We start from the raw sequence: 224,841 nt of genomic DNA on the forward strand, positions 1-224,841 counted from the left end.
GGCCTGCGCGGAAGATGTAACGGGGCTCAAACCATACACCGAAGCTACGGGTATCACTTAGGTGATGCGGTAGAGGAGCGTTCTGTAAGCCTGTGAAGGTGAGTTGAGAAGCTTGCTGGAGGTATCAGAAGTGCGAATGCTGACATGAGTAACGACAATGGGAGTGAAAAACTCCCACGCCGAAAGACCAAGGTTTCCTGCGCAACGTTAATCGACGCAGGGTTAGTCGGTCCCTAAGGCGAGGCTGAAAAGCGTAGTCGATGGAAAACAGGTTAATATTCCTGTACTTCTGGTTATTGCGATGGAGGGACGGAGAAGGCTAGGCCAGCTTGGCGTTGGTTGTCCAAGTTTAAGGTGGTAGGCTGAGATCTTAGGTAAATCCGGGATCTTAAGGCCGAGAGCTGATGACGAGTTGCCATTAGGCGACGAAGTGGTTGATGCCATGCTTCCAAGAAAAGCTTCTAAGCTTCAGGTAACCAGGAACCGTACCCCAAACCGACACAGGTGGTTGGGTAGAGAATACCAAGGCGCTTGAGAGAACTCGGGTGAAGGAACTAGGCAAAATGGCACCGTAACTTCGGGAGAAGGTGCGCCGGTGAGGGTGAAGGACTTGCTCCGTAAGCTCATGCCGGTCGAAGATACCAGGCCGCTGCGACTGTTTATTAAAAACACAGCACTCTGCAAACACGAAAGTGGACGTATAGGGTGTGACGCCTGCCCGGTGCCGGAAGGTTAATTGATGGGGTTAGCTAACGCGAAGCTCTTGATCGAAGCCCCGGTAAACGGCGGCCGTAACTATAACGGTCCTAAGGTAGCGAAATTCCTTGTCGGGTAAGTTCCGACCTGCACGAATGGCGTAACGATGGCGGCGCTGTCTCCACCCGAGACTCAGTGAAATTGAAATCGCTGTGAAGATGCAGTGTATCCGCGGCTAGACGGAAAGACCCCGTGAACCTTTACTATAGCTTTGCACTGGACTTTGAATTTGCTTGTGTAGGATAGGTGGGAGGCTTTGAAGCGTGGACGCCAGTCTGCGTGGAGCCATCCTTGAAATACCACCCTGGCAACTTTGAGGTTCTAACTCAGGTCCGTTATCCGGATCGAGGACAGTGTATGGTGGGTAGTTTGACTGGGGCGGTCTCCTCCTAAAGAGTAACGGAGGAGTACGAAGGTGCGCTCAGACCGGTCGGAAATCGGTCGTAGAGTATAAAGGCAAAAGCGCGCTTGACTGCGAGACAGACACGTCGAGCAGGTACGAAAGTAGGTCTTAGTGATCCGGTGGTTCTGTATGGAAGGGCCATCGCTCAACGGATAAAAGGTACTCCGGGGATAACAGGCTGATACCGCCCAAGAGTTCATATCGACGGCGGTGTTTGGCACCTCGATGTCGGCTCATCACATCCTGGGGCTGAAGCCGGTCCCAAGGGTATGGCTGTTCGCCATTTAAAGTGGTACGCGAGCTGGGTTTAGAACGTCGTGAGACAGTTCGGTCCCTATCTGCCGTGGACGTTTGAGATTTGAGAGGGGCTGCTCCTAGTACGAGAGGACCGGAGTGGACGAACCTCTGGTGTTCCGGTTGTCACGCCAGTGGCATTGCCGGGTAGCTATGTTCGGAAGAGATAACCGCTGAAAGCATCTAAGCGGGAAACTTGCCTCAAGATGAGATCTCACTGGAGCCTTGAGCTCCCTGAAGGGCCGTCGAAGACTACGACGTTGATAGGTTGGGTGTGTAAGCGCTGTGAGGCGTTGAGCTAACCAATACTAATTGCCCGTGAGGCTTGACCATATAACACCCAAGCAATTTGCGTCGAAAGGCCAGATTGCGGTGTTGTGAAGACACAGTAAGCCGAAGATTTGTAACTCACGAACATCACATACCCGATTCGCTGGAGTGTCTGAGCAAGACCTTCTGGCAACAGAATTTCTTGACGACCATAGAGCATTGGAACCACCTGATCCCATCCCGAACTCAGTAGTGAAACGATGCATCGCCGATGGTAGTGTGGGGTTTCCCCATGTGAGAGTAGGTCATCGTCAAGATTAAATTCCGAAACCCCTATCTGCATCTGCAGGTAGGGGTTTTGTCTTTGTGGGCCGAAAGTTTCCTGCAAGGCGGGCATAAAAAAACCACCTTGGGAGGTGGTTTTCAGATATGTCACTGTCAGCTCAGTCGCCGTAATACTCGCAGCCACTGGTGCAGGTCTCATGGATACGCACCTTGCTCAGTTCTGGCAGCAATGGCTTGACCTGGTCCCAGATCCATTTGGCAATCACTTCGCTGGTCGGGTTCTCCAGGCCAGGGATGTCATTGAGGTAGTTGTGGTCTAGCTGCTCGTACAGCGGCTTGAAAATCGCCTTGATCTCCGAGAAGTCGCGAATCCAGCCGGTATGCGGATCCAGCTGGCCGGTCAGGTGCAAGGCAACCTTGAAGGAGTGGCCGTGCAGGCGCCCGCATTTGTGCCCGGCGGGCACATTCGGCAAGCGGTGGGCCGATTCGAAGGTGAACTCTTTGAAAATTTCCACGGTATCTTAGAACTCTGAAAACCAATGCTGACCGGCAGTTTAACAGCAAGCCTACTTCAACGGTTGCAGATGCTGGTGCAGCTTGCCGGTTTCCACCAGTTCCAGAAACTCGTCGCCCAGCCGCTGGCTTTCGCTCATGGCGGTACGCCAGTAACGTTGGCGGTTACCGGCATCGCCCATGAAGCGCTTGAAGTCGCTGCGATCCGGCAGCTTGCCGTAGGGCAGGCGGGCCAGGTACTGCGGCGAGGGTGCCAGCAACAGCACGTTCTGCAGGTACTGCGCATTGCTGCGCCGCCAGGGCAGGGCCTTGTCGAACCACCCCGGCACCACCTTGTGGGTGAAGTGAGGGTAAAGCACGATGTCCTCGCCGCTGTAGGGCAGGTCGAGGTGATAGTCGAGCAAGCCACCATCCCGGTAGGTGCCCGCCCCGACCCCCGGAATGTCCCGCACGCCTTCCATCACCATGGGAATGGAGCCTGAAGCGAGCAGGGCATGACGCAGGTTGTCGACCGCCAGCGGCAGGCAGCGCGAAGGGAAGTCCGTGAGGGGGTTCAACGGCGGTGCGCAGCGTGCGTCATGCAGGATCACGCGTTCGAAGTGCCGGGCCAGCCGCGAACGGCTCACGAGGTTGTCGGCAATCACCGACGACAGGCCTACGCCCAGTCGGCCTCGATGATCGTGCTGAAGCAGGCCGTGGCTTCTGACCAGCATGATGTTGAGCCGATAGTGGGGGTTGTCGAGAATGCGAGCATCCTGGCCCTCCAGCAGGTCATCGAGCATGCGACGACAGCTCTGGCTGACCTGGGCCTGGGTCACGCCCTTGGCGAAATCCTGCTCGGTATACAGATGGCCCAGGCGCAGCAGGGCCTGGGCGGGGTCGGGCAGGCAGGCACTGGCGAAGCGCCAGGAGCCGATCGATGCCCCGATCAGCGAGCGCGCGCGCGGTGCTGTGGGCAGCCACTGGCCGAACAGCGCCAGGTCGATACCCTGGATACCCAGCGCCTTGGGGCCGCCTGCAGCGCCCGGTAGCACCCCCACGTCTGCAGCCTGCAGACCGCGTTCGTGTACATGGGCGAACGCCCGCGTGCCGGCCTTGAGTGTCAGCGCTGGAAACTTGATCTGGATTGAGCTCATAAGGGCCTCGTTGTCCTGGATCAACGATTATAGAGAAGCGTGGACGGAACAGGGGCGCGCCTGAGCTATCATGGCGCCAGTTGTTTTCAGTTTCAGTTAAGTTCGGTTCGGTATTCTGAACCCGTAAGCAAGATTGATCCTAAATGGAGAGACACGATGAAAACATTGACTGCCCTGTTCGCCACCGCCGCCCTTGCCCTGAGCGCCAACGTTGCGCTGGCTAAAGACATCCCCACCAATGAAGTCGTGAAGCTGGTCCAGGCCAAGACCATCCTGTCGCTGGATGACCTCAACGCAAAAGCGCTGGCCAAGCATCCGGGTGCCACCATCAAGGACTCCGAGCTCGAGGACGTGTACGGCCGTTATGTGTACAAGGTCGAACTGCGTGACGCGCAGAACGTCGAATGGGACGTGGACCTTGATGCCAAGACCGGTGAAGTACTCAAGGACGCCAAGGACACCTGATGACTGCACGCAAGCGAACGGCACCGTGGCTGTTCCTCGCATTGCTGGTCTTCTGTACGCCGGCCCTGGCCCGCGACCTCGATCAGGATGAAGCCCTGGAGCTACGTCAGAAGGGCATCATCCTGCCGCTGGAGCAACTGTTGAACTCCGCCCTGGGGCGTTACCCCGGGGCGAAGTTGCTTGAGGCGGAGCTGGAAGAGAAGCACAACCGCTACGAGTACGAAGTCGAGCTGGTCACCCCGCAAGGGGTCGTGCGTGAAATCAAGTTCGATGCACGCACGGGTGTGCTGATCAAAGATGAGGAAGATGACTGATGCGCCTGTTACTGGTCGAGGACAACGTCCCGCTGGCCGATGAACTCACCCAGAGCCTGCAGCGCCAGGGCTACGCCATCGACTGGCTGGCCGACGGCCGAGATGCGGTGTACCAGGGTAGCAGCGAGCCCTATGACCTGATTATCCTGGACCTGGGGCTGCCCGGCCTGCCCGGCCTCGAAGTGCTGGCCCAATGGCGCGCCGGCGGGCTGTCGACCCCGGTGCTGATCCTGACCGCACGGGGTTCCTGGGCCGAGCGCATCGAGGGCCTCAAGGCCGGTGCCGACGATTACCTGAGCAAACCCTTTCACCCCGAAGAGCTGCAACTGCGCATCCAGTCGCTGCTGCGCCGCGCCCGTGGCCTGGCCAACCAGCCGACCCTGCAGGCCGCCGGCCTGCACCTGGACGAAGGCCGCCAGTGCGTGAGCCGCGACGGGCAGGACGTGCAACTGACCGCCGCCGAGTTTCGCCTGCTGCGCTACTTCATGTTGCACCCGCAGCAGATCCTTTCCAAAAGCCACCTGGCCGAGCACCTCTACAACGGCGAAACCGAGCGCGACTCGAATGTGCTCGAAGTACACGTCAACCACCTGCGCCGCAAGCTGGGGCGCAGCGTGATCGAAACCCATCGCGGCCAGGGCTATCGCTTTGGCGGAGTGGTCGAGTGAAGTCGATCCAGGCGCGCCTGAGCCTGGGGCTGGTCGGTGTACTGGTGTTGGTCGGCCTGGCCCTGGCACAGATCAGCCTGTGGCTGTTCGAGGTCGGGTTGCAGCGCTACCTGGAGACGGGGCTGCGCAAGGAAAGCGAAAACCTGCTGGTGGCGCTGGTGCGCGGCCACAGCGGCCTCGAACTGGACGAGCGACGCCTGTCGTCGGCGTACCAGCGGCCGTTTTCCGGCTACTACTTCCGTATCGATTTCGAAGGGGGCAGTTGGCGTTCCCGCTCGCTCTGGGACATGGACATGCCCCGTCCGCCAACTCCCGGCCTGCACGCGGGCCTGGAGCTGGGCCCGGCTGGCCAGCAACTGCTGGTGCTGCGTGCCGACTACCGGCGCCTGGGCCAGGCGATCTCGATCAGCGTGGCGCAGGACTATACCCCCGTGCGCGACGGCTTCCGGCGCATGCAGCAGCTCGGCCTTGGCCTGGGGCTGGTGGCGCTGCTGTTGATTCTGGTGCTGCAACGCATCACGGTCACACGCTCCCTGCGCCCACTGGAACGCACGCGCGAACAGATCGCCCAACTGCAGCAGGGCAAGCGCTCGCAGCTAGACAGTGAGGTGCCTGTCGAACTCGAGCCCCTGGTGGCGCAGATCAACCACCTGCTGGCACACACCGAAGACAGCCTCAGGCGTTCACGCAACGCGCTGGGCAACCTGGGGCATGCCCTGAAGACTCCCCTGGCGGTGCTGATGAGCCTGGCGTCGAGCGAGCGCCTGAACGACCTGCCCGAGGTTCGCGCCCAGTTGCAGGCTCAGCTTGAGCAGATCCAGCAACGCCTGAGCCGCGAACTCAATCGCGCCCGGCTGGCCGGCGATGCACTGCCGGGGGCGCATTTCGATTGCGCCACCGAACTGCCGGGCCTGCTATCGACCCTGGCCATGATTCACGGCGATCACCTGCTCATCCGCCATCAGGTGCCCGATGGGCTGTCCTTGCCCTGGGACCGCGAAGACCTGCTCGAGCTGCTGGGCAACCTGCTGGACAACGCCTGCAAGTGGGCCGACAGCGAGGTCTGCCTGAGCATCGAGCAAGAGGGCGGGGTGTATCGCCTGTGGGTGGACGATGATGGCCCGGGCATCCCCGAAAATGCCAGGGCCGGTGTGCTGGAGCGCGGTGCGCGGCTCGACGAACAGGTCGATGGCCATGGGCTTGGCCTGGGCATCGTTCGCGATATCGCCGAAGCCTGGGGTGGGCAGATGAGGTTGCTGGAAAGCCCACTGGGCGGGCTGCGGGTGAGCATCGAGCTACCCCGCAGGGCAGCCCGATAACACCATCAGACGCGGAACTGGTCCATCAGCCCCTGCTGCTGGTTGGCCAGGCTGTTCAGCGACTGGCTGACCCGCGCCGACTCATTGGCCTGCTCCGAGAGTGACTCGGTCACATCGCGAATGGTCGCCACGTTGTTGTTGATTTCCTCGGCCACCGCGCTCTGCTCTTCGGCGGCACTGGCAATCTGCAGGTTCATGTCGCTGATCACGGTAACGGCCTCGCCGATCTGGCGCAGCGCAGTCACGGCCTGACCGACCTGGTCGACGCTACCCTGGGCCTGGCGGTGGCTGCTGTCCATGGCGCCCACCACCTCGCGGGTGCCGGCCTGCAGTTGCTCGATCACCTGACGGGTCTCCTCCACCGACTCCTGGGTGCGTCGGGCCAGGTTGCGCACCTCGTCGGCCACCACCGCAAAGCCGCGCCCGGCTTCCCCGGCACGGGCCGCCTCGATGGCGGCATTGAGCGCCAGCAGGTTGGTCTGCTCGGCGATGGAGCGGATCACTTCCAGTACCGAACCGATCTTCTCGCTGTTGTCGGCAAGGCCTTCGACCTGGGCCATGGCGGTGTTCATGTCGGCTGCCAGGGTATCGATGCTGGTGGTGGTGCGGTCGATCACCGCCAGGCCCTGACGGGTAGCCTGGTCGGCGTCACGCGCCGCCTGGGCCGCTTGCGCAGCACTGCGCGCCACATCCTGGGCGGTGGCGCTCATTTCGTGGGACGCCGTGGCCACCTGGTCGACCTGACGGTACTGCTGCTCCATGCCGGCGCTGGTCTGCGAGGCAATCGCCGAAGACTGGTCGGCGGTATCGCGCGCCGCCTGCACCGAGCGTTTGACCTCGGCGATGATCGGCTGCAGCTTGTCGAGGAAGCGGTTGAACCAGCCGGCCAGTTCCCCCAGCTCGTCGCGCTTGTCGTAGTTCAGGCGGCGGGTCAGGTCGCCTTCGCCGCTGGCGATGTCCTTGAGCATGGCGGCCACGCCCAGGATGGGGCGGGTCACACTGCGCGCCATCACCCAGATCAGCAGCAGCCCCACGATCGCGGCCAGCACACCCAGGCCCAGCTCGATCAGGGTGCCACTGGTATTGCGCTGGTCGAGCTCGTTCTTGAGGGTCTCGGCCGGGCCGGTCAGGGCGCTTTGCGGCACATCCAGCAGCACGCCCCAGGGCTTGCCCCCCGGAATCGGTGCAAACGCTGCCAGCACCTTCAGGCGCTCGTCCTTGTGGAGGCTCTGCAGGGGCGTGCCGCTGCTCAGCAGGCCTATCAGTTCCTTGCCGCTGGTGCTGTCGACCTGGTCGAAGCGTTGCGCCAGCTTGCCCGCATCCGGGCTGTAGCCGGCCAGCAGGCCGACCGGGCTGATGATGCCGATGCGGGTCTGGCCCTGGTACAGGTTCTGGCTGGCCTGCTGGCTCAGCGCCTGCAGGCTGTTCAGGTTGATGTCGATCGACAGGGTGGCGACCACCTTGTCGGCCACGATCAGCGGGAACACGATGCTGGTCATCAGCACCCGCTGACCGGCGATGTCATAGAAGTAGGGTTCGATCACGCAGGTCTTGCGCGTGGTACGCGGGCACACCGACCAGGTGTTGGCCGGCTCGCCGCTGGGGCCGATGCTGGTGTCGGTCATGTCCTTTTCGGGCAGCGCCATCGAGGTCAGCTTGCCGGGCGTGGGCTGCGACCAGTACAGGGCAAAGCGGCCGGCCTCGTTGCTGCCCAGCTCGGCCTGGTTGGCGAACAGGGCATCCTTGTTGTCCAGGGCGTTGGGCTCGAACACCAGCGACAGCCCCAGCAGGTCGGGGTTGGCCTGCAGCGCGGCGCGCACCTGGCGGGTCATGTCCTCGCGCAGGTCGAAGGCGTCCAGAAAGCGCTTTTCGGCCTGCTCGCGCAAAAACAGCACCTGGCGCGCAAAGCCTGCACCGTACTGGTAGGCATCCATGAACTGGCGGCGGATGCTCAAGGCCTGGACTTCGCCCTGGGACTCGATACGCGACTGGGCCGCTTCGGTCAGCATCTGCATGCTGCTGGCCTTGACCAGCTCGGAGTTGTGCTCCATGCGGTACAGCGAAAGGCCCACCAGCAGCGTAACGATGCTGGCCAGGCAGAGCCCGGCCAGCAGGGTGATTTTCCACTGGATGGAAAGTTGTCTCGACGACATGACGAAGTCCTTTGATCCAAAAAAAGATTGAGGCTGACGACTGTAACGGCCAGGCGCAGTTTTTCTTTATTCAAACGTTCAATTGAAATGCGTCGTTTTCAGTCATGCATGCGACCCGCGTGCAGCCGTCTAGCCCCGTACTTTGACAAGTGGCGGGTGCTGCTTCAGAGTGTGTGCCCTCCCATAAAAACACCTGTCGTTCGGCCACTGCGCTCGCAGTCTGTCGCCGCAGCGCAAGCTTTGTCTGGTTTCTAGAGGTCATGAAATGAATGCAGTAATTGCCGCGGTCGGCATCATGCTGATATTGAGCCTGGCCCGTGTGCACGTGGTCATCGCCCTCATCATCGGCGCGCTCGCCGGCGGCCTGGTGGGCGGCCTGGGTATCGAAGGCACGCTCAAGGCGTTCAACGGCGGCCTGGGTGGCGGTGCCACGGTGGCATTGTCGTATGCGCTGCTGGGCGCATTCGCCGTGGCCATCGCCAAGTCCGGGCTGGCCCATGCGCTGGCCGATCGCGCCCTGTCGATGTTCCATGGTCAGGGCAATGCCGAAGGCGGCAAGATCAAGTGGCTGCTGATCGGCCTGTTGCTGGTGGTGGCGATCTCGTCGCAGAACATCCTGCCCATTCATATCGCCTTCATTCCGCTGCTGGTGCCGCCACTGCTGTACGTGCTGACTCGCCTGCAGATCGATCGGCGCCTGGTGGCATGCGTGATGACTTTCGGCCTGATCACCCCCTACATGTTCCTGCCAGTGGGGTTCGGCAACATCTTCCTCAATCAGATCCTGCTGGCCAACGTCAGCCGCAGCGGGGTGGACGTCAGCGGCGTCAACGTGACCCAGGCCATGGCGATACCGGCGGCGGGCATGCTGTTCGGGTTGCTGCTGGCGGTGTTCTTCAGCTACCGCAAAAAGCGCGTGTACGACGTGGCAAAGATCGAGCAGGTCGAGCAGGTGGCGGTCAGCTACAACCCGCTGACGCTGATGGTGGCCGGCTGTGCGATCGCCGCGGCGTTCATCATCCAGCTGTGGCTGGACTCGATGATCATCGGTGCGATGGCGGGCTTTCTGATCTTCTCGCTGTCGGGCATCGTGCGCTGGAAGGACACCGATGACCTGTTCACCGAAGGCATGAAGATGATGGCCATGATCGGCTTCATCATGATCGCCGCGTCCGGCTTTGCCGAGGTCATGAAGGCCACCGGCGAAGTGAAGACCCTGGTGGAGGCCTCGGCCGGCTGGATCGACCACAGCAAGGCGGTCGGGGCGCTGCTGATGCTGCTGGTGGGCCTGCTGGTGACCATGGGTATCGGCTCGTCGTTCTCCACGGTGCCGATCCTGGCGGCGATCTTCGTGCCGCTGTGCGTGCAACTGGGCTTCGACCCGCTGGCCACCGTGTGCATCGTCGGTACTGCCGGCGCATTGGGTGATGCCGGCTCACCGGCGTCGGACTCGACCCTGGGCCCGACCTCGGGCCTGAACGTCGATGGCCAGCACCATCACATCTGGGACACGGTGGTGCCGACCTTCCTGCATTACAACCTGCCGTTGCTGGCGTTCGGCTGGGTAGCGGCGATGGTGCTGTAGCGCGCCAGGGCGCAGGAGCTGGGCGCGAGGCTCAGCTTTTTCGCGGGGGCGGCGAGATGCGGTTGAGCACCGTATCGCCGTTCTTGTTGCGCGTCAGGTACACCGGCAGCACCTTGGGCATGTTGCTCACCAGGCGATTGACCTCGGTGGTGTTGTAGATGCCGCTGATGCGGATGCTGCCGGTACTGGCGTCCGCCAGCAGCAACGGCGTTTCCAGGTAGCGGTTGATCAGCGGCAGGGCCTGGTCCAGTGGCAGATTGTCGAGGATCAGCTTGCCGCCGCGCCAGGCCAGGCTGGTGTCGTGGGCATAGGTCTGGCTGAGGGCCGGCTCGTAGTCGCCGCGACGGTAGCTGGCCTGCATGCCGGGGCCCAGGCGATAGCCGCTGTCCGGGTCGCTGCTGTTGCTGCTGACCAGCACCGAACCTTCCACCAGGGTGACCTTCACCTGGTCCTGATACTTCCACACGTTGAACTGGGTACCGGTCACCCGGGTCTGGCCCTTGCCGGCACGCACCACGAACGGGTGCTGGGTATCGTGCTGCACCTTGAAGAAGGCCTCGCCGTTGACCAGCGTCACCCGTCGTTCGTCCTTGTAGTTGGCGTAGCGCAGGGTGGTGTTGAGGTTCAACTCCACCTCGCTGCCATCCGGCAGCACCGCGCGGGCGATGGCATTGCCGCTTTCAACGCGCTCATAGCTGTTGGGCAGCCAGCCCTGTTCCCAGCCCACCCAGGCGCCAATCGGCAGCGCCACCAGCGCCACGGCCGCAGCCGAGGCCAGCCGACGCAAGGCGCGCCCGCGTGGCCTGGCTGACAGGGTGATTACCGGGGCAGCAGGGCGGGGCAGGTGGTCGGCGGTCTGCCAGATCTCCTGCATGGCCTGGAATTCCTGCTCGTGCAGTGGGTCGGCTGCGCGCCATTGCGCGCAGGCGGCACGTTCCTGTTCACTGCAGTCCTCAGCATGCAGGCGCATGCACCAGTGCGCAGCGGCATCGGTGATGGCATCAAGTTCGGCTGCGCTGAGGCTGGTTTGGTTCATTGATACTCCCGGTTTTGGCCATTCTACCCTTGGCAGGTGGCCAACGAGAACCGAGTTCATCGTGAATGACTATCAGTTGTAAGAAATATTTGAACGAAAAACCACGCAAATGCGTGGTTTTTATCGTTTAAGCACCCGCCTGGAGCGTTGCGCGGCTCAGAACAGCTCGGCTGGCAACTGGTACAGCGGCGCACTGCCTGCGCGGATGCTGGCCTGCAACGACAGTACCCTGGGCAGCAGACGCTCGACGTAGAAGGTAGCCGTGGCCAGCTTGGCCTCGTAGAACGCCGGCTCCTGCTCGCGCCGTTCGCGGGCAGTGGCCGCCATGCGCGACCACATGTAGGCGTAGGCCACATAGCCGAACAGGTGCAGGTACTCCACCGACGCCGCGCCCACGGCATTGGCATCACCGGTGGCCTGCTCGCGTACCCACTGGCTCACGCTTTCCAGCTGCGCCAGGGCATGCAGCAGCGGTTCGCACAAGGGCGGACGGGTTTCACAGAAGCTGCGGATCTCGTTGGCGAACAGCGCCAGCGACTGTCCGCCATCGGCCACCACCTTGCGCCCCAGCAGGTCCAGCGCCTGGATGCCGTTGGTGCCTTCGTAGATCTGCGCGATGCGAACATCGCGCACCAGCTGTTCCTGGCCCCATTCGCGAATGTAGCCATGCCCGCCGAACACCTGCTGGCCCAGCACGCAGCTTTCCAGGCCCATGTCGGTGAAAAACGCCTTGGCCACCGGCGTCAGCAAGGCCACCAGGCGCTGCGCGGCCTCGCGCTCCTCCGGCTGCTCGGCGTACTTGGCGATATCCAGCTGCAGGCCGACATAGGTTGCGAACGCCCGGCCGCCTTCGGTCAGGGCGCGCATGCTCAGCAGCATGCGCCGTACATCGGCATGCACGATGATCGGGTCGGCCACCTTGTCGCTGGCCAGCGGCCCGGTGGCGGCGCGGCTTTGCAGGCGGTCCCGGGCGTAGCGTGCGGCATTCTGGTACGACGCCTCGGCGCAGCCGATGCCCTGGATGCCGATGGACAGGCGCTCGTAGTTCATCATGGTGAACATCGCCGCCAAACCGCGGTTGGGTTCGCCCACCAGGTAGCCCACGGCGCCATCGAAGTTCATCACGCAGGTGGCCGAGGCCTTGATGCCCATCTTGTGCTCGATCGATCCACAGCTCACCGCGTTGGTTTCACCCAGGCTGCCGTCCTCGCCCACCAGGCGCTTGGGCACCAGAAACAGCGAGATGCCCTTGGCCCCGGCCGGCGCGTCGGGCAGCTTGGCCAGCACCAGGTGCACGATGTTCTCGGTCAGGTTCTGGTCGCCGCCGGTGATGAAGATCTTGGTGCCGCTGACCCGGTAGCTGCCATCGGCCTGGGGTTCGGCCTTGCTGCGGATGATCCCCAGGTCGGTACCTGCATGCGGTTCGGTCAGGCACATGGTGCCGGCCCACTGCCCGCTGTACAGCGCCGGCAGGTACGTGGCCTTCAATGCATCGCTGGCGTGCGCGTCGATGGCCAGGCAGCAGCCGGCGCTCAGCGCCGAATACAGGCTGAAGCTGCAGTTGGCGGCGTAGAGCATTTCCTCGAACTGCACCGCGAGCATCTTGGGCATGCCCAGGCCGCCGTACTCGGGGTTGCCCGCCAGCCCGACCCAGCCGCCTTCGCGGTAGGTCTGCCAGGCCTGCACGAACCCCTGCGCAGTGGTGACCCGACCCTGCGCGAAGTGCACGCCTTCCTCATCGCCGCTGCGGTTGAGCGGGGCGATCAGCTGGCCGGTGATCTTGGCCGCCTCTTCCAGTATCGCATCGGCGGTATCGCCGTCGACGCTGGCCGCCAGCGCCGGCAGGCGTGCCCACAGGGCCGGGCCCTGGAACACTTCGTGAAGAACAAAACGCATGTCGCGCAGCGGTGCATTGAACTCAGGCATAACGGTTTCCGAATAAAGGTGAAAAAAGGTCAGAGCGCCTTGGCCCAGTCGCGCAACAGGTACTTCTGGATCTTGCCCGTGGAGGTTTTCGGCAGTTCGCTGAACACCACGGTCTTGGGCAGCTTGAAGCCGGCCAGATGCTCGCGGCAGAAGGCGATGATGTCCGCCTCGCGGGTACCTTCGAAACCGGCCTTGAGGGTGACGTAGGCACAGGGGGTTTCGCCCCATTTTTCATCCGGGCGGGCGACCACCGCAGCCTCGAGCACGGCCGGGTGGCGGTACAGCGTGTCTTCGACCTCGATGGTCGAGATGTTCTCGCCTCCGGAAATGATGATGTCCTTGAGCCGGTCCTTGATCTCCACATAGCCGTCGGCATGCCACACTGCCAGGTCGCCGGTATGGAACCAGCCGCCTCGGAAGGCTTCGGCGGTGGCCTCGGGGTTCTTCAGGTAGCCCTTCATCACGGTGTTGCCGCGCATGAAGATCTCGCCCAGCGTGTTGCCGTCGCGGGCCACCGGCTCAAGCGTTTGCGGGTCGGCCACCATCAGCCCCTCGAGGGTAGGGTAGCGCACGCCCTGGCGCGACTTGATGCGGGCCCGCTCCTCCAGCGGCTGCGCGTCCCATTCGGCATGCCAGGCACACACCGTCACCGGGCCGTAGACCTCGGTCAGGCCGTAGACGTGGGTCACCTTGATGCCCATTTCCTCCACCGCGCCGATCACCTTGGCGGGTGGCGCCGCCCCGGCCACCATCGCGTTCACGGGGTGGTCGATGGCGGCCTTGGCCGAGTCGGGCATGTTGATCAGCGCATTGAGCACGATCGGTGCGCCGCACAGGTGGGTGACCTGGTGCTCGCGAATCAGGGTCAGGATCTTCTGCGGGTCGACCCGGCGCAGGAACACATGGGTGCCGGCCAGGGCCGTCACGGTCCACGGGTAGCACCAGCCATTGCAGTGGAACATCGGCAGGGTCCACAGGTACACCGGGTGGTTGCCCATGGCCCAGGTCATCTGGTTGCCCAGTGCGTTCAGGTAGGCGCCGCGGTGGTGGTAGACCACCCCCTTGGGGTTGCCGGTGGTGCCGGAGGTGTAGCTCAACGAGATCGCCTGCCACTCGTCCTCGGGCCAGTGCCACACGAACTCGGGGTCGCCCTCGGCCAGGAAGGCTTCGTAATCCAGGTCGCTGACGGCGCGGCCCTCGCCGTACTCCGGGTCGTCCACATCGATCACCAGCGGCGGGTGGGCCATCAGGCCCAGCGCTGCTTCGATCACCTTGTGGAATTCGCGGTCGGTGATCAGCACCTTGGCTTCACCGTGCTCGAGCATGAACGCGATGGCCTCGGCATCCAGGCGCACGTTCAGGGCGTTGAGCACCGCACCGATCATCGGCACACCGAAATGCGCCTCGAGCATGGCCGGAATGTTGGGCAGCATCACCGCCACCGTATCGCCCAGCCCGATGCCGCGGCCGGCCAGGGCGCTGGCCAGGCGGCGGGAGCGCTGGTAGGTTTCCTGCCAGTTGCGGCGGATGGCACCATGGATCACCGCCGGGTAATCGCCATAGACCGCAGCCGTGCGTTCGATGAAACTCAGCGGGGAAAGGGCGACATGGTTGACGGGGGCGGGCTGCAGGCCCTGGGAGAAGATCGACATGAACGGTTCCTGTGCAGGAGGCAGCCGCGATCAGGCGCTGGCTGAAACCTCCGATGGCTGATTGTTAGCTCTGATCAGGTTTCTGGAAGGCGGTACGCAGACCGACTTCGGTGTTTCATTTTTACGCTGTTCTCCATATTACTTGGAAGATAGACTATAGCAATATGGTATAAGTACTATAAAAAGCCGGAGCCCCAAGTGACCTTTCCTCCCTCGGCCTTGCTCGACAAGGACCCGCAACCCACCGTGCTGCTCGATGCCGCCGCCCAGGTGGTGGCCGCCAACCCGGCGGTGCAGGCGTTGTTCGACACCTGGCCCAAGCCGCCCGTCGGCAGCCTGCTGCCCGCCAACTACAAGGCGCTGGTGAGCGCCTGCCTGCACCAGCAGCGGGCGATTGCCGAGGTCGAGGCCCTGGTGCAACAGCGTATCCTGTTGTGGACCTTCGTCCCGCTGGAGGGCGGCCTGCAGGTGCTGGCCCGCTGTCGCGACGCCACGGTGGAGCGCCTGGCCGAGCGCGAGGCCAGCCAGGCACGTCGGTTGTACCGCCTGATCACCGAAAACACCACCGACCTGATCTCGCGCCATACCCCCGACGGGTGTTTCCTGGATGCTTCGCCGGCCTCCTATCGCCTGCTGGGCTACTGGCCGGAAGAGTTGCGCGGGGTGGCGGTGCAGTCGCTGTTTCACCCCCAGGACCGCCAGCAATCGCTGCTGCAGGCCTCCCAGGCGCTGGAGCAGGACGGCTACCAGACCATGACCTGCCGCGTGCGCCATCGCGATGGCCGCGACCTGTGGTTCGAGATCGCCAGCCGCGCCATCCGCGAAACCTACACCGGTGCGGTGGTCGAGATCGTCAGCGTGTCACGTGACATCACCGTGCGCATCGAAGCCCAGGAAAACCGCCGGCGCCTGGCCGAGGTGGTCGAGGCCAACACCGACCTGGTGCTGTTCACCGACCCCGCCGGCCAGCTCACCTACCTCAACCGTTCCGCCCGGCGTGCACTGGGCCTGCTGGAGGTGCAGGCCGTGCCGCCCCTGCGCGAGCTGCTGGACGAAGAAGCCCTGCAACGCCTCGACGAAGAGGGCTGGGCCTGCGCCGAGCGTGAAGGGGTGTGGCAATGCGAGGCGCGGCTGGCGCCCTACAACGGCTCGGCGCCGTTCCCGGTGTCGCTGGTACTGCTGGCGCACCGGGCCGCAGGTGGCGAGCGCTACTACTCGCTGGTGGCTCGCGACATGACCGAGCGCGAGCTGCGTGAACGCCAGCAGCGCCGACACCAGGATGAACTGGCGCACACCGCGCGGCTGGTCACCCTGGGCGAGCTGGCCTCCGGCATTGCCCACGAGATCAACCAGCCGCTGGCAGCGGTGGTCAACTATGCCAGTGCCAGCCAGCGCTACCTGCTGGCGGTGGAGCGTGACCCGCAGGCGGCCGGGCGGGTCGCCCAGGGCCTGCAGCGCATCACCGAGCAGGCCACCCATGCCGCCGAAGTGATCAAGCGCCTGCGCTCGTTCCTGCGCAAGGAGCCGCGCCGCTTGCAGGCGCTCAACGTGGCCGATGTATCGCGCGAGGCCGTGCGCCTGTGTGCCTGGGAGGCGGCGCAGGCCCAGGTGACCATCGAGCAGCACATGGTGTACAACCTGCCGCCGGTATACGCCGACCGTGTCTTGCTCGAACAGGTCCTGCTCAACCTGTTGCGCAACGCCATCGACGCCAACCGCGAGCAGCATGCCGGGGCGCCTTCGCGCGTGCTGATCAGCGCCGACCAGCAGGCCGGTTGGCTGCGTATCCAGGTGGCCGACCAGGGCCCCGGGGTGGCCGCCGAGCAGCTGGACGGCATCTTCACCCCGTTTACCACCAGCAAGCCCGAAGGGCTGGGGCTGGGCTTGAGCATGAGCCGCAGTATCGTCGAAGGGTTCGGCGGTACCTTGCAGGCGCACCCGGGTGATACCGGCGGATTGATTTTGTGCTGTCGGCTGGCGCCGGTGGCCAGTGCATGAACAAGGGGATTTCCATGCAGGAACCGAAGGTCTACGTGGTCGACGACGACCAGGGCATGCTCGACTCCACCGTCTGGCTGCTGGAGTCGGTGGGCCTGCAGGCGCTGCCGTTCACCAGTGGCCAGGCTTTTCTGGAGGCCTGCGATGCGGCGTTGCCGGCGTGCGTGCTGCTGGATGTGCGCATGCCCGGCATGGGTGGGCTGAGCGTGCAGGAAGCCTTGCGCGCCCGGGGCGTGCAGGTGCCGGTGATCTTTGTCAGCGGGCATGCCGATGTGCCGATCGTGGTACGCGCCTTCAAGGCCGGGGCCATCGATTTCATCGAGAAGCCCTACAACGACCAGTTGTTGCTCGACAGCGTGCAGGATGCCCTTGGGCGCTCGTCACGGGTTCAGGTCAGCAGTCGCCAGCGCGATGAAGTGCAGGGGCGCATCGACAGCCTCACCCCGCGTGAGCGCGACGTGTTCGTGCCCCTGGTGCAGGGCTATACCAATCGGGAGATTGCCGAGCAGTTGCAGGTCAGCGTGAAGACCGTGGACCTGTACCGTTCGCGGGTGATGAAGCGCATGCAGGCCGAACACCTGCCTGACCTGGTGGGGATGGCGATTGCGTGTGGGGTGGTGGACCCCTTGAAACTGCGTTGAATGCATCGCGGGGCAAGCCCGCTCCCACAGGTACAGTGCAAGCCTGTGGGAGCGGGCTTGACCCGCGATTGGGTGTCAGGAGCGACGTCCCAGCAACAGCCCGACCACCAGCCCGAAGCCCGCCGAAATCGCCACGGTCTGCCACGGGTGGCCGCCAATGTAATCCTCGGTGGCATCCACCGCCGGCTTGGCCTTTTCACGCACGCCGCCCACCGCATCCAGGGCCTGCTTGAGCTTGAGGCCCACCTGTGCGCGCAGGGTCTCGGCTTCTTCGCCCACCAGGGTGGAGCTGTCCTTGAGCAGCTTGTCAGACTCTTCGATCAGCGCCTGCAGTTCGCTGAAGGCCTGGTCCTTGATTTGTTCGGCATCGGCTTTAAGGGTGCTTTTCCTGGCCATGTACGCTTCCTCGTTGAATGATGGTCACTGTATCAATGGATGCCTGAGCGCGCCGAAAGTTGCAGCGCCTTGGCGGCGCTCGGTGGCTACAGTGTAAGATAGCCCCCATTTTCAAGTGGCAGGAATCCCCATGAGTTTCAATCTGGCCAACATGAGCTTCGCCGAGCGGGCACAGATCGAGGACGAGAAGTCGCGACTGTTCGAACTCTGGCAATCGAACCTGGGCAAGGCCAAGGCCGAAGCCGCGCGGCTGATCAGCGAGAAGCCGCGGCGCAAGGGCAAATGGGCCGAGTGGGTGCGGGCCGAGCTCGACGGCATGTCGCCGCCGGAGTTCGCCAACATGGTGCGCAGCGAAGTCAACAAGCTGATGGCGGCTGCCAAGTAGCCGACCCCCCAGCGCTACCACGCCGTATCGGTGGGCTTGGGCAGCGCCAGCCGCCCGCTGTCGGTGAAGCGCATCGTGCCGAAGGCGCCCCCGGCCAGCTTGCCGCGCAGCACATAGGGCATGCCATCCAGGTTGCTCACCCGGCTCAGGCCCACGGCCTGGCGCAGCATCGAGAAGGCGGTGATGCTCACCGGAATGCTCAGTACCGCTTCGTCATAGCGCCCGATGCTGCCGTGCTGATCGCTGACCCCGGTTGCCAGCGGCTGGCCATTGACCTCCAGGTTGAGCGCCACGCCGTTGTAGTCGATGGGCGTTTCATTGGGGTTCTGCACCCGCAGTTTCACCGCCATGCGCATTTCCAGGTCCTGGCCGGGCAGCGGCTCGATGCCGATCACGCTGATGGTCAACGGGTCGCGCCCCTGCAGCAACGCGCAGGCGCTCAGGCTCAGGGCCAGCAGCAGGCCCAGGCCGACACGCAGGGTATGACGCAGGAAACAGGGCATGGGGCTTGGCTCCGGACAAATGTCTCTGCAGTGTGGCAAATGCCCGGCGCGGTTGAAAGTGGCGCAAGCAGCGTAACAATCTGAATCATCTCCGGCCCGGCAACGGGTTTCGTCGCGAACCTCTCGCGCCGTAGGCTATCCAACGCCTGGGGCCACTGACGTTGTGCAGGAGATGAACGCGATGAACCGATGGTTGCCGGCACTGACCGGCGCAGCACTGAGCCTGATACTGGGCATGCCTGTTCAGGCCGCCGACGCGGGCAATCCCTACAACGACCCGGTACGCCGCGCCAACCCCAATTCCCAGCAGGGCACCGTGCGTTCCACGCCACCGCCGCGCGGGCCTTCCACCCAGCCGCTGCCGCGCCCACCCACCCTCGACAATGGCGGCATCGGCAACGGCCAGAACCTGCGCCGTGAACAGGTGCCGCCGCGCCTGGACCCCTCCCGCCCGCCGCGCGAATCGACGCGTACGCCCTGATCGCCGTTGGCCCACTGCAAGGAACCCTGCATGTCATCACGTACCTGGCTACTCTCCCTCTGCGCTGCGGCGCTGTTGCCGCTGACCGCCACCGCCGCCCCCGAGCGCACCTTCCCCAGCGAAGAAGGCCAGCTCACCGTCAGTACCCTGGCCGAGGGGCTGAAGAACCCATGGGCGCTGGCGTTCCTGCCCGACGGGCAGGGCATGCTGGTGACCGAGCGCCAGGGCAACCTGCGCATCATCAGTGCCGACGGCAAGGTCGGTTCGCCGTTGAGCGGCGTGCCGCAGGTGTGGGCCAAGGGGCAGGGCGGGTTGCTCGACGTGGCGCTGTCGCCGCAGTTCGAGCAGGACCGCATGGTCTACCTCTCGTATGCCGAAGGCGGGGGTGATGGCGACACGGCCGGTACTACCGTGGGGCGCGGCCGCCTGTCGAGCGACAACCTGCGCCTGGACGACTTCAACGTGATCTTCCGTCAGCAGCCCAAGCTGTCCAGCGGCAACCACTTCGGTTCGCGGCTGGTGTTCGACCGCGACGGCTACCTGTTCATCGCCCTGGGCGAGAACAACCAGCGGCCCACCGCCCAGGACCTGGACAAGCTGCAGGGCAAGGTGGTGCGCATCCTGCCCGACGGCCAGGTGCCCAAGGACAACCCCTTTGTCGGCCAGAGCAACGTGCGCCCCGAGATCTGGTCGTATGGCCATCGCAACCAGCAGGGCGCGGCATTGAACCCGTGGACAGGCGAACTGTGGACCAACGAGCACGGGCCTCGCGGCGGCGACGAGATCAACATTCCCAAGCCGGGCAAGAACTACGGCTGGCCCCTGGCGACGCACGGCATCAACTACTCGCTGCTGCCGATACCCGAGGCCAAGGGCAAGCGCGTCGAGGGCGCGGTGGACCCGCTGCACGTGTGGGAGAAGTCCCCGGCCATCAGCGGCATGGCGTTCTACGACAACCCGCGTTTCAAGGCCTGGGACCACAACCTGTTCATCGGCGCGCTGGCCGCCCAGGAGCTGATCCGCCTGCAACTGGATGGCGACAAGGTGGTGCATGAAGAGCGCCTGCTTGGGCAGTTGAATGCGCGTATTCGCGATGTGCGGGTGGGGCCGGACGGCTTTCTCTATGTGCTGACCGACGAGAGTGACGGTGCGCTGCTGAAGGTGGGCCTGACGCAGTAAGCGGCGGCGCGTGCTTCGCCGGCAAGGCCGGCTGCTGCAGGCGAAGGACGCCCCGCAAACGTCACTGATGCTACCCTTGGCCTTTTTCCGCACAGGCCCCCGGCATGTCCAGCCTCACCCCGCTGTCGTTGTACCAGCAATCCATCGAGCTCAATGGCTTTGTCCCCGACGCTGCGCAGCAGCATGCCGTCGACTGCCTTCAAGCCTGCTTCGAGGCTCTTGAGCGCGGCGAGGTGGCGCGTGGGGTATACCTGTGGGGCCCGGTCGGGCGCGGCAAGACCTGGCTCATGGACCAGTTCCACCGCTGCCTGCAGGTGCCCGCCCGCCGCCAGCACTTTCACCACTTCATGCGCTGGGTGCATCAGCGCCTGTTCCAGCTCAACGGCACCGCCGACCCCTTGCAGGCCCTTGCCCACGGCCTGGCCGAAGAGATTCGCGTGCTGTGCTTCGACGAACTGTTCGTCAACGACATCGGTGACGCCATCATTCTCGGTCGCCTGTTCCAGGTGCTGTTCGACAGCGGCGTGGTCATCGTCGCCACCTCCAACCAGCCGCCGGCGCAGCTCTACGCCGACGGTTTCAATCGCGAACGCTTCGTGCCGGCGATTGCCGCCATCGAGCGGCACATGCACGTGGTGGCGGTGGACGGCGGCCAGGACCATCGCCTGCATCCCGGTGCCGAACTGCAACGCTACTGGGTGCGCCAGCCGGGCCAGCCCAGCGCGCTGGGCCAGGTGTTCGAGCAGTCGAGCGCGGGTGAACCGGTCACCCGCGAGGACCTGAGCCTGGGCTACCGCACGGTCAAGGTGGTGCGACGCAGCACCTCGGCGGTGTGGTGCACTTACAACGAACTGTGCGAGCAGCCCCTGGCCGCCATGGACTTCATGGCCCTGTGTGATCGCTTCAAGGTCATTCTGCTGGGCGAGGTGCCTGCACTCGGGGCCCGGCAACGACCGGGCAGAATCGCCCGCGGCACCGAGGACGGCGCCGAGCGGGTAGTGGCGGGGGATCGCGAACTGCCGCAGCTGTCGATTCACGACGACAGCGTGCGGCGCTTCATCGCGCTGGTCGATGAATGCTATGACCGCCGCGTGGCGCTGTACGTGGAGGCCGAGGTGGCACTCGAGGCGCTGTATACCGAAGGCTACCTGGAGTTCCCGTTCCGCCGCACCCTCAGCCGGCTGCGCGAGATGCAACTGCAACGCTTCTGCTGAAGCCGCTCAGCTGTGCACCCAGCCCAGGGTCAGCAGCACCAGCACCAGGTAACGCCCGGCCTTGGCCACGGTCACCAGCAGCATGAAACGCCAGAATGGCTCGCGCATGATCCCGGCGATCAGCGTCAGCGGGTCGCCGATCACCGGCATCCAGCTCAACAGCAGCGACCACTGGCCATAGCGCCGGTAGCGCTGCTGGGCCTTGTCCAGCTGGGCCTGGCTGAACGGAAACCAGCGCTTGTCGCGCAAGTGCTCGATACCCCGACCCAGCAGCCAGTTGACCACCGAGCCCAGTACATTGCCGGCGGTGGCAATCGCCAGCAGCAGCAACCAGGCATCAGGTTCGTGCAGCAGCAGCCCGACCAATACCGCCTCGGACTGCAACGGCAGCAGGGTGGCGGCGCCAAAGGCGCTGAGGAACAGCCCCCAGCCGCTCAGCATGGCGCCGTGCTCACGGGTAGTTGGCGACCACTTCGTCGGTGCCGTCGCGGGTCAGGCCGATGACCTGGTAGGCATCCTTGTGATCGCCCATCTCCATGCCTGGCGAGCCCATCGGCATGCCCGGCACGGCCAGGCCGCGCAGGTCGGGACGCTTGGCCAGCAGCTGGATCTGCTCGGCCGGCACATGGCCCTCGACGAACTTGCCGTCGATCACCCCGGTGTGGCACGACGCCAGGCGCGGCGCCACGCCCAGGCGCTGCTTGACTGCACTCATGTTCGGCTCCACATGGTCATTCACGCTAAAGCCGTTGTCGCGCAGGTGGCTGATCCATTCCTTGCAGCAACCGCAGTTGGGGTCGCGGTACACATCGATGGTCTGGCCGGCCTGGGCCAGCGCACTCATGGCCAGCAGGCCGAAGGCAACGAAATTCTTTTTCAGCATCGTGGATCTCCGGGGCCGCCGTCAGGGCAACCCGCGTCTCGAATGATCGGTGGTCGGTCAGTGCAACAGGGTAACCGGGCTCATGGCTGGAGCATAGCCGGGTGAAGCTGTCGCCAGACTGAGCGCTGCATTACAGATTTGTAAGGTAGGACACTGCCTGCGTGACCTGTGGGAGCACTCGCTCCTCTAACCCCAAACGATGGCGTCGTGCCTGGTCAGGGCGACCATCGGTGATGGAGTACCACAGTCAATCAAGGAAACATGACCCATGCAGGCACTCAAGGCCTACTTCAAGCGTCACGGGCACGAGCCGTTCCGGTTCGGTGAAGGGCGTATCAGCGGCTACCTGTCGGCCATGCTCGGCTTGCTCAGCCTGCTGGCGGTGCTGTGCTTTCTGTTCCCGCAGTGGCTGACCTTTGGCGAGTTCCGCAAAGTCTACAGCGAGCAGTTCGCCCGCACCCTGCTGCTGGCCGGGCTGGTGCTGGCTTTCAGCCTGGGCACCCTCAACATCCTGCTCAACCGGCGCAAGCGCCTGGGCTTCACCGGCATCAGCGCGGCGGGCCTGGCCGTGTTTCTGGGCGGCACCAACATTCAGACCGAAACCATCGGTCAAACCCCGTATTCCCTTGGCCTTGACTGGTTCGTGCTGGCGCTGCTGGTTTCGGCGATCATCTTCATCCCGCTGGAAAAGCTCTACGCCAAGGACCCACAGCAGAACATCCTGCGCCCGCAGTGGCGCACCGACCTGAGCTACTTCTTCGTCAGCCACATGCTGGTGCAGTTCATCCTGATCTTCGTCACCGCCTCGTCCACCTGGCTGGCCGGCTGGGTGGTGTCCGAAACGCTGCAGGCCAAGGTGCAGAGCCTGCCGATCGTGGTGCAGTTCGTGCTAGCGGTGTTCGTCGCCGACCTGGGGCAGTACTGGCTGCACCGCCTGTACCACGTGGTGCCGTGGATGTGGCGCTTCCATGCGGTGCACCATTCCAGCACCGCGATGGACTGGCTGGCCGGCTCGCGCATCCATTTCGCCGAAATCCTGCTGACCCGCACCGGCGTGCTGGTACCGCTGATCCTGCTGGGCTTCTCGCCGCAGGCGATGAATGCCTACGTGATCCTGGTGGGCGTGCAGGCGGTGCTGGCGCATGCCAACGTGCGAATCGACGGCGGGTGGCTGAACTACGTGCTGGTGATGCCGCGCTACCACCACTGGCACCATGCCCGGCACAAGGACTACATCTACAAGAACTACGCGATCCACCTGCCCCTGGTCGACATGCTGTTCGGCACCTTCAAGCTGCCGCGCAAGGAATGGCCGACCCGCTACGGCGTGTTCGGCAAGGACCTGCCCGAAGGCATCGTGCGCCAGCACCTGTACCCGCTGCAAAAGCCCGAGCCCAAGGCCTGATAGCCCTTTGCCCGCTGCCCCATGCTGCGTTAGCCTTGCCGGGTGAACGGCATTGGGGCCAGGAGTATCCATGGACAACGTGATCATCATTACCGGCGCCGGTCGCGGCATTGGCGCGGCCACTGCGCTGGCCGCTGCGCGGGCCGGCTACCGCATCTGCATCAACTACCTTGCCGATGACGCCTCGGCCCATCGCGTGCTGGAGCAGGTGCGCGCGCTGGGTGCCGAGGCGATCACGGTGCGCGCCGATGTCAGCGTCGAGGATGAAATCATCCAGCTGTTCCAGCGTGTCGACAAGGAACTGGGCCTGGTCACGGCGCTGGTCAACAACGCCGGCACCATCGGCCACCAGAGCCGGGTGGAAGAGATGTCCGAGTTTCGCCTGCTCAAGCTGATGAAAACCAACGTGGTGGGGCCGATGCTGTGCGCCAGGCATGCGCTGCAACGCATGTCGACCCGCCATGGCGGGCCGGGCGGTGCCATCGTCAACGTGTCATCGGTGGCCGCGCGGTTGGGTTCGCCCAACGAGTATGTCGACTACGCCGCCTCCAAGGGCGCGCTGGACACCTTCACCCTGGGCCTGGCCAAGGAAGTGGCGGGCGAGGGCGTGCGTGTCAATGGCGTACGGCCGGGCTACATCTTCACCGACTTCCATGCCCTCAGCGGCGATGCCGAGCGGGTCCACAAGCTGGAACCGGGCATCCCCATGGGCCGTGGCGGGCAGGCGGCCGAAGTGGCCGAAGCGATCCTGTGGCTGCTGTCGGACAAGGCCTCCTACACCACCGGCAGCTTCATCGACCTGGGCGGTGGGCGCTGAGCGCGCAGCATGGCCAAGGATATCGACAACCCGTGCATCTCGGCGTGCAAGCTCAGCGGCGAGCTGTGCGTGAGCTGCGGGCGCAGCAAGGACGAGATCAAGCAGTGGAAGCGCATGAAGCGGCCCGAGAAAATGGCCACGGTGGAGCGGGCGGCCAAGCGCCTGAAGGCCCTGAAGAAGAAAAACAAGCGCTAGGCCGCAGGTAGCGCGCCATCCTGACGCGCCCCCAGCGGTGGTCAGTGGGTGTTGACCAGGTCCTCTTCCTCCAGCCCGCGCGAGGCGCGGCCGACCAGCAACGGGTCGGGCTGGTGGGCGACTTTCGGGTCCTTGTCGGGGTAGTCCAGCGTGTGCAGGAAGTGGCGGATGCAGTTCAGGCGCGCCCGCTTCTTGTCGTCCGACTTGATCACGGTCCACGGTGCATCGGCAGTATCGGTGTGGAAGTACATCGCCTCCTTGGCGGCGGTGTACTCGTCCCACTTGTCCAGCGACTTGATGTCGATGGGCGAGAGCTTCCAGTGCTTGAGCGGGTCGTCACGGCGCGAGATGAACCGGCGCAGTTGCTCTTCGCGGTTCACCGAGAACCAGAACTTGAACAGCAGGATGCCGCTGTTGCACAGCATGCGTTCCAGCTCCGGGGTCTGACGCATGAACTCCAGGTACTGCATCGGCGTGCAGAAGTCCATCACCCGCTCGACGCCGGCGCGGTTGTACCAGGAGCGGTCGAAGAAGACCATTTCACCGGCGGTGGGCAGGTGCTGGATATAGCGCTGGAAGTACCACTGGCCCTTCTCCTGGTCGGAAGGTTTTTCCAGGGCCACGATACGTGCGCCACGCGGGTTCAGGTGCTCCATGAAGCGCTTGATGGTGCCGCCCTTGCCGGCGGCATCGCGGCCTTCGAACAGCACCACGATGCGCTGGCCGGTGGCTTTTACCCAGTTCTGTACCTTCAGCAGCTCTATCTGCAATTCATGCTTGGCCTTTTCGTACTCGGCGCGGCGCATGCGGTTGCGGTAGGGGTAATTGGCGGGCAGGGCGGCAGACACGCTGTCTTCGTTGGAGCCGCGACGCGGCGCACTGGCGACCTGCAGCGCGGCAGGCTCGTGGCTGATGGCACTGATTTCGATTTCGGCAGGGATCACCTGAGCAGGCTTGCGCGGGGCGCGTGGGCGGCGCGAACGAGTGACGGCCGCTTTGGGCGTGGCCGGCGAACTGCTGTCGTTGGACGAGGCGGATGGCAGGGGCAGGGGGTGTACGGTGGATTCTTCGCTCATGGTGGGCCTGTTTTGCGTTCTGATTTCCTCTATCTAGTGTAGGAGTGTGATTTTGCGATCTGTTGATCCTGGTCAATAGCGTGGAGGCAAGTGGCCATATATCACGCGGTAACGGTGGTGCTGCAATCGCGGGTCAAGCCCGCTCCCACAGAAACCGTCGAACCTGTGGGAGCGGGCTTGACCCGCGATTGCAGACGGCACGGTTTCAGATCTGCACCAACCGCCCCGCATGCTCAGCCGGCAACCGGTCTCCACGCCCGAACAGCTTGTGGCGCAAGGTGCCCGCCTCATACTCGGTGCGATAGCGCCCGCGCCGCTGCAGTTCCGGCACCACCGTGTCGACCACCGCCTGCAGGTCATCCGGCACCACCGCGTAGGTGAGGTTGAAGCCGTCGATGCCGGTGGCATCCAGCCATTGCTCCAGCTGGTCGGCAATCTCCACCGGCGACCCCAGCAGCACCGGGCCACGCCCGCCCAGGCTGACGAACTCCGCCGCCTCGCGCACGGTCCAGCGCCGGTTCGGGTCCGACCTGGTAAAGGCGGCCAGCGCCGTGCGCCCGGCATCGTTTTCGATGTACTCGATCAGCGCATCCGGCTCCAGGTTGGAAAAATCGATCCCGGTCCAGCCCGACAGCAAGGCCAGCGCCGCCTCGATATCCACGTACTGGCGGTACTCGTCCAGCCTGGCCTGGGCCGCTTCGCGCGTGTCACCCACGATCAGCAGCGCCTGCGCGTATATCAGCACCTCGCCTTCCTGGCGCCCGGCCTCGCGCGTGGCCTGGCGAATGCCGTCCACATAGCTGCGCAATACCGTCTGGGTCGGGCCGCTGATGAACACGCATTCGGCGTGGGTAGCGGCAAAGCGCTGCCCGCGTGCCGAGGCGCCGGCCTGGAACAGCACCGGGGTGCGTTGTGGCGATGGTTCGCTCAGGTGTACGCCAGGCACCTGGAAGTGCGCACCGGCATGCCCGATCGGGTGCACCCGCGCAGGCTCCACGAACACCCCGCGGGCCCGGTCGCGGACCACCGCATCGTCGTCCCAGCTCTTCTCCCACAGCTTGTAGAGCACCTGCAGGTACTCCTCGGCCAGCTCGTAACGCTCGTCGTGGGCCAGCTGTCGGGCCAGCCCCAGGTTGCGCGCGGCGCTGTCCAGGTAGCCGGTGACGATGTTCCAGCCCACCCGCCCGTCGCTCAGGTGATCGAGGGTCGACATGCGCCGGGCGAACGGGTACGGGTGCTCATAGGTGAGGCTGAAGGTGATGCCGAAGCCCAGGTGCTCGGTGACCCCGGCCATGGCCGGCACGATCAGCAACGGATCGTTCACCGGTACCTGCACGCCGCCGCGCAGGGCTGCGTCGTGGCTGCCCTGGTACACGTCGTACACGCCCAGCACATCCGCGATGAACAGCGCGTCGAAACGTCCGCGCTCCAGCAGCCTGGCCAGCCCGGTCCAGTAGCTCAGGCGATTGAAATCGCTGCTGGTGTTGCGTGGGTGGCGCCACAGCCCCGGCGACTGGTGCGTGGCGGCGTTCATGCTGAAGGCGTTGAAACGGATGGGCTTGGACATGCTCGAATCGCTCGCGGTCAAGGCAGTACGGAGACGGGGTACACGGCGTCGGCGACCTTGAGCGGCTTGGGAATCAGGCCCAGGCCCTGGAAGGTGTCCGCCAGCTTCTGCTGTTCGGCCGTGATCTCGGGGGTGATGGCCACCGCGTTGTAGTTGCGACGCTCGCTGGCCACTTCCAGCACGTCGGCGCCGATACCCAGTTGCGGAGCCAGCAGGGCCGCCACTTCCTTGGGTTTTGCGTTGGCCCAGTTGCTGACCTTGCCCAGCTCGGTGAAGAAGGTCTTGAGCACACCACGGTTCTCGTCGGCAAAGGCTGGCGAAGACAGGTAGAAGGTGCGGTTGTTGGTCAGCCCGGTACCGTCGCGCAGGGTCTTGAGGCCGGGTTGTTTTTCCGCTGCGGCGAGGAAGGGGTCCCACAGGGTCACGGCCTTGACGCTGCCCGATTGCAGGGCGGCCACGGCATCGGCGGCGTTGTTGACGTAGGCCGGGTCGATGTCCTTGTAGCTCAGGCCGGTGTCCTGCAGGGCCACGGCCAGCAGATACTGGGCATTCCAGCCGCGACCGGTGGCCACGCGCTGGCCCTTGAGGGCGGCGATATCGGCGACCTTGTCCTGCTCGCGCACCACAATGCCGATGCCGCGCGGGTAGGGCTGTTCGGCGGCCAGGTACACCACCGACTTGCCCGACGCTTGGGCGAACACCGAGGGCGCATCGGCGGCGTGCCCCAGGTCGATGGCGCCGGTGCTCAGGGCCTCGAGCAACTGCGGGCCGGCGGCGAACTCGTACCAGCTGACCTTGATGCCTTGCGGTGCCAGGGCTTTTTCCAGGGCGCCGGAGCCCTTGAGAATGTTGACGCTGTTGAACTTCTGGTAGCCGATACGCAGGTTCTTGGTCGGTTCGGCGTAGGCGGCCGGGCCAGGCAGTACCAGGCTGGCGAGCGCGGCAAAGGCACCGCCAAGCAGCAGGCGGCGCAGGGTCGAAGGAGGTTTGTTGGACATGGTGAGGGCTCCGCAGGCGGGTTCGTCAGGTGTTTTCTGGTAGGGCCTGAAAGTAAAGGCTGACGCCCGCGGAGTGCAATTTTTTTATTACTTTTAGTTAGAACAAATAGTTATTTTTATATCCTTTTTGAATTTATCGGCCGTGCCAGTCGCCCACAAAAAAGCCCCCGACGGGTCGGGGGCTTTGTGTGTGCATCAATGCATGAACAAGGCAATCAGAATGATGATCGGGATAGGCACACCGAGGAAGAACAGCAGTATCGAGCGCATGGTGAATCTCCTGTCAGAGGGTACGGGCAGTGGTGGGGTCGACGCGCACCGGGTCTGCCGTCAGGAACACGGCGGCATCACGGCGACGGCCACCCCAGATGGCGAACAGGCTGGCGAAGAACGCGCCGCACAGCAGCGCCACGAACATCCACAGCGCAGAGGCGGCAGCGGCCTTGCGTGCGGCGTCGGCCAGTTGCTTGGCCTCTTCGATGGCCTGGCGGGCTTCGGCGAACACGGTGTCGATGCGCTGTTCGGCTTCTGCCTGGCTGATCTGGGTGCGCTGGGCAATCACGTTGGCCAGGTAGGCACGGTCTTCGGCGTTCAGCTGGCCGTCGGCCAGGCCACGCACGAAGATGCGCGCGGCAATGCCGTGGGCCGCGTCATCGGTGACCGCCACCGGGCGTTCGTCACGGAACAGCATGTCGATGAAGTAGGCCGAATCGTCATTGCTCGCCTTACTGCTGTTGGCAGCCGCGCCGGCACCGGCCGCAGCCACGCCAGAGGCCGCCATCGCGCCGGCCTGGACGCCGCCGCTCACCACCGAGCTCACCGAACCCACCACCAGCACCGCAGTTACCAGCGTGGCAAAGGCCCAGGCCAGGAAGCCGTGGGCGGTATCGCGGAAATACACTTCATCGCTATGCAGGTTGGCCCATTTGACCCGCAGCCGCCCGGCGATGTAGCCGCCCAGGCCCGAGGCAATGATCTGCGTCAGCGCCAGCCACACGATGCTCGAAATACCCAGTTGCTTGGCCGTGGCGCCATCACCCGGCCACGGCGAGACAGCCGAGAACCCCAGGCCGAAGCCCAGCACGATAAGGATCAGCGACAGTGCGGCGGCACCGGTGGCACCGGCGAAGATGGCCGCCCAGGACACCCCTGAGTGGCTGGAGGTGTCCCCCGCGGGGACGGCGTAGGTATCGGCACTTGTAATCATTGTTGGTGCTCCAGTCATGAAATGGGTCTTCCCCCTCCTGTAGAGCAGTTGCTGTGCCAAATGCTACGAAATATTTATCCTTTCAAAATCAATCAGTTGTAAAACCGAACCGTCCTAAGGCCATGCAGCCTGCATGAGTGCCCGTTTTGCCTCATGCAAATTGCAACCTTGCGCCCGACGGGGATTCCCCACACCCCGCCTGGTGGCTTACCCTAGCCGCCGGTTGGCGCCAGTGGGCGTCACGCATTCCTGCCGTTGGAGCTCTAGCATGTATCAAGACACCGCCACCGTGACCGTCAGCGCCGAATACGCAGGCAAGGAGACCGAGGCCGTGGACAATGCCAATGTGTTGATCGGGTTGAAGGTCGATGGCGAAACCCGCTTCACGGTCGAGTTCAACGGCAAGCTGGACGCCCCGCAGGACCCCACCCACATCTGCGTCACCCTGAGCAACGGCCTGTCCTATCACGGCGAGATCACCGATGGCAGGGCCGATGAAGTGGGTGGCTACATCGCCTTCGACTGCGATGGCATCGACCCGGCACTGCTTGGCTGATTCGGCCGTTCAGGCCCGGTCAGCGGCAGGAGCGCAGCCTTGCGTTCCTGCCATAACCCTCCCGCCGGCTCATCCAGCAAAATAATTGCACTCAAGCTGCATTTTTTTGCGTTGGAGCCCATCCCCGCTTTTGTTCAGACTGCGCGCATCCGAACCCCCGGATTTCCATCTCCAGGGACGGAGCCCTTTGCGTATTGCCCCCTCGCGATACAAAGCCCCCTCGTCTTGGGCGGGCTTCTTTTATTTCAACAGGTACCAGGTCGTCGCATGCCCACCCGCCGTCTGAACAACTGGCTCGATCGCTTCATCCCCGCCGCGTTGCATATCCCGCCCAAAGAGTGGCTGCGGGCCGGCCTTGGCGCCGTGCTCGGCCTGCTGGTGGCCGGCGGGCTGTGCAGCGTGCTGTTCGGCAACGCCGTCACCCTGCACCTGATGGCCCCGCTGGCTGCGTCGGCGGTGCTGCTGTTCGGGGTGTCCTCGGGCGCACTGTCGCAGCCCTGGCCGCTGCTGGGCAGCTACAGCTGCGCGATGCTGGTGGGCCTGGTGCTGCACCACTGGCTGGGCGCGAGCCTGGTGGTGGTGTGCATGGCGCTGGTGCTGGTGGTGCTGCTGATGTGCCTGCTGCGCTGCCTGCACCCGCCGGGCGCGGCACTGGCGGTCAGCCTGGCGATGGCCGACCCGTCGCTGGCGAGCCTGGGCGCCCAGGTGGTCGAGCCGGTGCTGCTCAATGCCCTGTGCCTGCTGCTGGTGGCAGTGGTGTACAACCGCCTGACCGGCGTGCGCTACCCCAAGATCGTCGCCCCGCGGCCCGACCTGCACCGTACCCAGGATGCGCCCGTGAGCGAGCGGGTAGGGGTGAGTGCCGGCGACCTGGACCGCGCATTGAATGAACTGGGCGAGTTCGTCGACGTGACCCGTGATGATCTGGAGCGCATCATCCTGGCCACCGAGCGCCATGCCTTGCAGCGCAGCCTGGGCGGCATGACGGCTGCCCGGGTGATGTCGCGCGACGTGCAGTCCGCCAGCCCGGACACCACGCTTGAGCAAGCCTTCAAGATGCTGGGCGAGCATCGCCTGAAGATCCTCCCCGTGCTCGACGAGGCGCGCCAGCTGGTGGGTATCGTCAGCGTCGGCGACCTGCTCGATTCGGCAATGGCCGCACGCCGTTTCAGCTGGCGCGCGCTGTTCGGCCGGCGTCGCCCGGTGCGCCTGGAACAGGTCATGACCAATCCGGTACGCAGCGTGAACAGCGACGAACCGGCGGTGGCCCTGATCCCGCTGCTGTGCGACCAGGGCCTGCATTGCCTGCCGGTGCTCGAGGCCGGGCAACTGGTCGGGGTGGTCACCCAGACCGACCTGATCGGCGCGCTGCACCAGCAACTGCTGCAGCGCGAGCAGGCCGGTCTAGATCAGCGGGTCCCAGCGCTGGGACCAGTCACTGTCCCCCGCGACCACGCCGCGTAACAGGCCAAACGCCTGTTGCAGCGCTGCCGAGTCGCGCTCGCGGGCGTACACCAGGTAGGTCGGGTAGGTGAATTCCGGCGCCTGCGGCACCCGTTCGAGCACGCCGCAGTCCAGGTAGCTCTGCACCACGCGGGCGCGAAAGTAGCCGCTGCCGCCGTGTTCGAGGATGTACTGCAAGGCCATCGGGCCGAGGTTGAAGCTCAAGGCAGGGCGCGCGTGCTCGGGCAGCGCCGCGTCATGCTGGCGGCGGAACGCCTCGCCCCAGTCGATGTAGATATACGGCTCGGGCTGGCCGGCACGGCGCACGCACACCAGCTTCTCTTCCAGCAATTGCTCCACCTGCACCCCCGGGCCGTACCCCGGCTGGTACACCAGCGCGGCATCCAGCAGGCCCATGTCCAGTTTGCGCAGCAGCGTGTCGCTGTCGCCCACCTCGCTGCGGATGGCATGGCTGGGCACCTCCTGATGCAGTACGCGAACCCAGTCCAGCAGCAGCGGGTTGCACAGGCTGACCTCGCCGCCGATGTGCAGCACCTGGTAGCCGCCGGCGGGCAACGGCAGGTCGCGGCGCGCCGCCTCCCAGGTGTGCACCAGCTGGTTGGCGTAGGCCACGAAGCCCTTGCCGTCGGCGGTCAGGCTGGCGCCGTTGCGGCTGCGCACGAACAATTGGCAACCGAGCAACTGCTCGAGCTTCTGCACCCGCGCGCTGATTGCGGTCTGGGTCACGTGCAGGTGCTCTGCGGCGGCCACCAGGCTGCCGCTGCGCACGATTTCGATGAAGGTACGCGCCAGGTCGATATCCATGGGGGCCTCGTGTTCTACCAGTGCACAGTCTAGAGCTTTCAGTGCCCTTGTAGGAGCCGGCCTTGCCGGCGAAGGCCACGCAACGGATTTTGCGTCAGGCACAAAACCCCTTAGCCTAGGGCGACTACACCGCCGGAGCGCGCCTTGAACCCCACCTTCGCCTCGTTGAGCCTTGCGCACCTGCGTACCCTCGACACGCTGTTGCAGCTCAAGAACCTCAGCCATGCCGCCGAGCGCCTGGGCAGCAGCCAGTCGGTGCTCAGCCGCCAGTTGGCGCACATGCGCGAAGCCTTCGACGACCCGCTGCTGGTTCGCCAGGGCCGCGGCTATGTACTCAGCGAACGGGCCCAGGCGCTGGTGCTGCCCCTGCGCCAGGTACTGGGCGAGCTCGACGCCCTGCGCCAACCCGAGGCCTTCAGCCCGCAGCGCTGCGAGCGGCGATTCTGCCTGGCCGCCTCCGACTACATCGCCGAACACATGCTGCCATTGCTGGTCAGCCGCCTGGCCGAGCAGGCGCCGGGGGTGTCGATCGACTACCGCAGCTGGTCGCCGGACCAGTTCGAACGCCTGGCCAGCGGTGAAATCGACCTGGCCACCACGCTGTTCGACAGCGCCCCGGCCAACCTGCACGGGCGCATGCTCGGCGAGGATCGCGCGGTGTGCCTGATGCACCGCGAACACCCGCTGGCCCGGCACGCCGAGCTGAGCCAGGATAACTACCTGGCCTGGGGGCACGTGCGCATCTGTGGCGGCGGCGACAAGGACAGCTTCATCGACCGCCACCTGCGCGGCCAGGGCCTTGCCCGGCGCATCACCCTGCAGGTGCCGTTCTTCTCGGCGGCGGTGCAGGTGGTGTGCGCCAGCCAGACACTGGTCACCGTGCCCGAACACATCGCCCGCCAGCTCAGCCGCCTGCACCCGGTGGTGTGGTGCCCGCTGGCGTTCGTCGAACATACCCAGCGCTACTGGGTGGTGTGGCACCAGCGCCTGCAGGCTTCGGCCGAGCACCGCTGGTTTCGTGCGCAGGTGTTCGAGCTGTGGCAGCAGTCGCAGTTCGGCGTCACCGGCAGCTATGTGGATTCGCCATAGCAGCTATGCGCGGCGCGGCGTGTTTCAGCGGCCAGCCAGCGCCTAGACTCGCTGGCACTGCAATCACCCCCACAGGAGCCAGCGCGTGAGCCCAGAAGAATTTCGCCAGCAAGGTCACCAACTGATCGACCGCATCGCCGATTACCGTGCCAATGTCGCCAGCCGGCCGGTCATGGCCCAGGTCGAGCCGGGCTACCTGAAGAATGCCTTGCCCCAGGCCGCGCCACAGCAGGGCGAGCCTTTCGAGCAGATCCTCGCCGACGTGGACCAGCTGGTGATGCCCGGCCTGTCGCACTGGCAGCACCCGGACTTCTTCGGCTACTTCCCCTCCAACGGCACGCTGTCTTCGGTGCTGGGCGACTTTCTCAGCACCGGCCTGGGCGTGCTCGGCCTGTCGTGGCAGTCGAGCCCGGCGCTGAGCGAGCTGGAGGAGACCACGGTCGACTGGCTGCGCCAGATGATCGGCCTGTCCGGTGCCTGGAGCGGGGTGATCCAGGACACCGCCTCCAGCAGCACGCTGGTGGCGCTGATCTGCGCCCGCGAGCGCGCCAGCGACTACGCGCTGGTCAAGGGTGGCCTGCAAGCGCAGGCCCGGCCGCTGATGATCTACACCAGCGCCCAGGCCCACAGCTCGGTAGACAAGGCCGCGCTGCTGGCCGGCTTCGGCAAGGACAACATCCGCTACATCGAAGTCGACCAAGCCTTCGCCATGCGCCCTGAAGCGCTGGCAGCGGCCATCGAGCAGGACCTTGCCGCAGGGCTGCAACCGTGCGCGGTGGTCGCCACCACCGGCACCACGGCCACCACCGCCCTCGACCCGCTCGAACCGATCGGCCGCATCGCCCGCGCCCATGGCCTGTGGCTGCATGTGGACTCGGCCATGGCCGGTTCGGCGATGATCCTGCCCGAATGCCGCTGGATGTGGACCGGCATCGAGCAGGCCGACTCCATCGTGGTCAATGCGCACAAATGGCTGGGGGTGGCGTTCGACTGCTCGCTGTATTTCGTGCGTGACCCGCAGCACCTGATCCGTGTGATGAGCACCAACCCCAGCTACCTGCAGTCGGCGGTCGATGGTGAAGTGAAGAACCTGCGCGACTGGGGCATCCCGCTGGGGCGCAGGTTCCGTGCATTGAAGCTGTGGTTCATGTTGCGCAGCGAAGGCGTGGAAGGCTTGCAGCAACGCCTGCGCCGCGACCTGGGCAATGCTCGCTGGCTTGAACAGCAGGTAGGTGCGGCCCCGGGCTGGGAGGTGCTGGCGCCGGTGCAGTTGCAGACCCTGTGCATTCGTCACCAGCCTGGCGGGCTGGAAGGCGAGGCACTGGACCGCCACACCCGCGCCTGGGCCGACCGGCTCAATGCCTCGGGCGCGGCGTATGTGACCCCGGCGACGTTGAACGGGCAGTGGATGGTGCGGGTGTCGGTGGGCGCGTTGCCCACCGAGCGCGAGCATGTGGCAAGGCTGTGGGAGGGGTTGCAGCAGGTGGTCAAGGGCTGATCCCTGCGGCCCCTTCGCTGGCAAGGCCGGCTCCTACCGATAGTAGGCGCCGGCCTTGCCGGCGAAGAGGCCCATGAAAAGTACAACCTTGCCTCTGGAAGGTGCATTTTCCCCCCGTCACACCCATCCCATACTGGCCCTGCATCCGCCGCCAGCTGCCCACCTCGCAGCCCGGCCCGGACATCCAATAATAAGCAGGGCCCTCCATGAAAAAGCCAAACCCGCTGCTTGAAGACCTCAAGCCACTGTTGCCGACCATCGCCGCCAACGCCGCCCGTGCCGAGCAGGATCGCCAGGTACCCGCCGAAAACATCGCGCTGCTCAAGGGCATCGGCCTGCACCGCGCCTTCCAGCCCAAGCTGTATGGCGGCCTGGAAATTTCCCTGCCCGAATTCGCCGACTGCATCGCCGCGCTGGCCGGTGCCTGTGCCAGTACCGCCTGGGCCATGAGCCTGCTGTGCACCCACAGCCACCAGCTGGCGATGTTCCCGGCCCGGTTGCAGGAAGAGATCTGGGGCACCGACCGCGACGCCACTGCCAGCAGCAGCATCGCGCCGTTCGGGCGTATCGAGGAGGTCGAGGGCGGCCTGCTGTTCAGCGGTGAGATGGGCTGGAGCAGCGGCAGCGACCATGCCGAATGGGCCATCGTCGGCTGCCGCCGCGCCAACGCCGAAGGCACCCAGGACTACTGCTTCGCCGTGCTGCCGCGCAGCGACTACGTGATCCGCGACGACTGGCACGCTGCGGGCATGAAGGGCAGCGGCACCAAGACCCTGCTCATCGACAAGGCCTTCGTGCCCGAGTACCGCATCCAGAAAGCCAAGGACATGATGGAAGGCAAGTCCGCCGGCTTCGGCCTGTACCCGGACAGCAAGGTGTTCTATTCGCCGTACCGGCCGTACTTCGCCAGTGGCTTTTCCACGGTCAGCCTGGGGGTGGCCGAGCGCATGCTCCAGGCCTTCCGCGAGAAGACCGCCAACCGCGTGCGCGCCTACACCGGCGCTGCGGTTGGCGCAGCCACCCCCGCATTGATGCGCCTGGCCGAGTCCACCCACCAGGTGGCCGCCGCGCGGGCCTTTCTCGAAAAAACCTGGCAGGAGCACGCCGACCACAGCGCCCGCCACCAGTACCCCAGCCGCGAGACCCTGGCGTTCTGGCGCACCAACCAGGGCTACGCGGTGAAGATGTGCATCCAGGCCGTGGATCGCCTGTTCGAAGCCGCGGGCGGCACCGCCTGGTTCGAGGCCAACGAGATGCAGCGCCTGTGGCGCGACTCGCACATGACCGGCGCCCATGCCTACACCGACTACGACGTCTGCGCGCAGATCCTCGGTCGCGAGCTGATGGGCCTGGAGCCCGACCCGAGCATGGTGTGAACACCGCGCCCTGCCCATAACAACAACGTACGGCTGCCCTGGCGGCAGCCGGGGAGTCTTGCATGTCTACTGAACCTGCCGTGGCCTTCGACAGCCGCGCGTTCCGCCGCGCCCTGGGCAACTTCGCCACCGGCGTCACCGTGGTCACCGCCGCCGATGCCGTGGGCAACAAGGTCGGGGTCACGGCCAACAGCTTCAATTCGGTCTCGCTGGACCCGCCGCTGATCCTCTGGAGCCTGGACAAGCGCTCCAGCAGCCTCGCGGTGTTCGAGGCCGCCAGCCACTTTGCGGTGAACATCCTGGCCGCCGACCAGATCGAGCTGTCGAACAACTTCGCCAAGCCACGGGAGGACCGCTTTGCCGGCATCGAGCACCGGGCGGGCGAGGGGGGCGCACCGCTGCTGGCCGATTGCGCCGCGTGCTTCCAGTGCGAACGCCATCAACTGCTCGACGGCGGTGACCACTGGATCATGCTGGGCAAGGTGGTAGCGTTCGACGATGGCGGGCGTTCGCCGTTGCTCTACCACCAGGGTGCGTACTCGATGGTGCTGCCGCACACCCGCATGACCCGACGCGAAGAGGGGCAGGCCCCCAGCAGCCATTTTCAGGGGCGCCTGAGCCACAACCTGTACTACCTGATGACCCAGGCGCTGCGTGCCTACCAAGCCAGTTACCAGCCGCGCCAGCTGTCCAGTGGCTTGCGCACCAGCGAGGCGCGCATGCTGATGGTGCTGGAGAACGATGCGGGGTTGAACCTGGCCGACCTGCAGCGCGAGGTGGCGATGCCGGCGCGAGAGATCGACGAGGCGGTGGCCAACCTCAAGCGCAAGGGGCTGGTGTGCGACAGCGAGGCGGCCGGGCATGTGCGCCTGAGCGTGGCCGGCATCGACCAGACCGAGGCCCTGTGGACGATTGCGCGCGAGCAGCAGGACACGGTATTTGCCGCGTTCAGCGACGAGCAGATCGAGACGTTCAAGACGGTGCTCAAGGCAGTGATTCGCGCGTGAGCCAAAGGCTTTGCCAAGGACGGCCCCTGTAGGCGCCAGCCTTGCTGGCCAAGCGCTTTCAACCCATCGGCGAGCACAGCTCCACCAGCACCCCGGCCGGGCAGCGCAAGTAGGAAACCGTCTGGCCCCAGGGCTTGCTCTGCGGCGCCCTGATTTCCTCGGCGCCGTTGACCAGGGCATTGGCGTGGGCCGCCGCGACCTTCTCGGTCACCAGCGCGATCTCCATGCCCAGGGGCTTGTGGCTGTTGCTGGCGGCAACGAAACCTTCCGGGAAATTCGACTCGCCCAGTTCCAGCGACGCGAAGGCCAGGGTGGTTGGCCCGGTGTCCAGCTCGCCGTAATCGCCGGACTCATGCAGAAAACGACGCTTCAGGCCGAAGGCATTCTCGAAGAAGCTCAACGATGCCTCGACATCGGGTACATAAACGATGGTGTAGCCCAGTTTCATACACATTCCTTGTCGGTGGTTTCTGTAGGGGCCGGCCTTGCCGGCGAAGCAGCCGGCACGGGCCTAAGCCCCGGTTTTTTTCGCTTTGGTGGCACGGGGTCGCTTGCCGGCCGTGGCGCTGCTCTTGCGCTTCTTCTTCCACGGCGCGCCGCCGCGCCCGGCCGGCACCGGCGGCCCTGAAATGCGCAGGCTCATGCCCGAGCAGCGCTCCACCTGCTTGCTCATCCACGCCGACTGCTTGGCCACGAACGCTTCCAGGCTCATTTCGCCGCTCTGCACCATGTCCAGCGCCTGCTCCCAGATCGCCGTGGTGCCAGGGTCGGCAATCGCCCTTGGCACCGCGTCGATCAGGCTGAACGCCGCCGGCGTGGCCGACAGCGCCTTGCCCTGCTTGACCAGGTAGCCCCGGTCGAGCAGGCCCTGGATGATCCCGGCGCGGGTCGCTTCGGTGCCGATGCCGGTGGTGTCCTTGAGCTTCTGTTTAAGGCGCGGGTCGTCCACCAGCTTGGCGACGTTCTTCATCGCCTTGATCAGGTCGCCTTCGGTGAAGGGCTTGGGCGGTTGGGTCCACAGGTCCTTGAGGTTGACCCCGGCCACCTCGCACAGCTGACCCTCGTGCAATGCCGGCAGCACTTGCGCCACCGGCGCCTCGCGGCCCTTGGGCGGGGTCAGGGCTTCGGGCAGCGCGCGCCGCCAGCCCGGCTCGACGATCTGCTTGCCCACCGCACGCAGCGCCTGCCCGGCGCAATCGAAGTCGGCCTGGGTGCGGTCGTATTCATGGTTGGGCAGAAACTGCGCCAGGTAGCGGGCACGAATCAGCACGTACACCGACTTGTGCTTGGGCGGCAGGCGCGCCGGGTCGAGCGCGGCGGCGGTGGGGATGATGCCGTGGTGGGCGCTGACCTTGGCGTCGTTCCACGCGCGTGAGCGGCGTTGCGCCTGCAGGTGCGGCTGCAAGGGCGCCAGGCTCGGGTCGGCGCGCCCCAGCGCGGCAAGAATCGCCGGCGCCTCGGCGTGCTGGCTCAGGGGCAGGTAGCCACAGTCGCTGCGCGGGTAGGTGATGACCTTGTGGGTTTCGTACAGCGCCTGGGCGATGTCGAGGGTTTCCTGGGCGCCCAGGCCGAATTTCTTCGAGCACAGCTCCTGCAGGGTGCCCAGGTCGAAGGGCAGCGGCGCTGCCTCGCGCACGCGCTCGGTGGTCAGCGTCAAAAGGCGCGCCGTGGGCGCCGCCTGGATGGCCGCAGCCGCCTGCTGCGCGAACGCCTGGTTCAGGCAGCGGCCCTGGTCGTCGCACAGCTCGTCGGGCGCACGCCACTGGGCATTGAACACCTCGCCGGCGCTGCGCAACTGCACATCGATGGCCCAGAACGGCACCGGCACGAAATCGGCGATGCTGCGGTCGCGGTCCACCACCAGGCGCAGTGTCGGGGTTTGCACCCGGCCCACCGGCAACACGCCCTGATAGCCGGACTGGCGGCCGAGCAGGGTGAACAGCCGGCTCATGTTCATGCCGATCAGCCAGTCGGCACGCGAGCGGCCCAGGGCCGAGTGGTACAGGTTGAAGGTGGCGGCGCCGGGCCTGAGGGCGGCCAGGGCCTTGCGGATCGAGGCGTCATCCAGCGCCGACAGCCACAGGCGCTGGATCGGCCCGCGATAGCGGCAGTGCTCCACCAGCTCGCGGGCGATCATTTCGCCCTCGCGGTCGGCGTCGGTGGCAATCACCAGTTCGGCCGCCTCGCCGAGCAGGCGCTTGACCGCCTTGAACTGCGCGGCCGTCCTGGGTTTTACCAGCATTTTCCATTGCGCCGGGATGATCGGCAGGTCGGCCAGCGACCAGCGCTTGTAGCGGGCATCGTAGGCGTCGGGCGGGGCGGTTTCGAGCAGGTGGCCGATGCACCAGGTCACCGTGACGCCCGTGCCGACCCAGCAACCGTCGCCGCGGCGGCTGGCGCCAAGGACCTTGGCGATGTCCTTGGCCTGGGAGGGTTTTTCGCAGAGGTACAGGCGCATGGCCGAGTGAGCTCTTGGTCGGGCTGTGATGGGCCCTAGAATGCGCAGGATTGGCGATGCAGGCAAGGTTTATCTGTATGGATATACAGATGAATGTGTAGCGCTTGCCTGCCCGCCGATGCCTCAGCCGCGCGACGCTTCCAGTGCCTGGGCCAGGTCGGCCAGGATGTCGTCGCTGTGTTCGATGCCGATCGACAGGCGCACCATGTCACGCGGCACGCCGGCCTTTTCCAGCTCTTCGTCGTTCAACTGGCGATGGGTGGTGGAGGCCGGGTGGCAGGCCAGCGACTTGGCATCGCCGATGTTCACCAGGCGCACCACCAGCTTGAGTGCGTCGATGAAGCGTGCACCGGCCTCCTGGCCGCCCTTGATCCCGAACGACAGGATCGACGCCGGCTTGCCCTCGGTGTAGCGCAGCGCCAGCGCGTGCTCGGGGTGGTCCGGCAGGCCGGCGTACTTGACCCACGCCACCTGCTCGTGACCCTGCAGGTAGTGGGCCACCTTCAGGGCGTTCTCGGTGTGACGCTCCATGCGCAGGGCCAGGGTCTCCAGCCCCTGCAGGATCAGGAAGGCGTTGAACGGCGACAGCGCCGCGCCGGTGTTGCGCAGCGGCACCACGCGGCAGCGCCCGATGAACGCCGCCGGGCCGAAGGCCTCGGTGTAGGTCACGCCGTGGTAGGACGGGTCGGGGGTGTTGAGCAGGGCGAAGCGCTGCTTGTGGTCGGCCCACGGGAAGTTGCCCGAGTCGATCACGATGCCGCCGATGCTGGTGCCGTGGCCGCCGATGTACTTGGTCAGCGAGTGCACCACCACGTCGGCGCCGTGCTCGAACGGGCGGCACAGGATCGGCGTGGCCACGGTGTTGTCGACGATCAGCGGCACGCCATGGCGGTGCGCGGCATCGGCCAGCGCGCGCAGGTCGACGATGTTGCCGGCCGGGTTGCCGATCGACTCGCAGAACACCGCCTTGGTCTTGTCGTCGATCAGCGCCTCGAGGGCGGCGATGTCGTCATGGGCGGCGAAGCGGGTCTGGATGCCGAAGCGCGGCAGGGTATGGGCCAGCAGGTTGTAGGTGCCGCCATACAGCTTGGCCACCGAGACGATGTTGTCGCCGGCCTCTGCCACGGTCTGGATGGCGTAGGTGATCGCCGCCATGCCCGAGGCCACCGCCAGTGCGCCCACGCCGCCTTCCAGCGCGGCCATGCGCTGTTCCAGCACATCGTTGGTGGGGTTCATGATGCGGCTGTAGATGTTGCCGGCCACCTTGAGGTCGAACAGGTCGGCACCATGCTGGGTGTCATCGAAGGCGAACGAGGTGGTCTGGTAGATCGGCACCGCAACCGCTTTGGTGGTCGGATCGGGGCTGAAGCCCGCATGGATCGCCAAGGTTTCCAGCTTCATGATGCAGTCGTTCCTTGAAAGTCGTGGAGGCCGAAGCATGCGCGGGGCGCAAACGCGGGGTCAAGCCTTGCCCCGCTGAACGATGACCTGCGCCAGCCGGTCGGATGGTCATTGCCTGCCACCCTGCAACGGAGTCGCCCATGCTGCCCCACCTGATTGCACCCGGTTTCGCCCTGCTGGCCCTGGCCAGCACCCTGGCCATCGCCGCCGAGCCCTTGCGCATCACCGGCCTGCAGCGCTGTGGCGATGTGCTGAGCGCGGTTCAGCAGCAGTGGTGCGTGAGCACCCGCGGCCTGGCGCAGGGCACGCCCGGGGTGCATCTGGACGGGCACGTGCTGCCCGCCGCCCGTGTCACCCGCGATGGCGATACGCTGCGCCTGAACCTCGATACGGCGCGGTTGGACAGCGGCCCGTTGTGGCTGCAGGACGCGGGCGGCCAGGCCAGCAACCCGGTGTGGCTGTCGCTCAAGGCCAGCCATGTGGTGCCCGCCGGGCCGGGCGAGGTGGCGAAGAACATGGACGGCCTGACCACCTATGTCGACCTGGTCAGCCTGCTGATCGAAGAGCGCCACGACGGTCTGCAGGAGGCCCAGCGCCTGGCCGACAAGTACGGCGCCAAGGTGGTGGGGGCGATCGCGCCGCTGAACGTCTACCAGCTGCGCCTGCCGGTCAGTGACCTGGTGCAGCGCGATGCCATGGTGCTGCGCCTGGGCAGCGAGGTCAGCGTGGACGCCGTGGTGATCGAGGAGTCCGCGCCGGAAAAGGGCGAGGAGCGCGAACCCGCAGATGCGCAGGCCCGGCCCGGCGGCGAGGAGTGGGCCGCCAACCGTTTCATGGACGCGGTCAACTTCTACCAGCGGCGCATCCCTGCCCGCGATGCGGCGGTACCGGTCAGCCCGGTTCGCATCGGCGTGATCGAGCGCGACGTGGATTTCGACGCCCCCGATTTCGCCGATTACCTGGGCCCGTGCCGCGGCGAGCGACCACGCACCTGCCTGTACGCGCGTGACGCCGACAAGCCCGACGGGCATGGCAGCACGGTGGCCGGGGTGCTCGCCGCGCGCTGGGAGCAGGGCGGCAATACCGGTTTTCTGCGCGGGCTCGACCCGGCCAGCCCCGGCTTCGAGGTGATCGTGGAGCGCAATTCCGACGCCGGCATCACCGCCAACATCGCCGCCTCGGTCAACCTGGTGGAGGACGGCGTGCGGGTGCTGAACTGGAGCTGGGGCATCCACCGGGTGGGGGCGAAGAACGTCGAGGGCGACGAGGTCGACTCGCTGGTGCGCTCGGGCCTGGCCATGAGCGGCTATGAAGAGCTGCTGGAGGAGTTCTTCCTGTGGCTGCGCAAGGAGCACCCGGACGTGGTGGTGATCAACTCGGCGGGCAATGGCGCGTCGTACTCGGGTACCGACGAGTACCGCCTGCCGTCCTCGTTCGTCACCGAGCAGTTGCTGGTGGTGGGCGGGCACCAGCGCAGCGAGCGCCCGGTGGCGGTGGATGATCCGGCCTATGTGGTCAAGCGCGCCGCCTCCAACATCGACGCGCGCGTGGACATCACCGCCGCCGCCTGCGTGCAGGCGTCCACTGCGCAGGCCGACCAGCGCGGCGAGGTGCACTGCGGTACCTCCTATGCCACGCCGATGGTGGCCGGGGTGGTGGCGGCCATGCTCTCGATCAACCCGCGCCTGCAGCCCGAGCAACTGCGCCTGTTGCTGCGCCGCAGCGCCATGACCCTGGGCGGCGAGGGCGACTTCGAGCCGATGGACGCCGAAGACCTGACCGCGCCGATCCTGCCGTCCGAGCGCAACTACCAGCTCAATGACAAGGACGTCGGCCGCTCGGCGCGGCTGGACATGCACAAGGCCCTGGACCTGGCGGTGCAGAGCCGCGACCGGGTGCGATGAGGGTGTCGCCTTCATCGCGGGTCCAGCCCGCTCCCACAGGCTCTGCACAGTCCTGTGGGAGCGGGCTTGCCCCGCGATGGCTGCGACGCCGTTTGTGTTTGAGGTAAGCTAGCCAACCTTTTGCACCCCCTCGATACCCTGTCACCCCCGCAGGCGATGCCCTGCCGATTGGAACCCCGATGCAGCCCACACGCAAACCCTTCCGACTCGCCCCCGTGCGCGCCGACGTGCTCGCCGGCCTCACCACCGCCTTCGCCCTGGTGCCCGAGTGCATCGCCTTCGCCCTGGTTGCGCACCTGAACCCGCTGTTGGGCCTGTACGGCGCCTTCATCATCTGCACCCTGACCGCACTGTTCGGCGGGCGCCCGGGCATGGTTTCCGGCGCCGCCGGCTCGATGGCGGTGGTGATCGTCGCGCTGGTGGTGCAGCACGGCGTGCAATACCTGCTGGCCACGGTGCTGCTGGGCGGGCTGGTGATGCTGCTGTTCGGCCTGCTGCGCCTGGGCAAGCTGGTGCGCCTGGTGCCGTACCCGGTGATGCTCGGCTTCGTCAACGGCCTGGCCATCGTGATTGCCCTGGCCCAGCTCGAACACTTCAAGTCCGGCCAGGCCTGGCTTGCCGGCAATGCGCTGTACCTGATGCTCGGCCTGGTGGCACTGACCATGGCCATCGTCTACGTGCTGCCACGCCTGACCCGCGCCGTGCCGCCGGCGCTGGTGGCGATTCTCGGCGTGGGCCTGCTGGTGTACCTGTTCGACCTGCCCACCCGCACCCTGGGCGACATGGCGCACATTGCCGGCGGCCTGCCGGGCCTGGCCCTGCCCGAGGTGCCATGGACCCTCGACACCCTGCGCATCATCGCGCCATATGCAGTACTGATGGCCATGGTCGGCCTGCTCGAAACCCTGCTCACCCTCAACCTCACCGACGAAATCACCGAGAGCCGCGGCCACCCCGACCGCGAATGTGTGGCGCTGGGCGCGGCCAACATGGTCTCGGGCCTGTGCGGCGGCATGGGCGGCTGCGCGATGATCGGGCAGACCGTGATCAACCTCGGCTCCGGCGGGCGCGGTCGGCTGTCGGGCGTCGTGGCCGGGGTGATGATCCTGATGTTCGTGCTGTTTCTCGCGCCGCTGATCGAACGCATTCCGCTGGCGGCACTGGTGGGGGTGATGTTCGTGGTGGCGCAGCAGACCTTCGCCTGGGCATCGCTGCGGGTGCTGCACAAGGTGCCGGTGAACGACGTGCTGACCATCGTGGCGGTCACCGTGGTCACGGTGTTCACCGACCTGGCGGCTGCCGTGATGTTCGGCATCATCATCGCCGCCCTGAACTTTGCCTGGCAGCAGGCCCGCGAGCTGTACGCCGACAGCGACGTGCACGCCGACGGCAGCAAGCTGTACCGCGTGCACGGCACCCTGTTCTTTGCGTCGGTCACCACCTTTCTGAACCAGTTCACCCCGGCCGACGACCCGGCCGAGGTGACCCTGGACTGCGCCCACCTGCGGGTGGTCGACTACTCGGCGATCGCTGCCATCAAGACCCTGCGCGAGCGCTATGCCAAGGCCGGCAAGCACCTGCGCGTGGTGCACCTGACCGAGCGCTGCAAGCAACTGCTCAGGCGTGCGGGGGAGCAGCACACCGCCTGAGCCCACGCGCATTTTTAAGGATCTGCTGATGGTCCGCGCTGCGGCATGTGCCTGAACATTGGCCTGTCACGGGAGTGACGTTCTCTGACGGCAAGCCTGTTGATTGGAGGAGTCTTTCGAAGCGGTGGATGGGCTATGGCACGCCTGCGTGGGAGGGGTGAGTGATGAATCAGTCGGCGCTTTACGTGGTCTCGACGCCCGTCGCGAGTACGTCGTTGCAGTCGGACCTCGGAAGGGCCCTGGAGCGGGATCAGTTCGAACTGCATTATCAACCGCTCTACCGCGTCGATCAGGGTCGCCCCTACATCGCGGGTGTCGAGGCGCTGCTGCGCTGGCGATCTGCCGGGCAACTGGTGCCGCCGCTGGCGTTCATCCCCACCCTTGAAGCCACCGGGCAGATCGTACCGGTTGGCGAGTGGGTGCTGCAGCGCGCCTGTCGACAGGTCCGCGACTGGCAACTGGCCGGGCAGGGGCAGCTGCACTGTTCGGTCAACGTCTCCAGCCTGCAGCTGGAGCAGGTCGGCTTCGCCGCCTCGGTGCGGCGCGTTCTGCAGGCCTGCGGGCTGCCGCCGGCGAGCCTGATCCTGGAAATCACCGAAAGCCAGTGGGTCAGCGACAGTGCCCAGGTCAAGGCCTGCCTCGATGAACTGGTGAGCCTGGGCGTGCGGCTGGCGCTGGATGATTTTGGCACCGGCTACTCAGCCCTGAGTTGCCTGCTGCGTTTTCCATTGAGCATCCTCAAGGTCGACAGGAGCTTCGTCAGCGGCCAGCCCCAGAGCGGCAAGCTGCACGCGATCTGTCGTGCAATCATCGGGCTGGGGTGCGAGCTGGGCTTCGAAGTGGTTGCCGAAGGCGTCGAGGAGGCTGACCACCTGGACTTCATCGTGGGCCAGGGCTGCCATTACGCGCAGGGTTACCTGCTCAGTCGGCCCTTGCCGCCGACGGAGTTGCAACGCCTGTTCAACTAGCGGCTGCCACCGCCACGCAAGGGCGCCTGGCCGCTCGGAGTGTGGGCGTACTTCGATCGCCGATCATCGGAGGGCGGTGTGCAGGCCCGTTTTCAGGCTTGCCTGATAGGCTGTTTCAAACGCCCTCATTAAAGTCCCCACCAGCAACGACGCGGAGTCGGGTGCCTCCGATTTTCTGCTTGTTTCTATGAGGGATTGAACATGCTGCTTAGAAATTTCAGGCTGGGCCATCGAGCAATACTGGTGTTTTTCGTATTGAACGTGCTGGTCATTGTCCTGGGTGTGGTTTCCATCATGCAAATGGGCCGAGTGCGTGCCGCTGCCCTGGAAATCGAGAAGAACTGGATGGAAAGTGTGCGCCAGGGAGGCGCGATCGACGCGCTGGTGCTGCGCCTGCGGCTTGAAAGCTATCGCCTCCTCAGTACCGATGACACAGCGATCAGGAAGATGTCCATCGAGACCATCACCGGTGCACGCAGCGAGCTCGACAAGGCGGTCACCGACTATCGTCACCAGGTGTCCAGCCCGGACGAACAAGCTGCCTACGACGATGTCAAGACAGGGATCGCCAACTACATAGGGCAGCTGGACAGCTTTCTGGAACGGGTGCAGGCCGACCACGCCGCCGAAGCCACCGAGTACCTCAACCAGACGACTCGGCCGCTGGCGAACAGCCTGCAGGTCGTTATCGGCAAGATGATTGACATCAACCGCAAAGGTGCCCGCCAATCGGGGATCGAGTCCGAGGCCATCTATCAGAGCTCGGTGAAGACCGTGATCGTGATCATCAGCGTGGTCGTGGTGTTGAGCATCCTGATGGGGGTTCTGTTTGCGCGCAGCATCACCGTACCGTTGCTGGCGGTGCTGGGGATCAACCAGCGGATTGCCGAAGGCGACCTGCGCAGTGTCGTGCCGATGTCCGGCAAGGACGAGCTGACCGATCTGATGGCCTCGACCGCGAGCATGCAGGCCAGCCTGCGTGACACCATTCGTCTGATGGGCGACTCGTCGAACCAGTTGGCCGCAGCGGCCGAACAGATGCATTCGGTGGCCGAGGAATCGAGCCGCGGGCTGCAGCAGCAGAGCGATGAAATCGAACAGGCCGCCACCGCCGTGAACGAGATGACGGTTGCGGTCGAAGAGGTGGCGCGCAACGCAGCCTCCGCGTCGGAAGTCACCCAGCAGTCCGCCAGTTCGACCCGCACCGGTTCCGAGCGGGTGACCCAGGCGGTTGTCGCCATCCAGAACCTGACAACGATTGTCGAGTCCACCAGCGGGGAAGTCGAAGGCCTTGCGAACAGGGCACAGAACATCAGCAAGGTGCTGGACGTGATTCGCGCGATTGCCGAGCAGACCAACCTGTTGGCCCTCAATGCTGCCATCGAGGCTGCCAGGGCCGGTGACCAGGGGCGCGGGTTCGCCGTGGTGGCCGACGAGGTGAGGGCACTGGCCCACCGCACCCAGGAGTCCACCAAGGAAATCGAGACCATGATCGCCGACATCCAGGCGGGGGCCGAGCAGGCGGTAACGGCGATGTCGCAAAGCCGCGTCAATGCCCAGGACACCCTGGGGATCGCGCAGGAAGCCGGCGCCGCACTGGACGCGATTGCCCGTTCGATCACCGAGATCAACGACCGCAACTTCCTGATTGCAACCGCTTCCGAAGAGCAGGCGCAGGTGGCACGTTCGGTGGACCACAACCTGGTGAGCATTCGCGATCACTCGGTGCAGACCTCCGACGGCGCCAGCCAGACGGCCACTGCAAGCAACGAGCTGTCCAGGCTGGCGATTGCCATGGCCGACCTGACCCGGCGTTTCACCACGTGAAACCGCGCCGGTGCACCAGCCGACATGCGCATTCGCGGCGGTACATCGAGCTGAGCCAAGCGCCCTGGCTGTGCCGGGGCGCATTTTTAAGGCTTGCCTGATAGTGCTGCGCAGCAAAGGGCACTTAAGCTGGCGCCATGAAATTGAAGCATTTCCTGCAACCCACCGACTCGTTCTTCTCCACCCCCAAGGCCGTGCGCCGGCTGCTGCGATTGTTCGCCCAGTTGCTGGTGCTGGGCATGGTGGTGGGTGCGATCATTTCCCTGAGCTCGATTCTCAGGAACGAAGTCTCCCGTCGTCAGGGGCTCATGAGCGATGCCATCGCCAATGCACGGGTGTTCTTCACCCAGCGCGAGGCGCTGCTCAAGAGCCTCGCGCTGTCGGCGGTGGCGAAGCCACCTGCGCAACAGTTCGCGGTGGCGCAGCAGGTCGGCCACCGACAGCCCGGTGACGATCTCCGCTGGGACCTGCAGTTGTCCGGGCGCATGGTGGATTTCCTCACGACAAACCGCATCAACCTGCTGTACGTCGCCGATCAGGTGGCGGCCCGCGTGGTGTACCTGAACCGCACGGTCAGCTTCGATACGCCGATCCCTGGCGCGGTGCTGAGCCGCCTGCAGCGTATTGATCCCACCCTGCCCGAGGCGGACCAGGCGGTCTGGCTCAGCGATCAGCAGGCGTCGACGCCGCGGCTGTATCTGTTCGTGCGGGTGGATTTCCACCAGCCCCGATCGGGCTGGCTCGGCATGGAGATGGATGCCAGCGACGTGGCCAGCACGCTGCACGATGACGCGGCAGGGCAGTTCATGATGCTCAACCCCAGAGGCGATGTGATGATGCGCAGCGTGTCGAGCGTGTACCCGTCGCTGCCCTTGCCGAAGCTGGAGACAGGTCATGACTTCGGCTTCTCCGGGGAAGGCTTCTGGCCCGACCAGCTGGTGATGCGCAAGAAGCTGGGCTACTCGGATTGGAAGCTGTTCTATGCCATCGGGCTGGAGGCCTTGCTCAAGGTGTTGTGGTGGCCGTTGCTGGCTGCCAGCGCCCTGATTCTGCTGATCGGCGTGCTGGTGGGGCGCCTGGTGACGCGCGTCGAACGGCGCCTGATCACCCCGGCGACCCAGCGCATCGATGCACTGATCGAAAGTGAAGCGTTCAACCGCGCGATCATCCAGACCGCCCCGGTGGCGCTTTGCGTGCTGCGCCGCGCGGATGGCCAGGTGGTACTGGAGAACACCTTGTCGCAGCAGTGGCTGGGCGAGTGCAAGGAGCGCGAGCGCCTGTGCCACGGCTGGATCGAACAAGCCTTCAGCGACCGCGAAATCGTCCAGTCCGACGAGTTCCAGGCCGGCGACGGTCGCCACCTGCACCTGAGTTTCGTGCGCACCCGCTACAACGGCGAGGACGTGCTGTTCTGCGCCTTCAGCGATATCAGTACGCGCAAGCAGGCCGAGGCCGCGATGACCATGGCCAAGCAGATGGCCGATGCCGCCAATGAAGCCAAGACACTGTTCCTGGCGACCATGAGTCACGAGATACGCACGCCGTTGTATGGCGTGCTCGGAACCCTGGAGCTGCTGGCCCGTACCGAGCTGAGGGGGCCGCAGAAAGACTACCTGCACGCCATCGAGAGTTCCTCGGCAGCGCTGCTCAACCTGGTGTGCGATGTTCTCGATGTGGCCAAGATCGAAGCCGGTCAGTTGGCCCTGGAGGCCAGCGAGTTCTCGCCGCTGGAGCTGATCCACGACGTGACCCAGAGCTACGCCGGTGCTGCGCGCAGCAAGGGGTTGTATCTGTATGCCTTCGTCGACCCGTACATGCCGGCGCTGTTGCGTGGCGACATAACGCGCATTCGCCAGGTGCTGAACAACCTGCTCAACAATGCGGTGAAGTTCACCGAGAGCGGGCAGATCGTACTGCGTGCCAAGGTCGGCTCGATGACCGAGGAACGGGCCGACATCCTCTGGCAGGTCAGCGACAGCGGCCCGGGCATTGCCCCGGACGACCAGGCCTTGCTGTTCGAGCCGTTCTACCAGTCCTCGACCAAGACCAACGTGGTGCCCGGCACCGGCCTGGGCCTGTCCATCTGCCAGCGCCTGGCCGCCTTGATGAACGGCAGCATCCGCGTGGTCAGCGCCGTGGGCCTGGGCAGCAGCTTTACCTTGAGCATTCCGCTGGGGCGCTCGTACCCGATGCCGGCGAGCGATACGCCGCGCCTGGCCGACGAGATGATCTACGTGCATTCCCCGGTGCTGGAAATGGCCGAGTACGTGAGTGGCTGGCTGCGGCGCTGGGGCGCGCAGACCCATATCGGGCTGCCACCCGAGATCCAGGCCGCGCATGACGTGCTGCTGGTGGAGGCCCACCCGCACACCGCGCACCCCGTCCTGCTGGAGTGGAGCGGGCCGCGTGTAGTGATTTGCCCGCAGGAGTGCGAGCCGCCGTCGCAGCAACGCTACTGGCGGGTCAAGCTCAACGACCTGAACGGGCTGCTGGCGGCCGTCAGCCAGGCCCAGGGCATCGCCCCCCCGGCGCCTGGCCGGATCGAGCACGAGATCACCCGGCAACTGGACCTGAGGGTACTGGTCGCCGAAGACAATGTGATCAACCAGCTGATCGTCAAGGACCAGCTGGAAGAGCTGGGGTGCAGCGTGGGCCTGGCCCGCGATGGGCATGAGGCCCTGGCGCTGTGGCAGAACGAGGTGTTCGACGTGGTGCTCACCGACATCAACATGCCGCGCATGAATGGCTATGACCTGGCCAAGGCCCTTCGTCGTCAAGGCTGCGTGGTGCCCATCATCGGTGCCACGGCCAATGCCATGCGCGACGAGGGCGATCGGTGCCTGGCGGTAGGCATGCAGCAGCTGCTGGTCAAACCCTTCGGCCTCGGTGCGCTGTTCACCTGCCTGCAGCACTGCCAGCGTGAAGAGAGGCGAGAGTGACGTCGTTGGCCAGAAGCTCCCTACGCCTCGGTATCGGCTTGCTGCTTGGCATTGCCCTGATCTTCCTGCTGGCGATGACCCACGAGCAATGGGCAGCGCAGTACTGCGTCGATTGCGTCAGCTTCATCCGTGGGGCGAATTTACCGCTGCTGCGCATCGTGCTGGCATTCGCGTTGCTCAGTGCCCTGCTGGGGTGGCTGTACTACCACTATCGCCGGCAGGTCATCGCGCCGGCTCGCCAGGCCCGGAGCGAGCTGCTCGACAGCCAGGCGTTCAGCCTGGCGGTGATCGAAAGTGCACCTGCCGGGCTGATTGTCATCCGCCTGCACGACCTCCAGGTGGTGGTGGAGAATCAGCGTGCCAAGGACAGTCGCGAAGTGGCGCAGTCCATCGTCGAGATGGCGCGCCAACCCGGCATCGAACTGTGCGGCGAGGCGAGCATGGTGCTGCAGGGTCGCTGTTTCCGGCTCAGTTTCTCCTCGACCCGCTACCAGGACCAGCAGGTTCTGCTGTGCGCGTTCACCGACGTCACCGAACACCTGGAACGCGCGGTGGCCTTGAGCCAGGCCAAGTCCATGGCCGACAAGGCCAGTGAAGCCAAGACCCTCTTCCTGGCGACCATGAGCCACGAGATTCGCACCCCGCTGTACGGCGTATTGGGCACCCTGGAGCTGCTCGGCCTGACCGGCCTCGACCAGCGCCAGATGGATTACCTCAGCATCATCCAGCGCTCGTCCTCGACATTGTTGCAACTGATCAGCGATGTGCTGGACGTGTCCAGGATCGAGTCGGGTCAACTCACCCTTGAGTCGGTGGCCTTTTCGCCATTGGGCCTGATCGAGGACGTGATGTCCGCGCACATCGCCAACGCGCGTGCAAAGGGCCTGCAGATCTATGCCTGCGTGGCACCGGAAATACCCGACCAGCTGGTAGGGGACGAGGTGCGCATCTGGCAGATCCTCAACAACCTGCTGGGCAATGCGATCAAGTTCACCGACATCGGGCGGGTTGTGCTGCGCTGTCGCGTGGCCAGGGGCGAAGGGCAAGACATCATGCTGGAACTCCAGGTCACCGACACCGGCATCGGCATTTCCCCGGAGCAGCAGCTGCACCTGTTCGAGCCGTTCTACCAGGCCCGCGCGAACAACCTTGTCAGCGGCACCGGGCTTGGCCTGTCGATCTGCAGCCGCTTCAGTGCGTTGATGGGCGGCGAGGTGAAGGTGGTCAGCGAACAGGGGTTGGGCAGCAGTTTCACGGTGCGCCTGCCGTTCGTGCTGCCGGACACGCCGTTGCCGGCAGAACCTGGCATCGACCTCGGTGGCGTGCAGGTGTACGTGCGTGCGCCCGTGCTGGAGCTGGCCGAGAACATCGGCAGCTGGCTGCTGCGCTGGCATGCCACGGTTACGGTGCTCAGCGCCGCGCAGCACGAGGTGCACAGCGGGGCGCTGCTGGTCGAGGTACTGGGCAACGGCAAGTGGCTGCCGGACTGGAACGGCCGGCGCCTGTTGTGCGACTACGACGGCCCGCAGGTTCCCGAGCCGATGGAGGCAGGCTGGCGCGTCAGCGCCAATCATGTGCGGGCGATTGCCGGCGCCGTGCTGATGGAAAAGAACGGCGTCACCGAGCCCGCACCGCCTGGCGCAGCCCCTGCCTTACCGGAGCTTGGCCTGCAGGTGCTGGTGGCCGAGGACAACCTGATCAACCAGGCCATTCTCAAGGAACAACTCGAAGCCCTGGGCTGCACCGTGGAACTGGCCAGCGATGGCCAGCAGGCGCTGCAGCAGTGGCGCAAGTACCGCTTCGACGTGCTGCTGACCGATGTCAACATGCCGGTCATGAACGGCTACGAGCTGGCGCGCGCGATACGCCTGCAGAACGCCAAGGCGCCGATCATCGGCGTTACCGCCAATGCCATGCGCGACGAGGGCGAGCGTTGCCAGGCAGCGGGCATGACCTGCTGGGTGGTCAAGCCGCTGAGCCTGACCACCTTGCGCAACCTGCTGCTCACTGTCACCCCGGCGCTGGCGCACGAGGAGGCCGGGCGCCAGCCGTCGCTAGAGCTGTCGGTGCAGTTGGCCGAGGCGGAGTCATCGGCAGCGGGCATCGTGTTGTCGCCGGCCATGCGCGACCTGTTTTTGAGTACCATGGAGAAGGACATCCGCGCCATTCGCCTGGCCCTGGCGGCCGGCGAGCAAACCGACGTCCTGCACAAAGTGCATGGTGTCAGTGGCGCACTGTCGGTGGTGCAGGCGCACGCGCTGGCCAGGCTGTTCGGTGAGCTTGAGCACCGCCTGCGCGCGCCCAGCCTGCAGCTCACCTTGATTGACGATATTCACCAGGCGCTCGACCGGCTCTGCGACTTGATGAGGTCGGTATGACCCGGGCCGAGACTTGCCACACTTTGTGCACACCGGAGCGATCATGCATAAAATCACCGTAGTCATCGCCGATGACCACCCGATCGTGCTGTTTGGCGTACGCGAACTCATCAAGTCCGACCCGCGCTTCGAGGTGGTTGGCGAAGCGGGCAGCTCCACCGAACTGATCAACGTGCTGCACGACAAGCAGCCCCAGATCCTGATCACCGACTACAACATGCCGGAGAGTTCCCAGTATGGCGACGGCCTGCGGCTGATCACCTACCTGACGCGCAACTTCCCCGCGCTGCGCGTGCTGGTGCTGACGATGGTGTCCAACAGCCTCATCCTCACGCGGCTTTACAATCTGGGCGTGGCGGGCGTGATCGACAAGCGCACGGTGAACGAAGAGTTGCTGCGCGCACTGGAAGCCTTGAGCCAGAACCGCATCTACAAGCTGGCGCCGGCGAACCGTAACTCGGTGATCGACAACGGCTACCAGATCGACGAGCGCATGGCTTCGCTTTCCACCCGCGAAGTGGAGATCCTGCGTCTGTTCGTGGCGGGCATGAGCCTGCGCGACATCGCGATCAATCAGAATCGCAGCCCCAAGACCATCAGCACGCAAAAGATCGCGGCCATGCGCAAGCTGGATGTGCGCAGCGACCAGGAGCTGATCTCGTACTGCCTGGAGGCCAACCTGTTCCAGTAGGTGTGCCCGCGTTTTCAGGTTTGCCTGATGGCACGGGGCCCGGCTGTATCGTTCAATGGCGTCAAGCGACGGCAGCATTCCACAGGAGGCAATCATGGCGCCCGATCTTGAGCAGCGCTGCCCCGACAGCGTGCGGACAATCTTCATTTCACACAGCGAGACAGCGGATGTTCGCCAGTTCATAGGGCAGTACATCGACAGCCGTTGCCTGCGTTGCAGCCCTGCGGTGTGGAACATGGTCCTCGCCGTACTGGCGGACTACCCGGGTGAAGCACCGGTGCGCCTGTACGAGCTCAATGCCTGGCTTGACCACACACTGAGCAGGCGCCCCTTTTACCGGCCAAGTGCACACCTGCTGCAGCTGGTGGTCAGCAATCAGCACATCCCTGCACCCAGCGACCGGGTCGGCGGGGCGTCGACCGTGCAGTAATCGCGCGACGACCTAGCCCTGCTTTTTGATGATGGCATCGGCCACGCTCGCCGGCGCCTCGGCATACTTGGTGAACTCCATGGTGTAGCTGGCGCGGCCCTGGGTCATCGAGCGCATCTGCGTCGAATAGCCGAACATCTCGCCCAGCGGCACATCGGCGCGGATCACCTTGCCGGCCGGGGTGTCTTCGCCTTCCTGGATCAGCCCGCGGCGCCGGCTGAGGTCGCCGAGGATGTCGCCCTGGTACTCCTCGGGGGTCACCACCTCGACCTTCATCACGGGCTCAAGCAGCACCGCGCCGCCTTTCTGCGCCAGTTGCTTGGTGGCCATCGACGCCGCCACCTTGAACGCCATCTCGTTGGAGTCGACGTCGTGGTACGAGCCGTCGAACACCGTGGCCTTCAGGCCGATCAGCGGGTAGCCGGCCAGCACGCCGTTCTTCATCTGCTCCTCGATGCCTTTCTGGATCGCCGGGATGTACTCGCGCGGTATCACGCCACCGACCACCTCGTTGACGAACTCCAGGCCTTCCTTGCCTTCCTCGGCCGGGGCGAAGCGGATCCAGCAGTGCCCGTACTGGCCGCGCCCGCCAGACTGGCGCACGAACTTGCCTTCGATCTCGCAGGTGTTGCGGATTTTCTCGCGGTAGGCCACCTGCGGCTTGCCCACATTGGCCTCGACGCCGAATTCGCGGCGCATGCGGTCGACGATGATGTCCAGGTGCAACTCGCCCATGCCGGAGATGATCGTCTGCGCGGTTTCTTCATCGGTGCGCACGCGAAATGACGGGTCTTCCTGGGCCAGCTTGCTCAGGGCGATGCCCATCTTCTCCTGGTCGGCCTTGGTCCTGGGTTCCACGGCCACCGAGATCACCGGGTCGGGGAAGTCCATGCGTTCGAGGATGATCGGCTGGTTGATGTCGCACAGGGTGTCGCCGGTGGTCACGTCCTTCATGCCGATCAGTGCGGCAATGTCGCCGGCGCACACCGCCTTGATCTCGGCGCGCTGGTTGGCGTGCATCTGCACCATGCGGCCCACGCGCTCCTTCTTGCCCTTGACCGAGTTGAGTACCGCATCGCCCGAGTTCAGTACCCCGGAGTACACCCGGGCGAAGGTCAGGGTGCCGACAAAGGGGTCGGTGGCAATCTTGAAGGCCAGCGCCGAGAACGGCTCGCTGTCGTCGGCATGGCGCTCCAGGTGCCGGTCTTCATGATCCGGGTCGGTGCCGTTGATGGAGGGGATCTCGGACGGGGCGGGCAGGTAGTCGATCACCGCGTCGAGCATCAGCGGCACGCCCTTGTTCTTGAACGACGACCCGCAGATGGCCGGCACGATCTCGTTGTTGAGGGTGCGCTGGCGCAGCCCGGCCTTGATCTGCTCGTTGTCGAGTTCGGTGCCGTTGAGGTACAGCTCCATGAACTCGTCGTTGGCCTCGGCGGCGGCCTCGATCATGTGTGCACGCCACTCGGTGGCCAGCTCCAGCATGTCGGCCGGTATCGCCTCTTCGCGGTAGCTGGTGCCGTTGTCGGCCTCGTTCCAGTAGATGGCCTTCATCTTCACCAGGTCGATCTGGCCGATGAAGTGTTCCTCGGCGCCGATGGCCAGCTGGATCGGCACCGGGTGGTGGCCCAGGCGCTTGTCGATCTGTTTGACCACGCGCAGGAAGTCCGCGCCCTGGCGGTCCATCTTGTTGACGTAGGCCAGGCGCGGCACATGGTACTTGTTGGCCTGGCGCCACACCGTCTCGGACTGCGGCTCGACCCCGTCGGCGCCGCTGAACACCACCACCGCGCCATCGAGCACGCGCAGCGAGCGCTCCACCTCGATGGTGAAGTCGACGTGGCCGGGGGTATCGATGATGTTGAAGCGGAATTTCTCGGGGAACTGCTTGGTCGAGCCCTGCCAGAAAGCGGTGGTGGCGGCGGAGGTGATGGTGATGCCGCGTTCCTGTTCCTGGGCCATCCAGTCCATGGTCGCGGCGCCGTCGTGCACTTCGCCCATCTTGTGGTTGACCCCGGTGTAGAACAGGATGCGTTCGGTGGTGGTGGTCTTGCCCGCGTCGACGTGGGCGACAATGCCGATATTGCGGTACAGCTCGATGGGGGTGGTGCGCGCCATGGTCGTTCACCTGTGCAAAAGGCGGGCAGCCTGTGGCCCGGGTTCTTCCAGTTAAGCAGAAGAATGCACGGCTGCTGCTACCGGTCGGCGCGTGTGTTCAGACCTCCACGGTGTAGTTCAGGCCCAGCTCGTCGCCGGGCAGGCCGCGTATGCCCCAGTTTTCGCGGGGGGTCTCGAACAGGGTGATCTCGATGTCCTGGGCGCCGATGCCGGTGTGCTCGCCGATGCGCTGGAACAGTTGGCGGATGAGGTCTTTCTTTGCGGCGCTGGAGCGGCCTTCGAACAGGCTGATCTCGATGATCAGGTAGTGTTCGCTGCGGTCGTCGGGGTAGAGGAAGTCGGCGGGGTCCAGGGCCAGGTAGCGCTGGAAGCGTTTTTCCGGCGGGTACTGCAGGGCGCTCATCACCGCGCCATGGATGGCTTCGGCAAGGGCAGGGCAGTGCTGGTCGAGGGTGGTGCGCAATCCATAGATCTTGATCTGGGCCATGCTGACGTTCCGTGTGGGGCGGGGGAGGTGCATCGTGGCCGATGGCCCTGGCGCCGGCAAGGCCCCCGCTATCATCAGGCCCCCGCCGCCAACCCTTCCAGCACCGCCATCGCCCGCTGCGCATCGGCCTGCGCGACAAAGATATGGTCATGGTAGAACGCGGCCACCACGTTGCAGCTGATGCCGGCCTGGCCCAGCGCCGTGGCGAACGCCGCGGTCAGGCCCACCGCCTCCAGCGACGAATGCACCGTCAGGGTGATCCACGCGGCCTCGTAGCTGAAAGGCAGTTTCAGCGCCTCGGCCCGCCCACGCGACACGATCACCGTCAGCCCCTCCTGCTCGCGAAAGCTGCCGATCACCTCGTCAGGCTGCAGCCCCGACCAGTCGGCCAGCGTGCAGAACACGTAGCTGCCTTCATTCAACTGCGGCCGCATGCTGCGCAACAGCGCGGCCAGACTTGTTTCACCCGACATGATCGTGCCCCTGCAAAAGAAATCGGCCGCCAGTCTGGCAGCCGATTGTTGATCAGCAAAATCAATTCTGCTGGGCCTGCATAAGTGCAGCTTCTGGCGTTCAGGCCTGCGTCCAGCGCCCATCCGCCGCATCCGAGCGCACGCAGGCATCAATGAAGCGCATGCCGCGTACCCCATCCTCGGCCGTCGGGCACAGCAGCGACTGCGCGCTCGGCGCACGGTGCTCGCGGCGCGCCATGATCCGCTCGGCCGCCTCGCTGTAGATGTTGGCGAACGCCTCCAGCAGCCCCTCCGGCTGGCCCGCCTTGATTCGCGTCGACAACCTGGCCGACTCGCTCAGCCAGGCCTCGCCACGGCGCAGGATCTGGTGCGGCTGGTCCTGATGACGCAGCTCCAGCCGGTCGGGTTCCTCTTGATGCCAGTACAGCGATCCGGTGGAGCCGAACACGCGCAACTGCAGGCCATGCCGGTGCCCGGCCGCCACGAAGCTGGCCCACAGCATGCCGCGCGCGCCATTCTGCAGGCGCAGCTTCACGTGTGCGTTGTCGTCCGACTGGCGCCCCGGCACCAGGGTGCTCAGCTCGGCCGACACTTCGCTGACCTCCTGCCCGGTGACAAAGCGCAGCAACTGGTGGGCATGCACGCCCACATCCGCCAGCACCGATGAGGCCCCGGCCTGGGCCGGGTCGGTGCGCCAGGCCAGCGCCTTGACCCCTTGCTGCTCCAGCGGGTGGGTGCCGAAGGCGCTGGCGTGTTCCACCTGCACCAGGCGCACCTCGCCGATGGCGCCGCGCGCGATCAGCTCGCGGGCTTCGCGCACCAATGGGTAGCCACTGTAGTTGTGGGTCAGCAGGTGCAGCGCCGGGCCCTTGCGTGCGCGTTCAAGCAGTTGCTGCGCCTCGGCCAGGCTCGAGGCCAGCGGCTTGTCGCAGATCACGTCGATGCCCTGGTCGAGAAACGCCAGGCTGGCCGGCACGTGCACCGCGTTGGGCGCCATGATCGCCACCGCCTGCACGCCATCGGCGCGCGCGGCTTCGGCCACGGCCATGCGCTGGAAGTCCGGGTACACCCGCTCCGGCGCTACGCCGTAGGCCTGGGCAGCGGCGCGGTTGCGTGCCGGGTCGCGGGCGAAGACCCCGGCCACCAGTTCGAAGTGCCCGTCCAGTTGCGCGGCGTAGCGGTGGGTGGCGCCGATCGACGACTCCAGGCCGCCACCGACAAAGCCCAGGCGCAGGCGCTGGCTGGGGTTGGCTACGGTTTTCATTGCGCGGCTCCTTGCGCGGTGCGCTGCAGGTGGGCGAAGTGGTTGATGGCCAGCACGTAGCCATGGGTGCCGAACCCGGCCAGTACCGCCTGGGCCACCAGCGACACATAGGAGTGGTGGCGGAAGGCTTCACGCTTGTGCACGTTGGAAATGTGCACCTCGATCACCGGCACCTCGGCGGCGATCAGCGCGTCGTGGATCGCCACCGAGGTATGGGTCCAGGCACCGGGGTTGATCACGATGCCGGCCACGCGGCCACGGGCCTGGTGAATCCAGTCGATCATCTGGCCCTCGTGGTTGGTCTGGTGGAACTCGATGTTCAGGTCCAGGTGTTGGCCGGCGCTGTGGCACAGCGCCTGCACATCGGCCAGGGTTTCGCGGCCGTACACCTCGGGCTGGCGCAGGCCGAGCATGTTGAGGTTGGGGCCATTGAGCACGAGCAGGGTCTTCATTGGGCGGTTTCCGTAGCAGGGGTGGTGCGCAGGGCCTTGGCCCGCAGCGCGTCATACACGGGTTTGTCGAGGGCCACGGCGTCCGGCTTGCCGAGCTGGTCCAGGGGCGTGCGGTAGGTTTCCGGAGCGCTCCAGGCAGCCACGGCCGAAATGGCGGTGACCGCGCAGGTGATGGCGCCGATCAGCAGCGGCACGTTGTTCGAGCCGGGCGGGGCCACGGCGGTGAACAGCGCCGGAAGCAGGGCGGTGATCATGTAGCCGACGTTCTGCGCGATGGCCATGGCCGACACGCGGTAGTGAGTCTGGAACTGTTCGGGGAAGAAGCTTGGGAAGATCGCGTTGTAGCCCTGGTAGACCATGCCCCACATCAGCAGCGAGGCGCCGAACGCCAGCGGCAGGTTGTGCAGGCTGATGGCATACAGGTAGACGAACGACATCAGCCCGCAGCCCAATGCGCTGCCGATGATCAGCGGGCGCCGGCCGATGCGGTCGGAGAGGTTGCCCACAAACGGGATCACCAGCACCGCGACGATGTTGCCCACCACCGGAATCCACAGGTACACGCTCTTGTCGAAGCCCACGCCATAGGCCGGCTGCACCGCGTAGGCGGCGCCGAAGATGGTGGTCACCACCGGGATCACGTTCATCAGCGACACGCCGAACACCACCAGCATGCCGCGCCAGCTGTAGGTGAAGGCATCGCGGATCGGCGAGCGCGCGGTCTGCTTGGCGGCCACCTTGAAGGCCTCGGGCTCCTTGACCTCGCGGCGAATGATGTAGGCGGCGATCAGCACCGCGGCGCTGAGCAGGAACGGGATGCGCCAGCCCCAGCTGTTGAAGGCGTCGCTGGGCATGAAGTACGCCAGCGGCAGGAACACCGCCGCTGCCATCACCTGGCCGGCCTGTACGCCCTGCAGGGTGAAGCTGGCAAAGAAGCCGCGGCGCCCGGGCGGTGCGTGTTCGAGAATCATCGAGCTGGCCCCGGCGATCTCGCCGGCCACCGCAAAGCCCTGCACCAGGCGCAGCACCACCAGCAGTGCCGGCGCCCAGTAGCCGATCTGCTCGAAGGTCGGCAGCAGGCCCACGGCCATGGTCGCGATGCCCATCAGAAACATGCACAGCAGCAACACGTTCTTGCGCCCGCGGGTGTCGCCCCAGTGGCCGAGCACGAAGGCCCCGACCGGGCGCGCCAGGTAGCCCACGCCATAGGTGGCCAGGGAGGCGAAGATGGCCAGCTTGGGGTCGGTGCTGGGGAAGAAGATCTGCGGGAAGATCAGCGCCGCGGCCTGGGCATAGATGAAGAAGTCGTAGTACTCCAGCGCAGAGCCCACCCAACCGCTGGCGGTGGCTTTGCGGGTTTGGCGCGCACTGTGCGCGGCGTCATGTGTGGCCATCGCAATTCTCCGTTTGTTGTTTTTATTGGGGGCACGCAGGCGTCCCGGCGCAGGGCCGGGGCACCGATGTTCAGAGGCTGTCGATCATTACCGTGTGGCCGCAGCGGGCGGCTTGGCCAATGGCGTCGATGACCTGCAGGTTGCGCAGGCCGTCGCGCACGCTCACCAGCGGCCGGGCCTGGCCACGGATCACCTGGCAGAAGTGCGCCAGCTGGCGGGCCAGCGGGTCGGCCTCGTCGAGGCTGGCGGTGGCGCACTGGAACGGCCGCCACCACGAGCGCTGCTCGTCGCGGGCGTAGTACTTGAGGCGCATGGTCGGTATCGACAGCGAGCCCTGGGTGCCGGCCAGTACGTAGCAGTCCTCGTCGGCGTAGCTGGGGTAGTCGAGGTTCTCGCGGGCGGTCTGCTCCCAGCTGCGCGCGCTGGCGGCGGTGTCGGAGAGCATGAAGGTGCCCAGCGCGCCGCTGGCAAAGCGCAGGCTGATGGCGATGCTGTCTTCCACGGCAAAGTCGCGGGTGGCGTTGGACGCCTGGGCCTGCACCGCGACGATCTCGCCGCACAGCGAACGCAGGTTGCCGATCTCGTGGATCAGGTTGATCAGCACCGGGCCGCCGCCGGCCTCGCGGCGCCAGGGGGCGGCGTCGAAGTAGTCGTCGGGCTTGTAGAACAGCGCGCTGCCCATCACCGCCACCAGGTTGCCCAGTACCCCTTCGGCAATCACTTCGCGGGCCTTGTGCAGGATCGCACTGTGGGCGCGGTGGTGGCCCACCAGCAGGCGTGCATCACGCTGCTCGGCGATGGCCAGCAGGCGCTTGCCGTCTTCCAGGGTATGCGCCACCGGCTTTTCGATCAGTGCCGGTATGCCGTGCTCCACGCAGGCCAGTGCGCCGTCGACATGCAGGTGGTTGGGCGTGGCCAGGATCACCCCGTCCGGGCGCTGCGCGCCGAACAGTTCGGCCAGCCCCGGGTACAACGGTACGCCGCAGGCGTTGGCCAGTTCGGCGGCGGCGGGCGAGGGGTCGACGATGGCGGCCAGCTGGCACTCGGCGCTGGCCTGGATCAGTTCGATATGGCGGCGGCCGATCAGGCCGGCCCCGGCCACGGCAAGGCGTAATGCAGTCATGGTTCTCACTTTCTTGTTCTGGGTCGAAGCGCGTTTGTGAGAGGCTAATAAAAAAAGCGCCAGGAGATAATCGGGCCAGATGAAGAATCAGAATGCGCTGATAGCGAATAATGAGCCGTTGCTGCGTGACCTTCAGTTGTTCTGCGAGGTGGCGCGGCGCTCCAGCTTCATCGCGGCAGCCACCGAGACCGGCCTGTCGCCGGCGCATGTGAGCAAGCGCATCGCCACCCTGGAGACGATGCTCGGGGTCAAGCTGTTCAACCGCACCACGCGGCGGGTCAACATCACCAGCGATGGCGAGGCGACGTTCGTGTGGGCGCAGAAGATCCTCGAGGACGTGGGCGCGATGTTCGATGCGTTGTCCGGCGGGCAGCGCGAGCCGCAAGGCACCTTGCGCGTGTGCACCAGCCTGCGCCTGGGGCGCGAGCACGTGGCGCCGATCCTGTCGCTGCTACGGCGCCAGTACCCGGCGCTGGAGGTGTGGGTGGAGCTGCTGGACCGGCGCGTGGACCTGATTGCCGACAACTTCGATATCGATGTGCGGGTGGGCGAGGTGCAGGAAAAACACCTGATCGCGCACCGCATCGCCAGCAGCTCGCGGGTGCTGGCGGCCGCCCCGGACTACCTGGCGCGGCGCGGCCAGCCGCGGGTGCCGGCCGACCTGGCGCAGCATGACTGCCTGCTGTTTCGCAGCCGCGACGACCGTTTCGGGGTATGGCGCCTGGTGGGGCCCAATGGCGCCGAGACGGTGAAGGTGACCGGGCCGATGGCCTCCAACCACAGCGACATCGTGCGCCAGTGGGCCCATGACGGGCACGGCATCATCATGGCATCGCGCTGGGACGTGGCGGCCAGCCTGACCAGCGGGGCGCTGGTGCAGGTGCTGCCGGGGTATCACCAGCCGGCGGACATCTGGGCGGTGACGGCGGTGCGCTCGTCAAGTTCGGCCAAGGTGCGCAGTTGCGTGGCGTTTCTGCGTGAGCAACTGGCGCAGGGGCCCTATGCGCTGGCTGGGGGAAGGGCGGGGCAATAGTGGGGCGGCCTTCGCCAGCAAGGCTGGCGCCTGCACCCTGCGGGCGAAGGCCGGGCCCTCAGAACCAGCGGTCGCTGCGCTTGCGCCCGCGGCTGAGCATCGGCAGGATCAGCCCCGCCAGCAAGCCGGCCCCGGCAATGCCGCCGCCGTACACCATGTAGCGCATCAGCACCTGCTTGTTCTCGTCGCCCAGCTGCGCCTGGGTAGCGCGCAGTTGCGATTGCGCATCGCCAAGCTCGGCATTGAGCGCGGTGCTGCGCGCCTCCAGTTCGTCGATCAGGGCCTTGCGTGAATCAAGTGTCTCCTGCATGCCCTGCACCCGGGTCTTCCAGCTGTCGTCGATGGTCTTGAGCTGCTCGCTCAACTGGCTCACCTGTTCGCTCAGTTGCGGCACGCGCTCTGCCTGGCCGGGCACCGTCTGCAGGTCGCTGCTGTTGATCCACACGGTATCGCCCGACTCGCCACGTACCTGGCTGTAGTTGCCCTGGCTGGTCAGCAGGGTGACCTTCTGGCCGGATTTGAGGTTGCCGACGATCCGGTGCCCGTCGGTAGGGCCGCTGCGCACGTAGGTGCTGAGGCTGTCGCTGACCCAGCGTTCATTGCCGCTGCCTTCCTCGGCGTGGGCCGGGCCACACAGGATGACCAGGCTGCCGAGCAGGCCGGGGATAAGAGAGCGCCGTGCGCGAAGCTGAAAAGATGGGGGCATGGTGATCTTCTTGAAAACGGAAAAAATGAAACCCACAGACCATTTTTTGCCCGTCAGGTTCACTGCGCACTGACGAAGGGCAGGCACGAATCGTGGCAATGCCGGAGAAGTTTCCTACCTGACAGCAGGATGCCCCCTGATAGGGGCGGGGCATGACCGGGAATAGTCTTACGCGGCTTGAACAACGGTCTGTCTTTCTCATGTTATGGAGTCTTTCAATGGTTGCTAAACGCACCACGAACTACCTGGCCGCCAGCAGCCTGCTGATGGTGCTGGCCGGTTGTGCCGGCGTGCCCGTGCCCACCGAGCAGGTCGAACTGACCCGCAACGCGGTCAGCCGCGCCGTGACCGCCGACGCCACCCAGTACGCGCCAGCCGAAATGAAGGCCGCCCAGGACAAGCTGTACGCCGTCGAGCGCGCCCTGGGCGAACGGAACCTTGTCGCGGCCCGCACCCTGGCCGAGCAGGCCGAGGCCGATGCCAACCTGGCCGAGCGCAAGGCGCGTGCCGCCAAGGCCCAGCAGCAACTGCGCAGCGCGCAGCAGGGCATTGAAGTGCTGAAGCAGGAAATGCTCCAGTCGCCCGACGCCATCACCCCCACGATCACGCCGTAAGGATGCCCGTCATGTCCGTCAAATACCTGTTGCCTGCCGTTTCCGTGATGGGCCTGTTGCTCGCCGGTTGCAGCACTACCGCCGAAAACCCTGGCCTGCTGCAAGCCCGCGAGCACTTCAGCGTGCTGCAGAGCAAGCCGGAGTCCAGCCGCCTGGCGGCACTGGAAACCAAGGATGCGTTCAATGCCCTGGGCAAGGCCGAGCTGGCTTCGATCAAGGACCGCAAGGCCCCGCAGATCGAGCAGCTGGCCTACCTGGCCAACCAGAAGATCGCCGTCGCCGAGCAGACCATTGCCCTGCGCCAGGCCGAAGCCGGCCTGCAGGGCATCGAGGCGCAGCGCACCCAGGCCCGCCTGGACGTGCGTACCGCGCAGCTCAAGGCCCTGCAGCAGCTCAAGGCCAAACAGACCGAGCGTGGCACCGTGGTGACCTTCGGCGATGTACTGTTCGACACCGGGCGTGCCGAGCTCAAGGCTGGCAGCCAGCGCAACATCGACCAGCTGGCCGAGTACCTGCGTGCCAACCCGGAGCGCAAGGTGCGGGTCGAGGGCTTCACCGACTCGACCGGCAGCGACAGCCTCAACCAGCAGCTGTCAGAGCGTCGCGCAGCGGCTGTGACCAACGCCCTGCGCCGCAACGGGGTGGATGCCGGGCGCATCATCAGTGCCGGCTATGGCAAGGAGTACCCGGTGGCCTCCAACGCCGACGCGCAGTCGCGTCAGCTCAACCGCCGCGTCGAAGTGATCATCTCCCACGGCAATGCTGCCGTCGGCCAGCGCTGAGGCCTACAGCAGCCGGGTCAGCAGCCAGTACAGCCCGCCCGACAGCATGATCGCTGCGGGCAGGGTCAGTACCCAGGCCATCGCCAGGTTGGCGATGGTGCGCAATTGCAGGCCCGAACCGTTGGCCACCATGGTGCCGGCCACCCCGGACGACAGCACGTGGGTGGTCGACACCGGCAGCCCGTACATGTCCGCCGCACCGATGGTGCACATCGCCACCAGCTCCGCCGAAGCCCCCTGGGCGTAGGTGAGGTGGGTCTTGCCGATCTTTTCGCCCACCGTGACCACGATGCGCCGCCAGCCGACCATCGTGCCCAGCCCCAGGGCAATCGCCACCGCCACCTTGACCCACAACGGAATGAACCGGGTGGCGTCGTCGATGCGGCTCTTGAACAACTGCACCTGCGCGGTGGCGGCCGCGTCGAGCCCGCCGTGCTGGTGCTTTTGCATCAGGCGGATGGCTTCGCTGGTCAGGTACATGTCGTTGCGCACGTTGGCCATGGCCTCGGCCGGTACGTGGGTCAGCGAGCCGTAGCCTGCGACTTCCTCGCCGATCAGGCCGGCCAGTGCCGCCAGGGCCGGTACCAGCTCGGCGCTCGGTTGCCGCTCGCGCAGGTACAGGGTGAGGGTGGCGCGCGGGTCGCCGACATGAGGCTGCGCCGACTGGCCGAGCAACTGCTGCTGGGTGGCCTGGGCCACGGCGGCAAACTGCAGCGACTGGTCGGCCGGCATGGTGCGGTTAAGCGCGTAGGCCATCGGCAGGGTACCCACCAGAATCAGCATGATCAGGCCCATGCCCTTCTGCCCGTCGTTGGAGCCGTGGGCGAACGACACCCCGGTGCAGGTGGCGATCAGCAGGCCGCGAATCCACCAGGGCGGCGGGGCGTCGCCGACCGGCGCCTGGTACAGCTCGCGGCGCTTGACCAGCATGCGCAGGCCCACCAGCAGCAGCGCCGCACAGGCAAAGCCCACCAGGGGCGAGAACAGCAGCGCGTAGCCCACCTTGCTGGCCTGGGTCCAGTCCACGCCGCTGGTGCCGTCGCGCCCGTTCATCAGCGCATTGGCCACGCCCACGCCGATGATCGAGCCGATCAGGGTGTGCGAGGAGGAGGCCGGCAGCCCCAGCCACCAGGTGCCCAGGTTCCAGATGATCGCGGCCAGCAGCAGGGCGAAGACCATGGCAAAGCCGGTGGCCGAACCCACCTGCAGGATCAGCTCCACCGGCAGCAGGGCAATGATGCCGAAGGCCACCGCGCCGCTGGACAGCAGCACCCCGATGAAATTCCAGCACCCCGACCACACCACGGCAAACTGCGCCGGCAGCGAGTTGGTGTAGATCACGGTGGCCACGGCGTTGGCGGTGTCGTGGAAACCGTTGACGAATTCGAAACCCAGGGCAATCAGCAGTGCCAGGCCCAGCAGCAGGAAGGGCGTCCAGGTGGTGACCACGGTACCGGCGGCATCGATGTCGCGGAACAGGCTCCAGGCGGTGTACACCAGGCCCCCCAGCAACAGGCAGACGAACAGGGTGACGGAGGCGCGGCCGGGGCGGGTGGCCAGTTGTGCAAGGGAGGGGCGGCCACCCGCGGAGTCAAGGGTGGTGCTGATCGGGGTTGTCATTAGACGGGTCCGGTAGGGTGGAAGTCGTGCCTGGCGCATCAAGGATAAAAACCCTGAGTGATGGCATAGTGACTTCGATCAACAAAAACGCGGGTTCCCCAGCTACGCTTACACCCAGGCAGTGGGAGGAACGTGCCGATGATTCAGTGCAAACGGGCCTATGAGGCGCCTGCGCCGCAGGATGGCGAGCGGGTGCTGGTGGATCGGATGTGGCCGCGCAACCGGCGCAAGGATCAGTTGCACCTGAGTGCCTGGCTACCGGAGGTGGCGCCGTCGTCGGCCTTGCGCCAGGCCTTTCACCGCGGTGAGGTGGACTACGACGGGTTCTGCCAGCGGTATCGCCAGGAGCTGGCCGACCGGCCGCAGCATTGGTGGGGGCTGCTGGACAAGGCCCGTGGCGGCACCCTGACCCTGGTGTACGCGTTCAAGGATGAACAGCACAACAATGCGCGGGTGCTGGCCCAGTGGCTGGAGGATGAGCTGGATCGCCAGGGGCCCGGGAGTTCGCCGGTTTGCTATGCCGATGAGCTGGGGCCTAAAGTGTGACTCTCTGAATCTGCGTTACGGCCATCGCGGGTCAAGCCCGCTCCCACAAGGCCCCCGCCTTACCTGTGGCAGCGGGCTTGACCTGCGATGGCCGCGCCGAAAATCCCCTGACGGGCACCCAAATGACCCCAACCCTGACCCCCGCCACCGACCTGCACCGAACCTTCGCCCGCGACCTCACGCGCCGCGCCATGCTGGCGTACTACCGCGAATTCGATCTGCTCTGGCTGGAGGAAGCCTTCGACCAGGCCTGGGGCTGGCGCGAGCAATGGCTGATTGTCGACGCCGAACAGCCCCTGGGCTTCTGCAGCCTCAGCCAGGACAGCCGTGCGCTGTACATCCGCGAACTGCACCTGGTCGAGGCCGCCCGCGGCAAGGGTATCGGTGGCTGGGTGCTGGAGCAACTGGCCGAATGGGCCGGCAGGCGCCATCTGCCGCTGCTGCGCCTGACCGTGTTCAAGAGCAATCCGGCCCAGGCCCTGTACCTGCGCCACGGCTTCGTCGCGCAGGGTGAGGACGAATGCTTCGTGCGCATGCAGCGGGTTATCGGCTAGCACTCTGCACGCAGGTCAGCCCCGGCTGCGGGGTACCGGCGGCCACCCGGCTTACCTGCACCACGCAGCCCTGGCGCACGGTGGCGTCGAGCAAGGGGCCCTGCACCGGCAGCAGGTCGCCGATCAGCAGGTTCTGCAGCAATGGCTTGCCCTCGAAACGGTTGCTGCCCAGCAGCACCTGGTCCATGCCTTCCACCCGAACCACCGCCTTGCCCACCCGGCCCAGGGTGTTGCCGCCCAGAATCAGTGGCCCGGCCAGCGGCTGGGTGTTGCGCAGGCTGATGGCGTACTCGGGGGTGTTGCCGATGTGGTTTTCCAGCATGACCGCGCCAGCCACGTCGCTGGCGTCCACCGCGCTGCCCTGGCTGTTGCCGATGAAGTTGCCTTCGATCAGCACCGGCATCTCGCCCTTGAGGTTGCGCAGCAGCACGCCGTTGCCGCGGCTGGCGCCGATGCGGTTGCCGCTCAGCAGCAGGGCGCCTTGCTGGTCGCTGACCTCGATGGCGGCCTTGTGCGTGCCCAGGATCAGGTTGTCGTCGAGCCAGGCGCGGGTCTGCCCGCGCAGGCGGATGCCGCTGTTGTTGTCGACCCCGCGAATCTGGTTGTGCGCCATGCGCATCTGGCTGTCGCGCACGTCCACGCCATACTGCTGGGCACTTTCGAAGCGGCTGCCCTCGATCACCCCACGGCTGTGCTGCAGCTCCACCGCCGACAGCTCGCTGAACTGGCTGTCGCGTATCAGCACGCTGGCCGGCCGGGTGGCCGGCGATTGCTGGCTGCTCAGGGCAGTGGTTAGGCCCCGCGAGAGGTTGGCGTTGTAGCCCAGGCGGTTGAGGGTGGCGCCGATCAGCTGGGTATGGCTGCCGGCCCAGGCCACCACGAACGGGCGCCAGGCGCGCTCGGTGTTGCCGGCCTTGTCGCCGGCCACGCTTTCCAGGCGCGACTGGTTCAGGCCCAGCCAGCCCTGGTTGATCAGGGCCGTGCCCGAATAGCTGTAGAGGTACAGGCTGGTGCCCTCCAGCACCAGCCCGCCATCGGCGGCGATCATCAGCGGGTAGCTGAGCAGGTAGCCGTCCTTGTAGCGCTTGAGTACCTGCGGGTTGTTCAGGGTGTCGGCCAACTGCGCCAGGGTGATGCTGCCACCCTGGATCAGCACCGCCTGCGGGTGGTGCGCCTGGTAGCCGGCCACGGCGCGGAACAGGCCGTTGTTGACGAACGGCTCGAACGGCCAGCTGCCGCCCTGGGCCGAGAACATCGGTTGCAGGCTGACAGTGGCACGCCCGCCGGGGCGCGGGCGTTCCTGCAGGGTGAAGCTCACTGCTTCGCGGGTGCTGGCCTGCACCTGTTGCACCTGCGCCTGGTAGTCGTTGGGGCTGACCACGCGCAGTGCCTGCTGCATCGGCAGGCCCTGGGTGGCGGCGTGGGCCACGCCGGCGAGGCCGGCCAGCAGCAGGCCGGCCAGTCGGGTAAAGCGGAAAATGCGGGCAGGCTGGGCCATGGCGATTCGTCCTTGGGTTACGGCAAAGGGGGGTAGAAGGGCTTGAGCGGGCCGCCGATCTGACTGTAGTTGTCGACGTTGCCGTCCTCGCTTTCGTACAGCTGACGGGCCAGGCGATTGTTGGGCGCGCGGTACAGGAACGGGATCAGCCAGGCCAGCTTGTAGGGGGCTACCTCGGTCTGGGCCTGGCCCATCAGTTCGGGCAGCGGGCCGGGGTCGAGCACCGTGCGTGCGGCGAAGTTGCCCAGCAGCTCCAGGGTCTGCTGGTCGTGTTCGCTCCAGGGCAGGCCATTGGCCCGCGCCGACTCGGCCAGCAGCACCAGCGGCACCAGCGCGTACTGGCTGTAGGTGGCGGCAAGCCGGGCACGCGCCACTTCCAGTGGCAGGTAGGCATAGCTGCCGTCCCCGCTGCGCACCGCCTGCTGCAGGCCGCGACGCAGATTGCCGTCGGCCCAGCGGATGAAGTCGTCGCGCTGCACCAGCATGCCGCTGGCGGCCACGGCCCAGGCGGCCCAGTAGTCGTGGTTGTTGAACCAGGTGAAGCTGGCGGCCTGGCGTGGCTGGTACTCGCGGATGATCAGTTCGCCGAGCTGTTCGAACCAGCGCGTCTGGGCCGGCGACAGCTGCACCTGGCCGTTGCTGGCGGCCTGGGTCAGCAGCAGCGTCGAGGCCATGGCCGCCACCGCCCACTTGCGCGCCGCCATGCCGGTGCTGCTGGCATCCGGGTTGAGCAGGGCACCGGCCTGCGCCCAGTGCTCCAGCCACTGGTCCTGGCAGGCCAGGGCCATGTTGGCCTGCTGCGGGGTCTTGGCGCGCTGGAAGCGCTTGCTGGCGAAGATCAGCCCGGCGATGAACTGCTTGACCTGCTTGCTCGCCGCCTCGGTGTCGGCATCGGGGCGGCTGCGCAGGGTCGACTTGCTGGCATCGCGCTGGTCGTACTTGCTCTGCATGCGCAGGCTGGCGGTGTACGGTGGCGGCGGCTGTTTGCTGCACTGCAGGGTGCGGTAGTCGGCGATCATCGCCGACTGGGCGGTGGCCCGCGCCGGCCAGATCGATTGCGCGGCCAGGCTGCTGCCCAGCTGCAACCCGGCGCACAGGCCCAGGGTGGCGACCAGCCAGGGCTTCAGAGGCATAGACGGGTTTCCACCTGGGTGGCGGCCTGGCTCGGCTTGGTCGGTTCGAGGAACACCGAGAGCAGGTTGGCCCCGGCGAACTCCTTGGCCTTGCTCAGCTCCAGGTAGTACTGGCCACCGCTGACGGCCGCCTCGCGGCGAAACCACACCTTGTCGCGGGCACCGTTGTCGTAATACACGATCACGTAGAAGTCCTTGACGTTCTTGTCGCTGATGCGGATGTCCAGAAAGCCCTGGCCGCTGCCCAGTGCCTTGCGGCTTTCGCCGGCGTTGCTCAGCAGTTCGATGCGGTCGTTGACGCGCAGCGCAGGGCGCTGCAGGCGGTTGCCCAGCACCGGTGTGGAGGTGCTGCAACCGCCCTTGACCGCTGGAATCAGCTGGCGGTACATCTGGTCGGACTCCAGCTGGTAGTTGGCCGGCAGCTCCCAGATGATCAGTCTGGGCGGTGCGTCGGGCTTGTAGTTCTCGGACAGCAGGTATTCGAGCAGCGAGCCGTCCTGGCCAACGCCGGGCAGGGCGTAGTTGAGGATGTCGACATCCAGGTACTGCTTGAGGTAGCCGTCGAAGTTGAACTGCTTGCTCTCGTCCTCACGGGCTGCGGCGTTACTGTCGCCCACCAGGATCACCTGCGGGTCGGGGGCTTCGTCGAACAGTGCGTCGGCATCGTCGGCCACCGGGATGGTCTGGTAGCCGCGCACATACTGGAAGCCGTAGTTGTTGCCGCAGATGCTGCTCATCGCCAGGTTCATGGTGCCGTCCTTGGGCACCATCACGCCGGGCTCGGTGCGGTAGTGCTTCTTGGTCAGGTCGGCATAGAACGGCTGGCGGCGCACCTCATCGGCCACCAGGCGTGCGGTGGCCTCGGCACCGCTGGGGGTCCAGTGGTGGTCGCGGCGAAAGAAGTACTCGCCCGCCGGCGGGGTGCGCACCAGTTGCATCAGGTCGGGCACCACCGCGCCGCCGCTGCGCAGCTGCTGCAGGTAGCTGGCCAGGTTGTTGCTGGCGCGCTCGAAGTCGAACCCGTGCAACTGCCCGGGGTAGAGCTTGTCGCGGTGCATCAGCCCGCGGGTGGGCTGCACGGCCATGGCCACGTGGATACCCTGCTGGCGGAACGCGGCCATCAGGCGCGCGAACTCCGGGCGCATGGGCGCGGGGATGCCGAAGTCGTTGGTCAGGTCGACGGCCGAACGGAACAGCCAGCGGTCCTTGCCCGGGACGATCTCGCGCATCAGTTTCATCCGCCCTTCGGCGTATTTCTGCGGATCGCTCAGGGCCGGGCAGACCATGCACTCAAGGCTGGTGCAGCCGGGGCTGGGCGCCTCGGCGGCCTGGCCGGCCTGGCTGGCTGCAGCGAGTACGGCCATCAGGCCGAGGGAGGTAAGGATCTTCATGCGCGGTTCATCATCCTGTGTTCAAGGCCAGCCTGCGGTTACAGCGTGGGGTCGATGCTGTTGGCCACGCTGATGCTCTTGTAGCCATTGGCGGCGGGCAGCAGCACGTAGCTGTACGAGCGGCCTTTCTTGAGGAACAGGTCGTCGAACTGGGCGACGTTGCGCTGATCGACATAGGCGGCGAAGCCGATCTTGATTTCGTTGACCAGGCGACTGCCGGTCTGGTCCTTGCCCAGCGGGTCGATGACCGAGGTCTTGCCGTCGGAGGTCTTGAGGGCGGCCTGCGCGGGGGTCAGGTTGTAGAAGGCGATCTGGGCCTTTTTCGGTTCGTTGACGTATTTGTCGGCGATCAGGGTCAGGCCCTTGCCGTCATACACCACGGTGCTGGCGGCGTTGGCCTTGAGCTGCGGCTCGATGGCCTGCTTGTCGACCGCGATCTTGTGGCTGCCGGCAGGGGTGAAGCGGTAGCCGCTGAGCTGGCCGGGGGCGACCTTCTGTGGGTTGACCTTGCCGCTCAGGGTCACGTCGATGCTGCGATCGCTCAGGTTGAGCACGCGCACGAAGGCCGAGTCGGCCGGGGCCACGGCGTCGTAGAGGTCGGCATTGCCGTCGTTGGCGAGGCTGGCGGTGCTGACCAGCAGCAGGGCGGTGGCGGCGAGCAGTTGGCGTGGCGAACGGGTCATGGTGTATCTCCTTAGAAGTGTTGGGTCTGGTTCATCTGACGCTGGCCGCTGACCCGATGGGCCAGCAGGGTGCGCAGCGGGAATTCCCAGACCACGGTGTCGATGTCAGGGTTGCCCAGCTCATCGCTGGCCAGAAACTGGTTCATTGCCTCGAACGGCCCGCGGGCCTCCACGGCAATGCTCAGCAGGTCACGGTTGAGGGCTTCCTTGAGAAAACCGACGAAGTTCCAGTCGTCGATCTTGCTGTAGCTGGTACCTACCAGCAGCAGGCTTTGGGCCTGGTCGGCGAACAGCTCATCGCTGCTCTGTTCGGCCTTCAGGGTTTCGTACACGGCGATCTGGTTGGCGCCAAAGTCCGGCATCAGCCGGCTCTGGTCGAACTGGATGTAGTTCATCAGGTCGCCCTTGACGGTCTTTTGCGCGACCTGGTGCGACACATAGCGCTCCTGGCCCAGCAGCTCCGGGTGCTGGCGCGCCAGTTCGAAGGCGGCCAGGCGTGCGCCATCGGGGCTCCAGTGGGTGTCGGACTTGAGAAACAGCGGTGGGCCGCCGAGGTTGTCCAGAAACGCCGAGCGCAGCGGCGTCACCGTGACGTTGCGTGCCTGCAGCTGCGCCACGAAGCGGTCGTACAGGCTGATGGCGCGCGGATCGAACGGGTGCTCGGCATGCGCGGCATAGATGTCCAGCTTCATCGGCAACGGCAGCAGCACCAGGCGCTTGCCGTGCTGCGCCAGTTGCGCCTGCACGGCGTCGATCTGTGCCAGCTGGCCTTGCAGGTTGGCCTCCAGGTCATTGGGCACACGGTATTCCTGGGAGGTATAGAGCCAGCCGTCCTTGCCCAGTACCACGCCCTTGGTGCCCTCCCTGAACAGCAGGTACTGCGCGTCGGCCCACAGCTGCACCGAGGGCTCACGCAGGAAGAAGCGCTTGTCGTAGGCCTGCTCGAACTTGCGCAGCAGCTTGCCGTCGACGAACAGGTTCCAGGCGTCACTCTGGTTTTTCGCGAAACTGAAAACCGGCGGCAGGGAGTAGACGAACATCCCCGCCAGCACCAGGCAGAACAGAATGCCGTTGACCTTGCTTGCCGAGTTCATCACCGGGTACATGACAGTCTCCTAGAACTGGAAGTAGAGGAAGGGGGAGAACGAGTGCGCAGCCAGGCTGCTCAGCGCCAGCGCGAAGCCGGCCCACAGCAGCACGGCCTTGAGCCCGCCGACATGGGCCATGAAGAAGTGCTGCTTGTTGCCGGCGTAGTAGCGCACGTTGTTGCTGCCGGCCAGGATCAGCCAGCACAGCGCCACCGCCACGAACGACATGGCCATCTTCGAGGCGCCCAGCACGTAGAGCTCCAGCGAGCCCAGGCCGTTGAAGCCGAACAGCGCCTGGTAGATGTCCAGGCTGTGGCGCAGGTCGTTGGTGAAGAACAGCGGCATGCTCAGGATGATCAGCAACCCGGTGCGCAGGTTGCGCCCCAGGCGGTAGGGCGTGGTGACCTTGGTGGCCAGGTTGAACTTGCGCTCGATCACCATGCCCAGGCCGAAGAACAGCCCCCAGCAGATGAAGGCGAAGCTTGCGCCGTGCCACAGCCCCGACAGCAGCATGGTGTACACCAGCGCCGGCATGGCCCCGGCGATGCGCTTGCGCACCAGCGGCATGTACACGTAGTCGCGCAGAAAGTGCGCCAGGGTCATGTGCCAGCGGCTCCAGAACTCGGTGATGCTCTGCGAGACGTAGGGCTGGTTGAAGTTCTCCGGGAAGCGAAAGCCCATCATCAACGCCAGGCCCAGGGCCATGTGGCTGTAGCCGGCGAAGTCGAAGTACAGCTGCAGGGTCGACACCACCAGGCCGAACCAGGCATCGCTCAGCTGCAGGCTGCCCTCGCTGATGAACAGCACGTTGATCGGCGCCAGCTGGTCGGCGATCAGCACCTTCATGATGAAACCGAGCATGAACCGGCATACCCCCAGCGAGAACATCTCCAGCGAGTGGGTACGCTGGCGCAGCTGCGGAGCCAGTTGGCTGTAGCGCAGGATCGGGCCGGCCACCAGGTGCGGGAACAGCGCGACGAATGCGGCGAAGTCGATGAAGTTGTTGGTGGGCGTGGCGTCCTTGCGGTAGATGTCGACGATATAGCTCAGGGCATGGAACACGTAGAACGAGATGCCCAGCGGCAGGAAGATCGTCTCCAGGGTGAAGGTGTTGATGCCCAGCGGCGCCAGCAGTGCGCCCAGCACCTCGGCGCCGAAGTTGGCGTACTTGAAATAGCCCAGGGTCGACAGGTTGCCGATGATGCCGATCCACAGCAGGCGGAACGCCCAGCGCTTGTCGCCGGCGTCCAGGCGCGCCTTGATGCGCAGGCCGAACCAGTAGTTCCAGTAGGTGATGCCGACGAACAGCAGCAGGAAGTCCGGGCGCCACCAGGCATAGAAGATGTAGCTGGCGGCGACGATCACCGTGGAGCGCCACGGCGCACGCGCCAGGAAGTACACCGCCAGGAACAGCGGCAGGTAGAGGAACAGGAACACGTTTGAGGCGAAAATCATCGCGGGGCCCGCCCTTAGTAACTGATCACGACGCCGACCGTCAGCTGGTAGTCGTCACCGGTATCCAGCGCGTTGCCGGCATTGAGGTAGCTGGCGCTGACCAGGGTGTTGACGTCCAGGTGCTTGCCGTCGAGGGCGACCGGAAACATCTTCCAGTAGTAGTTGAGGTCGAGCATCTGCCCCACGTGCTTTCCGTTGCCGTTGCTGCCCTGGGCGATGGCCTGGTTGCGCGCGCTGCGCTGGTCGCCGTCGACGCGGATCGGCAGGGTGCCACTGGCATCGCGCAGCTTGAGTTCGGTGAGGCGAAAATCCAGGGCGCTGCGCGGCGTGGGCCGGGTTTCCACGGCAAAGCCGTAGTAGCTCAGGTTGCGCAGGTCGAGGCTGACGAACGAGCTGGCCAGGCGGGTGCTGTAGGAGCCCTGGCGGGTGATGCGGTCGGACTGGATGGTGTTGAGACGAAAGCCGTCGTTCTCGTTGCTCGGCTTGTCGGTCAGCCCGCCGCGCAAGGCCAGGCGCGGGGTCCAGGGCAGGTCGTCGAAGCGTTTGCCGATCTCGCCCAGCGCCGCCCAGCCGCTGGCGTTGTGGCCGGTGGTGGTCAGGCCGTTGCCGTCGGTGTTGTCGACCTTGCCGTCGAGTGCGGCCAGTTCCAGGTGGTAGTCGCTGAACAGCGGGCTGACCTGCAGGTTGTCGGCCTTGAAGAACAGCCCGTAGCGCATGCCGGTGAAGTCGTAGCGGTCACGCGGGTCGTGCCCGCTGTGGTCGTCTTCGTACATCACGCGCGTGCCGGCCCAGTTGTTCTCGCTCCAGCGGTAGGCGTACTCGCCCATCAGGTAGGTGGTGCGTTCTTCGCTGTCGGCCAGGCGGTTGACGTCGCTGTTGTAGTTGTAGAACTTCTGCGCCACGGCGAAGAAGCCCTTGGCGAAGGTGTCCTTGTAGTCGAAACGCAGCGATTCGATGCTGTCGTCCCACCAGATGCCGTAGTCGTCGGCAAAGCGCTGGCGTCCGGCCGACAGCGAGAAGCGTGGGTCGTCGCCCAGCAGGTTGCGCTTGACGTACAGCTCGCGCAGCTCGGCGTACCAGCCTTCGGGCTGCTCGCGGTCGAAGGCGTTGGTGCTTTCGTTCTGGCTGTTGGCCGTCTGGCTGGAGTCGTAGTTGAGCCACAGGCGACCGTAGACCATCCACTTGGCCCAACGTTTTTCCGGCGAGTACCAGGCGAACGAGGGTTCGTAGCGCAGGCTATAGAAGCTCTCGCGGCTGCGCCCCACCTGGGAGTCTTCGGGGCCGTAGCCGGTCTGCACGGTGAGCTTGTTGAAGAATTCGGAGGTGATCACCGGCGTGCTGGCGTCGGCGCCTACCCGCACCGGCTCGCTGCTGTCGGCCTCGGGGCCGGTGATTTCTTCGGCGGCGAACGCGGTGTACAGCGGCGCGAGCATGAGCAGGGCGCCAAACAGGGACGGATGCGCTTTCACAGGGTGGTCTCCTTGAGCAGGTCATTGCGTGCCGCCATGGCGCGCTCGATGTCAGCCGTTTTCAGGGTTTTGTCCAGGCGCTTGAGCAGCCCGCGGGCGCGGCGCTCGCCCAGGTCCAGGGCAAGGCGCGCGTAGGTGTAGGCCTTGACCGGGTCGTGGCAGATGGCGCGGCCGCTCGCGTAGATGGTGGCCATGCGGTACCAGGCGGCAGTGGCGCCGCGCTCGGCCTGTTCCTGGTAGATCGCCAGGGCACGCTCCTGGTCGGGCTGGTCGAGGCCGCCCTTGCTGTACAGGTCGGCCAGCAGCAGGTGCGCGTCGCGAAAGTTGCTGGCGATCAGTTCGTCGATCAGCACCTGGGCCTTTTGCGGGTCCAGGGTCAGCCAGTTGGTGACCATGTACAGCGAGGCATTGAGCGCCTTGGCCCGGGTCGGGTCCTTGGCCTGCACCTGGGCAATCAGCGCCTGTACCTGGTCGGCGTTGTGCTCGGTGGGGTTGGAGATCATGAAGTTGGCCTTGGACACCAGCGCCGGCACGAAACCGCGCTGCGCGGCGTTGTCGAACCAGCGCTGGACCTCGGCCATGGCGGCCGCCCATTCATCGGCCAGGGCCTTTGCACGGGCCTGCTGTTCGGGGGTGGGCGCGGGCCTTGGGGCACCCATGGCGTTGCCCAGCTGTTCATCCTGCTCGGCCTGCTGGTCGGCACGCTGCACGGTGCTGATGGTGTCGAGCAACGAGCCGATACGGTGCACGATCTCCACCGGCAACTGCGCCATCCGGGGCTCCAGGGTGCGGGCGAAGGCGGGGAACGCGGTGTCCTGGCGCTCGCCGAGGAAGGCGTAGTAGCGGTCGACGCCACGCGGGTCGACGCGTACCGCCTGCTGGTACCAGTGCTCGGCAGCGGCGCGGTCGCCCTGGCGCTCGGCGACCACCGCGCGGTACAGCTCGGGGTGGCAGTCGAGCAGGCAGGACTGCTCGTACAGCGCCAGCAGCTGCGCGGCCTCGGCGGTGGGCACCAGGTCCGGGTAGGTCAGGAACACTTCCAGCGTGGCATTGGTGTTGCGCGGGTCCAGGGTGGCCGGGTAGCGGGTCAGCGCCTGGGCCACCCAGGCGCGCTGCTGCTGGCGCAGGCCGGGGCTGCGGTCAAGCAGGCGGGCCAGCGAGGCCAGCGCCGGCACCAGGCCGCGACCCTCGGCAAACGCTTCCTGGTACAGGCGGATCGCCTCCTGGCGGTTGGCGCTGTCGCTGCTGGCCAGCACATCGCCCAGCAACTGCTTGGACGCCAGGTCACCGCGCTCGGCGAGCACGCGCAAATCGGCGCTCACATCGGCTTGCGGGTCCTTGTACAGCGCGTAGCGGATCTGCTCCAGGCTTTGCCCGGCAAGGGCAGGGCCGGTGCAGGCGAGGGCAGTGAACAGCAGCCAGGCGGGCGTCATCGGTTTCATCTGGGGGCCCTTCAGCGCGACAGCGACGGCAAGGCCGGCAGGCCCAGGTACAGGTCCACCGCCACCGGTTTCTGGTAGGCCGCCAGTGGCAGCGGACGGTCCGGCCGGATGGTCAGGGCGAGGTTCTTGTTCAGTGCGTCGACCCGCGAGTCCACCACGGTGCCGCCGAAGCGTTCGTCCAGGCCGAACACCTGCAGGTCCACGGATCTGACCCGGCTGATGTCGCTCAGCTTGTCGAACGGCACGTTGGCGCTGACGTACAGCGGCTGGTCCTTGGGCAGCAGGTGCAGCAGCGGCGCCTGCTTGTAGCCGTAGCCGTTCATGGGCGTGCTGGGGAAGTACACCTGGCAGTCGCACGGGCTGTTGATCACGGTCTCGATGGTGGCGCGCCCCAGCAGGGTCTGCAGGTCGCCGGGCGCGAGGTCGGCCAGCGCCTTCATGTCGGCCGGGCTGGTGAAGCTGGTAGCCAGTTGGGTGGAGATGTTGGCCAGCGGCTCGCCGGCCTTGACCTCGCTCTGCCCAGGCTGCAGCAGGAACTTCACGTAGCCGTTGTCGGGCATGCTGATGATCTGCGCATCGGCACTGACCTGGGCCTGCACGGCCGGAATGCGGAAGAACAGAAGGTAGCTCTTGTAGGCCACGAAGCTCAGCGCGGCGATGCCGGCGGCGGTGAACAGCAGGGTGCCGCCGATGGCGCGCAGGCGATCGCCTGCATTGCGTGCGCTGGCGTACTTGTGCTTGCGCTCCTTGATGTAGTTCTCGCGCTGCATCACGTTGAACAGGCCGTTGACGTCGGCAATTTCGCCCGACAGGTAGGCGCTGATGATGTAGCGCAGGATGTCGCGCTTCTGGGCGTCGAGGTCGACGAACTGCGCGCCGACTTCGGCGCCGCGCTGCGAGACGATCTTGATCTGGCTGTCGATGTTCAGGTCGACCTGGTTCAGGCGCAGCTGGATCGAGGCGTTGTACAGGCTGCCGATCTTCAGCGGGGCGCTGTGCACCAGGCCCAGGCCGCCCAGGGAGATGTCCTGCAGGGTGCTGTCGATGGGCGCCTGGCCGGGGGCGCTGAGCCTGACCCGGGCATTGAGCTTGGTGCGCACGTACTGGCGTTCGTCGATGGCCTCGTGGACCACGTTGGCTGCAGTGGTGCCGGGGGCTGCTGGGATGTTCGAGCTACTCATGGCAGGCGCCTTTCCTTAACGTTGCGTGAGTTCGAGAAGTACCGAGATGGCACCGAAGAAAATCGCGATGGATGAAAACAGCATCGCCTTCGATGACCAGCGGTTCAGGGCCGTGTCGAAATCGACAGTGCCGTTGCTTAGCGTGGTTTTTTGCCGGGTCCAGCTCTGCTGGTCCATGTGGAACAGTGCGTACACCTTCATCAGCGAGCCCACGATCTGGTTGTAATAGAGAACGAACGGGTACACCGGGCTGACCGGGTGACCGGCGAACAGGAACAGCACCGTCACCAGGCTGCGCGAGAGCAGTACCCAGAACAGGTACACCAGCAGGTACTCGATGCCGAACACCACGCCGGCCACTACCGAGGCGGTCAGGCCCATCAGGCAGGTCCACATCGACACGCGCTGGTCGAGCAGCACGTACAGGGTGAACAGGCCCAGGCGGGCGCGGCCCAGCAGGTGGGTGGCGCGAAAGTTCTGGCGCAACGAGTTGCCGTACCAGCGGAACATCAGCTGGCGGGTGGCGCGCCAGAAGCTGTTGTCTGGTGGATGCTCCACGGTCAGGGTGTTGCTGTCGGGCACGTAGAAGGTGTCCCAGCCGGCGCGCATCAGGCTCAGCCACGAGGACTTGTCGTCGCCGGTGAGAAACTGGAAGCGGCCCAGGCGCCAGTGTTCGAGAAAGTCGGCTTCCACGTCGCGGATGAATTCGGGGTCGGTCATCACGCTGGCGCGAAAGAACGACAGCCGGCCGGTCAGGGTCAGCACCCGGTGCGACAGGGCCATCGAGCACATGTTGATGTGCCGCTGCACGAAGCGCATCGAGTGCCACTGGCGCATCAGCGGGCTGCCTTCGACCTCGCAGAACTCGTTGGTGGTCAGGCCACCGACATTGGGCAGGTAGGCGAACAGCTTGACCGCGCGCTCGACGCAGCCGGGCAGCATCATGGTGTCGCCGTCGACCACGCCGACCACCGCGTCCTGCAGCGGCATCTGCCGCGACAGGGCACGGAAGGCATGGGCCAGGCCGTCACGCTTGCCGGTGCCACGGGCGCGCACGATCACCAGCTTGATGTCGTCGCGATCGACCACCTCGTTGCGCATGATGGTCTTGATGAACTGCTCGTCGCCTTTTTCCACGATCGAGGCGATCACCGTGCACGGCACGTTCAGCCGCTGCACTTCCTGGAATACCGACTGGTACACCTTGAAGGTGGTGTGGGTGGGGATGCGAAAGCTGGTCACCACCATGAACATGTGCGAGGGCAGGGCATCGTCGCCCATGCGCTCGACCGCCTTGCGGATGCGCGGGAACTTCCAGTGCAGGAAGTACATGCCGCGGATGTAGTGGACGATGGCGTTGCCGTAGCGCCACATGCCCAGGGTACCGATGATGAAGATGAACGTGTGGTGGCTGGGGTCCAGGTACTGCGGCGCGATCATCTGCGACGCCAGCGCGACCAGGCCGAACAGGCAGGCCCAGGCACAGAAGCTGGCGCCTGCCTGCAGGTAGCCGGGTCGGCCCTCGGGCCGCTGTTGCTGTGGTTTCATGGTGCCGTTTCTCCTTGGTACGGGCAGCGCGCACCCGGCCGTTCACGCACATGAGGTTCGCCGGCGCTCCGAAGGAGGCGGCACTCAGGCAGGTAAACAGTCGGGTGACGCGTGGAGTCGAACGCCTTGGGCTCTCTTGACGGAGCCTGTGGCCTTACCAGCAGATCCCTTCCTGGGTGGCGTTGCTGGCGTTGGGCATGAAACCGACCAGGTCGACGATCTGCTTGTCGCCATTGCCTTCCAGGGCCTGGGCGAAACGCGGGTCGTTGTTGCCCAGCACGATGATCTCGGCGCCGTCGATCACCTGGTCGAGGTCGTTGCACAGCAGCGACGACACGTGCGGGATCTTCGACTCGATGTAGTCGCGGTTGGCGCCGAACACCCGGGCATACTCGACGTTGGCGTCGAAGATGCGCAGCTCGTAACCCTTGCCGATCAGCATTTCGGCCAGCTCCACCAGCGGGCTTTCGCGCAGGTCGTCGCTGCCGGCCTTGAAGCTCAGCCCCAGCAGGCCGATACGGCGCTTGTTGAAACCGCTGACCAGGTCGAAGGCGTTCTGCACCTGGCTGCGGTTGCTGGACATGATCGAGGCCAGCAGCGGGTGCTCGACGTCCAGCTGGCCGGCGCGGTAGGTGAGGGCGCGCACGTCCTTGGGCAGGCACGAGCCGCCGAAGGCGAAGCCGGGGCGCAGGTAGTAGCGCGACAGATTGAGCTTGTGGTCCTGGCATACCACGTCCATCACCTCGCGTCCGTCCACCCCGGAGGCCTTGGCGATGTTGCCGATCTCGTTGGCGAAGCTCACCTTGGTGGCGTGCCACACGTTGCAGGTGTACTTGATCATCTCGGCCACTTCGATCGACTTGCGGATCACCGGGGCGTCCAGGCCCTCGTACAGCGATTGCAGGATGTCGCCCGACTGGGTGTCGAGTTCGCCGATCACGGTCATGGCCGGGAAGTCGTAGTCCTTGATGGCCGTGCTTTCACGCAGGAACTCGGGGTTGACCGCCACGCCGAAATCGACGCCGGCCTTCTTGCCCGAGGCTTGCTCGAGCAGCGGGATGACCACGTTGTTGACCGTGCCTGGCAGCACGGTGCTGCGCACCACCACGGTGTGACGGCCAGCCTTGTCGCGCAGGGCTTCGCCGATCTGGCGGCATACGGCCTCCATGTACACCAGGTCGAGGTCGCCGTTCTTCTTGCTGGGCGTGCCCACGCACAGCAGCGACAGTTCGGTGTCGAGCACTGCGCGTTGTACGTCGGTGGTGCCGTACAGGCGCCCTTGCTGCACGGCCTGTTGCAACAGCTGCTCGAGCCCCGGCTCGACGATGGGCGACTTGCCCTGGTTGATCATGTCGATCTTGGCCGGGGAGATATCCACCCCCACCACATTGTGGCCACGTGCCGAGAGGCACCCGGCGCACACGGCACCTACATATCCGAGCCCGAAAATACTGATGTTCATAGAGATCCCTTTAGCACTGTTCGCCTGAGCGAACCCTTGTGTAGTTGATAAATGTTCAGGCGGCAGGCGCAAACTGAAACGCGGCGAACGTTGATGTTCGTCGGCGGCTTATCTCTCTTTTTTTCATCCTATAGCGTTTAATTTTGGAACGGCAACACTTCATATCAAATTAACTAGAAAAAAATATAGTTTGTTTTGTGAAAGTTAAAAAACCGTTTAAAAACAATGACATATAGTTTGTAGAAAGTTCGACGTCAAAAAATTGATATGTGTATTTGGTGTGTTTTAATGGCGCCAAAAAAATGCTTCCACGAGGTTTTTACATAAATTTTAATGGTGGCAAATCGCCTTCATTTAATTAGGTAAACCGTTTCAGCTTAATGTTTTGAAAGTTGCAATCGGGCGACGGGTTAGTTGTGTTGATGAGTGCATCGCGAGCGTGAACAGCCTGTTTTATTGGCGTTGCTTTTTTTTGCATTCGCCACCGCTTGTGCTCCGCGTGGCGAGCCGGGCATAGTTTCAGTTTCATGCGTGGCCTGTGCCTGTACAGGCAGGTCTGCTCATCCAGGCAGAAGCCAAGCTGCAGTGACGATGAGCCGCGTAGGAAGCCACGTAGGAAGGCTGGGAAATTGACGTCAGCCGGATGGCGTTTACAGTTAGCTCATCCGGTCGATTTTTTGCTAAGGTGGCCGGATACAATTCACACCGTAACGCGAGGTGTCTGCTTGATCAGGGTCCTGGTGGTCGATGACCACGATTTGGTGCGTACGGGCATTACCCGCATGCTGGCCGACATCGACGGCCTGCAGGTGGTAGGGGAAGCCGATTCCGGCGAGGCAGCACTGAAACTCACCCGCGAACTCAAGCCCGACGTGGTCCTGATGGACGTCAAGATGCCCGGCATCGGTGGCCTGGAGGCGACCCGCAAGCTGCTGCGCAGCCACCCCGACATCAAGGTGGTGGCCGTGACCGTGTGCGAGGAAGACCCGTTTCCCACCCGCCTGCTGCAGGCCGGTGCGGCCGGCTACCTGACCAAGGGCGCCGGGCTGGGTGAAATGGTCCAGGCCATTCGCCTGGTGTTTGCCGGGCAGCGCTACATCAGCCCGCAGATAGCCCAGCAGCTGGCACTCAAGTCGTTCGAACCGCAGAATGCCTCGCCGTTCGACAGCCTGTCGGAGCGGGAGATCCAGATCGCCCTGATGATCGTCGGTTGCCAGAAGGTGCAGATCATTTCCGACAAGCTGTGCTTGTCGCCGAAGACGGTGAATACGTACCGTTACCGGATCTTCGAGAAACTTTCCGTTACCAGTGACGTGGAACTGACGTTGCTGGCCGTGCGCCACGGTATGGTTGACGCCAACCTCTGATATGACCCCAGCGTTTGATTCAAGTGCCTTTCTGGCGACCTGCAGCGGACGTCCGGGTGTCTACCGGATGTTCGATGAAGGCGCGCGCCTGCTGTATGTCGGCAAGGCCAAAAACCTCAAGAAGCGCCTGGCGAGCTATTTTCGCAAGGCGGGCCTGGCGCCCAAGACAGCCGCGCTGGTGGCGCGCATCGCCCAGGTCGAAACCACCATTACCGCCAACGAGACCGAGGCGCTGCTGCTCGAGCAGACCCTGATCAAGGAATGGCGCCCGCCGTACAACATCCTGTTGCGCGACGACAAGTCCTACCCCTATGTGTTCCTCAGTGATGGCGACTACCCGCGCCTGGGCATCCATCGCGGGGCCAAGAAGGCCAAGGGCAGGTACTTCGGCCCTTACCCCAGTGCCGGTGCCATTCGCGAAAGCCTGAGCCTGCTGCAGAAGACCTTCTTCGTGCGCCAGTGCGAAGACAGCTATTACGCCAACCGCACCCGGCCGTGCCTGCAGTACCAGATCAAGCGCTGCAAGGCGCCGTGCGTCGGCCTGGTCGAGCCACAGGAGTACGCCGCCGACGTGCGCCACTCGGTGATGTTCCTGGAGGGGCGCAGCCACCAGTTGACCAACGAGCTCAACGAAGAGATGGAGCGCGCCGCGATGGCCCTGGAGTTCGAGCGTGCCGCCGAGTTGCGCGACCAGATCGCCTTGCTGCGTCGCGTGCAGGATCAGCAGAGCATGGAGGGCGGCAGCGGCGACGTGGATGTGGTGGCCGCCTTCGTCAACCCGGGCGGGGCGTGCGTGCACCTTATCAGCGTGCGCGGCGGGCGGGTGCTGGGCAGCAAGAACTTCTTTCCGCAGGTGGGCATCGAGGAAGACGTGGCCGAGGTGCTGTCGGCGTTCCTGGCCCAGTACTACGTGGGCAACGCCGAGCGCGAACTGCCTGCCGAGCTGATCGTCAACGTGGTGCACGAAGACTTCGAAGCCCTGTGCGCCGCCGTCGAGGCCCTGCGGGGTCGCGAGCTGACCATCAGCCATCGGGTGCGCGGCACCCGCGCGCGCTGGCAGCAACTGGCCGTGACCAACGCCGAGCAGGCGCTGATGGCGCGCCTTGCCAATCGCCAGCACATGGCCGCGCGCTTCGATGCGCTGGCCCAGGTGCTGGACCTGGATGAAACCCCGCAGCGCCTGGAGTGCTACGACATCAGTCACTCCAGCGGCGAGGCCACCGTGGCCTCCTGCGTGGTGTTCGGCCCCGAAGGCCCGATCAAGTCCGACTACCGGCGCTACAACATCGAGGGCGTGACCGCCGGCGATGACTACGCGGCCATGCACCAGGCCCTGACCCGGCGCTTATCGCGGATCAAGGACGGCGAGGGCAAACTGCCGGACGTGCTGCTGGTGGATGGCGGCAAGGGCCAGCTGAACATGGCTCGCGACGTGCTGCAGGAACTGGCCGTGCCCGACCTGATTCTGCTGGGCGTGGCCAAGGGCACCACGCGCAAGGCCGGTTTCGAAACCTTGTACCTCAACGACGTGGCCCACGAGTTCACCCTCAAGGGCGACTCGCCGGCGCTGCACCTGATCCAGCAGATCCGCGACGAAGCGCACCGTTTCGCCATCACCGGTCACCGCGCGCGGCGCGGCAAGACGCGGCGCACCTCGACCCTGGAAGGCGTCGCCGGGGTAGGGCCCAAGCGCCGGCGCGACCTGCTAAAACACTTTGGCGGACTGCAGGAACTGAGCCGTGCCAGCGTCGAAGAAATCGCCAAAGCACCCGGAATCAGTAAAAAGCTTGCCGAGTCGATTTATGACAGCCTGCATAGCGAGTAGAATGCCCGCTCACCTCGCAGCCAGTTGTGCCGATGAATATCCCGAATCTGCTTACCGTACTACGCGTTCTGCTCATACCGATCTTCATACTGCTGTTCTATGTGCCGTATCACTGGAGCTACATAGCCGCCAGCAGCGTGTTTGCCGTTGCCGCCGCCACCGACTGGCTGGACGGTTACCTGGCTCGTCGGTGGCAGCAGAGCACTCCGTTTGGCGCCTTCCTCGACCCGGTCGCGGACAAGCTGATGGTGGCCGTGGCCCTGGTGCTGCTGGTGCAGGTGCATGCCAACCTGTGGCTCACGCTGCCGGCGGCGGTCATCATCGGTCGCGAGATCGTGGTGTCGGCGCTGCGTGAATGGATGGCCGAGATGGGCGCACGTGCCCATGTGGCGGTGTCCAACCTGGGCAAGTGGAAGACCGCGGCGCAGATGCTGGCGCTGGTGATCCTGCTGGGCAATCCGCCGGTGTGGGGGTTCTGGGTAGGACTGGGTTATGCGCTGCTGCTGGTGGCGGCGGGGCTGACCCTGTGGTCGATGGTGCACTACCTGCGTGCAGCCTGGCCGCACCTGCGTGAAGGCTCTGAAATAAAATAAACTTTTTTGAATCAAGGGGTTGACGGCGTTTTTAAAATCGCTAGAATGGCCCCCATCAACACGACGCGGGAATAGCTCAGTTGGTAGAGCACGACCTTGCCAAGGTCGGGGTCGCGAGTTCGAGTCTCGTTTCCCGCTCCAGTATTTGGAGCTACAGATCGAAAGGTCTGTAATTCGTCAGAAAGAAGGGCCACTGAAAAGTGGCCCTTTTTTCGTTGCGCAACAATCCTCTTCGAGTACGTGAGACAGGACGGCTTCAACCGTCGAGGGCCTGCTGTGTGTTCAGCACGGTCTCCAGGCGCGATTGCACCTGGCGTACTTTCCGGGCCAGCTGCGGCGTGATGTGCGACCCCGCAAGCTGGCATTCCAGTTCGGCGCACAAGGTGGCCAGGGCGAACGCCTGAACCGAGCACAGGGCGCCGCCCAGGCTGTGCAGTACCTGCGCCAGGACGCCGGCATCGGCGTTGTCCAGTGCGACGTGGATCTTGTGCAGGTCGTCGCGCATCGAGGTGATGAACAGTTTTCGCATCGCAGGCGGAACGTGGACGGTGTCGACGTCGCTCGATGGTGTGGTGGCGGGTTCGTCGACCTCGGTGAAGGGCTGCGGCAGAACCAGCTCGCAGTGCTGCAACAGCTGAGTGCGCAAGGTGTGCAGGTTCAGGGGCTTGACCATCCAGGCGTTCATGCCCACGGCCGCGCAGCGCTCGCCTTCATCGCGCATGGCGTTGGCTGTGATGCCGATCACGGGCAGGTCGGCATCCTGCTGGCGCAATGCCTGGGTCAGCTCATAGCCATTGATAACCGGCATGTTGACGTCGGTGAGCACCAGGTCGTACGCCCCGGGCGCCCAGAGTGCCAGTGCCTGCTCACCGTTGAACGCCACCGTGACCACGCAGCCCAGGGCTTCGAGTTGCTCCTTGATGATCGCCTGATTGATGGGGTTGTCTTCGGCTACCAGAATCCGCAGGTCCAGTGGCTGGCGGGTGCCCGCTGGCCAGGCGCTGTGCTGCGTGTCGTGACCGCCGTGCGCCAGGCCCACCGCCCTGGCGATCGCGCGAACGTCGTAGGCATCGACCTCCCAGCCATCAGCGCCGTAGTCGGGTGGGTTGGGCCCGCCCGGTACGGCGTTGATCCGGGGGCCAGCCCACGCTTGACCGGACGCGAGCATGTCCACCAACAGTGTCGCGTCGTTGCCCGAACCCATGTCGCTGGCCAGCGGACGGGCGTCGACCCCCAGCCGAACGAGCCAGGCGCAAAGGTGCCGGGCCAGTTCCGGGACGGGTGCGCGCACGTACACAGGGGCGGTGGATGGCTCGAGTTCAGGACAGTCGGTGAGTGCGCCGGGCGCGCGGGGCAGCTTCAGCTGCAGGGTGAAACTGCTGCCCAGCCCGATTGCACTGACCACGTCGAGCTGGCCGTCCATCAGTTCGCAGAGCCGGCGGCAGATGGACAGGCCCAGGCCTGCGCCGGCCTCGCTGCTGGCGTCGCGCACCTGATAGAACGGGTCGAACAGATGCACCTGCTGGGCCTGGGAAATACCCAGTCCCGAATCGCTGACCTGCCACTGCAACTGGCTGTATTCGCTGTCCTGTTCCACGACCCGAGCCCGCAGCACCACCCGGCCGCTGTCGGTGAACTTGATGGCATTGCTCAGCAGGTTGTTGAGGATCTGGCGAATGCGCAACGGATCCCCGCGCAGCCGGTCGGGCAGGTCGGCATCGATGCAGGCATACAGTTGCAAGCCTTTGGCCTGGGCGTATGCACTGTAGGTGCCGAGTGTGGCCTCGATCATCTCCAGAGGGCAGAAGTCCAGATCGTCGATGGTCATCTGTCCGGATTCGATCTTCGACACATCCAGCACGTCGCTGATCAGCTGGAACAGGGTGGCCGATGATCGCTGGATGGTCTGCAGGTAGTGCTGCTGGCGCGGGTCGAGCGCGGTCAGCCCCATCAGCTCCAGGGTGCCCAGTACGCCGTACAGCGGTGTGCGGATCTCATGGCTCATGGTGGCCAGGAAACGTGTCTTGGCTTCATTGGCGGAATCGGCGGCCAAGCGCGCCTGTTCAAGGCTGGCGGCATCTTCGACAAGCCGGGTAACGTCATGAAAGGCACACAGCCAGGCGTTTTCGCCGTGGTAGCGGGTAGGCACAAGGCTCACGTGCCAATGGCGGCCTTCAACCTGCAGATCGGTTGAGCCCCGCTCGGGCAGGTCGTGCTGTCGACGCAGGGCGCCGATCAGCGTGGCGCTGCCGTGGGACTGCTGGGCGTGCTGGTTTTCCAGCAGCACCCCGTAGTCGCTGCAACGCAGCACACACAGACCGGCTGGCGCCGTGTCGATGACGGCTCGACTGAAAGCCTCGCTCTCGGCGATGTCTTCAAGTGCACGGTGGGCAGGCAACACCACATGCTTGCGATACCAGCGATTGAACGCCCAGCCGCCGCCCAATCCGGCCAGCATCAGTGCAACCAGCCCCAGCAGCGGCCAGAAGGCATAGTCCACAAAGCTTTTGAAACCGATCACATAGATGCCGGTCCAGGGCTGCTCGCCCGGGCTTGTCACACGGAACACCAGCCCGTCAGCGTTCAGGTTCAGGCCTTCATGCAGCACCCGATCGGGCTTGAACTCGCCCACCAATGCCTCGCGGGTGGGGGCGATCAGGCTGAAGTGATCGTAGATCGACCACTGCATGATGCGTTCGATGTTGTTGACCTGATCCAGCGTGAACATGGACGCCACCACCACCGAGGGGCTGGCCCCTGAAATGTGCAGCCGGGTTGCCGACAGGTCGATGTCGACATACCCCAGCACAGTGGCAGGGGCATCGGGGCCTGCGTCATAGGGCACCCACTGCACCTGGTGGTCCTGCGGCGCGTGGTCGTGCAGGCTCTTGCCCACCTGGCGCACCACACGATCGAAGTCCTCTTGTCGGGGCCGACCCGTGCCGCGCAGGCGCCCCATGGCCGGTACGCTGATATCGAAGTTGTCCGGCAGGTTGAACAGCAGCACCTGGGGCGATTGATAGTGCGAAGCCGACCAGAATGCACTGTAGTAGTTGGCCAGGTTCGCCCCCAGGGTAGAGACGCTGGCGTGTTGCGAGGCTGCGATCCTGGCCGGGTTGATCTTCACGCTGAACGGCAGGGAGAAGGCGTATTCGATTTCTTCATAGACCGCACCGGTGGCATCGGACGAAGACCGTTGCACCACCACCGGCACACTGGAGGCGCCCAGCAGTTGGCCTTCGGCGCTTTTGCGCGACACGGCGCTGAGAAAAGCTTCCTGCTCGCGGATGTTTTCCATCAGGCGGGCGAAGTGAAACTTCACCGTGTCTTCCTGCTTCTGCAGCACGCGATTCACGCCCCAGTAGCACAAGCCAGTCAACAGCAGCGCCAGGCCCAGGAGCACGGCAAGCCCCATGTTCAGGCGCAGTGAACTGCTGGCCAGCCTGTCCAGGCGGGTGTAGCGGTGATTCATCGTGCAATCCCGTCAGTGATGAGGCGCGTCCAGACCCAGTCTATACAAGAGCTGGAGTGCTTGCCGGATCATCCCGGGTGCCACACCCCGTGCGGCACTAGCCCTGCGGTAGCGTTCGGGTGCGGTTTTCAGCCACGAGCCGCCATACGATCATCAGGCCGGCAAGCCCCAGCCAAGGCAGCAGCAGCGCATTCAGCACCTGCCAGCCAAACACGTCGAGCAGGCCGCCTGCGCCAAACGAGCACGTCAACCCCACCGCAAAAATCGCCATGTCGTTGGTCGCCTGGGCCCGGCTCTTTTCAGCCGGGCTGTAGGTTGTGGTCAGCAAGGCCGTGCCGCCGATGAACAGGAAATTCCAGCCCACACCCAGCAGAACCAGAGCACTGGCAAAGGCATTGAAGCCCGTGCCGGACCAGGTGGTCAGAACGTGCAAGGCCAGCAGCATCACGCCCAGCAGCATCACCCACGCCGCACCCAGCCGGGAAATCAGGGCGCCGGTGAAGAACGAGGGCAGGAACATGCCCATCACGTGCAACTGGATGACGGTGGCGGCCGTGGCCAGCGGATGGTGATGGTGGAGCATCGCCAGCGGAGTCGCCGTCATCGCCAGTATCATCACGCCATAGCCGGTCACCGCGCCGAACAGGGCTACCAGGTAGGTCGGCTGCAGGACGATCCGGGCCCATGGCCGGCCCTTGTCCAGGGCCGCCGCCGGTGGTTCGGTGGCAGGCATGTCCAGAAACAGCAGCACGCCCAGCCCCAACACGGCGACGACGGTCAGCAGAACAAATGACCCGAAGTACTGCGGGCCTATCCACTGGCCTCCGAACCGCGCCAACGCCGGCCCCAGCAGTGCAGCGACTATGCCACCTGCCAGCACCAGCGAGATGGCCTTGGGGCGCAAGCTCTCGTCCGCGACCTCGCTTGCGGCAAAACGGTAGAACTGGGCAAAGGCCTGATAGGTGCCGACCAGGAAGGTGCCCAGTGCGAGCAGGGCCAGGGAGCCGAACCAGATACCGGCGGCAGCGACCATGCCGCCGGTCACGCCCAGCGCCGCGCCAAGTACAAAGCCGGCCCTGCGCCCGGCGTTTGCCATGAATGACGAGGCCGGAAACATCGCCAGTGCGGTGCCCAGGAACATGCTGGCGATAGGCAATGTGGCCATGTCGGCGCGGTGGGTCAACTGGGCGCCTGCCAGTGCGCCGATGGTCATCACCAGAACCGAAACCGTCTGGAACAAGGCCTGTGCACTTGCCAGAATGCCGACCTGCCTGTGCATGTGTGTTTTTTTCATCTTGCGTGCAGCCTCTGTCTTGCCTGGGTGAAATCGAGGCTGGAAGTATGAAAATCGCAGGTCTATTATTCAAACGAATAATATCGTCACCTAACCTCAGTAAATTTAATGGACAGAATCCCGATCGATGTTCGCCACCTGCAAACGCTGGTGGCCCTGCGCGACAGCGGCAGCGTCTCCCGCGCCGCGTCCTGGATGCGACTGACCCAAGGCGCCTTGTCCCATCACATCAAGGCGCTGGAGGAGTTTTTCGGCACCCCATTGTTCGTTCGCAAGTCTTCCCCGGTGGTCTTTACGCCGGCTGGCAAGCGGCTGCTGGAAGCCGCCGACAAAGTGGTGCCCATTCTTAATCAGACCACGCGTGACCTGCTGCAGATGGCCGAAGGCACCGGCGGTACCTTGCGTATCGCTGTCGAATGCCACACCTGTTTTGACTGGCTCATGCCCGCAGTCGATGCCTTTAGAGCACGCTGGCCTGAGGTGGAAGTGGACCTGGTATCGGGTTATCACGACGATCCCGTTGGCCTGCTGCATCAGCGCACCGCCGATCTTGCACTGGTGTCCTGCTCCGAAAGGGACGAGGAAGGGGTCGATTTTCACGGGCTGTTTCGCTATCCGCTGGTGGCACTGGTTGCCAACGACCACCCCTTGGCCCTGCGCGAGTTCTTGACGGCCGAGGACTTTATCGACGAAACCCTGGTGACCTATCCGATCGAGGAAGACGCGCTGGACATTGTCCGCTCATTGCTGCGGCCCGCGGGGATCAAGCCTGTGCGCCGCACCGCCGAGCTGACTGTCGCGATCCTGATGCTGGTGGCCGCGCGGCGCGGCATTGCGGTGCTGCCACGCTGGGCCGTGCAGACCTACCTCCAGCGTCAGTACGTGACGGCCAGGCCCATCACCCGCGAGGGGCTTATCTCGGATATCTGGGCTGCCACCTTGCCGGCAGACAGCCAGAAACCCTATGTCGTCGAGTTCCTGGCGCTGCTGCGCGAAACCACGGTGGCGGCGATTCCGGATGTCGAGCTGATGGGCTGATCGGGCACCCATTCACGCACTACGCCCCGTTGCCAGCCTCTTCCTTCAGCCACGCAATGAACTGCCGGGCCATATCGCTGATCTGCTTGTGCGGCTTGGTCAGCAGGTAATACGCCAGCTGATGCGGCATCACCAGCTCGGGGAAGGGCATCACCAGTTCGCCGCTGCGCACCGCCCGTTCGGTCAGCTCGATCGCACACAGGGCGACACCATGCCCCTCGATCGCCAGCTGCGCGAGCACATTGGAGTCGGTGACCACGTGCCCGCTGCGCACCTCCAGCCCTGGCGTGGGGTACAGCGCCTGCCAGGCTTCCCAGTCGTGATGATGCCGGTCATGCAGCAGCGGGTGACGCGCCAGGTCGGCCGGCACCCGCAGCGCGTCGGGCCCTTCGAGCAATGCGGGCGAGCAGATCGGCACGTAGTTCAGGCCCATCAGAAACTGCGTCTCGAAACCCGGCCAGTCGGCCGTGCCCCACTTGATCGCCAGCTCCACCTCGTCGGGAAACTCGACGCGCTGGGTGCTCAGCAGTTGCTGGATGCGCAGCGCGGGGAAGCGCTGGGTGAAATGCTTCAGGCGCGGGGTCAGCCAGAACGCGCTCATCACCGGCTCGGCCTCGATGTGCAGCACCGACGGTGCGGCCTTGCGCGCACATTTCTCGAAGGCGGCCACCAGCTGGTCGAAGGGGGCGCGAATATCGTCCAGCAGCGCGGCGCCGGCCCTGGTCAGGGCCACGGTACGGGTCGAACGCACGAACAGCGTCACCCCCAATGCCTCCTCCAGCTTGACCACCTGCTGGCTGATGGCCGACTGCGACAGGTGCAGCGCGGTGGCGGCACGGGTGAAGCTGCCGTGCTCGGCAACGGTCTTGAAGGCCAGCAGCAGGGTCATGTGCGGCAGGCGGGTCAGGGCGAATTTATTCATAAGACTTCGTTATTAGTCCATTACCAAATCGCGATTCTCTCGGCGCTGGGCACCAGCTTACATTAGCCGCCGAGCCCGCCAATACGGGGGTCTGTCCAATAATTACAACAGTTGGGACTCACTATGCAGCAGAACACCCAGAAAGACCTGACGCTGATTTTCACCAGCATCGTGGTGATATCGCTGACGGTCATCGGTTTGATGATGTTCCCCGATCAGGCCAAGGTACTGGCCGATCAGCTCTTCACCCGTGCCACCACCACCTTCGGTGTGCTGGTCCAGGTACTGGGCTTTGCCTGCGTGGTGCTGGTGATCGGTCTGGGCATGAGCAAGTACGGCAACATCCGCCTGGGCGAGGGCAAGCCCGAGTACAGGAACACCAGCTGGATCTTCATGTTCATCTGCGCCGGCCTCGGCTCGGCGACCATGTACTGGGCGTTCATGGAATGGGCCTACTACTACCTCACCCCGGGCCTGAACATCACCGCCGCCAGCAAGCAGGCGCTGGAGATGAGCATCGCCTACTCGTTCTTCCACTGGGGCGTGACCCCGTGGGCCATCTACGGCATCGCCTCGCTGGCGATGGCGTATCACTTCCATGTGCGCAAGAACAAAGGCTTGAGCCTGGCGGGCATCATCGAGTCGATCACCGGCTACAAGGCCCACGGCCCGGTCGGGCGGGTCATCGACCTGATCTTCCTGTTCGCCACCTTCGGCGGGCTGGTGCTGACCACCACCCTGACCACCTCCACCGTGGCCAAGGGGCTGTCGGACCTCACCGGGCTTGCCGACGGCTTCATGCTCAAGGCGTCGCTGGTGATCCTGGTGACACTGGTGTTCTCGCTCAGCTCCTACATCGGCATCAGCTCCGGCATGCAGCGCCTGGCAAAGCTGGCCTGCGGCATGACCATGCTGTTCGCCCTGGTCGTGCTGCTGCTGGGGCCCACCCAGTTCAGCGTCAGCAACATCGCCAACGCCATCGGCCTGACCCTGCAGAACTTCATCCACATGAGCCTGTTCACCGACCCTACCGGGGACGGCGGCTTCTCCCGTGACTGGACCGTGTTCTACTGGCTGTACTGGATCACCTACACGCCGGGCGTGGCAATTTTCGTCACCCGCGTCTCCAAGGGCCGCACGATTCGCGAGGTGGTACTGGCGATGATCCTGGGCGGCTGCGGCGGTTGCTGGTTCTTCTTCGGCAGCCTGCAGAGCTTTGCCATTCACCAGTTCGTCACCGATGTGGTCAATGCCCCGGCCATGCTCAGCGGTGCCGGCGGCGAAGCGGCGGTGTCGATGCTGCTCGCCAGCCTGCCGTTCGGCAAACTGCTGTCGGTGGTGTACTTCCTGCTCATGCTGGTGTTCCTGGCCTCGCACCTGGACGCCGTGGCCTACACCGTGGCCGCGACCAGCACCCGCAACCTGCGTGAAGGCCAGGACCCGTCGCCGAGCCTGCGCCTGTTCTGGTGCCTGATGCTGGCCGTGCTGCCGCTGGCGATGCTGTACATCAATGCCTCGCTCAACACCCTCAAGACTGCCGTGATCCTCACCGCCATCCCGTTCATCTTCATCCTCATGGTGAAGATCTGGGGGCTGCTGAAGTGGCTGCGCGAAGACTACGCGGCAATGCCCGCACACCTGATCGAAGCGCAGTCCGCCCGCCTGGCCCAGGGCACTGCATGCGACACCGAACAGGCCCCTCGCCAAGCTCGCCAGGGCGCCCCGAAAACTCTGGAAAACCTGCAATGAAAATAGTCGATGTAGAAGCGATCTGGTTGCGCGTGCCTGCGCTCGACCAGCCCTGCGAGTGGGGTGAGGATGCGTTGATCGTGCGCATCTACACCGACAGCGGCCTGCTGGGCATCGGTGAAACCGACAGCTCGCCGGCCGTGGTCAAGGCCCTGATCGAAACCCCGGCATCCCATGAAACCTGCCAGGGGCTGCGCGACATCCTGGTCGGCGAGAACCCGCTGGAAATCGACCGGCTGTGGAAGAAGATGTACCGCCACTGCGAATACATGGGCCGGCGCGGCGTGGCCATCCATGCCATCAGCGCGCTCGACATCGCCCTGTGGGACATCGCCGGCCAGCACTACGGCGTGCCGGTGCACACCCTGCTCGGCGGCAAGTACCGTGAGCGCATCGCCGCCTACGGCACCTTCATCCCGCGGCCCGACGAGGCCGGCAACCGCGAGCGGGTACGCGGCCTGCTGGCCCAGGGCCTGCGCAGCATCAAGCTCGGCGGCGCAGGTTTTGGCGAAGACCTGCCCAGGGACAAGGCATTGCTGCAACTGGTGCGCGAGGAGATCGGCGACGACGTGCAACTGCAGATCGACCTGGTGGGGCGCTGGCGCAACTACTCCCACGCGCTGGTGCAATGCGATGCACTGCGCCAGTTCAACCTCAACTGGATCGAGGAACCCTTGCCTTCGGACGACACCCGCGGCCTGGCGTACCTGGCCGAGCGCTCCGGGCTGCGCGTATCCGGCGGCGAGGGGCTGGCCACGCGGCACGAGTTCCGTCACTTTCTGGAGGCTTCGCGCCCGGCGATCATCCAGCCCGACATCACCCGCTGCGGCGGCATCAGCGAGATGCGCTACATCTATGAACTGGCGCAACTGCACGGCGCGCAACTGGTGCCCCACGGCTTCAGCACCGGCATCCTGCTGGCAGCCACCGTGCACTTTCTGGCGGCCAGCGAGTTTGGCGAGTTGATCGAATACTCGCAAAGCGACAGCCCGTTGTTCCGTGGCCTGGTGAGCAACCTGCTGGCACTGGAGGACGGCCATGTGCGCGTGCCCGACAGCCCAGGCCTTGGCGTGATACTGGACGAGGCGATGATCGAGCGTTATCGCGTTCGCACCTAGAGGCGGGAGGCCCCCATGCACAACCAGATCATCGACCGGGTCGAGGTGTTCGTGTGCGCGCCGCCGCTGCGCGGCTCCACCTGGACCCCGGAGCAACCGGCACCGTGCACCACGCACACCTTCATCCGCATCAGCACCTGCGACGGCATCGTCGGCGTGGCGGCTACCGATTCGTACACCACGCACCACCCCGACGCGGTACTGGCCGAGACGCTGCGCGACATGATCCCCGACCTGCTCGGGCGCTCGGCACTGCAGCGCGAAGGGCTGTGGATGCACTTCAAGCCCAGGGCCTATGCGCGCTCGGCCCAGGCCCAGGCGCTGATCGACGTGGCGCTGTGGGACATCGCGGCGCAGGCGGCGGGCCTGCCCCTGTTCAGGCTGCTGGGCGGCTACCGCGAGCGCATCGACGCCTACGCCAGCACGCCGGTGCTGGCCACGCCGCAGGCCTATGTGGACGCCGTGCAGCAACTGGTCGAGGCGGGCTTTGCGGCCATCAAGTTCCATTGCTGGTGCGACCCGGCGCGCGACCTGCAACTGCTCGAGCAGGTTCAGCGGGCCCACGGCGACAAGGGCCTGGCGCTGATGCTGGACGTGGAGCAGCGATACGACCTGGACGCCGCGCTCAAGGTCGGGCGGGTGCTGGGCGAACTGGGCTACGCCTGGTTCGAGGCGCCGCTGGACGACTACGACCTGGCCGGGTACCGGCACTTGAGCGCGCGGCTGCAGGTGCCGGTGCTGGCCGCCGGCAACGCCATCACCGACAGCCAGCTGGTGGCGTTTGCCGCCAGCCAGCAGTGCTGGAGCCGTGTGCGGGTGGATGTGATGACCTGCGGCGGCATCACCCCCGCGCTGAAGATCATCCACCACGCTGCGGCCAGCGGGCTCAAGGTCGAACTGCAGAGCTGGGGGCATTCGCTGGCGCAGGCGGCCAACCTGCACCTGATGCTGGGGCAGCCGGTGTGCAGCTACTTCGAACAGGCGTGCGAGGTCGAGCTGTTCGAGTTCGCCACCGCCAACCCTATCCGCACCAACGCGCAAGGGCAGGTGACGGTGTCGCAGCAACCGGGCCTGGGCCTGCAGATCGACTGGGAGCAGATCGGGCGCGTTGCCCAGTTGCAGCTGAGCGTCGGCCGCCAGGCGGGCGCTGCGTAACTGCCGTGGTGCCGGTTTTGCAGTCATGGCGCGGGCAGCGTACGCTGCCTTGCTGCAAGGTTGGAGAAAGCTACACAGCCTAAGATTTGGTACGTGCAGTTGTGCACTGGCGACAACCCGCCCGGTGCGCAACTGCCAAGTCATACCAAAAACAATAACAGGCGACCGCCATGACGTTTTTCCTGCGCAGTATCTGCTCGATTGCTTGCTCCCTGTTCGCCACTTCGTTGCTGGCGGCGCCGCCGTCTTCGCCCGAGTGCATCGTGCCCGGTTCATCGGGTGGCGGTGGGGACCTGATGTGCCAGTTGATAAAGACAGCCCTGGCCCAGGACAAGGTGTTCGACCAGCCCATGCAGATCACCTACATGCCCGGTGGGGTCGGGGCGGTGACCTACAACACCATCATCGCGCAACGGCCGGCAGAGCCGGGCACCCTGATCGCGTGGTCCAGCGGGTCGCTGCTCAACCTTGCCCAGGGCAAGTTCGGGCGCTTCGACGAGGGCGCGGTACGCTGGGTCGCCGCCCTGGGCAAAAGCTATGGCGCCATCGCGGTAAGAAGCGACTCCCCGTACAAGAACCTCGACGACCTGGTCAAGGCGCTGAAGCAGCAGCCGCGCAAGGTGCTGTTTGGCTCCGGCGGCACTGCCGGCGGGCAGGACTGGGTGCAGGCCGCATTGCTCGCCAAGGCCGCGGGAATCGATATTGGCGAATTGCGCTACATCGCCCTGGAAAGCGGCGGCGAAAGCGCCACGGCGTTGCTGGGCGGTTACATCGAAGTCAGCAGTACCGATGCGTTCGAGGTCATCACGCACCTGCAGCGCGGCGAGATGCGCCTGCTGGCCGTACTCTCGGAAGAACGCCTGGGTGGTGAGCTCAAGGACGTACCCACCGCCAGGGAACAGGGCTACGACATCGTCTGCCCGGTGGTCAGGGGTTTCTATCTGGGGCCCGGGGTCAGCGACGAGGACTATGCCTGGTGGAAGCACACCTTCGACCAGCTACTGGCCTCGGAACAGTTCGCCCAGCTTCGCAGCGGCTTCAGGCTGCTGCCGTTCGCCCTGACCGGTGATCAATTGCGCACCTACGTCAAGCAGCAGGTGGCCGGGTACAAGACCCTGATCGACGACCTTCGCAGGGGCCAGTGAGGCGGCTGCCCGAAACAGCTGCCATCTGTCGAGATACGTGCCTTGGCACGGAATTTTCATGCCTTTTTCGAACGCTGTTTTTTGTGGTGTAACCAGCACGTTCCTTCCCGCCCAGAAAAACAATCAGGGGGTTGCATGAGCTGTCTGATCTGCGCCGGCCACGCCGAGGCCATCGACTGCCCAGCCGGGTGGGAAGGGCGGCGTTGCCTGAAATGTGGGTGTTACCACATGTCTCAAAAGCTCATCCTGACGATGATGGACGAGGGCCAGATTTTCGACGCCTGCAAGATGCGCCAGTGGCTCGACACGCGCCGTTGTGTGGTGCCGATTCCGACAATTGATGTGCATGAGGCGATTCTGGTGGTGTAGTTGTGGTGGCTGGCAACTCGAATCTCACAGGCGTTGGCACGTGGCAGCCCATGTAGGAACCGGCTTTGCCGGCGAAGCGCCGCGCTCGCGGCGCTCGATCTTGTGACTGGCACAACAGCATTGACTGGCACCTGATAACCTCACCGCGATCCTTTGGTGGCCTTTCTGAAGACATCCCCAGTCACCTGTCTTGAAATTGCATCTGGGTTTGGGGGGCATGCCTTGAATCTGATGGCGCGCTCTAGGCCGCGCGCTGCCCGCGCGTCGCTTCGCCGGCAAAGCCGGCTCCTACTTGGCGTATAGGCACCCCTATCAGTGGGCCGCGTCTGCGGCCCGGGTGTCACGTCGTTACGCGTCTACCGCTTGCGCCTCCATGCCGTCCAGCACCGTTTCGATCAACACGGTGCTCATCTCCAGCGACTGCTGCGCTGCCACCAGCAGGTGCTTGAACTGCGCGTCGGCGCGTTCGCAAGCTTGTGCGGTGGTGTCCTTGGCGCATTGGATCTGTAGCGACAGATGGACCAACGCATCTTCGAGCTCGATGCCTTCGCAGACGGAAAACAGGGGAGGGTGGTTTCCGTTGCTACAGCCGAAGGCGGTGTAGGTGGTTTTGCGGGAATTAACAAGCGGGGGAGCGGGGACGATTCTTGTGATTGTGCAGCTCCCTTGATTGGTGGAGCCGACACCTATCGCTACCAGACGAAGGGTGGCGCTGTACGCAGGTTGGTAGACCGGGAATCAAGGAACCCGGCGCGCACGAATGCGCCCCACGCACAGCTGCCATGACACGAAACAGCAGACACAAAAAGCGATAGGCGAAGGTTAACGGGGTGGGGGTGGGTATTCAAGGTTCTGGCTTGTGGGGAAGCTGGAGGGGTTACCGTTTCAGCATTGGTGCTGGTGAGGTAACGACATTTTGGTGACTTCAACACCACAAGCACCCGGAATTTCAGATCAAGCGCTTACATCCGGTGATGTTCCAGCAAGAAGTCCACGAACAATCGCACCCGCGCCGGCATTGCCGCCCCGCCGACGAACACAGCATGAATCGGTTCCTGGTCCCCAGGGTTCCAGGCTTCCAGCAGCGGAATCAGGGCGCCGCGCTGCAGATCCTCGCGCACGCTGAACTCACCGATACGTGCAATGCCGGCGCCTACTCGCGCAAGTTGTGCCAGCGCTTCACCACTGCTGCATTCGATGTTGCCACTGACCTTCAGGGAAAACTCTTTTCCATCGCGGATGAACGGCCAGTTGGGTTCGGCACGCCGGAAGTTGAAGCGCAGGCAATTGTGCTGAAACAAGTCTTCCGGCTCCGTGGGGATGCCCTCGCGCTGCAGATACTCGGGCGATGCCACCACTACCTGGCCGGTGTCGCCGATCCTGCGCGCGGTCAGCGGGCTGTCGGGCAGATGGCCGAAGCGGATCGCGACATCGGCCTGCCCGCCGAGAATGTCGACCACTTCGTCGCCGAGGGTAAGGTCGACGACGATGTTCGGGTAACGGGCGCTGAACGCTGCAACCAGCGGGACGATGGCCAGCCGCCCGTGGCCAAGGGCGGCACTGACCCGCAATCGCCCCCTGGGCACGCCCTGGTCAGCGATCGCTGCTTCGACCTCGTCCATATCGGCCAGGATACGCCGGGCGCCGCGCAGGAACGCTTCGCCCTCGGCAGTGAAGGCGAGCGCTCGGGTGGTGCGCAACAGCAGGCGGGTGCCAAGGCGTTGCTCGGTACGCGCGATGACCCGACTGACTGCCGAGGGTGTCACGCCCAGTGCACGCGCCGCGGCCGATAGGCTGCCTTCGTGCGCCACGGTGGTGAACACGCTCATTTCACCTGACCTGCCGTTGAAGTCCACTTGTGCCTCCTGCGCAAAGGTGATTGCCAAAAATGCTATCTACCGCGTTAAAAAACTGCATCGTAGCATTGGCGGCATAGATAAGGAGCCTTCCATGCGTATCAATCCACCACTTGTCGCACTTGCCATCGGTGCCTTTGGCATCGGCGTAACAGAATTCGCCCCCATGGGCATGTTGCCGGGTATCGCTCAGGATCTGGGCGTTTCGATTCCGGCTGCCGGTTTGCTGGTCAGTGCCTATGCGCTGGGCGTGTTGCTCGGCGCACCGCTGATGACCCTGACCACCGGCAGGATTCCCCGACGCTATCTGCTGATCGGGCTCATGGGGATTTTCACCTTGGGTAATCTGATGTCAGCCCTGGCCACCGATTACTACAGCCTCATGGTCGCCAGGGTGGTGACCTCACTGAACCATGGTGCATTTTTTGGCGTTGGCTCCATCGTCGCCGCCAGCGTGGTCGCCCCGGAAAAACGTGCCGGGGCGGTGGCGGCGATGTTCATGGGCCTGACCTTGGCGACCATCGGCGGTGTGCCGCTGGCCACCTGGTTTGGTGAACTGTTCGGTTGGCGCACCGCTTTCTGGGGTATTACCGGCCTCGGTGTGGCGACCATGGCCGCATTATGGTTCGCCCTGCCTAACCTGAAGACGTCGCAAAGCGTCGGTGTAATGGCCGAAATTCGAGTACTGGGGCGCGGTCCGGTGCTGGGCGCGTTGGCCCTGACCGTAGTCGGGTCGAGCGCAATGTTTACTGTCTTCACTTACATCGCGCCGATCCTCAGCAGCGAGACCAATGGTTCCACCGCCTACATCACTGGCATGCTGGTTCTTTTCGGGGTGGGGTTGACGCTGGGCAACCTGTGGGGCGGCAAGGCCGCCGACCGCTCGATAGATCGCACCTTGATCGTCTCGCTGAGCGTTCTGATTCTTGTCTTGCTGGCGTTCACCCTGCTGATGCGTTGGGCGGTGCCGGCCGCTCTGGCCATCCTGATATGGGGTATCGCCAGTTTCGCCCTGGTGCCGCCACTGCAGATGCGTGTGATGGAAGCAGCGAAGGACGCGCCCAATCTTGCCTCTGCGGTGAACATTGGCGCCTTCAATTTTGGCAACGCGATTGGCGCAGCGCTGGGCGGAGCGGTGATCAACGCCGGGTTGGGTTATCCGGCCATTTCCCTGGCCGGAGCGTCGATGGGTGCTCTGGGGCTGCTGATGGTGTTGGCGTATGGCTGGCGTTCCAGAACTGTTGCATCAACAGTGGTGTGACAAGGCAGTGATGCCAGTGGCGTAGCGACAGTGGTCGAGCCTGAATTCAATGCGTGATGGTTGGCCGCCCCGATGGCTTTAGGTTTAAAGTCAACTTCAAGGTCAACAGAGTGTTCAGGGTGGGTTATGCGAATAGGCGAACTGGCGAAAATCAGTGGTTTGGCGCCCTCACGCATCCGGTTCTACGAGTCGAGCGGCTTGATCAAATCTGTCGAGCGCAAAGCAAATGGTTACAGGGACTACGCGCCTGATACCAAGTGGGTGTTGGAGGTCATCACCGCAGCGCAGGCGGCGGGTTTTTCATTGGAAGAAATTCGGCAGTTGATGCCGATGAATGCCAGCGGTTGGCAGCACGATGAATTGCTCAGCGGGCTAAAGCAAAAGGTTGAGGAAATCGCTGTTCTACAGCAACGGCTAGCCCACAACAAAGCGCAGCTTCTGCTCGTCATCAAGGGCATCGAGGATAAGCCCGAAAGCATGGCGTGCGCGGAAAATGCGCAAATGCTGATCAATCGCCTGCGTGAAGAAGGCATTGGCAAAGCGCCGGGCAAGCGTGCGGTGCGTTAAGGTCAAACTCCATTGCTGCACTGCGCAAAAGGGTATTGACCTTAAAGTTGACTTTAATCTTAAGGTGGCCTCCTCTTCAGTTGAGGGCTGCTCCATGAATGTGTTCGACACCCTGATGCTTCCCAACGGTTCAACCATCAAGAACCGAATCGCCAAAGCTGCCATGGAGGAGAACATGGCGGACGCCGATCAGGCGCCTTCCAAGGACCTGCTGCGTCTCTATCAAGCATGGGCCGACGGTGGTGCCGGCCTGATCATTACCGGCAACGTTATGGTCGACGGCCGCGCCATGACCGGACCGGGTGGCGTGGTGTTGCAAGACGATCAGCAATTGCACAAGTTCAAGCACTGGGCGCGTACAGGTCGGTCTGGCGGTGCGCAGTTCTGGTTGCAGATCAATCATCCCGGTCGCCAGATGCAGTCCAACCTTGGGCAAAAGACCTGGGCCCCGTCAGCCGTGCCGCTGGATCTAGGCAAAATGTCCAGGCGATTTGCCACACCTCATGCGATGACCCCAGGCGTGATCGAAGAGGTTGTTCAGCGCTTCGCGAATACCGCACGCCTCGGCGAACAGGCCGGATTCACTGGCGTGGAAATTCATGCTGCCCATGGCTATTTGTTGAGCCAGTTCCTTTCGCCGTTGACCAACCAGCGCACGGACGAGTGGGGTGGCCCTCTGGAAAACCGGGCGCGCCTGTTGCTCGAAATCGTCAAGGCGGTCAGGGCTGTGGTTTCTGCGGATTTCGCAGTGGCGGTCAAGCTGAACTCCGCCGATTTCCAGCGCGGAGGATTCACCGCCGATGACGCGAAAAAGGTGGTTGAGTTGCTCAACGACCTGGGCGTGGACATGGTGGAGTTATCGGGGGGCAGCTACGAGGTACCCGCCATGCAGGGTGACGCGCGCGATGGTCGCACCCTGGCTCGCGAAGCCTATTTCGTCGAGTTCGCCCGTGATATCCAAACCGTCGCCAACATGCCGGTGATGGTCACTGGCGGTATACGCCGCCGCCCGGTGGCCGAAAGCGTCGTGCAGAGCGGTGTGGACATGGTGGGCATCGGAACCGCCCTTGCTATCGACCCGCACCTGCCTCGCCAGTGGCTGGCGGGCAACGACAATGCCCCGCAATTGCCGCCGATCACCTGGAAAAACAAAGCGATGGCGGCCTTGGCGAACATGGCTGTAGTGAAGTTTCAACTGCGTAAACTCAGTCGCAATAAAAATCCCGACCCGAGTGTTTCACCGTTGTTCGCGCTGATCCTGCAACAGGCCGCCATGGCGTTTCGCACTCGCCGGTACCGGAGATGGGTAGAAAAGTCTTCGCATTGCAACGGCCTGACCATCGCAGCGCACGGCGATGGTCTGCCTGGATGACACCTGCGCAACATCACTGAAGACGTTGCGCCAGGTGCTACGCGAGTGTTGTTCCGGGCTTAAAGCCCCCACCGCCCCAGCTCGGGCTTGCGCTCGTCAAGCAGCAGTGCAGGCGCCATGGCGCTCGCCATGTTCAGCAAGTGCATGTCGGTAGATACCGGTGACAGCAGCTGCACGCCAATCGGCATCTGTGCTTCATCGAATCCGGCGGGTAGGGCGATTGCCGGGGTGCCGAGGTAGTTACTGGCGCGGCTGAACGTGCCGATGCTCACGTGAGCAGCGTCCTGGTCATCAAGAGGCAGGGCCCCGTGACCGCTGACCGGCATCAGCAGAACACCGGATGAGCCGATCGCTCGTCTGAAGGCCTCGGCGGCGTGGGCACGCTGTGCAACGGCGTGTTCATAGTCGTCCCGGCTGATGGTCGCGCCGGCCAGGATGCGATTGCGCACCACCTCCCAGAGCGGCTGCGCAGGGTCATGTGCAAGGTGGCCGAACTCGCGATACCCCTCATAGGCAATGATCATCGAGTTGCACTCGGACAGCCGGCCAATGTTCAACTCATCCTCTGGAACCCAGCTCTGGAGCGTCCAGCCGGCCTTTTCCAGGGTGACCAGGGCCTGATCCCATACCCGGCGAGCGCCCATGGACAGCGCACTTGGGAACGCGCTCTGGTCCAGTACGAACACCGTGCCCGGCTTGGCTGGTACCAGCTCACCTGCAAGGTCGGCCTGAACGCTCGACCCACTGCCGGTAGACGGGCTGGCAAGGATGGCCGTGAGTGCATGGGCGTCGCCGACATCACGGGCGATCGGGCCCAGCACGTCGAGGCTGGGCGCAAGCGGAACCACACCGTGCACGCTGATGACCCCGCTGGACGGTTTGAAGCCGACCAGATGATTGAGCGATGCGGGGGCTCGGATCGATCCGCCGGTATCGCCCCCCACTGCAACAGGTACAAGCCCTGCGGCAACAGCAACCGCCGCACCTGAAGAGGAACCGCCCGGGGCGCGATGCAGCGTTGTGTCCCACGGGTTCCAGGGCGTGCCTCGGGTCGGGTTCTGCCCGGACAGGCCGAACGCAAATTCGGTCATCTGGGTCTTGCCCAGGATAACCATTCCGGCCGCCTGCAATCGTTGCGCGACGGTGCTGGTCACGGCACTGACAGTGCTCAGGCGGCTCAACGAGCCTGCCGATGCCGGGGTATGGGCTATTTCGATGTTGTCCTTGATGGCGACCGGTACGCCATGCAAAGCGCTCAATGGGTGGCCTGCCTCGAGCGCACTGTCGGCGGCATCGGCTGCCGCCAGGGCTTGCTCTGCGAACACTGCGGTAAAGGCATTGAGCTCGCTGCCGCGAGCAATGCGGTCCAGAAAGTAGTGCGTGACGGCACGCGAGGTGATCTGCCGGGTAGCGATCAGATGGGCAATCTGCAGGGCAGACTGGAAACATAGGGCTTCGGATCGTTCGAGCATGGGTTCTAGGTTCTAAGCGGTGTGGGTCGGTAATCCCCGTATCCGATACTCGTTGACGGGGATTGCATGGCGTTGTTCGAGCCAGTGACTATTTCAGTGGCTTTCCGGCTGTTTCCGGCATTTTGATGAAGGTCACAAGCGTGAGCGCGGCGCCTGCGAGCACGTAGTAGAAGAACCAGCTCTCCTGACCGTTGCTCTGCAGCCAGGTCAGCAGATACGGCGTGGTACCGCCCAGCAGCGCCACCATCAGGTTGTAGGGAGCACCAATGCCGACGGCGCGAACGCGGCTGGGGAACTGTTCGGACATGATTGCCGGGGCGATGGAGGTATAGAGCGCGTAGAGCATAAGGCCGAACAGCTCCACCATCAGGATCGACGAGAACGTCGGCTGCATGCTGGTGATGATCGGGTAGAAGAACACCAGGTAGCCCAGGGCGAACACGATCAGTTGCGGCTTGCGCCCGAACTTGTCAGAGAGCATGCCGAAGAGTGGGTGCACGAGCATGAACGCGACCATTGCAACCGTGTTTGCAGCGAACGCTGTCGAGGACTCCACGTGCAGCGCACGGATGGCATAGGTCGGGATGTAGATGACGAACAGGTAGAAGGCAAAGGTGCTCAGGATCGAAAAGCCCACGATCCGCAGGGTCTCGCGCGGATAATCGCGCAGCAGGGTGCGCAGCGGTTGCTTCTCTACCTTGTCTGCGGTTGGCGGCGTGGAGGCTTCTGCTTCAGGTACCGACATACGCAGCCAGATGCCTGCGATACCGCCCAGGGCGCCGAGCAGGAACGGAATGCGCCAGCCGAACTCTCTCATCTGTTCCTCGGTGAGGAGGGTGGTCAGCGCCCAGCCGATCGCCGAGGCGGTCAGAATGCCCGCGGCGGAGCTGAAGAACACAAAGCTCGAAAAGAACCCGCGACGGTGGTCCGGCGCCAACTCGGCAAGGTAGGTAGAGGCTGAAGCGTATTCACCGCCCAGCGACAAGCCTTGCATCAGGCGTGCTATCACCAGCAAGACCGGCGCGAGCAGGCCGATCTTCTCGTAGGTGGGGGTGATGCCGATCATCAGGGACCCGCCTGCCATCAGCAGGATGGTGACCCCCAGTGCCGATTTGCGGCCATAGCGATCAGAGTAGATCCCCAGGGCCCAGCCGCCGATCGGGCGCATGAAGAACCCCACGGCGAAAATCGCGAAGGTCGCCAGCAGGGACGCCGTTTCGTCATTTTTTGGAAAGAATTGTGTGGAAAAGAACACCGCGAACGACGCATAGATCGTCCAATCGAACCACTCCACCGCATTGCCAATGCTGCCAGCAGCAATTTTGCGCGCGGTTGATACCTGCGGCTTTGCCGCTTCGGACGTTTGAGTCGCATAATTCATTGGCTTGTGCCTTTGGGTTTGAGTTGTAATTGTTTTTAGACATATGCGGCGTTTTTTTGTATTAATTTGGCCGCTTGAGCGAAGGTATTGTAAGGATATGGTCTCGTCAACCGTTGATTCGGATGAAAAAAGACATTTTGCGTTGGATGACGCGGATCTGGCCTGCCTGATTGCACTGCAGGCGAACCCTCGCGGCACCTGGCGGGATCTGAGTGCCGGCTGCGATGTGGCGGAGCGTACGCTTTCGCGTCGCCTGCAACGCTTGATGGACAATGGGTATATCCGGGTGATCGGCGAGCTCGACCCGGTTGTGGTGGGGAGTGGCCCGGTGCTGCATGCCTGGATTCGGGTAGCAGACGGTCGTCAGAGCGAAGTGGCGCAGCACCTGGCGCAGTGGGTACAGACGCAGGTTGTGATGGCGACAACGGGCGAGTTCGACATCTTCACCGAGATCAACCTGCCCAGCGTGGAAGCGCTTTCTGACATGGTGGTGCGGGAGTTGCCGCTGGTGCCGGGGGTTAGGCAGGTTCAGACGCAGGTGGTGCTCAGGTCGTTCCGACGAGCCAGCCGCTGGCGCATTGATGGTTCGGTGCCTAGCGAGCCGGTGCTGGCCGGGCCTGTGAGCCTGAGTGCTGACGAAATGCGGTTACTCGGCGCCCTGACCCTGGATGGAAGGGCCAGCCTGGGCGTGCTTGCCGAGACATGTGGAGTCAGTGAGCCGAAGGTTCAGCGGATGCTGAGTGGGCTCGTCGACAGCAATGCCCTGACATTTCGTGTGGAGCTCGAGCCGTTGCTGGTGGGCTATGGGGTAGAGGCGATTGTGTCGTTGCAGACTCGACCGGGTGCGGCGGAGGGCATTGCCCAGGAACTGGCGAAGGATGAACACACGCGTTGCCTGTTTGGCACCAGTGGCGGCTCGCAGCTGTTCTGGCATGTGCTGTGCCGTGATATCCATGATCTATGGACCGTCTCGACTGCCCGCATGGGATTCCTGGAGGGGATCATCTCGTGTGAGACCAACACGGTGGTCAGGGCCTACAAAAGGGCGGGGCGGGTGCGTCGAGGGTTGATGGTCGAGTAGGGTTCATGCCTGCCTTGGTGCAAGCAACGTAGCTGGCTACGTTGCCTGTTTGGGCTTCCAGTAGTCCATCTCGGCCACCGCTCTTTCAATGTCATCCATGTCGTCGCAGCCCAGCTCGAGGTCGAACTTTTCAGTGATTGTTCTTCGCATGGCGGCCAGTCGACGGGTGATCTGGTTTTCATCGATGAACCGTGTCGTCTCTTCGCAGTACAGCGCTCTGTCGCCTGGGCTGATGTCGCCATCAACATCCCTGTAGTAATGGCGGGCAATGTCTCTCAGGGAAATGAGCATGTATTCGATATCGGCGACAAGGTGGATGGCTTCTTCTCCAGACAGGAGGATTTCTCTGTTTTCCTTCAGCAGTTTCAATGGGTCTTCCACTCGATCTTTGAACGGGCCAGGTAGCGAGGATATCCCATGTGGCGCTGACGAACCCCGTTGCGGGTCACTCGGATGATGACGGCCCCTGCGGGTCATTCACCAGAGCGGCCGCCGTCGCATGCAGCACCTGCACCAGCCACAGCACCGCGGCCCCCTTGCTGTAAAGCTCATTGACGGTCACGGGCGGGTGTTGGCGTACCACGCTCAAGCTGCTGAACCTGCCGTGCTCATCGTGAAAGGGTTGGGTCCAGCCGAGGCAAACGCCGTGATCCTGCGCGCCTGCCCACAACTCGGGGGGGCTGGTGAAAGCCTCTGGTGTCCATAGCAACGGGAAGGATGAGTGCCGGCTGTGCGCAAGCAGGGGCTCAACGACCGCAGGCTCATGGCGACGGTAGCTCTCGCCCCATGGGTTGGGGCAGTTGCTTTGTGTGATCGAAAAGGTCGGGGTGGTGAAACTGAAGGCGTAGCAGTCGAAACCCAGGCACCGAAGCAGCTTTTCCAATTGCGCCAACTGGCTGTCCAGGTCCTTCGAGCACACCAGCTGACGCAGTTGCTCCGTTGTCCAGTGATCCATCGTTGCTCATCCCTGCATGATGTGAACATCCGTGGATACAGATCAGTTTCTCCTGATAAATGCGTATCAGATGCGCCTTTTACGACTGTAGCTCAGCTTTTTTGCGCTATTGCAAAAAGCGCTAACGCTTTTGCCGGGTTGCCTGCCTCTGGTCGGGCCTGCCCTCAGGGTCAAGCTCGCGCAGGCTTGCGGGCCCTTGTGCCGGTGATTCACCAGTCACCTGGCACAGCAACGCGCTGACTCGCTCGCCGTCCACCACGCCCCGTGCCTGCAAGAGGTCGGCCACTGCTACCAGCCCCGCCCAGTACCGGCGTACCAGGCAGCCGGACCGGGCAATGGCCAGGGCCTCGGCATCGAGCAGCTTGTGCGCGGGCAACAGGCTGATCAGTTCATGCCCGCGGCAGCGGTCGCCACGGCCGCTGCCGCGCAAGACCCGGTCATAGCGTGCGTGCCGGTGGATGGCTTCGGCCACGGGCCCGGCAAAGCAGTGCAGCAGGTCGCGCTCGATGGGTTCGACGAGGGAGGGCAGGTATTCGGCAATGCCACGGGCGGCGAAGGCCGGGTGCACGATCAGGTAGTCCGCCTCCACCAGCCCCTCGGCAAAGTGCGCACGCCCGTTCAGGTCGATCAGCGGGCCGCTGGCGGCCTGGGCGTGGGTCAGCACGGTCACCCGTGCAATGGGCTGGCCGTTCCACCACACGGCCAGGGCGTGACCGGCCTCGTGGATGGCGGTTGAACGCGGGCGCATGTCCATGGGGCGAGCCTCCCGTGGGGTGGTCGCTCGCCCTGACTACGCCTGCGTTATCGGTGCACGGCTCAGCGAGCGTTTGTCCTACCTTCTGCTCCCTGGCAGGTTCCGTATAAGAGATTATGGCTATCACCCACCAATACTGCGGCTATTTGCCGACTCGGGGGCGGCGAACTAGCCTTAGTTCGGTGCCGGCGCCAGCTGGCCGACCCATCCTGATGAAGAGACAAGATCGCGGCGCTCAGCCGTTCGAGTCGTTGACGATGCAACCTGTGTAACTGATTTCGCACGTTGCCACGGCGCCCTGGCAGGGCTGCCTGGCGACATGAACTCGACCAAGGGTAGCTCTCACATGGCAACTGAATCGAAATGCCCGTTCAATCATGCCGCCGGCGGTGGCACCACCAACCGTGACTGGTGGCCCAACCAGCTCAACCTGAAGATCCTGCATCAGCACGCGCCCCAGGCCGACCCGCTGGGCGAGGGCTTCGACTATGCCCAGGCGTTCAAGAGCCTGGACTTCCAGGCCCTCAAGCAGGACCTCACCGCGCTGATGACCGACTCGCAGGACTGGTGGCCGGCCGACTTCGGCCATTACGGGCCACTGTTCGTGCGCATGGCCTGGCACAGTGCGGGCACCTACCGTACTGGCGACGGGCGCGGCGGTGCCGGCTCCGGCCAGCAGCGCTTCGCGCCGCTCAACAGCTGGCCCGACAACGTCAGCCTCGACAAGGCGCGGCGGCTGCTGTGGCCGATCAAGCAGAAGTACGGGCGGGCGATTTCCTGGGCCGACCTGATCGTGCTCACCGGCAACGTGGCGCTGGAGTCGATGGGCTTCAAGACCTTCGGGTTTTCCGGCGGTCGCCCGGACGTGTGGGCGCCGGACGAGGACGTGTATTGGGGTTCGGAGAACAAATGGCTGGGCGGCGACACGCGCTACGGCAAAGACCCTGAAGCCATGCAGCCGCCGGGCGAGGGCACCCTGGTGGCCGAACCCGAGCAGCACGGCAACGAAGAAAGCCGTACCGAGCAGGGCCGCAACCTGGAGAACCCCCTGGCCGCAGTGCAGATGGGGCTGATCTACGTGAACCCGGAAGGCCCGGAAGGCAACCCCGACCCGGTCGCCGCCGCCAAGGACATTCGCGAGACCTTCGGGCGCATGGCCATGAACGACGAGGAAACCGTGGCCCTGATCGCCGGCGGCCACGCCTTCGGCAAGACCCACGGCGCCGGCCCGGCCGACAACGTGGGCCCCGAGCCTGAAGCGGCAGGCCTGGAGGAACAGGGCCTGGGCTGGAAGAACAGCTTCGGCACCGGCAAGGGCCCGGACACCATCACCAGCGGCCTGGAGGTGACCTGGACCACCACCCCGACCCGCTGGAGCAACAACTTCCTGGAGAACCTGTTCGGCTTCGAGTGGGAGCTGACCAAGAGCCCGGCCGGGGCCCACCAGTGGACGCCCAAGGGCGGCGCCGGCGCCGGTATCATCCCCGACGCCCACGACCCGTCCAGGCGGCGCAACCCCACCATGCTGACCACCGACCTGTCGCTGCGCTTCGACCCGATCTACGAGAAGATCTCGCGCCGCTACCTGGAAAACCCCGACCAGCTGAGCGATGCCTTTGCCCGCGCCTGGTACAAGCTGATCCACCGTGACATGGGCCCGCTGTCGCGCTACCTGGGCCCGGAACTGCCCGCTGAGGAGCTGCTGTGGCAAGACCCGATTCCCAAGGTCGACCACCCGCTGGTCGATGACGGCGACATCGCCGCGCTCAAGGCCAAGGTACTGGCCTCGGGCCTGTCGGTGGCGCAGCTGGTGTCCACCGCATGGGCGGCGGCTTCCACCTTCAGGGGGTCGGACAAGCGCGGCGGTGCCAATGGCGGGCGGCTGCGCCTGGCCCCGCAGAAGTTCTGGCAGGCCAACCAGCCCGAACAGCTGGCCGCCGTGCTCGCGACCCTGGAAGGCATCCAGAACGAATTCAATGGGGCGCAGGCCGGTGGCAAGAAGATCTCCCTGGCCGATTTGATCGTGCTGGCGGGCAACGCCGGTGTCGAGCAGGCTGCGAAAAACGCCGGGCATACGGTCACGGTGCCGTTCACGCCGGGGCGCACCGATGCCAGCCAGGAGCAGACGGACGTGGAGTCGTTCGGCTTTCTCGAACCCATTGCCGATGGTTTTCGAAACTACCTCAAGGGGCACTACCGCGTGCCGGCCGAAGCGCTGCTGATCGACAAGGCGCAACTGCTGACGCTCAGTGCACCGGAGATGACGGTGCTGGTGGGCGGCCTGCGGGTACTGGGGGCCAATGTGGGCCAAAGCAGCCATGGCGTGTTCACCCAGCGGCCGCAGGCGCTGACCAATGACTTCTTCACCCACCTGCTGGACATGGGCGTGGAGTGGAAGCCGGTGTCCGAGGCCGCTCAGGCGTTCGAAGGGCGTGATCGCAAAAGCGGGCAGGTGAAGTGGACCGCAACCCGGGTCGACCTGGTGTTCGGCTCGAACGCGCAATTGCGGGCCGTGGCCGAGGTGTATGCCAGTGCAGATGCGCAGCAGCAGTTCGTCAGCGACTTCGTGGCGGCCTGGGCCAAAGTGATGAACCTGGACCGTTTCGATGTGAAGTAGCGCGTTCGCCGGCAAGGCCGGCCCCTGCAGAGCAGCACAACCCCTGCAGGGGCCGGCCTTGCCGGCGAAGCGAATGTACCGGCTCACACGCTGGCCGGCACCTCCCGTTGCAGCGCAAGGCGTGCAACAAGCCGCGTACAACCCGGCAGCGAAACCACCTCCAACTGACCGCCCACCCGGGCGATGCGCGCATGCATGCTGCGCATGCCCACGCTCACCCCGGCGCGCTGTACCGCCAGCACGTCGAAGCCGATACCGTCATCCTCGATGTTCAGCTCCAGGCTGTCGGGCTGCGGCTGCTGCAGCTCAACCTGCACATGCCGGGCACGGCTGTGCTTAACCACATTGGTCAGCGACTCTTCCACCAGGCGGGTCAACGCCATGCACTGCAAGGCGCTGGGCGGTGTGCGCCACTGCGCGGCGAAGTGCCAGGTGCAGGCCACATCCAGTTCGTCGAACAGCTGGGTGAAGCGATGGCGCAGAGGGGCGATCCATTCCTGCGGCGTGGCCGGCACCTTGATGCCGGCGCTGGAGCCATTGTCGATGGTCTGGCGCAGGTCATCACGCAGCAATTTGAGCATCGACAGAAACTGCGGGCCCTGCAGCGGCGTGCTGGCCTGCTCGACCATGGCCATCATGCGCACCAGCGAACCGCCCAGCCCATCATGCAGGTCGTGGGCGATCTGCAGGCGGTCCTGCAGGCGGGAGTTGGTCAGCGCCAGGGCGTGTTCGCGTTCGAGGGTGGTGGCCAGTTCCCCGCGAGCGCGCTCGATGCCTTCGGCCAGCTCCAGGTTGAAGCGCTCGATGCGGCGCACGCTGCGCGCATGGCGCAAGCCCAGCACCACCGACATGCACAGGGTCGTCACCACACTGGTGAGCGGTGTCCACGCGGGCGTTTCGCCGATCAGCTTCAGCATTATCAGCAGGTCATGGGCCCCGGCCAGCATGAATATCAGCAGGCTGGCGGCCAGCCACACATGCTCGGGCCGCCGGGTGCGCAAGGCATGCAACTGAAACTGCAGGCAGTTGAGGAAAAACACCGTCGCCGTGCTCAGCACCGCCACCAGTTGCGCGTTGCCGACGCGGGCATCCGGGGCCAGTGCCATCAAGGCCACCAGTGCGGCAGTCAACAGCCAGAGTGCCTTCTCCAGGCGCGGCAGCGATTGCCCGCCAAAGCGCCAGACAAACACGCAGAAACAGGTGACGTACATCACCAGCGCGATGCCGTTGAAGCGCGCAGCCATCAGGGTGGTGGAGAAGGGCCAGGGGCTGGTCATCAGTATATTGGCGATGAACAGCACCCAGCACAGGGCCATGGCCGCATACCAGCCAAAGATCCGTTGCTCGCGGCGGATCACCCAGATACAGAAGAACAGCCCGCCCAGCACCGCCGAGACGGTCAGGTTGAGCACGAACAACGAGCGGTTGGTCCACAGCAACTCTTCATACAGCTGGCGTGCCGAGGCCTCATCCCCCAGGTACACCGGCCCCAGCCCGGGTGACTGTACCGCCAGGCCCACCACACGTACCCACAGCGTGTTGACGCCTTCGTGCAGCAGGCCTTCGGGCAGGTGCCAGTAGCGGGGCATGTTCCAGCTGCGTGACAGCGGCTCGCTCAGCTGGCTGTCACGCCACAGGCGCTGGTCGTTGACGAACACTTCGCCGGCCATGATCACCGAGCGCAGCGTCAGTGCCACCGGCATGCGTTGACCGGCCGCGCAGTCGCGCTGCCACTGGAGGCGGTACCACACCGTGCCGTCGTGCTGCGGCCAGCGTCGGCTCCAGTCGTCGGGCAGGGTCACGGCCTGCCAGGGGCCGGCCTCGGGGCGGTTGCCCTGGTCATCACCCTGGGCGGCGGCTACCGACAGCACCTGCACGGTGCAGCTTGCACCGCCCGGCGTTGCAGCCTGCGCTGCACCCGACAGGCACAGGACGAGCAGCCAGCACGCCATCAGGCCTCTCAATCGAGCAGGCCACGCGTGCGTGCCGCATGGATGGCGCGGGTGCGCGAAGACACCGCCAGCTTGCGATAGATGCGTTTGACGTGGCATTCGACGGTGTAGCGCGACAGGTTCAGCTGTTCGGCGATTTCGCGGTTGCCCAGGCCCTCGGCCACCAGGCGCAGGATCTGGTCTTCACGCGGGGTCAGGCGTTCGCCATTGGCGGTGTCGACCGGCTGGGCGGCCCCCGGGCGCAGTTCCTCGATGATGCGCCGGGCCACGAACGGGTCGATGGGGGCGCCGCCGCGCAGCACGCTGCGCAGCGACAACAGGATCTCCAGGTCGTCGCGTTCCTTGAGCACATAGCCGGTGGCGCCTGCCCGCAGCGCCGCGAGCAGGGTGTCTTCGGTGCTCCATGCCGAGATCACCAGAATCGCCTGGCCGGGGTCGGTGGCGTGCATCTCTTCGATCAGCTCGATGCCGTTGCCGTCGGGCAGGCCCAGGTCTACCAGCGCCAGCGCCACCGGCTGCGCCGCCAGGCAGGCGCGGGCCTCGGCCAGCGAGCTGGCGAACAGCAGGGCCTCGGGCCGGTAGCCCAGTTGCAGCAGCAGGGCTTCCAGGCGGCGGTGGATCAGCGGCTCGTCCTCCACCAGCAGTACCGGCGCGAGCAGCGTGGGTTCGGGAACAGTCGTCTGGATAGGCATGGGCAGTCTCGGGCGCGCGGTGGGGGCGAATGTGCCCCATGCAGCGGCCAATAGGTATCCCTGAAAACGGGTAAATGAAGCCTTATAGCCTACCCCACGCCCCGGTGCTAGCCCAGCGCCATTACCGCGATCACGCCCAGCGCCAGCAGCACCAGCATCGCCCCCGTGGCCCGCTCCAGCCACGGCAGGGCACGGGCGAAGCGGCGGCGCACGTGGCGGTTGCCGATCACCACCGCCACCAGCAGGTCCCACGCCAGCACCACGCCGAACATCCACAGGCCGTAGGCCAGCTTCCAGCCAGGGCTTGCCTGCGGCCCGCTCAGCATGGCCGCCAGGCTGGCGTAGAACAGCGCGTTCTTGGGGTTGAGGATGCCGGACACCACCCCCATGCCGGCGGCGCCCAGCCAGGTGGTGGCCGCGGGCGACGGTACCGGCGACCCCTGCGGGGCAACCTCCAGCGTACTGGCACCGGCATGGCGGATGAACAGCCAGCCCAGGTACAGCAGGTAGGCGCAACCGGCCAGTTGCAGCACGATGAACAGCGTGCTGTGCGGCTGCAGCACCGACACGCCGGTAAAGGCGGCGACGATGAACACCCCGTTGGCCAGTGCGATGCCCAGGCAGGCTCCGCTGGCCACGCGCCAGCTGGTGGCCAGGGAGGTGCGCGCCACCAGGAAGAAATCCGGCCCCGGTGACAGCAGCGCCAGAAAGTGCGCTGCTGCAATGATCAGGAACTGCTCCATGTAACCTTCACTTCTATGGATGTGGGTCCAGGAAGTGTGTGGCGGGGCCGGGGGCGGCGTATTGAACAAAATTGCGCAGGTTCAGGCGGCGTGACGGGCGAACAGCTTTTCCAGTTGCTGCCACAAGGCCGGGTCGGTGCTGAACGCCACGTTGAAGCGCATCCAGCCGGTGGCCTGGGCGTCGACCATGAACAACTGGCCGGGGCCGATCATGATGCCGCGCTCCAGGGCGTCGTCCACCAGCGCTGCGCTGTTGGCGATCTGCGGGTGGCGGGTCCACAGGTACATGCCCTCGTCGGACTCGACGAAAATCTCGAAGCCCAGGCGGTTCAGGCGCCGGCTGACCTCCTGCTGCGCCTCGGCCAGGCGCTGGCGCAGGCGCTTGAGGTGCTTGCGCCAGCGCCCGTCGGTGATGGCCGCATACACCACGCGCTCCATCACCTGTGAGGTGGTCAGGCCCGAGCGCATCTTCAGTTGCAGCAGCTTCTGGATCAGTTCGGGGTTGGCCAGCATGTAGCCCACCCGCACGTTCGGCGAGATGCTCTTGGAATAGCTGCCCACGTACACCACCTGCTGCAGGTGGTCCAGGCTGCTCAGGCACGGTTGCGGTTCGGCCACCATGTCGGCGTACAGGTTGTTCTCCACCAGGCGAAAGCCGTGTTGCGCCGACAGTTGCAGCAGGCGGTGCAGTTGCGCCAGCGGGGTGCGCGAGCAGGTGGGGCTGTGCAGGTGCGGCTGGGTGAAGAACACCGTGGGCCGGTGGTGGGCCAGCAGCCGCTCGAGATGCTCCAGGTCATACCCGGCCGGGGTGCGCGGCACGCCGATCAGGGTGGCGCCCTGAAAGCGCAGGATGCTCATCAGGTTGGGGTAGCCCGGGTCGTCCACCAGCACCACATCGCCCGGGCGCACCAGGGTGCGCACCGCCAGGTCCAGCGCCTGGCTGGCGCCGTGGGTGAGCATCAGCTGGTTGGGGTTGGCCACGATGCGCTGGTCCTGTTCCAGGTTCTGCGCGGTGAGGGTGCGCAGCTCGAGCAGGCCCATGGGGTCGCCGTAACCGCTCAGTTCCATCACGCTGCCGGCCACCTGGCGCAGGCCGCGACGCAGGCCGTCCTCGAACATCCACTCGTTGGGCAGCCAGCCACAGCCGGGCTTGAAGGCCAGTTGGCGGCTTTCGAAGATGTTCTGCAGGTACCACTCGGAGTTGAACTCCGGCTTGCCCGGCTCGGCGTCGCTGGCCTGGCTTTCGATGCGCTCGTTCACCGAGCGGTTGACGAAGAAGCCGGCATTGCCGCGGCTGACCAGCAGGCCCTGGGCCACCAGCCGATCGTAGGCTTCGACCACGGTGAAGGTGCTGACCGAGTAGGTGGCGGCGAAGGCGCGGATGGACGGTACCTTGGCACCGGGTTTGAGGGTCTGGTTCTCGATCAACTCACGCAACCCGTTGATGATCTGGTTGACGAGCGGGGGGGCGGAGTCGGGTCGTAATTCAAGCATGTTGGGGCTGTGCCTTCAGGGTGCGTAACGCCTGGCGCCTGCAGGGAACGGGGGTGTACTGCATTGGCGGCCTGTACAGTGCAGTGCATATTTCACGGCGCTGTGCATGGCTCTCTGTGTCGTACATTTTTACATTAGGGGTCTGTATTCGCCAGCTAAAGCATGTTGAGAGGCCCGATCACTACCGCCAGGGGCAAGCCCCCGGGCGTGCACAGCACGATTGCCGACCTTCAAGGCCATGGATGCCCGCCGGGTTTGCGATCCATCCCGTACACAATCAGACACTGACGAGCAATGAAGCCCGGCATTCGCCGGTCTTGCGTGTTCGCTGGAAAAAGAAAAACAAGGGGTAGACAACTGATGGACGCTACATCGACTTCCACATCCTCCAAGGTGGAGCCCGAGAGCAAGCTTAGCGCTTCGCTCAAATCGCGCCACCTGACCATGATGTCCATCGCCGGGGTGATCGGCGGTGCGCTGTTCGTGGGCTCGGGGAGTGTGATCCACAGCGCCGGGCCGGCCGCCATCCTGGCGTACCTGGCCGGCGGCATCCTGGTGGTGCTGATCATGCGCATGCTGGGTGAAATGGCCACCTCCTCGCCAGACACCGGCTCGTTCTCCACCTACGCCGAGCGCGCCATCGGGCGCTGGGCAGGCTTCACCATCGGCTGGTTGTACTGGTGGTTCTGGGTCATCCTGATGGCCTGGGAAGCCTATGTGGCGGGCAAGATCCTGCACGGCTGGTTCCCCTCCATCAGCGTCAACGTGTTCGTGCTGGCCACTACCCTGGTGCTGATCAGCGTCAACTTCTTCAACGTCAAGCACTACGGGGAGTTCGAATTCTGGTTCGCGCTGATAAAGGTGGTGGCGATCATATGCTTCCTTGTGGTGTGCGGGCTGGCCGTGGCCAACCTGTGGCCCACCGGTGAGGTCCACGGCATCAGCAACCTCACGGCCCAGGGCTTCATGCCCAATGGGGTGGAGGCAGTGGTGGTGGCCATGCTGGGGGTGATGTTCGCCTTCCTGGGCGCCGAAATCGTGACCATCGCGGCCGCCGAGTCGAAGAACCCGTCCGAGCAGATCGTCAAGGCCACCAACTCGGTGGTGTGGCGTGTGTGCCTGTTCTATGTGGGTTCGATCTTCCTGATCGTGGCCCTGGTGCCGTGGAACGACCCGCTGATGGGCCAGTCGGGCTACGGTTCGTACCGTCGTACTCTGGAGCTGCTGGGCATTCCGGGCGCTGAGTTCGTGATGAACTTCGTGGTGCTGACCTCGGTGAGCAGCTGCCTGATCTCGGCGCACTACACCGCCTCGCGCATGCTGTTCTCGCTGTCGACCCGCGGTGATGCACCGTCGTTCTTCAAGATCACCCGCGCCGGTACCGGTGTGCCGGTGTTCGCCATCATCGGTTCGTGCTCGGTGGCGGTGTTCGTCGCCCTGATCAACTTCAGCGACACCCTGCGCCCGAAAGACGTGCTGGACGTGCTGATGAACACCACCGGCATGATCGCCTTGCTGGTGTACCTGGTGATCGCGTTCTCGCAACTGAAGATGCGCCGCAAGCTGGAAGCCGAGGGCAAGGAAATCCGCCTGAAGATGTGGCTGTTCCCGTGGCTGACCTACCTCGTGATCGTGTTCATCATCGGGTGCCTGGTGACCATGGCCTTTGTGCCGGACTACCAGGTACTGGTGTTCTCCACCGGTGCGGCGGCGGCCATCGTGGCACTGATGGGCGTGTTCATGCACGTGCGTGCGGCCAGGCAGCTCAAGGGCTGACAGGCACCATGACGAAAAAGACCAGGGCCGCAAACGGCCCTGGTTTTTTTTTGCCTGCCCGCGGCGCGGATGCCGCCCGCCGGGTTCGTCCTACAAGCAGTGGCCGTGATGCCGGTAAACAATCCCCATTACGGCACCGGGCAATCATCGCAACGTTGATTGCAGTGTGCCAGTACGCCTGCCTAGCATGCCCGTTTGCTCGATTCGGCACGGAGTGCAGGCATGAAGATCGTTCACAAGGCTGGCCTGGCGGCCGCCACATTGCTGTTCATTACCACCGGATTGCTGTCGGTCACGCAGGTCAGCCAGGTGCGCGAGGCCCTGCACAAGCAAGTGTCTGCCGGCATCGCCGAGTCCAGCGGTGCCCTGGCCCGGCAGATCGAGAACTGGCTGAACGCCAAGCTCAAGCTCATGGGCCTGGTGGCGCAGGTCATCGACAGCCGCTACAGCCCTGAAAACACCCAGCGCATCATCGACAGCCCGATGCTCAAGGACGAGTTCATCCTGATATTCGGCGCCTTGCAACGCGACGGCAAACCCCTCACCAACACGCCCAGCTGGCGCCCCGATGCGAGCTGGGACGGGCGCACACGGCCCTGGTATGCCGTCGCCAAGGGCGCCGACAAGGCGGTGCTCACCGAGCCCTACATCGACTCGGCCACTGGCGAAACGCTGATTTCGGCGGTCACGCGCCTCCACGATGGCGCTACCTTCGCCGGCGTGCTGGGCGGCGATATCCGCCTCAAGAGCGTGGCCGATGCCATCAATACCCTGGACTTCAACGGCGCCGGCCATGCCTTTCTGCTCAGCCGCAACGGCACGATCATTTCCCACCCCGACAGCCAGTACAACGGCAAGCCCTACAGCAGCCTGTTCGATGGCCAGCACCCGGCGCTGGACAGCCAGCTGCAGACGGTTAGAACCGGCGATCACGATTCACTGGTGTCCTTCACCCCGCTGACCTACCTGGAGGGCATGGACTGGTTGATCGGCGTGGTGCTCGACCAGCGCATCGTGATGGCCGAGGCCGACAGCCTGACCTGGCGTGCAGTGCTGGCCACGCTGCTCGGCGTGCTGGTGAGCCTCGTGGTGCTGGGCCTGCTGCTCGGGCGCCTGCTCAAGCCGCTGGACCTGCTGCACCGCTCGTTCCATGAGGTCAACCAGGGCGACGGCGACTTGACGCGGCGCCTGCCCGACGGCGGCAATGACGAGGTGGCGCTGGTGTCGCGCGAGTTCAACGGCTTTCTGGGCAACCTGCAGAACCTGATCCATCAGGTGATGAGCACCTCCAACCAGGTGCGCGAGAGCACCCACCTGACGTCGGCCGAAGCCACCTGGACCGATGAACGCCTGCAGCGCCAGTTGCAGGAGCTGGACCAACTGGCCACGGCCATGCAGGAGATGGCCTCCACCGCCGAAGACGTCGCGCGCAACGCCCAGGCAGCGGCCCAGGCCGCAGTGATTGCCGACGAGGAAGCACACGGCGGCGAGGACGTGGTGCGACGCTCGACCGCGGCGATCCGGCAACTGGCCAGCGAAATGGACGACACCGGCCATGCAATCAATGACCTGTCGCGCCTCAGCGACAACATCGAGTCGATCCTGGCGGTGATTACCAGCATTGCCGAGCAGACCAACCTGCTGGCGCTCAATGCCGCCATCGAGGCTGCACGTGCCGGCGAGACGGGGCGAGGTTTCGCGGTGGTGGCCGACGAGGTGCGCACGCTGGCCTCGCGCACCCAGCAGTCGACCCAGGAGATCCGCCAGATGATCGACCAGCTGCAGGCCGGGGTGCGCCACGCCGAGTCGCGCATGCAGCACAACCGCGACAGCGCCGGCAAGACCGCCGAGGAGGCGGGCGCGGCCAACGACCGGCTCGTGCGCATTCGCCAGGCGATCACCCGCATCAACGACATGAACACCCAGATCGCCACCGCGGCCGAGCAGCAGAGCGCCACCAGCGAAGAGATCAACCGCAACACCACGACCATTCGCGACATCAGTCATGAAGTGGCCGCAGGCACCCAGGTGCAGGTGCGCCAGTGTGCGGTGATGGTGGAGCAGGTGGGGCAACAGCACCACCTGCTGGGGCGTTTCAACCTGTGAGGCGGGGGCTCAGGCCTTGAGCGAGGCCATGTCGATCACGAAGCGGTACTTCACGTCGCCGGCGATCATGCGGCTGTAGGCCTCGTTGATGTGCTGGATGTCGAGCATCTCGATGTCGCAGCAAATGCCGTGCTCGGCGCAGAAGTCCAGCACCTCCTGGGTTTCGGCGATGCCGCCGATCAGCGAGCCGGCCAGTACGCGGCGCTTGAGCACCAGGTTGGCGGCGTGCAGGGGCGGCTCCACCGGTTCGATCAGGCCCACCAGAATGTGCACGCCGTCGAACTTCAGGGTTTCCAGGTAGGGGTTGAGGTCGTGCTGCACCGGGATGGTGTCGAGCAGAAAGTCGAAGTGCCCGGCCACGGCGGCCATCTGCGCGGCATCGGTGGACACCACCACATGGTCGGCGCCCTGGCGGCGGGCTTCCTCGGCCTTGCTGGCCGAACGGGTGAACAGGGTGACTTCGGCGCCCATGGCCTTGGCCAGCTTGATGCCCATGTGACCCAGGCCGCCCATGCCGAGGATGCCGACCTTGTGCCCGGCCTTGACCCCGTGGTGCTTGAGCGGCGAATAGGTGGTGATGCCGGCGCAGAGGATCGGCGCGGCGCTGGCCAGGTCCATGCCGGCCGGGATGCGCACCACGAAATGCTGGTCGACCACGATACTGCTGGAATAGCCGCCCATGGTGTTGCTGCCGTCGACCCGGTCGGGGGTGGCGTAGGTCATGGTCGGGCCTTCGAGGCAGTACTGTTCCAGGTTGGCGGCGCAGGCCTGGCAGTGGCGGCAGGAGTCGACCATGCAGCCCACACCCACCAGGTCACCCACCTGATAGCGGCTGACGCTGGCGCCCACAGCAGTGACCTTGCCCACGATTTCGTGGCCGGGCATCAGCGGGTAAACGGCGATGCCCCATTCGTTGCGGGCCTGGTGGATATCGGAGTGGCACACGCCGCAGTAGAGAATCTCGATGGCCACGTCGTCGGGGCGTGGGCTGCGGCGCTGGAAGGTCATGGGGGCGAGGGGCGTGGTGGCCGACTGGGCGGCGTAGCCGATGGCGGTGTACATGGGGGAACCTCGCAAAAGCAATGACGGTAGAGGCGGCGCATTGTCCGCGCGGGCACCGGGCGTGCCCACCGGCATTCCTCTGCGTGTCATGCCTGATTCTCCGGACCTGCGGGGGTGTCGCCCGGGCGGGCCGCTTCGCCGGCAAGGCCGGCGCCTACTGGCGAAGAGGCGAGTCGAATCCGGTCAGTGCGCGGCCTGCTCCAACAGCCGGTAGATCCGCTCATCCTGCGCGTGCGCCACATTGAAGCGCAGCCACGGCACCACCCGTGCATCGGGCATGAACAGTTGCCCGGGCGCGAGCAGAATCTTGTGTTCGCGCGCGTCCATGGCCAGTGCCGTGGCGTCTTCGACCTGGGGGTGACGGGCCCACAGGAACAACCCCGCATGGGGCTTGACGAAGATCTCCATGCCCACCGCCTCGAGCTTGCGCGCCACCTGTTCATGGGCCAGGGCCAGGTTGGCCTGCAACTGCTTGACGTGCTTGCGGTGGCGCCCCTGCAGCAGCACCTCCAGTGCCAGTTCCTCGGCAATTGCCGAGGTGGTCAGGCCGCTGGCCATCTTCAGTGGCACCAGTTCGTCGATCAGGTCGCGGTGCGCGGCAACGAACCCCACCCGCAGCGACGGCGCGATGCTCTTGGAGAAGCTGGCCACGTAGATCACCCGCGCCAGCTGGTCCATGCCTGCCAGCGCCTGCTGGTCGGACGGGTCGAGGTCGGCGTAGATGTCGTTCTCCACGATCAGGAAGTCGTACTTTTCCGCCAGTTGCAGCAGACGGTGGGCCACCGCCAGTGTCAGGCTGGTGCCGGTGGGGCATTGCAGGCGCGTGTTGGTGAAGAACACCTTGGGCCGGTGTTCGCGGATCTGCGCCTCGAGCACGTCCAGGTCGATGCCGTCGCGGGTGCGTGGCACCCCCAGCAGACGGGCCCCCTGCAGGCGCAGGTTGAGGAACAGGTTGTGGTAGCCCGGTTCGTCCACCAGCACGCTGTCGCCGCGGTGCACCAGGTAGCGCACCAGCAGGTCCAGCGCATGGCTGGCGCCGCTGGTCAGCAGAATCTGCTCGGGGTGGGCGTTGACCCGGGTATCGAGCAGTTTCTCCACCAGCCGGGCGCGCAGGTTGGCGCACCCCTTGGCATGGCCGTAGCCGGTGAACTCGCTCGGGTCGCGACGGCTCAGGGCGCGCAGGCTGCGTTGCACCCCGTCATCGTCGCTCCAGGGCTCGGGCAGCAGGCCGATGCCCGGGCGCAGGTCCATGCCCAGCGGCTGGAACACCTTCTGCAGCAGCAGGTAGGCGTCGAAGTCGAAGGCATCGTCGCTGGCACTGGGCATCGGCGGCGGGGCGGGGGTGTCGGGGGCGCTGCGTACATAGAAGCCGGCATTGCGCACCGCCGTCAGGTAACCCAGGGCCACCAGCCGGTCATAGGCCTCGACGGCGGTGAAATGGCTGACCTTGTGGGTTTGCGCGAACTTGCGGATGGAGGGCAGCTTGGTGCCCGGGCGCAAGCGCTGTTCGTTGATCGCGAGGGTGATGCCCGCAACGATCTGGTTGACCAGCGACTGCGACGAGCTGGCATCCAACAACATCATAGAAAACATCCGTCAGGCGAGGGTGTGGCGGTGGGTGTACTGGTGAAAACACCATAACAGGGCCGGCACAACCAGCGCGTTCTGTGCATGGTGGGCCGCCGGGGGCTGCTGCAACATCCCTGCATGCCGGCGGGCCAAGTGCCCGAAACATACCATGAACAAGGAGGCGCGATGCACCCCAACACCCCACGGATCGACGCGCAGCAGGTTTCGCCCGAAGAGTGGCAGACCCGTTGCGACCTGGCAGCGCTGTACCGGCTGCTGGCCCACTTTCGCATGACCGATCTGATCGACACGCACATCTCGGCCCGTGTCCCCGGCGAGCCGGGGCATTTCCTGATCAACCGCTACGGCGTGCTGTTTCACGAAATGCGCGCCTCGGACCTGATCAAGATCGACCACCACGGCAACACCATCGACCCTGGCTATGACGCCGGCAGCGTCAACCGTGCCGGCTTCAACATCCATTCGGCGATCCACGCCGCACGTCCGGACCTGGCCTGTGTGGTGCACACCCATACCGCTGCCGGCATGGCCGTGTCGGCCCAGGAGCAGGGGCTGCTGCCGATCACCCAGCATGCGCTGAAGTTCTATCGCCGCCTGGGTTACCACGACTACGAGGGCATTGCGCTGAACCCGGCCGAAGGCGAGCGCCTGGTCAGGGACCTGGGCCCGCACATGGCGATGATCCTGCGCAACCATGGCCTGCTGGCCGCCGGGCGCTGCATTGCCGAAGCCTTCAACCAGATCTACTTCCTGGAGCGCGCCTGCCAGGCGCAGGTACAGGCACTGGCGGGCAACCCGCCGCTGCGCCTGCCGGACGAAGCGGTCTGCGAACTGACCGCGCAGCAGTCCGACGCCGAATTCGATCAGCAACTTCACCTGTTGGCCTGGACCGCCGCCTTGCGCCTGATCAGTGGTGATCAGGTGGATTACCGAAGCTGAAGTGCGACCACCCGAAAGGACGCCCAGCGTGTATCAACTCTGCCAAAACCAATAAATTACAGAGGTAGACATGAAAAAAACCACCATTGCCGCCGTGTTGCTCAGTGCTTTTGCCGCCAACGCCCTTGCTGCCGAAATCACCGTGATTTCGTTTGGCGGTGCCAGCAAGGATGTACAGACCGAGGCCTTCTACGCCCCCTTTGCCGCCGCCAGCCACAGCAAGGTGGTAGCGGGTGAATACAACGGCGAAATGGGCCGGATCAAGGTCATGGTCGACACCAACAGCGTGAACTGGGACGTGGTGCAGGTCGAGAGCGCCGAACTGATCCGTGGCTGCGAGGAGGGCCTGTTCGAACACCTGGACCTCAACCGTATCGGCAAGGAAGCGGATTTCGTGCCCGGCACCCTGTCGGACTGCGGCGGCGGCCTGCTGGTATGGTCGATGGCGCTGGCCTACAACGGCGACAAGCTCAAGCAGGCGCCTACCGGCTGGAGCGATTTCTGGGACACCAAGAAGTTTCCGGGCAAGCGCAGCCTGCGCAAGGGCGCCAAGTACACCCTGGAAGCGGCACTGATGGCCGATGGCGTGCCGTATGCCGACGTGTACAAGGTGTTGTCGACGCCGGAAGGGGTGGAGCGTGCATTCCGCAAGCTGGACCAGATCAAGCCCGACATCCAGTGGTGGGAGGCCGGTGCGCAGCCGATGCAGTTCCTGGCCAGCGGCGACGTGGTGATGAGCACCGCGTTCAACGGCCGGGTGTTCGCCGCACAGGCGGCCGGCGCCAATGTGCACACGGTATGGAATGGCAGCATCTACGCCATCGACTCGTGGGCGATCCCCAAGGGCAGCAAGAACAAGGCCCTGGCCGAGGACTTCATCGCGTTTTCGCTGCGCCCGGAAAACCAGAAGATCCACACCACCAAGCTGGGCTATGGGTCGACCAACCTGCATACCGCCGGGCTGCTTGACCCTGCACTGGCGGCGCAGTTGAACACCGCGCCGGACAACCTGGCGCAGGCCATTCCGATGGACAGCGAGTTCTGGGTCAACAACGGCGAAGACCTCGAGCAGCGCTTCAATGCCTGGGTTGCCAAGACCAAGTAAGTGAACCCCTTCGCCAGCAAGGCTGGCTCCTGCACCAATCGTTGTAGGAGCCAGCCTTGCTGGCGAAAGGGCCACAACCGTCAATGCCTCTTGCTGTCAGTTCAGCGACTTCAGCACCGCCTCCAGCGTCTGCACGAACAGATCAGCATGCTCGCGCTGGAAGATCAGCTGCGGCCTGATCTTCAGGATGTTGGCCGCCGGCCCCGCCGAACTGATCAGCACGCCACGTTCACGCATGCCGTTCACCACCCGTGCCGTTGCCTCGGTGGCCGGCGCCTTGCTGGCACGATCGGTTACCAGCTCGACCCCCACGAACAGCCCGGCCCCGCGCACGTCGCCAATCAGCGGGTAGCGCTCGGCAAGCCCTTGCAGACCCGCCTTGAAGTATTCGCCCACCGCCGCGCAGTTGGTCATCAGGCCTTCGCCCTGGATCACGTCGAGCACCGCGTTGGCTGCTGCACATGACACCGGGTTGCCGCCGAAGGTGTTGAAGTAGCGGGCGGTGCGACCGAACGCATCGAGCACCTCGCCGCGGAACACCGCCCCGGCAATCGGCTGGCCGTTGCCCATGGGTTTGCCCATGGTGACGATGTCGGGCTGCACGCCATGGCGCTGGTAGCCCCACATGTGCGAGCCGGTACGGCCAAAGCCCGATTGCACCTCGTCGGCGATGTACAGCAGGCCCTCTTCGCGGGCCACGGCCACCGCCTGTTGCAGGAAGCCGGCCGGGTCGGACAGCACGCCATCGCTGGCGAAGATGCCGTCGAGCAGCAGTGCTGCCGGCTTGATCCCGCAGCGGCGCAGGTCGGCGATGGCGGCGCGCACGTCGTCGGCGAAGATCTGTGCCACGTTCTCGGCGCCCAGGCGGTAGGCGTCAGGAGCCCGCACGGTACGCACGAAGTCACCCACCGGCACGCCCGCACCCAGCGAAGGCGAGGCGGCGGCGATCTGGTCGGTCACGCCGTGGTAGGCCAGCTGGGTCACGATCAGGCCGGTACCGCCGGTGTACTGACGGGCGATGCGCAGGGCCAGGTCGTTGGCCTCGCTGCCGGTGCAGGTGAACATCACCTGGTCCAGCTCGGCCGGGAAGGTGGCCAGCAGTTTCTCGGCATAGTCGAGGATGCCTTCATGCAGGTAGCGGGTGTGGGTGTTGAGCACCTTGGCCTGCTCGTACAGCGCCTCGACCACCTTGGGGTGGCAGTGGCCGATGGAGGCCACGTTGTTGTAGGCATCCAGGTAACGCTTGCCGTCGGCGTCGTACAGCCACACGCCTTCACCCTTGACCAGGTGCAGCGGGTGTTCGTAGAACAGGCGGTAGGCCGGGCCCAGCACGCGCGCACGGCGCTCGATCAGGGCACGTTCGGTTTCGCTAAGGCGTGCGGCATCTTCGGCGGTGAAGCCATTGATCATGGTCATTTACAGCGTCTCCTCGGAGCAGATACGACGAATCTGTTGCTGCGCGACCTCGCGCGGCACGTCAGCCAGGGCCTTCAGGCCACGCCAGGCAGACGGCGCGTTGCGCAGGATGTAGGTGCGGTTTTCCGGGTACAGCGCAGCGCGCCAGTTGGTGATGGTCACGGTCAGCACCAGGCGGGTGGCGATCAGGTCCACCAGCAGTTCCTGTTCCAGCGGCTCCAGCGGCGCGATGCGGTGGTAGGCGCGGATGAACGGTGCAGCATGTTCCAGCGGGTCGCCCTGGCTGCCCAGTTGATAGGCGGCGCCCACGGCCAGGTCGTTGACCAGCGGGGCATGCACCATGTCGCCGAAATCGAGGATGTTGCGCACCGGGTGCGGCTGGCTGGCATCGACGATCACGTTGTGCGGGTTCAGGTCGTTGTGGATCACCTGGGCGCGCAGGCCCTTGAGGTGCGGTTGTGCGTGGCGCTCGAAGTTGTCCAGAAAGTGCTGGGCCAGCTGGCGCTCTTCAGGGTCCTGGATCAGGCCGATCTTGTCGTTCAGCCGCGAGGCGTGCTTGAGGTCCCACAGCAGCTCGTGCCCGGCGCCGGGGTGGAAGAAGCCGCGCAGGGCCAGCCCCAGGCGGGCCAGGTGCTCGCCCAGGCTGCTGCGCAGCGCCACGTCGGGGTGTTCGACGCGGTGCAGGCAGATCCCGTCGACGAACGAGAACAGCCGCACCAGCAGCGGCTGGCCATCGAACATCAGCGGGATCTGGTAGCTGCCGCTGGTGTTGGGGTAGATGCGCTGCACCGCCAGGGTCGGGTCGCAGTGCTGGATGTGCAGCAGCGCCTGGTTCTGGAAGTCGGCCACCTGCGGGTCTTCGGCCGCGTTGGAGACCTTGAGCAGGTACTGGGCGCCGTCGGCGCAGGTGATCTGGAAGTTGAGGTCACGCTCGCCGGTGAGCAGGCGGCACGCGCCGTGCAGGCCGAAGTACTGCGCTGCCACGGCCTGCGCCTGTTCGGCCGAAACCTTGGGCGGAGCTGCGACCAGCAATGCGTCGAAGGCAGGGGGTGTGTGAAGGGTCACTGAACATCACTCTGTCGATTGCCGGGAAAGCTGGGGTGTCAGGCCAGCACTGGTTCGAACATAGGCCTGTTTGGCTATATCGGTTATATCCAGAGTTGATCAGTTGTTAAGGCCACTTGTATGCTCGCGGTTCCGATCCCGCCCCTGCAGTGAGGCACCCGATGGCATCGCTTCTCCACGACCTGCTGGTCGGCACGCTGGACCGCGACGGCGGCGTGACCCTGCAGCGCCAGTTGTACCAGGCGATCCAGGCGGCGATCCTGCAGCGGCGCCTGCCGGTCAACCACAAGTTGCCCTCCACCCGGGCGCTGGCCGAGCAGTTGCTGGTCTCGCGCCTGACCGTGTCGCTGGCCTACGACCGTCTGCTCGATGAGGGCTACCTGTACGCCCGGCCCGGCAGCGGCACCTTCGTGGCCGACACCTTGCCCCAGGTGAAAACCGGCGTGCCGGCCCCCGATACGCCCGACCAGGCGCCGCTGTCGGCCCGGGGCAAGGCGATTAACGCGCGTTTCGGCGCGGTGGCGCGGGCCGAGGGCGCCTTCGTGGGCGGCGTGTCGGACGCCGACCTGTTTCCGTTTCATATCTGGAAGCGCCTGCACAACCGCTACCTGAGCAAGCGCCAGGCGCACCTGGCTGGCTACGTGGATCAGGGCGGCTATCGCCCGCTGTGCGAGGCGCTCAGTGCCTACCTGTATGCGGCCCGCGCAGTCCGTTGCAGCCCGGCGCAGGTGATCGTGACCCAGGGCACCCACCAGTCGCTGGACCTGGTGGCCAAGCTGCTGGGCGACCCGGGGGACACCGTGTGGGTCGAGAGCCCCTGCCACTGGGGGGCGCCGGTGGTGTTTTCGGCGGCGGGGCTGCACTGCGCGCCGCTGGCGATCGATGCGCAGGGCGCCTGCCTGCCCTCGGCAGTGCCGGCTGCTGCGCCGCGGCTGGCGTTCGTCACGCCGTCGCACCAGTACCCCACCGGCAACATCATGTCGCTGCAGCGCCGGCGTGACTGGCTGGCGTATGCCCAGGCCAACAACCTGTGGGTGGTGGAGGATGACTACGACAGCGAGTTCCGGTACGACATCGAGCCGATGCCGTCGCTGCAGGGGCTCGGTGGCGAAGAGCGGGTGATCTATCTGGGCACCTTCAGCAAGGTGATGTTCCCGGGGCTGCGCCTGAGTTACCTGGTGGTGCCCGAGGGGCTGGCCGAGGCCTTCGGCAAGGGCCTGATCCAGCTGTACCGGCCAGGGTACCTGTCGATTCAGGCGGCGATGGCCGACTTCATCCAGGAAGGGCATTTTGCCCGGCACATCCGCAAGATGCGCGCCGAGTACGCCCAGCGCCGCAGTTGCCTGCAGCAGTGCCTGGACGAGGCCTTCGGGGCGCTGATCGGGTACTCGGCGGGGCAGGCGGGGTTGCACCTGGCGGTACGCATCGGTGCACCGGGCACGGCGCGCAAGATGCTGGCGCAGGCCCCGGCACATGGGCTGGTGCTGCGCGGCGGCTACAGCGTGGAGCCCGACGCCGATGACGACAATCTGCTGGTGCTGGGGTACGGCGGGGTCAAGGTGGGCGAGATCGAGGCGGCGGTGCAGCGGCTGCGGCGGCTGTACGACCAGGTGGCGGCAGGGCCGGCTCCCGCACCTGTCGTGTAGGAGCCGGCCTTGCCGGCGAAACGGCCTGCGCGCTCGCTGCTCTACCGGCCTCCCTTCTGGCGCTTGTCAGCCGGCTGCGGATGCCCGAACAGATACCCCTGAAAATGCGAGCAGCCTTCGGCCTGCAACTGCTTGAACTGCGCCTCGGTCTCCACCCCCTCGGCGGTGGTGTTGATCAGCAGGCTGCTGCTCATGCCGGTAATGGCGCGGATGATCGACATCGCCTCACGGCTTTCGCCCATGTCGTGCACGAACGACTTGTCGATCTTGATCCGGTCGAACGGGAACGAGCGCAGGTAGCCCAGCGAGGAGTAGCCGGTACCGAAGTCGTCCAGGGCAATACGCACGCCCATGTCCTTGAGCGCCTGCAGGGTACGCAGGTTGCCGTCGCTGTTCTCCAGCAGCACCGATTCGGTGATCTCCAGTTCCAGGCGCGACGGGTCGAGCCTGGCGTCGGTCAGCGCAAGCTGCACCACTTCCACCAGGTCGCTGTTCTTGAACTGTACCGGCGACAGGTTGACCGCCACCGATTGCTCGGTGGCCCAGCTGGCGGCCTCCTGGCAGGCCAGGTTCAGCGCCCGCGTACCCACCTCGTGGATCAGCCCGGTCTCTTCGGCAATTGGGATGAAGTCCATCGGCATGACCTGCCCCTTGACCGGGTGCTGCCAGCGCATCAGCGCCTCGTAGCCGGTGATCTGCCCGTCGTTGCCGATGATCGGCTGGTAGTGCATGTGCAGCTGGCCCAGGTGCAGCGCGGTGCGCAGGTCGGTTTCCATGATGCGACGGCGCCGCGCGGCTTCGTCGAGCTCGGGGTGGAACAGCTCGTAGCGGTTGCGCCCGTTGCGCTTGGCCTCGTACAGCGCCATGTCGGCGTAGCGCAGCAACTGGTCGGCCTTGTGGTGGTCGACCGGCGCGATGGCGATACCCACGCTCAGGCCCACCGAGAAACTGTGGCCGTCGATCAGGAACGCCGGCGCCACTGCCTCGATCAGGCGCGTGGCGGTGCGCTGGGCATCCTCGAGGCGCGCCAGGTGCGGCAGCACCACGGCGAACTCGTCACCGCCCAGGCGCGCCAGGGTGTCCTGGTCGCGCAGCACGCTGCGCAGGCGCTGGCCCAGGGCGCGCAGCAGGCGGTCGCCGAAGGCATGCCCCAGGGCATCGTTGATGTTCTTGAAATTGTCCAGGTCCAGACACAGCGCCGCAGTCATGTGCTGGCGCGCCTGCCCGTCGGCCAGCGCCTCTTCCAGGCAGTTGTGGAACAGCGTGCGGTTGGGCAGGCCGGTGAGTTCGTCGTGGTGCGCCATGTGGTGAATCTGCGCGTGTGCGGCGATCTCGTCGGTGACGTCGTCGGCGATCTGCAGCACATAGTGGCCCGCACCCACCTGCGGGTTGCGGCTGAGCAGGGTGCGTGAGCGCAGGGTGCGTCGGCCCAGCGGGGTGTCGAGGTGGTCTTCGGTCAGGTGCAGGCCGTTGTGGTTCAGGCAATGCTCGGTGAGGTGTTCGAGGTAGCCGGCCATCACCGGCACCAGGCTCTGCTGCGGGGTACTGCCGACCAGGGCGCACTGCTGGCTGGAGAACAGCTTCTCGGCCTGCGGGTTGGCCAGCAGGATCTGGCGTGAGGCCACGTCCAGCACCATCACGCTGGACGGGATGTTGCTGATCACCGAGTCGAGAAACTGCGACAGCGCGGCCATTTTCTCGCTCTGCGCCTCGGCCAGCTCCTTGGCTGCCAGCAGGTCGAGTTCGTACTGGCGGCGCTCGGTGATGTCGCGGGTGATCTTGGCAAACCCCAGCAGCTGGCCATCGTCGTCGTGGATGGCTTCGATCACCACGTTGGTCCAGAAGTGCGAGCCGTCCTTGCGCTGGCGCAGGCCCTGGGCCTCGAAGCGGCCGGTCTGGCGTGCGGCGTCCAGGCTCTGGGCGGGCAGGCCGGCGGCGCGGTCCGCCGGGGTGTAGAACACCGAGAAATGCTGGCCGACGATCTCGTCGTGGGTGTAGCCCTTGGCCCGCTCGGCGCCGGCGTTCCAGTTGATCACATGGCCCAGCGGGTCGAGCATGTAGATGGCGTAGTCGTTCACGCCTTGTACCAGCAGGCGGAAGTGACGCTCCTGTTCACGTTGTTCGAGCAGGGCGCGGCGCTGTTCGGTGCAGTCGCGGGTAACCTTGGCAAAGCCGACCAGGTGGCCGTCGTCGTCATGCACCGCGTCGATCACCACGTGTGCCCAGAACGCACTGCCGTCCTTGCGCAGGCGCCAGCCCTCGGCCTCGAAGCGGCCCTGGTCGCGGGCGGTCTGCAGGTTTTTCTGCGGCAACTGCGTGGCGCGCTCCTCGGCGCTGTAGAACACCGAGAAGTGCTCGCCGATGATCTCTTCGCCGGTATACCCCTTGGCCCGCTGCGCCCCGGCGTTCCAGTTGCTGACCACACCCTCCGGGGTCAGCATGTAGATCGCGTAATCGATCACGCTCTGTACCAGCAGGCGATACATTACATCGGAGTTTTCAATCATGTCGGCATCTCGGATCGCGTGGGGATGAAGCCAGCGGGGTGGGCAAGAGGAAACGAAAGGCGCGGGTGCGCAAAGCGGCACACTCAATATCAGGGCCGGATGCGAACGGCAATGGTTCTTTGGTACTGATTTTGGCGGCGCTCAGGGATTTGCGCGGCGCGAGGTGGGCATTTGGCCAGCAACGCCGGCTCCTGCAGGCTGCGTGCGCCTGTGCAGGAGCCGGCAATGCCGGCGAAGGGGCTCAGAACTCCAGCTGTGCCGAGAACGTCAGGGTACGCGGCGCGCCCAGGAAGTGGTCGCTCAGCCAGTACGCCTTGTTGGTCAGGTTGCTGACGTTGGCGCGCAGGGTCAGGGCGTTGTCCGCCAGCGGCAGGCGATAACGCGCACCGGCATCGAAGGTGGTGAACGACGGCAGGCTGTAGTGGTTGGCCTCATCCACGTACTGCTTGCCGGTGTAATAGGCGCCGCCGGTCACGGCGAATCCGGGCACGCCGTTCAGGTCGTATTCGGCGTACACCTTGGCCAGCTGGCTGGCCACGCCCACCGGCTTGTTGCCCTCGATGCTGGCATTGGCCGCCTTCTTCACCTGGGGGTCGAGCAGGGTCAGGCCGCTGACCAGGCTCAGCTGCGGGGTGACCTTGCCGGTGATGCCGAACTCCAGGCCGTTGTTCTCCTGGCGTCCGTCCTGCACGTAGATCTGCTGCTGGTTGGTGTAGCCATTGGGCTTGTCGATGTTGAACAGTGCCAGGGTCAGCAGGGCTTCGCCCACTTCGGCCTTGACCCCCACCTCGTACTGCTCGCTGATGGCCGGGGCCATGGCCTGGCCGGCGTTGAGTGCGGTATTGGGCGCGATGCCGCCGGCCTGCAGGCCTTCGATGTAGGTGGCGTAGGTGGTCAGCCAGGGCAGCGGCTTGTAGATCAGCGAGACGTTGGGCGAGGTCTTGCTCTGGTTGTAGTTGTCGATCTGGCTCGGGGTGCCGAACGATTCGGCCCACACGAAGTTGTCGCTGAAGGTCTTGATGCGGGTGCGGGTGACCCCGAGGATGGTCGACCATTGTTCGTTGAAGGTGATCACATCGCCCAGCAGCAGGTTGTCGGCCTGGGTGCGCGACGACAGGCGCTGGTCGCCGTGGCCGATGGAGTAGTCGGGCTTGGCGTACTGCGGGGTTTCATCCAGCGGGATCGAGCCGTTGCCGCCCACCGGCTGGTACTGCGGCCCCGGGAAGGGAATGTAGTCGGTGTAGTCGCGTACCCGCGCCACGTTGCCCTGGTAGCCGAAGGTGACCTTGTGGCCGATGCTGGCGGTGTCGAAGGCTGCGTCGGCGAACAGGTAGGCCGAGGTTTCCTCGCGCTCGACCGGGGCGAAGGCGTACAGCGGTTGGCTGTAGACCCCGGGCGAGGTCACGGTGGGGCCGGTGTAGGCGTACTGGGTGCGGTTGCGGTCGTGGGCCACCGCACCGCGCAGGCTGAACACCTCGTTCAGGCGCCAGTTGAAGCGGCTGCCGACACGCTCGTGCTCGCTGTCGGAGAACGCCCAGCGCTGGCTGTAGAGCTTGTCGTTGTCCAACTGATCGGCGTCGGGGCGCAGGCGCTGGTCGGCGAAGTACCAGTAGCTGGTCAGGCCGTGGGTCTGGTTTTTCTTGTACGAGGCGTCGAACTGCACCAGCAGGTCGTCGCTGACGTTCCAGTCCAGCGCCAGGCTGACCATCTTGCGACGGCGGTTCTGCAGGTCGATGGCGGTCTCGCCGTCCTGGGCCAGCACGTTGACGCGGTAGGCCAGCACGCCCTGATCGTCGATCGGGCCGCCGAAGTCGCCGTGCACATAGGCGTTCTCGCCGCCGGCGTTGCCCAGGGTCACGCTGTTGTAGCGCTCGTAGGTGGGGCGCTTGAGCACGTAGTTGACCAGCCCGCCCGGGCTGCCGGGGCCATACAGGAAGCCGCTGAGGCCGGTGACGATCTCCAGGCGCTCCATCTCCTCGACGAAGTTGCCGCTGTCGGAGCCATTGCTGAAACGCAGGCCGTCGTTGGCGATGTTGAGATTGCCCAGGTCGTTGAAACCGCGGATCGCCACCGAACTGGCATAGCCGGCGCCCGAGGGCGAGGTGAACTGGGTGAAGGGGCTGAGCTTGAAGATGTCGTCGGTGGAGGTGGCCTGGGTGTTGCGGATCAGCTCGCTGGACACCACGCTGATCGAATAGGGCGTGTCCTTGAGGGCCATGCCGCCCAGGGCGCCGACGTTCTTCAGCGAGTCGGTGAGGTAGCCGGCTTCGGCGCTGCCGTCGGCGATGCGGGTGGCGTTGACGTCGGTTTGCGGCAGGTTCAGCCGGGCTTGGGGCACAGCCTGTTCATCGGCGGCCAGCAGCGGCGTGGCGATACCGGCGCAGGCAATCGCAAGCGCCAGCAGGTGAGGGCGGGGCGTAGGGGCGGCAACGGACATGGGGTCAGGTTCCTGATGTGAATGGTTCTCAGTAACCCTGTTGCCGCACGAGAAACAAAAAGTGACAGAGGCGCTGCAAAATAAATCGTGCAGCGCCTTTTTTTCAGGTTTTGAAGCGCCGTACCAGCGTGTTCATTTCGTTGGACAGCTGGGTCAGGTTGAACGCATCGCTCTTGGCTTCACTGGCCAGTTGCGCCACCCGCTGCGCATCGCCGTGGATCTGGCTGATGTGCTGGTTGATGCTTTCGGCCACCTGGTGCTGCTCTTCGGCGGCGGTGGCGATCTGGGTGTTCATGTCGCGGATCATGTCCACCGACTCGCGGATCTGGCCAAAGCGGGTGCGTGCCTCGCCGATGCGGCTGACCGAGTCCTGCGACAGGCTCAGGCTGGTGTTCATCTGTGCGGCGACCTGGCTGGTGCCGCGGGCCAGGTTGGCGAGCATGCCGTCGATCTCGGCGGTGGAGTCGGCCGTGCGCTTGGCCAGCGCACGCACTTCGTCGGCCACCACGGCAAAGCCGCGACCCTGCTCGCCGGCCCGCGCCGCCTCGATGGCCGCGTTCAGGGCCAGCAGGTTGGTCTGCTCGGCAATCGAGCGGATGGTGCTGAGGATCGACTGGATGGCGTTGCTGTCGCGCTCCAGCTGCTGCATGGATTGCGCCGACTGGGCGATTTCCTGGCTGAGCTGGTCGACGCTGCCCACGGCGGCGTCGATCTGCTGCTGGCCCTCGGAAGCCTGGCGCTGGCCGTTGTCGGCCGACTCGGCGGCCTGGCTGCACGAACGCGCGACCTCGTTGGCGGTGGCGACCATTTCATGGAAGGCGGTCGACACCATGTCCACGGCCTCGCGCTGGCGACTGGCGGCGTCGGCCATTTCGTTGGACACGCTGGTGGCGCTGTGGGAGTTGGTCAGGATGCCATCGGCGGCGTGCATGATGTGCTGGATCAGGCTGCGGATCGCGCCCAGGAACTGGTTGAACCAGCCCGAGAGCTGGGCCGTTTCGTCGTTGCCGCGCACGTGCAGGTTGCGGGTCAGGTCGCCTTCGCCCTGGGCGATGCCTTCCAGGCCGTGGGACACGTCGTTGATCGGGCGCACGATGACCTTGGCAAAGCTGGCACCGACGAAGGCGAACAGCAGCCCAAGCGCGGCGGCAATGCCGACGATCAGCCAGGTGAGGCGGGTGGCCGAGGCCATCACTTCACTCTGCTTGACCAGGCCGATGAAGCGCCAGCCCAGTTGCTCGGAAGGCCACACGTTGGCCATGTAGCGCTCACCGTCGAGCTCGATCTCCACCAGCCCCTGGGTAGTCTTGGCCAGTTGCGCATAGCCCTGGCCGAGGCTGTCGAGCTGTTTGAAGTTGTGCGCCGGCTGCTTGGGGTCGACCAGGATGTTGCCGCTCTGTTCCAGCAGCATCACGTAGCCGGTTTCACCCAGCTTGAGCTGCTTGATGATCTCGGTCAGTTGCTTGAGCGACACATCCACGCTCACCACGCCGCCGTTGGCGCCCAGCGCGTTGGGCAGGCTGCGCACGGTGCTGACCAGCACCGCGTCGTCGTTGGCCCAGTAGTAGGCGGCGGTACGCAGGGTCTTGCCCGGGTTGGCCTGGGCCATCTTGAACCAGGGGCGCTGGCGCGGATCGTAGTTGGCCAGGCTGGGGTCTTCGGGCCATGAGATGTAGCCGCCCTCGGTGGTGCCGATGGAGATGTAGCCATAGGCCGGGTGGCTGGCGCCGAGGCGGGCAAAGTAGTCGAACACCGGTTTGTCCTGCGGCCCCATCGGCAGCGTGGGGGCGTCGGGCGAAATGTACTTCTTCAGGCTGGCGTCGGTGTTCTGCAGCATGGGCAGCTTGCTGAGAAATTCGATGTTCTGGCTGATGCCGTCGAAGAACAACTGCATGGCATTGGCCACCTGTCGAATTTCGCGGTCGCTGCCGTCGACGAAGTTCTCCCGCGCCTCCAGGCGGATGTTCAGTATCACCAGCGTAGCGACGACCAGTATCGGTACGCAGGCGATGGTCGCGAAGCCCCACGTGAGTTTCTGTTTGATGTTCATATCCGCTCCGCTGACGCCGTTTAATTGTTGTTTCGTCTGGTCGGGTTATCGGCGTGGCGAGCGGCCGCTTGAGCAGCAAAGGCAAGGATTGTAGGACATTTCATCTGCGCACTCCTGCGGTGCACACAAGCGCGTTCATGCGCCGTTTCGGGGCGCAGAAAAGGTGGGTTCGCAGGGGGCATGGAAGGGGCTGGCAGAGTGCTATGTGGCTGGCTTGCGCGTCGGTTTTCAAGGTGGTTTTTTGCGTTGGCCTGGTAGTTGCCTGCCGAATGGACAAAGGAATGTCGTATCGGGAGATGTAAATGTCGCTATCGAACAATTGCATGCAACTGTCCGCCGCAGAAAAGCGCTGGCTGCCATGGTTTGGCAAGACCGGCAAACTGGCCATGGGCTGGGCCTGCCGCCTCAACCGATCGGCGTACCCGGTGATCGGGCAGACCTTCGAAGCCATTGCGCATACCCGCGTCAAGTTGCTGCAGGGCTGGGCCCAGGAGCAGTGGGAGCACCTGGCGGAGCTGGCCGCCAGTGCCGGCAACGACATCCGCAGCCTCGATGGGCAGGTATTGCAGCAGAAGCTGGCCCAGGCCGAAGACTTTTCCGAATTGTTCGTGGTGGATGCGGCGGGCGAGGTGCTTGCCTCGACCTGGCGCGGCCAGGGCACGCGCCCGCGCATCGACCCACGGCCGCTGGCCGAGGGGCTGAAGGCGCCGTTTCTGCATGGGCCCTACAGCGACCCGCTGACCCTGGCGATCGGCCCGTCGACCTCCAGCTTTCATGATGAAGTGACGCTGATGTTCTACCAGCCGATCAAGGTCGACCGCCAGGTGGTGGGCTGCCTGTGCGCACGGGTGCCCAACGACGTACTGGGCGACCTGATCCAGCGCGAGGCCGGGCATATCTTTGCCGAGTCCGGGGACAACTACCTGTTCATGGTGCAGTCGCGTTTCGACCCCGGCCTGCAGCCGGGGGTGGCCTTGTCGCGCTCGCGCTTCGAGGACGGCACCTTCAGCCACGGCGAGAACCTCAAGAGCGGCGTGCACACCCCGTGGAAGACCGTGCAGGTGCAGCGCCACACCGAGCTTGAGCTGCGCTTCACCGACCCGGCCACCGGGCAATTGCACCCCGGCGTGCGCGAAACCATCCGCACCGGCGCCAACCTGTTCGTGAGCTACCCTGGCTACTCGGACTACCGCCACATTCCCGTGGTGGGCAAGGGCGTGACCTTTCAGTTGCCCGGCTCGCCGGACCGCTGGGGCATGATGTGCGAAGCCGACCTGGAGGAGGTGTACCGGCGGCGCTCGCTGAGCTACGGCCTGATGAAGCCGTACCTGGCGACGATGCTCGGCCTGTTCGTCAGCAACTACCTGGTGCAGCACTACAGCGGCCTCGACCAGGGCCTGATCGATGCGTGCGAGGGCGTGAGCCTGCTGCTGGCCGCGCTGGTGTTCAGCGTGCTGGGGCCGCGGCGCCTCGCCGCGCGCCTGAGCGAGATGACCGGCGTGATCAGGGCCATCGCCGAAGGCGAGGGCAACCTGCGCCAGCGCCTGGACACCACGCGCATGGCCAATGACGAGACCGGCGACATGGGGCGCTGGATCAACAGCTTCATCGACCACCTGGACGCGGTGGTGGGGCAGGTGATCAAGGCCAGCCACAGCGTGGGCACCACCAACCAGATGATGCTGGGGCGCAGCCAGGCCGCCAGCCTCACCTCCGAGGAGGTGGCCGATGCCGTGCACCGCATGATGGTGATCGTGGAGGAGCAACTGGGCGAGATCCAGCAGGCCTCGGCCGGCGCCGAGCAGATGAAGCAGGCCATGGACGAGGTGGTCAGCCGGGCGCGGGAGCAGTTCCTGACCGTGCAGGCGGGCACCCAGTCGATACGCGATGTGGTGCAGCGCTCATCGTCCAGTGTCAGGCTGCTGGACAGCCGCATGGCCGAGATCGGCAACATCACCGGGTTGATCAGCGACATCACCAGCCAGACCAACCTGCTGGCGCTCAATGCCGCCATCGAGGCGGCGCGTGCCGGCGAGCATGGTCGCGGCTTTGCGGTGGTGGCCGACGAGGTGCGCAGCCTGGCGGCGCGCACGGCACGGGCGGCCGACGATATCCGTACGATGGTCGACGGTTTGCACAGCGAGACGCAGCAGGCCGTGGGCTTCATGCAGAGCGGCGTGCAGGACGTGGATGACAGCTTGCGCCTGGCCGAGCAGGCCTCGTCCGAGAACGTGCAATTGCACCGGGCCGTGGAGAACATGTTCGGCATCATCCAGCAGCTCAACCAGCGCAGCCTCGAGTACGGGCGCACCATCAAGGAGGTCGATCAGGCGTCACTGGAAATGCGCCAGACCGTGACAGTGCTGCACACCAGTGCCGAGACCGTGCGCTTGAATGCGAACAAGCTGCAGAAGCTGGTGGGCGTGTTCGAAGTCAGCCGCGGGGCAGGAGAGCCTGCCGCCGCATGACCCCGTTGGCGAAAACCCACCCCAAATCTTTTTTAAATCAGGGGGTTGCAAGCCCTCCCGAATGCGGACATAATGGCGTCCATCGAAAGCGACGAGAAATAAAAATCTCAACGTTTTCAATGAGATGCAAATCTCTACAGTTTGTACGTGATTGAGCTGCTTCAGAGGGTTCAGTCATTTGAGGCCGAGTAGCAAAGTGGTTATGCTCCGGATTGCAAATCCGTCTACGCCGGTTCGATTCCGACCTCGGCCTCCATTATTGAAAGCCCCGCAGATTAACGTCTGCGGGGTTTTTCTTTGTGGGTCGGAGAACCCTATCGTTTCCGCATCATCAGCCATCGTTTCCGCATCACCGGTTCACTTGGTCGGGCTGACCACCTCGCCAACTCGGCGATAGACCCGCTTGGTGATCTCTACTTTCGAGTGCCCCAGCAGCCTGCTGGCTTGGCCAATGTCCTGTATCTCCTATGCAGCTTTCGGGCGGATGTCGCGGAACTGGAACTGACGAACTTTCCCCGCCAGATCGGTGTTGCCGTCGTCGGTGAGCTTCCTCGCCGCTTTGTCCCTGGCTTCGCTAAAGCGGTTCCTCAGCATCTCCCAGCTCATGCGCAGACCTGAGTCGTTGGTGATGAGGCGCCAGTTGCGTACACCCTGCAGCTTGCGTCGCTCCAGCAGTGCATCGATGAACCGGCCAAGGCCAGTCAGCTCGCCATTTAGGTGCCGCCTGATGCGAAGCTTCTTCTCGGTTTTGTTCTGGTCCACCCACAAGAAGTCTTCGTCCAGGTCGACCGTGCTGAACATCAGCGTGTCAGCAGGGCGCTGGCCAGCCAGGTATGCAAGGTCCATGGCGTCTTTCAGCCCTTGGTCAGCTTCGGCGTACACTGCGCCCCATATTTCATCGGCCGCATAGAAGTCCCGCACCTTCTCCTTGTTCCGGCGAACCGCCAAGCATGGGTTGCGCTCGGCGAAGCCCTACTCCATCGCCATCGTGAATACGTGGGAGAGCAGCGCGATCTCCCGATTTGCCCGGGTCTTTGCTGAGCGGGCATCACGGTATTGGGCAATGACCGGCGGAGTAATTGCCTCAATCGGGGCGTCCGCGAACGCTTTGCGCAACCGCTCCAGTTCGTACTTGTTGTCTTTCTGAGTGCGCGGCGACTTGCCTGGAATGATGTCCCGGTCGTAGCGGTCAAGCAGCTCGCCCATCGTCGCCATCACCTTCGGCGCTGCCTTGTGCTCAAGGCGCGCCCATTCCAGCTTGGCCTCAGCGAGGTCAGTCCCCAGCGGCACCTCTTGCCGCTTCCCGTCTGCATTCCTCCCGTCGTGGTAATACCCTACCCAAAGTTTTCCGCTTTTCAGTTTCCGGACCCGCCGCAACATCCGTGGCGGCAGATCCTTGTTCGTTGCCTTCCTGCTGCGCATCCTTTACCCCACGCGCGATAAGTCCAGAGTCCAAATTTCGGTTGTTGTGTTCGTGGCATTTGGCTTCACGCCTGCCATTCTCATCCGGAAGTACATTCGGCCGATGATCGGCCGCCGGGCCCGGGTGAGCGTGTACTGCCAGCCGTTGTTCGCAAGCCAGGCGATTTGCTTGCTTGGGATTTGGTAGCCGGTGAGGCGCACCACTTCCTCCCCGTCGAGGATCTCGCTGGTGTGTTCCATGGGATGGTCTCCACGCCGCCGGTGGCAGCACGTGTCAAAAAATTGCGTAATCGCACCGCTTTCTGGGTGCGTTGTGGGAATGGTCTTGAGTTGCTGGGCCTGCATTTCTTGGCTGCACAGGCGCGCGCAGCATTGCGCTGCAGGGCAGGTTCGATTGCGTGATGGTTGCGCTCACCGTTGCGTTGTGGCTGACCTTGTGCGGTTCCAGCGGCTGGCGCGGGAGTGAGTTGCAGGGGTAGGGGTGTTGCTACGGAACGCGGATCCACCAGCTTTGCGCGTAGGCCACGCCGTCGTTGATCTCGATGCCGGTGAACGTCGCACCCATACTCGACATGCCGGTCATCACCGCCTCATGCAGCGGCGGCAGAAGCGGCTCGCCCGGGTGAATCTTCAGGATCGACGCAGAGCTGGAAGGCCGGCCCATGGGTGAGAACGCATCGACGCACAGGTGCACGTCGCCGCGGATCGGCACAGCGGTGTTGATCTCTTTCTTGCTGCGGGGCACGCCGCGCACGCGCATTGGAACGATGAGGAAGTGCATAAAGAGTGCTGTTCAAATAAACAGTATTTTGTTCCCGCTTTGCGCGCCCGTCGATGGTGCTTCGTCGGGTGGAGTACAAATGTTCTCCTGCTATGGCTTGCGCTCCAGGGCGGCGCGGGCTTTCACCCTTGAGACGATCCGGCGCGCCAGGTCTTCGACTCCCTCCAGCCCATCCGGCGTGATCGGCTCTGCTGGCAAGCGTTCGATGCCTAAACGACTCTCGTCTTTCAGGGCCTAGTCCTCTCGTGCGCTCGGCTCTGCGCTGGCGGATAGGGCGCCCAGCACGTCGCTCAGTCGGACAAACGTGCCGTCGTCAGCTTCGAAAGTCTCAAGCGCGTTGATGAATGATGGCTGTCGTTTCAGCAGTGCATCCCGCTCGGCCAGCATTTCCAGGCGCTCGGCCGCAAGGGCCTGCCAGTTGACCCGCTGGGCCTGATGAGCCGCAACCTCGTCGACTCGCTCCACATTGTTGTCACGCAAACGCTTACGGTCTTTTTCTCACTCGTCCAGCTGGGCGCGCAAGTCGATAGCGTTCTGCGCGAAGGCATCGCGGGAAGACTTCACGATCTCTAGGCGCTCGCGCAGGGTGGCGCACTCAGCAATCAAATCGGCACAAGAGTTTCGGCGGCGCTGGCATTCGGCAACGGTACCTGCAAGCTCATTACGCAGCCGCTCAACCTCACCAGGATCGGCGTGGCCCGCAGCTATCAGCCAGTTTGCGAGCGCAAAGGCGAAGTCGCCGGCCAGTCGCTCGGTGATGTACTGGTTGAAGTCGTGACGGCGCAGGCGTTGCTTGAACAGATCGGCTAGGTAGCCTCGCGCGTCAATGCAATTCTTGAAGGCCGCCACCGGCTTGCCCTGCTGCTGGGCCTGCGGCTGGGCGAGAAGGGCGCGCAGTCCCTTCCGCGCTCGATCTTGGGTGATTCGAAGTCCGTTGCACGCTTCCTCAAGGAGGCTGCGCGGCACGCTGAACATCTGTTCGGTGTTGCTGGATCGGTTTTCTGTGGGCATGGGGATACCTCGCACTGGTAAACTTAAAAAAATTCTATAGGGAGTGATCGAGATGACTGTATTTGCGAGCGGGCAGTCTGAAGTTAATACGTTTGTCTATTTGTACAAGTCTGCACAGTTTTCTTTGGAGGGCGCTAAAAGCAGTGAGGAAGGGCAGTTTTATAACCTTCTCAATGCGTCCGTTATGTTGTCTTTCGTGGTTGAAGCCTATGTAAATCACTTGGGAGTGATAAAGGGGTTTCCAGAGTGGGGCGAAAATTCGAATCGCACCTCAATTTGGAAGAAGTACGTAGAACTTAGGGCTAGCGTTGGTTTGGAGCGCGCAGAAGTCAGGGTGCTGTACCCACTGGTAAAAGATGTAATTGAGTTTAGAAATACTATGGCTCACGGACGTACCAAGAAGCATAAGATCAGCGAGGTTTCTGAAGATATACTTTGGCCACATCGTACGAAAATTCTCACGGGATGGCAGAAGTTTCTAGTTTTGGAAAATGTTGAGGCGGTCCATCAATCGGTTGTTGCGTTGGTAGTTGAGCTTCATGGGGCGGCAGGTCTTGGTGATAAGCCGTTCAGGAAATTTGAAACAAGCTCAATGCGAATCACCTTTTCGGATAATTCATAAGTTCGGCCTCCGCAATTTCACAGAAAAATGAGCAGGCCTGCAGCGTCTCATTGCGGCGCACCGGGCCATCGCCCAACTGGCGGAGGAAAAGCGAACGTTGGTGGTGCGGTTTCGGAACAGGTAGGAGCCCTCGCCCAGATCGTCCTGAATGGCGCACAGCGCCTCGAACTGCTCCGGGAAGTCCTGGCGGATGGCCCGGAAGTAGCCTTCGCCGCCCTTCACGCAGCCTATGCAGTTGGCGTTCTCGTAGCCCATTCGGTACATCAGCGGCAGCTCGATGCCAGCGCGCAGCAGGATGGCCTTGCAGTCGTCCTTTCCTAGGCCGCGGTCGATCAGCGGAGCGATCACTGGCCGGCCCGGGTTGTGCTCCCGGAAGTCCTCCAGGCGGTCGGCCTCTTCGGCGGTGTAGCCGAACACCATCACATCACCAGGCTGTTTCCACGTGTCGAGCAGGCGACGTTTCAGGATCTTCGTGCACGGGGCTCCGGTACGGCCTTTCATGTAGCGCTCGCGACGGAACACCTCATGAGCGTCGGCGCTGTACTTCTCGTCGCGCAGGACGGTGATCGGCTGGCCGAACCATGCCTCGCAGTCCTGGGCGAATCGGCGGTTGTCGGCTTCCTCGTTGGCAAGAAACGCGTTGATGATCTGCACGTCGTGCGTGTTGCCGTACTCTGTCAGGGCCTGCTTGGTGGCCACCGCCGAAGCGGCGCCGCAACTGAATTGGCAGACGATGCGTGCATTTCCAGCGAAGGGGATGTCTTTTGCCTTAATTGTGGACATAATTTAATTTTCTTAAGGGACTTAGAAATGGCTGAAGATAAACCCCTTGCACACCGGCCGGAGCTACAGAAGCTACAGCATTTAGAGCGTGCTGGGCTGAACGTTAATACTGCTGACGAGGCGATAAATTTTGCTGCAGACGAATTAAAGGCATGGACAAGAATTTACGAGCTGTGTTTAGAGCTAAGGAACTTCGAGATAACACAACTTGTGCAGCGAAATAATTTTTTTATGATATTTCAAGGGGTGCTATTTGCTGGGGTGTGCCAGTCCGCCGGACAAATTCCAATAGTTAGCTTTGTGGTGTGTGCGGTAGGTTTAGTGGTTTCTCTATTGCAAGCGGGAATGGCTTCTGGAGCGAAATATTGGCAAGCTCATTGGGAGGTAAACACTAGGCACGCTGAGCTTGAATTGGTCAACATGCTTAAGGTGCACGGAAAGCTAAGCAATAAAATAGCTGAATCTGAGCTAAGTGTTGATCCGGTTGTTCAGTCAAGATTGAAAAGAAGAGAGTGGCTAATTCATCTTTTCAAGGAAAATTATAATAAGGATGAGATCAGAAAAAGTCTTGGGGTTCATTGGTTTAAGAGAAGGCTGATAAATAAAATGATAATGCATCATTTTTCCGCAAGCAGGATACCAATATATGTAGGGTTGTTTTTGGCGTTTTTTTGGTTTGTGTTGCTTTTGTGTACATTGCGCTTTGACGCCTTCGATTTTAAAGTTCTTGATGTTATTGTAGGCTTTCAAGCTAAAAAGCCTGTCTAGCGCCCCAAGTGGCTTGCGTCGCTTGATTTGCGTAGGAAGGACTAGGCGCTGGCGGGCAGCGCCGGAGGGGCAGGCGGCTATGGGCGGTTGTCTGCTCCGCAGTTGCGGCAGTTGCTCTCGAAGCGCTGGCGATCGCTGATGAAGCGCCCGCAGCCGTAGCAGTTGAACATCATCATCCGTGGCTTCTGTCGCCTGGGTAGCACGATGCCGGTGGCGCGCAGTGCCTCCTTGATATCGACGTCGTCGCGCTCGACCAGGCGGCGGCTGTGCGCGTCGATGTAGGCGCAGGGCCAGGTCACGGCACCGTGGTGGCTGAAGCGCCTGGAAACCGTCGCTACGTCAGCCGCAGGCACCTTGATGGCAAGCTTCAGGTCGCTGGAGAAGTTCACCATCTCTCCCAGCCAGATCAGGTTGTTGCCGTTCCAGGCCTTCGGCTTCTGCAGGTAGAACTCGGCTGAGTTCGGGTATTGCTCGAAGGCATCCTCCAGGCTGATGCACTGGTGGTCGACGCCCAGGCGGGTTTGTGCATCGACGTAGTCCTTCGGCCATGGGATGTCGGTGTCGCGGTGGACGAGGGCGCCGTCCTGGGTAAACAGCTGAGCCCTGTCCAGGTCCATGACATACCCTGATCCGCCGACTCCCCAGAACGACAGGCCGTCGCCGACGTAGGCGTGCGGTCGGCTGTCTTGAAGATAGAACTGGCTCATGGCTTTCTCCATGCATGTGCCGCCCTCCGTGGCCGGATGCGGCATGGTGGCAATTTGGTTTTGAATGGGGTATTACGGAGCTGAAAAGCGAGTAATGAGGGGATTGCTGGATGACCGTGAAACGGGTTTACCACTTCTGCAATGCTAAGTACGGCCTTGAGAACTTGGAGAAGCAGCGCCTTAAGGTTGCTACCATTCTAGACCTAAATGATCCATTTGAATTTTCATGTAATCACCAGTCCGATAAAGAGGTCAGAGCTGCATTCCAGAAAATAAAGAAGGATGCTGCGGAAAATTTCGGGCTGATTTGTTTTAGTGCGAGATATAGTAATCCAGTTCAATGGGCCCACTACGCCGATAAGCACCAAGGGTTGTGTCTTGGATTTGATGTCAACGAAGACGATTTGATGAAAGTAAATTACCGCTCTTCAAGGCTCAAGCTTTCACCCACTGATTTTCTGGATCCAGCTGCATTCAAGCGCTGGATGGAAGCATATGCATCTACTAAGTACTTGCACTGGAAATATGAACAAGAGTATAGGGTGTTCGTTGATATTTCAAGGCTCAACAGAGCTGGGCTGATGTTTCAGGCAATAGATAATCGCATCAAGTTGCGGCAGGTAATTGTCGGGAGCCGAAGCGTAGTAACCCGCAAAAGGGTTGGTGACGCATTGCGTGGTTTCGATTATCACGTCGAGGCGTTCAAGGTTAGAGCAGCCTTCAGCACTTTTAGTATGGTTAGAAACAAAGATGAGACATTGTGGCTTTAAAATTCAATGCCTATTGGTCCAAGCGGGAAGTCGTTACCGTTCTTTTCAGAAATACCACGAGGTAGCGGCTGTTGATACCGAGCCAATGGCTGGCATTTTGCACACTGTTGGGGTATTACGGATTACCGGCATTGGGCCGGATTGAAGGAGGTGCTATGGACGGTGCGGAGTACTTGGCTGAGGTCACTCGACTTTCTCGCGTCAGTGGGGAAAAATATCAGGCCCTGTCGAGCTTCATCGAGAGGTACAGAAGCCAAATGGGATCCTTCTTGCGGAGTTTGACCGACTTCGCAGTGAGTACGCCGAGGCTTTTTCGGAGTGGATCAACTTCTGTGAGGCTCACTCAAGCAGATAGAGAGACCAGCGTCTCTTAACTGGCGTCGCCGGGCTCGCACCTCAGCTCAGCCCGACTGGCCGCTTCAAACCTTCGCGCTAGTTTTGGCGATATCTTAAAAGCTGGCGCGTCAGGCTTTTTCAGGCGGCGCGCTTGCTTTCGATGGTCTACGGCGATAAACGCCCGGTGCAGGTCCTGCAGCAGCTCCTGCAACTGGGTGTAGCCGTGAGCCTTCATCGCCTTGGCCAGTTCCGCGCTCGTCCCGGCCGCCGACTCCACAGGCAGCGTCTCGATGCCCAGGCGCTCGGCCTCGGCTTTCTTCCTGTCGCGGTAATCCGCCGAGTGTTTCGCAGCACCCGTTTTCTTGTCGGCCATGGCCGGTACCTCCCAAGCCGCTGGGCGGCAAAGTGATCTGCTGCTGGCGCCGGCCATGCCGCGCGCGGTTGAGTACCCGGCGGATCATGCCGACCCGCCGAGGGTGATGCTGTTCTCTTGGGCGATCAGCCTGATGCGTGTATGGCTGGTCTTCATCGCCTCGCCGATCTCCTGGGCGTTCAGGCCCTGGGCTGCCAACTCGCGCACCATGGGCGCCGCTGCATCACGCGCGGCGCGCTGCTTGCGCTGGTGCGGGCTCTTCATGCCGCAGCCTTCGCCACTCACGCCGGAAGGGATCGCAACGGGGCGCCGGCCTGCCGCGAAGAACTGGTCGATCTGCGCGCTGAGGTCGGCCGTCACCTGCAGCCGTGGGTCGGGGATAGGGCTGCCGATGTTCATTGCCGGCCCGCCTTGCGATCAGCCGCAGCTTCCAGCGCCTGGGCGGTGTTGACCGCAACCTTGTAGTTGAAGCAGAACACCCGGGTCTTGCCCGTGGCGCACTCAATGATGTGGTAGGCCTTGCCCTTGGCGACGACCTGGTAGCGCACCGACTGGGCCGGCGCGGTCAGGCCGAGGATGACATGCAGGTTTGCCGGCGGCAGGGTGGTTCGTGCACGCATCGCGGCCAGGCCGTCGACGCGCTGCTGCATGGATGGGTGCATGGGGATCTCCAAGGGACGGGCAAGAAAAAGCCCGGCGTACCGGGCTGGCTCAGTAAGTACCACCTCACGTGAGCTACCGAGGCCGCATGTGGCGGTCCGGCAAGGGCTGGCGGTTACATGGCGGCATCCTCCGTTGTTCGCCACTGGGAAGGCAGTGGCCGCCTATGAGTGAAGCTCCACGCTCTCGGCGCGGCGCAGCACTCGAACTTGGGCAATGGGTCGTTCAGGGGCCCGGCGGTCTCGCCGCATCGGGTCACCGCCGCCGGCAGCAAGTGAGTGCATGGCGGTCAGCGCGACAAGCACAAAGCACATCGGGCTGATGATCTGGCGTTTCATTGCCTCGGTAACCATCGCGGCGCGGCGCTGTACGCCAAGCTCGAACATCGCCGCCGACAGCCGCTTCGCGACCGTGCCGGGTGCAATGTTGTTCGAGCGGGCGATCTCTTTCGCGGTCATGCCCTGGGCAACAGCGAGCAGGCACTGAAGCTCGCGCGGGGCCAGGTCGCGCCCGAGATGACCTTTCCACTGGCCGCTGACGATTGTCGATTCCATGATTTGCCTCGGTGGGTGGCTGCATTGGTCGTAACGCTCGCCGCCGCAAAACTCCCGGACCAGGGGGAGGGCGAGCGTCACGACCAATGTAGCCTGGTGCTGGGGAGTACCAGGTGATTGGGCCGGTTAGGTTTCCGGCGTCGTCGCCATCGACCGCGACGGATTCAGGACCGTCCGAAGACCTACTGGCTATCGGGGCTGGTGGCTCCAGCGCGCTCCGGGCAGGCTATTCTCTCGGCCTGCCAGCGCCTGGCTCTGTAGCGGCCAGGAGCTGCCAATTCCCATGGCTGGGCGAGGCACTTCGCTTCCTACTTCATGATGGCGACCCTCCTGTTGATTTCCCGTCTGGCCCTGTGGCCAAGGCCAGTCGGTGAAACCATCCCGGCCTCGCTACTGGCGACAGGCCGGGTGCACATCGTTGTTTGTTCCTCCGGCCGCGGCCTTCTGCCCGCCGGATAACTGTTCTTGGCGCTTTACGCTGCACGCCTGGGTCAGTTGCCAATCCGTCTTCTTTCTTTCCCTCGTAGCAGCCTCTGCAGCCATTTCGGCTGGCTGCAAAGAAGACGCCGTAGATACTGCCGCTTACGAGCCGACTACCGAACACTGCCAGCCCAACTACCTGAAGTCGCTTCCAGACAACAAGGCTCGCGAAGACCTGGTCGAGAAGTGCATGACTGGTGGCTCGTACAAAAAGTCAGAGCCAAAGACCTGGTAACGTCCGTTACAGTCAGCGCCGCCTCATCAGGCGGCGTTTTCGTATGGCGGGAAGGCGCTGGCGGGCAGCGCTGCTGGTGTTATGCTTCGCCGCTTACCAAACAGGGAGAGTGGTAGTGAAACTGCGGGAAAAGCATAAGGCATTTCAGGAATGGTTCACGCCGCGGAGGCGTCGGCGAGCGGGCGGTACGTTGCTCGTCATCTGGACTGTCGGCATCTGCGTTTACCCTGGCAAGCACTGGATCTACGTGATGATTCCCGGAATGATGTGGTTCATGAGCGCTTGGCCTCCCGAGCTCCATGACAAGCGCTGAGGCACTGGCGGGCGGCGCCGAAGGGGCAGGCCGCGCGGCGCTTCAGTTGATCAGTAAGCTGCGTTGGCAGGTTGCGGATAGTCAGGCTGCTGCTGTCCTGGTCGAACTCAATCTTGGAGCCGAGCAAGTGAGGCTCGAAGCTGATCGACAAACCCTCTGCTCGACCGGTGTAGCGCCTGAACTGGTTCAGGGTGCGCTTGTGCGCAGTGAAGCTTTCCATCAGGCCGTAGTCCCCGGCCTTGATAAATTCGGCGAAGGTCGCGGGTCGATCTTCATCGAGCACCTGCACCGTGTAGTGAGGCCCAAATATCAACATCAACCGGTCGGAACAGGGTCAATGCGGGAGCGCATTCAGGTGGGGCAAGACGTAATGCTTCGCGGCGGCATGCGCCGCCCTTTGTGACCTGAGCGCCTACGCAAGTTATCGTGGGGTTATGGATGGATGACTGAAGGAGGCGTGAATGCTGTGGTTCGGAACCGACAAAGCCAGGTTCAAGGTTCAGCGGCGCATCGCGGGCGTCGTGTTGTTCATTGCGATCTTCTTTCTGGCCGCACAGCTCGAAGCATGGTGCTCAGATAACGCCGCATTTGGCGATGTACTGGACGGCATCATCTTGACTGTGTTTGCAGGAGGCATGTTCTACCTGGCAGGCAGATGGTGACTCTGGTGGCCCTCCGTGGCCGGATGCGGCATGGGGGTGAGTGAATCTTTTCATCCAGCGTCGTCTACATTGGAGGGGCTATCCCCTTTCTGAGAGTACGGCCATGCTCAAATCGAAAATGTTGATCTCAGTGCTTACAAGCCTTGTTTTAATTACAGGCTCGGTCGGCGCATGCGCTGACCCCGGTAATGGAAAAGGGCAAGGCAACGGAAAGGGTAACGCTCACAATGCTCAAGGCCACGGCAACCAGGGGGGCGGGGCGAAGGGAACGCGTTCAGGGCAAAATGACTGGGACCACGGCCCGAATATTGATCGTGGCAGCGTCCTGAACGTTCTGAACAGTTACCACAATTATTGGGCCCCAGGCCCAGCACTACCGCCTGGCATCCAGAAGAACTTGGCACGAGGAAAACCGCTCCCTCCTGGCATCGCGAAAAAGCTCGACGCAAGACTTATCGGCCATCTACCGCGCTACGATGGCTATGAGTGGCAACAAGCTGGCACAGACTTGATTCTCGTTGCTATTGCCACTGGCATCATCTACGAAGTGATAAATGGAGTGCTGGATTAAGCTCGATCTATTAGAAGCTCGCATCAGGCTTTTCAGGCGGCGCGCCTGCTCCTCTGGATGCGAGTTGAAGGGTTACGGGTGCTGTGCGCTTGGCCCGACAAGGAGCCGATAGCGCCTGAAGTACGTACCGTCGATATCAACTTCTCCGTCAGGGCGAAACCCTAGGCGCAGTACACCTTTGATTCGAACTCTGGTTGGTGGAAGCAGTAGGGTAATCGACTCCAGCCTCAACTCCTGAACAGCGCGCCGTACGATTTCATTGAAAATTACCTTTCCCAATCCCCAGTAGTGTGGATGGAGCACCAAGGCAAGATCGGCGTCGTCGCCCTCTTTCTGTAGCCCACCCCAACCGGCAAATTCATTCTCGACGAAGAAGGCCCAGGGCCCATATCCGTTAAGGACCCATTGGGCCTCTTTTTGGGCGACCCATACCTTGCATTTTTTTTCGTCAAAGTCGGGGCGGCCCAAGGGCATCTGGCGTAAGACATCTGGATTGTTGTTAAGCGCCATGATGTCATCGGTTGAAACATCGCTGAGATGTCGGAACGTTAGCTGCATGATTTGCCTTGCGGATGACTTGATGTTCACCAATACCGGCAACCCACCATTATTTCAATGTCCAGGGGCGTGATGAGCAGACCGATGCCGCCACCATCGCCGACCGGATCAACCAGCAAAAGCTGAACCTGGCCAACCAGTACGGTGACAGCGCCTGCGGCATGAGCCTCGACGAGTACAACCAGAAGCTGGCGGCCCTTAAATTATGCTCATGCAGAAAAATGGCTCAAAAAAAGCCCGCGCTAGACGGGCTCAAGTACGCGTCGGGACAGTGACCTCACACGTTATGAGGGCTCAAATCGGGTGCCGCAAGCATGACAAAGCCAACTACGGCGCCAGACTTCCAACTTGTCGTATTGCGCGACGTTGAACCGCCAATGACGAACAAAACCGATCACGCCGATTGCAATGAACGCAACGCCAATGAAGAACCTGGTCCAATCGACTCCCCACCAGGTGTTCATGAGTTTAAGGCCGTCATACAGGATGATGGAGCCCACGATCGTAAGTATGACGGGCCCCAGCAAGCGTTTGCCTGGTGGGGGAGAGACGCTGGCGGCCAGGTCAGTCTGATGTTTACCCGTCGTCTCGACCGTAACACTTGGCCCTACTCCGGATTGCACTTGATGAGTGGTTTTGATGCGGGAGGTGCCTGCGGCATGGATAACGGACAGCAGTTGAACATTCTGCCCGTGACAGTGTGGGCACGCGACGGCATTGTGACTTACCACTAGTTCATTCCTTTGAAATGACAAAGTGCGCATTTTAAAACAGCTCCGAACATTCTTGCACTTGGTGGCATTTTGCTTGCAGCCACTTTGCTGGTTGACCGAGAGGGGCTCTTTTCATCTTGAATCCATCGCTGTGGTAGCGCATTCGATTCATCCGCCCCTGCACCAGGGTGGCGTGCACCGTTGAAGTGAGCTATTGCTGATGTTTCGGCACCTGGCCGACTCAGGAGACAATTCAATGAAACAGCTACTGTTGGGCGCCTTGCTGGTGAGCGCTGCCGGCATTGCCCATGCGGACATCCCGCTGCTTAACGCCACCTGCCCAGGCAACATCGAGGTTCACGCCGATGAAGGCGGGCCGATCTATATCAATGGCAAAGAGGCCACGTTGAAGAAATTCAACGACAACTATTTCGAAGCCAAGGGCAGCGGGATAACCGTGTCGCTCACCATCAGGCCCGACGGCTCGCCGGATGTGTCGTACACCGGCAAGAATCGTGCGAATGGCGTCTGCGAACTGGCCGATCAGGACTGAAGCGCCAGCGCCCGGTAAGCGCTGGCACGATGCGTCACTCAACCGCTGCGAAGGCAAGTGCCGCAAGCGTTCTGGCGCGAGGGTCCATCAGCACATGGCTGCCCATGGTGGTGGTCACGAAACCAAAGCTCATCTCCCGGTCTGGGTCTGCGAACGCCACCGGCCCGCCCAGCCCAACATGACCGAATGCCTGCGGCCCCATGCAATAGGACGCGTCAGGGTCGGCGGCATGTTCCATCATGCAACCCAGGCCATAGCGCATGGGGCGCCGCAGGGTCTGGTCGAACCCTGCACTTTGCTCTGTGCCGAACGCCTTCAACAGTTGTGGCCCCAACAACTTGCCTTGCAGCAGGGCACTGTAGAAGCCCGCCAGGCCATGGGCGTTGCCATGGCTGCAGACGCCCGGCTGGTGGTAGCCCCACCAGCGCGGATTACCCGTACGGGTGGGTGAAAGGCTGGGGTTGGTGAATGCCAGGGTCGCCACATGCGCAGGCTCATTGAGGATGAGGGTGCGCAGGTCCTGTGCGAACCGGTCACCCACTCGGCCGGGCGCATGCTCGAAGTGAGCGATACGCTTGAACTGATCGGCAGGCACGCCCAGGAACACATCCAGCGCATGGGGTTCGAGGATCTCCTGGTGTATGAAAACCCCGGCGTCGCGACCGTCCACGCGGCGGATCAGCTCACCGATGATCCAGCCATAGGTGGTCGCGCCGTACCCCACCTGTGTGCCTGGCGACCACCACGGCTGTTCGTCTGCTGTCACCTGGGCCATGTGGTTCCAGTCGTACATGTGGGGCGTGCGATCCGGCAGGCGCAGCGCAGGCAAGCCGCTGGTATGGCTCAACACCTGGCGAAGGGTGATTCGTTCTTTGCCGTGTCGAGCGAATTCAGGCCAGTGTTTGGCCACGGGATCATCCAGACCCAGTCGGCCCCGTTCCACCAGCATGAGTACCGCCACAGCGGTGATCGGCTTGATGGTGCAATAGGCGTTGACCAGGGTATCGCGCTGCCAGGGGGCATGGCCGTGCGCATCCTTCACGCCGCCCCAGATGTCTACGACGGTCTTGCCGCCGACCTGTATGCAGACACCGCCACCGCGCTCGTGGGGCTCATCCAGGATGGCGGCGAAGGCCTGGCGGACCGGTTCAAAAGCAGCGTCACATCGTCCTTGTACCTGCATCTCATTGACTCCATTCGATCGAGCGCTGAACTCTAGCCCGTACTGCGCGGTGGGGGCGCCGGTGCCCTGCGCTTGTGCGCACCGTTCGTCCAATGCCCGGCACTCCCACACCCTGCGAGGCTTCTCACGCTTATGCGCGGGCATCCCGTGCAGCAGCCTGGAGAAGCACCATGGACATCGACGAGAACGCACCTGGCAACAGGTCACAGCAGGGCGTTACGCGCACCACCGACAACGAAACCGGTCACGATCCAAGGCGCGAGGCGCCAGAGGTGCCACTGCCGTCTGACGACGAAGCGGCGGTCGAAGAAGACATGACCGATGTGGAGGCCGGCAACTCGGTACTGAGCGAGCATCCCGAGGCAGGAAACCACAGTCGCGACGACCACCCGCATGCGGGCTCGCCATTGCGCGAGCAGGGCGATGGGAGAAAGGAGACGCGCGACGTGCCTGCGAGCGATCCTGAGTCCGGTGCCTGAACCCTCGCCTGGTCAGTAGGTGGCGGTGATCGCCTGAGCCAGCTGCCGATCTGTCATCAAAGGTGGCCGGGCGGTCGCACGATAATGCCGAGACGCCTGCTCGAACTGTGCGCCGCGTATCTGGCCATCCGAGCCAACGAAGGCCAGCGCATCGCTTCTGGCCGACTTGAACAGATCGGGCGCATTGAAGGTCAGCGCGGTGGTGCCCGCCACCAGGATGCTCGGCACGAACGTGGTGTACATCAGCGCCTTGTCGAACGGATTGGCGTTTTCGGCAGCCGCAGCGTGGCTGCTGGCCAGGACAAGCAGGGCGGCGCCCAGGGCGTTCCATACGGTCATTTGCGGTTCCATTGCACCGGGTGGCTTAGCGTGATCTCAGGCTTCGATGCAGGCTCAGCACGCCCTTGTCGTCGAACAGAAAGATGATCTGGTTGCCCACGTTGTCCTGGCAGATGACGCCTTCATTCTGGCTGTCGACGATGCCCTGGCATGCCATGTTCGACACGTAGGGGCGCAGTTGGCACTTGAGCGTCTTGCCATCTTCGATCACCAGTTGGTGGTTGGGCGAGATGCTCTGCGGGTCTGGGGCCGGGCAAGTGCCCTGGCCCCAGTCGATGCCTTGATGATTGGGCTGATGATTGGGCTGGGTGGTGCAGCCGGCCAGCAGCACCAGGGGCAACAGGTACTTGCACTTCATGGTCACGGGTCCTGGTAGTTGCATCATTGTTGCGTTAGCGCTGCAGACTACAGGGTGAGGGTTTTCATTACCCTGCGCTGAGTCTCGTTTTGAAAGATTCGCCCGGGCGATGCCAGTGCTGCGCCGGGCGGTTCCGCCATCGATGGGGAGTTCGCTAGCGCGCGGGCTCACCGTCGGCCAGCCCTCTGGCCAGGTCCACGGCTGCGCTAATGGCGGCCCTGGCCTGGGGGCTGTTCTTCCAGCAGGTCGAGCCCAATGCGGCAGATGCCTGGGCAAGGATGTCAGTGACATCCGATCTGCCCAGCTCGGCCAGGGAATCGATGCCCATCTGCTCGAGCCGGGTGATGACGGTGGGGCCTACGCCCTTGAGCGCCAGCAGGGCAGTACGTTCTGTCGGGGAAAATGCCATCGATGAAATCCTTTTCTGTTCTGTCGAAGCCCGCTCAACGCATGAACTTCACGAACACCAGTTCCGGGTCGCCCGGGTCGAGGTTTTCGATTGTCCCGCTGTGTTGATAGCCCAGCTGTGCCAGGAGTTGGCGCATCGGCAGGTTGGAGGTGTTGGTGGATGTGAAAACCTTCTGCGCCGAGGCGACTCGCTCCAGGTGTGTCATCAGCTGGCGGCCGACACCGGTGCGCCTGGATGCATCTGAAACGACCACCAGGGGAATGAAGTACTCACCGAAAAAGCTTCGGTCCAGGCAACCATAACCCAAGGGGGCGGCGGCGTCGTTCGCTTTGCAGGCAATCCAGCACTCACGTGCGCGGATGGCCTGCGCAAGCTGCTCGCGGCGGCGTTCATCGTTGCGTGCAACAGCGTCAATGCCTGTCAGGTGGTGGATGTCCTCTGTCAGGGCCTGCCTGATGGATAAGCTCATGGTCTCGCCTTGTCGGTTTGATGCCGCGAAGTGTACTTCAGGGACACTGAATCCATAAAAGTCGCGATATACGCAACTTGGCGCTACAGTGCCGAATAGTCCCGTCATGGTCTGAACAAGGAAGTTTGCGATGATAGCGAAGTTGATGGTCACCGTTGGTATCGTGTTTTACGCCGTCGTGGTACCGATCCTCGAAATCAATGATACCCACGTCTTCAATCAGGCCTGGGAGCCACACGCGCGCCTGCATGAAACCTGGCAACTCTTCACCAATACCGCCATTGGTGCGTACAGCGTCTGGCTGGTGTGGGGGCGCGATAACCTGAGGCTGGCGAGCCTGCTGACCCTGTTCGTCACCGGCGGGTTCCTGATGGCGTACTGGCTGCGCGATGGCTACGGCGGCTCGATGGTACTCACCGACGGTTCGGAGAAGATGATCCTGGGCGTCAACCTTGGTCTTTTTGCCTACACGCTGGCCATTCTGCTGGCGGGGCTTGCGGTCGCCCTCGAGCGGCGCAGGCCCGATAGGTCGCTGGAGGCTGACCAGCGCTAAGCCGATGACCAAGGGGGGATGAAGGGGCGCGTCACCCCGCCTGCCGTTCCCGCCGCAGTGTATGCCACAACAGGGCGGCCGATAGCAGGCCGGGCATCGTGAAGATGTACACGAACTGCGGGAACTTGTGAGTGAAGCCGGCCAGCACGCCGCCCCATATCAGTGTGACTGCCACCCCGCAGATCAGCAGGCGGCGGTTGGGTACCACGGGTATTTCAGCCATCGCCAGCAGGTAGATCTTCCAGCACGACCAGAGGCCGAACAACGAAATCGACATCAGGCCCATGGCTATGGGTATCGCGAACAGCGGTTGCTCACTGATGACCAACATCGGGAAGAAAAAACCGATGCACCCGGCAATGAACAGCAGCGTCAGGGGCATCAGGCCCAGTACGGCAGCCAGGGTGAGGCCCATTCGAAAGGTGGTGAGTTTGTCCATACAGCTACCTGCGACAACGAAGAGAAAACACTGCAGCCCACGCACTGTGCCATGGCCATGGGCATTTTCAAGGGCGCGAAAAATGCGATGCAGACGCTCTGCGGCAGTGCGCAAGGGGCCAATTCATGCATGATGGCTGATTGATGTCAATGTTGCCTCCCTGCTGCGCCTTTAAAATCGAGGCACATATCGATAGGCGTTGCGTGCCGGGGAGTTGTGGCAATGTTTGGTAGAAAGTGGCGAGAACAGGTCAACGCACAGGCGCGTGAGTTGCAGGAGCTGAAGCAGCAGAATCTGGCGCTCCAGCAGGAAAACCAGCAACTGACCGATTTGCTGGCGCAAACCCAGGGTGAGCAGGCCGAGCTCAATGCCTACAGCCGTTACCAATGTGATCTGCACAGCAAGATGGGCATGTTCGACGAGTCGATGAAGCAGACCCGTGATGGGGTGGTCAGCCAGGCCGAAACCCTGCGCGGGGAGGTCGACCACCTCAAGGCCAACAGCGGCGTGTTCAGCGAGACGTCCGAACTGCTTTCGTCGTTCTCCACCTCGCTCACGCACATGGCCGGTCAAGGCGTGAGCAGTGTCGAGAGCGTGACCCACCTGCAGGCGCGGGTCAGCGAAATCAGCAGCATCGTGGGCTTGATCAAGGCCATTTCAGACCAGACCAACCTGCTGGCACTCAACGCCGCCATCGAGGCGGCGCGGGCCGGTGAGCAGGGGCGCGGGTTTGCGGTGGTGGCCGACGAGGTACGGGCCCTGGCCCAGCGCACCCACCAGGCCACCCAGGACATCAGCGTGCTGGTGGACGCCATCAATGTCGATACCACGGCGGCGAGCAACTCGATCGGCAACCTCTCCAATGAAGCCACGCGCCTGGCTGGCGACGTGTCGACCTCGGCGCAGACCCTGGACGAAATGGTGGTGATGGGGGACCACATGACCACCCTGATCGAGAACATGGCCCTCAGTTCGTTCTGCGAGGCGGTCAAGCTCGACCACCTGTTGTTCAAGCTGATGGTGTACCTGCGCCTGTTCAATCAGGACCCGAACCTTGAGCTGTCGGACCACAAGCATTGCCGCCTGGGCAAGTGGTACCTGATGCCGGAAACCCAGCAGATCTACCAGCACGACCGGGCATTCGCCCAGCTCGACGACCCCCACCGTATCTGCCACGAATCGGCCAGCCATGCGCTGCACCAGGCGCAGCACAAGGACTGGAGCGCGGTGGTGGCCTCGCTGGACAGCATGGAGACCGCCAGCCTCAAGGTGAACCAGGTGCTGCAGGCGCTCGCCCATCGCGGCGATTGATCGACAGTTGCAGGCACCGGCGCGAGGGAGCAAAAGTGGTAGGATCCGTGCGATCGGATCGGGTAAAGGGAGTGCTGCATGGTTGGGGAGCTGGATGAGCGCGACGTCGCGCGTCGTTTCTGCGTTGTCTGTGCAGTTATCATTGCGGCGGTTGGTCTCTGTGCTTCCCTGTATTGCCTGTTGAGCCCGGCCAGCATGTTCCCCTCGCTGGGCCCGGTGCTGGCGATCTTCGCGCTGGCACTGACCAACCTGCTGTGCCTGCCACTGGTGTTTGCCTATTGGCTGTTGGCGTTCCGGCCTGATGGTGCTCGGGTGTTGCTGATCGTGCAGGGCATCGCAATGGCGGCATTTGTGCTGTGGTACAGCGTGGTTTGACTGCAACTGTGCTGCAATGCAAAACGCAAACGTCCGGCACATGGCCGGACGTTTGCGTAGTGGCAGGCGACTTAACGGTGGCGGTGCTTGCGCTTGTGCTTGCTGGCGCTGTGCCTGTTGTCATCTGCCAGATGATTGCCCACCGCGCCCCCGGCCGCGCCGCCCAGGCCGGCGCCGACGGTCGAACCGGTGGAGCCGCCCAGCGCATTGCCGATCAGTGAGCCGCCAGCCGACCCCAGGCCGCCGCCCACGGCGGCCTGGGTGCGGTTGCCCTTGCGCGCACCAGCCGCGCTACCTGCAGCGCCACCCAGCCCGGCACCGATGGCGGCGCCGGTGCTGCCGCCGATCTGCTGGCCAACGACATTGCCCAGTGCGCCGCCCAGCCCGCCACCGATGGCGGTGGTGCCGTCGCCGGCAACGGCAGTCAGGGGCAGCAGGATACCCAGGGCGAGGGTAGGCAGGGTGAAACGCATGATGTGAACCTCAGGTACTTGATCTGCAAGATGATTTTTTGGTGCTGTTCAGACCGCGCGCTGAAGGTTTGGTTTCCCGTCGCGCCATTTAAAAACGTGGTGCGCCCTTGCGAGGCTTCGCGGGCCTCGGCGAAGATGGCCGATTGGCTTTTGCACAGTGAGGTTGATATGGCGCAGTACAAGACCGTTGGCGAGCTGGTGGCAGCCTTGTCGCGGCTTCCACAGGATGCACGGGTGGTGGTTCAGGGTGGCCTGGGCCTGAAGGACATCAGCCTGTTCGGGGCAGGACAGGTCCAGATCGAGTTCAAGGAGCAGATCATCGACTCCTCGCCGTCGTGGGTAGTGTTCGTCAAGCAGTGACTTCTGCAGGCTGTGCTAGCGTGTACAGATACGGCAATTAACTTGTACAGAAAATTTTCCATGTGCAAGTATCGCCGCAACCCCCGCCCAAGGGGCTGCCAGGGAGTACCGCATGCGACCACCACCCATCGCGCTGTGCAGGCTGCTGTTGCTGATCGGTGTGCTGGCCTGCGGTTACGCCCAGGCGGGGTGGCGGGCCGACCTGCCGGATGCGCTTCTGGTAGGCAGTGCTGAATTCAGGACCTGGGGCCTGGATATCTATACGGCGCGATTGTGGGCCCCCGGTGCACGCTTGAACGAGGGCGATGGCTTCGTCCTCGAGATCACCTACCGGCGCGCGGTCAGTCGCGAGCGGTTGGTCAAGGTCAGCCTCGAGGAGATCCAGCGTCTGTCTGCCACCCCGCTGACGGCAGCGCAACGGGACCAGTGGCAGGCGCAGATGCAGCAGGCGTTCGTGGATGTCGAGGCGGGTATGCGCATCACGGGCGTGTACGTTCCCGGGCTGGGCTGTCGCTTCTATGTGGGGGAGCGCCTGCAGCACGAAGTGCGTGACCAGGCATTCGCCCGTGCGTTCTTCGCCATCTGGCTGGACCCTCGCAGCCGCTACCCCGACTTGCGTCGGCAACTCCTTGGAGCTTCCCCATGAAAGCCTGGTACCTGTTGGTGTTCCTGCTGTTGGCCGGCTGCGGCAATGTCGATGTCGAGGCTTACCGCAACCAGTCACCGGCGTTCGACCTGCGCCAGTACTTCAACGGCCGCGTCGACGGCTGGGGCATCGTGCAGAAGCGTTCCGGCGAGGTCATCAAGCGTTTTCACGTGCTGATCGAAGGGCGCAGCGAAGGCGATAACGTGGTGCTGAACGAGCACTTCACCTACAGCGACGGCACCCGGCAGCAACGCACCTGGACCATTCGCCCGGACGGCCCGGGACGTTGGCGCGGCACGGCCGGGGATGTGGTGGAAGAGGCGCGCGGGCAGAACGCCGGTTTCGCCTTGCGCTGGCAGTACGTGCTCGACGTACCGGTGGACGGCAAGACCTGGGCCATCCGCTTCGACGACTGGATGTACCTGCTGGACGATAACACCCTGGCCAACCGCTCCTCCATGACCAAGTTCGGCATCGAAGTCGGGCAGGTCACCTTGTTCTTTCGCAAGCAGGTGCAGTAGGCCGGCCGAGACGGTGCAGTACCGGCAGCAGCAAGGCCCACACGGCGGCAAGCACCAGCAGGCTCGGCCAGGTGCCCAATGGCAGCCCGGCACCGGCAAGCTGCACACCGCCCCAGTAGGACAACGGGCCGCCCACCGCGCCCAGCAGGCTGGCCCGCCACCAGGGGTTGGCGGTCCAGTGCAGGCTGTGGCGCAAGGTGCAGGCGAACACCGGCCACAGCAACAGCAGCCAGAACGGCGGCAGCCAACGATGACCGCCAAATTCGAACACCCCAAGCGCCAGCAGCAGGCTGTCGGTCAGCCACCCGCACAGGCTGACGGCGACGATCAGGCGCACCTCGCCGGGCCTGGCCAGGCAGCTCAGGTGCGTCACCAGGCAGGCCACTGCCACTGCCAGCAAGGCGGGGTGGCGAGCACCCAGCACGCAGGCGAACCAGCCAAGCTGAAACAGCAGCGCATTGCTCAGCACCGCTGCCCAATGCGCTGTCCGCCGGTTCAGCCTGGTTGCCCCAGCAGCGGTGCGGGCCGTGCGCCGGCCTTGGCCAGCAACAGCTGGGCGGTGCCGATGGCACGCTCCAGAAAGCCCCCCTCGCAGTAGCACAGGTAGAACTCCCACAAGCGGTAGAACGTGTCGTCATAACCCAACGCCTGCAACGGCTGGCGCGCCTGCTGCAGGTTCTGGTGCCAGCAGCGCAGGGTGCGCGCATAGTGCAGGCCGAATTCTTCCATGTGGTGCAGGTTCAGATCGGTGTCGCGGCCCATCACCTGCAGCATCACCCCCACCGAAGGCAGGGCGCCGCCCGGAAAGATGTAGCGCTGGATGAAGTCGACCGAGCGGCACGCCTGTGCGTAGCGCTGTTCGCGGATGGTGATGCTCTGCAGCAGCATCAGGCCATCGGGCTTGAGCAGCCGCGCGCATTGCCTGAAGTAGCTGCTGAGGTAGCGATGGCCGACAGCTTCGATCATCTCGATGGAAACCAACTTGTCGTACTGGCCCTGCAGGTCGCGGTAATCCTCCAGCAGCAGGGTGATGCGGTCTTGCAGGCCGGCTTCGTCGATGCGTCGACGGGCATAGGCGAACTGTTCGGCCGACACCGTGGTGGTGGTTACCCGGCAGCCGTGGTGGCGTGCCGCGTAAATGGCCAGGCCGCCCCAGCCGGTGCCGATCTCCAGCAGGTGATCGTCGCGGGTGAGGGCGAGCTTCTGGCAGATGCGCTGCAACTTGTAGTGCTGGGCCTGTTCCAGGGTATCGTCGGCCCCCTGAAACATGGCCGCCGAGTACATCATGCTCGGGTCCAGCAGGCGCTCGAACAGTTCGTTGCCCAGGTCGTAATGGGCGGCGATGTTGCGTCTGGCGCCGCGCCGGGTATTGCGGTTGAGCCAGTGCAGGCCATGCAGCAGCGGGCGCCCCAGGCGTGCCAGCCCGCCTTCCAGGCCGTCGAGTACCTCCAGGTTCGCCACCAGCACGCGGACCACGGCGGTGAGGTCCGGGCTGGTCCAGTAGCCGTGGACGTAGGCTTCGCCTGCGCCAATCGAGCCGTTGCTGGCCACCAGGCCCCATAGCGCGTCGTCCACTACCTGGACATGCCCTTGCAGGCTCGCGCCGGCGTCGCCGAAGTGGTGCACCACATTGGCTTCGATGACCACCAGTGCGCCGTGGCGCAGGCGTTCGAGCTGGCGCAGCACAGCGCGCCGCAGCAGCATCACGCCGATGCCGTTGCCGGCGGACGCGAAGCGTTTTGCCGGGATTGCCTCAGGGCTCTTCATGGGGGGTGTCCTTTGCGCTGTCGGGTGCATTGATCGGTTTGGCTCGCCGCCAGGTGCCCCGGGCGGCGAAGTGGTCGAACAGGCGATGACGCTTGAGCAGCAGGCGCAACGCCTGCCAATGGATGGCCAGCAGGGTCTTGGCGGTCATCCACGGGAAGCTCAGCAGGTGCCGGTGCAGGCTGCGTCGGTCCAGGTCGATGCGCGCCAGGTTCAGCACGGCGCTGAACACCCGGGTGTGTGCCTGCCAGTCCTCCATGCGCACACGGATACGTGCTGCAGGTGTGCAGAAGTGCATGCGGTATTCCAGGTCGGCGGGCAGGAACGGCGACACATGAAACGCCTTGGCCACGCTGAAGTTCCACGGCCCCGGGCCGTCGGCGGGCAACACGTAGTGAAAGCGTTCGCGCCAGGGCGTGTTGGTGACCTCGCAGAGAATCGCAGCCAGACGCCCGTCACCGTCAAAACAGTAGAAAAAGCTCACCGGGTTGAAGGCCAGGCCCCAACTGCGGGGTTGGGTCAGTACGCACACCGGCCCTTGGGGGCGGTGGTGCAGCACCTGTTCGAGCAGGTCCAGCACGGCGCTCTTGAGGGGCGTGCCCTGGTGAGTGGCGGCTGGCAGATAGTCCCGCTCGTCGAAGGCAAAGGCGCTCCACCGGCCCCTGCCGGCCAGCCTCGACAGCGCTGGCAGCTGCGCCTGCTCGTCCAGGTCCAGGTACAGCAGGCCGATGCGGTAGGCAAAGCCGAAATCCCCCCTGGCGGGGCGGCGGTGGCTGACCCAGCCCTGGTAGAGCGCACTGTTCACAACTGCTCACCAAATTCGGCGGCCACGCGCAGCGCGCTGACCACGCCGTCTTCATGAAAGCCGTTGCCCCAGTACGCGCCGCAGTAGTAGCTGTGTCGGGCACCGCACAGTTCGGCGTGACGCGCCTGGGCCCGTACCCCGGCCAGGCTGAACTGCGGGTGGGCATAGGTGTAGCGGCCAAGGACCTTGCCGGGGTCGATGGCGCCGGTCTGGTTGAGGCTCACGCAGAAGGTCTGCGGGGCATCGATGCCCTGCAGAATGTTCATGTTGTAGGTGACGGCGGCCGGCTGGGACTGCGAGCCGCCCAGGCGGTAGTTCCAGCTGGCCCAGGCCAGGGGACGACGCGGCAGCAGGCGGGTGTCGGTGTGCAGGACCACGTCGTTGTCGGCATAGCGCAGCGCGCCAAGAATCTCGCGCTCGGCCTGGCTGGGATCATGCAGCATCAGCAGCGCCTGGTCGCTGTGGCAGGCGAACACCACCTTGTCGTAACGCTCCATGCCTGCTCGGCTGAACAGGCTGACACCGTCGGCATCGCGGGTCACGCCCAGTACAGGGCAGTTGAGGCGAATGCGTTCGGCAAACGGTGCGCACAGCGGGGCCAGGTAACTGCGCGAGCCACCTTCCACTACCCGCCATTGCGGGCGGTCGTTGACCGACAGCAGCCCGTGGTGCTTGAAGAAGCGCACGAAAAACTGCAGCGGGAAGCCCAGCATCTGCGCCAGCGGCATCGACCAGATGGCGGCTCCCATCGGCACGATGTAGTGGTCGATGAAACGCTCGCCGTAGCCGTTCATGTACAGGTAGTCGCCCAGCGAAAGGGTGTCGTTGACTCGCTGCTGCTCCAGGTCGTTCAGGGCCTGGCGATTGAAGCGCAGGATGTCGTAGAGCATGCCCCAGAAGGGCGGCGACAACAGGTTGCGGCGCTGCGCAAAGAGGCTGTTGAGGGTGTTGCCGTTGTACTCGTGGGCGGTCTGCGGGTCGTGGACCGAAAAGCTCATTTCGGTAGGGCGCGAGGCGATGCCCAGCTGATCGAGCAGGCGGATGAAGTTGGGGTAGGTCCAGTCGTTGAACACGATGAACCCGGTATCCACCGCGTAGTGTCGCTCGCCAAGCTGCACGTCGACGGTATGGGTGTGCCCGCCAATCCGGTCACTGGATTCGTACAGCGTGATGGCGTGCTGGCGCTGCAGCAGGTGGGCGCAGGTAAGCCCGGCGATACCGCTGCCGATGATGGCTATCTTCATGGGTGGGGTTCCTGGCGCAGTGGCCGTGACAGGTGCTTGCCCAGTGCCAGTTGCAGGCTCACCGGCAGCAGCGCGACCAGGCGCAGGCCAGCGATGAACAGGAGCGGAAAGGCAATGGTGTACGGGCGCTTGTGCAGGCGCCGGGCAATATGGCGTGCGGCCTTTTCGGCGGGCCAGCACAGCGGCATGGGGAAGTCGTTGCGCCGGGTCAGCGGGGTGTCGACGAAGCCCGGGCTGACCAGCGTCACGGCAATGCCTTCGCGGGCCAGGTCGATGCGCAGCGATTCGAACAGGTAGCGCACCGCGGCCTTGGAGGCGCCATAGGCACCGGCGCGGGGCAGCGCCAGAAAGGTCACGGCGCTGGCCACGGCCACCAGGTGCGGCTGTCGGCCCTGGCGCAGCAGGGGCAGGGCAGCCTCCACGCAGTGGCTGGCACTGAACAGGTTGGAAGCCACCACGCGCTCGACCATGGCGGCTTCGAAGGCTTCGCTGTCCAGGTACTCGCAGGTGCCGGCGTTGAGTATCACCTGGTCCAGGCCACCCCAGGCCTGGGCGATCTGCTGGGCGATCGCGCGCACCTGGTCACCCTCGCGAAGGTCGCCCGGTACCACCAGTACCTGGTCGGGGTAGCGCTGCACCAATGCCTGCAAGGGCTGGGCATTGCGCGCGCTGACCGCCAGGCGATGCCCCTGGGCCAGCAGCAGGGGGGCCAGTGCCGCACCAATGCCGCTGCTGGCGCCGGTCAGCCAGATGCGTCTCATGCCAGCCTCCGCTTGAGCCAGCCGATCACGCTGCCCATCACCGGCAGGTGCTCGTACAGCAGCGCCCCGGCGTCGAAGTAGTCATGGTGCAGGTAGACCTTGTCGCGCCACATCAGGTGCGAGCAACCCTGTACCTGAACCGGGCGCCCACCGTTCAGGCGCGCATGCCGGTAGTGCAGGGTCCAGCGCAGGTAGCCCTTCCCGTCGTCGACCTGGTCATAGCCGTGGAACTCGAAGCGCACCTGATCGACGTTGGCGTACAGCTGAGCGAAATAATCCTGCAGCGCGGCCATGCCGTGGATCTGATGTAGCGGGTCGCGGAACTGGACATCGTCGCTGTACAACTCGCGCAGCACACTCAGGTTGTGCGCGTCGATCGCGCAGAATCGCTCTGCAAAGCGTTTGAGATACTCGGACATTGCCTGCACCCATGACCATTGTGGTCATTTAGTTGTACACGTGTTGTTATTTGTACAAGATATTTGCAGGTTAGAGGGAAATTTGTACAAGTCAATTCATCCCTGCAGATTTTGCTGCAGGGAAATGGAGGCAGGGGCAGGGGCAAGGCGAGGGAGAACGCAGGACGCAGAAAGCAGAAAAGCGCCCCAAGGGGCGCTTTTCAGAAGATGGTGCGAGTGGCGGGACTCGAACCCGCAAGGCTCACGCCGGCAGATTTTAAGTCTGCTGTGTATACCAATTCCACCACACTCGCACGGATCATCCGGCTGCAAGGTCAGGCACAGGGTGTGTGCGACACTTTACCTTCCGGATCAAGGCGGCTTTATAACTCATCGTTATATTCGAGTCAACTCGCGCACCCGCTACTTTGCCATGTAACGCCGCAGCCAGCGGCGCGGAATCAGCAGTGACACGATGGCCAGCGCCAGGGCGAAGCCACCGCAGGCCATCAGCGCCGTCAGGCCGTAGCGGTGCTCCAGCAGCCCGCCCAGCACTGCGCCGCCGAACATGCCGGACCACGGCACCAGTTGCACGCGCCAGCCCGGACGCCGCTCCCCCATCAGCCAGCGGCCCAGGCCGCGGCCAAAGCGCGACAGGGCGCCGGTTACATAGGTCAGCCCGATGGGCAGCCCGTTCACCTCTTCGACCGCCGCATTGAGCATGCCCATGGCGATGATCGCGCCCAGCAGCGCCGGCAACTGCGCCTGCGCGCCCCACAGGCCTGCCCCCAGCAGCAGTGCCGCCGACAGGGCGAGCAGCGGCCATGCTCGCTTGGCGCTCAGGCGGGCGATGATCACCCCCAGCGCGTTGCCGGCAATGAAGGCGCCGATCAGCAGGGCCAGGCGGGCCACCAGTGCCCAGTGCGCATCGCCCAGGGCGACGGCCATGCGCGTGGTGTTGCCGCTCATGAAAGAAACGAAATCGCCGGTGGCGAGAAAGCCGATGGCGTCGGTCATGCCCGCCAGCACCGACAGGGCGGCGACGAAAAACAACCCGACGCGGCCCCGGCGCTTGTAGACGAGGGTAGTCAGCGGCCCGCGTTGGCCCTGTGGGCGCTCTGGCAGCATGGGCGTCTCCGGGGCTAGGGTTCGATGCGGTCGGCCACGCTGCGCAACTGGTCGATCGATGCCTGCAGCCCATTGATGCTGCGCTGCACTTCCAGGGCATCCTGCGGGTGGGCCGAGTGCTGCAGGTAGCGCGCATGCCCGGCCATTTCGCGCGCGATCTGCTCCAGATCGGCGGCGGTGTGCTCCAGGTCATCGTGAATGCCTTTCATCCTTGCATCTGTGGTCAACGTCCTTCCCCCGGTTGCGCTTGCACCTGTGGACTATAACAAGTTGCCCCCCGGCCCGGAACGATTTCCCCGGGCACTGCCCGGATAGCTGAGCACCCGTTGACACCGGGCAATCACTGCGCCACTGTTCCGCCAGTGATTTATCGTTCACGTCCTGCAGGTCGATACGACTGTTTCGAAATTACGGAATTGCAGAGGCACCCGGTTGTCTACCTTCTCATTGTCCTCACTGCGGTGCCTGCGGGTTTGCCATGGATTCTTCCCAGCGCTCTGACCTTCAAACCATGCACGCCAGCCGCTATGAGCAGTTGGTGCAGACCGTTGCGGACTACGCCATCTATATGCTCGACCTCGAGGGCCATGTGGTTTCGTGGAACCTGGGGGCCCAGCGCATCAAGGGCTACAACGCCGACGAGGTCATCGGTCGGCACTTCTCGATGTTCTTCACACCGCAGGATTGCGCCGAAGGCCGGCCTGGCTGGTTGCTCAATCGTGCGCTGAGCACCGGTGGGGCACAGGACGAAGGCTGGCGCATGCGCAAGGACGGCACGCAGTTCTGGGCCCTGGCGGCACTGGATGTGATTCGGGACGAGCAGGGCGAGGTGGTCGGGCTGGCGAAAATCACCCGCGACATCACCGATCGTCGGGAAGCCGCATTACAGTTGGACGCCATGCGTGCGCAGCTGTTCCAGTCGCAGAAGCTGGAAGCCCTCGGCCAGCTTACCGGGGGCATGGCCCACGATTTCAACAATCTGCTCACGATCATCATCGGCTCGGCCAAGCTGGCCATGACCTCTCGCGACCCGCAGCGTACCGAGCGCCTGTTGCAGCATATCGTCGATGCCGGCGAACGCGGCAGCCAGGTGACCCAGCAGTTGCTCGGGTTTGCCCGGCGCAAGGTGCAAAGCACAAGCCGGGTCGATGTGGCGCAGTTGGTCCGGGCGAGCCAGGCGTTGCTGTCCCAGGCGCTGCCCAAGGGCATCGAATTGCAGGTAGATATCCAGGGCGAGGTATCGGATATCGAGGTGGACAGCGGCCAGTTGCAGATGGTGCTGCTCAACCTGATCTTCAACGCCCGTGACGCCATGGATGCCGAGGGGCGCATCGAACTGGTTGCACGCAACCAGGTGCTGCAGGGGGAGTGGGACGGGCTGGTTGGCGATCATGTGCTCATCAGCGTGCGCGACCCCGGACGTGGTATCGATGCTGCGGTGTTGCCGCGCATCTTCGAACCGTTTTTCACCACCAAGAGTTTTGGCAAGGGAACCGGCCTGGGGTTGAGCCAGGCCTACGGTTTTGCCAAGCAGAGCAACGGTTGTATCAGGGTCGAGAGCGAAAGCGGTCGCGGCACCTGCATGACCCTGTGCCTGCCGGCATGGCAGCCACCCCAGCCCGACAACCTTCAAAGCGAGTGAACCTATCGTGGAGCAGCTCAAGCGTCTTGCTACAGGCATCGAAGGTCTGGACGACCTGCTCAAGGGCGGCCTTGTGGCCGGCTCGTCCTATATCGTCCAGGGTCGCCCGGGCTCGGGCAAGACCATCCTGGCCAACCAGTTGGCGTTCAACCATGTGGCCACGGGCGGGCGGGTGCTGGTGGCGACGCTGCTGAGCGAGTCCCATGAGCGTCTGTTCCAGTACCTGTCCACCCTGAGCTTTTTCGACCCTGCGCTGGTGGGCAACCAGCTGCAGTTCGTCAGTGCCTTCGATACCCTCGAAAGCGAGGGGCTGGAGGCGGTGGTCAAGCTGCTGCGCGGTGAAATCGGCCGCCAGGGCGCCTCCCTGCTGATTGTCGACGGCCTGCTCAATGCACGTTCACGCGCCGAAAACGTGCTCGACACCAAGAAGTTCATTTCAGAGCTGCAAGGCCATGCCGCGTTTGCCGGCTGCACCTTGCTGCTGCTTACCAGTTCGCGCCTGGATGACGGCAGCCCGGAACACACCATGGTCGATGGCGTCATCGAGCTGGGCGAGGACCTGTACGGCGCACGTTCAGTGCGACGCATCCAGTTGCGCAAGACCCGCGGCAGCGGGGCGCTGTCCGGGGTGCACGAATGCGAGATCACCGAGCAGGGGCTGAAGGTGTATCCGCGCCTTGAAGCACTCTACAGCCACCCCTCCAGCCCGGGCAGCGAGGTGTTGACCCGCGTCGGCACGGGCCTGGCCAGTCTCGATGGCTTGCTGGGCGGGGGCTTTCCCAGCGCTTCGGTCTCGCTGGCGATGGGGCCGTCGGGCATTGGCAAGACCTCCCTGGGCCTGAGTTTTCTGGCCGGTGCCACAGTGGCCGAGCCGGGCCTGCATTTCGGCTTCTACGAGACCCCGCAGCGCTTGCGCATCAAGGCCAAGGCCATCGGTATCGATCTGCCGGCACTGGAGAAAAGCGGGGCGGTGCACCTGGCCTGGCAGCCCACTACCGAAGGGTTGCTCGATGGCGTGGGCGCCCGTTTGCTCAGCCATGTACGCAAGCACCGCATCAAACGGGTGCTGATCGACAGCCTGGGCGCGTTTGCCCGGCTGGCCACCAACCAGGGGCGGCTCAACGAGTTCTTCCGTGCGCTGATGGGCGAGCTGCGTGCCGAGGATGTGACGGTGTTGGCGACCTGGGAGATGCGCGACCTGTTCGGCTCTGAAATCAACGCACCCGCGTCGGAGCTGTCGTCGATCGTCGACAACCTGTTCCTGATGCGTTTCGTCGAGCTGGACGCCGAGCTCAAACGCTTGCTGTCGATCCTCAAGGTGCGCGACAGTGAATACGATCCGGCCCTGCTGGAGCTGGTCATCCGTTCGACAGGCATCGAGCTCGACAAGGCGTTCGTTCAGGCGAGCGCGGTGATGTCGGGCACCGCTTCATCGGCGCAAGGGGCATGAAAGCCCTGGGCTGGCAGCCATGAGCACGATTCTGGTCGTGGACGACGAGTATGTGATCGCCGATATCCTGGGGTATGCCCTGGAGGACGCCGGCTACAAGGTCGAGAAGGCGCCCAATGGCAAGACGGCCCTGGACGTGCTGGAGAAGGTGCGAATCGACCTGGTCATCACCGACTACATGATGCCGATAATGAATGGCGAGGAGTTGGCCAAAGCGATTCGCAGCAATGCGCAGTTTGCGGACCTACCGGTCATTCTCATGAGCGGGGCCCAGGCAAGTATCGGCAAAGCCATACCTGACCTGTTTTCTGCAGTGTTCGACAAGCCGTTCGATACTGCCAGCATGGTGGCCAGGGTCAGGGCATTCATCGGTGTGGCGGAGGCCGGGCGGGATACGCCAGAGCTTCAGTGAACCGTGTTGCCGGGACCAAGCGCATCCGTGCGACTCGATTAGCCCTGGTTACTGGTGATCATCCCCCTTCTCCGGCGCCGGGCTGCCGGCTTGAATGCGCTTGTAAATCTCTTCACGGTGCACCTGGACATCTTTGGGTGCATCGATGCCGATCCTCACTTGCATCCCCTTGACCCCTAGAATGGTGACCTTGATGTCATCATTGATGACGATGCTTTCGCCAACTTTGCGGGTGAGTATCAGCATGTACTTCTCCTTGGTAACTTTGAATGCCTTGCAGGCGGTAGCTGCACAGGCCGGGTGTGCGCGGTGGCACAGCCGTCTTTCCCTTCATTAAAGACGCATTCGATGGAAATTAATTCCCCGAGCACAAGATTCTGTTGAGGTCTTTAGTCACAGGTTCCGATTGGGCAGATGGGCAATTACGCACAACCGGTATCGCCCATGGACGCAAGCATAGGGGGCTTCAACGCATATGGGAAATTTCTCTGCCTGATGGGGGATATGTCTTTTTTCTATGGAACGGCGGCGTTTAAAAAGTAGGGTTATTTAATGTGCTAGTTAATGATTTTCATTCGTATCGCATGCATTCAATGTCATGAGAAAACGTGCCAGGGCCACCTCGGCCAGCTCCATGCGCTGGCGCGCCCGTGGCCGTGGCAGCGCGTGGAGCTCGCCCAGCACGAAGCGCTCCAGCAGCGCCGGGTGCACATAGCTGCGCCGGCATACGGCGGGGGTATTGCCCAGTCGCGACGCCACCTGCTTGAGCATGGCCACGATCTGTCGGCGCGCTTCGGTTTCCGGTTGCCATTGCAGCTCGCGCAGCAACTCCAGCGCCAGCGCGCTGCCGGCCCAGGTGCGATAGTCCTTGGCGGTGAAGTCGGCACCGGTCAATTGCTGCAGGTAGGCGTTCACGTCCGCCGAACCGACGGTGTGACATTGCCCCAGCGCGTCCTGCCACTGGAACAGGTCCTGGCCCGGCAGTTCCAGGCAGCGCTTGACGATGCGTGCCAGGCGCCGGTCCTTGAGGGTCACCTGGTGCTCGATGCCGCTCTTGCCGCGAAAGCGAAACCGTATCGCGCTGCCTTCGACCTGCACATGGCGAGTGCGCAGCGTGGTCAGCCCGTAGGAGCGGTTGTCGCGGGCATACTGACGGTTGCCCACGCGGATCAGCGTGTTGTCGAGCAGGCTGACCACCAGTGCCATGACCTTTTCGCGGTCCAGGCCGGGCCGCGCCAGGTGCTCGTCGAGTTGCTTGCGCAGCCGCGGCAGGCGTTTGGCGAAGGCCAGCATGCGGTCGTACTTGTGGCTGTCGCGCAGTTCGCGCCAGTCGGGGTGATAGCGGTACTGCTTGCGACCACGTGCGTCGCGTCCGGTGGCTTGCAGGTGGCCGCGCGGGTCGGCGCAGATCCATACATCGGTATAGGCCGGCGGTATGGCCAGCGCCTTGATGCGGGCCAGGGTATCCGGTGCGGTGATGCGCTGGCCGTGGGCGTCGAAATAGGCGAAGTGCTTGCGCAGCAGGCGCCGATGGAAACCGGGGCGGCTGTCATCCACGTAATGCAGGCCACTGGGCAAAGGGGGCAGGTCGACACTCATGCTGGGCGCTCGCGTAGGGGCTCTGACGATGGACAGCAGCCGTTCGCGCAAGTTAGCCCAGCAATGCCACCGATTTTATCTGCGCCCACAACTGCTGGCCTTCGTGCAGCCCCAGCTGGTCGCTCGAGTAGCGCGTCACCCGCGCCAGCAGGGCTGTGCCATCGGCGTCCAGGCTCACCAGCATCTGCGCCGGGTTGTCACCGGCGCGCAACGCGCACACGCGCACCGGCAGGCGGTTGAGAATGCTCGAACGGCTGTCGTCGGCCAGGCTCAGGCTCACGTCGCGTGCCTGGACCTTGACCCGCAGGCGCGCCCCCGGGGCCAGCGCCTCGTGGGTGAGGCGCAACCTGAGGTCGCTGCCCGGCAGTTTCAGGTCCAGCAACTGGTAGGCCGCGTCGTGGGCGTCCACCTCGCCCTCGATGACCACCCCGGCGTCCTCCTGCAGGGCCAGCGGCAGGTCCAGGCGGGCCAGGGTCTGGCTGATCGGCCCGCTGGCCTGCACCTTGCCCTGTTCGAGCAGCACCAGGTGATCGGCCAGGCGCGCCACTTCGTCCTGCGCATGGCTGACGTAGATCAGCGGGATCTGCAACTGGTCGTGCAGGCGCTCCAGGTACGGCAGGATCTCGCGTTTGCGCGGGCCGTCCAGGGCTGCCAGGGGTTCGTCCATCAGCAGCACCTTGGGGCTGGTGAGCAGCGCACGGGCGATCCCCACGCGCTGTCGTTCACCGCCCGACAGGGTGTCCGGCTTGCGCGCGAGCAGGTGGCTGATGCCCAGCAGCTCGCAGGCGTGCTCCAGGCCGACCTGGCGCTGGTGCTGGGCGATGCGTCGCCAGCCGAAGATCAGGTTGTTCTTCACGCTCAGGTGGGGGAACAGGCTGGCTTCCTGGAACACGTAGCCGATGGGGCGTTGGTGGGGCGGCATGAAGTACTGGCGTGCGGAATCCTGCCAGACCTCGCCATTGACCTCGATGTAGGCCTGGTCGGCCCGCTCCAGGCCTGCCAGGCAGCGCAGGCAGGTGGTCTTGCCCGAGCCCGAATGGCCGAACAGGGCGCTGACACCGCGCCCGGGCAGTTGCAGGTCGACATCCAGCCGGAAATCGTCGAAGGCCACCTGCAACCGGGCCTGGATCAATGCACTCATCGGTCAGCTCCAGGCCGGCTTGCCGCGGCGGCTGGCGTACAGCGCCAGCAGCACCAGGAACGAGAACACCAGCATGGCGCCGGCCAGCCAGTGGGCCTGCATGTACTCCATAGCCTCGACATGGTCGAAGATCTGCACGGAAACCACGCGGGTCTTGTCGGGAATATTGCCGCCGATCATCAGCACCACGCCGAACTCGCCGACGGTGTGGGCAAAGCCCAGGATGCTCGCGGTAATGAAGCCAGGGCGGGCCAGGGGCAGCACCACGCTGAAAAAGCAGTCCCACGGGCTGGCGCGCAAGGTGGCAGCCACCTCCAGCGGGCGTTCGCCAATGGCGCTGAAGGCGTTTTGCAGCGGTTGCACCACGAACGGCATCGAGTACACCACCGACCCGATCACCAGGCCTGTGAAACTGAACACCACGGTGCCCAGGCCCAGCGCCTGGGTGGCCTGGCCAAGCCAGCCGTGGGGGCCCAGGGCGATCAGCAGATAGAAGCCGATCACCGTGGGCGGCAACACCAGGGGCAAGGCCACGATCGCCCCGATCGGCCCGCGCAGCCAGGAGCGCGTGCGCGCCAGCCACCAGGCGATCGGGGTGCCGATCAGCAGCAGGATCAGGGTAGTCAGCGACGCCAGCTTGAACGTCAGCCAGATGGCGCCCAGGTCGCTGGCGTCCAGTGGCATCAGAGTTCGTAGCCGTACGACTTGATCACTTCAGCGGCCTTGGGGCCCTTGAGGTAATCGACCAGCGCCTTGGCGGCGGCGTTGTCCTTGCCCTTGTTGAGAATCACAGCGTCCTGCTTGATCGGGTCGTGCAGGTTGGCCGGCACGATCCAGGCCGAGCCATTGCTGACCTTGCCGTCCTTGTAGATCTGCGACAGGGCCACGAAGCCCAGCTCGGCGTTGCCGGTGGAAACGAACTGGAACGCCTGGGTGATGTTCTGGCCTTCGACCAGCTTGCCCTTGGTGGCCTCGGCCAGGTTCAGCTTGGCCAGTACCTGCGTGGCGGCCAGGCCGTAGGGCGCGGCCTTGGGGTTGGCGATGGACAGGTGCTTGTAGTCGTTTTTCTTCAGGACTTCGCCCTTGTCATCCACATAGCCCGCTTTGGGCGACCACAGCGCGAGGGTGCCGATGGCGTAGGTAAAGCGCGAGCCCTTGACGGTTTCGCCTTCGTTCTCGAGTTTTTCGGGGGTGGTGTCGTCGGCCGACAGGAACACCTCGAAGGGCGCGCCATTCTTGATCTGCGCGTAGAACTGCCCGGTAGCGCCGAAGGAGGCGACCAGCTTGTGGCCGGTGTCCTTTTCGAAATCCTTGGCAATAGCCTGGATGGGCGCGGTGAAGTTGGCCGCGACGGCCACCTGGACTTCATCGGCCCAGGCGCTGTTGAGGGTCAGCATGCCGAATACGGCGGTCAGGGCAAAACGAGGGGCGCGCATTCTCATCAAACAGCTCCATGTGCATGAGGTAATCGTTATGCATTGGAATATATAGCGATTGCCCGACAAACGGAAAGATCTGTTTTACCGTGACATCAATGCCAGCGCCTTTTCTGCCAGTTGGCGCGTCAGTTCGGCTGCCGGCAGGGTTTGGCCAAGGCGCAGCGCCTGGCCGGCCCACAGGTTGCTGAAATCGCTGTTGCCCTGCGGCTCGCTGATGGCGCGAAGGGGCATCAAGGCGCCGCCGGCCAGGGGGAAGGCAGGGGCCAGGGGGCTCATCGGGCCCAACTCACGCATGATGCGGGTATTGATGCCGCGTGCCGGGCGCCCGGTAAACAGGTTGGTGAGCGCGGTATCGCTGGCCTGTGCGCTGTGCAGTGCCTGGCGATGCGCGGCCGACACCTTGGCCTCGGGGCAGAACAGGTAGGCGGTGCCCACCTGAACGGCCGAGGCGCCCAGTGCGAAGGCCGCCACAACACCGCGGGCATCGCCGATGCCGCCAGCCGCGATCACCGGCACCTTGACCGCATCGGCCACCTGGGGCACCAGCGCCAGGGTGCCGATCTGGGTGGTGAGGTCATCGCTCAGGAACATGCCGCGGTGCCCACCTGCTTCATAGCCCATGGCGATGATCGCGTCGCAGCCATGGGCTTCGAGCCAGCGTGCTTCCTCGACCGTGGTGGCACTGGACAGTACCTTGGCCCCGCTGGCCTTGACCCGCGCCAGCAGCTCGGGCGCAGGCAGGCCGAAGTGAAAGCTCACCACTGCAGGCTTGCAGTCTTCCACCAAGGCACAGCCCGCTTCGTCGAAGGGCGCGCGATTGGAGACCGGGGTGGTGGCGCCGAAGTCGGCACCCACTTCTTCGTAGTACGGCTTGAGTGCCTGCTTCCAGCGGATTGCACGTTCGCCATCGGTGGCGGGTGGCCGATGGCAGAAGAAATTGAGGTTGAGCGGGCCGCGACTGGCCTGGCTGAAGGTCGCGATCTCCTGGCTTATCTGCTCGGGGGTGAGCATCGCGCATGGCAGCGAGCCCAGCCCCCCGGCGTTACTGACCGCGATGGCCATGGCCGACCCCGTGGCGCCCGCCATCGGTGCCTGGATGATGGGCAACTCGATACCGAGCAGGTCGAGGATACGTGGGTCCGGCCATTGGCTCATCGCGGGGCTCCTTGTGTGGGCGTGGGTTACAGCGCCTTGCTTACCTTGATATCGGTGATCTTGCTGAAGTCTTCGCCGTGCAGTTTGCGCAAGGCTTCCTCGACCTGCTGTGGCGCCGTGCTGCTGAGCACGGCGAAGTCGAAACGACGCTCGCCGTCGAGGTTGTACTTGATGACGTACTTGATGTTTTCGCTCATGGGGTTATCTCAGCTTCGACGACGAACGGCGGATGATCTTGATCGTGTGGGTGAAGGTCGGCTTGCTTACCGCCGACAGGGCACGGGGGCCAACGGTGTCGATGGTGATGTTCCAGAAGCCGTCGCTGGGCACGGTGATCTTCGCCGGGAAGTCGACGAAGGCGCCGCCGTGATAGGTATGCCGGCCGCCATTCTTGAAGCTGCGGAAGTTGGCATCGTTCATCAGGCGGATATTGCAGCGCTGGGAGCAGTGGATGACGACGATGTCGTCTTCATTGAGGTGCTCGCGCTGGTGTACGAATTTCATGTCGCTCTCCGCAAGGGATCTTTTGGCAAATCAAAACGATAGCACGATGTCGGGTTACACTGTGGGGCTGAGTGCCAAGGCCAGAGATAAAACTGCCAATCCAGGGAGCAAATCGGCCTGGCCATGGTCCAACGGTTTTTTATGGAGGGGTACCGATGAAATGGGTTGTACCAGCGCTGGCAGTTGCGCTGACCGGTTGTGCCAATGTAGCCGAAATCGAACAGAGCCCCGAGACCATGAGCGTGATCTCGGGCAAGTCGCCACGCGAGTTTGCCACCTGCGTTCAGCAAAAACTGGCTGATAGCCGTGGCCCGCTGACCATCGAGGAGCGGGGTAGCGGCCTGCGCGTGGTGGTTCCGCAGAAGCTCTCGGACAAGTCCCCGGCTGCAGTGCTGGAGATCAGCGAGCGCTCGAGTGGCAGCGCGGTCAAGTTGCATGAGCGGTTGAGCAATTTTCCCCTGCGCCCGGGGGATGTCAAAGCGGCTGTGAGCGTGTGCATCTCCAAGTGATTGCGTGAGCCGCGTTTAAACGATTCAGTGGTTGTCCCTGCATTTTTCTGTGCCTGCCCGCGTTGTAGCGCTGGCCGGATAGGCCTAGTATCGGTAGGCTTATATTTTATAAGTCTAAGCTTATAACAAGAAAAATGGAGTCCGTGATGATCCCACTGGATCGAATCCTGATAGGCAGCCTGCTGTTGCTTTCAATGCAAGCCGCCACTGCCGCCGATGGCCAGAAAATATTCACCCAGGGAGGGGAGAACCCCTCTGCCATGGCCTGCATGAGCTGCCATGGCCCCGATGGCCTGGGCATGGCCGCCGCCGGCTTCCCACGCCTGGCTGGCCTGCCGGCCGCCTATGTGAGCAAACAGCTCAAGGACTTTCGTGACGGCAGCCGCAAGCAGCCGATCATGGAGCCGCTGGCCAAGGCCCTGAGCGACGCCGAGATCAGCGCCATCAGCGCCACGCTGGCGGCAATGCCGGTGGCGCCCACCCCTGATACCCGTCGCCAGCAGATGGCAACCGACCCGGTCGAGTCGCTGGCGCTTTACGGCGACTGGAGCCGAGGCATCCCCGGGTGCGTGCAATGTCACGGGCCGGGTGGTGTGGGGGTAGGCGAGCACTTTCCGCCATTGGCCCACCAGCCTGCCAGCTACCTGGCCGGGCAACTTGACGCATGGCGCGACGGCCGGCGCAGCAACGACCCTAACCAGTTGATGGTCGGTGTCGCCAAAGCCCTGACCGATACCGAGGTCAAGGCGCTGGCTGAATACTTTGCCACCCGCGCCAGCCAGGAGGCCGCTCAATGAATCGCTTGCTACTCACTACCCTGACCCTGTTCATGGGCGGCGTTCAGGCGGCCCCGATCGCCATGGAAGACCAGTCGCAACTGAAGGTGGCGCCGGCCAGCACGCCGGCCAGCTTCAAGCCCCCCGCCGAAAGCGAGTTGCCCGACAACGCCTTCGGCAAGATGGTGCGCGACGGCTATGCGCTGTTCGTCGACACCAAGCGCCTGGCCCCCGAGTATGTGGGCAACGGCCTGAACTGCAGCAACTGCCACCTGGATCAGGGGCGGCTGGCGCATTCGGCGCCGCTGTGGGGGGCTTACCCGATGTACCCTGCCTATCGCAAGAAAAACGACAAGGTCAACACCTTTGCCGAGCGTATCCAGGGCTGCTTCCAGTTCAGCATGAACGGCAAGCCGCCGGCGGCCGACAGCCCCGAGATGACGGCGTTGTCGGTGTATGCCTACTGGCTGGCGAGCAAGGCACCGATCGGCGTCGAGACACCGGGGCGTGGCTACCCGGAGGTCGACAAGCCTGCGCAGGGCTATGACATCAAGCGCGGTGCCCAGGTGTATCAGCAGCAGTGCGCCATCTGCCACGGCGACAGCGGCCAGGGCCAGAAGGTGGCCAAGGACTATGTGATGCCACCGCTGTGGGGCAAGGACTCCTACAACTGGGGTGCCGGCATGCACCGCATCAACACGGCGGCCTCGTTCATCAAGCACAACATGCCGCTGGGCAAGCCAGGCACGCTGACCGACCAGCAGGCCTGGGACGTGGCGGCCTTCATCAACGCGCATGAGCGCCCTCAGGACCCGCGCCTGGTCGAAGGCTCGGTGGAAAAAACCCGGCTCAAGTTCCACGCCAATGACGGCGTCAACCTCTATGGCCAGAAGGTCGACGGGGTGCTGATCGGGCAGGGCACAGGCGGCTAGAACGCTCGCCCATCCGCGTATCCAGGCCTGCCTGCGGGCCTGGATACGCGGATTATTTGCAACCTGCGGGAACTATCTACACTGAGTTTTTCTCTATCATTCATTCGGCCGGGCCACGGGGGCATTGTAAGCGCATCGCCGCCTGATTAGACTGCGCCGAATTTCGTACTGCACAGCCCCTTGTTAAGGACGTTTATGATCAAGAAATGCTTGTTCCCGGCAGCCGGTTACGGCACCCGCTTCCTGCCAGCAACCAAAGCCATGCCAAAGGAAATGCTGCCAGTGGTGAACAAGCCACTGATCCAGTACGGCGTTGAAGAAGCGCTGGACGCTGGGTTGAACGAAATCTCCATTGTCACCGGCCGCGGCAAGCGCGCTCTGGAAGACCATTTCGACATCAGCTACGAGCTGGAAAACCAGATCAAGGGCACCGACAAGGAAAAGTACCTGGTCGGTATTCGTCGCCTGCTCGACGAGTGCTCGTTCTCCTACACCCGCCAGACCGAAATGAAAGGCCTGGGCCACGCGATCCTGACCGGTCGCCCGCTGATCGGTGACGAGCCGTTTGCCGTGGTGCTGGCCGACGACCTGTGCGTCAACCTCGACGGTGACGGCGTGCTCAAGCAGATGGTCAAGCTGTACAAGCAGTACCGCTGCACCATCGTTGCGATCATGGAAGTCGACCCGCAGGAAACCAGCAAGTACGGTGTGATCGCCGGCGACCTGATCGGCGACGACCTGTACCGTGTACGCAACATGGTCGAGAAGCCAAAGCCGGAAGACGCCCCGTCGAACCTGGCGATCATCGGCCGCTACATCATGACCCCGGACATCTTCAAGCTGATCGAAGAGACCGAGCCGGGCAAGGGCGGTGAAATCCAGATCACCGACGCCCTGATGAAGCAGGCCCAGGACGGCTGCGTGATTGCCTACAAGTTCAAGGGCAAGCGTTTCGACTGCGGTGGCGCCGAGGGTTACATCGACGCGACCAACTTCTGCTTCGAAAATTTCTACAAGACCGGCAAGGCCTACTGAGTTCACTCGGTCGGTTGCGTCACAAAGCCACCTTCGGGTGGCTTTTTTGTTTATGGGCCTGGCTGGCGGTATGCTGGCGGCCTGCCAAGGAGACTGATATGGCCTACGATTTTGATCTGTTCGTGATTGGCGCCGGTTCCGGCGGTGTGCGTGCAGCACGTTTTGCTGCCGGTTTCGGCGCAAAAGTGGCGGTGGTCGAAAGCCGCTACCTGGGCGGCACTTGTGTCAACGTCGGCTGCGTGCCGAAAAAACTGCTGGTGTACGGCGCGCACTTTGCCGATGACTTCGAGCAGGCGGCAGGCTACGGCTGGTCGCTGGAAGATGCACAGTTCGACTGGGCACAGCTGATCGCCAACAAGAACCGTGAAATCGAGCGGCTCAACGGCATCTACCGCAACCTGCTGGTCAACAGTAGCGTGACCCTGCTCGAAGGCCACGGCCGCCTCACCGGGCCCCATGAGGTCGAGGTGGACGGCACGCGCTACAGCGCGAAGAACATCCTGATCGCCACCGGCGGCTGGCCACAGATTCCGGACATCCCCGGGCGCGAGCTGGCCATCAGTTCCAACGAGGCGTTCTACCTCAAGACCTTGCCCAAGCGTGTGCTGGTGGTGGGGGGTGGTTACATCGCGGTGGAGTTCGCCGGAATCTTCCAGGGGCTGGGCGCCAAGACCAGCTTGCTCTACCGGGGCGACCTGTTCCTGCGCGGCTTCGATGGCGCAGTGCGCATGCACCTGAAGGAAGAGCTGGAAAAACGCGGTCTCGACCTGCAGTTCAACAGCGACATCCAGCGTATCGACCAGCAGCCCGATGGCAGCCTCAAGGCGACCCTCAAGGATGGTCGCGAGCTGATTGCCGACTGCGTGTTCTACGCCACCGGCCGGCGCCCCATGCTCGACAACCTGGGGCTTGAGAACACCGAAGTGCAACTGGACAAGCGCGGCTACGTGCAGGTCGATGACCAGTACCAGACCGACGAGCCGTCGATTCTGGCCATTGGCGATGTGATCGGCCGCGTGCAGCTCACTCCGGTGGCCCTGGCCGAAGGCATGGCCGTGGCGCGGCGCCTGTTCAAGCCGGAGCAGTATCGCCCGGTGGATTACCGGAACATCCCGACGGCGGTGTTCAGTCAGCCGCCGATCGGCACCGTGGGCCTGACCGAGGAGCAGGCGCTGGAGGCGGGGCACAAGGTGCAGATCTTCGAAAGCCGCTTCCGGCCAATGAAGCTGACCCTCACCGACGTGCAGGAGAAGACCCTGATGAAACTGGTGGTCGATGCCGACACCGACCGCGTGCTGGGCTGTCACATGGTCGGGCCGGATGCCGGCGAGATCATCCAGGGCCTGGGCATCGCGCTCAAGGCCGGGGCGACCAAGCAGCAGTTCGACGAAACCATCGGTGTGCACCCGACAGCCGCGGAGGAGTTCGTGACCCTGCGTACGCCTACGCGCTAAGCGGTGCTTCCAGCGCGGATCCAGCCCCCTCCCACAGCGATTGCAACGGTCTTTGTGGGAGCGGGCTTGGCCCGCGATCGCATCAACATAAATCGTCTATCCGTACTGAGCTTTATAGCCAAAACCAATCACCAGCATCAGCTTTGCCAATGAGCGCTATCGGCGATGAATGGTTAGGATTCTCCCATCAAGTTTTTCAACCCTGAGGAGAGTCACCGATGCCTATCATCAACAGCCAGGTCAAACCGTTCAACGCTACTGCCTACCACAACGGCGAATTCGTCCCTGTTTCCGAAGCCGACCTGAAGGGCAAGTGGTCCGTGGTGTTCTTCTACCCGGCCGACTTCACCTTCGTCTGCCCGACCGAACTGGGCGACCTGGCCGACAACTACGCTGAATTCAAGAAGCTGGGCGTGGAAATCTACGGTGTGTCGACCGACACCCACTTCACCCACAAAGCCTGGCACGACACCTCGGAAACCATCGGCAAGATCCAGTACCCGCTGATCGGTGACCCGACCCACGTCATCTCGCGCAACTTCGACGTGCTGATCGAAGAAGCCGGCCTGGCCGACCGCGGTACCTTCGTGATCAACCCTGAAGGCCAGATCAAGATCGTCGAACTCAACGACGGCGGTGTAGGCCGTGATGCCAGCGAGCTGCTGCGCAAGGTCAAGGCTGCCCAGTACGTCGCTGCCCACCCAGGCGAAGTCTGCCCGGCCAAGTGGAAAGAAGGCGAAGCTACCCTGGCGCCATCTCTGGACCTGGTCGGCAAGATCTAAGACCGTGAACCAGCCGAGGGCGGGCCACCGCACCTGAAGTCTGTCCCGCCCCGCAAAACGCCCGGGCGACTCTGCCCGGGCGTTGTTTTTTCTACCGTTTGAAAAGGAATCGCCCGTATGTTGGACGCCACGCTTAAAACTCAGTTGAAAGCCTACCTGGAGCGGGTCACCCAGCCGATCGAGATCGTTGCCTCCCTCGACGACGGCGCGAAGTCCCGTGAAATGCACGACCTGCTGCGGGAAATCGCCAGCCTGTCGGATCTGATTACCTTGCGCGAGGACGGTGCCGACGCCCGTCGCCCGTCGTTCTCGCTCAATCGCCCGGGGGGCGATATCAGCTTGCGCTTTGCCGGCATCCCCATGGGCCACGAATTCACCTCGCTGGTGCTGGCGCTGCTGCAAGTCGGTGGCCACCCCTCCAAGGCGAGCGCCGAGCTGATCGAACAGGTCGCCGGGCTCAAGGGTGAGTTCAACTTCGAAACCTACTTCTCGCTGTCGTGCCAGAACTGCCCGGACGTGGTGCAGGCGCTGAACCTGATGGCGGTACTCAACCCCAACGTGCGCCATGTGGCCATCGACGGCGCGCTGTTCCAGGCCGAAGTCGAGGCACGCCAGGTGATGGCAGTGCCCAGCGTCTACCTCAATGGCGAGGTGTTCGGCCAGGGCCGAATGGGCCTGGAGGAGATCGTCGCCAAGCTCGACACCGGCACCAGCGAGCGCCAGGCCGAGAAACTCAACGCCAAGGACGCCTTCGACGTGCTGGTGGTCGGTGGTGGGCCGGCAGGCGCGGCAGCAGCGATCTACGCGGCCCGCAAAGGCATTCGCACCGGCGTGGCTGCCGAGCGCTTCGGCGGGCAGGTGCTGGACACCATGGCCATCGAGAACTTCATCTCCGTGCAGGAGACCGAAGGGCCGAAGCTGGCCATGGCGCTGGAAGAGCACGTCAAGCAGTACGACGTCGACATCATGAACCTGCAGCGCGCCGATGCGCTGGTGCCGGGCCAGGACGGCGCGCTGCACCAGGTGCGCATGGCTAACGGTGCCACGCTCAAGGCCAAGACCGTGATCCTGGCCACCGGCGCACGCTGGCGCGAGATGAACGTGCCGGGCGAAAAGGAGTACCGCAGCCGTGGCGTGGCCTACTGCCCGCACTGCGACGGCCCGCTGTTCAAGGGCAAGCGTGTGGCGGTGATCGGTGGTGGCAACTCCGGCGTGGAGGCGGCCATCGACCTGGCCGGCATCGTCGCCCATGTCACGCTGATCGAGTTCGACAGCCAGTTGCGTGCCGACGCGGTGCTGCAGCGCAAGCTGCACAGCCTGGCCAACGTGACCGTGATCACCAGCGCCTTGACCACCGAAGTGCTGGGCGACGGCCAGAAGGTCAACGGGCTGCGCTACAAGGACCGCAACAGCGACGTGCAGCATGACATCGCGCTGGAAGGGATCTTCGTCCAGATCGGCCTGCTGCCCAACACCGATTGGCTCAAGGGCACCCTCGAGCTGTCGCCCCGTGGCGAGATCATTGTCGATGCGCGTGGCCAGACCAGCGTGCCGGGCGTGTTTGCCGCCGGTGACGTGACCACGGTGCCCTACAAACAGATCGTGATCGCGGTGGGTGAGGGTGCCAAGGCGTCGCTGGCAGCGTTCGACCACCTGATCCGTACCAGCGCTCCGGCCTGAGGCGCATCGCCGGCCTTGCCGGCCTGTGACGGTGCAACAACGCAAAAGCCCTGACAGGTCAGCCTGTCAGGGCTTTTGCGTGGCCTATTCGAACAGCGGCCGGCCCTTGTCCAACTGCTGGTCGACCAGCGACTTGCCCAGTGCAATCGACGCGCGCTGGGCGTTTTCCAGGTCGGCCAGAAACAGCGGCGCGTGGGCACACAATCGCCGGGTGCTGTGCTTGTCTGGGGAGGTGATGCGGCATCCGACTTCGAACGGCAGGGGAATGCCGGCATGCGGAACCACGTTTGCCGTGACCGTGTAGTTGCGGTGGACACATTCAAGGGTGTGCATGAGCGCTACCTCGCTGTGGTGACTTCAACCGGTATCAGCTCCGGTATACCACAGCCAGGTGCGCGGGGGCGGCGCGCCGACGAGCGCGCCCCCGGGGCCGCTGTCAGAACTCGGTCGGCTGGATGATCTCTACCCAGTAATCGTCCGGGTCCTTGATGAAGGCCAGGTGCTTCATGCGCCCGTCGCTCAGGCGCTTCTGGAAGTTCACGCCCAGCTGTTCGAAGCGCTCGCAGGCCGCGCGGATGTCCGGTACGGCGATGCAGATATGGCCGAAACCGCGCGGGTCGGTGTTGCCGTTGTGGTAGGCGAACGCGGGATCGTTTTCGGTGCCGTGGTTGTGGGTCAGTTCGAGGATGCCCGGGATCGACTTCATCCACTCGGTACGCTTGGCCGGGTCGGCCGGAATCTGCGCCTTGTCCACCAGCGCCAGGAAGTACAGGCTGAATTCGGCTTCCGGGAAGTCGCGTTTTTCCACGAGGCTGAAGCCCAGAACGCGAGTGTAGAAGTCCAGGGACTTGGCGACGTCCTTGACCCGCAGCATGGTGTGGTTGAACACGAAGTTGTGGGTCGCGGCATCCGGTTGCGCGGTGACGCCGGGGAGGGTGTCGAGGTTTTGCAGGCTCATGGGCACTCCGCAGATAGGGCCGGCGCTTGGCGCGCCAGCAAAACAGTCAGGGAGCAATGATACGGAACTGAAGCGATTGCGCAAACGGTTTGCGCCCCGTCGGCCAGGCCTGACGGGGCGCAAGAATTAGAAGCCCGCCGAAGCGGGCGTATGGGGCGCTAATCCTTTAGCAGTCTTCATCCTGAGCCAGTACATGTGAAAAAAGTGTGAAGTACTGTTTCACTTGCGCAACCAGCTGTCGACTGTCTGTGCGCCGTACTCCTGCTTCCATGCCTTGAGGCCGTGATGATTGCCGCCCTTGGTTTCGATCAGCTCGCCGGTATGCGGGTTTTCATAGACTTTCACCACGCGCGCACGGCGTTGTTTCGGCGCGCTGGCAGGCCGGCGCGTAGTGGCCGCCGGGTCGAGAATATTGATGATGTCGCGCAAGCCCTTGTCATAGGTTTTCATCAGGCTGACAAGTTTCTGCTCGAATTCGATTTCCCGTTTGAGGCCGGCGTCTTTTTTCAGTGCCTCCAGTTGAGCAAGCTGTTCCTGAAGGGCTTTTTCGGCAGCACGAAACTCTGCAAGTCTGGACACTGTCATCTCTCCTGTTGGTCGGTAAGGGCCGTGCGCGGCGCAACCGCTTGAGGCCGCTATTGATGCCGCGTCACCGGGTAGAAAACAAACAACACAGTAAAAAGAGTGTAGTCAATCGCCCTGCGATAAACATCAAACTTTTACGACAACACACTACGGAACTTTCTTATTGCACAGTGCTCGCCACACTAAAGAATTAATTACCGCATCGGCATCTGTTCTAGACCATGGTCCAATGGCCCGTGCCAGAGCGCTTTGGAGACAATAAGCGGTCGCTGCCTAGTTGTGTGCAGCGGCCCTTGCCCAGCCCCGTCGGGGCTGATGGATACCTTGCCCTTCGTTCTGGATACTGCTTTTCATGCGTGCCCCAACTCCCTTCATTGCCCAACGCCCGGTGGTCGGCGCGTTGTTGTCCTTCGTTACTGTTTCGGCCCAGGCCAGTGGTTTCCTGCAAGACAGCAGTGTCAACATCGAGGCGCGCAATGTGTATTTCAATCGTGACTTTCGTGACGGTCACACCGCCTCCTCCCAGGGCGCGTCGAAACGTGAAGAGTGGGCGCAGGGTTTCATACTCAACGCGCAGTCCGGGTATACCCAGGGCACCGTGGGCTTTGGTATCGATGCGCTGGGCATGCTGGGTTTCAAACTCGATTCCAGCCCGGCCGACAGCAACAGCGGGCTGCTGCCTTCCAGCGGCCACAACCCGCGCCATTCGGCCGATCAGTACGCAAAACTGGGTGTGGCCGGCAAGGTGCGTTACTCGCAGACCGTATTGAAATACGGTGCCATGCTGCCGGACATGCCGCTGCTCAAGTACAACGACGGGCGCCTGTTGCCCACCATGTTCCATGGCGCGATGCTGACGTCCAGAGAGGTCGACAACCTCACCTTCAGCGCCGCGCGGCTCGACAAGTACACCGCCCGCGATTCGACCGACCAGCAAGATATCCGCGTGCACTGCAAGAACAAGCGCTATGCCTGCGACACCCGCGCCGACCACTTCGACACGGCCGGGCTGGAGTACCGCTTCAACGAGCACCTGAGCGCGCAGTACCAGGTGGCCAAGCTCGAAAACATCTATCGCCAGCATTTCCTCGGGCTGGTGGCCAGCCAGCCCTTGAGCGTGGGCCGCCTCTCGGCCGACCTGCGCCTGATCAAGAGCGACGACATCGGTCGTGCCCGTGCCGGCGACATCGACCACCGTGCCTTCAGCGCCATGCTTGGCTACAGCCTGGGCGGGCACAAGCTCAGCGCCGGCTGGCAGCGCATGTACGGCGAGAACGCCATGCCGTACCTCGATGGCAGCAATCCCTACCTGGTCAACTACGCCCAGGTCAACGACTTCGCTGCGGCCCAGGAGCGGTCCTGGCAGGTGCGCTACGACTACGACTTCAAGGCAGTAGGGCTCGAAGGCCTGAGCTTCCTGACCCGCTACATCAGCGGCGATCACGTCAAGGTGCCGGGCAGCCCGGCACAGGGCAAGGAATGGGAGCGCGACAGCGAACTCAAGTACCAGGTGCAGAGCGGCACCTTCAAGGACGTCAGCGTGCGCCTGCGCAACTCCACCTACCGCAGCAACTACGAGAAATTCGCCCGCGACATGGATGAGACCCGGGTGATCGTCAGCTACAACTTCTCCGTACTGTAGGCGCAGGCTTTGCCAAGTGGCGCGGGCCGGTCGACAATGGCCGCGCGCCCCTGGGAGAGCTTGCGATGAAACACCTGCTGCTGATTGGAATAGGCCCGGGCAACCCCCGGCAGATCACCCTCGAAGCCATCGACAGCCTGAACCGCGCCGACGTGTTCTTCGTGCTGGACAAGGGCGCCGCCAAGGACGACCTGCTGCGCCTGCGCAAGGAGCTGCTGGAGCGCCACGTCACCCGGCCCTATCGCCTGGTGCAGGTCGAAGACCCGCAACGCGACGCGGCGGCTGCAGACTACGTCGGTGCCGTGGAGGACTGGCACCGCCAGCGCGCTGCGCTGTATGGGCGCCTGCTGCACGACGAGCTTGCCGAGGGGCAATGCGGCGCGTTCCTGCTGTGGGGCGAGCCGACGCTTTACGACAGCACCCTGCGCATTCTGGAGCGGGTGGCGCAGCCGGCGTTCAGCCTTGAAGTCATCCCCGGCATCAGCAGCGTCCAGGCCCTGGCGGCCGCTCACCGCATTGCACTGAACCGTATCGGCGAGCCGCTGCATATCCTGCCGGGCCGACGCCTGGCTGATGAGTCAGGCATCGACAACGTGGTGGTGATGCTGGACGGGCAATGCGCCTTTGCCGAACTGGACGATCCGCACCTGCACATCTATTGGGGCGCCTACCTGGGCACTGCCGACGAGCTGCTGATCGAGGGGCCGCTGATGCAGGTCAAGGCGCAGATCCTGGCGCAGCGCGAGCAGGCCCGCGCGCGCAAGGGCTGGATCATGGACACGTATCTGCTGCGCCGCCGCTAGGCCGGTTCTTGGCCTCGATCCACTGGGCCATGTACTGGGTGCTCTTGTGGTGATGGTGGCGCAGCATGGCCCCGGTGAAGTTGTACAGGCGCTGTTCATCCAGGTGCGCCAGCGTGTGTTCGATGCGCTGCACCAGGGCCTGGCCGTGCCAGCGCCTGTCGTAGCGGGCGCTCAGCAGCTGGCGCCCGTCGCGCTGGGCCTGCTCCCAGCGCGGTTGCTCGCTGTAGAGCCGCGCCGCGGCATCGGCCAACCCTTCGGCGGTGTCGGCCACCAGGCCTGGCCAGGGCAGGTCGCCGTGCATGGCCTCGGCGCCAATCGGGGTGGTCACGCTGGGCGTGCCACACAGCATTGCATCGGTCAGCTTGCCCTTGATGCCGGCGCCAAAGCGCAGCGGGGCCAGGCACACCCGTGCGCCGCTCATCACCTGCAGGGCGTCCTCAGCCCAGTTCATCACGTGAAACCCTTCGGCAGCATTGTGCAGCGCGGTGGCCTTGGGCGGCGTGTAGGCACCATAGATGTGCAACTGGGCCTTGGGCAGGCGACGGCGGATCATCGGCCACAGGCTGTGCTTCATCCACAGCACCGCATCCCAGTTCGGCGCGTGGCGGAAGTTGCCGATGCTGAGAAAGTGCTCGCGTTCCGCGAACGGCCTGAAGGCTTCGGTGGGCGGCGCCAGCATCAGCGGGCACCAGTGCAGCAACGCCTCGGGCACGCCGAAGCCATTGACCAGCAGGTCTATCTCGACATCCGAGATCATCAGGCTCAGGTCGCTGCGGTAGATCGCCGCCAGTTCGCGCTGGGCCAGGTCGGCACCGGCCATCTGGCGATACAGGTCGGGGCCCGAGGTGTTGAACAGCGCGCGAAAGTCGTTGCTGTCCAGGCCCTCGGCCAGGCGCCGGCGCAGCAACTGATGACGGGCATCGCGCAGGCTCTGCAGGTCGGAGGTCTCGAGCACGCGCAGGGCCGCTGGGCAATGCTTCTCGACGCGCCAGCCGAACTGCTCCTCCATCATGAAGCGATCGAACAGCACCACGTCGGGGGCAAGGTCGGCGATGAAACGGTCGAAACTGGCGTTGTTCAGCTCGATGGCCTGCTCGGCGATGCCCAGGCTCGCGAGGTCGGCCTTGTGTTCGCCGATGGCTGCGGGGCTGCTGAAGGTGATGCGCCAGCCGCGCTCCAGAAAACACTCCAGCAGCTGCATCATGTGCCCGCCGGCGGCCGAGGAGCGGGGTTCGGGCCAGACATAGCCGATGACCAGGACGTGGAGGGCGGTTGGGTGCATGGGGAGGGCGGGCCTTTGGGCAAAAAAGGCGTATTAAACCAGAATCCAGGCCACCCGTTTCGGCCGCTTCGGCGGCAGGCCGGCTCCCGCAGGTACAGCGGTGCGGGAGCCGGCGCGCCTAGAGGGCCAGAATCGAGGTCACCTTGTCGCGCAGCTGGTCGATGCTGAACGGCTTGCCGATCATGTGCATGCCCTCGGGCACATCGAAGCTGTCGGCATAGCCACTGGCGAACAGGATGGGCAACAGCGGCCGCAGTTCGCGGGCCTTGCCCGCCAGTTGCTTGCCGTCCATGTCGGGCAAGCCGACATCGGTCATCATCAGGGCAAGGGGTTTGTCCGGGTTGCCCAGCACTTGCAGCGCTTCTTCGGCATCTTTGGCCTCCACCACCTGGTAACCCAGTTCATCGAGCACATCCACCATCAGCATGCGCACGATGGCGTCGTCTTCGACGACCAGAAGAGGGTGATTATCGGGCATGGCAGGATCCTGTGAAAATGGGTGACACACTATCTGTAAACAGCACGCGGTGCTTAGTTCCCTGGATCGTCAAACGTACCAGCCAGTGAGCATAGCGGGCTCTGGCCAAACAGGGAACGTTTGGCGCAGCACTGGCTCAAATACGGGCTCGATGCCCGGCCAACACGGGCGCGGCGCCACGCTGCGGGCATTGAACTGGCGGAAAACTGGAACAATTGCTCGAAAATCCGTCACACTCTTTCGTTCGTCTACTTGCTCGGGCCTTTCCAATGAGTCAACCAGCCTCGACCGATCAGCAGAGCTTTCGCAAGCTGCTGAGCCGCAACATCGGCCTGCCCCTGGGGGTCGGTCTGATCAGTGCGGTGGTTTTCGTCGCCGTGATTGCCTACCTGCTGTCGGTCATCCAGTGGGTCGCCCACACCGACCGGGTGATCAACAACGCCAACGAGGCGGTCAAGCTGTCCATCGACATGGAAACCGGCATGCGCGGGTTCCTGCTCACCGGCGACGAGCAGTTCCTCGACCCCTATGAAGTGGCCAAGCCACGCATACAGGCCGAACTCGAGACGCTCAAGGAACTGGTGGCCGACAACCCGCAGCAGGTCGACCGCCTGAGCCGCCTGCAAGCCCTGCAGGCCGCCTGGAACAACTTCGGCAAGGACATGATCGCCCTGCGCCGCGCCAACGACGACTACCGCACGCCCATCAAGCTCGGTCAGGGCAAGCGCCTGACCGACGAGATCCGCAAGGAGTTCGACGATTTCGTCGCGATGGAGCAACAGCTGCGTCTTGCCCGCAACGATCAGGTCAGCAACACCACGAAGTGGTCCATTTCCCTTTACCTGGCCTTCGTGGTGCTGCTCAGCGCATTGCTGGCCTATATCGGCCGCCGCGACCTGCTCAACCTGTCCAGCAACTACGCGGCCAACCTGGAGGCCCAGCAGCGCGCTGCCGAGCGCCTCGAACAGCAGGCCTGGCAGCGCGCCGGGCAATCGCGTCTGGCCGAGCAGGTGCTGGGGCAACTGACCCTGCCGATGCTGGGCAACAACATCCTGCAGTTCTTCGCCCATTACCTGGGCAGCGTGGTGGCGGCTGTGTACGTGCGCGACGAGCATGGCAGCCTGCGCCGCGTGGCCAGCTACGGCTTCTCCCGCGAGCAGCAGGGGCAGGAGCAGGTCGTCGGCGCCCAGGAGGGCATCCTTGCCCAGGCCGTGGCGCAACGTCGCCTGATGCGCCTGGACGAGGTGCCGCAGGACTACTTCAAGGTCAGCTCCGGGCTGGGCGAGGGTTGCCCGCGCAACGTGCTGGTGATTCCGGCGATCAACGACGGCCAGGTCAATGGCGTGGTCGAGCTGGGCTTTCTGCGCGCAGTGGAGGACCGCGACATCGAGTTCCTCGAGCGGTTGGCCGACAACCTGGGCACCTCCATCGAGAGTGCGCGCTATCGCCAGCGCCTGCAGGAAGTGCTGGCCGAAACCCAGCAGCTCAACGAGGAGCTGCAGGTGCAGCAGGAAGAGCTCAAGACCGCCAACGAAGAGCTCGAGGAACAGTCCCGGGTGCTCAAGGAGTCCCAGGCCCATCTGGAGACGCAGCAGGCCGAGCTGGAGCAGACCAACGAGCAACTGGCCGAGCGTACCGACGCGCTGGCCGAGCAGCGCGATGCGCTGGACCGCAAGAACGGCGAGCTGAACCGGGTGCAGGTCGAGTTGCAGGAGCGTGCAGAGGAACTGCAGCGCTCGAGCAAGTACAAGTCCGAATTCCTCGCCAACATGTCCCACGAGCTGCGCACCCCGCTCAACAGCTCGCTGATCCTGGCCAAGCTGCTGGCCGAGAACCCGCAGGACAACCTCAGCGCCGAGCAGGTCAAGTTCGCCGAGTCGATCTATTCGGCCGGCAACGACCTGCTCAACCTGATCAACGACATTCTCGACATCGCCAAGGTCGAGGCCGGCAAGCTCGATGTACGCGCCGAAACCACCCACATCAGCCGCATGGCCGAAGGCCTGCGCAGCCTGTTCGAGCCGCTGGCGCAGCAGAAGCAGTTGGCCTTCAGCGTCACCGTAGAGCCGCAGGTGCCGGCCACCCTGTTCACCGATCGACAGCGCCTGGAGCAGATCCTCAAGAACCTGCTGTCCAACGCGCTGAAGTTCACCGAGCGCGGCCAGGTGGCGCTGACCATCGGCTACCAGGCCGGCACCGGCATCGTGTTCTCGGTGCGCGACAGTGGCATCGGCATTGCAGACGACCAGCAGCAGAGCATCTTCGAAGCCTTCCACCAGGCCGACGGCACCACCAACCGGCGCTACGGCGGCACGGGCCTGGGGCTGTCGATTTCCCGTGACCTGGCGCAGTTGCTGGGCGGCCAGATCCGTGTCGAAAGCCAACTGGGCCAGGGCAGCGTGTTCAGCCTGATACTGCCCGAGTCGTACGAGCCGAGCGTCGAGGCGCAGCCGCTGGCACTGGTGGCCCGCGCCGCCGCGCCGTTGCCCGTGGCGGCCCCCGTCGTGCTGCCGGCCGCCGAAGCCCCGCGCCCGACGGCCAGCTTCGCCGACGACCGTCACCTGGCACCGTTCAGCAACCGCTGCATCCTGGTGATCGAGGACGAGCCCAACTTTGCCCGCATCCTCTTCGACCTGGCCCACGAACTGGGCTACAGCTGCCTGGTGGCCCAGGCCGCCGACGAAGGCTTCGAACTGGCGGCCAGCTACATCCCCGACGCCATCCTGCTGGACATGCGCCTGCCCGACCATTCCGGCCTAACCGTGCTGCAGCGGCTCAAGGAGCAGGCGTCCACCCGGCACATACCGGTGCACATCATCTCGGTCGAGGACCGTGTCGAGGCGGCCATGCACATGGGCGCGATCGGCTATGCGGTCAAGCCCACCAGCCGCGAGGAGCTCAAGGCCGTGTTCGGCCGCCTGGAAGCCAAGCTGACCCAGAAGCTCAAGCACATCCTGCTGGTGGAAGACGATGACCTGCAGCGCGAAAGCATCGCCCGCCTGATCGGCGACGAAGACATCAAGATCACCGCAGTGGGCATGGCTCAGGAAGCCCTGGAGCTGCTGCGCGAGAACATCTACGACTGCATGATCATCGACCTCAAGCTGCCCGACATGCTCGGCAACGAGCTGCTCAAGCGCATGACCGCCGACGATATCCGCTCGTTCCCGCCGGTGATCGTCTACACCGGGCGCAACCTGACCCGCGACGAAGAGGCCGACCTGCTCAAGTACTCGCGCTCGATCATCATCAAGGGCGCGCGTTCACCCGAGCGGTTGCTGGATGAAGTCACGCTGTTTCTGCACAAAGTCGAGTCGACGCTGTCCCATGAACGTCAGCGCATGCTCAAGACCGCGCGCAGCCGCGACAAGGTGTTCGAGGGGCGCAAGATCCTGCTGGTGGACGACGACGTGCGCAACATCTTCGCGCTCACCAGTGCGCTGGAGCACAAGGGCGCGATCGTGGAGATCGGTCGCAATGGCCGCGAGGCCATCGAAAAACTCGAGCAGGTCAGCGATATCGACCTGGTGCTGATGGACGTGATGATGCCGGAGATGGACGGCTATGAAGCCACCCGGCGCATTCGCAAGGACCCGCGCTGGCGCAAGCTGCCGATCATCGCCGTCACCGCCAAGGCCATGAAGGATGACCAGGAGCGCTGCCTGCAGGCCGGCGCCAACGACTACCTGGCCAAGCCGATAGAGCTGGACCGGCTGTTCTCCCTGATTCGGGTATGGCTGCCGCAACTGGAGCGAATTTGAGTATCGAACGTAACACCGACATTGAAATCCGGCTGCTGATCGAGGCGATCTACCTCAAGTACAGCTATGACTTTCGCGACTATTCCGGCGCTTCGATCAAGCGCCGGGTGCTGCATGCCGTGCGCCAGTTCGAATGTGCCACGGTGTCGGCCCTGCAGGAACGGGTGCTGCACGACCCGAGTGTGTTCATGCAGTTGCTGCAGTACCTCACCATCCCGGTGAGCGAGATGTTTCGCGACCCCGGTCACTTCCTCGCGCTGCGCGAGGAGGTGGTGCCGCACCTCAAGACCTGGCCCTCGATCAAGATCTGGATTGCCGGCTGCAGCACGGGCGAGGAGGTCTACTCCATGGCCATCCTGCTGCGCGAAGAGGGGCTGCTCGAACGCACCATCATCTACGCCACCGACATCAACCCCAGCTCGCTGGAAAAGGCCAAGCAGGGCATCTACTCGATGCAGAACATGCGCGAGTACACCGAGAACTACCAGAAGGCCGGCGGGCGCCGGGCCTTCAGCGACTACTACACTGCCGCCTATGGCAACGCGATCATCGACAGCAGCCTGCGCGAAAACGTGACCTTCGCCGACCACAGCCTGGCCACCGACAGCGTGTTCTCCGAAACCCAGCTGATCTCGTGCCGCAACGTGCTCATCTACTTCAACAAGACCCTGCAGGACCGGGCCTTCGGTCTGTTTCACGACTCGCTGTGCCACCGTGGCTTTCTGGTGCTGGGCAGCAAGGAAACACTGGATTTTTCCGCTTACGCCAACCGCTTCGACGCGCTGGTCAAGCCAGAACGGATCTACCGAAAGTCATGAAAGGCACCGATGCGATCGTGGTGGGGGCTTCAGCCGGGGGCGTGTCGGCGCTGCTCACGGTGTTTGCCGCCTTGCCCGCCGACTACGCCATTGCGCTGCTGTGCGTGCTGCACCTGCCCGACGACCGCCACAGCCAGCTGGCCGAAGTCTTCAGCCGCCGCTTGCAGCGCCCCGTGCAGGAGGCCCGCGACAAGGAAAGCGTGGTGCCGGGGATGATCTACGTGGCCGGCCCCGGCTATCACCTGTCGGTGGAGCGTGACCGCAGCCTGTCCCTGAGCCAGGAGGACCGCGTGCACTTTTCCCGGCCCTCGATCGACATCCTCTTCGAGTCGGCCGCCGATGCCTATGGCGACGGCCTGGTCGGCGTGTTGCTGACCGGCGCCAACGAAGACGGTGCGCGCGGGCTGGCGCGCATCAAGGAGCACGGCGGTACTACCCTGATTCAAGACCCGCATGAGGCGCAAGTCGCGGTCATGCCCGAGGCGGCGCTGGCGCTGCACCGGCCCGACCACATACTCCCATTGAATGGCATCGGGCAATTGCTCGCCAAGCTGGAACCACGTGCATGCTAAGCCATATCCAAGCAAACCTGCTGATCGTCGACGACCTGCCGGAAAACCTGCTGGCGCTCGAGGCGCTGATCAAGGGGCCGGACCGCAACGTGTACCAGGCGCAATCGGCCGACCATGCGTTGTCGCTGTTGCTCGAGCACGAGTTCGCGCTGGCCATCCTCGACGTCCAGATGCCCGGAATGAACGGTTTCGAACTGGCCGAGATGATGCGCGGTACGGAAAAGACCAAGAACATTCCCATCGTGTTCGTGAGCGCTGCGGCGCGCGAGATGAACTACGCCTTCAAGGGCTACGAGAGCGGCGCGGTGGACTTCCTGCACAAGCCGCTGGACACCCAGGCGGTGAAGAGCAAGGTGGCGGTGTTCATCGACCTGTACCGCCAGCGCAAGGCCCTCGGCCAGCAGTTGGAGGCCCTGGAGCGCAGCCGCCAGGAGCAGGAGCTGCTGCTGGCGCAGCTGCAGGTCACGCGCAGCGAGCTGGAACACGCGGTACGCATGCGCGACGACTTCATGTCGATCGTCTCCCACGAGGTGCGCACACCGCTCAACGGTCTGATACTGGAGACCCAGCTGCGCAAGCTGCACCTGGCGCGCAACAACGCCGATGCCTTCACCCTGGACAAGATGCACGCCATGGTCGAGCGTGACGAGCGCCAGATCAACAGCCTGATCCGGCTGATCGAAGACATGCTCGACGTGTCGCGCATCCGTACCGGCAAGCTGTCGATCCGGCCCGCATCGTTCGACCTGTGCCAGCTGGTCAGCGGCCTGGTCGAGAACTTCGCCGCCCAGGCGGCTGCGGTCGACTCGAGCATCAGCCTGCAGGCCGGCGCCGAACTGGTCGGCTACTGGGACGAGTTTCGTATCGAGCAGGTGATCGCCAACCTGCTCACCAACGCCCTGCGCTATGGCGCCAAGTCGCCGGTGCAGGTGCGCGTGTTCGAGGAGCAGGGCATGGCCTGCGTGCAGGTGCGCGACCATGGCATCGGCATCAGTGCCGAGAACCAGCAGCGCATCTTCCAGCAGTTCGAGCGGGTATGCTCCAACCAGAGCAGTGCCGGCCTGGGGCTGGGCCTGTATATTTCCGAACAGATCGTGCTGGCCCATGGCGGCAGCATCACGGTCAGCAGTACCGAGGGCCAGGGCGCGACATTCAGCGTGCGCCTGCCACTGGTACGCAGCCCGCAAGAAAGTGGCGCGCAGCAGGCAACCTCTGCGTGAGGCCGGGGTCGTATAGCGATCCCCCATGAATCAAATACGAGTTGAAGGCATTGGCATGAGTGAAGATGCGCAAGATGTAGTACTGGTCGTCGAAGACGAACCGGTCATTCGCATGATCCTGAAGGACTATCTTCAAGGCGAGGGCTATCACGTGCTGGTGGCCGAAGATGGCGAGCAGGCATTCAAGATCCTGGCCAGCAAGCCGCACCTGGACCTTATCGTGACCGACTTCCGCCTGCCGGGCGGCATTTCAGGGGTACAGATCGCCGAACCTGCGGTCAAGCTGCGCCCGGACCTGAAGGTGATCTTCATCAGCGGCTACCCGGCGGAGATCCGCGAGTCGGGCAGCCCGATCGCGTTCAAGGCACCGATCCTGGCCAAGCCGTTCGACCTGGACAGCTTGCGCGACCAGATTCAGGAACTCCTGAAATAGGCCTGACGTTGGCGTGAGTTCAAGCGGCAGCGTCCAGCGCACCGGTCTGCAGGGTGCGCTCTATCGCCCCTAGCAGCATGTTTTCCATCAGCGCCAGGCGTTGTGGCTGCCCCAGCGGTGAGGCCTGCAACCAGCCGGGCAGGCTGTTGAGCAGCGTGGCGATGACATGGCCGGTCGCCTCCCGGGCCGGCGGCGGCAGGGCCGCGTGAGGGGCGATCAGCTGCAACAGGCGGGTTTCGTATTCACGGCGCAGCTGGGCGATGCGTGCCTGTTGTTCCTCGCTCAGGCAGCACAGGTCACGTTCGGCCAGGCGAAACTGCAACGGGCGCTCGGCATGCAGCGCCCAGTGTGCCTTTATCACCCGGCTCAACGCCGTGGCCTCGGGCTTGCCGCGTCCACGGGGCTGCAGGGTGGCCAGCAACTCCTCGAACAGCTCTTCGATCAGGTCGAACAGCAGGTGCTGCTTGCTCGGGAAGTGGTGATACAGCGAGCCCGCCGTCAGCCCCAGGTGGCTGGCCAGTTCACGCATGCTGACCTGGCCGAACCCCTTGACCGCAAAGAGTTCGAGTGCCTTGTCCCGACGTTCTTCAAAGTTGGCGCAACGTTCGGCGCAGGTCTGCGGCATGCCCGTACCTCAGTAGGTGAAGAAGCCGCGGCCGCTCTTGCGCCCCAGGTAGCCGGCGGCGACCATTTCCTTGAGCAGGGCAGCGGGGCGGTACTTGCTGTCGTTGAAGCCGTCGTGGAACGACTCGATGATCGCCAGCAGCGTGTCCAGGCCGATCAGGTCGGCCAGGGCCAGCGGGCCGATGGGCTGGTTGCAGCCCAGGCGCATGCCGGTGTCGATGTCCTCGGCGCTGGCCAGGCCTTCCTGCAGCACCATGATCGCCTCGTTGATCATCGGCACCAGGATGCGGTTGACCACGAAGCCCGGGCGGTTGCCGGCACTGATGGCGGTCTTGCCCACGCGCTCGGTCAGGGCCATGGCGCTGGCGTAGGTGGCATCGCTGGTCTGCAGGCCGCGAATGATCTCGACCAGCGCCATCATCGGCACCGGGTTGAAGAAGTGCACGCCGATGAAACGTTCGGGCTGGCTCACCGATGCGCCCAGCTGGGTGATCGACAGCGACGAGGTGTTGGTGGCGATGACGCAGTCGTCGGCCACGCTGGCGGCCACCTGCTGCAGAATCTTCACCTTCAGGGCGAGGTTCTCGGTGGCTGCCTCGATCACCAGCTGCGCGCCCTTGAGCTGCGCGTAGTCGGTGCTGGTGGCGATGCGCGTCAGGGCTGCCTCGGCCTGTTCGGCCTGCAGGGTCTGCTTGCTGACCTGGCGCTCCAGGTTCTTGCGCAGGGTGGCCAGGCCACGCTCCAGCGCGGCCTCGGACACGTCGATCAGGGTGACCTGGTAGCCGGCCACTGCACACACCTGGGCAATCCCGTTGCCCATGGTGCCGGCGCCGATCACGGCGATGTTTTCAATACTCACGGTTAACTCCGACTCAAACACGTTCGAACACGACGGCGATACCCTGACCGCCGCCGATGCACATGGTGGCCAGCGCGTAGCGGCCCTGGATACGTTGCAGCTCATGGACCGCCTTGGTGGCGATGATGGCCCCGGTGGCTCCCACCGGGTGGCCCAGGGAAATGCCCGAGCCGTTGGGGTTGACCTTTTCGGGGTCCAGGCCCAGTTCCCGCGACACGGCGCAGGCCTGGGCAGCGAAGGCTTCGTTGGACTCGATCACGTCCAGGTCGGCGACGCTCAGGCCGGCCTTTTCCAGCACCTTGCGCGTGGCCGGCACCGGGCCCAGGCCCATCAGCTCGGGCTCGACGCCTGCATGTGCATAGGCCACCAGGCGCGCCAGCGGGCGCAGGCCCAGGCGCTCGACCATTTCGCCGGTGGCCAGCACCAGGGCGCCGGCGCCGTCGTTGAGGCCGCTGGCGTTGCCGGCGGTGACGGTGCCGTCCTTCTTGAAGGCAGGCTTCATGCCGGCCAGTTGCTCGGCACTCACATCGCCACGCACATGCTCGTCCACCTCGAAACGTACCGGACCTTTGCGGCTCGGGATCTCGATGGGCACGATCTGGCTGGTGAAGCGGCCTTCGGCGATGGCGCGGGCGGCGCGCTGCTGGCTGGTCAGGGCCACCTCGTCCTGCATCTGGCGGGTGATGCCGTTTTTCGCCGCCACGTTCTCGGCGGTGATGCCCATGTGAAAGCCTTCGAACGGGTCCTGCAGAATGCCCAGCATGTAGTCGACACCCTTCAGGTCACCCATGCGCGCGCCCCAGCGCGCCTGCGGCAGCAGGTACGGGCCGCGGCTCATGGATTCGGCGCCGGCGGCAATCACCGCCTCGGCCTCGCCCAGCAGCAGGCTCTGCGCGGCCGAGACGATGGCCTGCAGGCCCGAGCCGCACAGGCGGTTGACGTTGAATGCCGGGGTTTCCTTGGGCACGCCGGCGTTCATCGCGGCCACGCGGCCCAGGTACGCGTCACGCGGCTCGGTGGGGATCACGTTGCCCATGACCATGTGGCCGATCTGTTCGGGGGCAATGCCGGAGCGTTCGATGGCGGCGCGGGTCACCTGGGTGGCCAGGTCGGCCAGGGGCAGGTCCTTGAGCGAGCCGCCGAAGGTGCCGATGGCCGAGCGAACGGCGCTCACTACATAGATTTGCGGGGTGTTCATACGCGACTCCAGTGTGCGAAAGCGTGGCGGGGCGCTGCCTGGCTCTGCCAGAATGGCGCCCGGGGCCACGCTCGGGATGGGTTCGAGTCTAGGCAAAGGTCACGCCTGGGCCTATGCCATAACTGCCCAGCGAGGCTGGCACTTTTTGCCATATTCTTACGCTGCATAGCGGAAACAGTCATGCGGGAAAACGATTCGGTCGCGGTGTACTTCGTGCACATCATGCTGCACACACTGCGCCAACAGCCGGCGCGCGCCAGTGCGTTGCTGGTGCAGGCGGGCATCGACCCGGCGGTGGTGGACGCACCCGATGCACGGGTGCCGGCCAGGGCGTTCGCACGGCTGTGGCTGCTGCTCATTGAAGACCTGGGCGACGAATTCTTCAACCTCGACAGCCACGGCATGCCGCTGGGCAGTTTCGCCCTGATCTGTCGTGGGCTGATCCAGGAGCCGACGCTGGAAAAGGCCTTGCGCCAGTGCCTGAGCAACTTCGGCCTGTTCCTGCGTGACGTGCGCGGGCGCCTGGTGGTGCGTGGGCAGCGTGCGGTGATCAGCCTGGAGTCGCATTTCGACGATGCGCAGACTCGGGTATATGCAGAGGAGACCTTCCTGGTGCTGGTGGTCAGCCTGCTGTGCTGGCTGGGGGGGCGGCGCATCGCCATCGACCGTACCGAACTGCGCGACGGGCGTGCGGTGCTGGAGGACGACGCGTTGCTGTGGGGGCCGAACCTGCAGTTGGGCAGTGGCCGCACCCAGGTCGAGTTCTCGGCGCACTACCTGCGCTTGCCGGTGGTGCAGGACCTGGGTGCGCTAAAGACCTTCCTGCGCAGTGCGCCGCAGTGGCTGGTGGTGCGCTACCGCAACCAGAACGGATTGGCGGCGCGGGTATACCGGCATCTGCGCGGGCGTCAGTACGGGCAGTGGCCAACCTTGCTGGGCATGGCGGCAGCCGAGGGCCTGAGCCCGAGCAGTTTTCGCCGGCAGTTGGAGCGTGAGGGGTGTTCGTACCAGCAGATCAAGGACGAGGTGCGCCGTGCACTGGCGTTCGAATGCTTGCGCGATGGTGTGTTGAGCGTGGCGCAGATTGCCGAGCAGACCGGCTTCCAGGAGCCCAGCGCGTTTCATCGCGCGTTCAAGAAATGGACGGGGGAGAGCCCGGGGAGCTACCGGGCGCGGGTGGCGGGGGAGTAGGGGGCTGGCCCCCTCGACACCCTGCGCGCTGCTCGCACAGGGTCTGCAGCAGCTCGCGCAGCGCCAGGCCATCGGCATCCAGCCCCTTGCGCCCGTACAACGCCAGCTCCAGGCCCTGGACCGGGGTAAACCCCTGCGCCTCACCCAGCACCCGATGGGTCGGCAACACGCTGCGGGTCGGTATCAGGCTCACGCCCAACCCCGCACTCACCGCCGCCCCCAGGCTGGCCAGACTGGTGCTCGAATAGCTGATACGCCAGCTGCGCCCACGGGCTTCCAGCGCATTGATCATTTCCTGCCGGTACAGCGCCCCCACCGGAAACACCACCAGCGGCACCGGGTCGGCCAGCTGCGTCTGCCCGGCACTGCACACCCACGACAACGGCTCGTGCCAGCCGGCATGGCGGTCGCGGTCCGCACCCCATTGCTTGACCAGCAGCAAGTCCAGCTCGCCATCACGGTACAGGCGCAGCAGCGGGCTGCTCAGCCCGCTCTCGACCTCCAGGCGCACATGCGGGCGCTCGCCGATGAACCGGCTCAATGGCTCGGTCAGCACTTCCCCGGCCAGGTCTTCCGGCACCCCCAGACGTAGCGCCCGTTGCGCCTGCACCGGGCTGAACGCCTGGCGCGCCTCTTCGTCCAGGCGCAGCAGGCGCCGGGCATACCCCAGCAGGCGCTCGCCGTCTTCGGTCGGCCACACCTGGCGCTGGCTGCGATCCAGCAGGCGCACCCCCAGGTGCTGCTCCAGCCGGATGATCTGCTGGCTGATGGTCGACTGGGTCAGGTGCAGGCGCTCGGCGGCGCGGGTGAAATTGCCGGTTTCCACCACGGTCACGAAGCTGCGCAGCAGTACAGGGTCAAGCATTCGATTACCCACTGGTATGCATGAAATCAATTAATTTCATGCTACACCCCAAGCCTCGGATAATCCCGCTTCATTGCACCAAAGGAGGCGCCATGTCATTGCTCAGACACTGGATGTACGGGGTTGCCGGGCTGTGCGCCAGCCTCGGCATCGCCGGGGCCGCCGGGGCGGCCGACACCTTGCTCGAAGCCGCCGCCAGCGGCAACCCCACCCGCGTCGGCGCCTTGCTGGCCCAGGGCGCCGACGTCGATCAGCGCGACTCGCGCAACAATACGCCGCTGCTGCTGGCCACTGCCGGTGGGCATGTGGCGGCGGCGGGCCGGTTGATCGACGCCGGCGCTGACGTCAACGCCAGCAACTGGATGCACGACAGCCCGTATCTGCTGGCCGGCGCCGAAGGCCAGTTGCAGATTCTGGAGATGACCCTGGCCCATGGCGCGGACCTCAAGAGCACCAACCGCTATGGCGGCACGGCGCTGATCCCCGCATGCGAGCGCGGCCATGTCGAGGTGGTCGCCCGCCTGCTGGCCGCCGGCGTTGCACCCGACCACGTGAACTCGCTGGGCTGGACCGGGCTGCTCGAAGCCATCCTGCTCAGCGATGGCGGCCCGCGTCACCAGGCCATCGTGCAACTGCTGATCGACGCCGGTGCCGACGTCAACCTTGCCGACCGCCAGGGCGTGACGCCCCTGCAGCACGCCCGGGAACGCGGCCAGCAGCGGAACGTCGAGTTGCTGCTGGCCCACGATGCCCATTGAACCTGACAGGAGCCTGACCATGGCCAACGAACATTTCATGCAGCAAGCGCTGGGGCTGGCCCGGGCGAACATCCAGGCCGGCGGCCGCCCGTTCGCGGCGGTGCTGGTGCACCAGGGCCGGGTGATCGCCGAGGCGGTCAACCAGATCCACCTGACCCAGGACCCGACCGCCCACGCCGAACTGCAGGCCATCCGCCTGGCCAGCCAGGTACTCGGCAGCCCGCGCCTGGAGGGCTGCGAAATCTACGCCACCGGCCACCCCTGCCCGATGTGCCTGGCTGCCATGCACCTGTGCGGTATCGAGCGCGCCTGGTTCGCCTACAGCAACGAAGACGGCGAGCCCTATGGTCTGTCGACGGCAGCGGTGTACGCGCAGATGGCACGCCCGCCGCAGCAGCAGTCGCTGCCCCTGGCACCCCTGAAGCCAGCCGGCGAGCAGGGCCTGTACGCCGCCTGGCAGCAGGTGCAGGGGTGATGCGCGAGCAGGCTCGCAGTACCTTGCTGCTGTTGCTGGTGGTGGTGATGGCGCTGAACCTGCGGCCCATCCTCACCAGCATCGGCCCATTGCTGGAGGCCATCCGCCAGAGCACCGGCATCGGCTACCAGCAGGCCGCGCTGCTGACCGCCTTGCCCGTGCTGTGCATGGGGCTGGTGCCCTTGCTGCAACCCTGGTTGCGCCGCTGGGTCAGCGAGCAGGGCGCGATGCTCGCCGGGCTGGCCGCCATCGCGCTGGCCTGCGCCTGGCGCCTGACCCTCGATTCCGCCGCTGCGCTGATTGCCAGCGCGGCATTGGCCGGGCTTGGGGTGGCCTGCATTCAGGCGCTGATGCCGGGGCTGGTCAACCGCTGGTTTCCTCACCGCCTGGCCATGGCCATGGGTGTGTATTCGGCAGCCCTGATGAGCGGCGGCGGTGCCGCCGCCGTGCTCGGGCCGCGGGTGGCCGAGCAGTTCTCGCACTGGCAGGCAGGCCTGGGCATCTGGCTGTTGCCGGCCTTGCTGGCGTTCGCGGTATGGGCCTGGGTGCGCCCGCAGCTCGAAGCGGCGGTCGGCGGCGCAGGTGCCAGCGGGCACCTGTTCGGCAGCCGTCGGGCATGGCTGCTGGCGGTCTATTTCGGGCTGATCAATGGCGGCTACACCAGCATGGTGGCGTGGCTGCCGGCCTACTACCAGCAGGTCGGCGGCAGTGCCCAGGGCGGTGGCGAGCTGGTGGGGCTGATGACCGTGTTCCAGGTGGCCGGCGCCCTCGGGCTGCCCTTGCTGCTGCGTCGCCTGGTGGATCGGCGCCCCGGCCTGTGGCTGGCGTTGACCGTGCAACTGGCAGGCTTTGTCGGCCTGCTGCTGGCCCCGGCAATCGCCGGGCTATGGGTGGCCCTGATCGGCTTCGGCCTGGGCGCGTGCTTCAGCCTCAGCCTCACGCTGACCCTCGAACACCTCAAGGCCCCCGCCAGTGCGGGGGCGCTGGCGGCGTTCGTGCAGGGCGTGGGCTTCATCATCACCGGCATCGTGCCTTACGTCACCGGCTGGTTGCGCGACGTCAGCGGCGACTTCCAGGCCTCCTGGCTGCTGCTGAGCGTGACGGTGCTGCTGATGCTGCTGGTGACCTGGCGCTTCGCCCCCAGCGGCTATGCGCAGGCGATGGGCATGCCGTTGATCCGCGAAAGCGACGCCAGGGCAGGCATGGCACCACACTGAAAGGGTCGGCGCGCGCCGGTGCCGGGCGTGCCTTCCATTTCACGGGAGAACTGTCATGACGCTGCGAACGCTGCTGCCCCTGGCGCTGTTGCTGGCCGGTGCCGCCCAGGCCCAGACGACCACGGTCTATCAGTACGGCATGCCACTGGACGTGGCGCGCGTGGTGCAACTGGACGAGCCGGCCACCGAGGTCTGCGACGTGGTGAAGGCGTACATGACCTACGTGGACTCTGCCGGCCGGCAGCACACCGTGCAGTACCTGAAACTGGCCAAGGTGTGCACCGACCGCGGTTGATCAGTCCCAGGCGGGTGCAAGCGACTCGGGGTCGACCAGGCGCTCGCCCTTGTCCAGGCCGGCAATCTGCGCCATGTCCTGTTCGCTCAGGCGCAGCTGCGCTGCCTTCAGGTTGCTGGCCAGGTTTTCACGCCGGGTCGAGGAGGGGATCACCGCATAGCCCAGCTGCATAGCCCAGGCCAGGGCCACCTGCGCCGGGGTGGCGCCATGGCGTTCGGCGATCTGCTGGATCAGCGGATCGTGCAGCACCTTGCCATAGCCCAGGGTCATGTAGGAGGTCACCGCGATGCCCTGTTCGTGCATGAAATCCACCAGCGTGCGGTTCTGCAGGTAGGGGTGCAGCTCGATCTGGTTGGTGGCGATCTGTTCGGCGCCCACCACCTCGATGGCCTGACGCAGCAAGGCGATGGTGAAGTTGGACACGCCGATCTGGCGGGTCAGGCCCTGGCGCTTCGCTTCGAGCAGGGCGCCCATGAACTCGGCCACCGGCACGGCGCCCTTGGGCGACGGCCAATGGATCAGGGTCAGGTCCAGATAGTCGGTGCCCAGCTTGTGCAGGCTTTCTTTCAGGCTGGGGATCAGCTTGTCGGCGCCCAGGTTCTCGGTCCAGATCTTGCTGGTCAGGAACAGCTCGTTGCGTGCAACGCCGCTGGCGGCGATGGCGTGCCCGACGTCGGCCTCGTTGCCGTAGATCTGCGCGGTGTCGATGGCCCGGTAGCCCAGTTCGAGGGCCTGGCTGACCGAGTCGATGACCACCTGGTCCTTGAGCCGGAAGGTGCCCAGGCCGAGCAGGGGAATAGTCATGGAGTGCGTCCTCTTGTGTGGGATGTAATGCGGTGAGGCGCAGTATCGGACAGCGCACGGCGCTGAAAAACACCGCCCGCGGCACAACTTTTTTGAGCGTGCGGCACGAATCGCCCTGGCGGTGGTAGCCTTGCAGGGTCATCCGCAACGGACCCGCCCATGGCCGCGCACAAGCACAGCATTCGCCAACGCAATGTCGACAGCATCCTGCTGGCAGCAGAAAAGGTCTTTGCCGAGAAGGGCTTTGCCGGCACGGCCATGGCCGACATCGCCGAGGCCGCCGCGCTGCCGCGCAGCAACGTGCACTATTACTTCAGCACCAAGGCCGAGCTGTACCAGGCGGTGCTGTTCGGCTTGCTGGAAGTGTGGAAGCAGGACGCCCTGTGTTTCGAGCTCTACGATGACCCGCGCATCGTGCTCAGCACCTATATCCGCGCCAAGATGAACCATTCCTGGACCCGCCCGCACGGTTCCAAGGTGTGGGCGAACGAGATCATCCACGGTGCGCCGCACCTGGGGGCGGCGCTGGATGACAGCCTGTACGGATGGGCCAAGCTCAAGGAGGGCAAGATTCGCCAGTGGGTCGAGGACGGGCGGATTCTGCCGGTGGAGCCCTCGGGGCTGCTGTACATGATCTGGGCCTCGACCCAACACTACGCCGACTTCAGCCACCAGGTGAACCTGCTCAACGCGCACCAGCCGCTGAGCGAACCGCAGTTCGAGCGGGCGTTGCAGACGGTGACCAGTGTGATACTGCGCGGGATCGGGCTGGAGCCCTGAGGCTGTACCGGCCTTTTCGCCGGCAAGGCCGGCTCCCACAGGGCCACACATGACCTGTAGGAGCCGGCGTTGCCGGCGAAGGCGCCAACGCGGTCGCCTCAGCGGGCGGTGAGGTGCATCGCCAGCTGAACCAGCCCTATCAGCACCAGGATGAACACCAGCGTGAAGGCCGTGCCCAGCGCAATGAAGTGCGCGGGCTTGCCGTGGGTGAAGTCGCGGGCGCGGTTCTTGCCGGTCTGCACGCCAAAGGCTGCAGCCAGCACGCTGTGCAGCATTTGCCAGAAGGTCGGCGGTTTGTGTTCGGCCGGGTCTTCCATGATCTGCTCCTGTAAAAGGCTTCAGCTCAGTGTAGACCCTTACCTCACCAGCGCTTAGTTGTCGTACCCCAGGTTAGGCGCCAGCCAGCGCTCGGTTACCGCCAGGTCCTGCCCCTTGCGCGCGGTGTAGCTCTGGACCTGGTCCTTGTCGACCTTGCCCACGGCAAAGTACTGCGCCTGTGGGTGGGCAAAGTACCAGCCGCTGACCGCCGCCGCCGGGAACATCGCGAAGTGCTCGGTGAGGAACACGCCGCTCGGGCCGGTCTCGCCGATCGCCGTGCCGTCGAGCAGGCGGAACAGGGTTTCCTTCTCGGTGTGGTCCGGGCACGCCGGGTAGCCCGGGGCAGGGCGGATACCCGCGTACTGCTCCTTGATCAGCGCCTCGTTGTCCAGGTGCTCGTCCTTGGCATAGCCCCAGTACTCCTTGCGCACCTGCTCGTGCAGCCACTCGGCGCAGGCCTCGGCCAGGCGGTCGGCCAGGGCCTTGACCATGATCGAGCTGTAGTCGTCGCCCTTGTCCTGGTAGGCCTTGGCCACTTCCTCGGCGCCGATGCCGGCGGTGGTGATGAAGCCGCCCACGTAGTCGGTGATGCCGCTGTCCTTGGGCGCCACGAAGTCGGCCAGGCAGAAATTGGGCTTGCTGTCGGGCTTGATCGTCTGCTGGCGCAGGTGGTGCAGCAGGGCCAGGGGCTGGCCGTCATCGCCGTACACCTCGATGTCGTCGTGCGCCACCTGGTTGGCCGGCCAGAAGCCGAACACCGCGCGGGCACTGATCAGCTTCTCGTCGATCAGCTTGGCCAGCATTTCCTGTGCATCGGCGAACAGGGCGGTGGCCGCTTCGCCCACCACCTCGTCGTTGAGGATGCGCGGGTACTTGCCAGCCAGGTCCCAGGAGATGAAGAACGGCGTCCAGTCGATGTACTCGGCCAGCACCTTGAGGTCGATGTTCTCCAGCACGCGGGTACCGGTAAAGGTCGGTGCCACCGGCTGGTAGGCAGACCAGTCGTACTTCGGCTTGGCCTCGATCGACTGCGCATAGCTCAGGCGCTCGGTGCGCGCGCTGCGGTTGGCGGTGCGTTCGCGCACCTCCACGTAGTCCTCGCGGGTCTTGTGCACGAAGGCCGGCTTGAGCTCTTTGGACAGCAACTGCGTGGCCACGCCCACCGCACGCGAGGCGTCGGTCACGTAGACCACCGCGTCGTTGCTGTACTTGGGCTCGATCTTCACCGCGGTATGCGCCTTGGAGGTGGTTGCCCCCCCGATCATCAGCGGCAGGTGGAAGTCCTGGCGCTGCATCTCGCGGGCCACGTGCACCATTTCGTCCAGCGACGGGGTGATCAGCCCCGACAGGCCGATGATGTCGCACTTCTGCTCGCGCGCCACCTGCAGGATCTTCTCGGCCGGTACCATCACGCCCAGGTCGACGATGTCGTAGCCGTTGCAGCCGAGCACCACGCCGACGATGTTCTTGCCGATGTCGTGCACGTCGCCCTTGACCGTGGCCATCAGGATCTTGCCCTTGGCCTCGGGCTTGTCGCCTTTTTCCAGTTCGATGAACGGGATCAGGTGAGCCACCGCCTGCTTCATCACCCGCGCCGACTTGACCACCTGGGGCAGGAACATCTTGCCTGCGCCGAACAGGTCGCCCACCACGTTCATGCCGCTCATCAGCGGCCCCTCGATCACCTCGATGGGGCGCGCGCACTGCTGGCGGCACTCCTCGGTGTCCTCGACGATGAACGCGGTGATGCCCTTGACCAGGGCGTGCTCGAGGCGCTTGTCCACCGGCAGCGAACGCCACTCCTCGTTCTCGACCTCCTTGACCGCGCCGCCGCCCTTGTAGTCGTCGGCAATCGCCAGCAGCGCATCGGTGCCGTCGGGGGTGCGGTTGAGCACCACGTCCTCGACCTTCTCGCGCAGCAGCGCCGGGATCTCGTCGTAGATCTCCAGCTGGCCGGCGTTGACGATGCCCATGGTCAGGCCGTTCTGGATCGCGTGGTAGAGGAACACCGAGTGGATCGCCTCGCGCACCGGGTTGTTGCCACGGAACGAGAACGACACGTTGGATACCCCGCCGGAGGTCAGTGCATACGGCAGGTGGTCGCGGATGTAGGCACAGGCCTCGATGAAGTCCACCGCGTAGTTGTTGTGTTCCTCGATGCCGGTGGCCACGGCGAAGATGTTCGGGTCGAAGATGATGTCTTCGGGCGGGAAGCCCACCTCATCGACCAGGATGTCGTAGCTGCGCTTGCAGATCTCGCGCTTGCGGGCGGCGGTATCGGCCTGGCCGACCTCGTCGAAGGCCATCACCACCACGGCGGCGCCGTAGCGCTTGCACAGGCGGGCATGGTGCTTGAACGCCTCGACGCCTTCCTTCATCGAGATCGAGTTGACGATGCCCTTGCCCTGGATGCACTTGAGGCCGGCCTCGATCACTTCCCACTTGGAGGAGTCGATCATGATCGGCACCCGGGAGATGTCGGGTTCGCCGGCGATCAGGTTGAGGAACTTGACCATGGCCGCCTGGGAATCGAGCATCCCTTCGTCCATGTTGATGTCGATCACCTGGGCGCCGGCCTCGACCTGCTGCAGGGCCACTTCCAGCGCCTCGGTGTAGTTCTCTTCACGGATCAGCCGCGCGAAGCGGGCGGAACCTGTGATGTTGGTGCGTTCGCCGACGTTGACGAACAGCGAGCTGCGGTCGATGGTGAACGGCTCCAGGCCCGACAGGCGGCAGGCCCTGGGAATCTCGGGGATCGCCCGTGGCGGGTACTTGGCCACTGCCTCGGCGATGGCCTGGATATGCCCCGGGGTGGTGCCGCAGCAACCGCCGATGATGTTCAGAAAGCCACTGGCGGCGAACTCTTCGATCACCGCGGCGGTTTCGGCCGGGGTCTCGTCGTACTCGCCGAAGGCGTTCGGCAGGCCGGCGTTGGGGTGCGCCGAAACGTGGGTGCCGGCCTTGTTCGACAGCTCTTCGAGGTAGGGGCGCAGATCCTTGGCGCCCAGTGCGCAGTTCAGGCCCACCGAGATCGGGTTGGCATGGCGCACCGAGTTCCAGAACGCCTCGGTGGTCTGGCCCGAGAGGGTACGGCCCGAGGCGTCGGTGATGGTGCCCGAGATCATGATCGGCAGCTCGATGCCGTCGTCCTCGAACACCTGCTGCACGGCGAAGATCGCCGCCTTGGCATTGAGGGTGTCGAAGATGGTCTCGATCAGGATCAGGTCGGCGCCGCCCTCGATCAGGCCGCGGGTGGCCTCGATGTAGTTTTCCACCAGCAGGTCGAAGGTGACGTTGCGGTAGCCGGGGTCGTTGACATCCGGGGAGATCGAGCAGGTCCGGCTGGTGGGGCCCAGCACCCCGGCGACGAAGCGCGGCTTGTCGGGGGTTTCGAGGGTCTTGGCATCGGCCACCTGGCGGGCGATGCGCGCACCTTCCACGTTGAGTTCGTACACCAGCGATTCCATGCCGTAGTCGGCCTGGGATACCTGGGTGGCGTTGAAGGTGTTGGTTTCGAGGATGTCGGCGCCGGCATCCAGGTAGGCTTTCTCGATGGCCGCGATCACGTCGGGGCGCGAAAGCAGCAGCAGGTCGTTGTTACCCTTGACGTCGCTAGGCCAGTCGGCAAAGCGCGTGCCACGATAGTCGTGTTCCTCCAGGCGGTAGCTTTGGATCATAGTACCCATGCCGCCATCGAGGATCAGTATGCGCTCTTTGAGGGCTTGCTGAAGTGCTTGGTAACGGGCGCTGCGGTCAGACATAGGACTACCTGGTCGGGCAAATACAAAAGTTGCGGAATAATAACAAACCTGCGCGGTTTTTAGGCGTGTTGCCGGTTTGCATGAATTTGATTCATGTTGGCACGCTGCCGCCACCGGTAGAATCGTGAAGCTATCAATACCCAGGACATTCGGCACATGGTGCATCGTTTACTTGCCGGCGCCTTCGCACTGCTCATCAGCGGCGCGGCGCTCGGACAAGCCCCCGTCACAAGCCCGGCTATTTCCTATACCCGGGACATCCAACCGATCTTCACCGAGAAGTGCGTTGCCTGCCATGCCTGCAACGACGCGGCCTGCCAGCTGAACCTGGGCAGTGCCGAGGGCGCCGCGCGCGGTGCCTCCAAGGTGCCTGTGTATCAGGGCGACCGCAGTACGGCGGTCGCGCCGACCCGGCTGTTCTACGACGCGCACAGCGTCGAGGCCTGGCAGCGCAAGGGCTTCAGTTCGGTGCTCGACAGCCAGGGCAGCCAGGCCGCGCTGATGGCGCGCATGCTCGAGCTGGGCCACAACACGCCGCTCACCCCCAACGCCAAGCTGCCCGAGGAGATCGTGCTGGGGCTCAACCGCAACAACATGTGCCCGCTGCCCGGCGAGTTCGACGCCTACGCCGGCGCCCACCCCAGGGAGGGCATGCCGCTGGCCGTCACCGGCCTTACCGATGCCGAGTACCAGACCCTGCAGCGCTGGTTCGCCGCCGGTGCGCCGGTGGAGTACAACCCGATCCAGCCAAGTGCCAGCGAGGCCGCGCAGATCACCGAATGGGAGGCGCTGCTCAACCGCCCCGGGTCCACCGAGGCGCTGGTGGGGCGCTGGCTGTACGAGCACCTGTTCCTGGCGCACATCTACTTTGTCGGCGGCGAGCAGGGCCACTTCTTCCAGTGGGTACGCTCGCGCACGCCCAGCGGCCAGTCGATCGACCTGATCGCCACACGCCGCCCCAACGATCCGCCCGGCACCGACTTCTACTACCGCCTGATGCCCGTGCAGGGCGTGATCGTGCACAAGACCCACATCACCTACCCGATGGGGCCGAACAAGCTCAAGCGCGTCAAGCAGCTGTTCTACAGCGGCGACTGGCATGCCACGGCCTTGCCTGGCTACGGCCCGCGCCACCGCGCCAACCCGTTCGAGACCTTCGAGGCGATCCCGGCGATAGCGCGCTACCAGTTCATGCTCGATAACGCCGAGTACTTCGTGCGCACCTTCATTCGCGGCCCGGTATGCCGTGGGCAGATCGCCACCGACGTGATCCGCGACAACTTCTGGACCCTGTTCCAGGAGCCGGCACACGACCGCTACATCACCGATGCCGAGTACCGCGGCAAGGCCACGCCCCTGTTGGCGATGCCCGGTCAGATCGACGACGTGGGCAGCATCCTGACCCTGTGGCACGCCTACCGCGACAAGCGCAACGAGTACGAAAAACTGCGCCGCGACGCCTATGCCGACCTGCCGCCACCGAGCTGGTCGAGCCTGTGGGCCGGCAACGACAATGCCTTGCTGACCATCTTCCGCCACTTCGACAGCGCCTCGGTGAGCAAGGGCCTGATCGGCGATGTGCCCAAGACCCTGTGGCTGTTCGACTACCCGCTGTTCGAGCGCACCTATTACCAGCTGGCGGTGAATTTCGACGTGTACGGCAACGTCTCGCACCAGGCGCAGACGCGCCTGTACTTCGACCTGATCCGCAACGGGGCCGAGGTCAACTTCCTGCGCCTGATGCCGGCCAAGCAGCGCAGCGACATCCTCGGCGACTGGTACCAGAACAGCGGCAAGGTCAAGATGTGGCTGGACTACGAGGCGATCGACAGCAAGACCCCGACCGCCCTCAAGCTCGACCCGCGCGACCCCAAGCGCGACTTCGGCCTCAAGCTGGTGGAGCGCACCGGCAGCCTGAACGCCGCGCCCGATCCGATCAACCGCTGCCAGGGCGCGTACTGCTCGCTGCCCGGCAGCGAGGAGTTCCGTGACGTGGAGCAGGCCCTGAGCCGGCTGGCCTCGCGCCCGGCGGCCGGGCTCAAGGTGATCGGCCAGCTGCCCGAGGCGACCATGCTGCGCATCGAAGGGCAGGGCGGCCAGCGCAAGGTCTACAGCCTGCTGCGCAACCGCGCCCACAGCAACGTGGCCTTCATGCTCGGCGAGGCCTACCGCTACCAGCCGGGGCTGGACACCCTGACCCTCTACCCGGGGGTGATGAGCAGCTACCCCAACTTCATGTTCAACATTCCGGCCAGCGACGTGCCCGAGTGGGTCGAGGACATGGAGGCGGCGCGGGACGATCCGGCCCGCTTCGAGCGCATCGTCATGCGCTGGGGCGTGCGCCGCAGCCACCCGCAGTTCTGGCAGTACTTTCATGACCTGAGCCGCTACATCCAGCAGACCGATCCGGTGGAGGCCGGCGTGCTCGACATGAACCGCTACGAGAACCTCTGAAGCAACCGCCGGGCAGATCGGGCTGATCTTTCCCGGCCTTTCGTAGTCCCACCCGCAAGCGGTCCTGATTTGTGCGGGGCCAGGGTGGGGTAACGAGAGACGGGAATCGACATGCTGTTTTCGCTTCAGGCATTGAGGGCGCTCGCCGCCTGGGTGGTGGTCTGTCACCACTTCATGCAGATCTTCTTCGACTTCAAGGCCAGCGGCCCGGTAGGGCAGTTTCTGGCCGATCGCGGTGCGGTCGGGGTGGACATCTTCTTCGTCATCAGCGGGCTGGTGATCTACCTCTCGACCCGCGACAAACCCATGGCGCCCAGGCGCTTTCTGCTCAACCGGGTGCTGCGCATCGTGCCGGCCTACTGGTTCTATACCGGCCTGATGGCGCTGCTGCTGGTGGTGGCCAGCCAGTGGATGCCGCATCAGACCCTGGAGTTGTCGCACCTGCTGCTGTCGCTGCTGTTCATTCCGGCGGAAAACCCCGGCGGCTACGGCCTGTACCCCACGCTCAACGTGGGCTGGACGCTGAACTACGAGATGTTCTTCTACCTGCTGTTCTCGCTGGTGTTCCTGGTGCGCCAGCGCCATCACCTGTGGCTGGTGGCGCTGGCGCTGTTCGCGGTCAGCGAGGTGCTCACCGGCCTGGGCGTGCTGGGGCGGTTCTACAGCAACAACATCATCTACGAGTTCCTGCTGGGCGTAGCCATCGGCGTGCTCTACCGGCGCGGCTGGATTGCCCAGGGGCTGTGGCTGCCGTTGCTGACCCTGGCGGCCGCATCGGTGGCGATCTACCGCCTGGATGCCTCGTCACGCCTGCTGCACTGGGGCCTGCCTAGCGCGCTGATCGTGCTGGCGTGCATCTCGCTGGAGCCGTATTTCAAGGGCAACCGGGTGCTCAAGGCCCTGGGCGACTGCTCCTATTCGGTGTACTTGATCCATGTGCTGGTGCTGTACGGCGGCTGGTTTGCCAGCGAGCGTCTGGGGCTCAACCCCTACCTGGTGTTCGCGCTGTGCGTGCCGCTGATCGGCGGGGCGTCGTGGGCCAGTTACCGCTGGCTGGAAAAGGGCCTGTACCGGCGCATGAGCGGCTGGTTCGAGGCGCGTCTGGGCCCGGCGGTGCCGGTGGCACTTTCCCGACAGAATTACTAGGACTTTGTTCGCCGGCCGTGTTGGCGTAAACTGCGCACAAGTCTGTGAGGAACTTACATGAGCGCCATAACGATTACCGACGCCGCGCACGATTACCTGGCCGATCTGCTGGAAAAGCAGAATACCCCAGGCATTGGCATTCGCATTTTCATTACCCAGCCGGGTACGAACTACGCCGAAACCTGCATTGCCTACTGCAAGCCAGGTGAAGAAAAGCCGGAAGACGAAGCGGTGGGGCTCAAGTCCTTCACCGCCTACCTGGATGCGGTCAGCATCCCGTTTCTGGAAGATGCGGTGGTGGACTACGCCACCGACCGCATGGGCGGCCAGCTGACCATCAAGGCGCCGAACGCCAAGGTGCCGATGGTCAATGCCGACAGCCCGATCAACGAGCGCATCAACTACTACCTGCAAACCGAGATCAACCCGGGGCTGGCCAGCCACGGCGGTCAGGTCAACCTGATCGAAGTAGTCGAGGACGGCATTGCGGTGCTGCAGTTCGGCGGTGGTTGCCAGGGTTGCGGCCAGGCCGACGTGACCTTGCGCGAAGGCATCGAGCGCACCTTGCTCGAGCGCATTCCGGAGCTCAAGGGCGTGCGTGACGTGACCGACCATTCGCAGAAAGAAAACGCCTACTACTGACAGTTATGCCCAATCGCGGGTCAAGCCCGCTCCCACAAGGATCACCGTAGCCGTTGTGGGAGCGGGCTTGACCCGCGATTTGCCGTACGGCGACAGGCAAACTGCGTTCAGGCCACAAAAAAAAGCCCCGCCAATGGCGGGGCAAAGTGGTCGGTGCTAACCAACCAAAGGAGCTCTGAATCAGTTCGCCGCAGCCACGCTGTCGGTTTGCCAGCCACCACCGAGTGCCTTGTAGATCGCCACGATCCCGCGATACAGGTCCACCTCGCCCAACGCCTGCGCGTCCTCGGCAGTGAGCCGTTCACGCTCGGCATCCAGCAGCACCAGGTAATCCACCGTACCCTCGCGGTAACGAATCGACGCCAGGTCCGCCGCCTTGCGGCTCGCCTCGCTCTGGCGCAGCAGCGCCATCAGCCGTTGCTGACGCTTGGCGTAATCGCTGAACGCATTCTCCGACTCTTCCAACGCCAGCAGCACCTGCTGCTCATAGGTCGCCAACGCACCCTCGGCCTCGGCATTCGCGCCGCGCAGACGCGCCCGCACACTGCCCAGGTCGAACGCCGCCCAGGTGATGCTCGGGCCCAGTGCCCACGCCTGCGCCGCACTCGACCCCAACTGCGAACCACGCCCTGCGGTAAAGCCCAGGAAGCCGCTCAGGCTCACCCGCGGGAACAGGTCGGCCGTGGCCACCCCCACATTCGCCGTGGCCGCCGCCAGCTGGCGCTCGGCGCTGCGCACATCCGGGCGACGCTTGAGCAGTTCGCCCGGGTCGCCAATCGGCAGGGCCTTGGCAATCGCCGGCAACTGCGCCGGCGACAGGTCGACACTCAACGCATCCGGCCGCTGCCCCAGCAAGGTGGCGATGCGGTTGCGCGCACGCACCTGCTCGGCCTGCAGCTGCGGCACGCTGGCCTCTACCGCCGCCAGGCGCGCATCGGCGCGCACCACGTCCAGTTCGTTGCCAACCCCTGCATCACGCAGGGTTTCGGTAATGCCGCGCGAATCCTGCTGGGTCTTGAGGTTGGCCAGGGCTATCTTCTCGCGCAACTGCGCACCGCGCAGTTGTCCATAAGCATCAACCAGCTCGGCAATCAGGCTCACCTGCAATTGTTGCAGGTCGGCCTGGGCCGCGGCCTCCTGCGCCTCGCTGGCTTCCAGCTGGCGCTGAATGCGGCCGAACAGGTCAAGCTCCCAGGCCATGTCCAGGCCCAGGTCGTAGCGCTCGCTGTTGACCCGGCGGTCGGTCTGGCCAGGTATCTGACCCTTGCCCAGGTCGCTGCTGGCGCGGCTGGTGACGGTGGGCAGCGCATCGTTGCTCACATCGTCACGAATCGCCCGCGCCGCTTTCAGGCGCGCAAACGCCACGCGCAGCTCGCGGTTGTCGGCCAGCGACTGGCTCACCAGCTGGTTGAGGACCGGGTCGTCGAACTGACGCCACCAGATCGCATCGAAGCGGGTGCGGTCGAAGGCCGCTTTGGCCTCCTGCGCATCGGCCGCTGCCAGGTGCGCGGCGTCGGTGTGCGGGGCCTGGTAGTCCGGGCCGACCGCACAGGCGGCCAGGGCCAGTACCAGCAGGCTCGGTGCCCACAGTTTCAAGTGGTTCATGCCTGGTTCTCCAGCTGCAGCTGGCGGGCCGCCTTGCGGGCCTCGCTGCGCTCTACATAACGACGGATCAACACAAAGAACACCGGGGTCAGCAACAGGCCGAAAATCGTCACCCCGATCATCCCGGAGAACACCGCCACGCCCATGGCATGGCGCATTTCGGCGCCGGCCCCGGAGGAGAACACCAGCGGCACCACACCCATGATGAAGGCGAACGAGGTCATCAGGATCGGGCGCAGCCGCAGCCGGCAGGCTTCCAGCACCGCAGCCAGCGGGTCGAGCCCTTCGGCCTGCTTGTCCTTGGCGAACTCGACGATAAGAATCGCGTTCTTGCACGCCAGCCCCACCAGTACGATCAGGCCGATCTGGGTGAAGATGTTGTTGTCGCCACCGGACAGGATCACCCCGGTAATGGCCGACAGCAGGGTCATCGGTACGATCAGGATCACCGCCAGCGGCAGGCTCCAGCTCTCGTACTGGGCAGCCAGTACCAGGAACGCCAGCAGCACGCACAGCGGGAACACGAACAGCGCGGTGTTGCCGGCCAGGATCTGCTGATAGGTCAGCTCGGTCCATTCGAAGGTCATGCCGTTGGGCAGCTCTTCCTTGAGCAGTTTTGCCATGGCCTGTTCGGCCTGGCCGGAGCTGTAGCCGGGTGCTGCGCCACCGTTGATCTCGGCGGTGATGAAGCCGTTGTAGTGCATCACGCGGTCCGGCCCGGAGGTGTCGCTGACCTTGATGAAGGTCGCCAGCGGGATCATCTCGCCCTGGTTGTTGCGCACCTTGAGCTGGCCGATCTGCTCGGCATCCAGGCGGAACTGCTGCTCGGCCTGCACGTTGACCTGGTAGGTACGGCCAAAGCGGTTGAAGTCGTTGGCGTACAGCGAGCCCAGGTAGATCTGCAGGGTGTCGAAGATATCGTTGATCGCCACACCGTGGGTCTTGGCCTTCTCACGGTCGATGGCGGCATCCACCTGCGGCACATTCACCTGGTAGCTGGTGAACAGCCCGGCCAGCTCCGGCACGTTGTGGCTCTTGGCGATGATGTTCTGGGTTTCCTTGTACAGCGCCTCGTAGCCCAGGTTGCCACGGTCTTCGATCTGCAGGCGGAAACCGCCGATGGTACCCAGCCCCTGAACCGGCGGTGGCGGGAAGATCGCGATGTAGGCTTCCTGGATGTCGGCGTACTGCGCGTTCAACGTGGCGGCAATCGCCGCGGCCGACTGGCTGGGGTCCTTGCGCTGGTCGAACGACTTGAGTGCGACGAACACGATGCCGCTGTTGGGGCTGTTGGTGAACCCGTTGATCGACAGGCCCGGGAAGGCGATGGAGTCGGCCACACCCGGTTGCTTGAGGGCGAACTCGCTCATCTTCTTGATGACCGATTCGGTGCGGTCAAGGCTGGCCGCATCCGGCAGTTGCGCGAAGGCCACCAGGTACTGCTTGTCCTGGGCGGGCACGAAACCGGTCGGGGTGGCGGCAAAGCCCATCCAGGTCAGCACCATCAGCCCGGCGTACACGAACAGGGCGATGCCGCTGCTGCGGATCACGCGGCCCACGGTGCCCACGTAGCCATGGCTGGCACGCTCGAAGAAGCGGTTGAACGGCTTGAACAGCCAGCCGCCGAGCAGGCGGTCGAGCAGTTTCGAGAAGCGGTCCTTGGGGGCGTGATGGCCCTTGAGCAACACCGCAGCCAGCGCCGGCGACAGGGTCAGCGAGTTGAACGCCGAGATCACCGTGGAAATCGCGATGGTCAAGGCGAACTGCTTGTAGAACTGCCCGGTCAGGCCGGAGATGAACGCCGCCGGGATGAACACCGCGCACAGCACCAGCGCGGTGGCGATGATCGGCCCGGTCACTTCGCTCATGGCGCGCTTGGTCGCCTCCAGCGGGTTGAGCCCCAGCTCGATGTTGCGCTCCACGTTCTCCACCACCACGATTGCGTCGTCCACCACGATACCGATGGCCAGCACCAGCCCGAACAGCGACAGCGCGTTGAGCGAGAAGCCGAACAGGTGCATCACCGCAAAGGTGCCGATCAGCGAGACCGGTACCGCCACCAGCGGGATGATCGAGGCGCGCCAGGTCTGCAGGAACAGGATCACCACCAGCACCACCAGGATCAGTGCCTCGAACAGGGTGTGCACCACCGCTTCGATCGAGCCGCGCACGAACACGGTGGGGTCATAGACGATGCTGTAGTCCATGCCCTCGGGGAAGTCCTTCTTCAGCTCGGCCATCTTGGCGCGTACTTCGTCGGAGATCTCGATGGCGTTGGAGCCAGGGCGCTGGAAGATCGGGATCGCCACCGCCGGCTGATTGTTGAGCAGCGAACGCAGGGCGTACTGGCTGGAGCCCAGCTCCACCCGGGCGATGTCCTTGAGGCGGGTGATTTCACCGTCGGCGCCAGAGCGGATGATGATGTTCTCGAATTCCTCTTCGCTCACCAGGCGGCCCTGGGTGTTGACCGACAGCTGGAAGCTGGTGGCCCCGGGGGCGGGCGGCGAACCGAGCTGGCCGGCGGCCACCTGGCGGTTCTGCTCGCGAATGGCAGCCACCACGTCGCTGGCAGTCAGGTTGCGCGAGGCGGTCTTGTTCGGGTCCAGCCACACGCGCAGCGAGTAGTCGCCCATGCCGAACAGCTGCACGTCACCCACGCCACCCAGGCGAGCCAGCTCGTCCTTGATGTTGAGGATCGCGTAGTTGGACAGGTAGAGCATGTCGTAGCGGTTGTCCGGCGAGGTCAGGTGCACCACCATGGTCAGGTCGGGCGAGGCCTTGTCGACGGTGATACCGATACGCGTGACTTCCTCGGGCAGCTTGGGCTGGGTGCGGGTCACACGGTTCTGCACCTGCACCTGCGCGTTGTCCAGGTCGGTGCCCAGGGCGAAGGTGATGGTCAGGGTGATCTTGCCGTCGGCGGTGGACTGCGAGGACATGTACAGCATGTTCTCGACACCGGTGATGGCCTGCTCGAGCGGCGCGGCCACGGTTTCGCCGATCACCTTGGGGTTGGCACCGGGGAAGTTGGCGCGCACCACCACGGTGGGCGGTACCACCTCGGGGTATTCGCTGATCGGCAGCTGGAACAGCGAGATGCTGCCGGCGATCAGGATCAGCAGCGACAGCACGGCGGCGAAGATCGGCCGGGTAATGAAGAACTGGGAAAAAATCATCGGTCTGGTCCCTTAACCGCGTGGTGCCGCGGCACTGGCGAGCTTGACCGTGACCGGCTTGCTCGGGGTGCTGGCTTCCAGGGCCTGGCGTTGCTGGGCGAGGGCGGCGAGGGTGGCGTCGCTGGCCATCGGGGTTTCTTCAGGGCTGACCGGCGAGCCAGGGCGTACACGCTGCAGGCCCTTGACCACGATGCGGTCTTCCTTGCTCAGGCCGCTGCGCACGATACGCAGGCCTTCGAGTTTGGGGCCCAGCTCCACGGCGCGGTAATCGGCCTTGTTGTCCTTGTCCATCACCAGCACGAACTTCTTGCCCAGGTCGGTGCCCACGGCCTCGTCGTTGATCAGCACGGCCGAATAGGTGGCGCTGCCGACCAGTTTCAGGCGCGCGTACAGCCCGGGGGTGAACTGGCCGTCGCTGTTGTCGAACACCGCGCGACCGCGAATGGTGCCGGTCTTGGGGTTGACCTGGTTGTCGACGAAGTTCATCTGGCCCAGGTGCGGGTTGCCGGTTTCGTTGGACAGGCCCAGGTACACCGGGGTGCTCTGGCCGCGCTGGCCGTCTCGGGCCAGCTGGGTGTACTTGAGGTACACGCGCTCGTCGGCGTCGAAGTAGGCGTAGACCTTGTCGGTGGACACCACGCTGGTGAGCGCGGTGACATCGGCGGTGACGATGTTGCCGGCGGTGAACTCGGCGCGGCTGACACGGCCGCTGATGGGCGCGGTCACGCGGGTGAAGCTCAGGTTCAGCCTGGCCAGGTCCAGTTGCGCCTGGATCGCGGCCACCCCGGCGCGGGCTTCGGCGGCGGCACTGGTGCGCGACTCGGCGAGTTCGGCGGAAATCGCGTTGCTGCTGCGCAGGCGCTCGCCGCGCTGGGCTTCGGTCTGGCTGCGGGTGGCGGTGGCGCGGGCTTGTTGCAGTTGGGCTTCAAGTTGGCGTACCTGAGCCTGGAACGGGCGCGGATCGATCTGGAACAGCAGGTCGCCTTTCTTGACCTGGGCACCTTCGGTGAAGGCTACCTGGTCGATCTGGCCGGACACGCGCGGGCGTACTTCGACGGTTTCGGGGGCTTCGAGGCGGCCGGTGAACTCGTCCCATTCGTTGATGGGCTGCTCCAGCACCTTGGCCACCGTGACTTTCGGTGCACCGGGCGCTTGCGGGGCCTCCGGGGTACGGCCACAGGCACTCATCACCACCAGTGCCAGGGCAGCAAGGGGATAGCGCAAGGGTTTGAGTGAGTGTTCCATGGATAGATCCGCCAATGTATTGAGAGTGGGCGGATTCTGCGATTTGTAACTATTAACAACGAATCGAATGGGGCGAAGGTAACTATCATTCGGAATGATATGAACGCCATCGCGGGTCAAGCCCGCTCCTACAGGGACCGCGATGATCCTTGTGGGAGCGGGCTTGACCCGCGATGCAGGCAGCGCCGATTCGAGATGGGCTCAGGCCTGAGCCTTCTCCTCCTGCCCCTGACGCAACCGCGTGCTGATCAGCGCCGCCAGCACCAGCAGGCCGGCGATCACCCACAGCCCGTTGCGCGTGCTGCCGGTGGTCTGCTCGATCAACCCCATCACCGACGGCCCGACGAACCCGCCGAACAGCCCGCACATGGTCACGAACGCCAGCCCCGCCGCCAGTGCACTGCCGCTCAGGCGGCTGGACGGGAACACGAAGATGATCGACTGCACCACGAACAGCATCAGCGCCGTCAGCGAAAAGCCCACCAGCCCGATGAACGAGTTGGAGAACGAGGCAATCACCAGCCCCGCCGCCATGGTCAGCAAGCCGAAGAACATGATCATCCGGCAGCGGGTGGGGGTGGTGGCCAGGCGCGGGAAGGTCGCGGCGCCAATGGCGGCGGCAATCCACGGTACCGAGGTCAGCAGGCCGATCTGGAACGGCGACAGGTTGCCATAGGTGCCGATGATGCCCGGCAGAAAGAAGATCACCGTGTAGATGGTGATCTGGTGCACGAAGTACACCGCGATCGCCAGCCAGATCTGCTTGTCGCGAAACATCTGGCTCAGGCGGGTCTGTGGCGGCGCGGCGGCTTTTTCGGCGCTCAGGCGCTGCTCGATATCGCGCTTGTCGGCCTCCGACAGCCATTTGGCCGAGGCCGGCCCGTCAGGCAGTTTCTTCCACACCACATACGCCAGCGCCACTGCCGGCAGGCCTTCGATCACGAACAGCCACTGCCAGCCATGCCAGCCCAGCAGACCGTCCATCTGCAGCAACGCACCGCCCAGCGGCCCGCTGAGGATGTTGGCCAGGCACACGCCCAGCAGAAAGTAACCGGTGGCGCGTGCCCGCTGTTCGCGGTCGAACCAGTAGGTCAGGTACAGCATCACCCCCGGGAACAGCCCGGCCTCGGCCACGCCCAGCAGCAGGCGCATGATGTAGAACGAGGTCTCGCCCTGCACGAACGCCATGCCTGCCGACAGCAGGCCCCAGGTGATCATGATGCGGGTGATCCAGAAACGTGCGCCCACCCGGTGCATGATCAGGTTGCTTGGCACCTCGGCCAGCGCGTAGGTCAGAAAGAACAGCCCGGCGCCCAGGCCGTAGGCAGCGGCCGACAGCCCCAGGTCGATGCCCATGCTGGCCTTGGCCAGGGCAATGTTGGTGCGGTCCAGAAAGCTCATCACGTAGACGATGACCAGCAGCGGCAGCAGTTTGCGCAGCAGCAGGCTGTTCAGGCGTTGTTCGGCAGGCACGGCGGGCGCGGCCGCCGCTGTCGCGGTATTGAGGATTGTCATTATTGTTAACCCCGGTATTGATGGTGCGGCCCGCCGACGCGCAGGTCGCGGCGGCGGGCTTGGGTGTCGATCAGGTGCGGGCGATGTCCAGCCACACCGGGCCGTTCGGGTACTGGTAGCGCTCCAGGGTGTCGGCGTGCATCTCGATGCTGTAGCCGGGGCGCAGTGGTGGCATGTAGCGGCCGCGGCGGATCACCACCGGGTCGATGAAGTGCTCGTGCAGGTGGTCGACGTATTCCAGCATGCGGTTGTGCAGCGAGGCCGAAACGCCGATGTAGTCGAACAGCGCGATATTCTGCACGTATTCGCACAAACCCACACCCCCGCCATGCGGGCACACCGGCACGTCGTACTTGGCCGCCATCAGCAGCACGATCAGCACCTCGTTCAGCCCGCCCAGGCGCGCCGCGTCGAGCTGGCAGAAGTCCAGCGCACCGGCCTGGAACATCTGCTTGAACATCACCCGGTTGTGGCAGTGCTCGCCGGTGGCCACGCCGATCGGCGCGATGCGCTGGCGAATGGTGGCATGGCCGAGGATGTCGTCGGGGCTGGTCGGCTCCTCGATCCACAGCGGTGCGAAGGCGGCCAGGCGGCGCATGTTCTCGATCGATTCGTCCACGCCCCACACCTGGTTGGCGTCCATCATCAGGGTGCGTTCCCAGCCCAGCTCGTCACGCAGGATGCCGGCGCGGCGAATGTCGTCTTCCAGGTTGGCGCCGATCTTCTGCTTCACGTGGGTCCAGCCATCGGCCACGGCCTCGCGGGTCAGCTGGCGCATCTTCTCTTCGCTGTAGCCCAGCCAGCCCGGTGCGGTGGTGTAGCCCGGGTAGCCTTCGCGCAGCATCTGCGCCTCGCGCTCGGCCTTGCCCGGCGCATTGCGGCGCAGCAGGGCGATGGCTTCCTCGGGGGTGATCACGTCGGTGACGTAGCTGAAGTCCAGGCAGCGCACCAGCTGCTCGGGGCTCATGTCGGCCAGCAGCTTCCACACCGGTTTTTCTTCGTGCTTGGCCCACAGGTCCCACACGGCATTGATGATGGCGGCGGTGGCGAGGTGGATCACGCCTTTTTCCGGGCCCAGCCAGCGCAGCTGGCTGTCGCCCACGGTGAAGTTGTGCCAGAAGGCGCCCATGTCGGCGGTGATCTCTTCCAGGGTCAGGCCCACCACCATCGGTGCCAGCGACTGGATTGCGGCCACGCAGATCTCGTTGCCGCGGCCGATGGTGAAGGTCAGGCCGTGGCCTTCCAGGGGGCTGTCGGTGTGCAGCACCACGTAGGACGCCGAATAGTCCGGTGCGCTGTTCATCGCGTCGGAGCCGTCGAGCGACAGCGAGGTAGGGAAACGGATATCGCGAACGCTCAGGTGGGTAATTCGAATGCTCATGGCGGGCTCTTGTTCTCGGTGACCACTTGGAGTCCCGACTGTAGGTTGCCGAGCGATACGTGCATAATCGCGGTTTCCTAACCAGGGATACCGAATTCGATATGTCTGCGAGCCCTGAAGCCGATCCGCTGCTGCCACGCAGCCTCGGCGCGCTGAAAATTTCCAGCCGCCAGATCACCTTGCTCAACGCCCTGGGCGAGTTCGGCAACCTGCGCCGTGCCGCAGCGGCCATGCACACCACCCAACCGGCGGCGAGCCTGCTGTTGCAGCAGTTGGAGGAGCGCCTGGGCGTGCGCCTGTTCGAGCGCCTGCCCCGGGGCATGCAGCCCACCCTGTATGGCGAGGTGATGATCCGCTATGCCCAGGGCGCGCTGCACGAGTTCGAGCACGCCCAGGCGCAGATCGCCGAACTGGCCCGCGGTGCCATGGGCCTGGTGCGGGTGGGCACGGTGATGGGCCCGGTGCCGCGCCTGCTGACCGGCGCGGTGCTGGCCTACAAGCGCGACCACCCCAAGGTGCGCATCAGCATCGAGGTGGGCACCAGCGACACCTTGCTGCCGGCGCTGCTGCGCGGCGACTTCGACGTGGTGCTCGGGCGCCTGCCCGACCAGGGTGACAGCCAGGACCTGGACATCGAGCTGTTCGACATCGGCGAGCAGATGCGCGTGATCGCCAGGGCAGGGCACCCGCTGGCCGGCGCCGCGGCGCTGCAACTGGCCGACCTGGTCAGCCTCACCTGGATCCTGCACCCGCTCGGCAGCCCCATGCGCCGGCGCGTGGAAAGCGCGCTGCAGGCCGGCGGCATGGTGCAGTCGCTGGACATCGTCGAGACCGCCTCGATCCTGGCCACCACCGCCATGCTCGAAGCCTCCGACATGATCGCGGTGGTGCCCAACGACGTGGCCGAGCATTATGCGCGCTATGGCATGGTCGCCATCCTGCCGGTGGAGCTGCCCATCAGCATGGTCAACCTGGGCCTGCTGACCCTGCGTTCGCGCCCACGCTCGGTGGCGCTGAACACCCTGCTGCATTACCTGCGGGCGCAATGACATGACCTGCGCCGCCACCTTCAGGAGGCACTGAGCCGATGCCCTCGGACATTACCCATTCCAGCTTCTGCAACTGGGTGCGCTTCAAGCACCTGGTGCTGATCGACACCCTGGCGCGCACGCGCAACATGCACGCCACCGCCTCGCGCATGAACCTCAGCCAGCCGGCCCTGAGCAAGATGCTGCGCGACCTCGAGGAGCAGTTCGGCTTTGCCCTGTTCGAACGCCTGCCGCGCAGCATGCCGCCCACCGAGCTGGGCGAGTACGTGGTGCGCTATGCGCAGAACGCGCTGGCCGACTCGCACACCTTCGTCGACCAGGTCAATCGCCTGCGCAAGGGTGGGCACGGCTTCATCAAGGTGGGCGGCATCTTCGCCGCCACCTCGGTGGTGCTGCCCCAGGCCATTGCCGCGATCAAGGCGCGCAGCCCGCTGCTGTCGATAGAAGTGGTGGAGCAGTCCAGCGACTACCTGCTGGCGATGCTCGAACAGAACAAGCTCGACCTGATGATCGGGCGCTTCACCGAACCGCGTTTCGCCCAGTTGTTCGACTTCCAGGCACTGGAGCCCGAGCCCTTCTGCCTGGTGGTCAACAGCAGCCACCCGCTCAACCAGCTCGAGATCACGCCGCTGGAGGCCCTGGGCGACTGGCCGTGGGTGCTGTACCCGGTCGGCACGCCGATCCGCGACCGCCTGGAGCGGGCGTTTCGCGCTGCCAACATCGCCACCCCCGCCGACAGCGTGGATACCATCTCGATGCCGATGTTCCTGCAACTGCTGCAGTCGGGGCCGATGATCGCCATGCTGCCGCGCTCGATGGTGGCGGCGCAGCTGGCCAGCGGTCAGTTTCGCGAGCTGCAGACCCCGCTGCACCTGGCACCGCTGGAGTACGGCATCATCACCCGCAAGGACCAGCCGCTGACCGGCTCGGCGCAGGTGTTCGCCGATATCCTGCTGGACTTCGCCCGTCAGCGCCGTCAGGCCGAGGGTCATAAAACGATCTATAAATGAAACGAGAATTCGCACTTCGATAACCCAGGGTTATCGCTTGATCTGATCATCTCATTGGGAATACGCCGGCCGGCTCCTTACAGTTGGTGCAGATTCGCCCGCACAAGACGGGCGTGATGCCATAACAAGAAGCTTGCCGTAGCGCCCTGAGAGGTCCCATGCACCTGATTGCCAGAACCCGCAGCAGCGAAGACCCTGCGGTCATCCGCCTCAACCCGCTGGACAACGTGCTGATTGCCCGCCAGGTGCTGCCCGAGGGCCTGCACCTGGACGCCGAGGCGGTCACCGTGCGCCAGTCGATCCCTTCGGGGCACAAGGTGGCCAGCCAGCGCGTGGAGCAGGGCGAGGCGCTGCGCCGCTATGGCCAGATCATCGGCTTTGCCTCGCAGCCCATCGAGGCCGGCGAACACGTGCATGTGCACAACGTGGAGATGGGCGACTTCGCCCGTGACTACGCCTTTGGCGAAGACGCCCACAGCGTGCCGGCCAGGGAAGCCTTCTTCGAAGGCATCGTGCGCGCCGACGGGCGGGTCGCCACCCGCAACTACGTGGGCATCCTGACCTCGGTGAACTGCTCGGCGACCGTTGCCCGTGCCGTGGCCGACCATTTTCGCCGCGATATCCACCCCGAGGCGCTGGCCGACTACCCCAACGTCGATGGCGTGGTGGCCCTGACCCACGGTGCCGGTTGCGCGGTCGATCCCAGCGGCGAAGCCCTGGGCCTGCTGCGCCGCACCCTGGGCGGCTATGCCGTGCACCCCAACTTCGCCGCCGTGCTGATCATCGGCCTGGGCTGCGAGACCAACCAGATCGAAAGCCTGATGCAGACCCAGGGGCTGACCGCCGGCGCCCAGTTGCGCGCGTTCACCATCCAGGGCATTGGCGGCACCTCCAAGACCATCGCCGCCGGTATCGAGCAGGTCAAGGCGCTGCTGGCCGACGCCAACCAGGTGCGCCGCGAGCCGGTCAGCGCCCGGCACCTGATCGTGGGCCTGCAATGCGGCGGTTCCGACGGCTATTCGGGCATCACCGCCAACCCCGCGCTGGGCAATGCGGTAGACCGCCTGGTGGCTGCGGGCGGCACCGCGATCCTGTCCGAAACCCCGGAAATCTACGGCGCCGAGCACCTGCTGACGCGCCGTGCGGTCAGCCGCGAAGTGGGCGAGAAGCTGATCGCGCGCATCCACTGGTGGGAAGACTACTGCCAGCGCATGAACGCCGAGCTCAACAACAACCCCTCGGCCGGCAACAAGGCCGGTGGCCTCACCACCATTCTCGAAAAATCCCTGGGCGCCGTGGCCAAGGCCGGCTCCAGCAACCTGGTGGACGTGTACCAGTACGCCGAGGCCGTGCGCGCCAAGGGGCTGGTGTTCATGGACACCCCCGGCTACGACCCGGTGTCGGCCACCGGCCAGGTCGCCGGCGGTGCCAACCTGATCGCCTTCACCACCGGTCGCGGTTCGGCCTACGGCTGCGCCCCGGCGCCGTCGATCAAGCTGGCCACCAACAACCGGGTGTTCGAGCACCAGGAAGAAGACATGGACGTGAACTGCGGCGGCATTGCCGACGGTTCCACCAGCATTGAAGAACGCGGCGCCTACATCTTCGAACAGATGCTGCGCATCGCATCGGGCCAGCGCAGCAAGAGCGAGCAACACGGCTACGGGCAGAACGAGTTCGTGCCGTGGCAGATCGGCGCCGTGACCTGATTGACCTTTCCGCACCCTTACAGAGGCGAAATGCACATGAGCTTTTCCGGACACAACTTCATCGCAGGCCAGCGCAGCGCCCTGGGCGACACCCTGGTCTACAGCGTCGACGCCCACACCGGCGAACGCCTGCCGGGCGGTTTCCACCAGGCCACCCTGGACGAAGTCGACAGCGCCGTTGCCGGTGCCACCGCGGCCTTCCCGGTGTTTCGCAGCCTGCCGGCCGTGCGCCGGGCCGAATTTCTCGACGCCATTGCCGATGAACTCGACGCCCTGGGCGAGGACTTCGTGGCGCTGACCTGCCGCGAAACCGCGCTGCCAAGCGCACGCATCCAGGGGGAGCGCGGTCGCACCAGCGGCCAGATGCGCCTGTTCGCCAAGGTGCTGCGCCGTGGCGACTTCTACGGTGCGCGCATCGACCAGGCGCTGCCCGAGCGCACGCCGCTGCCACGTCCGGACCTGCGCCAGTACCGCATCGGCGTGGGCCCGGTGGCGGTGTTCGGCGCCAGCAACTTCCCGCTGGCATTCTCCACCGCTGGCGGCGACACCGCCGCAGCGCTGGCAGCCGGTTGCCCGGTGGTGTTCAAGGCCCACAGTGGCCACATGGCCACTGCCGAGCGCGTGGCTGAGGCGCTGCTGCGTGCGGCCGACAAAACCGGCATGCCGGCCGGCGTGTTCAACATGATCTTCGGTGGCGGTGTGGGCGAGGCGCTGGTCAAGCACCCCGGC

Annotated in this window: 206 protein-coding genes, 3 tRNA genes, 2 rRNA genes and 7 pseudogenes (2 of these 218 running past the window's edge); 104 read left to right on the forward strand and 114 right to left on the reverse strand. The window is 64.4% G+C overall.

What is annotated here, in order from left to right:
• Both KH389_RS10120 and rrf read left to right on the forward strand, forming a co-directional pair.
• Positions 1–1,786: ribosomal RNA gene (locus KH389_RS10120) — 23S ribosomal RNA — on the forward strand; it begins 1,105 nt to the left of the window's first position.
• A gap of 138 nt (positions 1,787–1,924) precedes the next feature.
• Positions 1,925–2,040, forward strand: a 5S ribosomal RNA gene (gene rrf / locus KH389_RS10125).
• 126 nt (positions 2,041–2,166) lie between these two features.
• Here the strand turns inward: rrf and queD are convergent.
• The gene (queD, locus tag KH389_RS10130; protein ID WP_043861143.1) at positions 2,167–2,523 is read right to left on the reverse strand and encodes a 6-carboxytetrahydropterin synthase QueD; all 357 of its coding nucleotides are present in this window, start codon (positions 2,521–2,523) and stop codon (positions 2,167–2,169) included.
• A gap of 51 nt (positions 2,524–2,574) precedes the next feature.
• On the reverse strand, positions 2,575–3,657 hold the full coding sequence (locus KH389_RS10135) for a patatin-like phospholipase domain-containing protein (RefSeq protein WP_043861142.1): 1,083 nt from the start codon (positions 3,655–3,657) through the stop codon (positions 2,575–2,577).
• A 156-nt stretch (positions 3,658–3,813) separates the two neighbouring features.
• Here KH389_RS10135 and KH389_RS10140 point away from each other — a divergent pair, with 156 nt between their 5' ends.
• The 4 genes from KH389_RS10140 to KH389_RS10155 are packed head-to-tail and all read left to right on the forward strand — an operon-like array spanning position 3,814 to position 6,423.
• Positions 3,814–4,122, forward strand: coding sequence for a PepSY domain-containing protein (locus tag KH389_RS10140; RefSeq protein WP_213607289.1), 309 nt, complete (start codon positions 3,814–3,816; stop codon positions 4,120–4,122).
• Positions 4,122–4,436, forward strand: a complete 315-nt coding sequence (locus KH389_RS10145; protein ID WP_043861140.1) for a PepSY domain-containing protein — start codon at positions 4,122–4,124, stop codon at positions 4,434–4,436. Before KH389_RS10140 ends, KH389_RS10145 begins: the two co-directional genes overlap by 1 nt.
• Complete coding sequence (locus tag KH389_RS10150) at positions 4,436–5,104, forward strand: response regulator transcription factor (RefSeq protein ID WP_043861139.1); 669 nt, start codon at positions 4,436–4,438, stop codon at positions 5,102–5,104. The genes KH389_RS10145 and KH389_RS10150 overlap by 1 nt, the downstream gene beginning before the upstream one ends.
• The gene (locus KH389_RS10155; protein ID WP_213607290.1) at positions 5,101–6,423 is read left to right on the forward strand and encodes a sensor histidine kinase; all 1,323 of its coding nucleotides are present in this window, start codon (positions 5,101–5,103) and stop codon (positions 6,421–6,423) included. Before KH389_RS10150 ends, KH389_RS10155 begins: the two co-directional genes overlap by 4 nt.
• A 5-nt stretch (positions 6,424–6,428) precedes the next feature.
• Here KH389_RS10155 and KH389_RS10160 read toward each other — a convergent pair whose 3' ends face one another.
• Positions 6,429–8,576 (reverse strand): methyl-accepting chemotaxis protein, encoded by a 2,148-nt coding sequence (locus KH389_RS10160; RefSeq protein WP_213607291.1) that lies wholly within the window; start codon positions 8,574–8,576, stop codon positions 6,429–6,431.
• Positions 8,577–8,841: 265 nt separating this feature from the next.
• On the opposite strand from KH389_RS10160, the gene KH389_RS10165 reads away from it, so the two are divergent.
• Positions 8,842–10,161 carry a Na+/H+ antiporter family protein gene (locus KH389_RS10165; protein ID WP_078481101.1) on the forward strand — a complete coding sequence of 440 codons (1,320 nt, stop codon included), beginning with the start codon at positions 8,842–8,844 and terminating at the stop codon, positions 10,159–10,161.
• Positions 10,162–10,192: 31 nt separating this feature from the next.
• On the opposite strand, the gene KH389_RS10170 is transcribed toward KH389_RS10165, so the two are convergent.
• The 3 genes from KH389_RS10170 to KH389_RS10180 form a co-directional block, all read right to left on the reverse strand.
• Positions 10,193–11,197 carry a FecR family protein gene (locus KH389_RS10170; RefSeq protein WP_043861136.1) on the reverse strand — a complete coding sequence of 335 codons (1,005 nt, stop codon included), beginning with the start codon at positions 11,195–11,197 and terminating at the stop codon, positions 10,193–10,195.
• 156 nt (positions 11,198–11,353) lie between these two features.
• Positions 11,354–13,123 (reverse strand): acyl-CoA dehydrogenase C-terminal domain-containing protein, encoded by a 1,770-nt coding sequence (locus tag KH389_RS10175; RefSeq protein WP_213607292.1) that lies wholly within the window; start codon positions 13,121–13,123, stop codon positions 11,354–11,356.
• A 29-nt stretch (positions 13,124–13,152) separates the two neighbouring features.
• Positions 13,153–14,775, reverse strand: a complete 1,623-nt coding sequence (locus tag KH389_RS10180) for an acyl-CoA synthetase (RefSeq protein ID WP_088514884.1) — start codon at positions 14,773–14,775, stop codon at positions 13,153–13,155.
• 198 nt (positions 14,776–14,973) lie between these two features.
• Between KH389_RS10180 and KH389_RS10185 the strand changes: the two genes are divergently transcribed.
• Both KH389_RS10185 and KH389_RS10190 read left to right on the forward strand, forming a co-directional pair.
• Complete coding sequence (locus KH389_RS10185; RefSeq protein WP_043861133.1) at positions 14,974–16,773, forward strand: PAS domain-containing sensor histidine kinase; 1,800 nt, start codon at positions 14,974–14,976, stop codon at positions 16,771–16,773.
• Between the two features lie 14 nt (positions 16,774–16,787).
• Positions 16,788–17,414 (forward strand): response regulator transcription factor, encoded by a 627-nt coding sequence (locus tag KH389_RS10190; protein WP_088514900.1) that lies wholly within the window; start codon positions 16,788–16,790, stop codon positions 17,412–17,414.
• 75 nt (positions 17,415–17,489) lie between these two features.
• Here the strand turns inward: KH389_RS10190 and KH389_RS10195 are convergent, their stop codons facing one another.
• Positions 17,490–17,810, reverse strand: a complete 321-nt coding sequence (locus tag KH389_RS10195) for an ElaB/YgaM/YqjD family protein (protein WP_043861132.1) — start codon at positions 17,808–17,810, stop codon at positions 17,490–17,492.
• 130 nt (positions 17,811–17,940) lie between these two features.
• On the opposite strand from KH389_RS10195, the gene KH389_RS10200 reads away from it, so the two are divergent.
• Positions 17,941–18,195, forward strand: a complete 255-nt coding sequence (locus KH389_RS10200) for a hypothetical protein (protein WP_043861131.1) — start codon at positions 17,941–17,943, stop codon at positions 18,193–18,195.
• A gap of 14 nt (positions 18,196–18,209) precedes the next feature.
• On the opposite strand, the gene KH389_RS10205 is transcribed toward KH389_RS10200, so the two are convergent.
• The gene (locus KH389_RS10205) at positions 18,210–18,698 is read right to left on the reverse strand and encodes an LEA/WHy family protein (protein ID WP_043861130.1); all 489 of its coding nucleotides are present in this window, start codon (positions 18,696–18,698) and stop codon (positions 18,210–18,212) included.
• 181 nt (positions 18,699–18,879) lie between these two features.
• Here KH389_RS10205 and KH389_RS10210 point away from each other — a divergent pair, with 181 nt between their 5' ends.
• From KH389_RS10210 to zapE, 3 genes are all read left to right on the forward strand, one after another.
• On the forward strand, positions 18,880–19,179 hold the full coding sequence (locus KH389_RS10210) for a hypothetical protein (protein ID WP_043861129.1): 300 nt from the start codon (positions 18,880–18,882) through the stop codon (positions 19,177–19,179).
• Positions 19,180–19,209: 30 nt separating this feature from the next.
• On the forward strand, positions 19,210–20,358 hold the full coding sequence (locus KH389_RS10215) for a PQQ-dependent sugar dehydrogenase (protein WP_043861128.1): 1,149 nt from the start codon (positions 19,210–19,212) through the stop codon (positions 20,356–20,358).
• Positions 20,359–20,462: 104 nt separating this feature from the next.
• Positions 20,463–21,572, forward strand: a complete 1,110-nt coding sequence (gene zapE / locus KH389_RS10220; RefSeq protein WP_213607293.1) for a cell division protein ZapE — start codon at positions 20,463–20,465, stop codon at positions 21,570–21,572.
• 6 nt (positions 21,573–21,578) lie between these two features.
• Here the strand turns inward: zapE and KH389_RS10225 are convergent, their stop codons facing one another.
• A complete protein-coding gene (locus tag KH389_RS10225) occupies positions 21,579–22,013 on the reverse strand; it encodes a YqaA family protein (RefSeq protein ID WP_213607294.1) in 435 nt (144 codons plus the stop codon).
• A gap of 10 nt (positions 22,014–22,023) precedes the next feature.
• Complete coding sequence (locus KH389_RS10230) at positions 22,024–22,455, reverse strand: DUF411 domain-containing protein (RefSeq protein WP_043861125.1); 432 nt, start codon at positions 22,453–22,455, stop codon at positions 22,024–22,026.
• A gap of 268 nt (positions 22,456–22,723) precedes the next feature.
• Here KH389_RS10230 and KH389_RS10235 point away from each other — a divergent pair, with 268 nt between their 5' ends.
• From KH389_RS10235 to KH389_RS10245, 3 genes are all read left to right on the forward strand, one after another.
• Positions 22,724–23,860 (forward strand): sterol desaturase family protein, encoded by a 1,137-nt coding sequence (locus tag KH389_RS10235; RefSeq protein WP_043861124.1) that lies wholly within the window; start codon positions 22,724–22,726, stop codon positions 23,858–23,860.
• 70 nt (positions 23,861–23,930) lie between these two features.
• A complete protein-coding gene (locus KH389_RS10240; RefSeq protein WP_213607295.1) occupies positions 23,931–24,677 on the forward strand; it encodes an SDR family oxidoreductase in 747 nt (248 codons plus the stop codon).
• A 9-nt stretch (positions 24,678–24,686) separates the two neighbouring features.
• Positions 24,687–24,872, forward strand: a complete 186-nt coding sequence (locus KH389_RS10245; RefSeq protein ID WP_043861122.1) for a DUF1289 domain-containing protein — start codon at positions 24,687–24,689, stop codon at positions 24,870–24,872.
• A gap of 41 nt (positions 24,873–24,913) precedes the next feature.
• Here KH389_RS10245 and ppk2 read toward each other — a convergent pair whose 3' ends face one another.
• The 4 genes from ppk2 to KH389_RS10265 all read right to left on the reverse strand — a co-directional run bounded on the left by ppk2 (position 24,914) and on the right by KH389_RS10265 (position 29,720).
• On the reverse strand, positions 24,914–25,948 hold the full coding sequence (ppk2, locus tag KH389_RS10250) for a polyphosphate kinase 2 (protein WP_043861121.1): 1,035 nt from the start codon (positions 25,946–25,948) through the stop codon (positions 24,914–24,916).
• Between the two features lie 205 nt (positions 25,949–26,153).
• Positions 26,154–27,515, reverse strand: coding sequence for an LLM class flavin-dependent oxidoreductase (locus tag KH389_RS10255; RefSeq protein WP_104572613.1), 1,362 nt, complete (start codon positions 27,513–27,515; stop codon positions 26,154–26,156).
• Between the two features lie 17 nt (positions 27,516–27,532).
• Positions 27,533–28,513, reverse strand: coding sequence for an aliphatic sulfonate ABC transporter substrate-binding protein (locus tag KH389_RS10260; RefSeq protein ID WP_078481093.1), 981 nt, complete (start codon positions 28,511–28,513; stop codon positions 27,533–27,535).
• Between the two features lie 283 nt (positions 28,514–28,796).
• Entirely contained in the window at positions 28,797–29,720 is a 924-nt protein-coding gene (locus KH389_RS10265) for a hypothetical protein (protein ID WP_078481092.1), read from the reverse strand.
• Positions 29,721–29,988: 268 nt separating this feature from the next.
• On the opposite strand from KH389_RS10265, the gene KH389_RS10270 reads away from it, so the two are divergent.
• Positions 29,989–30,276 (forward strand): hypothetical protein, encoded by a 288-nt coding sequence (locus KH389_RS10270; RefSeq protein ID WP_043861117.1) that lies wholly within the window; start codon positions 29,989–29,991, stop codon positions 30,274–30,276.
• 267 nt (positions 30,277–30,543) lie between these two features.
• On the forward strand, positions 30,544–31,740 hold the full coding sequence (locus tag KH389_RS10275; RefSeq protein ID WP_213607296.1) for an HPP family protein: 1,197 nt from the start codon (positions 30,544–30,546) through the stop codon (positions 31,738–31,740).
• On the opposite strand, the gene KH389_RS10280 is transcribed toward KH389_RS10275, so the two are convergent.
• Complete coding sequence (locus tag KH389_RS10280; protein WP_116053531.1) at positions 31,681–32,544, reverse strand: LysR family transcriptional regulator; 864 nt, start codon at positions 32,542–32,544, stop codon at positions 31,681–31,683. The two genes, KH389_RS10275 and KH389_RS10280, sit on opposite strands and share 60 nt — an antisense overlap.
• Positions 32,545–32,688: 144 nt before the next feature.
• Between KH389_RS10280 and KH389_RS10285 the strand changes: the two genes are divergently transcribed.
• The 4 genes from KH389_RS10285 to KH389_RS10300 all read left to right on the forward strand — a co-directional run bounded on the left by KH389_RS10285 (position 32,689) and on the right by KH389_RS10300 (position 37,514).
• Entirely contained in the window at positions 32,689–33,633 is a 945-nt protein-coding gene (locus KH389_RS10285; RefSeq protein ID WP_213607297.1) for a LysR family transcriptional regulator, read from the forward strand.
• 85 nt (positions 33,634–33,718) lie between these two features.
• A complete protein-coding gene (locus KH389_RS10290; protein WP_213607298.1) occupies positions 33,719–35,131 on the forward strand; it encodes a DOPA decarboxylase in 1,413 nt (470 codons plus the stop codon).
• 206 nt (positions 35,132–35,337) lie between these two features.
• Entirely contained in the window at positions 35,338–36,507 is a 1,170-nt protein-coding gene (locus KH389_RS10295) for a p-hydroxyphenylacetate 3-hydroxylase oxygenase component (RefSeq protein WP_043861112.1), read from the forward strand.
• A gap of 62 nt (positions 36,508–36,569) precedes the next feature.
• Positions 36,570–37,514 carry a p-hydroxyphenylacetate 3-hydroxylase reductase component gene (locus KH389_RS10300; RefSeq protein ID WP_213607299.1) on the forward strand — a complete coding sequence of 315 codons (945 nt, stop codon included), beginning with the start codon at positions 36,570–36,572 and terminating at the stop codon, positions 37,512–37,514.
• Between the two features lie 58 nt (positions 37,515–37,572).
• Here the strand turns inward: KH389_RS10300 and KH389_RS10305 are convergent, their stop codons facing one another.
• From KH389_RS10305 to KH389_RS10315, 3 genes are all read right to left on the reverse strand, one after another.
• Positions 37,573–37,962: a VOC family protein gene (locus tag KH389_RS10305; protein WP_054916504.1), complete on the reverse strand. Its 390-nt coding sequence runs from the start codon at positions 37,960–37,962 to the stop codon at positions 37,573–37,575.
• 63 nt (positions 37,963–38,025) lie between these two features.
• Positions 38,026–39,972 (reverse strand): DNA topoisomerase III, encoded by a 1,947-nt coding sequence (locus KH389_RS10310; RefSeq protein ID WP_100632478.1) that lies wholly within the window; start codon positions 39,970–39,972, stop codon positions 38,026–38,028.
• Between the two features lie 123 nt (positions 39,973–40,095).
• Complete coding sequence (locus KH389_RS10315) at positions 40,096–41,373, reverse strand: bifunctional O-acetylhomoserine aminocarboxypropyltransferase/cysteine synthase (RefSeq protein ID WP_054916502.1); 1,278 nt, start codon at positions 41,371–41,373, stop codon at positions 40,096–40,098.
• Positions 41,374–41,513: 140 nt separating this feature from the next.
• Between KH389_RS10315 and KH389_RS10320 the strand changes: the two genes are divergently transcribed.
• The 8 genes from KH389_RS10320 (at position 41,514) to KH389_RS10355 (ending at position 54,159) form a co-directional block, all read left to right on the forward strand.
• On the forward strand, positions 41,514–43,277 hold the full coding sequence (locus KH389_RS10320) for a S8/S53 family peptidase (protein ID WP_213607300.1): 1,764 nt from the start codon (positions 41,514–41,516) through the stop codon (positions 43,275–43,277).
• Between the two features lie 179 nt (positions 43,278–43,456).
• Positions 43,457–44,926, forward strand: a complete 1,470-nt coding sequence (locus KH389_RS10325; RefSeq protein WP_100632480.1) for a SulP family inorganic anion transporter — start codon at positions 43,457–43,459, stop codon at positions 44,924–44,926.
• Positions 44,927–45,090: 164 nt separating this feature from the next.
• A complete protein-coding gene (locus tag KH389_RS10330) occupies positions 45,091–45,894 on the forward strand; it encodes a putative bifunctional diguanylate cyclase/phosphodiesterase (protein ID WP_100632481.1) in 804 nt (267 codons plus the stop codon).
• A gap of 201 nt (positions 45,895–46,095) precedes the next feature.
• Complete coding sequence (locus KH389_RS10335; RefSeq protein WP_213607301.1) at positions 46,096–47,721, forward strand: methyl-accepting chemotaxis protein; 1,626 nt, start codon at positions 46,096–46,098, stop codon at positions 47,719–47,721.
• A 137-nt stretch (positions 47,722–47,858) separates the two neighbouring features.
• Positions 47,859–50,660 (forward strand): ATP-binding protein, encoded by a 2,802-nt coding sequence (locus KH389_RS10340; RefSeq protein WP_213607302.1) that lies wholly within the window; start codon positions 47,859–47,861, stop codon positions 50,658–50,660.
• A 5-nt stretch (positions 50,661–50,665) separates the two neighbouring features.
• On the forward strand, positions 50,666–53,038 hold the full coding sequence (locus KH389_RS10345; protein WP_213607303.1) for an ATP-binding protein: 2,373 nt from the start codon (positions 50,666–50,668) through the stop codon (positions 53,036–53,038).
• A 43-nt stretch (positions 53,039–53,081) separates the two neighbouring features.
• Positions 53,082–53,729, forward strand: coding sequence for a response regulator (locus tag KH389_RS10350; protein ID WP_043861102.1), 648 nt, complete (start codon positions 53,082–53,084; stop codon positions 53,727–53,729).
• A 94-nt stretch (positions 53,730–53,823) separates the two neighbouring features.
• Entirely contained in the window at positions 53,824–54,159 is a 336-nt protein-coding gene (locus tag KH389_RS10355) for a hypothetical protein (RefSeq protein ID WP_058540413.1), read from the forward strand.
• Between the two features lie 12 nt (positions 54,160–54,171).
• Here the strand turns inward: KH389_RS10355 and fusA are convergent, their stop codons facing one another.
• The 7 genes from fusA to KH389_RS10390 form a co-directional block, all read right to left on the reverse strand.
• Positions 54,172–56,277 carry an elongation factor G gene (gene fusA, locus KH389_RS10360; protein WP_078481078.1) on the reverse strand — a complete coding sequence of 702 codons (2,106 nt, stop codon included), beginning with the start codon at positions 56,275–56,277 and terminating at the stop codon, positions 54,172–54,174.
• 97 nt (positions 56,278–56,374) lie between these two features.
• The gene (locus tag KH389_RS10365) at positions 56,375–56,764 is read right to left on the reverse strand and encodes a tautomerase family protein (RefSeq protein WP_213607304.1); all 390 of its coding nucleotides are present in this window, start codon (positions 56,762–56,764) and stop codon (positions 56,375–56,377) included.
• A gap of 74 nt (positions 56,765–56,838) precedes the next feature.
• A complete protein-coding gene (locus KH389_RS10370; protein WP_054916498.1) occupies positions 56,839–57,237 on the reverse strand; it encodes an ACT domain-containing protein in 399 nt (132 codons plus the stop codon).
• Positions 57,238–57,337: 100 nt separating this feature from the next.
• Complete coding sequence (locus KH389_RS10375) at positions 57,338–58,501, reverse strand: Gfo/Idh/MocA family protein (protein ID WP_116053550.1); 1,164 nt, start codon at positions 58,499–58,501, stop codon at positions 57,338–57,340.
• Positions 58,498–58,953, reverse strand: coding sequence for a type II 3-dehydroquinate dehydratase (gene aroQ / locus KH389_RS10380; protein ID WP_213607305.1), 456 nt, complete (start codon positions 58,951–58,953; stop codon positions 58,498–58,500). Before aroQ ends, KH389_RS10375 begins: the two co-directional genes overlap by 4 nt.
• The gene (locus tag KH389_RS10385) at positions 58,950–60,347 is read right to left on the reverse strand and encodes an MFS transporter (protein ID WP_043861096.1); all 1,398 of its coding nucleotides are present in this window, start codon (positions 60,345–60,347) and stop codon (positions 58,950–58,952) included. Before KH389_RS10385 ends, aroQ begins: the two co-directional genes overlap by 4 nt.
• Positions 60,348–60,417: 70 nt before the next feature.
• The gene (locus KH389_RS10390; protein WP_213607306.1) at positions 60,418–61,470 is read right to left on the reverse strand and encodes a Gfo/Idh/MocA family protein; all 1,053 of its coding nucleotides are present in this window, start codon (positions 61,468–61,470) and stop codon (positions 60,418–60,420) included.
• 79 nt (positions 61,471–61,549) lie between these two features.
• Between KH389_RS10390 and KH389_RS10395 the strand changes: the two genes are divergently transcribed.
• Positions 61,550–62,503 (forward strand): LysR family transcriptional regulator, encoded by a 954-nt coding sequence (locus tag KH389_RS10395; RefSeq protein WP_043861094.1) that lies wholly within the window; start codon positions 61,550–61,552, stop codon positions 62,501–62,503.
• Between the two features lie 58 nt (positions 62,504–62,561).
• On the opposite strand, the gene KH389_RS10400 is transcribed toward KH389_RS10395, so the two are convergent.
• On the reverse strand, positions 62,562–63,209 hold the full coding sequence (locus KH389_RS10400; protein WP_054916521.1) for a TIGR04211 family SH3 domain-containing protein: 648 nt from the start codon (positions 63,207–63,209) through the stop codon (positions 62,562–62,564).
• 218 nt (positions 63,210–63,427) lie between these two features.
• On the opposite strand from KH389_RS10400, the gene KH389_RS10405 reads away from it, so the two are divergent.
• Positions 63,428–63,823: a DUF4398 domain-containing protein gene (locus KH389_RS10405; RefSeq protein ID WP_052504235.1), complete on the forward strand. Its 396-nt coding sequence runs from the start codon at positions 63,428–63,430 to the stop codon at positions 63,821–63,823.
• Positions 63,824–63,834: 11 nt separating this feature from the next.
• Entirely contained in the window at positions 63,835–64,605 is a 771-nt protein-coding gene (locus KH389_RS10410; protein ID WP_043861092.1) for an OmpA family protein, read from the forward strand.
• 3 nt (positions 64,606–64,608) lie between these two features.
• Here KH389_RS10410 and KH389_RS10415 read toward each other — a convergent pair whose 3' ends face one another.
• A complete protein-coding gene (locus tag KH389_RS10415) occupies positions 64,609–66,225 on the reverse strand; it encodes an inorganic phosphate transporter (protein ID WP_054916494.1) in 1,617 nt (538 codons plus the stop codon).
• Between the two features lie 138 nt (positions 66,226–66,363).
• Here KH389_RS10415 and KH389_RS10420 point away from each other — a divergent pair, with 138 nt between their 5' ends.
• Entirely contained in the window at positions 66,364–66,771 is a 408-nt protein-coding gene (locus tag KH389_RS10420) for a DUF488 domain-containing protein (protein ID WP_054916493.1), read from the forward strand.
• A 122-nt stretch (positions 66,772–66,893) separates the two neighbouring features.
• Positions 66,894–67,325: a GNAT family N-acetyltransferase gene (locus tag KH389_RS10425; RefSeq protein ID WP_043860275.1), complete on the forward strand. Its 432-nt coding sequence runs from the start codon at positions 66,894–66,896 to the stop codon at positions 67,323–67,325.
• Here the strand turns inward: KH389_RS10425 and KH389_RS10430 are convergent.
• The 11 genes from KH389_RS10430 to KH389_RS10480 form a co-directional block, all read right to left on the reverse strand.
• A complete protein-coding gene (locus tag KH389_RS10430) occupies positions 67,315–68,823 on the reverse strand; it encodes a right-handed parallel beta-helix repeat-containing protein (protein ID WP_054916492.1) in 1,509 nt (502 codons plus the stop codon). The genes KH389_RS10425 and KH389_RS10430 overlap by 11 nt on opposite strands.
• Positions 68,824–68,840: 17 nt before the next feature.
• On the reverse strand, positions 68,841–69,956 hold the full coding sequence (locus KH389_RS10435; protein WP_043860256.1) for a polysaccharide lyase: 1,116 nt from the start codon (positions 69,954–69,956) through the stop codon (positions 68,841–68,843).
• Positions 69,947–71,347 (reverse strand): alginate O-acetyltransferase AlgX-related protein, encoded by a 1,401-nt coding sequence (locus KH389_RS10440; protein WP_043860257.1) that lies wholly within the window; start codon positions 71,345–71,347, stop codon positions 69,947–69,949. Before KH389_RS10440 ends, KH389_RS10435 begins: the two co-directional genes overlap by 10 nt.
• 38 nt (positions 71,348–71,385) lie before the next feature.
• Complete coding sequence (locus KH389_RS10445) at positions 71,386–72,030, reverse strand: alginate O-acetyltransferase AlgF (RefSeq protein ID WP_043860258.1); 645 nt, start codon at positions 72,028–72,030, stop codon at positions 71,386–71,388.
• A gap of 11 nt (positions 72,031–72,041) precedes the next feature.
• A complete protein-coding gene (locus KH389_RS10450; RefSeq protein WP_043860259.1) occupies positions 72,042–73,136 on the reverse strand; it encodes an alginate O-acetyltransferase in 1,095 nt (364 codons plus the stop codon).
• A 9-nt stretch (positions 73,137–73,145) separates the two neighbouring features.
• The gene (locus tag KH389_RS10455; RefSeq protein WP_043860260.1) at positions 73,146–74,573 is read right to left on the reverse strand and encodes an MBOAT family O-acyltransferase; all 1,428 of its coding nucleotides are present in this window, start codon (positions 74,571–74,573) and stop codon (positions 73,146–73,148) included.
• Positions 74,574–74,587: 14 nt separating this feature from the next.
• Positions 74,588–76,042 carry an alginate export family protein gene (locus KH389_RS10460; protein ID WP_213607307.1) on the reverse strand — a complete coding sequence of 485 codons (1,455 nt, stop codon included), beginning with the start codon at positions 76,040–76,042 and terminating at the stop codon, positions 74,588–74,590.
• Positions 76,039–77,484, reverse strand: a complete 1,446-nt coding sequence (locus KH389_RS10465) for an SEL1-like repeat protein (protein WP_052504205.1) — start codon at positions 77,482–77,484, stop codon at positions 76,039–76,041. The genes KH389_RS10460 and KH389_RS10465 overlap by 4 nt, the downstream gene beginning before the upstream one ends.
• Before the next feature lie 11 nt (positions 77,485–77,495).
• On the reverse strand, positions 77,496–78,665 hold the full coding sequence (locus KH389_RS10470; protein WP_043860263.1) for a PilZ domain-containing protein: 1,170 nt from the start codon (positions 78,663–78,665) through the stop codon (positions 77,496–77,498).
• 15 nt (positions 78,666–78,680) lie between these two features.
• The gene (locus KH389_RS10475; RefSeq protein ID WP_173925053.1) at positions 78,681–80,213 is read right to left on the reverse strand and encodes a glycosyltransferase; all 1,533 of its coding nucleotides are present in this window, start codon (positions 80,211–80,213) and stop codon (positions 78,681–78,683) included.
• Positions 80,214–80,367: 154 nt separating this feature from the next.
• Entirely contained in the window at positions 80,368–81,675 is a 1,308-nt protein-coding gene (locus KH389_RS10480; protein WP_043860264.1) for a nucleotide sugar dehydrogenase, read from the reverse strand.
• Between the two features lie 725 nt (positions 81,676–82,400).
• On the opposite strand from KH389_RS10480, the gene gacA reads away from it, so the two are divergent.
• The 4 genes from gacA to KH389_RS10500 all read left to right on the forward strand — a co-directional run bounded on the left by gacA (position 82,401) and on the right by KH389_RS10500 (position 85,601).
• Positions 82,401–83,042 (forward strand): response regulator transcription factor GacA, encoded by a 642-nt coding sequence (gene gacA, locus KH389_RS10485; RefSeq protein WP_043860265.1) that lies wholly within the window; start codon positions 82,401–82,403, stop codon positions 83,040–83,042.
• 1 nt (position 83,043) lies between these two features.
• Positions 83,044–84,867, forward strand: a complete 1,824-nt coding sequence (gene uvrC / locus KH389_RS10490) for an excinuclease ABC subunit UvrC (protein ID WP_213607308.1) — start codon at positions 83,044–83,046, stop codon at positions 84,865–84,867.
• Positions 84,868–84,899: 32 nt separating this feature from the next.
• Positions 84,900–85,460: a CDP-diacylglycerol--glycerol-3-phosphate 3-phosphatidyltransferase gene (gene pgsA / locus KH389_RS10495; RefSeq protein WP_043860267.1), complete on the forward strand. Its 561-nt coding sequence runs from the start codon at positions 84,900–84,902 to the stop codon at positions 85,458–85,460.
• Positions 85,461–85,525: 65 nt separating this feature from the next.
• Positions 85,526–85,601, forward strand: a tRNA-Gly gene (locus tag KH389_RS10500).
• 115 nt (positions 85,602–85,716) lie between these two features.
• Here KH389_RS10500 and KH389_RS10505 read toward each other — a convergent pair.
• Together KH389_RS10505 and KH389_RS10510 are read right to left on the reverse strand one after the other, a co-directional pair.
• Positions 85,717–88,932, reverse strand: coding sequence for a hybrid sensor histidine kinase/response regulator (locus tag KH389_RS10505; protein ID WP_213607309.1), 3,216 nt, complete (start codon positions 88,930–88,932; stop codon positions 85,717–85,719).
• 97 nt (positions 88,933–89,029) lie between these two features.
• Complete coding sequence (locus tag KH389_RS10510; protein ID WP_078481056.1) at positions 89,030–90,226, reverse strand: MFS transporter; 1,197 nt, start codon at positions 90,224–90,226, stop codon at positions 89,030–89,032.
• Between the two features lie 108 nt (positions 90,227–90,334).
• Between KH389_RS10510 and KH389_RS10515 the strand changes: the two genes are divergently transcribed.
• Positions 90,335–91,264, forward strand: coding sequence for a LysR family transcriptional regulator (locus tag KH389_RS10515; RefSeq protein ID WP_054916486.1), 930 nt, complete (start codon positions 90,335–90,337; stop codon positions 91,262–91,264).
• A gap of 19 nt (positions 91,265–91,283) precedes the next feature.
• Here KH389_RS10515 and KH389_RS10520 read toward each other — a convergent pair whose 3' ends face one another.
• A complete protein-coding gene (locus tag KH389_RS10520; protein ID WP_078481055.1) occupies positions 91,284–92,186 on the reverse strand; it encodes a LysR substrate-binding domain-containing protein in 903 nt (300 codons plus the stop codon).
• A 123-nt stretch (positions 92,187–92,309) separates the two neighbouring features.
• Here KH389_RS10520 and KH389_RS10525 point away from each other — a divergent pair, with 123 nt between their 5' ends.
• The 5 genes from KH389_RS10525 (at position 92,310) to KH389_RS10545 (ending at position 97,722) form a co-directional block, all read left to right on the forward strand.
• Positions 92,310–93,935, forward strand: coding sequence for a BCCT family transporter (locus KH389_RS10525; RefSeq protein ID WP_100632495.1), 1,626 nt, complete (start codon positions 92,310–92,312; stop codon positions 93,933–93,935).
• Entirely contained in the window at positions 93,932–95,053 is a 1,122-nt protein-coding gene (locus KH389_RS10530) for a mandelate racemase/muconate lactonizing enzyme family protein (protein WP_213607310.1), read from the forward strand. The genes KH389_RS10525 and KH389_RS10530 overlap by 4 nt, the downstream gene beginning before the upstream one ends.
• Positions 95,054–95,068: 15 nt before the next feature.
• On the forward strand, positions 95,069–96,208 hold the full coding sequence (locus KH389_RS10535; protein WP_213607311.1) for a mandelate racemase/muconate lactonizing enzyme family protein: 1,140 nt from the start codon (positions 95,069–95,071) through the stop codon (positions 96,206–96,208).
• Between the two features lie 170 nt (positions 96,209–96,378).
• Positions 96,379–97,353, forward strand: coding sequence for a Bug family tripartite tricarboxylate transporter substrate binding protein (locus KH389_RS10540; RefSeq protein WP_104572603.1), 975 nt, complete (start codon positions 96,379–96,381; stop codon positions 97,351–97,353).
• A 228-nt stretch (positions 97,354–97,581) separates the two neighbouring features.
• Positions 97,582–97,722, forward strand: coding sequence for a hypothetical protein (locus KH389_RS10545; RefSeq protein ID WP_167400183.1), 141 nt, complete (start codon positions 97,582–97,584; stop codon positions 97,720–97,722).
• A gap of 348 nt (positions 97,723–98,070) precedes the next feature.
• Here KH389_RS10545 and KH389_RS27575 read toward each other — a convergent pair whose 3' ends face one another.
• Together KH389_RS27575 and KH389_RS10555 are read right to left on the reverse strand one after the other, a co-directional pair.
• The gene (locus tag KH389_RS27575) at positions 98,071–98,421 is read right to left on the reverse strand and encodes a DUF6124 family protein (protein WP_153046100.1); all 351 of its coding nucleotides are present in this window, start codon (positions 98,419–98,421) and stop codon (positions 98,071–98,073) included.
• Between the two features lie 263 nt (positions 98,422–98,684).
• Positions 98,685–99,578, reverse strand: a complete 894-nt coding sequence (locus KH389_RS10555) for a LysR family transcriptional regulator (RefSeq protein ID WP_058540394.1) — start codon at positions 99,576–99,578, stop codon at positions 98,685–98,687.
• 94 nt (positions 99,579–99,672) lie between these two features.
• Here KH389_RS10555 and KH389_RS10560 point away from each other — a divergent pair, with 94 nt between their 5' ends.
• The 3 genes from KH389_RS10560 to KH389_RS10570 all read left to right on the forward strand — a co-directional run bounded on the left by KH389_RS10560 (position 99,673) and on the right by KH389_RS10570 (position 102,778).
• On the forward strand, positions 99,673–100,839 hold the full coding sequence (locus tag KH389_RS10560) for an MFS transporter (protein WP_078481047.1): 1,167 nt from the start codon (positions 99,673–99,675) through the stop codon (positions 100,837–100,839).
• 126 nt (positions 100,840–100,965) lie between these two features.
• On the forward strand, positions 100,966–101,406 hold the full coding sequence (locus KH389_RS10565) for a MerR family transcriptional regulator (protein ID WP_043861680.1): 441 nt from the start codon (positions 100,966–100,968) through the stop codon (positions 101,404–101,406).
• 94 nt (positions 101,407–101,500) lie between these two features.
• Positions 101,501–102,778 (forward strand): NADH:flavin oxidoreductase/NADH oxidase family protein, encoded by a 1,278-nt coding sequence (locus tag KH389_RS10570; RefSeq protein ID WP_078481044.1) that lies wholly within the window; start codon positions 101,501–101,503, stop codon positions 102,776–102,778.
• 59 nt (positions 102,779–102,837) lie between these two features.
• Here the strand turns inward: KH389_RS10570 and KH389_RS10575 are convergent, their stop codons facing one another.
• Positions 102,838–104,250, reverse strand: coding sequence for an amidase (locus KH389_RS10575; RefSeq protein WP_213607312.1), 1,413 nt, complete (start codon positions 104,248–104,250; stop codon positions 102,838–102,840).
• A gap of 88 nt (positions 104,251–104,338) precedes the next feature.
• Positions 104,339–105,631 (reverse strand): MFS transporter, encoded by a 1,293-nt coding sequence (locus tag KH389_RS10580; RefSeq protein WP_043861683.1) that lies wholly within the window; start codon positions 105,629–105,631, stop codon positions 104,339–104,341.
• A gap of 97 nt (positions 105,632–105,728) precedes the next feature.
• On the opposite strand from KH389_RS10580, the gene KH389_RS10585 reads away from it, so the two are divergent.
• Positions 105,729–106,712, forward strand: coding sequence for an Lrp/AsnC family transcriptional regulator (locus KH389_RS10585; RefSeq protein ID WP_213607313.1), 984 nt, complete (start codon positions 105,729–105,731; stop codon positions 106,710–106,712).
• Positions 106,713–106,748: 36 nt separating this feature from the next.
• Here KH389_RS10585 and KH389_RS10590 read toward each other — a convergent pair whose 3' ends face one another.
• The 3 genes from KH389_RS10590 to KH389_RS10600 form a co-directional block, all read right to left on the reverse strand.
• Positions 106,749–107,081, reverse strand: a complete 333-nt coding sequence (locus KH389_RS10590; RefSeq protein ID WP_213607314.1) for a hypothetical protein — start codon at positions 107,079–107,081, stop codon at positions 106,749–106,751.
• 76 nt (positions 107,082–107,157) lie between these two features.
• Positions 107,158–107,667: an autoinducer binding domain-containing protein gene (locus tag KH389_RS10595; RefSeq protein WP_213607315.1), complete on the reverse strand. Its 510-nt coding sequence runs from the start codon at positions 107,665–107,667 to the stop codon at positions 107,158–107,160.
• A 121-nt stretch (positions 107,668–107,788) separates the two neighbouring features.
• Entirely contained in the window at positions 107,789–108,421 is a 633-nt protein-coding gene (locus tag KH389_RS10600) for a hypothetical protein (protein ID WP_231390775.1), read from the reverse strand.
• 346 nt (positions 108,422–108,767) lie between these two features.
• Here KH389_RS10600 and katG point away from each other — a divergent pair, with 346 nt between their 5' ends.
• Positions 108,768–111,038: a catalase/peroxidase HPI gene (gene katG / locus KH389_RS10605; RefSeq protein ID WP_213607316.1), complete on the forward strand. Its 2,271-nt coding sequence runs from the start codon at positions 108,768–108,770 to the stop codon at positions 111,036–111,038.
• An 83-nt stretch (positions 111,039–111,121) separates the two neighbouring features.
• On the opposite strand, the gene KH389_RS10610 is transcribed toward katG, so the two are convergent.
• The 4 genes from KH389_RS10610 to KH389_RS10625 all read right to left on the reverse strand — a co-directional run bounded on the left by KH389_RS10610 (position 111,122) and on the right by KH389_RS10625 (position 115,919).
• Positions 111,122–112,990: a sensor histidine kinase gene (locus tag KH389_RS10610; protein ID WP_213607317.1), complete on the reverse strand. Its 1,869-nt coding sequence runs from the start codon at positions 112,988–112,990 to the stop codon at positions 111,122–111,124.
• Between the two features lie 8 nt (positions 112,991–112,998).
• Positions 112,999–113,682 carry a LuxR C-terminal-related transcriptional regulator gene (locus tag KH389_RS10615; protein WP_213607318.1) on the reverse strand — a complete coding sequence of 228 codons (684 nt, stop codon included), beginning with the start codon at positions 113,680–113,682 and terminating at the stop codon, positions 112,999–113,001.
• Between the two features lie 107 nt (positions 113,683–113,789).
• Positions 113,790–114,425 carry a LysE family translocator gene (locus tag KH389_RS10620; protein ID WP_213607319.1) on the reverse strand — a complete coding sequence of 212 codons (636 nt, stop codon included), beginning with the start codon at positions 114,423–114,425 and terminating at the stop codon, positions 113,790–113,792.
• An 81-nt stretch (positions 114,426–114,506) separates the two neighbouring features.
• A complete protein-coding gene (locus KH389_RS10625; RefSeq protein WP_043861689.1) occupies positions 114,507–115,919 on the reverse strand; it encodes an aminotransferase-like domain-containing protein in 1,413 nt (470 codons plus the stop codon).
• A 360-nt stretch (positions 115,920–116,279) separates the two neighbouring features.
• On the opposite strand from KH389_RS10625, the gene KH389_RS10630 reads away from it, so the two are divergent.
• The 3 genes and pseudogenes from KH389_RS10630 (at position 116,280) to KH389_RS27715 (ending at position 119,801) form a co-directional block, all read left to right on the forward strand.
• Complete coding sequence (locus KH389_RS10630) at positions 116,280–117,695, forward strand: amino acid permease (protein ID WP_043861690.1); 1,416 nt, start codon at positions 116,280–116,282, stop codon at positions 117,693–117,695.
• Between the two features lie 222 nt (positions 117,696–117,917).
• A pseudogene (locus KH389_RS27710) lies at positions 117,918–118,895 on the forward strand (cache domain-containing protein); the annotation flags it as partial.
• A gap of 201 nt (positions 118,896–119,096) precedes the next feature.
• A complete protein-coding gene (locus KH389_RS27715) occupies positions 119,097–119,801 on the forward strand; it encodes a methyl-accepting chemotaxis protein (RefSeq protein WP_420831970.1) in 705 nt (234 codons plus the stop codon).
• A 9-nt stretch (positions 119,802–119,810) separates the two neighbouring features.
• Here KH389_RS27715 and KH389_RS10640 read toward each other — a convergent pair whose 3' ends face one another.
• Both KH389_RS10640 and KH389_RS10645 read right to left on the reverse strand, forming a co-directional pair.
• Positions 119,811–120,863, reverse strand: a complete 1,053-nt coding sequence (locus tag KH389_RS10640; protein ID WP_043861692.1) for an NAD(P)-dependent alcohol dehydrogenase — start codon at positions 120,861–120,863, stop codon at positions 119,811–119,813.
• Positions 120,864–121,046: 183 nt separating this feature from the next.
• Positions 121,047–122,447: an aminotransferase-like domain-containing protein gene (locus KH389_RS10645; protein ID WP_043861693.1), complete on the reverse strand. Its 1,401-nt coding sequence runs from the start codon at positions 122,445–122,447 to the stop codon at positions 121,047–121,049.
• A 171-nt stretch (positions 122,448–122,618) separates the two neighbouring features.
• On the opposite strand from KH389_RS10645, the gene KH389_RS10650 reads away from it, so the two are divergent.
• Both KH389_RS10650 and KH389_RS10655 read left to right on the forward strand, forming a co-directional pair.
• Positions 122,619–123,392 (forward strand): class II aldolase/adducin family protein, encoded by a 774-nt coding sequence (locus KH389_RS10650; RefSeq protein WP_043861694.1) that lies wholly within the window; start codon positions 122,619–122,621, stop codon positions 123,390–123,392.
• A gap of 70 nt (positions 123,393–123,462) precedes the next feature.
• The gene (locus KH389_RS10655) at positions 123,463–124,497 is read left to right on the forward strand and encodes an ABC transporter substrate-binding protein (protein ID WP_058540381.1); all 1,035 of its coding nucleotides are present in this window, start codon (positions 123,463–123,465) and stop codon (positions 124,495–124,497) included.
• 96 nt (positions 124,498–124,593) lie between these two features.
• On the opposite strand, the gene KH389_RS10660 is transcribed toward KH389_RS10655, so the two are convergent.
• Together KH389_RS10660 and KH389_RS10665 are read right to left on the reverse strand one after the other, a co-directional pair.
• Positions 124,594–125,913 carry an aspartate aminotransferase family protein gene (locus KH389_RS10660; protein WP_213607321.1) on the reverse strand — a complete coding sequence of 440 codons (1,320 nt, stop codon included), beginning with the start codon at positions 125,911–125,913 and terminating at the stop codon, positions 124,594–124,596.
• The gene (locus KH389_RS10665; protein ID WP_213607322.1) at positions 125,914–126,978 is read right to left on the reverse strand and encodes a phosphotransferase; all 1,065 of its coding nucleotides are present in this window, start codon (positions 126,976–126,978) and stop codon (positions 125,914–125,916) included.
• Between the two features lie 161 nt (positions 126,979–127,139).
• Here KH389_RS10665 and pdxR point away from each other — a divergent pair, with 161 nt between their 5' ends.
• Complete coding sequence (gene pdxR, locus KH389_RS10670; RefSeq protein WP_058540379.1) at positions 127,140–128,624, forward strand: MocR-like pyridoxine biosynthesis transcription factor PdxR; 1,485 nt, start codon at positions 127,140–127,142, stop codon at positions 128,622–128,624.
• Between the two features lie 41 nt (positions 128,625–128,665).
• Here pdxR and KH389_RS10675 read toward each other — a convergent pair whose 3' ends face one another.
• The 4 genes and pseudogenes from KH389_RS10675 to KH389_RS27725 all read right to left on the reverse strand — a co-directional run.
• Complete coding sequence (locus tag KH389_RS10675; protein ID WP_054914281.1) at positions 128,666–131,131, reverse strand: sensor domain-containing protein; 2,466 nt, start codon at positions 131,129–131,131, stop codon at positions 128,666–128,668.
• Between the two features lie 241 nt (positions 131,132–131,372).
• Positions 131,373–133,463: pseudogene (locus KH389_RS10685) on the reverse strand (TonB-dependent receptor); the annotation flags it as partial.
• Between the two features lie 208 nt (positions 133,464–133,671).
• Positions 133,672–134,499, reverse strand: coding sequence for a methyl-accepting chemotaxis protein (locus KH389_RS27720; RefSeq protein WP_370409200.1), 828 nt, complete (start codon positions 134,497–134,499; stop codon positions 133,672–133,674).
• A gap of 78 nt (positions 134,500–134,577) precedes the next feature.
• Positions 134,578–135,618: pseudogene (locus KH389_RS27725) on the reverse strand (cache domain-containing protein); the annotation flags it as partial.
• Between the two features lie 1,817 nt (positions 135,619–137,435).
• Between KH389_RS27725 and KH389_RS27730 the strand changes: the two are divergent.
• Together KH389_RS27730 and KH389_RS10700 are read left to right on the forward strand one after the other, a co-directional pair.
• Positions 137,436–138,086 carry a methyl-accepting chemotaxis protein gene (locus tag KH389_RS27730; RefSeq protein ID WP_370409201.1) on the forward strand — a complete coding sequence of 217 codons (651 nt, stop codon included), beginning with the start codon at positions 137,436–137,438 and terminating at the stop codon, positions 138,084–138,086.
• A 182-nt stretch (positions 138,087–138,268) separates the two neighbouring features.
• A tRNA-Cys gene (locus KH389_RS10700) sits at positions 138,269–138,342 on the forward strand.
• Positions 138,343–138,443: 101 nt separating this feature from the next.
• Here KH389_RS10700 and KH389_RS10705 read toward each other — a convergent pair.
• The 5 genes and pseudogenes from KH389_RS10705 to KH389_RS10725 form a co-directional block, all read right to left on the reverse strand.
• Positions 138,444–139,508 (reverse strand): annotated as a pseudogene (locus KH389_RS10705) (integrase).
• A gap of 3 nt (positions 139,509–139,511) precedes the next feature.
• Entirely contained in the window at positions 139,512–139,748 is a 237-nt protein-coding gene (locus KH389_RS10710) for a DUF4224 domain-containing protein (protein ID WP_213607324.1), read from the reverse strand.
• Positions 139,749–139,995: 247 nt separating this feature from the next.
• Positions 139,996–140,289 (reverse strand): hypothetical protein, encoded by a 294-nt coding sequence (locus tag KH389_RS10715; RefSeq protein ID WP_213607325.1) that lies wholly within the window; start codon positions 140,287–140,289, stop codon positions 139,996–139,998.
• Between the two features lie 234 nt (positions 140,290–140,523).
• The gene (locus tag KH389_RS10720; protein WP_213607326.1) at positions 140,524–140,769 is read right to left on the reverse strand and encodes a hypothetical protein; all 246 of its coding nucleotides are present in this window, start codon (positions 140,767–140,769) and stop codon (positions 140,524–140,526) included.
• Between the two features lie 18 nt (positions 140,770–140,787).
• A complete protein-coding gene (locus KH389_RS10725) occupies positions 140,788–141,300 on the reverse strand; it encodes a hypothetical protein (RefSeq protein ID WP_213607327.1) in 513 nt (170 codons plus the stop codon).
• A 52-nt stretch (positions 141,301–141,352) separates the two neighbouring features.
• Between KH389_RS10725 and KH389_RS10730 the strand changes: the two genes are divergently transcribed.
• The gene (locus tag KH389_RS10730; RefSeq protein WP_213607328.1) at positions 141,353–141,922 is read left to right on the forward strand and encodes a hypothetical protein; all 570 of its coding nucleotides are present in this window, start codon (positions 141,353–141,355) and stop codon (positions 141,920–141,922) included.
• Here the strand turns inward: KH389_RS10730 and KH389_RS10735 are convergent.
• Positions 141,917–142,705, reverse strand: coding sequence for a hypothetical protein (locus tag KH389_RS10735; protein ID WP_244988701.1), 789 nt, complete (start codon positions 142,703–142,705; stop codon positions 141,917–141,919). The two genes, KH389_RS10730 and KH389_RS10735, sit on opposite strands and share 6 nt — an antisense overlap.
• Before the next feature lie 27 nt (positions 142,706–142,732).
• Between KH389_RS10735 and KH389_RS10740 the strand changes: the two genes are divergently transcribed.
• Positions 142,733–143,473: a RipA family octameric membrane protein gene (locus KH389_RS10740; RefSeq protein WP_213607329.1), complete on the forward strand. Its 741-nt coding sequence runs from the start codon at positions 142,733–142,735 to the stop codon at positions 143,471–143,473.
• A gap of 77 nt (positions 143,474–143,550) precedes the next feature.
• On the opposite strand, the gene KH389_RS10745 is transcribed toward KH389_RS10740, so the two are convergent.
• A complete protein-coding gene (locus tag KH389_RS10745; RefSeq protein WP_213607330.1) occupies positions 143,551–144,180 on the reverse strand; it encodes a hypothetical protein in 630 nt (209 codons plus the stop codon).
• 110 nt (positions 144,181–144,290) lie between these two features.
• Between KH389_RS10745 and KH389_RS10750 the strand changes: the two genes are divergently transcribed.
• Positions 144,291–144,950: a DUF2971 domain-containing protein gene (locus KH389_RS10750; protein WP_213607331.1), complete on the forward strand. Its 660-nt coding sequence runs from the start codon at positions 144,291–144,293 to the stop codon at positions 144,948–144,950.
• Between the two features lie 370 nt (positions 144,951–145,320).
• Here KH389_RS10750 and KH389_RS10755 read toward each other — a convergent pair whose 3' ends face one another.
• The 4 genes from KH389_RS10755 to KH389_RS10770 all read right to left on the reverse strand — a co-directional run bounded on the left by KH389_RS10755 (position 145,321) and on the right by KH389_RS10770 (position 146,873).
• Positions 145,321–145,659, reverse strand: coding sequence for a hypothetical protein (locus tag KH389_RS10755; protein ID WP_213607332.1), 339 nt, complete (start codon positions 145,657–145,659; stop codon positions 145,321–145,323).
• 84 nt (positions 145,660–145,743) lie between these two features.
• Positions 145,744–146,058: a hypothetical protein gene (locus KH389_RS10760; protein ID WP_213607333.1), complete on the reverse strand. Its 315-nt coding sequence runs from the start codon at positions 146,056–146,058 to the stop codon at positions 145,744–145,746.
• Positions 146,055–146,321, reverse strand: a complete 267-nt coding sequence (locus tag KH389_RS10765; protein WP_116054750.1) for a hypothetical protein — start codon at positions 146,319–146,321, stop codon at positions 146,055–146,057. Before KH389_RS10765 ends, KH389_RS10760 begins: the two co-directional genes overlap by 4 nt.
• Positions 146,322–146,483: 162 nt before the next feature.
• A complete protein-coding gene (locus KH389_RS10770; protein ID WP_213607334.1) occupies positions 146,484–146,873 on the reverse strand; it encodes a response regulator transcription factor in 390 nt (129 codons plus the stop codon).
• 370 nt (positions 146,874–147,243) lie between these two features.
• On the opposite strand from KH389_RS10770, the gene trbK reads away from it, so the two are divergent.
• A complete protein-coding gene (gene trbK, locus KH389_RS10775; RefSeq protein ID WP_238596478.1) occupies positions 147,244–147,588 on the forward strand; it encodes an entry exclusion lipoprotein TrbK in 345 nt (114 codons plus the stop codon).
• A 272-nt stretch (positions 147,589–147,860) separates the two neighbouring features.
• Here trbK and KH389_RS10780 read toward each other — a convergent pair.
• Positions 147,861–148,187 (reverse strand): annotated as a pseudogene (locus KH389_RS10780) (nucleoid-associated protein); the annotation flags it as partial.
• 175 nt (positions 148,188–148,362) lie between these two features.
• On the opposite strand from KH389_RS10780, the gene KH389_RS10785 reads away from it, so the two are divergent.
• On the forward strand, positions 148,363–148,563 hold the full coding sequence (locus KH389_RS10785; RefSeq protein ID WP_054914285.1) for a hypothetical protein: 201 nt from the start codon (positions 148,363–148,365) through the stop codon (positions 148,561–148,563).
• Between the two features lie 103 nt (positions 148,564–148,666).
• On the forward strand, positions 148,667–149,134 hold the full coding sequence (locus KH389_RS10790; RefSeq protein ID WP_213607335.1) for an anti-virulence regulator CigR family protein: 468 nt from the start codon (positions 148,667–148,669) through the stop codon (positions 149,132–149,134).
• A 72-nt stretch (positions 149,135–149,206) separates the two neighbouring features.
• Here the strand turns inward: KH389_RS10790 and KH389_RS10795 are convergent, their stop codons facing one another.
• A complete protein-coding gene (locus tag KH389_RS10795) occupies positions 149,207–149,692 on the reverse strand; it encodes a GNAT family N-acetyltransferase (RefSeq protein ID WP_058540376.1) in 486 nt (161 codons plus the stop codon).
• A gap of 314 nt (positions 149,693–150,006) precedes the next feature.
• Between KH389_RS10795 and KH389_RS10800 the strand changes: the two genes are divergently transcribed.
• Together KH389_RS10800 and KH389_RS10805 are read left to right on the forward strand one after the other, a co-directional pair.
• The gene (locus KH389_RS10800) at positions 150,007–150,426 is read left to right on the forward strand and encodes a hypothetical protein (protein WP_147303867.1); all 420 of its coding nucleotides are present in this window, start codon (positions 150,007–150,009) and stop codon (positions 150,424–150,426) included.
• Positions 150,427–150,661: 235 nt separating this feature from the next.
• Complete coding sequence (locus KH389_RS10805; RefSeq protein ID WP_043861706.1) at positions 150,662–150,958, forward strand: hypothetical protein; 297 nt, start codon at positions 150,662–150,664, stop codon at positions 150,956–150,958.
• A gap of 34 nt (positions 150,959–150,992) precedes the next feature.
• Here the strand turns inward: KH389_RS10805 and KH389_RS10810 are convergent, their stop codons facing one another.
• Positions 150,993–152,141 carry a serine hydrolase domain-containing protein gene (locus KH389_RS10810; RefSeq protein WP_100632515.1) on the reverse strand — a complete coding sequence of 383 codons (1,149 nt, stop codon included), beginning with the start codon at positions 152,139–152,141 and terminating at the stop codon, positions 150,993–150,995.
• Between the two features lie 170 nt (positions 152,142–152,311).
• Here KH389_RS10810 and KH389_RS27580 point away from each other — a divergent pair.
• Positions 152,312–152,503: pseudogene (locus KH389_RS27580) on the forward strand (hypothetical protein); the annotation flags it as partial.
• Positions 152,504–152,632: 129 nt separating this feature from the next.
• Here KH389_RS27580 and KH389_RS10820 read toward each other — a convergent pair.
• The 4 genes from KH389_RS10820 to KH389_RS10835 all read right to left on the reverse strand — a co-directional run bounded on the left by KH389_RS10820 (position 152,633) and on the right by KH389_RS10835 (position 154,195).
• Entirely contained in the window at positions 152,633–152,959 is a 327-nt protein-coding gene (locus KH389_RS10820; protein WP_043861709.1) for a DUF2388 domain-containing protein, read from the reverse strand.
• Between the two features lie 25 nt (positions 152,960–152,984).
• Positions 152,985–153,317 (reverse strand): hypothetical protein, encoded by a 333-nt coding sequence (locus KH389_RS10825; RefSeq protein WP_043861710.1) that lies wholly within the window; start codon positions 153,315–153,317, stop codon positions 152,985–152,987.
• Positions 153,318–153,471: 154 nt separating this feature from the next.
• Positions 153,472–153,726: a helix-hairpin-helix domain-containing protein gene (locus KH389_RS10830; protein WP_213607337.1), complete on the reverse strand. Its 255-nt coding sequence runs from the start codon at positions 153,724–153,726 to the stop codon at positions 153,472–153,474.
• Positions 153,727–153,760: 34 nt separating this feature from the next.
• Positions 153,761–154,195, reverse strand: a complete 435-nt coding sequence (locus KH389_RS10835; RefSeq protein ID WP_213607338.1) for a GNAT family N-acetyltransferase — start codon at positions 154,193–154,195, stop codon at positions 153,761–153,763.
• 130 nt (positions 154,196–154,325) lie between these two features.
• Here KH389_RS10835 and KH389_RS10840 point away from each other — a divergent pair, with 130 nt between their 5' ends.
• Positions 154,326–154,748: a hypothetical protein gene (locus KH389_RS10840; protein WP_213607339.1), complete on the forward strand. Its 423-nt coding sequence runs from the start codon at positions 154,326–154,328 to the stop codon at positions 154,746–154,748.
• A 31-nt stretch (positions 154,749–154,779) separates the two neighbouring features.
• Here the strand turns inward: KH389_RS10840 and KH389_RS10845 are convergent, their stop codons facing one another.
• The gene (locus tag KH389_RS10845; protein ID WP_213607340.1) at positions 154,780–155,187 is read right to left on the reverse strand and encodes a hypothetical protein; all 408 of its coding nucleotides are present in this window, start codon (positions 155,185–155,187) and stop codon (positions 154,780–154,782) included.
• Positions 155,188–155,826: 639 nt separating this feature from the next.
• Here KH389_RS10845 and KH389_RS27735 point away from each other — a divergent pair.
• From KH389_RS27735 to KH389_RS10855, 3 genes and pseudogenes are all read left to right on the forward strand, one after another.
• Positions 155,827–156,102, forward strand: a pseudogene (locus tag KH389_RS27735) (methyl-accepting chemotaxis protein); the annotation flags it as partial.
• Positions 156,103–156,204: 102 nt separating this feature from the next.
• The gene (locus tag KH389_RS27740; RefSeq protein ID WP_229590273.1) at positions 156,205–156,498 is read left to right on the forward strand and encodes a CZB domain-containing protein; all 294 of its coding nucleotides are present in this window, start codon (positions 156,205–156,207) and stop codon (positions 156,496–156,498) included.
• A gap of 78 nt (positions 156,499–156,576) precedes the next feature.
• The gene (locus tag KH389_RS10855) at positions 156,577–156,873 is read left to right on the forward strand and encodes a hypothetical protein (protein WP_043861715.1); all 297 of its coding nucleotides are present in this window, start codon (positions 156,577–156,579) and stop codon (positions 156,871–156,873) included.
• Between the two features lie 71 nt (positions 156,874–156,944).
• On the opposite strand, the gene KH389_RS10860 is transcribed toward KH389_RS10855, so the two are convergent.
• A complete protein-coding gene (locus KH389_RS10860) occupies positions 156,945–157,346 on the reverse strand; it encodes a glycine zipper domain-containing protein (RefSeq protein WP_043861716.1) in 402 nt (133 codons plus the stop codon).
• Between the two features lie 168 nt (positions 157,347–157,514).
• Between KH389_RS10860 and KH389_RS10865 the strand changes: the two genes are divergently transcribed.
• The 3 genes from KH389_RS10865 (at position 157,515) to KH389_RS10875 (ending at position 158,873) form a co-directional block, all read left to right on the forward strand.
• The gene (locus tag KH389_RS10865) at positions 157,515–157,706 is read left to right on the forward strand and encodes a hypothetical protein (RefSeq protein ID WP_043861717.1); all 192 of its coding nucleotides are present in this window, start codon (positions 157,515–157,517) and stop codon (positions 157,704–157,706) included.
• Positions 157,707–157,818: 112 nt separating this feature from the next.
• Positions 157,819–158,352 carry a chalcone isomerase family protein gene (locus tag KH389_RS10870; protein ID WP_213607341.1) on the forward strand — a complete coding sequence of 178 codons (534 nt, stop codon included), beginning with the start codon at positions 157,819–157,821 and terminating at the stop codon, positions 158,350–158,352.
• Positions 158,349–158,873 carry a DUF3833 domain-containing protein gene (locus KH389_RS10875; RefSeq protein WP_213607342.1) on the forward strand — a complete coding sequence of 175 codons (525 nt, stop codon included), beginning with the start codon at positions 158,349–158,351 and terminating at the stop codon, positions 158,871–158,873. The genes KH389_RS10870 and KH389_RS10875 overlap by 4 nt, the downstream gene beginning before the upstream one ends.
• Here KH389_RS10875 and KH389_RS10880 read toward each other — a convergent pair.
• The 9 genes from KH389_RS10880 to KH389_RS10920 all read right to left on the reverse strand — a co-directional run bounded on the left by KH389_RS10880 (position 158,842) and on the right by KH389_RS10920 (position 165,182).
• Positions 158,842–159,342, reverse strand: a complete 501-nt coding sequence (locus KH389_RS10880) for a DUF2878 domain-containing protein (protein WP_100632522.1) — start codon at positions 159,340–159,342, stop codon at positions 158,842–158,844. The genes KH389_RS10875 and KH389_RS10880 overlap by 32 nt on opposite strands.
• 26 nt (positions 159,343–159,368) lie before the next feature.
• On the reverse strand, positions 159,369–160,640 hold the full coding sequence (locus KH389_RS10885; RefSeq protein WP_043861721.1) for an SAM-dependent methyltransferase: 1,272 nt from the start codon (positions 160,638–160,640) through the stop codon (positions 159,369–159,371).
• On the reverse strand, positions 160,627–161,442 hold the full coding sequence (locus KH389_RS10890) for a DUF1365 domain-containing protein (RefSeq protein ID WP_213607343.1): 816 nt from the start codon (positions 161,440–161,442) through the stop codon (positions 160,627–160,629). Before KH389_RS10890 ends, KH389_RS10885 begins: the two co-directional genes overlap by 14 nt.
• Positions 161,439–162,686: an NAD(P)/FAD-dependent oxidoreductase gene (locus tag KH389_RS10895; RefSeq protein WP_104572580.1), complete on the reverse strand. Its 1,248-nt coding sequence runs from the start codon at positions 162,684–162,686 to the stop codon at positions 161,439–161,441. Before KH389_RS10895 ends, KH389_RS10890 begins: the two co-directional genes overlap by 4 nt.
• Positions 162,683–163,447: an SDR family NAD(P)-dependent oxidoreductase gene (locus tag KH389_RS10900; protein ID WP_213607344.1), complete on the reverse strand. Its 765-nt coding sequence runs from the start codon at positions 163,445–163,447 to the stop codon at positions 162,683–162,685. Before KH389_RS10900 ends, KH389_RS10895 begins: the two co-directional genes overlap by 4 nt.
• On the reverse strand, positions 163,444–163,866 hold the full coding sequence (locus KH389_RS10905) for a nuclear transport factor 2 family protein (protein ID WP_213607345.1): 423 nt from the start codon (positions 163,864–163,866) through the stop codon (positions 163,444–163,446). Before KH389_RS10905 ends, KH389_RS10900 begins: the two co-directional genes overlap by 4 nt.
• Before the next feature lie 208 nt (positions 163,867–164,074).
• A tRNA-Leu gene (locus KH389_RS10910) sits at positions 164,075–164,159 on the reverse strand.
• Positions 164,160–164,268: 109 nt separating this feature from the next.
• Positions 164,269–164,973: a YoaK family protein gene (locus KH389_RS10915; protein ID WP_213607346.1), complete on the reverse strand. Its 705-nt coding sequence runs from the start codon at positions 164,971–164,973 to the stop codon at positions 164,269–164,271.
• Positions 164,974–164,987: 14 nt separating this feature from the next.
• Positions 164,988–165,182, reverse strand: a complete 195-nt coding sequence (locus KH389_RS10920; protein ID WP_043861727.1) for a hypothetical protein — start codon at positions 165,180–165,182, stop codon at positions 164,988–164,990.
• Between the two features lie 269 nt (positions 165,183–165,451).
• On the opposite strand from KH389_RS10920, the gene KH389_RS10925 reads away from it, so the two are divergent.
• The 3 genes from KH389_RS10925 to KH389_RS10935 are packed head-to-tail and all read left to right on the forward strand — an operon-like array spanning position 165,452 to position 168,477.
• A complete protein-coding gene (locus tag KH389_RS10925) occupies positions 165,452–166,615 on the forward strand; it encodes a two-component system sensor histidine kinase NtrB (protein ID WP_043861728.1) in 1,164 nt (387 codons plus the stop codon).
• A 4-nt stretch (positions 166,616–166,619) separates the two neighbouring features.
• The gene (locus KH389_RS10930) at positions 166,620–168,065 is read left to right on the forward strand and encodes an ATPase domain-containing protein (protein WP_213607515.1); all 1,446 of its coding nucleotides are present in this window, start codon (positions 166,620–166,622) and stop codon (positions 168,063–168,065) included.
• A 19-nt stretch (positions 168,066–168,084) separates the two neighbouring features.
• Entirely contained in the window at positions 168,085–168,477 is a 393-nt protein-coding gene (locus KH389_RS10935) for a response regulator (RefSeq protein WP_054914301.1), read from the forward strand.
• Positions 168,478–168,525: 48 nt separating this feature from the next.
• Here KH389_RS10935 and csrA read toward each other — a convergent pair whose 3' ends face one another.
• The 8 genes from csrA to KH389_RS10975 all read right to left on the reverse strand — a co-directional run bounded on the left by csrA (position 168,526) and on the right by KH389_RS10975 (position 174,315).
• Complete coding sequence (csrA, locus tag KH389_RS10940; protein WP_043861731.1) at positions 168,526–168,723, reverse strand: carbon storage regulator CsrA; 198 nt, start codon at positions 168,721–168,723, stop codon at positions 168,526–168,528.
• A 315-nt stretch (positions 168,724–169,038) separates the two neighbouring features.
• Entirely contained in the window at positions 169,039–170,076 is a 1,038-nt protein-coding gene (locus tag KH389_RS10945; RefSeq protein WP_054914302.1) for a DNA topoisomerase IB, read from the reverse strand.
• 52 nt (positions 170,077–170,128) lie between these two features.
• Positions 170,129–171,217 (reverse strand): molybdenum ABC transporter ATP-binding protein, encoded by a 1,089-nt coding sequence (gene modC, locus KH389_RS10950; protein WP_078481840.1) that lies wholly within the window; start codon positions 171,215–171,217, stop codon positions 170,129–170,131.
• Positions 171,218–171,220: 3 nt separating this feature from the next.
• The gene (gene modB, locus KH389_RS10955) at positions 171,221–171,901 is read right to left on the reverse strand and encodes a molybdate ABC transporter permease subunit (protein WP_054914304.1); all 681 of its coding nucleotides are present in this window, start codon (positions 171,899–171,901) and stop codon (positions 171,221–171,223) included.
• Positions 171,901–172,659 (reverse strand): molybdate ABC transporter substrate-binding protein, encoded by a 759-nt coding sequence (modA, locus tag KH389_RS10960; protein WP_058540359.1) that lies wholly within the window; start codon positions 172,657–172,659, stop codon positions 171,901–171,903. Before modA ends, modB begins: the two co-directional genes overlap by 1 nt.
• A gap of 78 nt (positions 172,660–172,737) precedes the next feature.
• Positions 172,738–173,811, reverse strand: a complete 1,074-nt coding sequence (locus tag KH389_RS10965) for an NAD(P)H-dependent flavin oxidoreductase (RefSeq protein ID WP_213607347.1) — start codon at positions 173,809–173,811, stop codon at positions 172,738–172,740.
• A 26-nt stretch (positions 173,812–173,837) separates the two neighbouring features.
• A complete protein-coding gene (locus KH389_RS10970) occupies positions 173,838–174,008 on the reverse strand; it encodes a hypothetical protein (RefSeq protein ID WP_088514404.1) in 171 nt (56 codons plus the stop codon).
• Positions 174,009–174,012: 4 nt separating this feature from the next.
• Positions 174,013–174,315 (reverse strand): DUF1883 domain-containing protein, encoded by a 303-nt coding sequence (locus KH389_RS10975; RefSeq protein ID WP_043861737.1) that lies wholly within the window; start codon positions 174,313–174,315, stop codon positions 174,013–174,015.
• 155 nt (positions 174,316–174,470) lie between these two features.
• Between KH389_RS10975 and KH389_RS10980 the strand changes: the two genes are divergently transcribed.
• From KH389_RS10980 to ahpF, 7 genes are all read left to right on the forward strand, one after another.
• Positions 174,471–174,824: a hypothetical protein gene (locus tag KH389_RS10980; protein WP_043861738.1), complete on the forward strand. Its 354-nt coding sequence runs from the start codon at positions 174,471–174,473 to the stop codon at positions 174,822–174,824.
• Between the two features lie 146 nt (positions 174,825–174,970).
• Positions 174,971–175,621: a c-type cytochrome gene (locus KH389_RS10985; protein WP_213607348.1), complete on the forward strand. Its 651-nt coding sequence runs from the start codon at positions 174,971–174,973 to the stop codon at positions 175,619–175,621.
• Positions 175,622–175,683: 62 nt separating this feature from the next.
• Positions 175,684–176,532, forward strand: coding sequence for a c-type cytochrome (locus KH389_RS10990; RefSeq protein WP_370409331.1), 849 nt, complete (start codon positions 175,684–175,686; stop codon positions 176,530–176,532).
• 195 nt (positions 176,533–176,727) lie between these two features.
• Positions 176,728–177,567: a UTP--glucose-1-phosphate uridylyltransferase GalU gene (galU, locus tag KH389_RS10995; protein WP_043861741.1), complete on the forward strand. Its 840-nt coding sequence runs from the start codon at positions 176,728–176,730 to the stop codon at positions 177,565–177,567.
• Between the two features lie 98 nt (positions 177,568–177,665).
• Positions 177,666–179,021, forward strand: coding sequence for a glutathione-disulfide reductase (gene gorA / locus KH389_RS11000; RefSeq protein ID WP_213607349.1), 1,356 nt, complete (start codon positions 177,666–177,668; stop codon positions 179,019–179,021).
• 218 nt (positions 179,022–179,239) lie between these two features.
• Positions 179,240–179,803 carry an alkyl hydroperoxide reductase subunit C gene (gene ahpC, locus KH389_RS11005; RefSeq protein WP_043861743.1) on the forward strand — a complete coding sequence of 188 codons (564 nt, stop codon included), beginning with the start codon at positions 179,240–179,242 and terminating at the stop codon, positions 179,801–179,803.
• A 117-nt stretch (positions 179,804–179,920) separates the two neighbouring features.
• Positions 179,921–181,483: an alkyl hydroperoxide reductase subunit F gene (ahpF, locus tag KH389_RS11010; RefSeq protein WP_058540356.1), complete on the forward strand. Its 1,563-nt coding sequence runs from the start codon at positions 179,921–179,923 to the stop codon at positions 181,481–181,483.
• Between the two features lie 84 nt (positions 181,484–181,567).
• Here the strand turns inward: ahpF and KH389_RS11015 are convergent, their stop codons facing one another.
• From KH389_RS11015 to KH389_RS11025, 3 genes are all read right to left on the reverse strand, one after another.
• Positions 181,568–181,816, reverse strand: coding sequence for a hypothetical protein (locus KH389_RS11015; RefSeq protein ID WP_213607350.1), 249 nt, complete (start codon positions 181,814–181,816; stop codon positions 181,568–181,570).
• 103 nt (positions 181,817–181,919) lie between these two features.
• On the reverse strand, positions 181,920–182,441 hold the full coding sequence (gene gloA, locus KH389_RS11020; RefSeq protein ID WP_043861746.1) for a lactoylglutathione lyase: 522 nt from the start codon (positions 182,439–182,441) through the stop codon (positions 181,920–181,922).
• A 219-nt stretch (positions 182,442–182,660) separates the two neighbouring features.
• Positions 182,661–183,020, reverse strand: a complete 360-nt coding sequence (locus tag KH389_RS11025) for a histone-like nucleoid-structuring protein, MvaT/MvaU family (protein WP_043861747.1) — start codon at positions 183,018–183,020, stop codon at positions 182,661–182,663.
• Positions 183,021–183,378: 358 nt separating this feature from the next.
• On the opposite strand from KH389_RS11025, the gene KH389_RS11030 reads away from it, so the two are divergent.
• Both KH389_RS11030 and cobF read left to right on the forward strand, forming a co-directional pair.
• A complete protein-coding gene (locus KH389_RS11030) occupies positions 183,379–184,668 on the forward strand; it encodes an OprD family porin (RefSeq protein WP_043861748.1) in 1,290 nt (429 codons plus the stop codon).
• A gap of 65 nt (positions 184,669–184,733) precedes the next feature.
• Positions 184,734–185,471 carry a precorrin-6A synthase (deacetylating) gene (gene cobF / locus KH389_RS11035; protein ID WP_043861749.1) on the forward strand — a complete coding sequence of 246 codons (738 nt, stop codon included), beginning with the start codon at positions 184,734–184,736 and terminating at the stop codon, positions 185,469–185,471.
• Here cobF and KH389_RS11040 read toward each other — a convergent pair.
• Together KH389_RS11040 and KH389_RS11045 are read right to left on the reverse strand one after the other, a co-directional pair.
• Entirely contained in the window at positions 185,440–186,753 is a 1,314-nt protein-coding gene (locus KH389_RS11040; RefSeq protein WP_054914312.1) for a glycosyltransferase, read from the reverse strand. The two genes, cobF and KH389_RS11040, sit on opposite strands and share 32 nt — an antisense overlap.
• A 118-nt stretch (positions 186,754–186,871) precedes the next feature.
• On the reverse strand, positions 186,872–187,231 hold the full coding sequence (locus KH389_RS11045; protein ID WP_043861751.1) for a response regulator: 360 nt from the start codon (positions 187,229–187,231) through the stop codon (positions 186,872–186,874).
• 269 nt (positions 187,232–187,500) lie between these two features.
• Between KH389_RS11045 and KH389_RS11050 the strand changes: the two genes are divergently transcribed.
• Genes KH389_RS11050 through KH389_RS11070 form a run of 5 tightly spaced genes read left to right on the forward strand, consistent with a single transcriptional unit; the run spans position 187,501 to position 194,035 of the window.
• The gene (locus KH389_RS11050) at positions 187,501–190,992 is read left to right on the forward strand and encodes a response regulator (protein ID WP_213607351.1); all 3,492 of its coding nucleotides are present in this window, start codon (positions 187,501–187,503) and stop codon (positions 190,990–190,992) included.
• Positions 190,989–191,810 carry a CheR family methyltransferase gene (locus KH389_RS11055; protein WP_043861753.1) on the forward strand — a complete coding sequence of 274 codons (822 nt, stop codon included), beginning with the start codon at positions 190,989–190,991 and terminating at the stop codon, positions 191,808–191,810. Before KH389_RS11050 ends, KH389_RS11055 begins: the two co-directional genes overlap by 4 nt.
• Positions 191,807–192,382 (forward strand): chemotaxis protein CheB, encoded by a 576-nt coding sequence (locus tag KH389_RS11060; RefSeq protein ID WP_043861754.1) that lies wholly within the window; start codon positions 191,807–191,809, stop codon positions 192,380–192,382. The genes KH389_RS11055 and KH389_RS11060 overlap by 4 nt, the downstream gene beginning before the upstream one ends.
• Complete coding sequence (locus KH389_RS11065; protein ID WP_043861755.1) at positions 192,376–193,602, forward strand: hybrid sensor histidine kinase/response regulator; 1,227 nt, start codon at positions 192,376–192,378, stop codon at positions 193,600–193,602. The genes KH389_RS11060 and KH389_RS11065 overlap by 7 nt, the downstream gene beginning before the upstream one ends.
• 55 nt (positions 193,603–193,657) lie before the next feature.
• A complete protein-coding gene (locus KH389_RS11070; protein ID WP_043861756.1) occupies positions 193,658–194,035 on the forward strand; it encodes a response regulator in 378 nt (125 codons plus the stop codon).
• 19 nt (positions 194,036–194,054) lie between these two features.
• Here the strand turns inward: KH389_RS11070 and KH389_RS11075 are convergent, their stop codons facing one another.
• The 3 genes from KH389_RS11075 to KH389_RS11085 are packed head-to-tail and all read right to left on the reverse strand — an operon-like array spanning position 194,055 to position 196,716.
• Complete coding sequence (locus KH389_RS11075) at positions 194,055–194,660, reverse strand: TetR/AcrR family transcriptional regulator (RefSeq protein WP_043861757.1); 606 nt, start codon at positions 194,658–194,660, stop codon at positions 194,055–194,057.
• Between the two features lie 9 nt (positions 194,661–194,669).
• Complete coding sequence (locus KH389_RS11080; RefSeq protein ID WP_043861758.1) at positions 194,670–195,518, reverse strand: 3-hydroxybutyryl-CoA dehydrogenase; 849 nt, start codon at positions 195,516–195,518, stop codon at positions 194,670–194,672.
• 13 nt (positions 195,519–195,531) lie between these two features.
• Entirely contained in the window at positions 195,532–196,716 is a 1,185-nt protein-coding gene (locus tag KH389_RS11085; protein ID WP_213607352.1) for an acetyl-CoA C-acyltransferase family protein, read from the reverse strand.
• 180 nt (positions 196,717–196,896) lie between these two features.
• On the opposite strand from KH389_RS11085, the gene KH389_RS11090 reads away from it, so the two are divergent.
• Positions 196,897–197,907: an AraC family transcriptional regulator gene (locus KH389_RS11090; protein ID WP_058540352.1), complete on the forward strand. Its 1,011-nt coding sequence runs from the start codon at positions 196,897–196,899 to the stop codon at positions 197,905–197,907.
• On the opposite strand, the gene KH389_RS11095 is transcribed toward KH389_RS11090, so the two are convergent.
• Positions 197,849–198,772 carry a LysR substrate-binding domain-containing protein gene (locus KH389_RS11095; RefSeq protein WP_078481171.1) on the reverse strand — a complete coding sequence of 308 codons (924 nt, stop codon included), beginning with the start codon at positions 198,770–198,772 and terminating at the stop codon, positions 197,849–197,851. The two genes, KH389_RS11090 and KH389_RS11095, sit on opposite strands and share 59 nt — an antisense overlap.
• 92 nt (positions 198,773–198,864) lie before the next feature.
• On the opposite strand from KH389_RS11095, the gene KH389_RS11100 reads away from it, so the two are divergent.
• Genes KH389_RS11100 through KH389_RS11115 form a run of 4 tightly spaced genes read left to right on the forward strand, consistent with a single transcriptional unit; the run spans position 198,865 to position 201,517 of the window.
• A complete protein-coding gene (locus KH389_RS11100) occupies positions 198,865–199,530 on the forward strand; it encodes an ankyrin repeat domain-containing protein (RefSeq protein ID WP_420831964.1) in 666 nt (221 codons plus the stop codon).
• A gap of 19 nt (positions 199,531–199,549) precedes the next feature.
• Positions 199,550–200,005 carry a nucleoside deaminase gene (locus tag KH389_RS11105; protein ID WP_078481169.1) on the forward strand — a complete coding sequence of 152 codons (456 nt, stop codon included), beginning with the start codon at positions 199,550–199,552 and terminating at the stop codon, positions 200,003–200,005.
• Complete coding sequence (locus KH389_RS11110; RefSeq protein ID WP_054914319.1) at positions 200,005–201,222, forward strand: cyanate transporter; 1,218 nt, start codon at positions 200,005–200,007, stop codon at positions 201,220–201,222. The genes KH389_RS11105 and KH389_RS11110 overlap by 1 nt, the downstream gene beginning before the upstream one ends.
• Positions 201,223–201,277: 55 nt before the next feature.
• Entirely contained in the window at positions 201,278–201,517 is a 240-nt protein-coding gene (locus KH389_RS11115) for a DUF2790 domain-containing protein (protein ID WP_078481167.1), read from the forward strand.
• On the opposite strand, the gene dkgB is transcribed toward KH389_RS11115, so the two are convergent.
• Positions 201,518–202,321 carry a 2,5-didehydrogluconate reductase DkgB gene (gene dkgB, locus KH389_RS11120; protein WP_043864082.1) on the reverse strand — a complete coding sequence of 268 codons (804 nt, stop codon included), beginning with the start codon at positions 202,319–202,321 and terminating at the stop codon, positions 201,518–201,520. It abuts the gene before it with no gap.
• A 159-nt stretch (positions 202,322–202,480) separates the two neighbouring features.
• On the opposite strand from dkgB, the gene KH389_RS11125 reads away from it, so the two are divergent.
• Entirely contained in the window at positions 202,481–203,101 is a 621-nt protein-coding gene (locus tag KH389_RS11125; protein ID WP_043864081.1) for a TetR/AcrR family transcriptional regulator, read from the forward strand.
• A 98-nt stretch (positions 203,102–203,199) separates the two neighbouring features.
• Here the strand turns inward: KH389_RS11125 and KH389_RS11130 are convergent, their stop codons facing one another.
• Together KH389_RS11130 and metH are read right to left on the reverse strand one after the other, a co-directional pair.
• Entirely contained in the window at positions 203,200–203,418 is a 219-nt protein-coding gene (locus KH389_RS11130; protein ID WP_043864080.1) for a DUF2970 domain-containing protein, read from the reverse strand.
• 54 nt (positions 203,419–203,472) lie between these two features.
• Entirely contained in the window at positions 203,473–207,180 is a 3,708-nt protein-coding gene (metH, locus tag KH389_RS11135; protein ID WP_058540347.1) for a methionine synthase, read from the reverse strand.
• 156 nt (positions 207,181–207,336) lie between these two features.
• Here metH and KH389_RS11140 point away from each other — a divergent pair, with 156 nt between their 5' ends.
• From KH389_RS11140 to nfuA, 3 genes are all read left to right on the forward strand, one after another.
• Entirely contained in the window at positions 207,337–209,634 is a 2,298-nt protein-coding gene (locus KH389_RS11140; RefSeq protein WP_213607353.1) for a fatty acid cis/trans isomerase, read from the forward strand.
• Positions 209,635–209,745: 111 nt separating this feature from the next.
• On the forward strand, positions 209,746–210,780 hold the full coding sequence (locus KH389_RS11145; protein WP_058540346.1) for an acyltransferase family protein: 1,035 nt from the start codon (positions 209,746–209,748) through the stop codon (positions 210,778–210,780).
• 57 nt (positions 210,781–210,837) lie between these two features.
• Positions 210,838–211,422: a Fe-S biogenesis protein NfuA gene (gene nfuA / locus KH389_RS11150; RefSeq protein ID WP_058540345.1), complete on the forward strand. Its 585-nt coding sequence runs from the start codon at positions 210,838–210,840 to the stop codon at positions 211,420–211,422.
• Positions 211,423–211,602: 180 nt separating this feature from the next.
• Here nfuA and KH389_RS11155 read toward each other — a convergent pair whose 3' ends face one another.
• The 5 genes from KH389_RS11155 to KH389_RS11175 form a co-directional block, all read right to left on the reverse strand.
• Positions 211,603–213,027, reverse strand: a complete 1,425-nt coding sequence (locus KH389_RS11155) for an efflux transporter outer membrane subunit (protein WP_043864075.1) — start codon at positions 213,025–213,027, stop codon at positions 211,603–211,605.
• Entirely contained in the window at positions 213,024–216,203 is a 3,180-nt protein-coding gene (locus KH389_RS11160; RefSeq protein WP_213607354.1) for an efflux RND transporter permease subunit, read from the reverse strand. The genes KH389_RS11155 and KH389_RS11160 overlap by 4 nt, the downstream gene beginning before the upstream one ends.
• A 12-nt stretch (positions 216,204–216,215) precedes the next feature.
• The gene (mexE, locus tag KH389_RS11165; protein ID WP_100632623.1) at positions 216,216–217,448 is read right to left on the reverse strand and encodes a multidrug efflux RND transporter periplasmic adaptor subunit MexE; all 1,233 of its coding nucleotides are present in this window, start codon (positions 217,446–217,448) and stop codon (positions 216,216–216,218) included.
• A gap of 201 nt (positions 217,449–217,649) precedes the next feature.
• Complete coding sequence (locus tag KH389_RS11170) at positions 217,650–218,963, reverse strand: MFS transporter (protein ID WP_043864072.1); 1,314 nt, start codon at positions 218,961–218,963, stop codon at positions 217,650–217,652.
• A gap of 70 nt (positions 218,964–219,033) precedes the next feature.
• Positions 219,034–220,344 (reverse strand): L-fuconate dehydratase, encoded by a 1,311-nt coding sequence (locus tag KH389_RS11175; RefSeq protein WP_213607355.1) that lies wholly within the window; start codon positions 220,342–220,344, stop codon positions 219,034–219,036.
• 101 nt (positions 220,345–220,445) lie between these two features.
• On the opposite strand from KH389_RS11175, the gene KH389_RS11180 reads away from it, so the two are divergent.
• From KH389_RS11180 to KH389_RS11195, 4 genes are all read left to right on the forward strand, one after another.
• On the forward strand, positions 220,446–221,393 hold the full coding sequence (locus KH389_RS11180; RefSeq protein ID WP_054914325.1) for a LysR substrate-binding domain-containing protein: 948 nt from the start codon (positions 220,446–220,448) through the stop codon (positions 221,391–221,393).
• Positions 221,394–221,431: 38 nt separating this feature from the next.
• Positions 221,432–222,403: a LysR family transcriptional regulator gene (locus KH389_RS11185; protein WP_043864069.1), complete on the forward strand. Its 972-nt coding sequence runs from the start codon at positions 221,432–221,434 to the stop codon at positions 222,401–222,403.
• A gap of 158 nt (positions 222,404–222,561) precedes the next feature.
• Complete coding sequence (locus KH389_RS11190; protein WP_043864068.1) at positions 222,562–224,112, forward strand: UxaA family hydrolase; 1,551 nt, start codon at positions 222,562–222,564, stop codon at positions 224,110–224,112.
• Between the two features lie 36 nt (positions 224,113–224,148).
• Positions 224,149–224,841, forward strand: the 5' end (the start) of a protein-coding gene (locus KH389_RS11195) for an aldehyde dehydrogenase (NADP(+)) (protein ID WP_213607356.1). It continues 894 nt past the right edge of the window; only the first 693 of its 1,587 coding nucleotides appear in the window; its start codon is at positions 224,149–224,151; the stop codon falls past the right edge of the window.

The organism is Pseudomonas qingdaonensis (assembly GCF_018398475.1).
In the GTDB taxonomy this organism is placed as follows: domain Bacteria; phylum Pseudomonadota; class Gammaproteobacteria; order Pseudomonadales; family Pseudomonadaceae; genus Aquipseudomonas; species Aquipseudomonas palmensis.

Excerpts from the sequence above, each read along its gene's own strand:
- KH389_RS10575 (WP_213607312.1), bottom strand. The coding sequence starts at position 104,250 with ATGCTCGAACGATCCGAAGCCCTATGTTTCCAGTCTGCCCTGCAGATT.
- KH389_RS10135 (WP_043861142.1), bottom strand. The coding sequence starts at position 3,657 with ATGAGCTCAATCCAGATCAAGTTTCCAGCGCTGACACTCAAGGCCGGC.
- pgsA (WP_043860267.1), top strand. The coding sequence starts at position 84,900 with ATGAATATCCCGAATCTGCTTACCGTACTACGCGTTCTGCTCATACCG.
- KH389_RS10140 (WP_213607289.1), top strand. The coding sequence starts at position 3,814 with ATGAAAACATTGACTGCCCTGTTCGCCACCGCCGCCCTTGCCCTGAGC.
- KH389_RS10245 (WP_043861122.1), top strand. The coding sequence starts at position 24,687 with ATGGCCAAGGATATCGACAACCCGTGCATCTCGGCGTGCAAGCTCAGC.
- KH389_RS10320 (WP_213607300.1), top strand. The coding sequence starts at position 41,514 with ATGCTGCCCCACCTGATTGCACCCGGTTTCGCCCTGCTGGCCCTGGCC.
- KH389_RS10870 (WP_213607341.1), top strand. The coding sequence starts at position 157,819 with ATGCGACCACCACCCATCGCGCTGTGCAGGCTGCTGTTGCTGATCGGT.
- KH389_RS10545 (WP_167400183.1), top strand. The coding sequence starts at position 97,582 with ATGTCTCAAAAGCTCATCCTGACGATGATGGACGAGGGCCAGATTTTC.
- KH389_RS10325 (WP_100632480.1), top strand. The coding sequence starts at position 43,457 with ATGCAGCCCACACGCAAACCCTTCCGACTCGCCCCCGTGCGCGCCGAC.
- KH389_RS10180 (WP_088514884.1), bottom strand. The coding sequence starts at position 14,775 with ATGTCGATCTTCTCCCAGGGCCTGCAGCCCGCCCCCGTCAACCATGTC.
- KH389_RS10905 (WP_213607345.1), bottom strand. The coding sequence starts at position 163,866 with ATGTCCGAGTATCTCAAACGCTTTGCAGAGCGATTCTGCGCGATCGAC.
- KH389_RS10350 (WP_043861102.1), top strand. The coding sequence starts at position 53,082 with ATGCATAAAATCACCGTAGTCATCGCCGATGACCACCCGATCGTGCTG.
- KH389_RS10160 (WP_213607291.1), bottom strand. The coding sequence starts at position 8,576 with ATGTCGTCGAGACAACTTTCCATCCAGTGGAAAATCACCCTGCTGGCC.
- KH389_RS10530 (WP_213607310.1), top strand. The coding sequence starts at position 93,932 with ATGAAAATAGTCGATGTAGAAGCGATCTGGTTGCGCGTGCCTGCGCTC.
- KH389_RS11060 (WP_043861754.1), top strand. The coding sequence starts at position 191,807 with ATGAAAGGCACCGATGCGATCGTGGTGGGGGCTTCAGCCGGGGGCGTG.
- csrA (WP_043861731.1), bottom strand. The coding sequence starts at position 168,723 with ATGCTGATACTCACCCGCAAAGTTGGCGAAAGCATCGTCATCAATGAT.
- KH389_RS10225 (WP_213607294.1), bottom strand. The coding sequence starts at position 22,013 with ATGCTGAGCGGCTGGGGGCTGTTCCTCAGCGCCTTTGGCGCCGCCACC.
- KH389_RS11185 (WP_043864069.1), top strand. The coding sequence starts at position 221,432 with ATGCCCTCGGACATTACCCATTCCAGCTTCTGCAACTGGGTGCGCTTC.
- KH389_RS10445 (WP_043860258.1), bottom strand. The coding sequence starts at position 72,030 with ATGACCCGTTCGCCACGCCAACTGCTCGCCGCCACCGCCCTGCTGCTG.
- KH389_RS11115 (WP_078481167.1), top strand. The coding sequence starts at position 201,278 with ATGACGCTGCGAACGCTGCTGCCCCTGGCGCTGTTGCTGGCCGGTGCC.
- uvrC (WP_213607308.1), top strand. The coding sequence starts at position 83,044 with ATGACCCCAGCGTTTGATTCAAGTGCCTTTCTGGCGACCTGCAGCGGA.
- modB (WP_054914304.1), bottom strand. The coding sequence starts at position 171,901 with ATGCCACTGGACGCCAGCGACCTGGGCGCCATCTGGCTGACGTTCAAG.
- KH389_RS11050 (WP_213607351.1), top strand. The coding sequence starts at position 187,501 with ATGAGTCAACCAGCCTCGACCGATCAGCAGAGCTTTCGCAAGCTGCTG.
- KH389_RS10205 (WP_043861130.1), bottom strand. The coding sequence starts at position 18,698 with ATGCCCTGTTTCCTGCGTCATACCCTGCGTGTCGGCCTGGGCCTGCTG.
- KH389_RS10365 (WP_213607304.1), bottom strand. The coding sequence starts at position 56,764 with ATGGCCCAGATCAAGATCTATGGATTGCGCACCACCCTCGACCAGCAC.
- KH389_RS10745 (WP_213607330.1), bottom strand. The coding sequence starts at position 144,180 with ATGAGCCAGTTCTATCTTCAAGACAGCCGACCGCACGCCTACGTCGGC.
- KH389_RS10280 (WP_116053531.1), bottom strand. The coding sequence starts at position 32,544 with ATGGATATCGACCTGGCGCGTACCTTCATCGAAATCGTGCGCAGCGGC.
- KH389_RS10340 (WP_213607302.1), top strand. The coding sequence starts at position 47,859 with ATGAAATTGAAGCATTTCCTGCAACCCACCGACTCGTTCTTCTCCACC.
- KH389_RS10505 (WP_213607309.1), bottom strand. The coding sequence starts at position 88,932 with ATGAATCACCGCTACACCCGCCTGGACAGGCTGGCCAGCAGTTCACTG.
- KH389_RS10535 (WP_213607311.1), top strand. The coding sequence starts at position 95,069 with ATGCACAACCAGATCATCGACCGGGTCGAGGTGTTCGTGTGCGCGCCG.
- KH389_RS10845 (WP_213607340.1), bottom strand. The coding sequence starts at position 155,187 with ATGGACAAACTCACCACCTTTCGAATGGGCCTCACCCTGGCTGCCGTA.
- KH389_RS10270 (WP_043861117.1), top strand. The coding sequence starts at position 29,989 with ATGTATCAAGACACCGCCACCGTGACCGTCAGCGCCGAATACGCAGGC.
- KH389_RS10640 (WP_043861692.1), bottom strand. The coding sequence starts at position 120,863 with ATGTACACCGCCATCGGCTACGCCGCCCAGTCGGCCACCACGCCCCTC.
- KH389_RS10600 (WP_231390775.1), bottom strand. The coding sequence starts at position 108,421 with ATGGACATGCGCCCGCGTTCAACCGCCATCCACGAGGCCGGTCACGCC.
- KH389_RS10865 (WP_043861717.1), top strand. The coding sequence starts at position 157,515 with ATGGCGCAGTACAAGACCGTTGGCGAGCTGGTGGCAGCCTTGTCGCGG.
- KH389_RS10615 (WP_213607318.1), bottom strand. The coding sequence starts at position 113,682 with ATGCCTATCCAGACGACTGTTCCCGAACCCACGCTGCTCGCGCCGGTA.
- aroQ (WP_213607305.1), bottom strand. The coding sequence starts at position 58,953 with ATGAAGACCCTGCTCGTGCTCAATGGCCCCAACCTCAACATGCTCGGC.
- KH389_RS10645 (WP_043861693.1), bottom strand. The coding sequence starts at position 122,447 with ATGATGTTGTTGGATGCCAGCTCGTCGCAGTCGCTGGTCAACCAGATC.
- KH389_RS10945 (WP_054914302.1), bottom strand. The coding sequence starts at position 170,076 with ATGAGTGTCGACCTGCCCCCTTTGCCCAGTGGCCTGCATTACGTGGAT.
- KH389_RS10740 (WP_213607329.1), top strand. The coding sequence starts at position 142,733 with ATGGCTGAAGATAAACCCCTTGCACACCGGCCGGAGCTACAGAAGCTA.
- metH (WP_058540347.1), bottom strand. The coding sequence starts at position 207,180 with ATGTCTGACCGCAGCGCCCGTTACCAAGCACTTCAGCAAGCCCTCAAA.
- KH389_RS11075 (WP_043861757.1), bottom strand. The coding sequence starts at position 194,660 with ATGCCGCAGACCTGCGCCGAACGTTGCGCCAACTTTGAAGAACGTCGG.
- KH389_RS10455 (WP_043860260.1), bottom strand. The coding sequence starts at position 74,573 with ATGATTTTCGCCTCAAACGTGTTCCTGTTCCTCTACCTGCCGCTGTTC.
- KH389_RS10895 (WP_104572580.1), bottom strand. The coding sequence starts at position 162,686 with ATGAAGATAGCCATCATCGGCAGCGGTATCGCCGGGCTTACCTGCGCC.
- KH389_RS10195 (WP_043861132.1), bottom strand. The coding sequence starts at position 17,810 with ATGGCCAGGAAAAGCACCCTTAAAGCCGATGCCGAACAAATCAAGGAC.
- KH389_RS10860 (WP_043861716.1), bottom strand. The coding sequence starts at position 157,346 with ATGCGTTTCACCCTGCCTACCCTCGCCCTGGGTATCCTGCTGCCCCTG.
- KH389_RS10790 (WP_213607335.1), top strand. The coding sequence starts at position 148,667 with ATGCTCAAATCGAAAATGTTGATCTCAGTGCTTACAAGCCTTGTTTTA.
- KH389_RS10585 (WP_213607313.1), top strand. The coding sequence starts at position 105,729 with ATGGTCTCGTCAACCGTTGATTCGGATGAAAAAAGACATTTTGCGTTG.
- katG (WP_213607316.1), top strand. The coding sequence starts at position 108,768 with ATGGCAACTGAATCGAAATGCCCGTTCAATCATGCCGCCGGCGGTGGC.
- KH389_RS10300 (WP_213607299.1), top strand. The coding sequence starts at position 36,570 with ATGTCTACTGAACCTGCCGTGGCCTTCGACAGCCGCGCGTTCCGCCGC.
- KH389_RS10560 (WP_078481047.1), top strand. The coding sequence starts at position 99,673 with ATGCGTATCAATCCACCACTTGTCGCACTTGCCATCGGTGCCTTTGGC.
- KH389_RS10255 (WP_104572613.1), bottom strand. The coding sequence starts at position 27,515 with ATGTCCAAGCCCATCCGTTTCAACGCCTTCAGCATGAACGCCGCCACG.
- KH389_RS10210 (WP_043861129.1), top strand. The coding sequence starts at position 18,880 with ATGAACCGATGGTTGCCGGCACTGACCGGCGCAGCACTGAGCCTGATA.
- KH389_RS10405 (WP_052504235.1), top strand. The coding sequence starts at position 63,428 with ATGGTTGCTAAACGCACCACGAACTACCTGGCCGCCAGCAGCCTGCTG.
- KH389_RS10440 (WP_043860257.1), bottom strand. The coding sequence starts at position 71,347 with ATGAAGATCCTTACCTCCCTCGGCCTGATGGCCGTACTCGCTGCAGCC.
- KH389_RS10805 (WP_043861706.1), top strand. The coding sequence starts at position 150,662 with ATGAAACAGCTACTGTTGGGCGCCTTGCTGGTGAGCGCTGCCGGCATT.
- KH389_RS11145 (WP_058540346.1), top strand. The coding sequence starts at position 209,746 with ATGCTGTTTTCGCTTCAGGCATTGAGGGCGCTCGCCGCCTGGGTGGTG.
- KH389_RS10540 (WP_104572603.1), top strand. The coding sequence starts at position 96,379 with ATGACGTTTTTCCTGCGCAGTATCTGCTCGATTGCTTGCTCCCTGTTC.
- KH389_RS10275 (WP_213607296.1), top strand. The coding sequence starts at position 30,544 with ATGCCCACCCGCCGTCTGAACAACTGGCTCGATCGCTTCATCCCCGCC.
- modC (WP_078481840.1), bottom strand. The coding sequence starts at position 171,217 with ATGAGTGCATTGATCCAGGCCCGGTTGCAGGTGGCCTTCGACGATTTC.
- KH389_RS11110 (WP_054914319.1), top strand. The coding sequence starts at position 200,005 with ATGCGCGAGCAGGCTCGCAGTACCTTGCTGCTGTTGCTGGTGGTGGTG.
- zapE (WP_213607293.1), top strand. The coding sequence starts at position 20,463 with ATGTCCAGCCTCACCCCGCTGTCGTTGTACCAGCAATCCATCGAGCTC.
- KH389_RS10650 (WP_043861694.1), top strand. The coding sequence starts at position 122,619 with ATGCACCCCAACACCCCACGGATCGACGCGCAGCAGGTTTCGCCCGAA.
- KH389_RS10620 (WP_213607319.1), bottom strand. The coding sequence starts at position 114,425 with ATGGAGCAGTTCCTGATCATTGCAGCAGCGCACTTTCTGGCGCTGCTG.
- KH389_RS11015 (WP_213607350.1), bottom strand. The coding sequence starts at position 181,816 with ATGCACACCCTTGAATGTGTCCACCGCAACTACACGGTCACGGCAAAC.
- KH389_RS10875 (WP_213607342.1), top strand. The coding sequence starts at position 158,349 with ATGAAAGCCTGGTACCTGTTGGTGTTCCTGCTGTTGGCCGGCTGCGGC.
- KH389_RS10390 (WP_213607306.1), bottom strand. The coding sequence starts at position 61,470 with ATGACTGCATTACGCCTTGCCGTGGCCGGGGCCGGCCTGATCGGCCGC.
- KH389_RS10430 (WP_054916492.1), bottom strand. The coding sequence starts at position 68,823 with ATGGCCCAGCCTGCCCGCATTTTCCGCTTTACCCGACTGGCCGGCCTG.
- KH389_RS11175 (WP_213607355.1), bottom strand. The coding sequence starts at position 220,344 with ATGAGCATTCGAATTACCCACCTGAGCGTTCGCGATATCCGTTTCCCT.
- nfuA (WP_058540345.1), top strand. The coding sequence starts at position 210,838 with ATGAGCGCCATAACGATTACCGACGCCGCGCACGATTACCTGGCCGAT.
- KH389_RS11180 (WP_054914325.1), top strand. The coding sequence starts at position 220,446 with ATGTCTGCGAGCCCTGAAGCCGATCCGCTGCTGCCACGCAGCCTCGGC.
- KH389_RS10145 (WP_043861140.1), top strand. The coding sequence starts at position 4,122 with ATGACTGCACGCAAGCGAACGGCACCGTGGCTGTTCCTCGCATTGCTG.
- mexE (WP_100632623.1), bottom strand. The coding sequence starts at position 217,448 with ATGGAACACTCACTCAAACCCTTGCGCTATCCCCTTGCTGCCCTGGCA.
- KH389_RS10655 (WP_058540381.1), top strand. The coding sequence starts at position 123,463 with ATGAAAAAAACCACCATTGCCGCCGTGTTGCTCAGTGCTTTTGCCGCC.
- KH389_RS10855 (WP_043861715.1), top strand. The coding sequence starts at position 156,577 with ATGGTTGGGGAGCTGGATGAGCGCGACGTCGCGCGTCGTTTCTGCGTT.
- KH389_RS11085 (WP_213607352.1), bottom strand. The coding sequence starts at position 196,716 with ATGAACACCCCGCAAATCTATGTAGTGAGCGCCGTTCGCTCGGCCATC.
- KH389_RS10295 (WP_043861112.1), top strand. The coding sequence starts at position 35,338 with ATGAAAAAGCCAAACCCGCTGCTTGAAGACCTCAAGCCACTGTTGCCG.
- KH389_RS10710 (WP_213607324.1), bottom strand. The coding sequence starts at position 139,748 with ATGGAACACACCAGCGAGATCCTCGACGGGGAGGAAGTGGTGCGCCTC.
- KH389_RS10200 (WP_043861131.1), top strand. The coding sequence starts at position 17,941 with ATGAGTTTCAATCTGGCCAACATGAGCTTCGCCGAGCGGGCACAGATC.
- KH389_RS11100 (WP_420831964.1), top strand. The coding sequence starts at position 198,865 with ATGTCATTGCTCAGACACTGGATGTACGGGGTTGCCGGGCTGTGCGCC.
- KH389_RS10415 (WP_054916494.1), bottom strand. The coding sequence starts at position 66,225 with ATGACAACCCCGATCAGCACCACCCTTGACTCCGCGGGTGGCCGCCCC.
- KH389_RS10725 (WP_213607327.1), bottom strand. The coding sequence starts at position 141,300 with ATGCCCACAGAAAACCGATCCAGCAACACCGAACAGATGTTCAGCGTG.
- KH389_RS11155 (WP_043864075.1), bottom strand. The coding sequence starts at position 213,027 with ATGAACCACTTGAAACTGTGGGCACCGAGCCTGCTGGTACTGGCCCTG.
- KH389_RS10175 (WP_213607292.1), bottom strand. The coding sequence starts at position 13,123 with ATGCCTGAGTTCAATGCACCGCTGCGCGACATGCGTTTTGTTCTTCAC.
- KH389_RS10330 (WP_100632481.1), top strand. The coding sequence starts at position 45,091 with ATGAATCAGTCGGCGCTTTACGTGGTCTCGACGCCCGTCGCGAGTACG.
- galU (WP_043861741.1), top strand. The coding sequence starts at position 176,728 with ATGATCAAGAAATGCTTGTTCCCGGCAGCCGGTTACGGCACCCGCTTC.
- KH389_RS10675 (WP_054914281.1), bottom strand. The coding sequence starts at position 131,131 with ATGATTGAAAACTCCGATGTAATGTATCGCCTGCTGGTACAGAGCGTG.
- KH389_RS10435 (WP_043860256.1), bottom strand. The coding sequence starts at position 69,956 with ATGCCTCTGAAGCCCTGGCTGGTCGCCACCCTGGGCCTGTGCGCCGGG.
- KH389_RS10400 (WP_054916521.1), bottom strand. The coding sequence starts at position 63,209 with ATGCCCCCATCTTTTCAGCTTCGCGCACGGCGCTCTCTTATCCCCGGC.
- KH389_RS10985 (WP_213607348.1), top strand. The coding sequence starts at position 174,971 with ATGATCCCACTGGATCGAATCCTGATAGGCAGCCTGCTGTTGCTTTCA.
- KH389_RS10235 (WP_043861124.1), top strand. The coding sequence starts at position 22,724 with ATGCAGGCACTCAAGGCCTACTTCAAGCGTCACGGGCACGAGCCGTTC.
- KH389_RS10715 (WP_213607325.1), bottom strand. The coding sequence starts at position 140,289 with ATGCACTTCCTCATCGTTCCAATGCGCGTGCGCGGCGTGCCCCGCAGC.
- KH389_RS10770 (WP_213607334.1), bottom strand. The coding sequence starts at position 146,873 with ATGGAATCGACAATCGTCAGCGGCCAGTGGAAAGGTCATCTCGGGCGC.
- KH389_RS10420 (WP_054916493.1), top strand. The coding sequence starts at position 66,364 with ATGATTCAGTGCAAACGGGCCTATGAGGCGCCTGCGCCGCAGGATGGC.
- KH389_RS10480 (WP_043860264.1), bottom strand. The coding sequence starts at position 81,675 with ATGAACATCAGTATTTTCGGGCTCGGATATGTAGGTGCCGTGTGCGCC.
- KH389_RS10150 (WP_043861139.1), top strand. The coding sequence starts at position 4,436 with ATGCGCCTGTTACTGGTCGAGGACAACGTCCCGCTGGCCGATGAACTC.
- ahpC (WP_043861743.1), top strand. The coding sequence starts at position 179,240 with ATGCCTATCATCAACAGCCAGGTCAAACCGTTCAACGCTACTGCCTAC.
- KH389_RS11070 (WP_043861756.1), top strand. The coding sequence starts at position 193,658 with ATGAGTGAAGATGCGCAAGATGTAGTACTGGTCGTCGAAGACGAACCG.
- KH389_RS10580 (WP_043861683.1), bottom strand. The coding sequence starts at position 105,631 with ATGAATTATGCGACTCAAACGTCCGAAGCGGCAAAGCCGCAGGTATCA.
- KH389_RS11160 (WP_213607354.1), bottom strand. The coding sequence starts at position 216,203 with ATGATTTTTTCCCAGTTCTTCATTACCCGGCCGATCTTCGCCGCCGTG.
- cobF (WP_043861749.1), top strand. The coding sequence starts at position 184,734 with ATGAAACACCTGCTGCTGATTGGAATAGGCCCGGGCAACCCCCGGCAG.
- KH389_RS10215 (WP_043861128.1), top strand. The coding sequence starts at position 19,210 with ATGTCATCACGTACCTGGCTACTCTCCCTCTGCGCTGCGGCGCTGTTG.
- KH389_RS10165 (WP_078481101.1), top strand. The coding sequence starts at position 8,842 with ATGAATGCAGTAATTGCCGCGGTCGGCATCATGCTGATATTGAGCCTG.
- KH389_RS10305 (WP_054916504.1), bottom strand. The coding sequence starts at position 37,962 with ATGAAACTGGGCTACACCATCGTTTATGTACCCGATGTCGAGGCATCG.
- KH389_RS10820 (WP_043861709.1), bottom strand. The coding sequence starts at position 152,959 with ATGACCGTATGGAACGCCCTGGGCGCCGCCCTGCTTGTCCTGGCCAGC.
- KH389_RS10170 (WP_043861136.1), bottom strand. The coding sequence starts at position 11,197 with ATGAACCAAACCAGCCTCAGCGCAGCCGAACTTGATGCCATCACCGAT.
- KH389_RS10965 (WP_213607347.1), bottom strand. The coding sequence starts at position 173,811 with ATGAGCCAATGGCCGGACCCACGTATCCTCGACCTGCTCGGTATCGAG.
- KH389_RS27730 (WP_370409201.1), top strand. The coding sequence starts at position 137,436 with ATGGACGAGGTGGTCAGCCGGGCGCGGGAGCAGTTCCTGACCGTGCAG.
- KH389_RS10335 (WP_213607301.1), top strand. The coding sequence starts at position 46,096 with ATGCTGCTTAGAAATTTCAGGCTGGGCCATCGAGCAATACTGGTGTTT.
- KH389_RS10240 (WP_213607295.1), top strand. The coding sequence starts at position 23,931 with ATGGACAACGTGATCATCATTACCGGCGCCGGTCGCGGCATTGGCGCG.
- KH389_RS10230 (WP_043861125.1), bottom strand. The coding sequence starts at position 22,455 with ATGCTGAAAAAGAATTTCGTTGCCTTCGGCCTGCTGGCCATGAGTGCG.
- gorA (WP_213607349.1), top strand. The coding sequence starts at position 177,666 with ATGGCCTACGATTTTGATCTGTTCGTGATTGGCGCCGGTTCCGGCGGT.
- KH389_RS11065 (WP_043861755.1), top strand. The coding sequence starts at position 192,376 with ATGCTAAGCCATATCCAAGCAAACCTGCTGATCGTCGACGACCTGCCG.
- KH389_RS11040 (WP_054914312.1), bottom strand. The coding sequence starts at position 186,753 with ATGCACCCAACCGCCCTCCACGTCCTGGTCATCGGCTATGTCTGGCCC.
- KH389_RS10915 (WP_213607346.1), bottom strand. The coding sequence starts at position 164,973 with ATGCTGCCAGAGCGCCCACAGGGCCAACGCGGGCCGCTGACTACCCTC.
- KH389_RS10825 (WP_043861710.1), bottom strand. The coding sequence starts at position 153,317 with ATGAAGTGCAAGTACCTGTTGCCCCTGGTGCTGCTGGCCGGCTGCACC.
- KH389_RS10785 (WP_054914285.1), top strand. The coding sequence starts at position 148,363 with ATGCTGTGGTTCGGAACCGACAAAGCCAGGTTCAAGGTTCAGCGGCGC.
- KH389_RS10395 (WP_043861094.1), top strand. The coding sequence starts at position 61,550 with ATGAAGAATCAGAATGCGCTGATAGCGAATAATGAGCCGTTGCTGCGT.
- ahpF (WP_058540356.1), top strand. The coding sequence starts at position 179,921 with ATGTTGGACGCCACGCTTAAAACTCAGTTGAAAGCCTACCTGGAGCGG.
- KH389_RS10525 (WP_100632495.1), top strand. The coding sequence starts at position 92,310 with ATGCAGCAGAACACCCAGAAAGACCTGACGCTGATTTTCACCAGCATC.
- KH389_RS10735 (WP_244988701.1), bottom strand. The coding sequence starts at position 142,705 with ATGTCCACAATTAAGGCAAAAGACATCCCCTTCGCTGGAAATGCACGC.
- modA (WP_058540359.1), bottom strand. The coding sequence starts at position 172,659 with ATGAGAATGCGCGCCCCTCGTTTTGCCCTGACCGCCGTATTCGGCATG.
- KH389_RS10835 (WP_213607338.1), bottom strand. The coding sequence starts at position 154,195 with ATGAGCTTATCCATCAGGCAGGCCCTGACAGAGGACATCCACCACCTG.
- KH389_RS10830 (WP_213607337.1), bottom strand. The coding sequence starts at position 153,726 with ATGGCATTTTCCCCGACAGAACGTACTGCCCTGCTGGCGCTCAAGGGC.
- KH389_RS10925 (WP_043861728.1), top strand. The coding sequence starts at position 165,452 with ATGGATTCTTCCCAGCGCTCTGACCTTCAAACCATGCACGCCAGCCGC.
- KH389_RS27720 (WP_370409200.1), bottom strand. The coding sequence starts at position 134,499 with ATGCACGCCGCCGATGGCATCCTGACCAACTCCCACAGCGCCACCAGC.
- KH389_RS10975 (WP_043861737.1), bottom strand. The coding sequence starts at position 174,315 with ATGAAATTCGTACACCAGCGCGAGCACCTCAATGAAGACGACATCGTC.
- KH389_RS11105 (WP_078481169.1), top strand. The coding sequence starts at position 199,550 with ATGGCCAACGAACATTTCATGCAGCAAGCGCTGGGGCTGGCCCGGGCG.
- KH389_RS11095 (WP_078481171.1), bottom strand. The coding sequence starts at position 198,772 with ATGCTTGACCCTGTACTGCTGCGCAGCTTCGTGACCGTGGTGGAAACC.
- KH389_RS10800 (WP_147303867.1), top strand. The coding sequence starts at position 150,007 with ATGACAAAGCCAACTACGGCGCCAGACTTCCAACTTGTCGTATTGCGC.
- KH389_RS11125 (WP_043864081.1), top strand. The coding sequence starts at position 202,481 with ATGGCCGCGCACAAGCACAGCATTCGCCAACGCAATGTCGACAGCATC.
- KH389_RS10410 (WP_043861092.1), top strand. The coding sequence starts at position 63,835 with ATGTCCGTCAAATACCTGTTGCCTGCCGTTTCCGTGATGGGCCTGTTG.
- KH389_RS10470 (WP_043860263.1), bottom strand. The coding sequence starts at position 78,665 with ATGAGTAGCTCGAACATCCCAGCAGCCCCCGGCACCACTGCAGCCAAC.
- KH389_RS11140 (WP_213607353.1), top strand. The coding sequence starts at position 207,337 with ATGGTGCATCGTTTACTTGCCGGCGCCTTCGCACTGCTCATCAGCGGC.
- KH389_RS10795 (WP_058540376.1), bottom strand. The coding sequence starts at position 149,692 with ATGCAGCTAACGTTCCGACATCTCAGCGATGTTTCAACCGATGACATC.
- KH389_RS10385 (WP_043861096.1), bottom strand. The coding sequence starts at position 60,347 with ATGGCCACACATGACGCCGCGCACAGTGCGCGCCAAACCCGCAAAGCC.
- KH389_RS10765 (WP_116054750.1), bottom strand. The coding sequence starts at position 146,321 with ATGCACCCATCCATGCAGCAGCGCGTCGACGGCCTGGCCGCGATGCGT.
- KH389_RS10565 (WP_043861680.1), top strand. The coding sequence starts at position 100,966 with ATGCGAATAGGCGAACTGGCGAAAATCAGTGGTTTGGCGCCCTCACGC.
- KH389_RS10760 (WP_213607333.1), bottom strand. The coding sequence starts at position 146,058 with ATGAACATCGGCAGCCCTATCCCCGACCCACGGCTGCAGGTGACGGCC.
- KH389_RS10935 (WP_054914301.1), top strand. The coding sequence starts at position 168,085 with ATGAGCACGATTCTGGTCGTGGACGACGAGTATGTGATCGCCGATATC.
- KH389_RS10265 (WP_078481092.1), bottom strand. The coding sequence starts at position 29,720 with ATGATTACAAGTGCCGATACCTACGCCGTCCCCGCGGGGGACACCTCC.
- KH389_RS27715 (WP_420831970.1), top strand. The coding sequence starts at position 119,097 with ATGGCCTCCACCGCCGAAGACGTCGCGCGCAACGCCCAGGCAGCGGCC.
- KH389_RS10260 (WP_078481093.1), bottom strand. The coding sequence starts at position 28,513 with ATGTCCAACAAACCTCCTTCGACCCTGCGCCGCCTGCTGCTTGGCGGT.
- KH389_RS11190 (WP_043864068.1), top strand. The coding sequence starts at position 222,562 with ATGCACCTGATTGCCAGAACCCGCAGCAGCGAAGACCCTGCGGTCATC.
- ppk2 (WP_043861121.1), bottom strand. The coding sequence starts at position 25,948 with ATGAGCGAAGAATCCACCGTACACCCCCTGCCCCTGCCATCCGCCTCG.
- KH389_RS10730 (WP_213607328.1), top strand. The coding sequence starts at position 141,353 with ATGACTGTATTTGCGAGCGGGCAGTCTGAAGTTAATACGTTTGTCTAT.
- KH389_RS10595 (WP_213607315.1), bottom strand. The coding sequence starts at position 107,667 with ATGGATCACTGGACAACGGAGCAACTGCGTCAGCTGGTGTGCTCGAAG.
- KH389_RS10510 (WP_078481056.1), bottom strand. The coding sequence starts at position 90,226 with ATGAAAAAAACACACATGCACAGGCAGGTCGGCATTCTGGCAAGTGCA.
- KH389_RS10570 (WP_078481044.1), top strand. The coding sequence starts at position 101,501 with ATGAATGTGTTCGACACCCTGATGCTTCCCAACGGTTCAACCATCAAG.
- KH389_RS10660 (WP_213607321.1), bottom strand. The coding sequence starts at position 125,913 with ATGACCATGATCAATGGCTTCACCGCCGAAGATGCCGCACGCCTTAGC.
- dkgB (WP_043864082.1), bottom strand. The coding sequence starts at position 202,321 with ATGACTATTCCCCTGCTCGGCCTGGGCACCTTCCGGCTCAAGGACCAG.
- KH389_RS10520 (WP_078481055.1), bottom strand. The coding sequence starts at position 92,186 with ATGAATAAATTCGCCCTGACCCGCCTGCCGCACATGACCCTGCTGCTG.
- KH389_RS10980 (WP_043861738.1), top strand. The coding sequence starts at position 174,471 with ATGAAATGGGTTGTACCAGCGCTGGCAGTTGCGCTGACCGGTTGTGCC.
- KH389_RS27740 (WP_229590273.1), top strand. The coding sequence starts at position 156,205 with ATGGTGTACCTGCGCCTGTTCAATCAGGACCCGAACCTTGAGCTGTCG.
- KH389_RS11045 (WP_043861751.1), bottom strand. The coding sequence starts at position 187,231 with ATGCCCGATAATCACCCTCTTCTGGTCGTCGAAGACGACGCCATCGTG.
- KH389_RS10190 (WP_088514900.1), top strand. The coding sequence starts at position 16,788 with ATGCAGGAACCGAAGGTCTACGTGGTCGACGACGACCAGGGCATGCTC.
- KH389_RS10370 (WP_054916498.1), bottom strand. The coding sequence starts at position 57,237 with ATGTCGGGTGAAACAAGTCTGGCCGCGCTGTTGCGCAGCATGCGGCCG.
- KH389_RS10315 (WP_054916502.1), bottom strand. The coding sequence starts at position 41,373 with ATGAAGCTGGAAACCTTGGCGATCCATGCGGGCTTCAGCCCCGATCCG.
- KH389_RS10970 (WP_088514404.1), bottom strand. The coding sequence starts at position 174,008 with ATGAGCGAAAACATCAAGTACGTCATCAAGTACAACCTCGACGGCGAG.
- KH389_RS10355 (WP_058540413.1), top strand. The coding sequence starts at position 53,824 with ATGGCGCCCGATCTTGAGCAGCGCTGCCCCGACAGCGTGCGGACAATC.
- KH389_RS10450 (WP_043860259.1), bottom strand. The coding sequence starts at position 73,136 with ATGTACCCGGTGATGAACTCGGCAAGCAAGGTCAACGGCATTCTGTTC.
- KH389_RS10375 (WP_116053550.1), bottom strand. The coding sequence starts at position 58,501 with ATGAAAACCGTAGCCAACCCCAGCCAGCGCCTGCGCCTGGGCTTTGTC.
- KH389_RS10610 (WP_213607317.1), bottom strand. The coding sequence starts at position 112,990 with ATGGCGTGCTGGCTGCTCGTCCTGTGCCTGTCGGGTGCAGCGCAGGCT.
- KH389_RS10920 (WP_043861727.1), bottom strand. The coding sequence starts at position 165,182 with ATGAAAGGCATTCACGATGACCTGGAGCACACCGCCGCCGATCTGGAG.
- KH389_RS10885 (WP_043861721.1), bottom strand. The coding sequence starts at position 160,640 with ATGAAGAGCCCTGAGGCAATCCCGGCAAAACGCTTCGCGTCCGCCGGC.
- KH389_RS10840 (WP_213607339.1), top strand. The coding sequence starts at position 154,326 with ATGATAGCGAAGTTGATGGTCACCGTTGGTATCGTGTTTTACGCCGTC.
- pdxR (WP_058540379.1), top strand. The coding sequence starts at position 127,140 with ATGGCATCGCTTCTCCACGACCTGCTGGTCGGCACGCTGGACCGCGAC.
- KH389_RS10475 (WP_173925053.1), bottom strand. The coding sequence starts at position 80,213 with ATGAAACCACAGCAACAGCGGCCCGAGGGCCGACCCGGCTACCTGCAG.
- KH389_RS11090 (WP_058540352.1), top strand. The coding sequence starts at position 196,897 with ATGCGGGAAAACGATTCGGTCGCGGTGTACTTCGTGCACATCATGCTG.
- KH389_RS10515 (WP_054916486.1), top strand. The coding sequence starts at position 90,335 with ATGGACAGAATCCCGATCGATGTTCGCCACCTGCAAACGCTGGTGGCC.
- KH389_RS10755 (WP_213607332.1), bottom strand. The coding sequence starts at position 145,659 with ATGGCCGACAAGAAAACGGGTGCTGCGAAACACTCGGCGGATTACCGC.
- KH389_RS10750 (WP_213607331.1), top strand. The coding sequence starts at position 144,291 with ATGACCGTGAAACGGGTTTACCACTTCTGCAATGCTAAGTACGGCCTT.
- KH389_RS10630 (WP_043861690.1), top strand. The coding sequence starts at position 116,280 with ATGGACGCTACATCGACTTCCACATCCTCCAAGGTGGAGCCCGAGAGC.
- fusA (WP_078481078.1), bottom strand. The coding sequence starts at position 56,277 with ATGGCGCGCACCACCCCCATCGAGCTGTACCGCAATATCGGCATTGTC.
- KH389_RS11130 (WP_043864080.1), bottom strand. The coding sequence starts at position 203,418 with ATGGAAGACCCGGCCGAACACAAACCGCCGACCTTCTGGCAAATGCTG.
- KH389_RS10625 (WP_043861689.1), bottom strand. The coding sequence starts at position 115,919 with ATGCTTGAATTACGACCCGACTCCGCCCCCCCGCTCGTCAACCAGATC.
- KH389_RS10990 (WP_370409331.1), top strand. The coding sequence starts at position 175,684 with ATGGAAGACCAGTCGCAACTGAAGGTGGCGCCGGCCAGCACGCCGGCC.
- gloA (WP_043861746.1), bottom strand. The coding sequence starts at position 182,441 with ATGAGCCTGCAAAACCTCGACACCCTCCCCGGCGTCACCGCGCAACCG.
- KH389_RS10310 (WP_100632478.1), bottom strand. The coding sequence starts at position 39,972 with ATGCGCCTGTACCTCTGCGAAAAACCCTCCCAGGCCAAGGACATCGCC.
- KH389_RS11170 (WP_043864072.1), bottom strand. The coding sequence starts at position 218,963 with ATGACAATCCTCAATACCGCGACAGCGGCGGCCGCGCCCGCCGTGCCT.
- KH389_RS10465 (WP_052504205.1), bottom strand. The coding sequence starts at position 77,484 with ATGAAACCGATGACGCCCGCCTGGCTGCTGTTCACTGCCCTCGCCTGC.
- KH389_RS11030 (WP_043861748.1), top strand. The coding sequence starts at position 183,379 with ATGCGTGCCCCAACTCCCTTCATTGCCCAACGCCCGGTGGTCGGCGCG.
- KH389_RS10810 (WP_100632515.1), bottom strand. The coding sequence starts at position 152,141 with ATGCAGGTACAAGGACGATGTGACGCTGCTTTTGAACCGGTCCGCCAG.
- KH389_RS10900 (WP_213607344.1), bottom strand. The coding sequence starts at position 163,447 with ATGAGACGCATCTGGCTGACCGGCGCCAGCAGCGGCATTGGTGCGGCA.
- KH389_RS10425 (WP_043860275.1), top strand. The coding sequence starts at position 66,894 with ATGACCCCAACCCTGACCCCCGCCACCGACCTGCACCGAACCTTCGCC.